The sequence below is a fragment of the Micromonospora sp. NPDC005710 genome (assembly GCF_040630995.1).
Lineage (GTDB): Bacteria > Actinomycetota > Actinomycetes > Mycobacteriales > Micromonosporaceae > Micromonospora.
The window spans coordinates 1-217,382 of record NZ_JBEXYP010000011.1 but is presented as its reverse complement, the minus strand read 5'-3'; the positions used below and the strand labels follow the sequence as shown (position 1 = coordinate 217,382).

At 70.5% G+C, this 217,382-nt stretch carries 199 protein-coding genes, 4 tRNA genes, 2 pseudogenes and 1 riboswitch; of the genes and pseudogenes, 120 read left to right on the top strand and 85 right to left on the bottom strand.

Annotated elements, in window-relative coordinates:
* Window positions 1-88: 88 nt before the first annotated feature.
* Together ABZ406_RS17595 and ABZ406_RS17590 are read right to left on the bottom strand one after the other, a co-directional pair.
* The gene (locus ABZ406_RS17595; protein ID WP_357762286.1) at window positions 89-295 is read right to left on the bottom strand and encodes a DUF397 domain-containing protein; all 207 of its coding nucleotides are present in this window, start codon (window positions 293-295) and stop codon (window positions 89-91) included.
* Complete coding sequence (locus ABZ406_RS17590; protein WP_357762283.1) at window positions 292-1,053, bottom strand: helix-turn-helix transcriptional regulator; 762 nt, start codon at window positions 1,051-1,053, stop codon at window positions 292-294. The genes ABZ406_RS17595 and ABZ406_RS17590 overlap by 4 nt, the downstream gene beginning before the upstream one ends.
* Before the next feature lie 474 nt (window positions 1,054-1,527).
* Between ABZ406_RS17590 and ABZ406_RS17585 the strand changes: the two genes are divergently transcribed.
* The 12 genes from ABZ406_RS17585 to ABZ406_RS17530 all read left to right on the top strand — a co-directional run bounded on the left by ABZ406_RS17585 (window position 1,528) and on the right by ABZ406_RS17530 (window position 13,577).
* Entirely contained in the window at window positions 1,528-2,280 is a 753-nt protein-coding gene (locus tag ABZ406_RS17585) for a flavin reductase family protein (RefSeq protein ID WP_357762328.1), read from the top strand.
* A gap of 176 nt (window positions 2,281-2,456) precedes the next feature.
* Window positions 2,457-2,822: a DUF485 domain-containing protein gene (locus tag ABZ406_RS17580; protein WP_357762281.1), complete on the top strand. Its 366-nt coding sequence runs from the start codon at window positions 2,457-2,459 to the stop codon at window positions 2,820-2,822.
* The gene (locus tag ABZ406_RS17575; protein ID WP_357762278.1) at window positions 2,800-4,491 is read left to right on the top strand and encodes a cation acetate symporter; all 1,692 of its coding nucleotides are present in this window, start codon (window positions 2,800-2,802) and stop codon (window positions 4,489-4,491) included. Before ABZ406_RS17580 ends, ABZ406_RS17575 begins: the two co-directional genes overlap by 23 nt.
* 90 nt (window positions 4,492-4,581) lie before the next feature.
* Window positions 4,582-5,559 (top strand): NAD-dependent epimerase/dehydratase family protein, encoded by a 978-nt coding sequence (locus tag ABZ406_RS17570; protein ID WP_357762275.1) that lies wholly within the window; start codon window positions 4,582-4,584, stop codon window positions 5,557-5,559.
* 75 nt (window positions 5,560-5,634) lie between these two features.
* Window positions 5,635-6,861 carry an LCP family protein gene (locus ABZ406_RS17565; protein ID WP_357762272.1) on the top strand — a complete coding sequence of 409 codons (1,227 nt, stop codon included), beginning with the start codon at window positions 5,635-5,637 and terminating at the stop codon, window positions 6,859-6,861.
* Window positions 6,862-7,098: 237 nt separating this feature from the next.
* Complete coding sequence (locus ABZ406_RS17560) at window positions 7,099-8,289, top strand: LCP family protein (RefSeq protein ID WP_357762269.1); 1,191 nt, start codon at window positions 7,099-7,101, stop codon at window positions 8,287-8,289.
* A 253-nt stretch (window positions 8,290-8,542) separates the two neighbouring features.
* Window positions 8,543-9,445: an LCP family protein gene (locus ABZ406_RS17555; RefSeq protein ID WP_357762325.1), complete on the top strand. Its 903-nt coding sequence runs from the start codon at window positions 8,543-8,545 to the stop codon at window positions 9,443-9,445.
* Between the two features lie 58 nt (window positions 9,446-9,503).
* Complete coding sequence (locus ABZ406_RS17550; protein ID WP_357762266.1) at window positions 9,504-9,839, top strand: rhodanese-like domain-containing protein; 336 nt, start codon at window positions 9,504-9,506, stop codon at window positions 9,837-9,839.
* Between the two features lie 10 nt (window positions 9,840-9,849).
* The gene (locus ABZ406_RS17545; RefSeq protein ID WP_357762263.1) at window positions 9,850-10,638 is read left to right on the top strand and encodes a glycerophosphodiester phosphodiesterase family protein; all 789 of its coding nucleotides are present in this window, start codon (window positions 9,850-9,852) and stop codon (window positions 10,636-10,638) included.
* Between the two features lie 55 nt (window positions 10,639-10,693).
* Window positions 10,694-12,148 (top strand): ATP-binding protein, encoded by a 1,455-nt coding sequence (locus ABZ406_RS17540; RefSeq protein WP_357762260.1) that lies wholly within the window; start codon window positions 10,694-10,696, stop codon window positions 12,146-12,148.
* Window positions 12,149-12,209: 61 nt separating this feature from the next.
* Window positions 12,210-12,629 (top strand): ATP-binding protein, encoded by a 420-nt coding sequence (locus tag ABZ406_RS17535; RefSeq protein ID WP_357762322.1) that lies wholly within the window; start codon window positions 12,210-12,212, stop codon window positions 12,627-12,629.
* 60 nt (window positions 12,630-12,689) lie between these two features.
* A complete protein-coding gene (locus ABZ406_RS17530) occupies window positions 12,690-13,577 on the top strand; it encodes a DUF5926 family protein (protein WP_357762257.1) in 888 nt (295 codons plus the stop codon).
* A 67-nt stretch (window positions 13,578-13,644) separates the two neighbouring features.
* Here ABZ406_RS17530 and ABZ406_RS17525 read toward each other — a convergent pair whose 3' ends face one another.
* On the bottom strand, window positions 13,645-14,862 hold the full coding sequence (locus tag ABZ406_RS17525) for an arginine deiminase (RefSeq protein WP_357762254.1): 1,218 nt from the start codon (window positions 14,860-14,862) through the stop codon (window positions 13,645-13,647).
* Window positions 14,863-15,025: 163 nt separating this feature from the next.
* Here ABZ406_RS17525 and ABZ406_RS17520 point away from each other — a divergent pair, with 163 nt between their 5' ends.
* The 5 genes from ABZ406_RS17520 (at window position 15,026) to pheA (ending at window position 18,529) form a co-directional block, all read left to right on the top strand.
* Window positions 15,026-15,763, top strand: coding sequence for a hypothetical protein (locus ABZ406_RS17520; protein WP_357762251.1), 738 nt, complete (start codon window positions 15,026-15,028; stop codon window positions 15,761-15,763).
* Between the two features lie 168 nt (window positions 15,764-15,931).
* Window positions 15,932-16,390: a hypothetical protein gene (locus ABZ406_RS17515; protein WP_357762248.1), complete on the top strand. Its 459-nt coding sequence runs from the start codon at window positions 15,932-15,934 to the stop codon at window positions 16,388-16,390.
* Window positions 16,391-16,464: 74 nt separating this feature from the next.
* Window positions 16,465-16,854, top strand: a complete 390-nt coding sequence (locus ABZ406_RS17510) for an ACT domain-containing protein (RefSeq protein WP_357762245.1) — start codon at window positions 16,465-16,467, stop codon at window positions 16,852-16,854.
* Window positions 16,855-17,082: 228 nt separating this feature from the next.
* Entirely contained in the window at window positions 17,083-17,562 is a 480-nt protein-coding gene (locus ABZ406_RS17505) for a hypothetical protein (protein WP_357762319.1), read from the top strand.
* Window positions 17,563-17,572: 10 nt separating this feature from the next.
* Window positions 17,573-18,529 carry a prephenate dehydratase gene (gene pheA / locus ABZ406_RS17500; protein WP_357762242.1) on the top strand — a complete coding sequence of 319 codons (957 nt, stop codon included), beginning with the start codon at window positions 17,573-17,575 and terminating at the stop codon, window positions 18,527-18,529.
* Between the two features lie 51 nt (window positions 18,530-18,580).
* Here pheA and ABZ406_RS17495 read toward each other — a convergent pair whose 3' ends face one another.
* From ABZ406_RS17495 to ABZ406_RS17485, 3 genes are all read right to left on the bottom strand, one after another.
* The gene (locus ABZ406_RS17495; RefSeq protein WP_357762239.1) at window positions 18,581-19,306 is read right to left on the bottom strand and encodes an AIM24 family protein; all 726 of its coding nucleotides are present in this window, start codon (window positions 19,304-19,306) and stop codon (window positions 18,581-18,583) included.
* Window positions 19,307-19,433: 127 nt separating this feature from the next.
* On the bottom strand, window positions 19,434-19,781 hold the full coding sequence (locus tag ABZ406_RS17490; protein ID WP_357762317.1) for a metallopeptidase family protein: 348 nt from the start codon (window positions 19,779-19,781) through the stop codon (window positions 19,434-19,436).
* Window positions 19,782-19,930: 149 nt separating this feature from the next.
* A complete protein-coding gene (locus tag ABZ406_RS17485; protein WP_357762236.1) occupies window positions 19,931-20,362 on the bottom strand; it encodes an OsmC family protein in 432 nt (143 codons plus the stop codon).
* A 131-nt stretch (window positions 20,363-20,493) separates the two neighbouring features.
* Between ABZ406_RS17485 and ABZ406_RS17480 the strand changes: the two genes are divergently transcribed.
* The 3 genes from ABZ406_RS17480 to ABZ406_RS17470 all read left to right on the top strand — a co-directional run bounded on the left by ABZ406_RS17480 (window position 20,494) and on the right by ABZ406_RS17470 (window position 23,289).
* Window positions 20,494-21,231 carry a hypothetical protein gene (locus tag ABZ406_RS17480; RefSeq protein ID WP_357762233.1) on the top strand — a complete coding sequence of 246 codons (738 nt, stop codon included), beginning with the start codon at window positions 20,494-20,496 and terminating at the stop codon, window positions 21,229-21,231.
* A 424-nt stretch (window positions 21,232-21,655) separates the two neighbouring features.
* Complete coding sequence (locus ABZ406_RS17475; protein WP_357762231.1) at window positions 21,656-22,477, top strand: HAD hydrolase family protein; 822 nt, start codon at window positions 21,656-21,658, stop codon at window positions 22,475-22,477.
* On the top strand, window positions 22,477-23,289 hold the full coding sequence (locus ABZ406_RS17470; protein ID WP_357762228.1) for an HAD family hydrolase: 813 nt from the start codon (window positions 22,477-22,479) through the stop codon (window positions 23,287-23,289). The genes ABZ406_RS17475 and ABZ406_RS17470 overlap by 1 nt, the downstream gene beginning before the upstream one ends.
* Window positions 23,290-23,291: 2 nt before the next feature.
* On the opposite strand, the gene ABZ406_RS17465 is transcribed toward ABZ406_RS17470, so the two are convergent.
* Complete coding sequence (locus tag ABZ406_RS17465; RefSeq protein WP_357762225.1) at window positions 23,292-23,894, bottom strand: bacterial proteasome activator family protein; 603 nt, start codon at window positions 23,892-23,894, stop codon at window positions 23,292-23,294.
* An 84-nt stretch (window positions 23,895-23,978) separates the two neighbouring features.
* Between ABZ406_RS17465 and ABZ406_RS17460 the strand changes: the two genes are divergently transcribed.
* Window positions 23,979-24,776, top strand: a complete 798-nt coding sequence (locus ABZ406_RS17460) for an alpha/beta hydrolase (RefSeq protein ID WP_357762221.1) — start codon at window positions 23,979-23,981, stop codon at window positions 24,774-24,776.
* Window positions 24,777-24,857: 81 nt separating this feature from the next.
* Complete coding sequence (locus tag ABZ406_RS17455) at window positions 24,858-26,045, top strand: ABC transporter substrate-binding protein (RefSeq protein WP_357762218.1); 1,188 nt, start codon at window positions 24,858-24,860, stop codon at window positions 26,043-26,045.
* Window positions 26,046-26,112: 67 nt separating this feature from the next.
* On the opposite strand, the gene ddaH is transcribed toward ABZ406_RS17455, so the two are convergent.
* The gene (gene ddaH / locus ABZ406_RS17450) at window positions 26,113-26,946 is read right to left on the bottom strand and encodes a dimethylargininase (RefSeq protein WP_357762215.1); all 834 of its coding nucleotides are present in this window, start codon (window positions 26,944-26,946) and stop codon (window positions 26,113-26,115) included.
* A gap of 59 nt (window positions 26,947-27,005) precedes the next feature.
* Here ddaH and ABZ406_RS17445 point away from each other — a divergent pair, with 59 nt between their 5' ends.
* Window positions 27,006-27,461, top strand: a complete 456-nt coding sequence (locus ABZ406_RS17445; RefSeq protein WP_357762212.1) for an Lrp/AsnC family transcriptional regulator — start codon at window positions 27,006-27,008, stop codon at window positions 27,459-27,461.
* Window positions 27,462-27,549: 88 nt separating this feature from the next.
* On the top strand, window positions 27,550-28,506 hold the full coding sequence (locus tag ABZ406_RS17440) for a zinc-binding dehydrogenase (RefSeq protein WP_357762210.1): 957 nt from the start codon (window positions 27,550-27,552) through the stop codon (window positions 28,504-28,506).
* Between the two features lie 7 nt (window positions 28,507-28,513).
* Here ABZ406_RS17440 and ABZ406_RS17435 read toward each other — a convergent pair whose 3' ends face one another.
* From ABZ406_RS17435 to ABZ406_RS17425, 3 genes are all read right to left on the bottom strand, one after another.
* Entirely contained in the window at window positions 28,514-29,620 is a 1,107-nt protein-coding gene (locus ABZ406_RS17435; RefSeq protein ID WP_357762206.1) for a hypothetical protein, read from the bottom strand.
* A gap of 105 nt (window positions 29,621-29,725) precedes the next feature.
* Window positions 29,726-29,992 (bottom strand): DUF6457 domain-containing protein, encoded by a 267-nt coding sequence (locus ABZ406_RS17430; RefSeq protein WP_357762203.1) that lies wholly within the window; start codon window positions 29,990-29,992, stop codon window positions 29,726-29,728.
* Window positions 29,989-30,759, bottom strand: a complete 771-nt coding sequence (locus tag ABZ406_RS17425; protein WP_357762200.1) for an NTP transferase domain-containing protein — start codon at window positions 30,757-30,759, stop codon at window positions 29,989-29,991. Before ABZ406_RS17425 ends, ABZ406_RS17430 begins: the two co-directional genes overlap by 4 nt.
* 202 nt (window positions 30,760-30,961) lie before the next feature.
* On the opposite strand from ABZ406_RS17425, the gene fdhD reads away from it, so the two are divergent.
* Window positions 30,962-31,828: a formate dehydrogenase accessory sulfurtransferase FdhD gene (gene fdhD, locus ABZ406_RS17420; protein ID WP_357762197.1), complete on the top strand. Its 867-nt coding sequence runs from the start codon at window positions 30,962-30,964 to the stop codon at window positions 31,826-31,828.
* A gap of 13 nt (window positions 31,829-31,841) precedes the next feature.
* Here fdhD and ABZ406_RS17415 read toward each other — a convergent pair whose 3' ends face one another.
* Both ABZ406_RS17415 and ABZ406_RS17410 read right to left on the bottom strand, forming a co-directional pair.
* The gene (locus ABZ406_RS17415; RefSeq protein ID WP_357762194.1) at window positions 31,842-32,558 is read right to left on the bottom strand and encodes a GAP family protein; all 717 of its coding nucleotides are present in this window, start codon (window positions 32,556-32,558) and stop codon (window positions 31,842-31,844) included.
* Between the two features lie 133 nt (window positions 32,559-32,691).
* Window positions 32,692-33,642: an NADP-dependent oxidoreductase gene (locus ABZ406_RS17410; RefSeq protein ID WP_357762191.1), complete on the bottom strand. Its 951-nt coding sequence runs from the start codon at window positions 33,640-33,642 to the stop codon at window positions 32,692-32,694.
* Between ABZ406_RS17410 and ABZ406_RS17405 the strand changes: the two genes are divergently transcribed.
* Window positions 33,641-34,315 carry a helix-turn-helix domain-containing protein gene (locus ABZ406_RS17405; RefSeq protein WP_357762188.1) on the top strand — a complete coding sequence of 225 codons (675 nt, stop codon included), beginning with the start codon at window positions 33,641-33,643 and terminating at the stop codon, window positions 34,313-34,315. The two genes, ABZ406_RS17410 and ABZ406_RS17405, sit on opposite strands and share 2 nt — an antisense overlap.
* Window positions 34,316-34,372: 57 nt before the next feature.
* On the opposite strand, the gene ABZ406_RS17400 is transcribed toward ABZ406_RS17405, so the two are convergent.
* From ABZ406_RS17400 to ABZ406_RS17390, 3 genes are all read right to left on the bottom strand, one after another.
* The gene (locus tag ABZ406_RS17400; protein ID WP_357762185.1) at window positions 34,373-34,771 is read right to left on the bottom strand and encodes a hypothetical protein; all 399 of its coding nucleotides are present in this window, start codon (window positions 34,769-34,771) and stop codon (window positions 34,373-34,375) included.
* Window positions 34,768-35,019, bottom strand: a complete 252-nt coding sequence (locus tag ABZ406_RS17395) for a hypothetical protein (RefSeq protein ID WP_357762182.1) — start codon at window positions 35,017-35,019, stop codon at window positions 34,768-34,770. The genes ABZ406_RS17400 and ABZ406_RS17395 overlap by 4 nt, the downstream gene beginning before the upstream one ends.
* Before the next feature lie 61 nt (window positions 35,020-35,080).
* The gene (locus ABZ406_RS17390) at window positions 35,081-36,124 is read right to left on the bottom strand and encodes a DUF4192 domain-containing protein (protein ID WP_357762179.1); all 1,044 of its coding nucleotides are present in this window, start codon (window positions 36,122-36,124) and stop codon (window positions 35,081-35,083) included.
* Between the two features lie 173 nt (window positions 36,125-36,297).
* On the opposite strand from ABZ406_RS17390, the gene ABZ406_RS17385 reads away from it, so the two are divergent.
* From ABZ406_RS17385 to ABZ406_RS17365, 5 genes are all read left to right on the top strand, one after another.
* On the top strand, window positions 36,298-37,212 hold the full coding sequence (locus tag ABZ406_RS17385; RefSeq protein WP_357762176.1) for a fructosamine kinase family protein: 915 nt from the start codon (window positions 36,298-36,300) through the stop codon (window positions 37,210-37,212).
* A complete protein-coding gene (gene moaA, locus ABZ406_RS17380; protein ID WP_357762173.1) occupies window positions 37,209-38,222 on the top strand; it encodes a GTP 3',8-cyclase MoaA in 1,014 nt (337 codons plus the stop codon). Before ABZ406_RS17385 ends, moaA begins: the two co-directional genes overlap by 4 nt.
* Window positions 38,223-38,224: 2 nt before the next feature.
* Window positions 38,225-38,479 (top strand): MoaD/ThiS family protein, encoded by a 255-nt coding sequence (locus tag ABZ406_RS17375; RefSeq protein ID WP_357762170.1) that lies wholly within the window; start codon window positions 38,225-38,227, stop codon window positions 38,477-38,479.
* 13 nt (window positions 38,480-38,492) lie between these two features.
* A complete protein-coding gene (locus ABZ406_RS17370; protein WP_357762167.1) occupies window positions 38,493-39,743 on the top strand; it encodes a metallophosphoesterase in 1,251 nt (416 codons plus the stop codon).
* 61 nt (window positions 39,744-39,804) lie between these two features.
* Window positions 39,805-42,984: a UvrD-helicase domain-containing protein gene (locus tag ABZ406_RS17365; RefSeq protein ID WP_357762164.1), complete on the top strand. Its 3,180-nt coding sequence runs from the start codon at window positions 39,805-39,807 to the stop codon at window positions 42,982-42,984.
* A gap of 202 nt (window positions 42,985-43,186) precedes the next feature.
* On the opposite strand, the gene ABZ406_RS17360 is transcribed toward ABZ406_RS17365, so the two are convergent.
* Window positions 43,187-43,840, bottom strand: coding sequence for a prepilin peptidase (locus ABZ406_RS17360; RefSeq protein ID WP_357762161.1), 654 nt, complete (start codon window positions 43,838-43,840; stop codon window positions 43,187-43,189).
* 10 nt (window positions 43,841-43,850) lie between these two features.
* Complete coding sequence (locus tag ABZ406_RS17355) at window positions 43,851-44,855, bottom strand: EamA family transporter (protein ID WP_357762158.1); 1,005 nt, start codon at window positions 44,853-44,855, stop codon at window positions 43,851-43,853.
* A 324-nt stretch (window positions 44,856-45,179) separates the two neighbouring features.
* Here ABZ406_RS17355 and ABZ406_RS17350 point away from each other — a divergent pair, with 324 nt between their 5' ends.
* From ABZ406_RS17350 to ABZ406_RS17340, 3 genes are all read left to right on the top strand, one after another.
* Window positions 45,180-45,794: a hypothetical protein gene (locus ABZ406_RS17350; RefSeq protein ID WP_357762155.1), complete on the top strand. Its 615-nt coding sequence runs from the start codon at window positions 45,180-45,182 to the stop codon at window positions 45,792-45,794.
* Between the two features lie 491 nt (window positions 45,795-46,285).
* Window positions 46,286-46,735 carry a hypothetical protein gene (locus ABZ406_RS17345; RefSeq protein WP_357762315.1) on the top strand — a complete coding sequence of 150 codons (450 nt, stop codon included), beginning with the start codon at window positions 46,286-46,288 and terminating at the stop codon, window positions 46,733-46,735.
* Between the two features lie 153 nt (window positions 46,736-46,888).
* Complete coding sequence (locus ABZ406_RS17340) at window positions 46,889-48,130, top strand: ATP-binding protein (protein ID WP_357762152.1); 1,242 nt, start codon at window positions 46,889-46,891, stop codon at window positions 48,128-48,130.
* A gap of 24 nt (window positions 48,131-48,154) precedes the next feature.
* On the opposite strand, the gene ABZ406_RS17335 is transcribed toward ABZ406_RS17340, so the two are convergent.
* Entirely contained in the window at window positions 48,155-48,703 is a 549-nt protein-coding gene (locus ABZ406_RS17335) for an N-acetyltransferase (protein ID WP_357762149.1), read from the bottom strand.
* 133 nt (window positions 48,704-48,836) lie between these two features.
* On the opposite strand from ABZ406_RS17335, the gene ABZ406_RS17330 reads away from it, so the two are divergent.
* On the top strand, window positions 48,837-49,382 hold the full coding sequence (locus tag ABZ406_RS17330) for a DoxX family protein (RefSeq protein WP_357762147.1): 546 nt from the start codon (window positions 48,837-48,839) through the stop codon (window positions 49,380-49,382).
* 215 nt (window positions 49,383-49,597) lie between these two features.
* The gene (locus ABZ406_RS17325; protein ID WP_357762144.1) at window positions 49,598-51,064 is read left to right on the top strand and encodes a glycosyltransferase 87 family protein; all 1,467 of its coding nucleotides are present in this window, start codon (window positions 49,598-49,600) and stop codon (window positions 51,062-51,064) included.
* A 4-nt stretch (window positions 51,065-51,068) separates the two neighbouring features.
* Here ABZ406_RS17325 and ABZ406_RS17320 read toward each other — a convergent pair whose 3' ends face one another.
* From ABZ406_RS17320 to ABZ406_RS17300, 5 genes are all read right to left on the bottom strand, one after another.
* A complete protein-coding gene (locus ABZ406_RS17320; RefSeq protein ID WP_357762141.1) occupies window positions 51,069-51,497 on the bottom strand; it encodes a molybdenum cofactor biosynthesis protein MoaE in 429 nt (142 codons plus the stop codon).
* Complete coding sequence (locus ABZ406_RS17315) at window positions 51,494-52,750, bottom strand: molybdopterin molybdotransferase MoeA (RefSeq protein ID WP_357762138.1); 1,257 nt, start codon at window positions 52,748-52,750, stop codon at window positions 51,494-51,496. Before ABZ406_RS17315 ends, ABZ406_RS17320 begins: the two co-directional genes overlap by 4 nt.
* Before the next feature lie 53 nt (window positions 52,751-52,803).
* Window positions 52,804-53,274, bottom strand: a complete 471-nt coding sequence (locus ABZ406_RS17310) for a MogA/MoaB family molybdenum cofactor biosynthesis protein (RefSeq protein WP_357762135.1) — start codon at window positions 53,272-53,274, stop codon at window positions 52,804-52,806.
* Window positions 53,271-53,762 carry a cyclic pyranopterin monophosphate synthase MoaC gene (gene moaC, locus ABZ406_RS17305; RefSeq protein ID WP_357762132.1) on the bottom strand — a complete coding sequence of 164 codons (492 nt, stop codon included), beginning with the start codon at window positions 53,760-53,762 and terminating at the stop codon, window positions 53,271-53,273. Before moaC ends, ABZ406_RS17310 begins: the two co-directional genes overlap by 4 nt.
* A 273-nt stretch (window positions 53,763-54,035) precedes the next feature.
* Window positions 54,036-57,101, bottom strand: coding sequence for a BTAD domain-containing putative transcriptional regulator (locus tag ABZ406_RS17300; protein WP_357762312.1), 3,066 nt, complete (start codon window positions 57,099-57,101; stop codon window positions 54,036-54,038).
* A gap of 634 nt (window positions 57,102-57,735) precedes the next feature.
* Between ABZ406_RS17300 and ABZ406_RS17295 the strand changes: the two genes are divergently transcribed.
* The 5 genes from ABZ406_RS17295 (at window position 57,736) to ABZ406_RS17275 (ending at window position 63,502) form a co-directional block, all read left to right on the top strand.
* Window positions 57,736-60,264, top strand: coding sequence for a bifunctional diguanylate cyclase/phosphodiesterase (locus ABZ406_RS17295; RefSeq protein ID WP_357762129.1), 2,529 nt, complete (start codon window positions 57,736-57,738; stop codon window positions 60,262-60,264).
* Between the two features lie 47 nt (window positions 60,265-60,311).
* Window positions 60,312-61,655 carry a glycosyltransferase family 87 protein gene (locus ABZ406_RS17290; protein WP_357762126.1) on the top strand — a complete coding sequence of 448 codons (1,344 nt, stop codon included), beginning with the start codon at window positions 60,312-60,314 and terminating at the stop codon, window positions 61,653-61,655.
* Between the two features lie 41 nt (window positions 61,656-61,696).
* Complete coding sequence (locus ABZ406_RS17285) at window positions 61,697-62,326, top strand: phosphoribosyltransferase (protein ID WP_357762124.1); 630 nt, start codon at window positions 61,697-61,699, stop codon at window positions 62,324-62,326.
* Window positions 62,327-62,348: 22 nt separating this feature from the next.
* The gene (locus tag ABZ406_RS17280; protein ID WP_357762121.1) at window positions 62,349-62,723 is read left to right on the top strand and encodes a zf-TFIIB domain-containing protein; all 375 of its coding nucleotides are present in this window, start codon (window positions 62,349-62,351) and stop codon (window positions 62,721-62,723) included.
* 104 nt (window positions 62,724-62,827) lie between these two features.
* Window positions 62,828-63,502 (top strand): maleylpyruvate isomerase N-terminal domain-containing protein, encoded by a 675-nt coding sequence (locus ABZ406_RS17275; RefSeq protein ID WP_357762118.1) that lies wholly within the window; start codon window positions 62,828-62,830, stop codon window positions 63,500-63,502.
* Between the two features lie 23 nt (window positions 63,503-63,525).
* On the opposite strand, the gene dnaB is transcribed toward ABZ406_RS17275, so the two are convergent.
* Window positions 63,526-66,330, bottom strand: coding sequence for a replicative DNA helicase (gene dnaB / locus ABZ406_RS17270; RefSeq protein ID WP_357762309.1), 2,805 nt, complete (start codon window positions 66,328-66,330; stop codon window positions 63,526-63,528).
* A 414-nt stretch (window positions 66,331-66,744) separates the two neighbouring features.
* On the opposite strand from dnaB, the gene ABZ406_RS17265 reads away from it, so the two are divergent.
* Complete coding sequence (locus ABZ406_RS17265; protein WP_357762115.1) at window positions 66,745-68,301, top strand: hypothetical protein; 1,557 nt, start codon at window positions 66,745-66,747, stop codon at window positions 68,299-68,301.
* Between the two features lie 112 nt (window positions 68,302-68,413).
* On the opposite strand, the gene rplI is transcribed toward ABZ406_RS17265, so the two are convergent.
* From rplI to rpsF, 4 genes are all read right to left on the bottom strand, one after another.
* Entirely contained in the window at window positions 68,414-68,860 is a 447-nt protein-coding gene (gene rplI, locus ABZ406_RS17260; RefSeq protein ID WP_112583905.1) for a 50S ribosomal protein L9, read from the bottom strand.
* Between the two features lie 14 nt (window positions 68,861-68,874).
* Window positions 68,875-69,156, bottom strand: coding sequence for a 30S ribosomal protein S18 (rpsR, locus tag ABZ406_RS17255; RefSeq protein WP_051723758.1), 282 nt, complete (start codon window positions 69,154-69,156; stop codon window positions 68,875-68,877).
* Entirely contained in the window at window positions 69,156-69,692 is a 537-nt protein-coding gene (locus ABZ406_RS17250) for a single-stranded DNA-binding protein (RefSeq protein WP_181518404.1), read from the bottom strand. The genes rpsR and ABZ406_RS17250 overlap by 1 nt, the downstream gene beginning before the upstream one ends.
* A gap of 80 nt (window positions 69,693-69,772) precedes the next feature.
* On the bottom strand, window positions 69,773-70,063 hold the full coding sequence (rpsF, locus tag ABZ406_RS17245) for a 30S ribosomal protein S6 (protein ID WP_357762111.1): 291 nt from the start codon (window positions 70,061-70,063) through the stop codon (window positions 69,773-69,775).
* A 548-nt stretch (window positions 70,064-70,611) separates the two neighbouring features.
* Between rpsF and ABZ406_RS17240 the strand changes: the two genes are divergently transcribed.
* Entirely contained in the window at window positions 70,612-71,403 is a 792-nt protein-coding gene (locus ABZ406_RS17240) for a deoxyribonuclease IV (protein WP_357762108.1), read from the top strand.
* On the top strand, window positions 71,400-73,772 hold the full coding sequence (locus ABZ406_RS17235; RefSeq protein WP_357762105.1) for a hypothetical protein: 2,373 nt from the start codon (window positions 71,400-71,402) through the stop codon (window positions 73,770-73,772). The genes ABZ406_RS17240 and ABZ406_RS17235 overlap by 4 nt, the downstream gene beginning before the upstream one ends.
* A 142-nt stretch (window positions 73,773-73,914) precedes the next feature.
* On the opposite strand, the gene ABZ406_RS17230 is transcribed toward ABZ406_RS17235, so the two are convergent.
* The 3 genes from ABZ406_RS17230 to ABZ406_RS17220 all read right to left on the bottom strand — a co-directional run bounded on the left by ABZ406_RS17230 (window position 73,915) and on the right by ABZ406_RS17220 (window position 79,089).
* Window positions 73,915-75,423, bottom strand: a complete 1,509-nt coding sequence (locus tag ABZ406_RS17230; protein ID WP_357762102.1) for a glycosyltransferase 87 family protein — start codon at window positions 75,421-75,423, stop codon at window positions 73,915-73,917.
* Between the two features lie 127 nt (window positions 75,424-75,550).
* The gene (locus ABZ406_RS17225; RefSeq protein WP_357762099.1) at window positions 75,551-78,442 is read right to left on the bottom strand and encodes a transglycosylase domain-containing protein; all 2,892 of its coding nucleotides are present in this window, start codon (window positions 78,440-78,442) and stop codon (window positions 75,551-75,553) included.
* A 197-nt stretch (window positions 78,443-78,639) separates the two neighbouring features.
* Window positions 78,640-79,089 carry a DUF5318 domain-containing protein gene (locus ABZ406_RS17220; RefSeq protein WP_357762096.1) on the bottom strand — a complete coding sequence of 150 codons (450 nt, stop codon included), beginning with the start codon at window positions 79,087-79,089 and terminating at the stop codon, window positions 78,640-78,642.
* A 175-nt stretch (window positions 79,090-79,264) separates the two neighbouring features.
* Here ABZ406_RS17220 and ABZ406_RS17215 point away from each other — a divergent pair, with 175 nt between their 5' ends.
* Together ABZ406_RS17215 and ABZ406_RS17210 are read left to right on the top strand one after the other, a co-directional pair.
* The gene (locus tag ABZ406_RS17215) at window positions 79,265-79,903 is read left to right on the top strand and encodes a PadR family transcriptional regulator (RefSeq protein ID WP_357762093.1); all 639 of its coding nucleotides are present in this window, start codon (window positions 79,265-79,267) and stop codon (window positions 79,901-79,903) included.
* Window positions 79,904-79,926: 23 nt separating this feature from the next.
* Window positions 79,927-81,006, top strand: a complete 1,080-nt coding sequence (locus ABZ406_RS17210) for an inositol-3-phosphate synthase (protein WP_357762090.1) — start codon at window positions 79,927-79,929, stop codon at window positions 81,004-81,006.
* Window positions 81,007-81,106: 100 nt separating this feature from the next.
* On the opposite strand, the gene ABZ406_RS17205 is transcribed toward ABZ406_RS17210, so the two are convergent.
* Both ABZ406_RS17205 and ABZ406_RS17200 read right to left on the bottom strand, forming a co-directional pair.
* Window positions 81,107-82,045 (bottom strand): hypothetical protein, encoded by a 939-nt coding sequence (locus ABZ406_RS17205; protein WP_357762087.1) that lies wholly within the window; start codon window positions 82,043-82,045, stop codon window positions 81,107-81,109.
* 128 nt (window positions 82,046-82,173) lie between these two features.
* Window positions 82,174-82,659 (bottom strand): methylated-DNA--[protein]-cysteine S-methyltransferase, encoded by a 486-nt coding sequence (locus tag ABZ406_RS17200; protein ID WP_357762084.1) that lies wholly within the window; start codon window positions 82,657-82,659, stop codon window positions 82,174-82,176.
* 109 nt (window positions 82,660-82,768) lie between these two features.
* On the opposite strand from ABZ406_RS17200, the gene ABZ406_RS17195 reads away from it, so the two are divergent.
* A complete protein-coding gene (locus ABZ406_RS17195; RefSeq protein ID WP_357762307.1) occupies window positions 82,769-83,290 on the top strand; it encodes a hypothetical protein in 522 nt (173 codons plus the stop codon).
* 26 nt (window positions 83,291-83,316) lie between these two features.
* The gene (locus tag ABZ406_RS17190; protein WP_357762081.1) at window positions 83,317-84,819 is read left to right on the top strand and encodes an SPFH domain-containing protein; all 1,503 of its coding nucleotides are present in this window, start codon (window positions 83,317-83,319) and stop codon (window positions 84,817-84,819) included.
* 155 nt (window positions 84,820-84,974) lie between these two features.
* Here ABZ406_RS17190 and ABZ406_RS17185 read toward each other — a convergent pair whose 3' ends face one another.
* On the bottom strand, window positions 84,975-86,438 hold the full coding sequence (locus tag ABZ406_RS17185; RefSeq protein ID WP_357762078.1) for a CCA tRNA nucleotidyltransferase: 1,464 nt from the start codon (window positions 86,436-86,438) through the stop codon (window positions 84,975-84,977).
* A gap of 127 nt (window positions 86,439-86,565) precedes the next feature.
* Here ABZ406_RS17185 and murJ point away from each other — a divergent pair, with 127 nt between their 5' ends.
* The 7 genes from murJ (at window position 86,566) to ABZ406_RS17150 (ending at window position 94,931) form a co-directional block, all read left to right on the top strand.
* Complete coding sequence (gene murJ, locus ABZ406_RS17180; protein WP_357762075.1) at window positions 86,566-88,317, top strand: murein biosynthesis integral membrane protein MurJ; 1,752 nt, start codon at window positions 86,566-86,568, stop codon at window positions 88,315-88,317.
* A 445-nt stretch (window positions 88,318-88,762) separates the two neighbouring features.
* Entirely contained in the window at window positions 88,763-90,370 is a 1,608-nt protein-coding gene (locus ABZ406_RS17175; RefSeq protein WP_357762072.1) for a protein kinase family protein, read from the top strand.
* Window positions 90,371-90,413: 43 nt separating this feature from the next.
* Complete coding sequence (sigM, locus tag ABZ406_RS17170) at window positions 90,414-91,115, top strand: RNA polymerase sigma factor SigM (RefSeq protein ID WP_357762069.1); 702 nt, start codon at window positions 90,414-90,416, stop codon at window positions 91,113-91,115.
* A complete protein-coding gene (locus tag ABZ406_RS17165; RefSeq protein WP_357762066.1) occupies window positions 91,112-92,119 on the top strand; it encodes a hypothetical protein in 1,008 nt (335 codons plus the stop codon). Before sigM ends, ABZ406_RS17165 begins: the two co-directional genes overlap by 4 nt.
* Window positions 92,120-92,302: 183 nt before the next feature.
* The gene (gene trxB / locus ABZ406_RS17160) at window positions 92,303-93,253 is read left to right on the top strand and encodes a thioredoxin-disulfide reductase (protein WP_357762063.1); all 951 of its coding nucleotides are present in this window, start codon (window positions 92,303-92,305) and stop codon (window positions 93,251-93,253) included.
* Between the two features lie 30 nt (window positions 93,254-93,283).
* Entirely contained in the window at window positions 93,284-93,607 is a 324-nt protein-coding gene (gene trxA, locus ABZ406_RS17155) for a thioredoxin (protein ID WP_030331849.1), read from the top strand.
* 160 nt (window positions 93,608-93,767) lie between these two features.
* Complete coding sequence (locus tag ABZ406_RS17150; protein ID WP_357762060.1) at window positions 93,768-94,931, top strand: N-acetylmuramoyl-L-alanine amidase; 1,164 nt, start codon at window positions 93,768-93,770, stop codon at window positions 94,929-94,931.
* Window positions 94,932-94,945: 14 nt separating this feature from the next.
* On the opposite strand, the gene ABZ406_RS17145 is transcribed toward ABZ406_RS17150, so the two are convergent.
* A complete protein-coding gene (locus tag ABZ406_RS17145; protein ID WP_357762057.1) occupies window positions 94,946-95,614 on the bottom strand; it encodes a GNAT family N-acetyltransferase in 669 nt (222 codons plus the stop codon).
* Between the two features lie 294 nt (window positions 95,615-95,908).
* Between ABZ406_RS17145 and ABZ406_RS17140 the strand changes: the two genes are divergently transcribed.
* Together ABZ406_RS17140 and ABZ406_RS17135 are read left to right on the top strand one after the other, a co-directional pair.
* A complete protein-coding gene (locus tag ABZ406_RS17140) occupies window positions 95,909-97,222 on the top strand; it encodes a PLP-dependent aminotransferase family protein (protein WP_357762054.1) in 1,314 nt (437 codons plus the stop codon).
* Between the two features lie 7 nt (window positions 97,223-97,229).
* Complete coding sequence (locus ABZ406_RS17135; protein WP_357762052.1) at window positions 97,230-98,231, top strand: D-alanine--D-alanine ligase; 1,002 nt, start codon at window positions 97,230-97,232, stop codon at window positions 98,229-98,231.
* Window positions 98,232-99,026: 795 nt separating this feature from the next.
* Here the strand turns inward: ABZ406_RS17135 and ABZ406_RS17130 are convergent.
* The 9 genes and pseudogenes from ABZ406_RS17130 to rpmH all read right to left on the bottom strand — a co-directional run.
* A pseudogene (locus ABZ406_RS17130) lies at window positions 99,027-99,617 on the bottom strand (hypothetical protein); the annotation flags it as partial.
* Window positions 99,618-101,248: 1,631 nt separating this feature from the next.
* Complete coding sequence (locus ABZ406_RS17125) at window positions 101,249-102,271, bottom strand: ParB/RepB/Spo0J family partition protein (protein WP_357762049.1); 1,023 nt, start codon at window positions 102,269-102,271, stop codon at window positions 101,249-101,251.
* A gap of 27 nt (window positions 102,272-102,298) precedes the next feature.
* Entirely contained in the window at window positions 102,299-103,606 is a 1,308-nt protein-coding gene (locus ABZ406_RS17120; protein ID WP_357762046.1) for an AAA family ATPase, read from the bottom strand.
* Between the two features lie 256 nt (window positions 103,607-103,862).
* Window positions 103,863-104,726: a 16S rRNA (guanine(527)-N(7))-methyltransferase RsmG gene (gene rsmG, locus ABZ406_RS17115; RefSeq protein WP_357762044.1), complete on the bottom strand. Its 864-nt coding sequence runs from the start codon at window positions 104,724-104,726 to the stop codon at window positions 103,863-103,865.
* A 4-nt stretch (window positions 104,727-104,730) separates the two neighbouring features.
* Entirely contained in the window at window positions 104,731-105,360 is a 630-nt protein-coding gene (locus ABZ406_RS17110) for a R3H domain-containing nucleic acid-binding protein (RefSeq protein ID WP_357762041.1), read from the bottom strand.
* 212 nt (window positions 105,361-105,572) lie between these two features.
* Entirely contained in the window at window positions 105,573-106,565 is a 993-nt protein-coding gene (gene yidC / locus ABZ406_RS17105) for a membrane protein insertase YidC (protein ID WP_357762305.1), read from the bottom strand.
* A 2-nt stretch (window positions 106,566-106,567) separates the two neighbouring features.
* On the bottom strand, window positions 106,568-106,864 hold the full coding sequence (gene yidD, locus ABZ406_RS17100; protein ID WP_357762038.1) for a membrane protein insertion efficiency factor YidD: 297 nt from the start codon (window positions 106,862-106,864) through the stop codon (window positions 106,568-106,570).
* Window positions 106,861-107,277 carry a ribonuclease P protein component gene (gene rnpA / locus ABZ406_RS17095; protein ID WP_357762035.1) on the bottom strand — a complete coding sequence of 139 codons (417 nt, stop codon included), beginning with the start codon at window positions 107,275-107,277 and terminating at the stop codon, window positions 106,861-106,863. The genes yidD and rnpA overlap by 4 nt, the downstream gene beginning before the upstream one ends.
* A gap of 34 nt (window positions 107,278-107,311) precedes the next feature.
* Window positions 107,312-107,449, bottom strand: a complete 138-nt coding sequence (gene rpmH / locus ABZ406_RS17090) for a 50S ribosomal protein L34 (RefSeq protein ID WP_007453904.1) — start codon at window positions 107,447-107,449, stop codon at window positions 107,312-107,314.
* Between the two features lie 627 nt (window positions 107,450-108,076).
* On the opposite strand from rpmH, the gene dnaA reads away from it, so the two are divergent.
* The 5 genes from dnaA to ABZ406_RS17065 all read left to right on the top strand — a co-directional run bounded on the left by dnaA (window position 108,077) and on the right by ABZ406_RS17065 (window position 114,475).
* Complete coding sequence (gene dnaA, locus ABZ406_RS17085) at window positions 108,077-109,906, top strand: chromosomal replication initiator protein DnaA (protein ID WP_357762303.1); 1,830 nt, start codon at window positions 108,077-108,079, stop codon at window positions 109,904-109,906.
* Window positions 109,907-110,680: 774 nt separating this feature from the next.
* The gene (gene dnaN, locus ABZ406_RS17080) at window positions 110,681-111,814 is read left to right on the top strand and encodes a DNA polymerase III subunit beta (RefSeq protein WP_357762032.1); all 1,134 of its coding nucleotides are present in this window, start codon (window positions 110,681-110,683) and stop codon (window positions 111,812-111,814) included.
* Between the two features lie 40 nt (window positions 111,815-111,854).
* Entirely contained in the window at window positions 111,855-112,727 is an 873-nt protein-coding gene (gnd, locus tag ABZ406_RS17075; protein WP_357762029.1) for a phosphogluconate dehydrogenase (NAD(+)-dependent, decarboxylating), read from the top strand.
* Window positions 112,728-112,743: 16 nt separating this feature from the next.
* Window positions 112,744-113,877, top strand: coding sequence for a DNA replication/repair protein RecF (gene recF / locus ABZ406_RS17070; RefSeq protein WP_357762026.1), 1,134 nt, complete (start codon window positions 112,744-112,746; stop codon window positions 113,875-113,877).
* Window positions 113,810-114,475 (top strand): DciA family protein, encoded by a 666-nt coding sequence (locus tag ABZ406_RS17065; RefSeq protein WP_357762023.1) that lies wholly within the window; start codon window positions 113,810-113,812, stop codon window positions 114,473-114,475. The genes recF and ABZ406_RS17065 overlap by 68 nt, the downstream gene beginning before the upstream one ends.
* A gap of 10 nt (window positions 114,476-114,485) precedes the next feature.
* Here the strand turns inward: ABZ406_RS17065 and ABZ406_RS17060 are convergent, their stop codons facing one another.
* Complete coding sequence (locus tag ABZ406_RS17060; protein ID WP_357762020.1) at window positions 114,486-115,040, bottom strand: hypothetical protein; 555 nt, start codon at window positions 115,038-115,040, stop codon at window positions 114,486-114,488.
* A 521-nt stretch (window positions 115,041-115,561) separates the two neighbouring features.
* Here ABZ406_RS17060 and gyrB point away from each other — a divergent pair.
* The 6 genes from gyrB to ABZ406_RS17030 all read left to right on the top strand — a co-directional run bounded on the left by gyrB (window position 115,562) and on the right by ABZ406_RS17030 (window position 121,591).
* The gene (gene gyrB, locus ABZ406_RS17055; protein ID WP_357762017.1) at window positions 115,562-117,508 is read left to right on the top strand and encodes a DNA topoisomerase (ATP-hydrolyzing) subunit B; all 1,947 of its coding nucleotides are present in this window, start codon (window positions 115,562-115,564) and stop codon (window positions 117,506-117,508) included.
* A 130-nt stretch (window positions 117,509-117,638) separates the two neighbouring features.
* Window positions 117,639-120,161, top strand: a complete 2,523-nt coding sequence (gene gyrA, locus ABZ406_RS17050) for a DNA gyrase subunit A (RefSeq protein WP_357762014.1) — start codon at window positions 117,639-117,641, stop codon at window positions 120,159-120,161.
* Window positions 120,162-120,165: 4 nt separating this feature from the next.
* Window positions 120,166-121,077 carry a DUF3566 domain-containing protein gene (locus tag ABZ406_RS17045; protein ID WP_357762011.1) on the top strand — a complete coding sequence of 304 codons (912 nt, stop codon included), beginning with the start codon at window positions 120,166-120,168 and terminating at the stop codon, window positions 121,075-121,077.
* 151 nt (window positions 121,078-121,228) lie between these two features.
* Window positions 121,229-121,302: transfer RNA gene (locus tag ABZ406_RS17040), tRNA-Ile, on the top strand.
* A gap of 42 nt (window positions 121,303-121,344) precedes the next feature.
* Window positions 121,345-121,473 (top strand): DLW-39 family protein, encoded by a 129-nt coding sequence (locus tag ABZ406_RS17035; protein WP_209444550.1) that lies wholly within the window; start codon window positions 121,345-121,347, stop codon window positions 121,471-121,473.
* A gap of 42 nt (window positions 121,474-121,515) precedes the next feature.
* A tRNA-Ala gene (locus ABZ406_RS17030) sits at window positions 121,516-121,591 on the top strand.
* 18 nt (window positions 121,592-121,609) lie between these two features.
* On the opposite strand, the gene ABZ406_RS17025 is transcribed toward ABZ406_RS17030, so the two are convergent.
* Together ABZ406_RS17025 and ABZ406_RS17020 are read right to left on the bottom strand one after the other, a co-directional pair.
* Window positions 121,610-122,122, bottom strand: coding sequence for an NUDIX domain-containing protein (locus ABZ406_RS17025; protein ID WP_357762008.1), 513 nt, complete (start codon window positions 122,120-122,122; stop codon window positions 121,610-121,612).
* Between the two features lie 31 nt (window positions 122,123-122,153).
* Complete coding sequence (locus tag ABZ406_RS17020) at window positions 122,154-126,626, bottom strand: HAD-IC family P-type ATPase (protein WP_357762300.1); 4,473 nt, start codon at window positions 126,624-126,626, stop codon at window positions 122,154-122,156.
* A 218-nt stretch (window positions 126,627-126,844) separates the two neighbouring features.
* Between ABZ406_RS17020 and ABZ406_RS17015 the strand changes: the two genes are divergently transcribed.
* The 5 genes from ABZ406_RS17015 to ABZ406_RS16995 all read left to right on the top strand — a co-directional run bounded on the left by ABZ406_RS17015 (window position 126,845) and on the right by ABZ406_RS16995 (window position 130,192).
* Complete coding sequence (locus ABZ406_RS17015; RefSeq protein ID WP_357762005.1) at window positions 126,845-127,105, top strand: hypothetical protein; 261 nt, start codon at window positions 126,845-126,847, stop codon at window positions 127,103-127,105.
* Between the two features lie 59 nt (window positions 127,106-127,164).
* Window positions 127,165-128,553 (top strand): MFS transporter, encoded by a 1,389-nt coding sequence (locus ABZ406_RS17010; RefSeq protein ID WP_357762002.1) that lies wholly within the window; start codon window positions 127,165-127,167, stop codon window positions 128,551-128,553.
* Between the two features lie 51 nt (window positions 128,554-128,604).
* Window positions 128,605-129,258 (top strand): GAP family protein, encoded by a 654-nt coding sequence (locus tag ABZ406_RS17005; protein WP_357761999.1) that lies wholly within the window; start codon window positions 128,605-128,607, stop codon window positions 129,256-129,258.
* A gap of 95 nt (window positions 129,259-129,353) precedes the next feature.
* On the top strand, window positions 129,354-129,548 hold the full coding sequence (locus ABZ406_RS17000) for a hypothetical protein (protein WP_357761996.1): 195 nt from the start codon (window positions 129,354-129,356) through the stop codon (window positions 129,546-129,548).
* 95 nt (window positions 129,549-129,643) lie between these two features.
* Entirely contained in the window at window positions 129,644-130,192 is a 549-nt protein-coding gene (locus tag ABZ406_RS16995) for a YbaK/EbsC family protein (RefSeq protein WP_357761993.1), read from the top strand.
* Between the two features lie 69 nt (window positions 130,193-130,261).
* On the opposite strand, the gene ABZ406_RS16990 is transcribed toward ABZ406_RS16995, so the two are convergent.
* From ABZ406_RS16990 to ABZ406_RS16975, 4 genes are read right to left on the bottom strand one after another with little or no spacing between them, the layout of a single operon-like run.
* Entirely contained in the window at window positions 130,262-130,897 is a 636-nt protein-coding gene (locus ABZ406_RS16990; protein WP_357761990.1) for a DsbA family oxidoreductase, read from the bottom strand.
* A 20-nt stretch (window positions 130,898-130,917) separates the two neighbouring features.
* Window positions 130,918-131,346, bottom strand: a complete 429-nt coding sequence (locus ABZ406_RS16985) for a SufE family protein (protein ID WP_357761988.1) — start codon at window positions 131,344-131,346, stop codon at window positions 130,918-130,920.
* A 35-nt stretch (window positions 131,347-131,381) separates the two neighbouring features.
* Window positions 131,382-131,807 (bottom strand): CBS domain-containing protein, encoded by a 426-nt coding sequence (locus ABZ406_RS16980; protein WP_030487636.1) that lies wholly within the window; start codon window positions 131,805-131,807, stop codon window positions 131,382-131,384.
* A gap of 57 nt (window positions 131,808-131,864) precedes the next feature.
* The gene (locus ABZ406_RS16975; protein WP_357761985.1) at window positions 131,865-133,634 is read right to left on the bottom strand and encodes a proline--tRNA ligase; all 1,770 of its coding nucleotides are present in this window, start codon (window positions 133,632-133,634) and stop codon (window positions 131,865-131,867) included.
* A 223-nt stretch (window positions 133,635-133,857) separates the two neighbouring features.
* Here ABZ406_RS16975 and ABZ406_RS16970 point away from each other — a divergent pair, with 223 nt between their 5' ends.
* From ABZ406_RS16970 to ABZ406_RS16955, 4 genes are all read left to right on the top strand, one after another.
* Window positions 133,858-134,625 carry an SGNH/GDSL hydrolase family protein gene (locus tag ABZ406_RS16970; RefSeq protein ID WP_357761982.1) on the top strand — a complete coding sequence of 256 codons (768 nt, stop codon included), beginning with the start codon at window positions 133,858-133,860 and terminating at the stop codon, window positions 134,623-134,625.
* Between the two features lie 11 nt (window positions 134,626-134,636).
* Window positions 134,637-135,074, top strand: a complete 438-nt coding sequence (locus ABZ406_RS16965; protein WP_357761979.1) for a hypothetical protein — start codon at window positions 134,637-134,639, stop codon at window positions 135,072-135,074.
* Window positions 135,075-135,198: 124 nt separating this feature from the next.
* Window positions 135,199-136,539: a hypothetical protein gene (locus ABZ406_RS16960; protein ID WP_357761976.1), complete on the top strand. Its 1,341-nt coding sequence runs from the start codon at window positions 135,199-135,201 to the stop codon at window positions 136,537-136,539.
* 88 nt (window positions 136,540-136,627) lie between these two features.
* Window positions 136,628-137,530: a sulfurtransferase gene (locus ABZ406_RS16955; RefSeq protein ID WP_357761973.1), complete on the top strand. Its 903-nt coding sequence runs from the start codon at window positions 136,628-136,630 to the stop codon at window positions 137,528-137,530.
* A 113-nt stretch (window positions 137,531-137,643) separates the two neighbouring features.
* Here ABZ406_RS16955 and ABZ406_RS16950 read toward each other — a convergent pair whose 3' ends face one another.
* The 3 genes from ABZ406_RS16950 to ABZ406_RS16940 form a co-directional block, all read right to left on the bottom strand.
* A complete protein-coding gene (locus ABZ406_RS16950; protein WP_357761970.1) occupies window positions 137,644-138,837 on the bottom strand; it encodes a hypothetical protein in 1,194 nt (397 codons plus the stop codon).
* Window positions 138,834-139,382: a SigE family RNA polymerase sigma factor gene (locus ABZ406_RS16945; protein ID WP_357761968.1), complete on the bottom strand. Its 549-nt coding sequence runs from the start codon at window positions 139,380-139,382 to the stop codon at window positions 138,834-138,836. The genes ABZ406_RS16950 and ABZ406_RS16945 overlap by 4 nt, the downstream gene beginning before the upstream one ends.
* Before the next feature lie 68 nt (window positions 139,383-139,450).
* Window positions 139,451-140,032: a TetR family transcriptional regulator gene (locus ABZ406_RS16940; RefSeq protein WP_357761965.1), complete on the bottom strand. Its 582-nt coding sequence runs from the start codon at window positions 140,030-140,032 to the stop codon at window positions 139,451-139,453.
* A gap of 107 nt (window positions 140,033-140,139) precedes the next feature.
* Here ABZ406_RS16940 and ABZ406_RS16935 point away from each other — a divergent pair, with 107 nt between their 5' ends.
* Window positions 140,140-141,297 (top strand): FAD-dependent oxidoreductase, encoded by a 1,158-nt coding sequence (locus ABZ406_RS16935; protein ID WP_357761962.1) that lies wholly within the window; start codon window positions 140,140-140,142, stop codon window positions 141,295-141,297.
* Here the strand turns inward: ABZ406_RS16935 and ABZ406_RS16930 are convergent.
* The gene (locus ABZ406_RS16930) at window positions 141,294-142,517 is read right to left on the bottom strand and encodes an MFS transporter (protein WP_357761959.1); all 1,224 of its coding nucleotides are present in this window, start codon (window positions 142,515-142,517) and stop codon (window positions 141,294-141,296) included. The two genes, ABZ406_RS16935 and ABZ406_RS16930, sit on opposite strands and share 4 nt — an antisense overlap.
* Window positions 142,518-142,638: 121 nt before the next feature.
* On the opposite strand from ABZ406_RS16930, the gene ABZ406_RS16925 reads away from it, so the two are divergent.
* The 5 genes from ABZ406_RS16925 (at window position 142,639) to ABZ406_RS16905 (ending at window position 150,467) form a co-directional block, all read left to right on the top strand.
* Window positions 142,639-144,426 (top strand): HSP90 family protein, encoded by a 1,788-nt coding sequence (locus tag ABZ406_RS16925; protein WP_357761956.1) that lies wholly within the window; start codon window positions 142,639-142,641, stop codon window positions 144,424-144,426.
* 2 nt (window positions 144,427-144,428) lie between these two features.
* Window positions 144,429-147,293, top strand: a complete 2,865-nt coding sequence (locus ABZ406_RS16920; RefSeq protein WP_357761953.1) for a hypothetical protein — start codon at window positions 144,429-144,431, stop codon at window positions 147,291-147,293.
* Window positions 147,294-147,397: 104 nt separating this feature from the next.
* Window positions 147,398-147,997 carry a TetR/AcrR family transcriptional regulator gene (locus ABZ406_RS16915; RefSeq protein WP_357761950.1) on the top strand — a complete coding sequence of 200 codons (600 nt, stop codon included), beginning with the start codon at window positions 147,398-147,400 and terminating at the stop codon, window positions 147,995-147,997.
* Between the two features lie 71 nt (window positions 147,998-148,068).
* Window positions 148,069-149,406 carry a biotin carboxylase N-terminal domain-containing protein gene (locus ABZ406_RS16910; protein WP_357761947.1) on the top strand — a complete coding sequence of 446 codons (1,338 nt, stop codon included), beginning with the start codon at window positions 148,069-148,071 and terminating at the stop codon, window positions 149,404-149,406.
* A gap of 140 nt (window positions 149,407-149,546) precedes the next feature.
* Window positions 149,547-150,467, top strand: coding sequence for a hydroxymethylglutaryl-CoA lyase (locus tag ABZ406_RS16905; RefSeq protein WP_357761944.1), 921 nt, complete (start codon window positions 149,547-149,549; stop codon window positions 150,465-150,467).
* 72 nt (window positions 150,468-150,539) lie between these two features.
* On the opposite strand, the gene ABZ406_RS16900 is transcribed toward ABZ406_RS16905, so the two are convergent.
* Window positions 150,540-151,100 carry a snapalysin family zinc-dependent metalloprotease gene (locus ABZ406_RS16900; protein ID WP_357761941.1) on the bottom strand — a complete coding sequence of 187 codons (561 nt, stop codon included), beginning with the start codon at window positions 151,098-151,100 and terminating at the stop codon, window positions 150,540-150,542.
* Between the two features lie 169 nt (window positions 151,101-151,269).
* On the opposite strand from ABZ406_RS16900, the gene ABZ406_RS16895 reads away from it, so the two are divergent.
* From ABZ406_RS16895 to ABZ406_RS16885, 3 genes are all read left to right on the top strand, one after another.
* Complete coding sequence (locus tag ABZ406_RS16895) at window positions 151,270-152,802, top strand: acyl-CoA carboxylase subunit beta (protein ID WP_357761938.1); 1,533 nt, start codon at window positions 151,270-151,272, stop codon at window positions 152,800-152,802.
* Between the two features lie 78 nt (window positions 152,803-152,880).
* A complete protein-coding gene (locus tag ABZ406_RS16890) occupies window positions 152,881-154,029 on the top strand; it encodes an acyl-CoA dehydrogenase family protein (RefSeq protein ID WP_357761935.1) in 1,149 nt (382 codons plus the stop codon).
* Between the two features lie 133 nt (window positions 154,030-154,162).
* On the top strand, window positions 154,163-156,805 hold the full coding sequence (locus ABZ406_RS16885) for a helix-turn-helix domain-containing protein (protein WP_357761932.1): 2,643 nt from the start codon (window positions 154,163-154,165) through the stop codon (window positions 156,803-156,805).
* A 214-nt stretch (window positions 156,806-157,019) separates the two neighbouring features.
* Here the strand turns inward: ABZ406_RS16885 and ABZ406_RS16880 are convergent, their stop codons facing one another.
* Window positions 157,020-157,538, bottom strand: coding sequence for a MarR family transcriptional regulator (locus ABZ406_RS16880; RefSeq protein WP_357761929.1), 519 nt, complete (start codon window positions 157,536-157,538; stop codon window positions 157,020-157,022).
* A gap of 99 nt (window positions 157,539-157,637) precedes the next feature.
* Here ABZ406_RS16880 and ABZ406_RS16875 point away from each other — a divergent pair, with 99 nt between their 5' ends.
* Together ABZ406_RS16875 and ABZ406_RS16870 are read left to right on the top strand one after the other, a co-directional pair.
* A complete protein-coding gene (locus tag ABZ406_RS16875; protein ID WP_357761926.1) occupies window positions 157,638-158,219 on the top strand; it encodes a YceI family protein in 582 nt (193 codons plus the stop codon).
* A gap of 312 nt (window positions 158,220-158,531) precedes the next feature.
* Entirely contained in the window at window positions 158,532-160,010 is a 1,479-nt protein-coding gene (locus ABZ406_RS16870) for a glutamate--cysteine ligase (protein ID WP_357761923.1), read from the top strand.
* A 55-nt stretch (window positions 160,011-160,065) separates the two neighbouring features.
* Here ABZ406_RS16870 and ABZ406_RS16865 read toward each other — a convergent pair whose 3' ends face one another.
* Complete coding sequence (locus tag ABZ406_RS16865) at window positions 160,066-161,502, bottom strand: hypothetical protein (protein ID WP_357761920.1); 1,437 nt, start codon at window positions 161,500-161,502, stop codon at window positions 160,066-160,068.
* 122 nt (window positions 161,503-161,624) lie between these two features.
* Here ABZ406_RS16865 and ABZ406_RS16860 point away from each other — a divergent pair, with 122 nt between their 5' ends.
* Both ABZ406_RS16860 and ABZ406_RS16855 read left to right on the top strand, forming a co-directional pair.
* Entirely contained in the window at window positions 161,625-162,311 is a 687-nt protein-coding gene (locus tag ABZ406_RS16860) for a PASTA domain-containing protein (protein WP_357761916.1), read from the top strand.
* 104 nt (window positions 162,312-162,415) lie between these two features.
* Window positions 162,416-163,252, top strand: coding sequence for a PASTA domain-containing protein (locus ABZ406_RS16855; RefSeq protein ID WP_357761913.1), 837 nt, complete (start codon window positions 162,416-162,418; stop codon window positions 163,250-163,252).
* Between the two features lie 7 nt (window positions 163,253-163,259).
* On the opposite strand, the gene ABZ406_RS16850 is transcribed toward ABZ406_RS16855, so the two are convergent.
* Together ABZ406_RS16850 and ABZ406_RS16845 are read right to left on the bottom strand one after the other, a co-directional pair.
* Complete coding sequence (locus tag ABZ406_RS16850; RefSeq protein ID WP_357761910.1) at window positions 163,260-163,721, bottom strand: hypothetical protein; 462 nt, start codon at window positions 163,719-163,721, stop codon at window positions 163,260-163,262.
* A 97-nt stretch (window positions 163,722-163,818) separates the two neighbouring features.
* Entirely contained in the window at window positions 163,819-164,103 is a 285-nt protein-coding gene (locus ABZ406_RS16845; protein WP_124775688.1) for a hypothetical protein, read from the bottom strand.
* A gap of 624 nt (window positions 164,104-164,727) precedes the next feature.
* Between ABZ406_RS16845 and ABZ406_RS16840 the strand changes: the two genes are divergently transcribed.
* The 3 genes from ABZ406_RS16840 (at window position 164,728) to ABZ406_RS16830 (ending at window position 166,402) form a co-directional block, all read left to right on the top strand.
* Window positions 164,728-165,609: a helix-turn-helix transcriptional regulator gene (locus tag ABZ406_RS16840; RefSeq protein WP_130405929.1), complete on the top strand. Its 882-nt coding sequence runs from the start codon at window positions 164,728-164,730 to the stop codon at window positions 165,607-165,609.
* The gene (locus ABZ406_RS16835) at window positions 165,579-165,800 is read left to right on the top strand and encodes a DUF397 domain-containing protein (protein ID WP_357761905.1); all 222 of its coding nucleotides are present in this window, start codon (window positions 165,579-165,581) and stop codon (window positions 165,798-165,800) included. The genes ABZ406_RS16840 and ABZ406_RS16835 overlap by 31 nt, the downstream gene beginning before the upstream one ends.
* Before the next feature lie 203 nt (window positions 165,801-166,003).
* On the top strand, window positions 166,004-166,402 hold the full coding sequence (locus ABZ406_RS16830) for a hypothetical protein (protein WP_357761902.1): 399 nt from the start codon (window positions 166,004-166,006) through the stop codon (window positions 166,400-166,402).
* Here ABZ406_RS16830 and ABZ406_RS16825 read toward each other — a convergent pair.
* Entirely contained in the window at window positions 166,370-167,050 is a 681-nt protein-coding gene (locus tag ABZ406_RS16825; protein WP_357761899.1) for a hypothetical protein, read from the bottom strand. The two genes, ABZ406_RS16830 and ABZ406_RS16825, sit on opposite strands and share 33 nt — an antisense overlap.
* A 130-nt stretch (window positions 167,051-167,180) precedes the next feature.
* On the opposite strand from ABZ406_RS16825, the gene ABZ406_RS16820 reads away from it, so the two are divergent.
* The gene (locus ABZ406_RS16820) at window positions 167,181-168,737 is read left to right on the top strand and encodes a S8 family serine peptidase (protein WP_357761896.1); all 1,557 of its coding nucleotides are present in this window, start codon (window positions 167,181-167,183) and stop codon (window positions 168,735-168,737) included.
* Window positions 168,738-168,799: 62 nt separating this feature from the next.
* On the opposite strand, the gene ABZ406_RS16815 is transcribed toward ABZ406_RS16820, so the two are convergent.
* From ABZ406_RS16815 to ABZ406_RS16805, 3 genes are all read right to left on the bottom strand, one after another.
* Window positions 168,800-169,606 carry a WecB/TagA/CpsF family glycosyltransferase gene (locus tag ABZ406_RS16815; RefSeq protein ID WP_357761893.1) on the bottom strand — a complete coding sequence of 269 codons (807 nt, stop codon included), beginning with the start codon at window positions 169,604-169,606 and terminating at the stop codon, window positions 168,800-168,802.
* Entirely contained in the window at window positions 169,603-170,718 is a 1,116-nt protein-coding gene (locus ABZ406_RS16810) for an NAD-dependent epimerase/dehydratase family protein (RefSeq protein WP_357761891.1), read from the bottom strand. Before ABZ406_RS16810 ends, ABZ406_RS16815 begins: the two co-directional genes overlap by 4 nt.
* Before the next feature lie 68 nt (window positions 170,719-170,786).
* Window positions 170,787-170,869, bottom strand: a tRNA-Leu gene (locus ABZ406_RS16805).
* Between the two features lie 206 nt (window positions 170,870-171,075).
* Here ABZ406_RS16805 and ABZ406_RS16800 point away from each other — a divergent pair.
* Genes ABZ406_RS16800 through ABZ406_RS16765 form a run of 8 tightly spaced genes read left to right on the top strand, consistent with a single transcriptional unit; the run spans window position 171,076 to window position 180,799 of the window.
* Window positions 171,076-171,864, top strand: coding sequence for a DUF3662 and FHA domain-containing protein (locus tag ABZ406_RS16800; RefSeq protein WP_007454122.1), 789 nt, complete (start codon window positions 171,076-171,078; stop codon window positions 171,862-171,864).
* Window positions 171,865-171,870: 6 nt separating this feature from the next.
* Complete coding sequence (locus tag ABZ406_RS16795) at window positions 171,871-172,356, top strand: FHA domain-containing protein (RefSeq protein WP_357761888.1); 486 nt, start codon at window positions 171,871-171,873, stop codon at window positions 172,354-172,356.
* On the top strand, window positions 172,353-173,828 hold the full coding sequence (locus tag ABZ406_RS16790) for a protein phosphatase 2C domain-containing protein (protein ID WP_357761885.1): 1,476 nt from the start codon (window positions 172,353-172,355) through the stop codon (window positions 173,826-173,828). Before ABZ406_RS16795 ends, ABZ406_RS16790 begins: the two co-directional genes overlap by 4 nt.
* Before the next feature lie 30 nt (window positions 173,829-173,858).
* Entirely contained in the window at window positions 173,859-175,352 is a 1,494-nt protein-coding gene (locus ABZ406_RS16785; protein ID WP_357761882.1) for an FtsW/RodA/SpoVE family cell cycle protein, read from the top strand.
* Window positions 175,349-176,854 carry a penicillin-binding protein 2 gene (locus ABZ406_RS16780; protein ID WP_357761879.1) on the top strand — a complete coding sequence of 502 codons (1,506 nt, stop codon included), beginning with the start codon at window positions 175,349-175,351 and terminating at the stop codon, window positions 176,852-176,854. Before ABZ406_RS16785 ends, ABZ406_RS16780 begins: the two co-directional genes overlap by 4 nt.
* Window position 176,855: 1 nt before the next feature.
* Entirely contained in the window at window positions 176,856-178,265 is a 1,410-nt protein-coding gene (locus tag ABZ406_RS16775) for a protein kinase (RefSeq protein ID WP_357761875.1), read from the top strand.
* Complete coding sequence (gene pknB / locus ABZ406_RS16770; RefSeq protein WP_357761872.1) at window positions 178,262-180,082, top strand: Stk1 family PASTA domain-containing Ser/Thr kinase; 1,821 nt, start codon at window positions 178,262-178,264, stop codon at window positions 180,080-180,082. Before ABZ406_RS16775 ends, pknB begins: the two co-directional genes overlap by 4 nt.
* 21 nt (window positions 180,083-180,103) lie before the next feature.
* Complete coding sequence (locus tag ABZ406_RS16765) at window positions 180,104-180,799, top strand: ElyC/SanA/YdcF family protein (protein ID WP_357761869.1); 696 nt, start codon at window positions 180,104-180,106, stop codon at window positions 180,797-180,799.
* 43 nt (window positions 180,800-180,842) lie between these two features.
* On the opposite strand, the gene ABZ406_RS16760 is transcribed toward ABZ406_RS16765, so the two are convergent.
* From ABZ406_RS16760 to ABZ406_RS16745, 4 genes are read right to left on the bottom strand one after another with little or no spacing between them, the layout of a single operon-like run.
* Window positions 180,843-181,493 (bottom strand): aminodeoxychorismate/anthranilate synthase component II, encoded by a 651-nt coding sequence (locus tag ABZ406_RS16760; RefSeq protein ID WP_357761867.1) that lies wholly within the window; start codon window positions 181,491-181,493, stop codon window positions 180,843-180,845.
* Between the two features lie 2 nt (window positions 181,494-181,495).
* Window positions 181,496-181,777 carry a hypothetical protein gene (locus ABZ406_RS16755; protein ID WP_357761864.1) on the bottom strand — a complete coding sequence of 94 codons (282 nt, stop codon included), beginning with the start codon at window positions 181,775-181,777 and terminating at the stop codon, window positions 181,496-181,498.
* A 4-nt stretch (window positions 181,778-181,781) separates the two neighbouring features.
* Complete coding sequence (locus ABZ406_RS16750) at window positions 181,782-183,458, bottom strand: class E sortase (RefSeq protein WP_357761861.1); 1,677 nt, start codon at window positions 183,456-183,458, stop codon at window positions 181,782-181,784.
* Window positions 183,455-184,255, bottom strand: coding sequence for a DUF881 domain-containing protein (locus ABZ406_RS16745; RefSeq protein WP_357761858.1), 801 nt, complete (start codon window positions 184,253-184,255; stop codon window positions 183,455-183,457). The genes ABZ406_RS16750 and ABZ406_RS16745 overlap by 4 nt, the downstream gene beginning before the upstream one ends.
* 221 nt (window positions 184,256-184,476) lie before the next feature.
* Here ABZ406_RS16745 and ABZ406_RS16740 point away from each other — a divergent pair, with 221 nt between their 5' ends.
* The 5 genes from ABZ406_RS16740 (at window position 184,477) to ABZ406_RS16720 (ending at window position 190,750) form a co-directional block, all read left to right on the top strand.
* A complete protein-coding gene (locus ABZ406_RS16740; RefSeq protein WP_030331997.1) occupies window positions 184,477-184,740 on the top strand; it encodes a cell division protein CrgA in 264 nt (87 codons plus the stop codon).
* A 205-nt stretch (window positions 184,741-184,945) separates the two neighbouring features.
* On the top strand, window positions 184,946-187,144 hold the full coding sequence (locus ABZ406_RS16735; RefSeq protein ID WP_357762296.1) for a (Fe-S)-binding protein: 2,199 nt from the start codon (window positions 184,946-184,948) through the stop codon (window positions 187,142-187,144).
* A gap of 105 nt (window positions 187,145-187,249) precedes the next feature.
* Window positions 187,250-188,575, top strand: a complete 1,326-nt coding sequence (locus ABZ406_RS16730; protein ID WP_357761855.1) for a hemolysin family protein — start codon at window positions 187,250-187,252, stop codon at window positions 188,573-188,575.
* Window positions 188,568-189,569, top strand: a complete 1,002-nt coding sequence (locus tag ABZ406_RS16725; RefSeq protein ID WP_357761852.1) for a hemolysin family protein — start codon at window positions 188,568-188,570, stop codon at window positions 189,567-189,569. The genes ABZ406_RS16730 and ABZ406_RS16725 overlap by 8 nt, the downstream gene beginning before the upstream one ends.
* Window positions 189,570-189,736: 167 nt before the next feature.
* Window positions 189,737-190,750 (top strand): NlpC/P60 family protein, encoded by a 1,014-nt coding sequence (locus ABZ406_RS16720; RefSeq protein WP_357761849.1) that lies wholly within the window; start codon window positions 189,737-189,739, stop codon window positions 190,748-190,750.
* A gap of 55 nt (window positions 190,751-190,805) precedes the next feature.
* On the opposite strand, the gene ABZ406_RS16715 is transcribed toward ABZ406_RS16720, so the two are convergent.
* The gene (locus ABZ406_RS16715) at window positions 190,806-192,788 is read right to left on the bottom strand and encodes an N-acetylmuramoyl-L-alanine amidase (protein WP_357761846.1); all 1,983 of its coding nucleotides are present in this window, start codon (window positions 192,786-192,788) and stop codon (window positions 190,806-190,808) included.
* Window positions 192,789-193,023: 235 nt separating this feature from the next.
* A riboswitch (cyclic di-AMP (ydaO/yuaA leader) is annotated at window positions 193,024-193,159 on the top strand.
* A 13-nt stretch (window positions 193,160-193,172) separates the two neighbouring features.
* Here ABZ406_RS16715 and ABZ406_RS16710 point away from each other — a divergent pair.
* Window positions 193,173-194,213, top strand: a complete 1,041-nt coding sequence (locus tag ABZ406_RS16710) for an NlpC/P60 family protein (RefSeq protein ID WP_357761843.1) — start codon at window positions 193,173-193,175, stop codon at window positions 194,211-194,213.
* 105 nt (window positions 194,214-194,318) lie between these two features.
* On the opposite strand, the gene dcd is transcribed toward ABZ406_RS16710, so the two are convergent.
* Window positions 194,319-194,897 (bottom strand): dCTP deaminase, encoded by a 579-nt coding sequence (gene dcd, locus ABZ406_RS16705; protein WP_089018323.1) that lies wholly within the window; start codon window positions 194,895-194,897, stop codon window positions 194,319-194,321.
* Window positions 194,898-194,996: 99 nt separating this feature from the next.
* Between dcd and ABZ406_RS16700 the strand changes: the two genes are divergently transcribed.
* Complete coding sequence (locus ABZ406_RS16700) at window positions 194,997-195,554, top strand: pyridoxamine 5'-phosphate oxidase family protein (RefSeq protein ID WP_357761839.1); 558 nt, start codon at window positions 194,997-194,999, stop codon at window positions 195,552-195,554.
* A 226-nt stretch (window positions 195,555-195,780) separates the two neighbouring features.
* Window positions 195,781-195,854: transfer RNA gene (locus ABZ406_RS16695), tRNA-Gly, on the top strand.
* Window positions 195,855-195,942: 88 nt separating this feature from the next.
* Here ABZ406_RS16695 and ABZ406_RS16690 read toward each other — a convergent pair.
* The 6 genes from ABZ406_RS16690 to ABZ406_RS16665 all read right to left on the bottom strand — a co-directional run bounded on the left by ABZ406_RS16690 (window position 195,943) and on the right by ABZ406_RS16665 (window position 201,559).
* Window positions 195,943-196,509: a 2'-5' RNA ligase family protein gene (locus tag ABZ406_RS16690; protein WP_357761836.1), complete on the bottom strand. Its 567-nt coding sequence runs from the start codon at window positions 196,507-196,509 to the stop codon at window positions 195,943-195,945.
* Between the two features lie 127 nt (window positions 196,510-196,636).
* Window positions 196,637-197,326, bottom strand: a complete 690-nt coding sequence (locus ABZ406_RS16685; protein WP_357761833.1) for a methyltransferase domain-containing protein — start codon at window positions 197,324-197,326, stop codon at window positions 196,637-196,639.
* Window positions 197,327-197,416: 90 nt separating this feature from the next.
* Window positions 197,417-198,355 carry an LD-carboxypeptidase gene (locus ABZ406_RS16680; protein WP_357762293.1) on the bottom strand — a complete coding sequence of 313 codons (939 nt, stop codon included), beginning with the start codon at window positions 198,353-198,355 and terminating at the stop codon, window positions 197,417-197,419.
* Window positions 198,356-198,502: 147 nt separating this feature from the next.
* Window positions 198,503-199,897, bottom strand: coding sequence for a hypothetical protein (locus tag ABZ406_RS16675; protein ID WP_357761831.1), 1,395 nt, complete (start codon window positions 199,895-199,897; stop codon window positions 198,503-198,505).
* 400 nt (window positions 199,898-200,297) lie between these two features.
* On the bottom strand, window positions 200,298-201,152 hold the full coding sequence (locus ABZ406_RS16670; protein WP_357761828.1) for a hypothetical protein: 855 nt from the start codon (window positions 201,150-201,152) through the stop codon (window positions 200,298-200,300).
* Entirely contained in the window at window positions 201,149-201,559 is a 411-nt protein-coding gene (locus ABZ406_RS16665; RefSeq protein ID WP_120724077.1) for a RusA family crossover junction endodeoxyribonuclease, read from the bottom strand. Before ABZ406_RS16665 ends, ABZ406_RS16670 begins: the two co-directional genes overlap by 4 nt.
* A 293-nt stretch (window positions 201,560-201,852) precedes the next feature.
* Here ABZ406_RS16665 and ABZ406_RS16660 point away from each other — a divergent pair, with 293 nt between their 5' ends.
* The 3 genes from ABZ406_RS16660 to ABZ406_RS16650 are packed head-to-tail and all read left to right on the top strand — an operon-like array spanning window position 201,853 to window position 205,723.
* On the top strand, window positions 201,853-202,581 hold the full coding sequence (locus ABZ406_RS16660; protein ID WP_357761825.1) for an NUDIX domain-containing protein: 729 nt from the start codon (window positions 201,853-201,855) through the stop codon (window positions 202,579-202,581).
* Window positions 202,578-203,732: a 5'-methylthioadenosine/S-adenosylhomocysteine nucleosidase gene (locus ABZ406_RS16655; RefSeq protein WP_357761822.1), complete on the top strand. Its 1,155-nt coding sequence runs from the start codon at window positions 202,578-202,580 to the stop codon at window positions 203,730-203,732. The genes ABZ406_RS16660 and ABZ406_RS16655 overlap by 4 nt, the downstream gene beginning before the upstream one ends.
* The gene (locus tag ABZ406_RS16650; RefSeq protein WP_357761819.1) at window positions 203,732-205,723 is read left to right on the top strand and encodes a hypothetical protein; all 1,992 of its coding nucleotides are present in this window, start codon (window positions 203,732-203,734) and stop codon (window positions 205,721-205,723) included. The genes ABZ406_RS16655 and ABZ406_RS16650 overlap by 1 nt, the downstream gene beginning before the upstream one ends.
* 63 nt (window positions 205,724-205,786) lie before the next feature.
* Here ABZ406_RS16650 and ABZ406_RS16645 read toward each other — a convergent pair.
* The 4 genes and pseudogenes from ABZ406_RS16645 to ABZ406_RS16630 form a co-directional block, all read right to left on the bottom strand.
* Window positions 205,787-206,203, bottom strand: a pseudogene (locus ABZ406_RS16645) (SigE family RNA polymerase sigma factor); the annotation flags it as partial.
* A 110-nt stretch (window positions 206,204-206,313) separates the two neighbouring features.
* A complete protein-coding gene (locus ABZ406_RS16640) occupies window positions 206,314-206,958 on the bottom strand; it encodes a dihydrofolate reductase family protein (protein ID WP_357761816.1) in 645 nt (214 codons plus the stop codon).
* 80 nt (window positions 206,959-207,038) lie between these two features.
* Window positions 207,039-207,467 carry a hypothetical protein gene (locus tag ABZ406_RS16635; protein WP_357761814.1) on the bottom strand — a complete coding sequence of 143 codons (429 nt, stop codon included), beginning with the start codon at window positions 207,465-207,467 and terminating at the stop codon, window positions 207,039-207,041.
* Between the two features lie 34 nt (window positions 207,468-207,501).
* Entirely contained in the window at window positions 207,502-207,696 is a 195-nt protein-coding gene (locus ABZ406_RS16630; RefSeq protein ID WP_357761811.1) for a hypothetical protein, read from the bottom strand.
* Between the two features lie 292 nt (window positions 207,697-207,988).
* Between ABZ406_RS16630 and ABZ406_RS16625 the strand changes: the two genes are divergently transcribed.
* Window positions 207,989-208,429, top strand: coding sequence for a peptidoglycan-binding domain-containing protein (locus tag ABZ406_RS16625; protein WP_357761808.1), 441 nt, complete (start codon window positions 207,989-207,991; stop codon window positions 208,427-208,429).
* Between the two features lie 132 nt (window positions 208,430-208,561).
* Entirely contained in the window at window positions 208,562-209,443 is an 882-nt protein-coding gene (locus tag ABZ406_RS16620) for an LLM class flavin-dependent oxidoreductase (RefSeq protein WP_357761805.1), read from the top strand.
* A gap of 24 nt (window positions 209,444-209,467) precedes the next feature.
* On the opposite strand, the gene ABZ406_RS16615 is transcribed toward ABZ406_RS16620, so the two are convergent.
* The 3 genes from ABZ406_RS16615 to ABZ406_RS16605 are packed head-to-tail and all read right to left on the bottom strand — an operon-like array spanning window position 209,468 to window position 211,587.
* Window positions 209,468-209,899: an ASCH domain-containing protein gene (locus tag ABZ406_RS16615; protein WP_357761802.1), complete on the bottom strand. Its 432-nt coding sequence runs from the start codon at window positions 209,897-209,899 to the stop codon at window positions 209,468-209,470.
* Window positions 209,900-209,955: 56 nt separating this feature from the next.
* Complete coding sequence (locus ABZ406_RS16610) at window positions 209,956-211,002, bottom strand: hypothetical protein (protein ID WP_357761799.1); 1,047 nt, start codon at window positions 211,000-211,002, stop codon at window positions 209,956-209,958.
* Window positions 211,003-211,035: 33 nt separating this feature from the next.
* On the bottom strand, window positions 211,036-211,587 hold the full coding sequence (locus ABZ406_RS16605) for a phosphoribosyltransferase family protein (RefSeq protein WP_357761796.1): 552 nt from the start codon (window positions 211,585-211,587) through the stop codon (window positions 211,036-211,038).
* Window positions 211,588-211,774: 187 nt separating this feature from the next.
* Between ABZ406_RS16605 and ABZ406_RS16600 the strand changes: the two genes are divergently transcribed.
* The 4 genes from ABZ406_RS16600 to ABZ406_RS16585 all read left to right on the top strand — a co-directional run bounded on the left by ABZ406_RS16600 (window position 211,775) and on the right by ABZ406_RS16585 (window position 216,098).
* Window positions 211,775-212,413 carry a septal ring lytic transglycosylase RlpA family protein gene (locus ABZ406_RS16600; RefSeq protein WP_357761793.1) on the top strand — a complete coding sequence of 213 codons (639 nt, stop codon included), beginning with the start codon at window positions 211,775-211,777 and terminating at the stop codon, window positions 212,411-212,413.
* Between the two features lie 104 nt (window positions 212,414-212,517).
* Window positions 212,518-213,642, top strand: coding sequence for a PP2C family protein-serine/threonine phosphatase (locus ABZ406_RS16595; RefSeq protein WP_357762289.1), 1,125 nt, complete (start codon window positions 212,518-212,520; stop codon window positions 213,640-213,642).
* 128 nt (window positions 213,643-213,770) lie between these two features.
* Entirely contained in the window at window positions 213,771-215,627 is a 1,857-nt protein-coding gene (locus ABZ406_RS16590) for an acyl-CoA dehydrogenase (protein ID WP_357761790.1), read from the top strand.
* Between the two features lie 201 nt (window positions 215,628-215,828).
* Complete coding sequence (locus ABZ406_RS16585; protein WP_030487564.1) at window positions 215,829-216,098, top strand: DUF6458 family protein; 270 nt, start codon at window positions 215,829-215,831, stop codon at window positions 216,096-216,098.
* A 43-nt stretch (window positions 216,099-216,141) separates the two neighbouring features.
* Here ABZ406_RS16585 and ABZ406_RS16580 read toward each other — a convergent pair whose 3' ends face one another.
* Entirely contained in the window at window positions 216,142-216,681 is a 540-nt protein-coding gene (locus ABZ406_RS16580; protein ID WP_357761786.1) for a histidine phosphatase family protein, read from the bottom strand.
* Between the two features lie 113 nt (window positions 216,682-216,794).
* Here ABZ406_RS16580 and ABZ406_RS16575 point away from each other — a divergent pair, with 113 nt between their 5' ends.
* Window positions 216,795-217,082 carry a DUF6458 family protein gene (locus ABZ406_RS16575; RefSeq protein ID WP_357761783.1) on the top strand — a complete coding sequence of 96 codons (288 nt, stop codon included), beginning with the start codon at window positions 216,795-216,797 and terminating at the stop codon, window positions 217,080-217,082.
* The last annotated feature ends 300 nt before the right edge of the window (window positions 217,083-217,382 follow it).

The window sequence follows — 217,382 nt, the reverse complement described above, 5'->3', positions numbered from 1 at the left end:
ACCGCCACAGCCTCAACCGTTACCGGGTCCGCTACGCGGACCCGACCCGGTGTGTCACCCAACCCGGCCAACGTTTGTGGTCACGGCACTAGCCGACGCGTCGGCCGGAATCCTGAGCGGCGTCGGCGACGAAGCCGCGCCAGGCGGCCGGAGCGAAGGTGAGGACGGGCCCGGACCGGTCCTTGCTGTCCCGGACCAGGACGACACCGGGCACGTTGTCCGCCACCTCGACACAGGCGCCGCCCGTGTCGCCGGACCTGGTCGACGTCCGCCAGCGGGGTTGAGGAACGGTCATGGCGTCACCTTCAGCTTCCGGATCAGATCCAGCGAGGCGCTTGTGGACAGCGATTCGCCGAGCAGGCTATCCCATTTCCGACCAATCAGACGCACGACCTCCGGGTCATCGATGACGTGTCCACGAGCCACGTCCTCGACGTAGGTAACCCGTTCACCGTCGGGCAGTTCAGCGAGCAGGAAGCCACCGGTCAACCCGACGTGGGCTCCGGCGTCGAGCGGCACGACGTGAAGCCTGACGCTCGGCATGACGGCGAGTTCCATCAGCCGGCCGAGCTGAGCGTCCAGCACCGCTGGCCCGCCGACCGGGCGGCGTAGAGCCATCTCGTCCAGCACGAAGACGCATTGCGGCGACTCTGCCCGCTGCCACAACTGCTGTCGATCCATCCGGACCGTGACCAGTTCGTCCACCACTTTGACCGGATTCAGGCCACCAGCGGATATGACGGCGCGGGCATAGTCCTCGGTTTGCAGAAGCCCCGGAATCAGGCACGGCTCGAATTCGCAGAGCCGGATCGCCTGCTCCTCATGGTTGCGCCATGGAACGAACCACGTCGGCAGTCGCTGCTGATCGGCGGCCCGCAACAGCTCGGCGAGGAGGCCGCCGGTGGCGAGGGCCTCGTCCGCCGCGACAGCGAATTCCATTGTCGGTCGGCGTCGGCCCGTCTCGATGGCCGCGACAGTGGAAGGGCTCCACCTCGTGAGCGTGGCCAGGGCATCCTCCCCTGTCCGCGTCCTTCCGTCCAGGGTGGAGAGCACGCGGCCCGGCCGGTGGAGGCGACGTCCCGGCGACCGGGTCCTGCGTGCGGGCCGCCCCGGTCATCCCCCGATCGGGGCGGCCCTCGTCGACTGGGAGGAGATCAGCCATGTTCGGGATCGTCCGGGGCAGGAACGGGGCGCGGTGGTCGTACCGGAGAAGGAAGGTTGCCGCGCCGGCGGCCGTGCCGGGCGCGGAGTCATCGCCGGGCGTGCCGGCTCGGCCGCCTGCGTGGGCGGTCGGGCCGACGGTGGCTCTGCCGCGACCCGGCCGGGCCGGTTGGTTGACCCCGGCGCAGACCTGGCGGGCAAACGGTGGCCGATGGTGACGGCCTTGATGACGGTGCGGCATCAATATGACTCACCGACATCACCGTTGTTCGGGAATTGCCTTCCGCCGATCGGACCGCGCCGAAGCCGGGCGACTCCACCGCCCCGGACGGCCGGAGGGCCACGGTGAGCCGACCGCACCTGCCGATGCGACCGCTGTGGCGGTGTCGGGGCTGCGGCGCGCCGTGGCCGTGCCAGCCGGCGCGGATGGCGCTGCTCGCCGAGTACCGGGACGACCGGGTGGGGCTGCTGGTCTACCTGGCCACGCTGATGGCGGAGGCCGGCGATCAACTCACCCGCCTCAACGGTCGCCCCGCCGACCTGCACGAGCGCTTCCTGGGTTGGGCGCGGAGCCGAGGCGGCACAATGTTTCACGTGAATCATGAGCCGGGTGCCGAGATCCACCACACCGATCCGTTCGCGGTGCCGACCGGGCAGCGGTCGCCGGTACGCCGGCTGCGTGGTCGCCTCGCCGCACCGGTGACCCTCTGGACGGCGCCCGGTCCGGCCGGGCTGACCGTGTCGTCCACCCTGGTCGCCGAGGGGGAGCCGGACCGGCTGCTCGGGCTGATCGACGCGGAGTCCGATCTCTGGGCGGCCGTCGAGGAGTCGGGTCGCTTCGCCGTCACGCCGCTCGGCCCGCCACACCGCCAACTCGCCGACCGGTTCGCCGGTCTCTTCCCCGCCCCGGGCGGGCTCTTCGCCACCGGCGCGTGGATAGAGACGCCCTACGGGCCGGTCCCGGCTGACGCCGGCGGCTGGGCCGGGTGCCGGCTGGACACCACCCGAGAGTACGGCTGGGGCCTCCTGGTCGAGGCCACCATCGAGGCCGTCGACCTGACCGAGGAGGCCGCTCCGCTGCTGCACTACCGCGGTCGCTACCACGAGCTTCCGGGCTGAGCGGACGCCGCACCCGGAGACGACCGATCACCGCAGTGACCTGAGTCACTTGGCGCAGCCAGCCAACCGCTCGGCGCACTCGCCGACCGGCGTCGATCTCGGCCTTCCCTGTCGGGGAGTGCGCTCTCTACGGTGCGCGAAACTCCTCTGACGCCTGTGAAGGTGGTGATCCACAGATGTCCACGGACACACCCGCTCCGGCCGCTTCCCAGTCGGACAAGTACCTGGCCGTACAACGGTCGGACGAGTTCGCCGGGCTGCGGCGTTCGCTGCGCGGCTTCGTCTTCCCGATGACCATCGCGTTCTTCCTGTGGTATGCGCTCTACGTCATTCTCTCCGCGTACGCCCGGGACTTCATGGGCACGAAGCTGTTCGGCAGCAACATCAACGTCGCGCTGGTCTTCGGCCTGCTCCAGTTCGTCTCCACGTTCCTGATCGCCTGGCTCTACGCCCGGTACGCGGACCGGAAGATCGACCCCATTGCGGACCGGATCCGCGCCGAGATCGGGGAGGTGACCCATGAGCAAGGTCCTCGCGGTTGAGACGTTCCTCGCGGCTGAAGCGGGCAATCACACCGCCCGCAACCTGACCATCACGCTCTTCCTGGTCTTCGTGGCGGTGACCCTGGGCATCACCATCTGGGCCAGCCGGCAGACCAAGACGGCCACCGACTTCTACGCGGGCGGCCGGTCCTTCACCGGGTTCCAGAACGGCATGGCGATCGGTGGCGACTACATGTCGGCCGCCTCGTTCCTCGGCATCGCCGGCATCATCGCGCTGTACGGCTACGACGGCTTCCTCTACTCGATCGGCTTCCTGGTCGCCTGGCTGGTGGCCCTGCTGCTGGTCGCCGAGCTGCTGCGGAACTCGGGCCGGTACACGATGGCTGACGTGCTCGCCTTCCGGATGCGTCAGCGTCCGGTGCGGACCGCCGCCGCCGTCTCCACCATCACCGTGTCGATCTTCTATCTGCTCGCGCAGATGGTGGGTGCCGGCGCGCTCGTCGCGCTGCTGCTCGGCATCAAGCCGGGGACGACCTTCCTCGGCATGGACGCGTCCACTGCGAAGATCGCCACCATCATCATGGTCGGCGCTCTCATGATCATCTACGTCACAGTGGGCGGCATGAAGGGCACCACCTACGTGCAGATCGTCAAGGCGTTCCTGCTCATGGGCGGCGCGCTGCTGATGACCATCCTGGTGCTGGCGAAGTTCAACTTCAACCTGTCGGAGCTGCTCGGTCAGGCGGCCGCAGCCTCCGGCAAGGGCAGCGCATTCCTCGAACCCGGGCTGCGGTACGGCGTCGAAGTCGCCGGCAACTCGACACAGACCTTCTACAACAAGGTCGACCTGCTGTCGCTGGGCATCGCCCTGGTGCTCGGCACCGCCGGTCTGCCGCACATCCTGATCCGCTTCTACACGGTGCCGACCGCGAAGGCGGCCCGCAAGAGCGTGCTCTGGGCCATCGGCATCATCGGCACCTTCTACCTGCTCACCCTGGCCCTCGGCTTCGGTGCGGCGGCGCTCGTCGGCAGCAAGGCGATCACGGCACAGGACAAGGCCGGCAACACCGCCGCGCCGCAGCTCGCCGAAGCGCTCGGCATCGACTTCTTCGGCGGCGAACTCGGCGGGGCAGCCCTGCTGGCGATCATCGCAGCGGTCGCCTTCGCCACCATCCTCGCCGTCGTCGCCGGGTTGACACTCGCCTCGTCGTCCAGCCTCGCGCACGACTTCTACGCGAACGTGCTGAAGAAGGGTGAGGCGTCGGAGCGGCAGGAGGTACGGGTCGCCCGGATCTCCGCCCTGGCGATCGGCGCGGTCTCGATCGCCCTGTCGATCTTCGCGCAGAACCTCAACGTGGCGTTCCTCGTGGCACTGGCCTTCGCGGTCGCCGCCTCGGGCAACCTGCCGGCGATCCTCTACAGCCTCTTCTGGCGGCGGTTCAACACGTCCGGCGCGGTGTGGGCGATCTACGGCGGGCTGCTCTCAGCCGTACTGCTGGTGTTCTTCTCGCCAGTGGTCTCCGGTGCGGCGACCTCGATGTTCCCGGACCACGACTGGCAGTGGTTCCCGCTGTCCAACCCGGGCATCCTGTCCATCCCGTTCGGTTTCCTCTGCGGATGGATCGGCACCGTCATCTCCAAGGAGCACGACGAGGACAAGTACGCGGAGTTGGAGGTGCGCGCCCTCACCGGCGCCGGCGCCCACTGACGCGCCACCTCTGCAGAGGGGTCCCCTGTTGACGCGCGACGCCAACAGGGGACCCCTTCCGCACATTCGGCTGTCGGTAGGCTGCGCGGTATGAAGGTTGCTGAGCGCTTTGGGTCCGGTCACCGCGTCCTCGTCACCGGCGGAGCTGGCTTCGTCCCGTCGCACCTGGTCGACGCCCTGGTCGCCCGGGGTTGCACCGTGGTGGCGTTGGACAACTTCGTGACCGGCTCCAAGGAGAACGTCGCCCACCTGCTGGACCGGCCGACCTTCACCCTCGTCGAGGCGGACATCTCCGAGGGCCTGCCGACCCACCACCCGGCGCTGGCCGAGCGGTTCGACGCGATCCTGCACATGGCCTCGCCGGCCAGCCCCACCGACTTCGCCCTCCTGCCCGTGGAGATCCTCCGGGTCGGCTCGGTGGGCACCCTGCACCTGCTGGAGCGCGCGACCGCCGACGGCGCCCGGTTCCTGATGGCCTCCACCTCCGAGGCGTACGGGGACCCGAAGGAGCACCCGCAGCGGGAGACCTACTGGGGCAACGTCAACCCGATCGGCGTGCGCAGCGTCTACGACGAGGCCAAGCGCTTCTCCGAGGCCGCGACGATGGCGTACCACCGTTACCGCGGGCTCGACGCGGCGATCGTCCGGATCTTCAACACGTACGGCCCGCGGATGCGCCCGGACGACGGTCGCGCCATCCCCACCTTCATCTCCCAGGCCCTGCGCGGCGAGCCGATCACCGTGCACGGCACCGGCAACCAGACCCGGTCCATCTGCTTCGTCGAGGACCTGGTGCGCGGCATCCTGCTGCTGCTCGACTCGACCGAGACGGGCCCGGTCAACTGCGGCACCGAGCACGAGCTGACCATGCGGCAACTCGCCGAGTTGATCGTGTCGCTCTCCGACAGCACCTCGAAGGTGACCTATGTCACCCGCAGCTCGGACGACCCGGAGATGCGTCGGCCGGATCTCACGCTCGCCCGTGAACTGCTCGGATACGAGCCGTCGGTAGCGCCCGAAGACGGCCTGGGACGCACCATCGAGTACTTCCGGGCGCGGCTAGGGTAACCAGTTCTTCGCGTAGACCTGCCGCTGAATGTCGCCTGAAGGCGGCGCTGGCTCTCGCTACGTACCCTGAGTTACATGTCCGCGACCTCGTCTGCCGGCGTTCCGCATCCGTACCTGCACCGCAGCGCCGGGCGCGCCTCGGTGCCTGGCCCCGACCGGGGCGCCTCCGGGCGCGCTCGTCCGACCGAGGCACGCTTCTACCCGTCGTACGACGAGGAGGAGCCCCGCTCCGGCGGCCCGACGGGGCCCGGCGGGCCCGGCGGCCCGGCTGGCGGTGGTGAGCCGGGCCGGCGCGGCCCGCGACCGCGCTGGGGTCGGATCGCCCTGGTGGGCGGGGTCGCGGTGCTGGTGCTGGCGCTGCTCGGCGGCGTCGGCGCCTGGCTGTACGCCCGCAACCTCAACAGTGACCTGGCCCGCACCGACCCGTTCGCGGAGATCACCGGTGGCCGGCCGGCGAAGACCGTCGACGGCGCGCTGAACATCCTCATGGTCGGCAGCGACTCACGAGACCCGGACGCGCCTGTCGACAGCAAGAGCCAGTGGCGGGCCGACACGATCATCGTCATGCACATCCCGGCCGACCACCAGGAGGCGTACCTGGTCTCCATCCCCCGGGACCTGTACGTGCCGATCCCGGAGAGCGCCGGCGCGGACTGCGGCTCCGGTTCGCGCGCGAAGATCAACGCGGCGTTCGCGTTCGGTGGGCTGCCGCTGGCGGTACGCACCGTGGAGTGCTTCACCGACGTGCGGATCGACCACGTGATGGCGATCGACTTCGGCGGTTTCAAGGAGGTCACCGACGCCCTCGGCGGGGTGGACCTGAAGGTGGAGCGCACCATCACCTCGATCCACAAGCCGTACCGGACGTTCACCAAGGGCACCAACCACATGGACGGCGCGGAGGCGCTGGACTGGATCCGGCAGCGCAAGCAGTTCCCGGACGGGGACTTCGCCCGGATGCGGCACCAGCAGGAGTTCCTCCGGGCGCTGATGGACAAGGCGGCCAGCACCGGCACCCTGGCGAACCCGAAGAAGCTCAACGACTTCCTCCAGTCGGTGACCGCGGCCGTAACCGTCGACCAGACTTTCTCGGTTACAGACATGGCGCTGCAATTCCGTAACCTGCGGGGCCAGAACCTCACATTTGTGACAAGTCCGAACTCGGGCAGCGACACCATCAACGGAGAGTCGGTGGTCGTGTCGGACCGGGAGAAGGCGCTCGCGATGTACGAGGCCATGTCCGCGGACACTATGGCCGACTGGGTCAAGGCGAACCCGCCGAAGAGCAACGACGGCGGCTGACCCCGGCCCGGCCGGCACCAGCCGTTCGGGTCATCGAGCGGCGACGATCGACTGAATCTGTCAAATTCGACGTCCGGATTGACCCGGGATGAACTCGCCAAGTCGAATTGATGTACGTACAGTGGGGCCGCCCCCTCCTGATCACGAGCTGGAGCACGAATGCCGGTTCAGGCCAGTCGTCGCCCTTCTTCCTCCGGGTCCGCCGCCCCCAGCGGTCGAGTCGCTGCGGCCATACCCGTGCAGGCGCGTCCCTCGGGCGGTGGGCCAGGCGCCCGCCCGCCCGTCAGCGGCGGTGGTGGCGGTGGCGACCGCCCGGGTGGCGGTGGGTCGAAGAAGCGGACCAAGCGCAAGGACCCGCTCTGGGCCAGGCTGACAGTGGTCTTCGGTGCCGTGCTGATGCTGAGCAGCGGGGTGGCCATCGTCGGCAGCAAGGCGCTGATCGGGCAGGCGACCGGTGGCATCGCGAAGGGCAACCTGCTGGGTGACGCCGGCAAGTCCGACGCCGAGGGCGGTGCGAGCCTGGACGGCCCGATCGACATGCTGCTGCTCGGTGTGGACGCGCGCGAGCGCTGGGCCGCCGACGACGTCCGGTCGGACAGCATCATCGTCCTGCACATCCCGGCCACGCACGACCAGGCGTACCTGATCTCGATCCCCCGGGACACCGAGGCGCAGATCCCGGCGTTCAAGAAGAGCGGCTACGGCGGTGGCTCCGGCAAGATCAATGCCGCGTTCCAGGCCGGTGCCGCGAACGGCGGCGGCTGGGAGGGTGGCGCCCAGCTGATGGCCCAGACGATCAAGCAGCTCACCGGCATCAGCTTCGACGGCGCGGCGATCATCAACTTCGGTGGCTTCAAGAACGTCATCGACACCCTGGGCACGGTGCGGATCTGCGTCACCCAGGAGGTCAAGTCGCTGCACATGTCGTACGTCGACGGCAAGCCGATGTGGAACGCGGACGCCAAGAAGACAGGCAAGCAGCGGACCCCGGTGGTGCACAAGAAGGGCTGCCAGGAGATGGAGGGTTGGGCGGCGCTCGACTACTCCCGCCAGCGCAAGACCCTCAAGAACGGCGACTACGACCGGCAGGCCAACCAGCAGCAGCTGATCAAGGCGATGGCCAAGAAAGCCACCGAGGGCGGGATGTTGTCCAACCCGGCCAAGATGAACAACCTGATCAAGGCAGCCGGCAAGGCGTTCGTGCTGGACACCGGCGGCGTGCCGATCGAGGACTTCATCTTCACCATGCGTGGGGTCACCGGCAACGAGCTGACCATGCTCAAGACCAACAACGGCACCTTCCACGCCAACAACAACAACACCGAGGGCCTGAACGAAGAGACGATGACCATGTTCCGGGCCGTCAAGCAGGACAAACTCGCCGAGTTCGTCTTCACTCACCCCGAGGTGATCTCCACCCGCAAGTAGCGGCCGCCCCGCAATCGGGGCCGGTGGTAGCCGAAAGCCAGCGACGACCTCGTCGCCGCCCGTAGCCTGACGTGAGCAGGTTTCACGTATCGGCTGCGGGGAGGCGGACACGTCCAGGTGGGGACGGAACGCAGCGGGCCGGGCCGGAGTGGCCCCGCCCGCCCGGTCACCGCGCACCCGAGGGCCGCGCATCCTGCTCGGCGTCGGCCTGGCCCTCGTCCTGCTGGCCGGGCTCGCCGCGACCGGGCTCAAGATGCTCAGCCACCGGTACGACCGCACGGTGACCAAGGAGCAACTACTCGCCCCCGACGCCCGCACCGACCGCACCGACCTGGACGGGCCGCTCAACTACCTCCTGGTCGGCTCCGACCGACGCCCCGGCGACAGCGGCCCGGACCAACGCTCGGACACCATCCTCATCGTGCACGTCCCCGCCGGGCAGCGGGAGGCGTACCTGGTCTCCATCCCGCGGGACCTGCTGGTCGCCATCCCGCCCGCTAACGGCTTCGGCGGCGGCCAAGACAAGATCAATGCGGCGTACGAGCACGGCGGCGGCGGGCAGGCCGGCGCCCAACTGCTCTCCGCCACCCTGAACCGACTCACCGGAATCCGGTTCGACGGTGCCGCGCTCATCGACTTCTCCGGCTTCCGGAAGGTCATCGACCTGCTCGGCGGGGTGCAGATGTGCGTGGACACCGAGGTCCGCTCGATCCACACCAACCGGCTCTTCCCGATCGGCTGCCACCAGATGGACGGGGCGCAGGCGCTCGACTACGTCCGACAGCGATACGACCTGCCCGGCGGTGACTACGACCGGCAGCACCACCAACAGCAGTTGCTCCGGGCGATGCTGGACAGCGCCGGCAGGGCGGACCTGCGAAGCAACCCCGTCAAACTGGACCAGGTGCTCCGGGCGGTCGGCGGCTCGTTGACAGTCGACACCAACGGCGTACCCCTGGAGGACCTGCTCCTCGCGCTGCGCGCGCTGCCGCCCGACGGGATGCGCGGTGTCCAGGTGCCCTCCTCGCCGCAAACCATCGACGAGGTCTCGTACGTGGTGTTGGACAACGGGGGCGACGGGCTCTTCGAGGCGCTTCGCGGAACGCGGGTACCGGCCTGGGCGCAGGCCAACCCGCACTGGGTGACCCGGTTGTGACAGTGCCGACGGCCCGGTAGGTGGGGAACCGGGCCACAAGGATCTAGTGTTGCTTCCTGTGTTCGGACCCCAGGTTCCCACAGTGCCCGTGACCGAGATCGCCGACGAGACCTACCTGCTGGACGTGCGGGAGGACGACGAGTGGGCGGCCGGCCACGCGCCCGCCGCCCACCACCTGCCGATGATGGAACTACCGGCACGGCTGGCCGAGGTGCCCACCGACCGGGAGGTGGCTGTCATCTGCCGTTCCGGCGGGCGCTCCGCCCAGGTCGTCGCCTACCTGATGAACAACGGCTGGGGGCAGGTGCGCAACGCCGACGGCGGAATGCGCCAGTGGGCTGCGGTCGGCCGACCGGTGGTCGACGCGAACGGGCAGCCCGGCCAGGTCATCTGAGGCCGGCGCAATGGGCGGGCCACTGGTCTTCGCGCACCGCGGCGCCTCGTTCGACCTACCCGAGCACACCCTCGCCGCGTACCTGCGCGCCCTCGACGAGGGTGCCGACGGCCTGGAGTGCGACGTCCGGCTCACCCGGGACGGGCACCTGGTCTGCGTGCACGACCGACGACTCGACCGCACCAGCAACGGTCGCGGTCTGGTCAGCGCGCGGACGCTCGCCGAGCTGGACGCCCTGGACTTCGGCTCGTGGCACCCGGGCAGCGCGCCGAACGGTGACCTGCCGCCGGACGAGTCGCACACCCGGCTGCTGACGCTGGCCCGGCTCCTGGACGCGGTACTCGCCGCCGGGCGGCCGGTCCGGCTGCTGGTGGAGACGAAGCACCCGTCCCGCTACGGCTCGAACGTGGAACGGCGACTCGTCAGCCTGCTACGCCGGTACGGGCTGGCCGACCCCGCACCGGACGACCCGGTGCAGGTGACTGTCATGTCGTTCTCCCCGCTGGCGGTCCGTCGGGTGCGCGAGCTGGCCCCGACGCTGCCAACCGTGCTGTTGCTCGAGGTGCTGCCGCCTTGGCTGCGACTGGGCCGGCTGCCGTTCGGCACCCGGATCGCCGGGCCGGGCATCGGCCTGGTCCGGGCCCGCCCGCAGTTGCTGCCCGCACTGCGCGCGGCCGGCAACCAGGTGTACGTCTGGACGGTGAACGAGCCGACCGACCTGGAGCTGGTGCTGACCGCCGGGGTGGACGGGATCATCACCGACCGACCGGCGTACGCCCTCGCCCGACTGGACCGCTGACCCCGACCGCCGGGCGGGGGTGCCCAAAACCGGGCCGGCGGGGCAGACTCGGCACATGCCGGAGCGTATCGACTTCCCCGCTCTCCTCGCCGGCCACACCGTGGTGATCGAGATGATCAACTCGGGGGACGCGGGCCTACCGGTCCTCACCCAACTGCTCGGGGTGGCCCAGCCGGCACTCGGCGCGACCGGGATGGCGTTCGTCGAGTTCGGTCCGACAGGTGGTCGCGTGATCGCCGCGACCGGCGTGGCGCAGTGGGCCCTCGGCCGACCGTTGGCGATCGACGACCCGGACACCGTCTGCCTGCTCTCCGGGCCACGGGTGCGTCAGGTGCGGGTCGGTGACCTCAACGGCAAGCTGGCCGGTGAACTGGCCGGCAGCGGGCTGCGCCGGATGGTGGTCTCCCGGGCCGAGATCGGCGGCCACACCGTCGGCAGCCTGCACGCCCTCTACCCCGGCGACGACGAGCCGGGCGCCGAGCAGCAGGGGGTGGTCGCCTACCTCGCGTCCTGCGTCGGGCACATGTACGGCGACCAGAGTGGCCTCCCGGTGCACGGCGACGGCCCGGTCGTGGCGGCCCTCGCCGACGGGCTCGCCGTCGTCGACCGGGACGGGCACGTCCGACTCTGGAACCCGGCCGCCGCCCAGGTCACCGGCCGGACCGTCGAACAGGCGCTGAGCCGCCCGCTGCCGCTTCCGCTTCCGCCCTCCGGGCAGGTCCGGGACCATCGGATGCCGGACGGCCGATGGCTGCGGATCACCTCCGGCGAACTGCCCGGGCCGGGCGCGCTACGGGTGGTCACCTTCCGCGACATCACCGACCAGCAGCGCCGCGACCACGACCGGGAACTGTTCGTCGCGGTGACCAGCCACGAGCTGCGCACCCCGGTCACCGTCATCAAGGGGTACGCGGACACCCTCACCGACCACTGGGAGTCGCTCACCGACGTCGACCGACGGCAGGCGGCCCGGGTGATCGGGCAACGCGCCAACGAACTGGCCCGGCTGGTCGACCGTCTGCTCAGCTCGGCGGCCGAGGTCGGGCCGGGCGACGACCCGCCCACCCCGTTCGACCTCGGTGAGGCACTGCGCTCCGCCGTCGTGGACCTGCCCGCCGAGCTGCGCCGCCGGCTGGTGCTCCGGCTCCCGATCGACCTGCCCAAGGCGCTCGGTCACCGGCCCAGCCTGGCCACTGTGCTCACCGAGTTGACGACGAACGCCGGGAAGTACTCGGCACCCGGTGCACCCATCGAGATCACCGCGTCGGGCGACGGCCACCTGGTGGCGTTCCGCGTCAGCGACCAGGGCATCGGCATCCGACCCGAGCACGTGGAACGGGCGTTCGACAGGTTCTGGCAGGGCGAGTCCGGCGACCGACGCGGCTACCCGGGCGCCGGGCTCGGCCTCTATCTCGTCCGCCGGATCGTTGAACAGCAAAATGGATGGGTATCCCTACGTCCGAGGACCGGCGGCGGTACGGTCGCAGAAGTGCGGCTACCACGCGGTTGACAAGGGTGGGCGCGACGTGGAGGCGACGGTGGCAGCGGCAGCTAGGGATCGAGCCTGGTGCGTGGTGGTTCCCCACCACCCCGGCGGCGCACGGCTGGCCCGGCACCGGCTCGCCGCCGAACTGGCGGACGTCGTACCCCCGACGCTCCTCGCGGACCTGATCGCGGTGCTCGCGGAACTGGTGGGCAACGCGGTGCGGCACGCCCGGCCGCTTCCCGGCGGCGTGATCCGGGTCGCCTGGCGGCTGCGGCGCTCGGCCGACAGCGCACGGATCCAACTTCGAGTCACCGACGGCGGCAGCGCGGGCACCGGGCCGAAGCTCCGGATCGCCGAGCTGGACGCCGCAGACGGGCGCGGCCTGCACATCGTGGCCGGGCTCGCCACCCGGTGGGGCGTCGAGCAGGACGGCATGGGCCAACGTGTCTGGGCGGAGTTCGACAGGGTGTCGGCACCCCGACCGGACCTGCTGCCGGTCGGCTGACAACCGGCTCGGGCGGGTCCCGGCCACGTCGTACCGCCCTGGGCTCTAGGCTGTGACGCCGTGAGCAAGCGTCGAAAGAGCCAGCGCACCGCCGCCGACACCACCCCCCGCCGCGACAAGGTGCGGGACGTCTTCGTGCCGCGTCCGTTCGACGGGCTGGTCGACGAATCCGAGTGGATCGCGCTTCGCGAGTTGGTGCCCGCCGCCTCCGCCCCGCTGCGGCTGGCCCCCGCCCTGGTCGAGGAGTTCGGTGACCGGGCGGCGACACTCGCCACAGTGCTGCCGATGGCCGCCCCGGCGATCACCAAGCCCGACGGTCGGGTGCTCATCGGCCTCCAGCGCCACCAGCAGTCCGGCGACGTCTCCCGGGACCTGGCCGACGCGTTGCTCAGCGCGCTGCGGACCGAGCCCGGTGGCCAGGTCGCCGTGGCGCCGCTGCCCGGCCCCGGCCCCCGGCTGCAGGACATCCTCGTGGACGGTCCACTGGACATCACCATGCACGACGGATTCGACTTCTGGCTCGACCCCGGGGCCGCCGACGATCCGACCGTCCAGGCGTCGCTGGAGCGGGCGAACGCCGCCATCTACCCGACGGTGCGGATGACCGCGGCGAAGGCCGCCTACTGGTGTCAGGTCCCGGAGAAGGCCCACGTGCGCTGGGTCCTGCCGGAGGACGAGGACGCCGCCCTGGACGCGCTGGCCCGCCTCGGCGCGGCCGGCACGCTGACGCTCGGCGAGCAGACCAAGTTCGCCGGCATGTTCCGCGCGCACGGTCGACTCGTACCGGTCTGGGACCTGCCCGAGGAGACCCCGGCGGCCGAGTGGGAGGAACCGGTCGCGCAGTTCGCCAAGCGCTACGCGGAGGCGCTGACCGTCGCCGACCCACTCGACGCCGCCGGCCGCCGGGCCCGCCAGGGGCTGCTGGGCCGCCAGCTCACCCTGCGCTGAGCCGGGCGGTCACCCCTGTTCCGGCCGGGCGGCGGTCGTTCCTGTTCGGCCGGACGGTCGTTTCGTCTCAGCCGGCTACCGGTAGCGGGTCCCGGCTGATCGGGCAGGACATGCAGCGCGGTCCGCCTCGCCCGGAGCCCAGCTCTGAGCCGGCGATCGGGATCACCTCGATGCCGGCCCGCTCCAGTTGGGCGTTGGTAGCGGTGTTGCGCTCGTACCCGACGCAGAGCCGGGGGGCCAGGGCGAGGGTGTTGTTGCCGTCGTCCCACTGCTCGCGTTCCGCGGTGACCGGGTCAAGCCCGGTGTCGATGACCCGGAGCAGGTCGAGGTCCATCGCATCGGCGGCGGCCCGCAGGAACGGCGCCGGCCCGTCCACCCGCGGGTCCTCACCGTCCGCGCCGGCGATCACCGTGTACGCGGACAGCGTGCTGGCGATGTTCGGGTACATCAGCACGGCGTCCACGTCGACCATCGTGCACACGGTGTCCAGGTGCATGGTGGCGCGCTCCTGGGCGATCGGCACCACCAGGATCGTGTGGGCCAGGCCGGCGGCGAAGACCTGTCGGCCGAGGCGCTCGGCGCCGGCCGGGGTCGTCCGCTCGCCCACCCCGACCGCCAGCACCCCGGGTGCGAGCAGCAGCACGTCCCCACCTTCCAGGTGCTCCAGGCTGGGGCGGTAGACGAACTCGGTGCCGGCGAACCGGGGGTGGTGACGGTAGATGGCGTCGGTCAGGGTGGTCTCGCGACGGCGGGCCGGCATGGCCAGGCTCGTGACACCGACCCGGTCGCCGATCCACAGCGACGAGTCGCGGGTGAACAGCAGGTTCGGCAACGGATCGATGACGAAGTCGTGACGGTCCATCAGTGTGTAGACCAGCCCACCCGGTCGCTCCGAGCTGATCCGCAGCTCCTCGTGGGCCAGCCCGGCGGTGAGCACGTCAGCCAGGGCGGCCGGGTCCAGGTAGGAGAGGTGGTCCGCGACCCGGGCCCGCAGGGTGTCACCGAGCCGGCGGGAGCGCAGCACCTGCTCGGTGAGTTCGGCGCGGGCATCCGCGACGGCAAGCGTCTCGGCCAGCAGGGTGGCCAGGTAGAGCACCTCGACGCCGCGCTCGCGCAGGGCGGCGGCGAACGCGTCGTGCTCCTCCTGTGCGCGCCCCACCCAGGGGATCGCGTCGAACAGGAGCGAGTCGTTGTTGCGGGGGGTGAGCCGGGCCAGTTCGGGGCCGGGGCGGTGCAGCAGTACGGTGCCGAGCCGCCCGACTTCGCTGTCGACGTAGTGGGTCACCCCCGCAGCGTAGGGCAGGGTTTAGCGGCATCCGAGAAAAGAACTGTGGATGAATATGGCATTCATCCACAGTCACTCCGGCGCTCCGGCTTGCCGAACACCGGTAGTGGCAACGTAGGGTAGTGAGGACATAACTTCGAGGGACCTTTTGCCGGAGGTCGCGATGACTGTCTTTCCCGCACGACGAGCCGTACCGTCCGCCCGGGCACTGCCGCCCGTCGCGGTGCCACACCCCCGCGTCGAGGCGCCGGGGGTTCTGGAACCGGTCCGTCCGACACCACTCGAATGGGCCCGCCGCCGTCGAGCCGAGCGGGGTGCACGCCGCCTCGAGGCGGCCGGCGCCCGGGCATTGGGCCAACTCGACCATCTCGGGCCGGCCTGGCACGTGATCGAGTGGCCGCGCACCGACGTGACGGACGTCCTCGACAGCGGTCAGGACGACCGGGCCGGGTTTCTCGCCATCGGGCCGAGCGGCCTCTTCGCCGTGACCATCGCCGACCACGGCCGAGCCAGGGTGCTCGTCGCCGGGGACGTGGTGCAGATCAACGGCAAGCGGCCCCCGTACGTGGCCGAGTCCCGCCGAGACGCCAAGAGGGCCAGCAAGGCCCTCTCCGAGGCGGTGGGGCTGCCGGTTCCGGTGACGCCGGTGCTGACCTTCGTCGGCTCCGGCGTGATCAGCGTCTACGGCCTTCCGAAGGACTGTCTGATGGCCACCCACCGCGAACTCGACCGGCTGCTCGTGGCCGGTGGCAGCCGGATCAGCCCGGCCACCGCCGAGAAGCTTTCCCGGGTCGCGCAGCACCCCGGCACCTGGCTGAACGGCACGTACCGTCCAACGGCCGACTACCGGTGGTACGACGAGGGCCGAACGGCCGCTGACAAGCCGGCCCACCGCCGGTAACGTCACCGGCGACGCCACGCGGCTCCGGTCCCCCCGTTCACCTCACCGGTCTCCGCGCCGTCACCGGTCGCCACGGTTCACGCTGCGCGCCCGGTGACCCGGTGCGCTCGGTGATACCGTCGGCGACCCGCTAGCGTGGACAGTCGATCGGTGCACATAGGAGGCGCGGTGGCCCACGTCGAACTTTCGCTCTCGGAAGCGTTCGTGCCGGCGGTGCGAGCCTCGACAGAGCCGGAGTCCGACAACGTCGGCCAATGGTCGTCGACAGTCTCCCGGGCCGACGAGCCGTGTCTGCTGATCGACGCCGACACCCGGGTGGTGGCGATTTCCACTGCCGGCTGCGAACTGCTCTGTCTCGGTGAGCCGGACGGGCTGATCGGGCGACCGCTGCTCGACGGCGGGCTCCGCCTGCTGGACTTCACCGCCAATCGGGGCGAGCTGACCGAAGCCGAGATCGACAAGATCCCCCCGCTGTTGGCCCTCTCCTCCGGCCGGCTCGCCCGTGGACTACTCCGGGTGCAGGCCGCCACCCTGAACAGCTCCGACGCGACAGTCGACGCGATCTCCACTCCGGTGCTCACCGACGGCACAGTTGCCGGCTCGCTCACCTTCTTCTCCGAGGTCTGACCTGCGGCGGGTGTGTCCTTCACCGCACGCGGCGTTGCCGGGGTGGCCCCACGCCGAGGCCGTAGGGTGCCCTCATGCTGGACATCGCAGTGCTACCTGGGGAATACGCTGTGTGCCGGTTGCCTGCCGGCACCACCCTCCCGTACGCGCTGTCGAGCGGGCTGCGCGGAGCGGACGTGGTGACGGTGAGCTGGACCTCCGACGGGATCTCCGTGATCTGCCCGACCGACCGGGCGCCGACGCAGGCCGTACTGGAGACGACCTGGCGCTGCCTCCGGGTCACCGACCCGGCGGCGCTGACCGCCGCCGGCAGCCTGGCCGCACTCGTGGACCCGCTCGCCGAGGCCCGGGTCAGCGCCGTCACCTTCTCCACGTTCGACACCGACTACCTGCTGGTGCCGACAGTCCGGCTGGCCGAGGGCACGGCCGCGCTCCAGCGCGCCGGGCACCGTGTCACCGGCTGACCTTCACCTGACCGGCCGCTCGCCCTACGATGGGCTCGGCCACCCCGGCCGCGACGAATTCTCCGATGTCCCGAGGATCGGCCCGTGCCGTTCACCCCACCCCGCCCCGCGCCCCTCCCACCGCGGGCGACGGTCCACACCCCACCGGCCGTGCCCGGCCGGGCATCCGGACACCGACCCGCGCGGGCCGTCACCCGGCTCCTGCCGGTCGCGCTCGCGGTCAGCGCGCTGGCCGGCTGTGGCGCCCCTCCCGGGCTGGGGGAGCCGACAAGCGTGCCCACCCACAGCGCGACACCGGCCACGCCCGGCCCGAGCACCGCGCCGCCGACCCCGCCGGCCACCGCACCCACCCTCGGCACCGCCACGCCCACCTCCACCCCGGACGCCGGGCTGGTGGCGACCCCCTGCCGCAACGGGCCGACCGGGCAGCGGGTGCTGCAACTGTTGCGGGGCCGGGCCGGAGTGCTACCGGCGAACGTCCGGGTCCAGGTCCGCACCGGGCCGCTCTGTGCCGCCGACTGGCAGTTCACAGTGCTGGCGGTGACCGGGCACGAAGAACTCCAGGTGGTCACCCGGGGCACACCTGGCGCCCTGGTGCTGGTCACCGCCGGCACTGACGTCTGCACCATCGAGGTACGCGCCACCAGCCCAGCCGGGATCCGCACCCTCGCCTGCGAGGACGGCCCGGCCAACGGGCCGGGTGCGTAGGCTGATCGGCATGCCGGGAACACCGCCGACACGTTTCGTCTTCCTCGGGCCGGAGGGCACCTTCTCCGAGCAGGCCCTGCGTTCCATACCCGCCGCCGAACGCGGCACCCGAACGCCCGCCCGCAGCGTCGGGGAGGCGCTTGACAACGTCCGCGCCGGCGACGCCGACGCCGCGCTGGTGCCACTGGAAAACTCGATCGGCGGCGCGGTGGGCGTCACGCTCGACGAGATGGCCGAAGGTGAGCCGTTGGTGATCACCCGCGAGGTGATCCTGTCGGTGGAGTTCGTGCTCGCCGCGCGACAGGGCACCCCGCTGACCTCGATCCGCGCCGTGGCGGCCCACCCGCAGGCGTCCACCCAGTGCCGGAGCTGGCTGCGCGACCACCTGCCCGACGCCGTGGTGGTCGACGTGCTCTCCAACGGCGCGGCTGCCGCCGGTGCCGGCACGGGTGAGTACGACGCGGCGATCTGCGCACCGATCGGAGCCTCCCGGCACCGACTCGCCATCCTCGCCGACAAGATCGCCGATCACCCGGACGCGGTGACCCGGTTCGCGCTGGTGTCCCGACCCGGGCCGCCGCCCCCGCCGACCGGGGACGACCTCACCTCGCTCGCTGTCACGATCGCCCACGACCGGGTCGGCGCACTGCTGTCAGTGCTGATGGAACTGGCCGTCCGGGGAGTCAACCTGACCCGGATCGAGTCCCGTCCGACCGGCGAGGCGTTGGGCCGCTACGTCTTCTTCCTGGACTGCACCGGCCACGTGGCCGACGTACGCCTGGGCGAGGCGTTGCAGGGGCTCCATCGGGTCTGCGCCGACGTCCGCTTCCTGGGCTCGTACCCCCGGCACCGCTGGGCCGAGGCATCTGGCGAGCGACCGGTACCCGCACCGGCGGGCCTCTCCGACGTCGACTACGCCGACGCTGCGGCCTGGCTGGCCCGCCTACGGACCGGTGAGTTGACCTGACCGCGACGGGGGCGCCCCCACAAACCGAGAGCGCCCCCCGCACCACGTCGACTAGCTCAGCAGACCGCCGAGCAGGCCGCCCTCCTGCTGCTGCTGCTGGCCGCTGCCCTGGACCGGCGGCTCCTCGGACGGCTGCACCACCACGAAGCCCTGACCGGCGAAGCTCATGGTGAACGACTCACCGGTGCGACGACCGAGCAGCGTGCCGAGGCCCAACTGCTCCGCCCTGTGGTAGCCGGTCTGGAGGTTCGCCGACCAGCAGACCGCGGCCTGCGGGTCGACGTACGTCGGGGCGTCCACGTTGAGCACCACCGGGGTGCCCTTGGTGGTGATGGCGATCCGCCCGTAGCCGCTGAACACACAGTTGAAAAGGCCGGACGAGGACGCCATTCCGGCGCCGCCGACCATCCTGATGTCGTACTGAAGGGTCGAGTCGAAGGCGAGCACGCTGCTGCCGTTGATGGAGAGCGCGTCCCCCGGCTCCAGGTCGATGATGTGCACGTCCTTGGCCAACTCGGCGAGGAAGACGTCACCCTGGCCGGTGACCTTCATCAACGGGACGCCCTCGCCGGTGAGCTTCTGCTTGAGGAACTTGCCGAGCCCACCCGAGCCCAACGCCTGGAACTGCACATTGCCCTGATAGGCGACCATCGACCCGACCCGGGCCATCGCCTCGCCGTTGAGCTCGATCTTCAACATCTTGGAGTTCTGCAACCGCATGCCGGGCTGCGCGGACTCCTTCTCCAGATTTTCCGCGGAGAACAGCTCGCTGCGCATTAAAGGGCCTCCTGAGTAGTGTCGCGTTCGCTGCACCGACGGTAGGCGACCTCGGCAAGCACCGACCATCGACCAGGCGGCGCGGCGCAGCACGCGTGTGGCGCCGGCGAGCGTCGAGTGGCGGGGGTCAGCCCCAGCCGAGCGCGTGCAACCGTGCGTCGTCGATGCCGAAGTGGTGGGCGATCTCGTGCACCACAGTCACCGCCACCTCGTCGATGACGTCCTCGTCGTTGTCACAGATCCGCAGGATCGGACGGCGATAGATGAAGATCCGGTCGGGCAGCACGCCGGAGTAGCCCCAACCGCGCTCGGTGAGCGCATGCCCCTCGTAGAGGCCGAGCAGGTCGACCTCACCCGGCGGCGAGTCATCCTCTACCAGGATCACCACGTTGTTCATCAGGCCGAGCAGTTCTTCGGGCACCTCGTCGAGGGCTTCGCCAACCAACTCCTCGAAGCGCTCACGGCTCATCTCCACCGGCACCTCGCCCATTGTGCCCGACGCGGCGGCACGCGGCCCCCTCCTGCGTGACGACAGCAGGCATCATCCGCACATACACGAAAGAAGCGACCACCCGGGACCGGGCGGAGGCTCCTTCCGTGGACGTACGGGTTGGGTCCGCTCGCTCAGGCGGCCAGGCGGGCGTTGAGGGTGATCTCGGCACCCGGCGAGAGCAGGCGGGAGATCGGGCAGTTGGCCTTGGCTGCCTCGGCGAGCTTCTGGAACTCCGCGTCGTCGATCCCCGGAACCTCGCCGACCGTCTCCAGGTCGATGCGGGTCACCGTCATGCCGGCGTCGGTCTTGTCCAGGTGCACCTTGGCGGTGGTCTCGACCGAGGTGGCGGTGGAGCCCGCGTCGGCGAGCGCCTTGGAGAACGCCATCGAGAAGCAGCCGGCGTGCGCGGCGGCGATCAGCTCCTCGGGGTTGGTGCCCTCACCCTCCTCGAAGCGCGACTTGAAGGAGTAGTTGCCGGACAGGCCGCCCTTGCCGGTGCGGACGGTGCCCGCGCCCTCGGTGAGGTTGCCCTGCCATTGTGCTGAAGCGGTACGGATTGGCATGAGGCAAACGCTAGCGGAAACGCGACCGGGGAGCGACAGACCGGCGTGCTCGCCAGCCCTGCGATCCCCGTCACCGCCAGGTTGCTGTGCCATGATGCGACCCAGGTCCGTGACCGGCGGAAGGGTGGCCGATGTCCGAGGAGCTTCCAATCCCGCGGCAGGGCGACCGATCCGAAGCCCCGGCCGTGATCGAGTGGGGCACCGACCCGGCTCCGCGACGCCGGTTCGGTTGGTCCCTGGCCGACCTCACACAGGACCCCCGCCTGCCCCTGCTCCTGGCCGGTCTGGGCGCGGTGGCCGCAGTCGCCTCGCTGGTCGGCGAATGGCTGGTGATGAACCTGCCGAACGGCGGGCCCGAGGGCAACGAGACGATCGAGGTGCCCGCCGGGGTGTCCGAGGTCGGTGGCTTCGGGGTCGGTTACCTGGTCGGACTTCTCGCCCTCGTGTGCACCGTGGCGCTGGCGTTGCGCGGCACAGCGGCCGTACGGCCGAACGCCCGACTGGCCGGTCTCACAGTGGCCGGCGCCCTGCTGGCGCTGCTGGTGGCCGCCACGGCCAGCCTCGACAACCCCGGGCAGCGAAACTTCTTCTACGCACCGCAGGACGGCTTCGAGGTCGAGTACGGCCGCGGTCTGGTGATGGCGTTCGCCGCCTGTGTGCTGTTCGCGCTCGCCCTGCGCCTGTCGCCCGCCGCACCCCTCGGCGCGTTCGCCGGGCCCTCCGACGACGACCACCCCGCCGACGGGCCAACACCGCGCCCGTGGCGCCGCCGCCGAGCCCCCGACCCGATCGAGGGCGGCCTCCCAGCTCCAGCCGACCTGACGGTCACCTCCGCCGCCCCCTTCACCCGCCCCGACCCCAAGCCCTAACCCCTCAACCCCACTCCTGCCCCGGCCGTCCCGGCCGTCCCGGCCGTCCCGCCCTCGCCCGGCCCGGCGCGTCCCGGCGCGGCCCGGCACGTCGATCATGCAGTTGTGGTGGTGAACATAAGTCGTGTAAGCGGATGAACCGGCCACCACAACTCCATGATCGACGCGGGAGGCGGGTCGGGGTTGCGGGAGGCGGGTCGGGGTTGCGGGAGGCGGGTCGGGGTTGCGGGAGGCGGGAGAGGCCAGCCGTTGGGCGGGGGCGGGGTCGGGGGACATCTTGTGGGTGCCTTGGGTTGGTGCCCGATTCGCCTGGAAGCCATGGATGCGACCCGTTCCGCGAGGTACGGTTGCTGCCCGCCGTCACGCCGGGGCCTCGGTTTCCTTGGCCGTGGCAGGTGCGACGGCGGCGGGCGAAGGAGGAACGATGACCCGCCCGGGACTGCCCAAGTTGATCGCGACCGACCTCGACGGGACGCTGGTCCGCAGCGATGACACCGTCTCCGCGTACACCCATGGGGTGCTCGACCGGGTGCGCGCCGCCGGGATTCCGGTGGTGGGCGCGACCGGACGCGGCCCTCGGTTGACCGAGTTGACCCGCAACGACATCCGCGCCGCTGATTTCCTGGTGATGGCCGGCGGTGGCCGGGTGGTCGACCAGAGCGACCCGAGCGGCCCGGTGGTGCTCCGCGACGAGCGGTTGCCCGCCGAGGTGCTGGCTCGGCTCCTCGCCGACCTTGAGGGTGAGGTCGGCCCGCTGACGGTGATGGTCGAGGCGTCCGACGAGCACGACGCCCCGCTGTGGGGTGACTACCACGAGAGCTGGCCCTACCAGGACCGCTTCGAGGCGCGTACGCGCGACGAGTGCCTCGCCTGCGACGTGATCAAGGCATTCGCCCGGACCGCCGACCACCACGTGGACGAACTGTTGGCGGTAGCCCGCCGGATCGTGCCGCCGCAGGTCGCCACGCTCACCCAGGCCGGGCTCGGCTTCATCGAGATCTGCCCGCCGGGCGTCGACAAGGCGACCGGGCTGACGGTGGTGGCGCAGACCCTCGGGGTCGACCCGGCCGATGTGCTGGTCTTCGGTGACATGCCCAACGATCTGCCGATGTTCGAGTGGGCCGGCTGGTCGCGGGTGGCGGTGGCGAACGCGCACCCCGCGCTGCGTGCCGTCGCCGACGAGGTGACCTTGCGCAATGACGACGACGGGGTTGCGGTGTACCTGGACCGGCTACTGTCCCGGTAATGGGAGACACACCCCGCCTGATCGCCACCGACATCGACGGCACGCTGATCCGCGACGACCACACTGTCAGCCCACGCACCGCCGACCTGCTCGCGCGGATCTCCGCGCGGGGCACGCCCGTCGTTCTGGTCACCGGCCGTCCGGTCCGCTGGCTCAAGATGGTGTACGACCAGCTCGCCAAGCCGTTGCCGGCGGTCTGCGCCAACGGCGCGGTCGTCTACGACCCGTTCGAGGACGTGGTGGTGCGGGCCGACCCGCTGGCACCGCACCACCTGGCCGAGGTGGCCCGGAGGCTACGGGCCGAGGTGCCGGGGATCAGCTTCGCGGTGGAGATCCTGGACAGCCGTGAGATGCGACACGAGGCGCACTACCCACTGCGCTGGGACGCCGACGCCGCCGGCATCCGGCCGGTCGAAACGCCTGAGGAGTTGCTGTCGGCGCCTGCGGTGAAGCTTCTCGCCCGGGCCGGCGAGCAGGACCCGGATGCCTTCGCCGAGCTGATCGCCACGGCGGTGGCGGGCCTGGCCGAGGCCACCCACTCGTCGTCCTCGGGGCTGGTGGAGATCTCCGCGAGCGGTGTGACGAAGGCGGCGGGGCTGGCGTGGTACTGCGACCAGGTCGGGGTGGCGGCGGAGGACGTGCTGGCCTTCGGCGACATGCCGAACGACGTCCCGATGCTGACCTGGGCGGGGCGCGGCGTGGCGGTGGCGAACGCGCACCGCGCCGTCCTGGCGGTCGCCGACGACGTGACGACGGCGAACACCGAGGATGGCGTGGCGGCGTACCTGGAGAAGGTCTTCGGGGTGGACTGAGGTCAGAGGTACTGGCCGGTGTTGTGACCCTCGCCGCCGCCCGGCTGGCCGATGCCCGGCATTCCGGGGACGACCCCTCCCGGGCCGCTGGGCAGGGCCTGCCGACCGCCGCGCATCTGCTCCAACTGCATTCGGGCGGCCATCTGCTGGGCGACCAGGGCCGCCTGGATGCCGTGGAACAGGCCCTCCAGCCAGCCGACGAGCTGGGCGTGCGCGATCCGCAGCTCGCCCTCGCTGGGGGCCTTGTCCTCGGTGAAGGGCAGCGAGATGCGCTCCAGTTCGTCGCGTAGCTCGGGGGCGAGGCCGTCCTTGAGCTCGACGATCGACCGCTCGTGGATCTCCCGCATCCGGTTGCGACTGGCGTCGTCGAGGGGTGCGGCCTTCACCTCCTCCAGCAACTGCTTGATCATGCTGCCGATCCGCATCACCTTGGCCGGCTGTTCGACCAGGCGGGTCGGGTCCTCCCCCTGGCCCTCGTCGGTCTGCATCGTGCCGATCGGCACGCCGTCCGGGCCGACCACCACAACGGTGCCGGAGTGGCCGGAGTCGTCGGGGCCGGGCTCGTCGTTCTGTCCAGCGGAGCGCGCTTCGGTCATGGGGTCCATCTTTACCCAGCGGGTGCGAGCCTCGCCGGCCGGGACCGACTCCCGGGGCCGAACCACCCGGGCGGGGCGCGCTACCGTCGCGCCATGCCTGTCGACCCGCGCGCCGTGTTGACCCGGCCCGCACCGGAGCCGGACCTGACGGTGGCGTACGGGGACGACCCGGATCAGGTGGCCGATCTGCGCCTCCCGGCGGGAACCGGGCCGGTCCGGCCGCTTGTCGTCGTGCTACACGGCGGGTTCTGGCGGGCGGAGTACGACAGGGGGCACACCGGGCCAATGGCCGCAGCCCTCGCCGCTGCCGGCTACCCGGTGGCGCAGTTGGAGTACCGCCGCACCGGGCAGCCCGGTGGGGGTTGGCCGGGCACCCTCACCGACGTGCTCGCCGGGGTGGCGGCGCTGCCAGTGCTGGCGGCGGAGGCGATGCCCGGGCGGGTGAGCCCGGCCGCGCCGGTCCTGGTCGGGCACTCCGCCGGCGGGCATTTGGCGTTGTACGTGGCGGCCACCGCCCCGGCGACGGTCGGCGGGGTGCTCGCGCTGGCACCGGTGGCCGACCTGGTCGAGGCGTACCGGCGGAACCTGGACTCGGGGGCAGTGGCCGCGCTGCTCGGCGGCGGCCCGGCGCAGGTTCCGGATCGGTACGCGGCAGCGGATCCACGAATGTTGGTACCGATACCGACACGGACAGTAGTTGTTCATGGTTCTGACGATCTTCAGGTTCCGGCGGAGATGAGCCGGGATTTTGTCGCGGCAGCGAGTGCCGCAGGATCCGAAATTTCCCTTGTCGACCTGCCTGGATGCGAGCATTTCGGGCTGATCGACCCGGAGTCATCCGCCTGGCCTCAGGTTCTTGCCGCATTGCGGTCCTTGCACAATGATCACTAGGCATTGACGCAGCGTCGCGGACCAGGTAGAACGCCGGAGGGGCGGTGTTCGGCCCTGCATCGCTCCTTGGAAGGAACTTCGGTGTCGCAGATGAATCGCAGGCGGGCGCTCCAACTGTTGGCCGCGCTCGGTACCACCGGGTTCGTCGCCGGTTGTGGCTCAGACGGTGATGCCGAACCGACCGCCGACCGCAGCCCGATCAAGATCGGGTTGATCACGCCGCAGGCCGGTGGTTTCAAGAGCATCGGCGACGACATCACCAACGGCTTCCAGCTCTTCCTCGACCTGCACGACCAGCGGCTGGGCGGCCACCCAGTGGAGCTGCTGACCGCCGACGAGGGCGAGACCGCGAAGACGGGCAAGGCCGCCGTCGAGGGTCTGCTCAAGAAGGGCGTGCTGGCGCTCACCGGTGTGGTCAACTCGGCGGTGATGGTCGGCATCCGGGACACCGTGGAGCAGGCCCGGGTGCCGCTGATCGGCTCCAACGCCTCACCGAGCAGCCTGCAGAGCGTCTTCTACATCTGGCGGACCTCGTACGTGCTCGACGAGGCCGGCAAGGCGCTGGGCCGCTACCTGCGCGACCAACTCCCGGCGAACGGCCGCGTCGCGATCATCATGCCGGAGAACGTCGGCAGCTCGGACGTGGTCCGCGGCTTCCGGCAGGAGTTCGGCACCGGCGACTCCCGGATCCGCGACGCCGTGACCTACACCAGCGCCACCACCAACCCCGGCAAGACGACGTACTCCTCGGACATCAGCAAGGCCCTGGAAAAGGAGCCGACCGCGGTCTTCTGCTTCTTCGCCGGCGCGGCCGCCGTGGAGTTCATCAAGCAGTTGCGCGAGCAGTTCGCCGGGCCGATCTACGCACCCGGCTTCCTCACCGAGGGCACCGTGCTGGAAAACCTGAAGGACAACGCGCTGGGCATCCAGACCGCGCTGAACTACTCGGCGGACCTGAACAACGTGTCCAACCGGGTCTTCGCCTCGGCGTACCGCAAGAAGTACCAGGTCACCCCCACCACCTACGCGATGGCGTCGTACGACGCGGCGCAGGTCCTCGACCAGGCCATCCAGCTGACCGGCGGAAAGCCCACGCCGCAGCAGGTCAACCTGGCCCTGGGCAAGATCGGCCAGATCGACAGCCCGCGCGGCATCTGGCAGTTCAACCAGCCGCGTACCCCGCAGCAGAAGTGGTACCTGCGCGAGGTGCAGCGCGACGGTCAGGTCATGTCGAACGTGCTGATCAACGAGCTGGCCACGCTGGGCTGAACGTCCACCCGGAGCACGATTCGGGGCCGGTCTCCCAGTGGGAGACCGGCCCCGAGACGTTCGCGGGTCAGTGCCGCAGCTCCGCGATGCAGCACTTCACGCTGCCGCCGCCCTTCTTCAACTCGGCCAGCTCGACGGACACCGGGGTGTACCCGGCCGCCTTGAGCTTGCCGGCCAGGCGGGTGGCCTCGCTGTTGAGCACCACGTTCGCGCCGTCGCTGACCAGGTTGAGCCCGAAGGCCAGCGCGTCCTCGTCGTCGGCGATCACCGCGTCCGGGAAGAGCTGGGTGAGCACCCGCTGGCTGGCCGCGGAGAACGCGCCCGGGAAATAGACGACGTTCGCGTCGTCGATGGCCGCCAGCGCCACGTCCAGGTGGTAGAAGCGGGGGTCGATCAGGCGCAGCGACACCACCGGCCGGCCCAACGCCTCCTGCGCCTCCGCGTGCGCCGGGATCTCGGTGCGGAAGCCGTGCCCGGCGAGGATCAGCCCGCCGTGCGCCTCCGGCACGTACGCGAAGTCGCCCTCGCCCTCGTTGGTCTCGCTGGGTGCGATGAACCGCCAGCCCTGCGCCTCGTAGAAGGCGTGGTGGGCGGCGGCCTCGGCGGCCCGCTGCTCGTGCTTGAAGCGGGCACCGTAGACGCTGCCGTCCACCACGAAGCCGCCGTTGGCGGCGTAGACCATGTCGGGCAGGCCCCGCTCGGGGGTGAGTAGGTGCACCTCGTGGCCGAGGCCGACAAGCGTCTCGCGCAGCCGGTCCCACTGCTTGACGGCCAGGTCCCGGTCGACCGGGGTGGTCACGTCCATCCAGGGGTTGATCGCGTACTCGACCGCGAAGTACTCCGGCGAGCACATGAGGTATGTCCGCTTTCGCGGCAAACGCTGCTGGTCCACGGTCACCAAGAGTAGGTACCGTGGAACGTTGAAAACAGCCACAAGCGTTGCTTCCCAGAGGCGGAACGTTGCAGATAGATGCGGTAGACCAGCGGATCATTGCGTTACTCGTCGCGGACGCCCGCGCGTCGTACGCCGACATCGGCGCTCGGGTGTCACTCTCTGCCCCAGCGGTCAAGCGTCGCGTCGACCGACTGCGGGCCACCGGTGTGATCAGGGGATTCACGGCTGTCGTTGACCCGGCCGCCGTCGGCTGGACCACCGAGGCGTTCGTCGAGCTGTTCTGCGCCGGCCGGACCACCCCGGCCCAGATCGGCGTGGCCGCCCGCCGACACCCCGAGGTGGTCGGCGCGTACACCGTCTCCGGGGAGGCGGACGCGCTCGTGCACCTGCGCGCCGCCGACATCTCCCACCTGGAGGCCGCGCTGGAGCGGCTGCGGGCCGAATCCTTCGTGACCTCCACGCGCAGCACCATCGTGCTCTCCCGGCTCGTCGAGTCGCCAGGCGTCGGGCCGTCCGCCTGAGCGTCACCCACTTGACCTCAACCCAGGTTGAGGAGGTGGACTGACCCCCGAGTGGGCGAGGCAGCCCATCGAGGCCGAGAGGGCTGTGATGCGGGCGATCTGGTTGCGGGAGTTCGGCGGGCCCGAGGTGCTGGTGCCCGACACCGCACCCGACCCGGTGCCCGGCCCCGGCCAGGTGCTGATCGACGTCGCGCACGCGAACATCACCTTCATCGAGACGCAGCAGCGCTCCGGTCGCCCCGGACCGTTCCGCCTCACCCCTCCGCTGATCCCCGGCAACGGCGTCGGCGGGGTGATCACGGCAGTCGGGTCGGACGTCGACCCGGCGGTGGTCGGGCAGCGGGTGGTCAGCGCCACCGGAGGTTCCGGCGGGTACGCCGAACGCGCGGCAGTGGACGCCGCCGCGCCGATCGCGGTGCCGGCCGGGCTGGCACTGGACGCGGGCGTCGCGCTGCTGGCCGACGGACGCACCGCCACCATGCTGATCGAGGCGGTCGGCGTCCGCGCGGGTGACCGGGTGCTCGTGGAAGCCGCAGCCGGCGGCGTGGGCAGCCTGCTGGTGCAACTCGCCGCCCGGGCCGGGGCCCGGGTGATCGGCGCCGCCGGAGGGCCACGCAAAGTGGACCTGCTACCCGGCCTGGGTGCCGAACTGGCCGTCGACTACCTGCTGCCCGAATGGGCCGAGCAGGTCCGCGCCGCGGTGGGCGGGGTCGACGTGGTGCTCGACGGGGTCGGCGGGCCGCTGGCCCGGGCCGCCTTCGACCTGCTCCCTCCGGGCGGCCGGATGATCAGCTTCGGGTTGGCGAGCGGCGAATGGTCTCCGGTGTCGGGGGAGGCCGCCACGGCACGGCAGGTCAGAATCATCCGGCCGGACGTGCCACCCGCCCGGCTGCGGGCGTACACCGAACAGGCCCTGGCGGACGCGGCGGCCGGCCGCCTGCGACCGCTCATCGGCCAACGTTTCCCGCTGGAACGGGCCGCCGACGCGCACGCCGCCATCGAGGCGCGCACGACAGTCGGCAAGACCCTGCTGGACGTGGCCTGATCGGGTCTCAGAGGTACATGCCGGTGCGGTGCTCCGAATCGTCGCGTCGGACCGGCTTGTCACCCTCACCGAAGAACCGCTTGCCGCCGAACTCGCCGTGCAGACGGTCGTCCAACTCGTCGGCGAGACCGGTCATCACCTGCACGGCCAGCATCAGATGCGTCGCCTGGAAGTTGCGGCCGAACACCGGAATGGACGCCCACACCGTGTCGTCGGCGCAGTAGAGGCGGCCGATGGGCATCCGGTTCGTCAGCTCGGACAACTTCACGTAGAGCCGCTCGGTCGGCTCCACCTCGGTGAGCACCGGGGAGAAGACATCCACCAGGGGCGGGTTGTCCCGCACCCGCACGAAAACCATCGCCGAGCCGGCGCGGATGGTGATGTCGCCGTCCGAGTCGACCTGCAACTGGTCGGCGTCCGACTTCAACATCGTGGAAACCACGGTACGGACCCGGTCGGCCAGGTCGAGCACGTCGTCCCGCTCCACCTGCGCGGCAGCCGCCTCGGCCAACGCCTCCTCGAGGTCCGCCTCGACGTCGGCGTCCGGCCCGAACTCGCTGCGCGCCGTGCCCAACGGTTCCACCGCCAGCGGCTCGCCCTCGGCGTCGTGCACCAGGTAGACGAGGAAAGCCGGGTGCGGAGCACCGTAGACGTCCCGCAGCGTGCGGGACAGCAGCGTGGCGACCTGGGTCGACTCGGCCGTCGTGGCGTTCAGCCCGAACGAACCGCCGGAGCCGGCGACCACCCCGGGCGGAGACCAACCGAGGGCGACCATGTCCGCCACCCCACCCCGGTCCAGTCGGTAACCCGCCGGCAGGGTGGCGTTTCCGACCGCACGGGCAGACAACACCCCGTCCGCGCCCACGTCCACGCTGATCGAATAGACGGCGTCCCCGGTGCCCGAAGCGGTGGGGTCCAGGGTCACGTCGAGGTGCGCGCCCACGGGAAGTTCCCGCAGCCGCACGGCGAGCGCGCGGGCGAACTCCCGCCACGCCTCGGTCACCTTCGCCCGCAGGTCGGTGGTGCTGGGCTCGTCGAGCAGGATCGATTCCGCCGGCTCAGTCGAAGCGCCGGGCAGCTCACCGTGCGGCGCCGAGGGGTGGTCAGCCGTCATGATCGCCTCCGTCCGTCACGATCACCCTACCCACGCCGCCCGTGGGCCGGATCAGCCCGGACCGGGATCGGACAGGCGCCGAGCTGATGCAGCGGACAGCGACGGTCAGGGGGCCGCCGGGTCCGCGGGGTCGGCGGCCAACCCGATCGGCCAGGTGCCCGCCAACGCGCTGAGCCGCGCCGCAGCGTCCGCCGGCTCCGCGCCCCGACCAACCGCCAACCCCAAGAGGTACGCGGTGACCGGCGCACCCGGGCGCAACACCTGGTGGGCGACGTCCCGGGCGAGATCCAGCACCACCGGCACCGGCACCGCGGCCCGGTCCAGATCCAGCTCGGCGCAGACCGCCGTGACCCAGTCGTCCATCACCGTCATCGCACCCACTCCTCCGCCCGGCGTACGTCCTCGTCAGTGTCGCAGTCGAACCACGGCGGCGGGCCCTCGCCAGCCCACGCCACCTCCCGTACGACGAGACCGGCCAGCAGCGCCCGGACCGGGGCCCCGGCCAGACTGCCTCCCCGCTCGACAGTCAGCCGGTCCACTGCCGCCCGCAGCGCGGCGACACGCCAGACACCGCAGAGCGACTGCCGCCGCCCGTCCCCGTCCACGAAGCACACCCCGTCGTGTCCCCACTCGCCGCCGCCGAGGCCGCCCCGGGCCGGCGCGACGCCGTCATCGGCTGGCGACGCGAAACCCTCGCGAGCCGATGGTGCCGGAGCGGGGCCGCTGGTGGTCGGCAGCGGTGGAGCGGTGCCGCTGCGCGCCAGCGGGCCGCCACCGGGCGGTGTGGTGGCGGGGTTCTCGACGTCGAGGTGTTTCAGCAGGTCGCCGATCGCGGCCCGGGTGAGCAGCGGCAGGTCGGCGGCGAGCAGCGCGACCAGTGTGATGTCAGCGTTCAGTAGCGCCAGGCCGGCCGCCGTAGCGGCGACCGGACCCCCGCCGGGCGGGTCCTCCCGGACGACGAGTACATCCGCCGGCACGACGTCGACCGCACCGACCAGCACCCGCTGCGACGCGTCGCTGACGGCGTCCAGCACCCGGTCACGCATCGGCCGGCCGCCGACCGGAAGCGCGGACTTGTCGACCCCGCCCATCCGTCGGGCGGCCCCACCCGAGAGCACCACCGCGGCGTACGTCCCCACCCGGCCACCGTAGCCGTACCGGCGCTCGACCAGACCGCCCCCGGACCCGGCCCACCCGCGACCCCTCCGCCCCGGTGATCATGAGGTTGACGTTCGACACGCCGACGACACGCACGGCCAACCTCATGATCAACGCGCGCGGGGTGGGGTGGGGGGCGCGGGGGTTGTGCGGGTGGGGTGGGGTGGGGTGGAGGATGGCGGGATGGGACGGGCAACTGATCGACGGGGCGTACTCCGGATCGACCTGGACGCGGCGACCAGCGGGCAGGGGTCGGTCCGCCGGCCGGACACGCTCGCCGTGGAGGAGCCGTTGGAGATCCGGGTCGGCCCGGCCGGCCCCGGGCGACGTCGGCCGCTCGCCGTCACCATGCGTACCCCTGGCGACGACCTGGACCTGGCCATCGGGTTCCTGCTGACCGAAGGGCTGATCAGGTCGACCGACGACGTGCTGACCGCGCAGCTCTGCGCCGGCGCGGAGACACCGAACACGTACAACGTGGTGGACGTGGTGCTCGCCCCCGGCGTACCGGAACCGACCACCGACCCGTCCCGGAACTTCTACACGACCAGTTCCTGCGGGGTCTGCGGCAAGGCCAGCATCGACGCGGTACGCACCCGTTCGTTGTTCCCGGTCGCGACGGACCCGCTCAGCGTGCCGGCCACGCTGCTCGCTGAACTACCCAACCGGTTACGCGCGGCCCAGCGCGGCTTCGACCGTACGGGCGGGCTGCACGCGGCGGGCCTGTTCACCCGGGACGGCGAGATGGTGGTGCTCCGGGAGGACGTGGGCCGGCACAACGCCGTGGACAAGGTGATCGGTTGGGCAGTGCGGGAACGCCGGCTGCCGCTCGCCGGGCACCTGCTGCTGGTCTCCGGACGGGCCAGCTTCGAGCTGACCCAGAAGGCGTGGATGGCGGGATTGCCGTTGCTGGCCGCGGTGTCCGCCCCGAGCACCCTCGCCGTCGAACTGGCCGACGAGGCGGGGATGACGCTTGTTGGCTTCCTGCGCGGCCAAACCATGAACGTCTACAGCGGGCCGCACCGGATCACCGTGGAGCAGCCAACCTGAGGCGACTGGCCCGTCAGCTACGGATCCGGATGATCAGGTCGAACAGGGAGAGCTGTGCGGCGGCGTCGCGGGCGATCAGGAACCCGGCGATGCCGAGAATCCAGCCCAACGCACTGCCCGCCTTCGTGACGATCCAGGTGTTCAGGCGGGCCAGCATCGGCTCGACCAGTCGCGGGCGGGCCACCCTGGCACCCAACAACAACACCGCCGGCAGCACCATGACCAGGCAGTACCCGGCGAGCAGCCCTGCCACGCCTGCCGCTCCCACCCCGGAGGTGGCCAACAGGCCCACCGCACCGAGGTACGGGAGCATCGTCGCCACCTCGGCGAGCGCCGCGAGCAGCGCGAGCCCGACCAGCCAGCGGGCCGAGGAATCTCCGGCGGTGGCACGGTCCCGCCAGCGCAACACACCACCGGTACGGGGGCGACGCTTACCGTCGTAGCGGAAACTGAGCGCCAGCATTCCGATGCCCAGGACGAGTTGCGCCCAGAGGACACCCCGGTTGTCCAGGGCACCGCCCAGCGCCTCGCCAAGTGTGCTGCCGCCCCAGACCAGCAGCAGACCCACTGCCAGGTAGAACGTCGCGATGGTGGCGAGGTAGCCCAGGATCCGCCGGACGTTCACCGGCCCGGGGGCGAGCAGCAACCAGACCGGGATGAAGAGGGTGCCGATGCTCGTGCTGTCGATCAACGCCAGCCCGGCGAGCGACAGCAGCAACTCGGGGGTCATGTCGTACCGACGCGGGGAAGAGCCACGAGATCATTCTCCGGCGGCGCCGGCCCTGTCGCGTCGGCCGTGGACAGGAGGAACGCGTACATCCTTCGACGGAGGGCGTTGCCGGAAGAGCCGCACCGGACGAGCGTCAGTGGATCAGAACAATCCTTCCGGGTGCGTGCGGCGCCTCGCTCAACTCGTGTGCGGCGGCGGCCTCGGTCAGCGGGAACGTTGCCGCCACGGGAATGTGCAAGCGCCCGGCCTCGGCGAGCCGCACCGCGATGTCGAGGCCGTGTACCGCGAGCACGTCGGCACCGGACCCCACCGCCTTGCCGGTCCGGTCCGCGGGTGCGCCGTGCGACAGGTGGACGCCGTGGGCGGCAGCCGTGAAATCGGCGATCGTCACCACGCGTGCCGCATCTCCGGCGATGGCGATCAGGTCGGGCAGTGCTCCCCCCGCGCAGTCGAAGACCGCGTCGACCCCGTCCGGCGCCAACCTGCTGACTCGCTCGGGCAGCCCGGGGCCGTACGTCGTCGGCATCGTGCCGAGCGAACGCAGGAAGTCGTGATTGCGTTCACTGGCAGTGCCGATGACAACGGCGCCGCGGGCGGCCGCGACCTGGACGGCGACACTGCCGGCCGCGCCGGCCGCGCCGTTCACCAGCACTGTGTGCCCCGCTGCGACCCCGAGCCGATCGAGGACGCGAGTGGCCGTCTCGACGCTGCCGCCCGCGCCGCCCGCCTCCGCCCAGCTCCAGGCGGCGGGCTTACCGGCCCACGCGCTCAGCACCACGTGGTCGGCGTTGGCGCCACGCGTGGCCGGCGAGGTCAGGCCGAACACCTGATCGCCGATGGTGACGTCGGTGACGCCGTCACCAACCTCGTCGACCACGCCAGCCGCGTCGAAGCCGGTCCGCCACGGAAACGTCACGGGCACCAGGTCGGCAAGCTTTCCCGAGCGGATGTGCACCTCCCCCGTCGAGATCCCGGACGCCCGGACGGCGATGCGGACCTCACCCGGCCCGGCGTGCGGGGTGACGACCTCGGCGACGTGCACGACGCTGGGCGGCCCGAACTCGGCGAATACGACAGCTCTCATGGGGCCGAACGTAACGGAGCACCCCGTCCGGTTAGCTAAAGTGAGACCGGTGACGGCCGAAGTGAGACAAGCTCAGCGCTCGGATGCGCGTGACAACCGGGAACGCATCCTGGCCGTCGCTCGTCTGGCGTTCGCGACGAACGGCCTCGACGTCCCGATCCGGGAGATCGCACGGCGGGCACAGGTCGGCGCCGCCACGATCTACCGGCACTTCCCCACGAAGGACGCGTTGCTCGCCGAAGCGTTCGCCGAACAGATGACAGTGTGTTCGACGGTCGTCGAGGAGGGCCTTGCGCAGCCCGACGCCTGGCTGGGTTTCCGACTGGTGGTGGAGAAGCTGATGGAGACGCATGCCCACGATCGGGGCTTTGCCCGTGCCTTCATCAGCCAGCTTCCCCAGGAAGCCGGCTTCACCGCCGACCGCACCCGAACACTGCGCATGCTTGCCGAACTCGTCGACCGCGCGCGAGCGACGGGGGAGCTGCGGGACGACTTCGTCCTGGAGGATCTGATCCTGGCGCTGATGGCCAACGAGGGCATCCGAGCCGAGTCGGCTGCCAGACGTCTGGCAGCCGCCCGTCGTCTCGCGGCCTTCATGATCCAGTCGTTCCAGACGAGCCCGACGCGGGGACCGCTGCCACCGGCAGTCCGCCTACCGCTGTCGATACGCTGATCAGCAGGGGCGGCGACGCAACAGGCGTCAAGCGGTGCGCGGGTGCCTTGGTGCACCTCAGACCACCTCGAGGATGCTCCAGTTGGTGGGAAGCACCTTCGCGGCTGCCGTGGGTTGCGCGGTCGCGTAGTGCGCCTCGTGCGTGAGCGCCGCGTGCGCGGCATGCCCGAACGAGATGTCGCCGTCAACGGAGCGGGCCAGCTTGCCGGTCTGTTGCACATCCTCGGAGGCCAGCGGCAGCAGGCGGATCATCGGGGCAGCGATCATCAGGGCCAGTAGCGCGGCGTCGATTTCGTCGGCCACGCTCGCGTAGGCAGCCGCCAGGCAGGTAGCCGGAATGGCCACCTGCCGCCCCTCCTCGCCGACCTCCAGCATCAACTCCCCCACCGAGACATTGCCCTCGAGGTAGGCCGTCAACGCCGACGCGTCGAACACGACAGCGATCTGATCACTCATCCGGCGTGCCCCAGCATCCGACGCCCCTCGGCCAAGGCATCGGCGGGAATGGGCGTCGCCAGCCGCTCCCGCCACCGCGCCCTGCCCGCCTCGGTCACCTCGATGCCGGCCCGCCGCAGCACCTCGTCAAGGTGCACGCGGGCCATCTGGACCCGGACCGCCGAAGTGATCGCGGCCGAGACGTTGGGCTGCTGGTCGAGCCACTGTGCGACGTCGTCGGGGAGGCTCACGGAGCGCTTCACTGTCATGTCCTCCAGCGTATCAATTTTGGTAGCACCGTCGGTATTACCATCTCCACGGCGAGGCCGATCAGCGGCGGCCACGTCGGCTCCTTCGGCGGGGACGGATGACACCGGGCATCCCGACCGACGGCCAGCCGTCCAGCTCGGCCGGCGGCACGCCACGTCGGAGCAGGTCGTCAATCAGCAGGGCGAGCGAGTAGTCGGGGTGCAGGCTGAGCGTGCGTTCGAGCGCGACCGCCGCCAACGCGCCCTGCCCGGCGCGCCAGGCGGCGAACGCCAGCAACGCACCGGGAGCGGCGGCCACCTCCGGCTCGGCGCGGCGCAACACGTCGGTCCAGAGGGCGATGTCGCCGTCCCGCCCGTCGGTGCGTTCCCACGCGTGATCACGGACCGGCAGGTGGGTCATCAGCAGGCTCAGCCAGGCCACCTCGTCGTCGTCGAGCCGTTCACCACGCCGCTGCCGGCGCTGGGCCTCGCGGACTGCCGCCACCCCGGCGGCGCGAAGCGCCCGCGCCCCGAGCAGGTCGCTTTCGGGCGCCTGTTCCATCAACTCGGCAAGTCTCCGCTCGGCGCGGGCGGCGGCGGCGCGGGCCGCGTCCCGGGCCGGGCCGTCCACCGACGCCACCTGTGCCACCAGGGCGGCCCGGTCGGGGAGTGCGACCTGACCGGCGAAGACCGCCGAAGCCGTCACCCGATTGGCGGTCGGGTCGTAGCGACGACCCTCGGGCGGGCAGCAGTCCGGCTCGGTGCACAGGTAGGACCACCAGCGGCCGTCGGTGACCCGCAGCGCGTCGAGCACGTCCAGCCCTCTGTCGTGCAGCGCGTCGCGCACCGCGTCCACGGCCGGGGTGACCAGCTCCGGTTGCCCGTAACCCACGACGGTCGCGGCCTCCGCGCCCTGCCGGCGGATCACCCCGGCCAGGTGCCCGGCCAGCCCGCCCACCTCCATCGGGTCGGGCAGGTCCGCCCGGGCGGCGAAGACGATCTGTCGTCCGACCAGGGCCACGGCGACCACACTGTCGGTGGGGTGGAACCCCAGCAGGTAAGGCACGGCGGCGATCAGGTCGGCGGGTGAGCGGACGGCGAGCTGAGGGCGGTCGGTCGAGGTCATGTCGGAAGCCTGCGGCGGGGGCACCGGGCCCTGCCACCCCTGTGGATGACACGCGGCTTATCCACAGTTACTGAACGTGTTCTACCTGCTCATGCCGCATCTACGAGTGCGGAAAGAGCACCGATGTCAGCGGGCGACACCTGGCTGTCGGAAGGAGCGGTTACCGTGCGCTGATGGACCTGGCGTACCTGCGCGCGCATCCGGCACACCTCCCGACCTTCCGGACCCACCAGCGGCTCCGGGAGACGCCGGTGGCCGGTGGCAACATCTGCGCCGCCGCCCGGCTCACCCTCGACGACGGCCACTCCGTCTTCGCCAAGTCCTGGCCGGAGGGCGCCGACCGACAGGCACCGGAGGGCTTCTTCGCCGCCGAGGCCGCCGGCCTGCGCTGGCTGCGGGAGGCGGGCACTGTGGGCGTACCCGAGGTGATCGTGGTGTTGCCGGAGCTGCTGGCGCTCGACTGGGTGGAGCCCGGCGAGCCGACGCCGGAGGCCGCGGAACGCTTCGGCCGAGAGTTGGCCGGGCTGCACCGGGCGGGCGCTCCCGCCTTCGGTGCCGCCTGGCCCGGGTTCATCGGCTCGCTCCCGGCGGACAACACCCGCACCGACGGGCGCTGGTCGACCTGGTTCGCCGAGCGGCGCCTCGCCCCCTACCTGCGACGCTCGGTCGACGGAGGCGCGCTGACCAGCGCCGATGCCGCTCTGGTGGAGCGGGTGATCGGTCGCCTCGACGGCCTCGGTGGCGACGAACCGCCGGCACGCATCCACGGCGACCTGTGGCCGGGCAACGTCCTGTGGGGTGCCGACGACCGGGCCTGGCTCGTCGACCCGGCGGCGCACGGTGGCCACCGGGAGACGGATCTCGCCCAGCTCGCCCTCTTCGGCGGCGTCCCCCACCTGGATCGAGTGCTGGCCGCCTACCGGGAGAGTTGGCCGCTGTCGGACGGTTGGCGTGATCGCGTGCCAGTGCATCAGCTGCACCTGCTGCTCGTGCACACCGCACTGTTCGGCGCCAGTTACCGAGATGTGGTCGTGCAGAGCGTCCGTGCCGTCCTGGGCCGGGCCGAGCGCGCTACGGTCGACAGGTGACCGTCGCCCCGGGGACCGACGGGGTCCTCGTCGACCGGTATGGCCGCGTCGCCCGGGACCTGCGCGTGTCCCTCACCGACAAGTGCAACCTGCGCTGCACCTACTGCATGCCGGCGGAAGGGCTGCCGTGGCTCGCCGGCCCGGAGCTGCTGACCGACGACGAGATCGTCCGGCTGGTCCGGGTGGCTGTCGAGCTGCTCGGCGTGACCGAGGTGCGCTTCACCGGCGGTGAGCCGCTGATCCGACCCGGGCTCGTCGACATCGTGACGGCGGTCGCCGCCCTCGATCCCCGCCCCCGGGTCTCGCTGACCACGAACGGCATCGGGTTGGACCGGCTGGCCCCCGCGCTGCGTAACGCCGGCCTAAACCGGGTGAACGTCTCACTCGACACACTGGACCCGGCCCGGTTCACCAGGCTCACCCGTCGTCCGCGTCTCGACGCGGTCCTGGCCGGGTTGGCCGGGGCGGCGTCCGCCGGGCTCAGCCCCGTGAAGATCAATTCAGTGCTGATGCGTGGCGTCAACGAGGACGAGGCACCGGCGCTGCTGCGCTTCGCCCTCGATCACGACTACCAGCTTCGGATCATCGAGCAGATGCCGCTGGACGCCCAGCACGGTTGGGCCCGCGACACGATGGTCACCGCCGAGGAGATCCTGGCGTCCCTGCGTACCGTGTTCGATCTCAGCCCCGACCCGGCCGAGCGCGGCGCGGCACCGGCGGAGACCTGGCTGGTCGACGGCGGCCCCGCCCGGGTCGGTGTGATCGCCAGCGTCACCCGCCCGTTCTGCGGGGACTGCGACCGCACCCGCCTGACCGCCGATGGCCAGGTCCGCGCCTGCCTCTTCGCCACCGAGGAGTCGGATCTGCGCACCGCGCTGCGCACCGGCGTCGACGACGACGAGTTGGCCCGGCGGTGGCGTGCCGCGATGTGGGGCAAACGCGCCGGGCACGGCATCGACGATCCCACCTTCCTTCAGCCGACCCGCCCCATGTCCGCGATCGGAGGCTGAGCGTGCCGGCGACACCGCTCACCGTCCGCTACTTTGCGGGCGCCCGCGCCGCCGTCGGCCGTGCCGAGGAGGCAGTTCCCGCCGGGCGGTCACTCGACGACCTCACTGCCGAGTTGACCCGGCGCCACGGCGACCGCCTCGCCGCCGTGCTGCGGGTGGCGAGTTTCCTCGTCGACGGTGTCACCTGTCATGATCGTCAAGCACCCCTGCCGGCCGGGGCCACGATCGATGTCCTGCCCCCGTTCGCGGGCGGCTGAGGAAGGCGCACACATGATTGCGGTTCTGGGGTTCGTGGGTGTCCTGGCGCTGGTCACCGGTCTCATCCACCTCTACCTGTGGAAGCGGCTCGTTCGGGACACCACCACACCGGGCCGCCTTCGGCGCGTCGGCGGGATCGCCGCCCTGGTGCTGGCGCTGCTCGTGCCGGCCACGATGGCCGGCACACAGGCCGGTCTCTACTGGCTCGCCTGGCCGGGCTACCTGTGGCTCGCGGTGATGTTCTACCTGCTGATCGTGCTGGTCGTCCTGGAAGTCCCGATGCTCGTCACCCGGCTGGTGCTGCGCCGCCGGGTGGTCGCCGCGGAGCCGACCACCGCCGCCCCGGAACCGGTGCTCGTCGGTGCCGCCGGGCCGACCGAGCCGCCGGCCGCCGACGCCGACGCCGTCACGGCACCCGACCACGACCAGTCCCGTCGGCTGCTGCTCGCCCGTGGGGCGGCCATCTTCGCCGGCCTCACCGCCACCGGCATCGTGGGGTACGGCGTCCGCACCGCCCTCGGCCCGCCGCAGCTCGACCGGGTACGGATCCCGCTCGCCAAACTCCCCCGCAGCATGGACGGGCTGCGCATCGCCACCGTCTCCGACATCCACCTCGGCCCGCTGCGCGGCCGGGCGCACACCGAGCGGATCGTCGCCGCGATCAACCGGCTCGACGCGGACATCGTCGCTGTCGTCGGTGACCTGGTCGACGGCTCCGTCGCCGAGTTGGGCTCGGCCGCGGAGCCGCTGCGTGACCTGCGCTCCCGCTACGGCAGCTTCTTCGTGACCGGCAACCACGAGTACTACTCCGGCGTGGAGGAGTGGGTGCAGGAGGTCGACCGGCTCGGTCTGCGGGTGCTCCAGAACCGGCGGCAGGAGATCCAGGCCCGGGGCGGTGTGCTCGACCTGGCCGGTGTCAACGACCTCACCGCGGCGGGCACCGGCCTCGCCGCGCCACCGGACTTCGCCGCCGCCCTCGGCGACCGTGACCCGAGCCGGCCCGTGGTCCTGCTCGCGCACCAGCCGGCCGCAGCCAAGGAGGCGGCCCGGTACGGCGTCGACCTGCAACTGTCCGGGCACACCCACGGCGGGCAGATGGTGCCGTTCAACCTGGCCGTCCGGCTGGAACAGCCGGTGGTCAGCGGGCTCGGTGAGGTCGACGGCACGAAGGTCTACGTGACGAACGGCGCCGGTTTCTGGGGCCCGCCGGTCCGGGTCGGCGCGGAGCCGCAGATCAGTCTGGTCGAGCTGCGCTCGGCATAGCGGAGGTCACGTCCGCGCGTGGCGGCGGGTGGCCGGCGCGGCGGGCGTGACAGGATGCGGCGTGCCCCCGTTCAGCGCCGTACCCCCCGGTGGCCTACCGCCATTCGTCGCGGACCTGCACATCCACTCGAAATACTCGCGCGCGTGCAGCCGTGACCTCACCCTGCCGAATCTCGCGTGGTGGGCCCGGCGTAAGGGCATCGGCCTGCTCGGCACCGGCGACTTCACCCATCCCGCCTGGTACGACCACCTACGGGAGACGCTGCGCCCGGCCGAGCCGGGGCTCTACCGGCTCGACCCGGAGGCGGAACGGGACATCGCCCGGCGGCTGCCACCCCGGCTCGCCGGGACGGCGGAGGCGGACGCGGTCCGTTTCATGCTGAGCGTGGAGATCTCCACCATCTACAAGCGGGACGACCGGACCCGCAAGGTGCACCACCTGATCTACCTGCCGGACCTTGAGGCGGTGGCCCGGTTCAACACCGCGCTCGGCCGGATCGGCAACCTCGGCTCCGACGGCCGGCCGATCCTCGGACTGGACTCCCGCGACCTGCTGGAGATCACCCTGGAGGCCAGCCCGGACGGCTACCTGGTGCCGGCGCACATCTGGACGCCCTGGTTCTCCGCGCTGGGCTCGAAGTCCGGCTTCGACGCGATCGCGGACTGCTACGCAGACCTGGCCGAGCACATCTTCGCAGTGGAGACCGGGCTCTCCTCCGACCCCGCGATGAACTGGCGGCTCGGCAGTCTGGACGGCTACCAACTGGTGTCCAATTCGGACGCGCACTCGCCGCCCGCGCTGGGCCGGGAGGCGACGGTGCTGACCGCCCAACGGGACTACTTCGCCGTTCGGGAGGCGCTGCGTACCGGTGACGGCCTGGCCGGGACGATCGAGTTCTTCCCCGAGGAGGGCAAGTACCACGCGGACGGGCACCGGTTGTGTGGGATCAACTGGTCTCCGGAGCGCACCCGGGCCGCCGACGGGCGCTGCCCCGAGTGCGGCAAACCCCTCACCGTTGGTGTCCTCAGCCGGATCGAGGAGCTGGCCGACCGCCCGGACGGGCACCGGCCGGCGCACGCCCGGGACGTGACCCACCTGGTGCCACTTGCCGAAATCCTCGGCGAGATCAACAAGGTGGGTGCCCGGTCGAAGAAGGTCGAGGGGCGGTTCAACGAACTGCTTGCCGCACTCGGCCCCGAACTGGAGATCCTGACCACGACTCCGCTGAGTGACATCGCGCAGGCCGGTGGTGAGCTGCTGGCCGAGGGCATCGGGCGGCTGCGGCGCGGCGACGTGCGCCGGGTGCCCGGCTACGACGGCGAGTACGGCGTGATCACACTGTTCGACCCCGCCGAGTTGGGGGCGCAGGAGACGCTGTTCGACGTACCGGTGCCGGCGCAGCGACGACCCACGGAGTCGGCGCCCCGGGTCGCGGCCAGGCGCCCGGCGGCGGCCAAGGCGGAGCCGAAGCGGAAGCCGGCCCCGGCGCCCGCGCCACCGATCGCGCCGCCGCCGTCTCCGCACGAGCCGTTCGAGCCGATGCTCTCCGGCATGGAAGAGGTGGGCACCGGCCTGCTGGACCGACTGGACGCCATGCAACGGGTGGCCGCCTCCGCACCTGGCGGGCCGCTGCTCATCGTGGCCGGTCCCGGCACCGGGAAGACCAGGACGCTCACCCACCGGATCGCGTACCTCTGCGCGGAGCTGAACGTCTTCCCCGAGCAGTGCCTCGCGATCACGTTCACCCGCCGGGCCGCCGAGGAGTTGCGGCACCGCCTCGACAACCTGCTCGGCCCGGTCGCCGAGGACGTCACAGTCGGCACCTTCCACGCACTGGGGCTGACCATCCTGCGGGAGAACGCCGACACGGCCGGTCTCCCGGCCCACTTCCGGATAGCCGACGACGCCGAGCGGACGGCGGCCCGCACCGAGGCCGGCGACGACAGTGCCGCCTACACCTCGCTGCTCCGCAAGCAGGACCTGGTCGACCTGGACGAGCTGGTGACAGTGCCGGTGGAACTGCTGCGGGCCGACCGGAAGCTTGTCGAACGGTACCGGGACCGCTGGCGGTGGATCTTCGTCGACGAGTACCAGGACGTCGACGAGGTGCAGTACGAACTGCTGCGGCTGCTCAGCCCCGCCGACGGCAACCTCTGCGCGATCGGCGACCCGGACCAGGCGATCTACTCGTTCCGGGGTGCCGACGTCGGCTACTTCCTGCGCTTCTCCGAGGACTTCACCGACGCCCGACTGGTCCGACTCAACCGCAACTACCGCTCGTCGGCCCCGATCCTGGCCGCCGCCGTGCAGGCCATCGCACCGTCCTCGCTGGTCCGGGGCCGACGCCTGGACCCGGCCCGGCTCGACCCGGAGGCCCCGCTGGTCGGGCGATACCCGGCGGCGTCGGTGGCCGAGGAGGCCGACTTCGTGGTGCGTACCGTCGACGACCTGGTCGGAGGGCTGTCGCACCGCTCACTGGACTCGGGACGCATCGACGGCCGGTCCACCTCCCTGTCGTTCTCCGACATCGCCGTGCTGTACCGCACCGACGCGCAGGCCGCCCCGATCGTCGACGCCCTGACCCGGGCGAACATCCCCGTGCAGAAGCGTTCCCACGACCGGCTGCGGGATCGGCCCGGGGTGGCGGCCATCGCCCGCGAGCTACGGCACGCCGACGGTCTGGCCGGCTCACTCGCCGCCCGGGTGCGGCTCGCCGGTCAGGTGGTCGCCGAACGGTTCGCCGTGCCCACCCTCGACGGCGCGGCCAGCGCCGTCCGTCCCGAGGACGTCCGCTCGGCAGTGGACCTGCTGACCCCGCTGGCCCGACGTTGCGGCGACGACCTGGAGACCTTCCTGTCCCAGTTGGCCACCGGCGCGGAGGTGGACGCGCTCGACCCGCGCGCCGAGGCCGTCACGCTGCTCACCCTGCACGCCGCGAAGGGCCTGGAGTTCCCGGTGGTGTTCCTGGTCGGCGTCGAGGACGGGCTGCTGCCGCTGCGCTGGCCGGGCTCGACCCCTGACGACGACGCGGTCGCCGAGGAACGCCGCCTCTTCTTCGTCGGCCTCACCCGGGCCCAGGACCGGCTGTACGTCAGTCACGCCGCCCGCCGCACCCGCCACGGCACCGAGCGCGACTGCTCGCCCTCGCCTTTCCTCGGCACCATCGACCCGGGCCTCTTCGAACGCTTCGGCGAAGCCGAACCCCGCCGCCCCAAAGACCGCCAACTCCGCCTGATCTGAGCGTCGAGCCCGGCCCCGCCGGGGTCCGCCGGGTCCGCCGATCCGCCGGGTCCGCCGGGTCCGCCGGGGTCCGCCGGGGTCCGCCGATCTTGCACTTTCGGTTGCCGTTATGCGTGGGATGCGCCTTATGCCGCCGCAGAAACTGCAAGATCGGCGCGGCCGGGGGCGGGGTGGGGGCGGGGCGGGGCGGGGCCGAGGGGTTTCAGGTTATGAGGATGGCTAGCCAGGTGCCTACCAGGAGGGCTGGACCGAGCGGTAGCAGGGTTTGTCGACGGACCCGCCGCGCGGCCAGGAGACCGAGCACCAGGCCGCCGTGCAGCAGGTGCGGCAGGAGCAGCCCGGTGAGCAGGGTGTCCCGGCCCAGCCAGCCGAGCGGCAGGCCGAGGACGGCGGCGAGTTTCACGTCCCCGAAGCCCAGCCGGGAGCCGGGCAGCAGGGCCAGCAGCACGTGCGCGGCGGCTGCTGTCGTCGCACCAGCCAGGGCGCCGAGCAGCCGGCCGGGTGTGCCGGCGAGCAGCGCCGCGAAGGTCAGACCGCCGAGGGCCAGCATCCCGGCGACGAAGACCAACGGGTCGGGGAGTCGCAGGCAGGCCAGGTCGACCCGCGCCAGGACCAGGCCGACCGCCGCGACAGCGAGGAACACCGGCAACGCCGGGTCGGCCCCCACGGCGAAGGCTGCGCCGACAAAGACGGCGGTCGCCACCATCGGGTCGACCCACGGATGCCGGACCGGCCACGGCCCCGGCAACGCCCGGGTCCGGGCGTCCGCCGTAGCGAAGTGTCGCGACACCTGGGGTACGACGGACCCGACCAGCGCGCCGAGCAGCGCGATCGACACCAGCGCGGCGGCCGACATCTGCCGGACGTTACTGGCGGTCGCGTTCCGGGGTGGCCCCCGATCGTGAACCCGTGCCCTTCCGACGCGGCCGTTCGGTGGTGACCACGAGGGCGACGCCGGCGACGATGACGGCACCGCCGAGCAGCACCTGCGGGGTGATCGGCTCGGCCACCAGCAGCGCCCCGAGTGCCACCGCGACGGCCGGGTTCACGTAGGCGTACGTGGACACCAGCGAGATCGGCGCCTTCTGCAGCAGCCAGACGTACGCGGTGAAGGCCACCAACGAACCGGCCACCATGAGGTAGCCGAGCGCCAACCAGGACCGGGTGCTGACCTCCGCCGGGTGGAAGTCGGCGAGTTCGCCACGCCAGGCGGCGACGACCGCCAGCACCAGCGCGCCGGCCACCATCTCGTACACGGTGGCCACGAATGGGTCGGCGGGCATGCGGATCCGGCCGGACAGGAACGAGCCGACCGACCACGAGGCGGCCGCCGCCACCACTGTCAGTGCACCGAGCAGCGGCACCGCAGCCGAACTGCCACCGGGCAGCACCAGCAGGATGAGGCCGACGAAGCCCACTGTGACTCCGGCGATCGTCCAGATCGGCGGCCGGTCCCCGGTGGCCGAGCGCAACAGCACCACCAGCAGTGGCACCGTGGCCACGAGCAGCGCGGCGATGCCGGACGGCACCGCCACCCCGGGCGGCCCTGATTCGGCGAGCACCACCAGGCCGTTGCCACCGGCGAGGAGGAGCACCCCTACCAACGCGGCCGAGCCGAGTTGCCGTCGGTCCACGCGCAGTGCGCCGGGCCCACGACGCAGTCTCAGCACCACCGCGAGGATCAGGCCGGCCACGGCGAAGCGGAGGGTGGCCGACAGCAGCGGAGGCAACGTCTCCACGGCGATCCGGATGGCCAGGTAGGTCGAACCCCACAGCAGGTAGACCACGATCAACGCGGTCCAGATCACTGTCGGCGTGGTGCTGGCGCGACGGCCGTCGAGGGCCGCGACGCTCGGTGGAGGTGAGCTCATCAGTGGACCACGCTACGGTGACCTCGGAGCCCGCGTCGCGCTTTGGTGGCCGGCCTCTCACCACTTGTGCAGGAGGGCGGCATGACGAACTACGGACATCCGGGGGGCGGCCACCCCGGGCCGTGGCGTGGGCAGGGACCCGACGACACGCCGGGCCACCCACGGCAGCCGCCCTACCCGCCCGCGCCGGAGCCGTACCCGCCGGCGGTTCCGTCTTACTCGCCCACGCCGGAGCCGTACCCGCCGGCGGTTTCGTCGTACCCGCCCGCGTCACAGGGGCGCCCCGGGCCGTACGGCGGTCCACCCACAGCGCCTTACGGTGCCATGCCCGGCGCGCCCTATGGCGCAACGAACACGCCGTACGGTGGCGGGGCGGAGACGCCCTACGGCCACGATCCCCGCACGCCCTACGGCAGCGGCCCGTACCAGCCGACGTACGAGGGGCAGCCGTACCGGCCCGATGGGCCGTACGGCGAGGATCCGGCGCCGCGTCGCAGCGGACGGGGGCCGCTGATCGCGGTCCTGGCCGTCGTCGTCCTGCTGGTGGTGGCCGTGGCCGGCGTGTTCTGGTTCCGCAGTGGGCCGAGCGACCCGGTGCCCGTTGCCGCGCCGAGCAACTCGGCCGCCGAGGGTGAGCCCAGCGCGGACGCGGTCGAGCCCGCGCCGAGCGCCGCGGCTCCGGAGTCGTCGGCCGATCCCCGGTTCGCGAAGGTCGGCCAGTGTGTCCGCAACGACGGCACCGCCGGCGGCAAGCCCAAGCTGCTGATCAGCGGCTGTACGGCGAAGTCGTACCAGGTGCTGAGCCGGATCGACGGCCCGACCAGCGGCGAGCGGGACGCCGAGGCCAAGTGCGGCAAGGTCGAGGGCTACACCAACTGGTACTTCTTCGACAGTGAGCTGGACACTCTCGACTTCGTCCTCTGCCTCAAGCAACGCTGAGACCACCCACCCCCGGGGATGACATGACGACCTACGGACCTGCGGGTTCCGATCAGCCGGACGACCCGTACCAGCGCCCGCCCAGCTCAGCACCTGTCGACCCGACAGTGCCGCAGTCGAGCATCCCGCCGGCGGAGGACCCGACCCGGCAGCAGTGGGGTCCGCCGCCGACCGGTGCGGAACCACCGACGACACCCCTGTGGGGGCCGCCGCCCACCAACCCGGAGCCGCCGACCACGCCGATGTGGGTACCGCCGCCGACCTCGGGCCCGGGATACCCACCGCCCGGCCCGTACCCGCCAGCCAGCCCGACCCCGCCCACCTCGGGACCGGGTTACCCACCAGCCGGGCCGACCCCGCCCGCGTCAGCGCCGGGTTACCCACCGCCCGGGCCGTACCCACCGGCGGGCCCGATGCCCGGTCAGCCGGCCGGGCCGGTCCCGGGTGAACCGCCCGTGGCGTGGGGTCAGCAGCCGCCCGGCGGCTACGGGATGCCGCCCGTGGCCCCGGTGAAGAAGACCGGTCGCAATGTCGCTCTCATCATCACTGTGGTGGCGCTGCTGGTCCTCTGTCCGTGCCTCGGCCTGGCCGGTTGGGCAGTCTGGAAGCTGGCCGACGCCGGCAGCGACGCCGCGCGTGCTCCGTCGACGAGCGCCCCGGTCGCGCCACCCGCTCTGCCCAGCGACGTCCCGACGCCGGCCGCGCCGACCCCGGACGAGGAGTTCGCGCGGGGTGACTGCGTGGTGAACGACGGCAGTGAGGACGCTGCGGAGCTGCGGAAGGTGCCGTGCGGGCCGAACACCTACCAGGTGTTGTTGCGCATCCCGGCGACGACTGACGGCGACCGGTGCGAGCTGCTCGCGCCGCAGGCGACAGCGAACTATGTGCACGACAACTCGGTCGACCTGTTCGACTACGTGCTCTGCCTGAAGAAGAGGTAGCCCGATCGGGGGTACCGGATCGATTGCCAAAACTAGGGCTGTCTAGCGTGGACGCTAGACAGCCCTAGTTTGTGGTCGACGGCCTCGACACGCCGGTAGCCCCATCTATCCATGTCTAGCCTCGCAGCTAGATGGCCCGATAATCTGCGATGCGTGGATCCGGTCCGCAACCCGTACGCGCCGGGCGCCGGCCAGCGTCCGCCCGAACTCGCTGGGCGGGGGCGGGAGCTGGACGTCTTCGACATCGTGCTCGAACGCATCGCCCGAGGTCGACCCGAGCGGAGCCTGATGCTCACCGGGCTGCGGGGCGTCGGTAAGACGGTCCTGCTCAACACCCTCCGGTCACAGGCGATCAACCGCCTCTGGGGCAGCGGCAAGATCGAGGCTCGACCCGACCAGTCGCTGCGCCGACCGGTCGCCGCCGCGCTGCACATGGCGGTCCGGGAGCTCGCCCCCCGCCACCGCGCACCGGACCGGATCGACGCGTTCCTCGGCGTCCTCAAGGCGTTCGCCCAGCGGTCCACCCCGACCGGCCGGCCGGGTGCCGCCACGAAGTTGCGCGACAGGTGGCAACCCGGCATCGACGTGCCGGCCGCCAGCGGCCGGGCCGACTCCGGCGACATCGAGATCGACCTGGTCGAGCTGTTCAGTGACGCCGCCGCGGTGGCCAGCGACGTCGGCACCGGCATCGCCATCTTCATCGACGAGATGCAGGACCTCGGCCCGGAGGACGTGTCCGCGCTCTGCGCCGCCTGCCATGAGCTGTCCCAGCTCGGCGCGCCGCTGATCGTCGTCGGCGCCGGCCTTCCGCACCTGCCGGCGGTGCTCAGCGCCGCCAAGTCGTACTCCGAACGGTTGTTCCGCTATCAACGCATCGACCGGCTCGACCGGATCGCCGCCGACCGGGCGCTCTGCGCGCCGGCCGAGCGCGAGGAGGTGGAGTACGAGCAGAAGGCCCTCGACCTGCTCTACGAGAAGTCCGGCGGCTACCCCTACTTCGTCCAGGCGTACGGCAAGGCGACCTGGGATCACGCGCCACGCTCGCCGATCACCGCAGCGGACGTGCGGGTAGCCGCACCCGAGGCGGAGGCCGAACTGGCCGTCGGGTTCTTCGGGTCCCGCTTCGAACGGGCGACTCCGGCCGAACGCGAGTACATGCGGGCGATGGCGATGATGTCGGCGGTCGAGGGCGAGCCCGGTTCGGTGGTCCCCGACGACATGGACGCTGCGGTGCCCACCGCGGAGATCGCCCGGGCTCTGGGCCGCAAGCCGGCCAGCCTCTCGCCGGCCCGCGACGCGCTCATCAAGAAGGGCCTGATCTATTCCGGGGAACGGGGCACTGTCGCCTTCACGGTCCCGCACTTCGGCAGGTACCTGCGGACCCAGCCGGCCTGACCGCCACCCACCGCGTCGGCTCGGTCAGACCTTCGACCAGGGCGCCGGAAAGAGCACCTCACCGCGCGGCGGGGGGCCCTCCTCGCTGGTGGACGGCGGCAGCACGAGCGCCTGCCAGGGTTGACCGAGGCCGGCCCACGGGCCGGTCAGGCCCAGCTCACTCGCCGGGCCGAACCCGAACCGGTGGTAGAAGGCCGGGGCACCGAGGACGACGACGAGCCGCTCGCCCAGCTCGGTGGAGGCGTCCAGGGCGGCCTGCACGACAGCCGTGCCGTGCCCGACCCGCTGTCGGTGCGGTGCGACAGCCACCGGGCCGAGCGCCAGGACGGGGACGTCCGAGCCTCGCTCCGGCCGTAGCCGCACCCGGGTGAGCAGCGCGTAGCTGACGACCTCACCGCCGTACTCGGCGACCATGGCCAGCTCCGGCAACCAGGCCGTGGTGTCGCGCAGCTCGTCGACGAGGCTGACCTCCGGTGGCGTCGTCACGTCCGGGCGGGCGAAGGCGGCGGCCAGCACGCGGCGGACCGGGCCGGCGTCGGCCGGGCCCTCGGGGCGTAGCCGCAGCGTGGTCACCCGCGCGACGTTACCCGCCGACGCCGGTCCATCCGTGACTGTCGCTCGATTCGGCGTGGCGTACGTGTACGAACACCAATCCGATCCTGCGGTTGACGGGGTAGCAAACGCCGCGACGGGGTATGACTGATCCATGACGCCCGTACGCTCCCTCGCCCGCGCCATGCTGAGCGGCATCTTCGTGGTCAGCGGGTATCGCAACCTCCGCGACCCCGGCCGCCTCACGGTGGCCGCGAAACCGGTGACCGACAAGGTCGCGCCGATGCTGAAGAAGGCACACCCGAGCTTCCCCACCGAGACCGAGACGTTGATCCGGCTCAACGCAGCAGTGCAGGTGAGCGCCGGTCTGATGCTCGCCACCGGAAGGTTCAGCCGACCAGCGGCGCTGGTTCTCGCCGGCACGCTGGTGCCGGTGACCATCGCCGGGCATCCCTTCTGGAACAACGACGACCCGATCGCCAAGAACAACAACCAGATTCACGTCCTGAAGAACCTCGGCCTCCTCGGCGGTCTGCTGCTCGCCGCGGCGGACACCGAAGGTAAGCCCGGTCTGCGGTGGCGGACGGGTCACCGCATCGGCCACTCTCGACGTTCCATGCAACGCGCCGTCCGGACCGCCCGGCGCGAGGCCCGAATCGCCGTCCGCTCCGCGTCCACCGCACGTCGACTCCCCGGCTGACCTGCGTCGATCCGTTCCGGTCCCACCCCCACCCCCCGCTAAGGCCACGAATTACCTGAACCACCCGGTAGGCGTTAACGCGGTGGAAATGTCAAAAACTTGTGTGGGATCGGACACGGTCGCATAACGCGGGAGGCACTGACGTGAGGCGCCGCTCTAGGCTCCGTGCAGGACCTGGACGGGTAGGACGACCTTGGTACGGGGGTGGCCACGCCATGCCGACGGCTGTCGGTAGACGGGCGGACCGCCTCGCCCCAATCCAACGTGTGACACGCGGGATCGACCGGGTGACGCGCGGGATCGATCGCAGGAACGTCGTACGGGGCGCCATAGTGGCCGCCGTCGCCTACGCCGCATGGCTCGCCATCGGTGCCTTTGGGCGGCCGTACAACTTCTTCGACATGAAGATCTACCACGGTGCCGTGGTGTGGTGGGCGAGCGGTCACGAGCTCTACGAGTTCATCGCGCCCGGAACCACACTGGGGTTCACCTACCCACCCTTCGCCGGGTTGGTCATGCTGCCGATGGCGCAGCTGCCGATCGGCGTCGCCGGCATGGTCAACGCCGCCGCCAGCATCGCCGCGTTGGCGCTGGTGCTGGCCGGGCTGCTCCGACCCATCGTGGACCGGCTGGGGTGGCCACTGTGGTTCACGGTGGCCGTGGCGGTGCCGCTCGCGGTAGCCATCGAGCCGGGCCGGGAGACGCTCGGCTACGGCCAGGTCAACATCCTGCTGTTCGCTCTCATCATGGCGGACCTGATCGGTCTCCGTTGGCGGTCCCGCCGGGGCACCCACTACGCCGCCACCGACGGCCCACTGCTGCGCTTCATCTACGGCGGGGCCTGGGCCGGGGCCGGTATCGGCCTCGCCACCGCGGTCAAGCTCACCCCGGCGCTGTTCATCGCCTACCTGCTGATCACCCGTCAGTGGCGGGTCGCGGCCACCGCCATCGGCACCACGATCGGCGTGACAGTGGCGAGCTTCGCGATCGTCGGTGACGAGTCGCGGACCTACTTCGGCAGCGTGCTGTGGCAGACCGAACGGGTCGGCGCGGCGGACATGACGCCGAACCAGTCCCTCGCCGGTCTGCTCGCCCGGCTGTACGACTCCATCGAGACCCCGGGGCTGCTGTGGCTCGCCTTCTCGGTGCTGGTCCTGGCGCTCGGTCTGTCCCGGGCGGCCAGTTCCCGCGCCGACGGTGACGAGCTGACCGCCTTCACGCTCGTCGGTCTCACCGCGAACGTGATCAGCCCGATCTCGTGGACGCACCACCTGGTCTGGGTGATCCCGGCGATCATCGTGCTGGCCGACGCCGCCGTCCGTCGCCGCGAGGCGAGTCGGGGGATGCCGCAGCGCACCGGCCAGGGGCAGGTCTTCGGCGGTCTACCCGGGGTCAACGGTCTGCGTCCGCCGATCTGGTACCCGACGCTGACCGGGCTGCGCCACGGCGCCGCCGCGATCGGGCTCTACCTGCTCTTCCTGATCTCGCCGATCTGGCCGTACGAACACCAACTGCCGGAGATGTCGCACTACCAGGACGGCCTGTTCGGCGCCCTGATGGAAAACTCGCTGGCGCTCGCGCTGATCCTGCTGGTCGCGGCACTGCCCTGGCGTCCAGGCGCGGAGCCGGCGTTCTACGGCGACCGGCTGGCCAGGGCAGTGGTGGTCAACGGCCACCGCTGAGCGGTCAGGGGCAGTTGACCCATTCCTCGGTGCCATCGGTGAAGACCTGCCGTTTCCAGATCGGCAGCCGCGCCTTGACCTCATCGACGAGCCGGGCGCAGGCCGCGAAGGCCGCCGCCCGGTGCGCGGTGCTCACCGCGGCGACAAGCGCCACGTCCCCGATCGCCAGGGGGCCGACCCGGTGCGAGACCGCCACCGCGTAGACATCGGGGTCGGCGGCGATCTCGGCGGCCACCTCGCGCAGCACCTGCGCGGCGCTCGGGTGCCCCTCGTACTCCAGGCTGGTGACCTGACGGCCGTGGTCGTGGTCGCGGACCACGCCCTGGAAGGACACCACGGCGCCGGCCCGGCGGTCGGCGACCGCCGCCTCGTGCGTGGCGAGGTCGAGTGGCTGGTCAGTGACCTCGCCGAAGGTGATCGTTGGTGCGGTCACGACGCACGCTCCCCGGGGAACAACGGCAGTGGCACCATCGGCACCCGGTCGCCCGGCTCGCCGCTGGTGCCGGGTCGGATGACCGCGAACCCGTCCGCGCCGGCCAGGCCGCGCAGCATCGCCGAACCGACGTGGTGGACCGGTGACACGGTGCCGGCGGCCCGGTCCAGTCGGACCAGCGCCAGGTGGGTGTGGTCGCCGCGACCGGGCACCGCCTCGGCCAACGTGACCTGCGGCAGCAGCGGCATCGACCGGCCCTGGAGGCCGGCGAGCAGCGGGGCGACCAACGACACCAGCGCGACGATTGCGGACTGCGGGTTGCCCGGCAGCCCGGCCACGAACCGGGCCCGCCCGTCGGGGCCGGTCAGCCGGGCCAGCAGCATCGGGAAGCCGGGGCGGACGGCCACGGTGTTGACCACGTAGTCGGCGCCGAGCGCCTCCAGGGCCGGGTGCAGGTGGTCGACCGGGCCGTTCATCGTGCCGCCGGTGGTGCAGATCAGGTCGGCGTTGGTCAGCGCCGACCGCAGAGCCGCCACGTGCGCGGGCAACGTGTCGGCCACCGGGCCGACCACGTCGGACGAGCGGACCTGGCAGCCGTACCGTCGCAGCCACGCCGGCACCGCCGGCCCCAGCGCGTCGCGGACGCGACCGGCGGCGGGCGGACCAGCAGTCAGCAGCTCGTCACCGAAGACCAGCAACGCGGCACGCGGCGCCCGCCGGACCCGCAGCGAGTCGTGCCCGCAGGCGGCAGCCAGGCCGATGACCGCCGGGTCGACAGGCGTGCCGGCCGGCAACAACTGCTCATCGGCGTACGCCTCCTCGCCGGGTTTCCGCCACTCGGGCGCCTCCCGGGGAACGCCGCTGACCAGGCCGTCGGCGGTTGTCGACTCTTCGACGCGCAACACGGCGGTGGCGCCCTCGGGCACCATCGCACCGGTAGCGATCTCGACTGTGGTGTCGTCCTCGGTGAGCGGCGCGGGGGTGCTGCCGGCCAGGACCCGGCCGACGACACGCCAGGGCCCACGGCCGCGCACCGCCCAGCCGTCCACGCTGGAGGTGGGAAACGCCGGCAGGTCGGTGCGGGTGGTCAACGGCTCGGCCAGGGTCGAGCCGTCCGCGTCGGCGAGTGGTCGGGCGCTGGCGGGCAGCGCGGCGGCCAGACCGACCGCGTAGACCCGCGACCGCGCTTCCTCCCACCCGGCCGGCGGGGGTGCGGCGACCCGATCCGCTGTGCGTGCGGTTTCCGTGCTCACCGGCCGAGCCTATCGGCCCGGGCCGACAGCCGCCCGGGCCTGGCGTGCACCGGTCAGTGGTCCCCGCCGCGGAGTTGGTCGACGGTGTGCCCGAGGATCGGCCCGAGGACGGCCAGGCCGTCCCGGGCGCCGCCGGTCGAGCCGGGCAGATTGACCACGAGCATCCGACCGGCGACCCCGGCCAGGCCCCGGGACAGCACCGACGTCGGCACCCGGCCACGACTGTGCGCGCGGATCGCCTCGGCGATGCCGGGGATCTCGTAGTCGAGCACGCCCCGGGTCACGTCCGGGGTCCGATCCGACGGGGTCACCCCGGTGCCACCGCTGGTCAGCACCACGTCGACGGCGTCGGCGAGGGCGGCCCGCAGAGCGTCGCCGACCGGGTCACCGTCGGGCACCACGACCGGATCGTCGACCTGACAGCCCAGCTCGCGCAGACCGGCGACGAGCAGGGGCCCACTGGTGTCGGCGTAGACACCGGCGGCGGCCCGATTGGAAGCGACGATCACCCGGGCCCGGATCACTGCCGGCCCTCCGGACGAACCCACTCGCCGGTCTTGCCGCCTTCCTTGCGCAGCACCCGAACCGCGTCCACCGAGGCCGCCGGGTCGACAGCCTTGACCATGTCGACCAGGGCGAGGCCGGCGACTGCGACAGCCGTCAACGCCTCCATCTCCACCCCCGTCCGGTCCGCCGTGCGGGCGGTGGCAGTGATCTCCACGGTGTCGGCGGTGAGTGTCAGGTCGACGGCGACACCGTGCAGGGCGATCGGGTGGCAGAGCGGGATCAGTTCCGGAGTGCGCTTGGCCCCCATGATCCCGGCCAGCCGCCCGACGGCCAACGCGTCACCCTTGGGCAGCCCGTCGCGATGCAACAGGTCGATGACCTCTGGTGTGGTCCGTAGACGGCCGGCCGCGACGGCCAGGCGCCCCGTCACCGCCTTGGCGGAGACGTCGACCATGCGGGCCGCGCCGGCGCGATCGACGTGGCTGAGCTGCGCGGGTTCGGTCACGGTCGTGAGCCTAACTGTGCGGTACGACGGCGGTCGGGAGGAGCGGCGTCCGGCTGACGACCGCACCGGGGTGCCGACGGCGCGACGGTCCGACGCCCGCTCCTCCCTTACCGGCCCGCTGCCGAGATCGCTGGGGGGGACCCGGCAGCGGGTGTGTGTCGACGACCCGGTTCTGCCCACTGGCAGAACCTCCCCCGTTCGTCGGATACGGCGGAGAAGGTACCGGGCCTGCCGATAAGAAATCGATAAGCGACGTTCGGGCTGGTCAGCAGGTCAGGCACCGAGGGGTGCGGTGCCCATCTCGGCAAGGCGACGTTCGGCCTCGAAGCGCTCCGGCACGCCCATCCGGCGGAAGATCGCCAGCGCCCGCTCCCAGTGCCGCCGGGCCTCGGCCGGGTCGGTGCGGACGAAGTGTTCGGCGAGCCCGGACAGGGCTCGACCCTGCTCGTGCGGGTGTGCGATCCGCGTCGCCAACCGCAACGCCTCCTGGTGCACCTCGAACGCCTCGTCACCCCGCCCCTGGGCCCGCAGGGTGCGCCCGAGTTCGTTGAGCGCGGCCGCCTCGACATGTCGTTCCCCCGAACCGATCGACAACTGCCGGGCCACCTCATGCTCGTGCTGGGCCTCCACCAGACGGCCCAGACCGCGGTAGGCGATCCCGAGGTCGTTGCGTACCTCAGCCTCGGCGTACCGGTGACCGGTGCGATTGCGTAAGGCCAACGAGGCCAGAAGTATGCGGATCGCCTGCGGAAGATCACCCATCCGGAGGCGCACGGCGCCAATGTGACTGAGGGCGTTGAGTGTGTGGAACTCGTCGGAGTTTGTCCGGGCCCACGCCAGGTGCAGGCGGTGCATCCGCAACGCCTCCTCGTGACGACCCAGGGCCGAGAGCGCCAAGCCGAGATTAGGCAGCAGGATCGAACCGCCGATGCTCCCGTATGCCTTGTAATCTCGCAGACACTCGAGGCCGAGCTTCACCGACTCGGACAGGTGACCGCTCCACCAGTACACGGCGGCGAGGTTCGCGCGATACCGAGCCGGGTTCAACACGTCCTGCGAGTCGCGAGAGAGGTCGACCGAGCGGGTCAGGTGATCGATTGCCCCCTGCTTGTTCCCGGTCCGGACGTAGGCGGATGCCAGGTAGTTGTTCATCAGCGCGAGCGCGTCGACGTCCCCGGCGGCCTCCGCCGCCTCCAGCCCATGCCGGTGGGTCAGGATGATGTCTTCGAAATAACCGCGGATGTAGCAGAAACGCCAGAGAGCGCGGGCCAATTGCCAGCAGTACTGGTAGAACCCCGACTCGTGCGCCGACAACACGATCGTCACCAGGTCCGTCCGCTCGGCCTCCAACCAGTCGGCGGTCGGCTCTCCGAGTGCCTCGATGAGTTCGAGCTGTCCGGACGGAATGTGCTTCACCTGTGATCTGATGACGCCTGGCTCCAGCTGATCGGCGACCCTGAGGACGACCTCCAGCGTGAAGTCGAACAGTCGAGTCAGCCCAAGTCGGCGGTCGTGCAAGGAGTCGGTGACCGAGCACAGGTCGATGGAGTACTGCCGCATGAGGTCATGCAGTTGGTATCGCGTCGAATCCAGGTCCTCGACCAGGTTCCGGTCGACGAGGTCGTCGAGCGCATCGCGAGTTTCCGCAATCGTGAGGCCGGTCAGCGCAGCGACTACCGACGTACTGAAGCGGCTACCGGGATACAGGCCCAGGAATCGGAAGACACGCTTGGTCGAAGGTGCAAGCGGCTCGTAGGAAGCGGCGAAGGCCCCAGTGACTGTGCTCTCCTCCTGAGCCAGATGTTGCAGCACCGGAGCTTTGCCAGCCATCTGCTCGGCGAGGTCCGCCAAGCGCCAGCCACGCCGATGCGCCAGCCTGGCACCAGCCAGCCGAATCGCCAGAGGGAGGTACCCGCACCGACGCACCACCTCGACGGCCGCCTCTGGTTCAGCCCCGACCCTGTCCCGGCCGACGCTCACGCGGAGCAGATCCACGCTCTCCTCGGGGCTCATCACGGGCAGCGTCCGCGATGGTCCGGCATCCGGATGGGAGAGCCGTCGTCGCGAGGTCACCACCACGACGGTGGTCGGCTCCGCCGGCAGCAGAGGCATGATCTGCTCGCTACTCGCGGCGTTGTCGAGAATCACCACTGCCCTGCGGCGGGCCAACTCTTGTCGCCACAACTCCACCCTGTCGTCGAACTCCACTGGAATCCGGTCGGCCGGCACCCCAAGCTGTCGAAGCAGGATGAACAAGGCACCCGCCGGTTTGATCCGGTTCTTGTCACCGTGCCCGCACAGGTCGATGAACAACGCGGCGTCCGGGTATCGATCGGACAGCCGACGGGCAAGGTGCACGGCGAGGGCCGTCTTCCCGCTGCCCGCCATGCCGTCGATGATGTGTACGGCCGGCACCCGCTCCTCGACCCGACGGGTCTCCGCCAGCAGCCGCAACACCACGTCCTCCCTGCCCACGAAGTCGGTGACCGCTCGGGGAAGGTGATCCGCCGGGGCGATCCGACCCTCCTCTGATGCCGCACCGACCGACACTCCGGCCCCGACCACCACCGACCTCGCCCGGTCAACCCCCGCAACCCGTACGGCGGCCCGCCCTGAACCTGGGCGCCCCATCGCCGTCACGATGGAGCGGCGCAACTCCTCGACGTTGTTTCCGGGGCCGACGCCCAACTCCGTGGTCAGGGCTCTTCGGATCTCCTCGTACACCGCCAGCGCCTCTGCGTTGTCCCCGCGTTCGTGCAAGGCACGCATGAGGAGGACGTAGGCCGGCTCGCGGAGAGAATGGCGGGCCACTACTTCACGCAACAGCGAGATTGCCAGGTCGTCCCGGCCCGATCTCAGCTGGACGTCGGCGAGAAGCTCCACGGTCAACAGCCGCTCCTCTTCGGCTGCGATAGTTCGAGAGGTAAGGACGGGCCCGAGCGGGACACCGGCGAGCATCGGTCCCCGCCACCGCGCCAGAGCGCGCCCCAGCAACTCGCGGGCACGGTCCAGGTGGCCACCCGTCAGCGCTTCCCGACCCGCGTTGCGTTCCCACTCGAAGCAGAAGACGTCGACCTGTTCCGGTTCGACTAGGAGTCGATAGCCGTTGCGTTGACGGGTGATGGCGTCACGACCGGCCGGGTGCGCCTCGAAAGTTCGACGCAGATTGGCGGCATAGGTCCGCACATTAGCTACTGCCGATCGCGGTGGGTTATCGATCCATAACTCATCGACGAGGTCGTCCACCGACACCAGTCGGCCGGGCTGAACGGCGAGCATCGCAAGGACCATCTGTTGTTTTGGCGTGCCCAAGCGCAAAGTGCGGACGGGCAGTTGCACAGAGAGGCCGCCAAGAACTCGTATCTCCACCCCGGCCCCCCGCCCTCAACGACAGTCCCGTATCCAGTCGATCACGCAACGAAGCTTACGGACCCGAGCTACCCGCCCGCGTCGCCAGCCTTAGCTGGAGCTGGAATGATCTGCCCAGGTGCTGCGAAACGAACGACCCGATTCGCCTCCGATGGCGGCCCGAACTGCGGATGAGCCCACTAGCAGGTTGCAGAACACTTAATGCGCCTCGGATGGGTCGGCCACGAATGGCCGATTCGTCCCGACCGCTCGCTGAAGCGGTTGAGCGCTCTGCTCAGGAGTGCGGACAGAAAGTGACATATCCGCTTCAGCTTGGCTAATGTTGCGCATACCGACATTAATTGTTCCTTCCCGCCCATCGGCTCCCTACTCTCGGCCCTACAAAGGAATGACGCCAAGGATGGCGCTCCGTAGCGGCGAGGGAGGTCGAGCGATGCGTAACAGCACCGAGTGGGACTAGTCCACCTCCAGCCCGACGCAATCCTCGACGCTGAAGGGGTGTCAGATGCGTAGCACCGAATGGGACTGAGTCCTTATCACCACTCCGCCACAGCGGTACGCTGCCCGTTAGCGGACACCGACGGTGGGTTACGGGTGAGGTTGAGTGAGCCGGACGACGCGTCGTCACACGGGGTTCGACCCGCGCCTGCTGAGCCTTGTCGGACTGCTGGTGACGCTGGCAATCGTCGTTGCCGTGGCGGCAGCGATCGCAACGAGTCACAACGTGCCAGACAGCGCGGGAGATGTCTCGACGATCTCAGCGCTAGTCCTGATGATCGCCCTGGGAGCAGTCGTCAAGGCGCGCCTCCGGATCAGGTCGACGACGTTCTCGTTCGCCTGGGTGGAGACGGCCATCGTCCTAGGGCTCGCCCTGGCGCCGCCATCGTGGGTGATCCTGTCGACGGGCGTCGGCATCGCCTGCGTATCGCTCGTCAACCGGCTGACCGCGATCAAGACGGCGTTCGGTATCGCCAAGCACACGCTAGTAGCTGGCGGCGCCACCCTGGTGGTCGTGCTACTTGGTGAGCGCTGGCCGCCAGACGGACTATGGCACCACCTCGTCTTGCTGGGGCTCGTCTACCTGGCCGCCGCAGTACTCGACGATCTGTTGGCCATCCCGGTAATCGCTCTCGCATCGGGCACCCGGATCGTCCGACAGTTCCGTAACCACCTCGACCTGAGGCTTGCCGGATTCGCCGTCCGGTTCATAGTGGCCGCTCTGACTTTGATCATCCTTAAGGCGGATCAGCGGCTCCTGCTCGCCGTCCCACCCCTGGTCCTGAGCCTGCACCTGGCCTACTCCGCGCGCATCCGCGGCCGCACCGAACAGCAGGCGTGGCAACGGCTGGCCCGCACCACCGACGCGCTGAACGTGGTCGACCTGGACAACGTCCTCACCACTGCCGTCACCCAGGCCGCCGAGTTGTTCTCCGCCGACGAGGTCGAGATCGAGCTGCGCGACGGCGGTCGCACCGTGCGCGGCGGCACCGGCGGCATCACCTTCGACGGGCCTACCGGCACGCCCACGGACGTGGACGCAACGATCGTCCCCGCGCCGCTGGAAGGCCATGACCGGACCGTCGACATCGGCGTGCTCCGACTGCGCTTCCGCGGCCCGGTGCAGCTCTCCGAGCGGGAGCAGTACACCCTTCGTACCTTCGCCTCCGCGCTGTGCACCGCCGTCCGCAACGCGCAGGCGTACGCCGAACTGGCCCGGGTCGCCGACGAGCACGCGTACGCGGCCTCGCACGACGCGCTGACCGGCCTGGCGAACCGCCGACACCTCCTCGACGAGGGCACCGAGCAGTTGAGCACCCGGCACGCCGACGGAGTGACGGCGCTGGTGCTGATCGACCTCAACCACTTCAAGGAGGTCAACGACACGCTCGGGCACGCCGCCGGCGACCAGGTGCTGGTGCAGGTGGCCGACCGGTTGCGGGACGCCGCCCAGGCGACCGACCTGGTGGCTCGCCTCGGCGGTGACGAGTTCGCCGTACTCCTGCGGGGTCTGCCGGCCCCGGCGGTGGCCGCGCACCGGGCCGAGACGCTGCTCGCCGCCCTGCACGAGCCGTTCGAGCTGGACGGCATGCGGATCAGCGTCGAGGCAAGCGGCGGGATCTCCGGCGCCCCGTCCAACGGCGGCATGGCCGAGTTGCTGCGCCGCGCCGACGTCGCCATGTACCAGGCGAAGCGGGCCGGGCAGCGGATCGCCACGTACGCCCCGACCCGGGACACCGCCGACCTCGGCCGCCTCACCCTCGGCGGTGACCTGCCGCGCGCGGTCGCCGACCACGAGTTCGTCGTCAACTTCCAACCGATCGTCGACCTGGGCACCGGCGAGGTGACGAGCGCGGAGGCGCTGGCCCGCTGGCACCACCCCACCCACGGCATGATCGACCCACTGCGGTTCCTGGAGGCGGTGGAACGTTCGGGCCTGCTACCAGCATTCGCGGAGGCGATTCTCGACCAGGCGCTGATCGCGGCGGTCAGTTGGCGCGACGCCGGCTTCGACGTACCGGTCGCTGTCAACGTGTCCCCACGCAGCCTGCTCGACGCCCGGTTCCCCGGCTCGGTGCTGGCCCGCCTCCGCGCCCACGACCTGCCACCGGACCGACTGGTCCTGGAGCTGACCGAGACGCTGACCCTCAGTCAACTCGACGTGGTCGACCGGGTGCTCAGCCGGCTCCGCGACGAGGGGGTCCGGTTGGCGTTGGACGACTTCGGCACCGGCTACTCCTCCCTGTCGCTGCTCTCGCGGATCCCGGTGCACGAGTTGAAGATCGACCGGAGCTTCGTGACGACGATGGAGAGTTCGGCCGAGGCCGCGGCCGTCATCCGTTCCACCCTCGACCTGGGTCGCAGCCTCGACCTGGACGTGGTGGCCGAGGGGGTGGAGAGCGAGCCGCAACGGCGGGCTCTGTGGGAGTTGGGTTGCGTCGCCGGGCAGGGGCACCTGTTCGCCCGGCCGGTGCCGTCCGGCACCCTGCTCGCGGCATTGCAGCGCGGTTCGGGCGGCCGACCGGGCACCCTGGCCGCACCGCTGCACGACGCGGGGGCGGTGATCCGATTGAACCAGAATCGCCGCCAGGCCAACCGTTCCAGGCCCGACCGCCTGCCGCACCTGCCCGCCTGAGCAGGCGGCCCACTCCTCGGCCGGCCCGGTCTGCCAGACTGTCGCGCGTGACAGTCGACGACCCGACCGCCGGCCGCCGTCGCTGGCACTGGCGGACGCTCGACAACGCCGCCGGCGGACTCGCAGTCGACCTGGTCCTCTACGCCGCCTCGGCCACCTTCGCCGCGATCATCGCGGTCACGCCGACCCTGCTGCCGCACCGCGCCTGGGGTGCGGTCGCCGCCGTCGGCTATCTGGTCGCAGCGCTGGCAGTGATCGCTCAACTTCTCCTCCGCCGACGCTCGCCGACCTCCCGGCTGACCGGCCTGCCGGCCCGCTGGACAGTCACCGGGCTCGTCTGGGCGGCCACCGCACTGCTGCCTCTGGCCTGGCAGAGCATCGACCGGGCCGGCGGGCGCACCGACCGCGCCCAGGAGGAGGTGCTGGTCGTGGAGCGGGCGGGCAGCCGCCTCCTGGAACACGGCACGCCCTACCTCGGACACGACGCCATCGCCGCCCTGCCCCCCGGCGACCAACTGATGGGCTACACCCCGTACCAGCCCGGCATGGCGATGTTCGGCCTCCCCCGCGCACTGCTCGACACCTGGTGGACCGACTCCCGGGTCTGGTTCGCGGTGGGCACCGCCCTGGCGCTCGCCCTGGCCGTGGCCGCCCTGCGCGGAACACCCGCCGGCCAGGCCACCCCCGCCGACACCCACCGACGGGACGCCGCCCTGCTGCGCGGCGTGCAGGCCGCCACCGTACTGCCGATCTGCGCCCTCACCCTCGCCACCGGCGGCGACGACCTACCCGTACTCGCGCTCTGTCTGCTGGCCCTCGCGTTCGCCGCCACCGACCGACCCGGCCGGGCCGGTCTCGCGGTCGGGCTCGCCGGCGCGCTGAAGCTGTTCGCCTGGCCGGTCGCCCTGGTCCTGATCGTCTGGGGCCTGACCCGGCGAGCCGGCACCCGGGTCGCCGCCGGCGCCGTCGGCCTGCCCGTCGCGGCACTACTGCCGGCGTTGCTGGTGGACCACGACGCCCTCACCGAGAACGTGCTTCGCTTCCCCCTCGGCCACGGGCTGGTCACCAGCCCCGCGCAGTCCCCGTTCCCCGGCTACCTGATCGCCAGCGCGTTACCCGCCGGCCGGCTGATCGCCGCCGCGTTGCTGGTCGCCGCCGGGGTGGCAATCGCCGTCCGGCTCGTCCGCCGTCCGCCCCGCACCGCCGTCGCCACCGCGCTCATCTGCGGGTACGGATTGCTCGCCGCCATCGCCCTGATGCCCGCTACCCGATTCGGCTACCTGCTGTACCCGCTGGCACTGCTGACCTGGGCCCCCGCCCTGCACCGCCCGGTCGACACACCTGCCGCGCCGCTTCCCGACGCGCGTTCCGGTCGGACCACTTCGGCGTAACTCCCGGGCGGGACGGCGCGTCAGAGCGTAGACCTGAAGACATGACGTACCGCGACCGGGCCGACGCGGGCCGGGTGCTCTCCGAACGGCTCACCGCACTCATCGGCGACCCGGACGTCGTCGTCCTCGGCCTCGTCCGCGGCGGCGTGCCGGTCGCCCGGGTCGTCGCCGACCGGCTCGGCGCACCACTTGACGTGCTTGTCGTCCGCAAGCTCGGCATGCCCTGGGCCAGGGAGGTCGCCTTCGGTGCCCTCGGGCCCGGCGGCGTACAGGTGCTCAACGACGCGCTGGCCAGCCGACTCGGCAGCGCCGACATCGCCGAGGTCCGCCACCGGGAGCAGGCCGAGTTGGAACGCCGGGAACGGCTCTACCGGGGCGACCGTCCACAGCTCGACCTCACCGGGCGGACCACAGTGATCGTCGACGACGGCCTCGCCACCGGCGCGACCGCCCGCGTCGCCGTCGAGGTCGTCCGCCACCTCGGGGCGCACCGGGTCGTGGTTGCGGTCCCGGTCGGCGCGCAGGAGGCGTACGAACTGCTCGCTGCCGAAGCCGACCAGGTCGTCTGCGCCCAGCGCCCCGAGGACTTCGGCGCGGTGAGCGTCTACTACGACGACTTCCACGAGGTGTCCGACGAAGAAGTCACCCAAGCGCTCACAGCAACTGCATAGGTTCACCGGGTACCGTCGGGCGATGAGTAGCCTCACCTGTCCCAAGTGTCGCGGAGAAATGCGCCAGTACGAGCGCAGTGGCGTCGTCATCGACCAGTGCGGGGAGTGCCGAGGCATCTTCCTGGACCGCGGTGAGCTGGAGAAGCTGTTCGAGGCGGAGGCCAACTGGAGCCGCCAACAGACCGGAGGCGCGCCCGGGCAACCCGCGCAGCAGCCGGCCGGCTACCCGCCCCCGCCACCCCAGCCGGGTTACGGTGCCGTCCCGCCGCCGCCCCCGCCCGCCCACGGCTACCCGCCGCAGCCGGCCTACGGCCACCAGCAGCAGCAGCACCACGGCTACCACGGCCACTACCGGCAGAAGAAGCGCAAGGGCTTCCTTGACGACATGTTCGGCTGATCCGAGCCGCACCTCCGCCCGGGTCGATCCACGTGTCGGCCCGGGCACACCACCCCGGCCGTTGATCGTTGGCGGGCGCGAGGCTTCATGCGAGGCTGAGTCGCATGACCACGATCCGACCGGACGAGGCGCTGGCCCAGGCGTACGACGGGATCACCGCGGTGGTCGGTCACCTGGACGACGCCGGCCTGCAACGAGCCACCCGCTGCCGGGGCTGGCTCGTCGCTGACCTGCTCCTGCACGTGCTCGGCGACGCCCAGCGGGCACTTGTCACACTGGCGAGCCCCGCCGACGGCCCCGCCGACGTCGACGACGTGAGCTACTGGCGTGACTTCCCCGGCGGCGACGGAGCCACGCGGCACGCCTGGTGGGTCCGCCGATCGGCAGCCGCCTTCGACAGCCCCACCGGGATCGTCGACCTGTGGCGGGGCACCGCCCCGGCGGCGGTCCGCGCCGCCGCGTCAGCCGACCCCGAGGGGTACGTCACCACCCAGGGGCACGTGCTACGCGTACCGGACTTCCTCGCCACCCTGACCACCGAGGCCGCCGTCCACCACCTGGACCTGACGCTGGAGCTGCCCGACGCGCCGCCGCCGGGTCCCCTGGCGGTACGCGTCGCGGTGGCGACCATGGACGGCCTGCTCAGCGACGACACCGTTCGACCCACCGCGTGGGACGACTACGACTTCCTGCTGAAGGCCACCGGGCGTGTGCCGCTGACCGACCGGGATCGGTTGGAGTTGGGCGAGTCGGCGGGCTGGTTCCCCCTGCTCGGCTGATCGACGACGGATGGCCGTGCCGGTCAGCCGATGGCCATGTCCACGAAACGGGACAGGTGCAGCTGGGCCGCGACGGTCACCGTGTCGGTGGGCCCGTTCCGGTGCTTGGCAATGATGAAATCCGCCTCCCCGGCCCGCGGCGACTCCTTGTCGTAGTAGTCGTCGCGATGCAGAAGGATGACAACGTCGGCATCTTGCTCAATTGATCCTGATTCACGCAAGTCAGACAATTGGGGTCGCTTGTCGGTGCGCTGCTCGGGGCCACGGTTCAGCTGACTGACCGCGATCACCGGGCACTCGACCTCCTTGGCCAGGAGCTTGAGGCCACGGGACAGGTCGGCGACCTCCTGCTGACGGCTCTCGGTGCGCTTGGGTGAGGTCATCAGCTGGAGATAGTCGACCACGATCATCTTGAGGTCGTGCCGCTGCTTGAGCCGGCGAGCCTTGGCCCGGATCTCCATCAGGTTCATGCTCGGCGTGTCGTCGACGAAGAGCGGCGCCTCGCTGATCTCACCCATGCACCGGGCCAGCTTGGTCCAGTCGTCGTCGGAGAGCTGCCCACTGCGCAGCACGTGCAGCGGCACCCGCGCCTCGGCGGAGAGCAGCCGCATCACGATCTCGACCTTGCTCATTTCCAGCGAGAAGATGGCTGCCGCCTGGTTCGCGCGAATAGCAGCATTTCGGGCAAAGTCCATGCTGGCCGTGCTGTTGTGGGTAGGGATCATCGCCCGGCTGGCCAGGTACAGGTGTTCGTCGTTGTCGACGGTCACGCACCGCACGGGCACGCTGGGGACCGGCCGGACGTCGACGATGAAACGCGAGGTCGTTCGAACGTCGGAGGTGGTGCGGCGGCGTTCGGCGTGCGCATCCTGCTTGCGCCTGAGCCGGAAGATGACATCCGGGGTGGAGAAGTTCAGCGTGTACGCGATCGACGACTCGTTGGTGCGGCCGCGTACCGGCTTCGCGTTGACCGTGCAGCGGTAGCCGAGACTGACGATGAGTTCGCGTACGTCATCAGCCAGCCGCTTTGAGGTCGACGTGTACTGCAGGTTGCCGGCGGGGGCGACGGTCCCATCGGTGTCCATCAGCCCGGCGAGCAACGCCCTGCGCTGAGCCTCCGAGGCGCGCAGATAGGCGGTCGGGATGTGCTTGTTCCCCGCCACCCCGACCTGACGCAACAGCCCGAGGAAGGAACCGTTCCGATGACGGCAGTCTGCACACTTCCTGGTCGCTGGATTCTCCCGCAACGCCCTGGTGGAAACGCCACAGTCTGGGCAGACACCGTTGCCCAGAGCAGCGGACGTGGGCCGCAGCAAAATGGTGTAGACCATCGGCCCACTCGGCCGCACGACGAAGCCGTCCGCCTCGACGTGCGTGAGCATCTCCAGATCTGCCGTGGTGAAGCGGCTGGCGTCGCTGTGCCCATCACCAAGCCACGCCCCCAAGGTGTAGGGCGGAACCAGCAGCTCACGGTCCGGGAGCTGGATGGGAACGCAATTCCGTACGGCGTGGTTGAGCCGCCGCTGGGCGGTGTCCGTATGCAGCGTGGCTGCGATCTCTGCAGTGGTGACGACCCCGTCGTGGTCGGCCCGGCTGCCGGCATTGATTTTTCGCTCGGCTCGTTCGAGAAGGGCGCTCAGAAGTGGACCGGTCGGATAGCCGGGCGCAGTCCAGTTCTGCGGCTTGCCGTTGCGCACGATGGGACGACTGATCCGGCCAACCGACCCAACCTCACGGGCGACGGTGTGCAGGACGTGTCGGAACTCCGGCCCAACCTGCCCGAGCGTGTCGAAGAGCGTGATCGGCTGGTTCCGCAGGGAGCTCAGCCGCTGATGTGCAGCACGCACCTTGGCGAGCGACGACTCGGGCCAGTGCCGCCCCTGCCGCACCGGGGCCTGCCGCCGGCTCGCGCGGCTGGTGGTCTTCCACAGGTGCTCCGCGTCGGCCACGATGACCGTGCCGTCGGAGAATTCCACCTCGTAGCAGGGGCGGTCCTGCATGACGTCGAAGGCGTGGATGACAGTGGTGGGTCTGCCGTCCGCCGCCAGAAGTTGATCGCCCGCCTGGACCTCGCCCATCGTGGTCCAGCCGCCCGGGGTCGGCAGTGGGGTGTCGAGCGCGAGGGCCTTTCCCAAACCGGGCCTGCCCGCCACGATGATCAACTGTCCGGCGTGCAGGCCGTTGAGCAGGCGGTCCAGGTCGCTGAAGCCGGTCGGTACGCCGGACATCATGCCGCCCTGCGCGCCCACCGCCTCGATCTCGTCGAGCGTGGGCTGCAGCATGTCGGCCAGGATCGCGAAGTCCTCGCTGACCCGGCGTTCGGTGACGTCGTAGACGGCCTGCTGCGCCAGGTCGACGACGTCGTCCACGTCGCGGCTGCCGCCACTGGCGGTGCCGTAGCCCAGCTGCACGATCTTGGTGCCGGCCTCGACCAGCCGGCGCAGCACGGCCCGCTCGCTGACGATCCGGGCGTAGTACGCCGCGTTGGCGGCGGTCGGCACGCTGGCGATCAGGGTGTGCAGGTAGGGAGCGCCTCCGACGCGTACCAGATCGCCGGAGTCGGCAAGCGCCGCCGCGACCGTGATCGAGTCGGCCGGCTCACCGCGACCGTAGATGTCCAGGATGATGTCGAAGATGGTGGCGTGCACCGGCCGATAGAAGTCGTTGGTCTTGAGAATCTCGACGACGTCGGCGATGGCGTCCTTGGAGAGCAGCATGCCGCCGAGGACGCACTGCTCGGCGGCGACGTCCTGGGGCGGGGTCTTGTCGAACTGGCCATCCCGCGGCGCGGCTGGCTGGCCTCCGCCGGAGCGTGGCTCTGCCCGCATGTCGTCGGTGATCGACACGGGTCCCCCCTCCACTGCGCCGGATCCAGTCCCAGCTCTACCGCTGGGGTGTGACACTTCCGTCCGACCGGGGCCGGTCGATCGGGGGCCATCGCCGGCGGTCGAGGGCCAACCATACGGACCCCGAGGTCAGAGACTCAACAACACCGGTGGACGAGCCTCGGGACAACCTGTGGATCCCGGGGGACAGCATGTGCGCAGCGTGTGCACAGCCTGTGGACAACCATTGGGGAATTCTCGGCTATAAGCCGTTGACCTGCGAAGACTTATTCCCCAGCCTGTGGAGGAGAATATTTCGGTCGGGCCTGTGACACGATCGTCCCGTACTATCTCCAGCGAACGGCTACACCTGGACAGCGGATTCCGCTTTCGGTTCAGAAGGGTCACACTCCGGCCGTGAATTACCGGGACTGGGGACGCGGCGATGGCAGCCCGCGCGAGCGCCCGCCAACTGCCTCGTGGGGTGAGCGCGCGGCGCCTGTTCCGGTTGATCCATACGACGAGGACGGGCGCTACCGCACCTCCAGCCGACGGCGTGCGTTGGACCGCGGCCAGGACGAGCCTGTCGACGCCTACCTGCCCCGGTGGGCACTGGAGTCGGGGGTTCGGCACGCGGACGGCGGCGGTCGGCACGCGGCACCTGACGACGACAACGAGCCCGAGTTCGAGCCGCCGACGTCCGGCGCTGGCCGACGGTCCGCCGAGCCGTCGGGTGGCCGACGCCGCAGCGGCGAGACGCGTCAGCGAGCGCAGGCAGCGATCGGCCCGGCGCCGGACTCGGACCACACCCGCGAGTGGACGCTCGACCGCCCACAGGATCAGGGGTATGCGGGTCGCCGACGTGCCAACGCCGGGGAGGACGAGCCGGTCTCGGGCGCTGTCGCGGACCGGCGTCCCCGCCGCGCGCCCGTCGGCCGTCCCCAGGTGATCTGGTCGGGTGGGGACCTGGAGGCAGCACCCACCGAGCAGGCCCCGGACCAGGAGCCGAGTCGTCGCAGCCGGCGGAGTCGCCGCGCGGCCGAGGAATCCTGGTCCCGTCCGGCGGCCGACCCGTGGGTTCGCGAACCGGACCGGGCGGCGGAGCCCGAAACGCCCTACCCACCGGCGGTGGACCCGTGGGACGCCTCGGGCGTGCAGGCGTGGCCGCCGGCGAGCGGCGCGGACGGTGGGGACCTGAGCGGGCAGTGGTCCGCCGTGGAGAGCGTCGGTGGCTGGGAGCGGTCGGACCGCACCGGCCAGTGGGAGCGGTCCGCGATCGAGGACGACCAGTGGGATCGTACGCTGGCGCCGCGCTCCGACCGCTCGGTGGCGGCTGAGGGTTGGCCGAGCCGGGAAGACGGCTTCTGGTCCGGCACCCGACTGGCCGACGACGACCCGCGGTGGATGGATCCTCAGACGTCGGCACCCCGTTCCCCGGTGGTGGGATACACCGCCCCACGACCGCGTAGCGCGCCGGCACCTCGTGCCCCTGCGCCGCGAGCGGGTGCGCCGGGGCCTCGGGCGGACCGGCCGGCCGTGGGAACGGCGTCGGTACGTCGGCGGGTGGAGTCGGCGGCCACTGGTGCCTGGGCGCGTCGTCTGGAGGACGACCTGCTGGACCCGGATCCGGGTGGATCGGTCCGGCCACTGCTGTACACGGCCGCCTGTTACCTGGTGCCGGCGATGCTGATCTTCGTGTGGCTGTTGACGTTGGAGAGCCAGGCCCCTGCCGGCTGTGTGACCGACATCAGTGGTGGCGGGTGCGACTCGGCCCGGTCCCGCGCCCTGGAGTCACTCCTGGCCGGTTCGCCGCGCTTCGGGTTGGCCCTGGTGAGCAGTCTGGTGGTGGCGGCGCTGCTGCGCCGGGTCGGGACGACGTGGCGCTCGGCGACCATCGCGGTTGCCGCAGCGGTGGTGGGTGGCGGCCTCTCCACGGTGTTGATCAGCGCGGTGACCGGCCAGCCCATCGGGTGACCCGGGTTGGCGGGCGGTCGCCCAGCTCACACCCAGTGCCGGGTTGGACGAGGTACGCACGAGGGCCCGCACCGATCGCTCGGTGCGGGCCCTCGTGGTGGTGTTGCGGACGTCAGCCCTGAACGACGTTCAGGTTGAACGCTGCGGTCACCTCGGGGTGCAGCTTGATCTTCACCGGGTAGGTGCCGGTCGACTTGATGTGACCGGGCACCTCCAGCCGACGCCGGTCGAGGACCGGGCCGCTGGCCGCCTTGACGGCGTCGACGATCTCGGCCGGAGTGACCGAGCCGAAGAGCCGTCCACCGTCGCCGGCGCGGACCTTCAGGTTGACCTTGAGACCCTCGAGCTGAGCCTTGACCTCGTTGGCGTGGTCGAGGTCGCGGATCTCACGGGCCCCCCGGGCCCGCTTGATGACCGTGACCTGCTTTTCCGCGCCCTTGGTCCAGGCGATCGCGAAGCCCTGCGGCAGCAGGTAGTTACGGCCGTAGCCGTTCTTGACCTCGACGATGTCGCCCGGGGCACCGAGGCCGGACACTTCCTGAGTCAGGATGATCTTCATATCGGTGCCTCCTCTCAGCGGGTGGTGGCCGTGTACGGCAGGAGCGCCATCTCACGGGCGTTCTTGACCGCACGAGCGATCTGGCGCTGCTGCTGCGAGGTCACGCCGGTCACCCGACGAGCGCGGATCTTGCCGCGATCGGAGATGAACTTGCGCAGCAGAGCGGTGTCCTTGTAATCGATGTAGGCGATCCCGTCCTTGTCGAGCGGGTTCACCTTCTTCTTCGGCTTGCGCAGTGCCGCAGCCTTGGCCGTTGCACGTGCTCCTGGTTTGCGATCGCGAGCGCTAGGCGCCATTAGAACGGTGGCTCCTCGTCAAAATTGGCGCCCGAACCAGCACGCGCGGGAGAAGGAGCAGCCGAAGCCCAGGGATCGTCGAAGTTGCCTCCGCCGCCGCCCTGGTTGCCACCGCCACCGCCGCCACCGAAGCCGCCGCCACCGCCGCCGGAGCGGGACATCTTCTGCACCTTCGCCGTGGCGTAGCGCAGCGACGGGCCGATCTCGTCGACCTCAAGCTCGATGACGGTGCGCTTCTCACCCTCGCGGGTCTCGTACGACCGCTGACGCAGCCGGCCCGACACGATCACCCGAGCGCCACGCTGCAGCGACTCGGCGACGTGCTCGGCGGCCTGCCGCCACACGGTGCATGCGAGGAACAGCGGCTCGCCGTCCTTCCATTCGTTCGACGCCTTGTCCATGAAACGGGGCGTCGAAGCGACTCGGAACTTGGCGACCGCAGCCCCGGAGGGGGTGAACCGCAACTCGGGGTCATCGGTCAGATTGCCGATGACCGTGATGGTGGTGTCTCCTGCCATGACCATCTCCTCGCGCACTCAGCGTCTCGTCGTACAGGCTCGCAGAGCCGTACGACAGAGTCGCGGAGGCTGATCCGGACGAACCGGGGTTGGATGCTCTAGCGCATTTCCGGTCGGATGACCTTGGTGCGCAGCACGGACTCGTTGAGGCGCAACTGACGGTCCAGCTCGGCCACCGCAGCAGGCGTCGCCTGCAGGTCGATGACGGCGTAGATGCCCTCAGTCTTTTTGTTGATCTCGTACGCGAGGCGCCGACGGCCCCACACGTCGGTCTTCTCAACCGAGCCACCCGCGGTCCGAATCACGTTCAGGTACGTGTCGAGCGACGGTGCGACGGTGCGCTCCTCGAGGCTGGAATCGAGGATGACCATTAGTTCGTAGTGACGCAAGACGTGCTCACCTCCTGTGGGCTAAGCGGCCACGGTCCTTCCGTGGCAGGAGGTCTTGTGTCGCGGCCCGCACGTGCCGAGGAATCTCGGCCGGACGCGGACAACCTGACCAGGATACCCGGTCCCAACGATCATGCCCGGGGCGGTCGGGGCCGCACCCTGACGTGCCGACGGGGGCCCACCGTCCGACCGTCAATCGGTCGGTGGTGAACCCCCGTCTACGAGGCCGCGGGGCGTCCGGTCCGCATTCCTTGGGTGGGACCTGGGGAGGAACGACCACACCGATGAGGTTGGACCGAAGACGCCCCGCGGAGCTTTATCGTGTTGTTATCTGACGATACAACAGCACTCGTACCGTGTCGGGGGGAAAAGCACAATTTTCCGAGGTTCGTCATCGCTCGGTAGCCGGGTGCGACGCTCGCGCCGCTGGCGGGCACCGGGTGCTGGTCGCCGGTTCACACCCATCAACGATCGTCGGTCCACCCGGTGACGCGACACCGCCCCGGCCGTCGCTCCGACCGTCGGGGCCGCGACGTAGGCTCGCTCGCATGCGTATCGGAGCCCACGTCGATTCGACCGACCCGCTGGCGGAGGCGGCCGCCCGGTCCGCCGACACCGTGCAGTTCTTCCTCTCCGACCCACAGGGTTGGAAGGCGCCCAAGCCTCGTGAAGATGCCGAGCGGCTGCGCGCTGCCGAGGTCGACCTCTACGTGCACGCGCCGTACGTCCTGAACGTCGCCACCCTCAACAACCGCATCCGGATCCCGAGCCGCAAGCTGCTGCTCGGGCACGCCACCGCAGCCGCCGCCATCGGCGCCAAGGGCCTGATCGTGCACGGCGGGCACGTGAACGTCGGCGACGACCTGGCCGTGGGCTTCGACAACTGGCGCAAGACCTTCGCGTACGCGGCGGACTCCGGCGGCTTCGGCGTACCGGTCCTGATCGAGAACACCGCCGGCGGCGACAACGCGTGCGCCCGACGGCTGGACGCGCTCGCCCGTCTCTGGGACGCCATCGGTGACTACGAGGTCGGCTTCTGCCTCGACACCTGCCACGCGTACGCGGGCGGCGAGGAACTGCTCGGCCTGGTCGACCGGGTCAAGGCGATCACCGGGCGGATCGACCTGGTGCACGCCAACAACTCCAAGGGCGCGTTCAACTCCGGCCAGGACCGGCACGACAACCTGGGCGGCGGGACGATCGACCCGGAGCTGGTGGTGGCGGTGATCCGGGCGGCCGACGCGCCGGTGGTCGTCGAGACACCGGGCGGGGTGACCGGCCAGGCCGCCGACATCGACTTTCTGCGTGGGCAACTCGGAGCGGAGAGCCGGGCGGCATGACGAGCGGACAGCCCGGGACCGGCAACGTCCGGCCCACCCCCATTGGCGCGGGCGCCGAGAGCCGGCCCGCCAGCACGGCCCCGGCGGGGACCCCCGCCCAGCCGGATCGCACCGCTGACAAGCCCTCCGCCGTGACCACCCCGAACCAACAGTCGACTGGCGACGGCTCGACGACCAGGGCTGCCGCGAACGGCAACCCTGAGGCCGACCTCGCGACGAGCGGTCCCGGCAAGGACGCGCCCCGGCGCGGCGACAAGCAGGGCACCAGAGCCACGCCGACACCCACAGCCGAACAGGCCGTTGGGGTCGCGCAGAAGGCCGCAACCACGCAGAAGGCCACCGAGGGCGGCACCGCAGCCGTCGACAGCACTACCAAGGACGGCGAAGCAACCAAGAACAGCGACGCCGCCAAGGACACCGACGCGGCCAAGGAAAGCGACGCGGCCAAAGAAGGCGACGCGGCCAAAGACAGCGGGCCGGCGGATAGCGCGGCCAAGGAGAGCGGACCGGCCAAGGACGGCGGCACCACCAAGGACGCGAAGGCCGGTGACGCCGACGGCACGGACAAGGTCGACGGCGAGGCGAAGCCGGTCGGTCCGGAGCGGTGGGAGGCGTTCGCCTCCGCGCCGGAGCCGCGGCCCTCCATCGTCACTCGGGTGGGCCGAGTCGTCGGTCGGTTCCTGATCCACCAATGGACGCTGGCCGCCCTCTGCTCGCTGGCGTTGGCCGTGCTGATGACCTGGCCGACGCTGCGCTATCCGCGTTACACGCTGCCTCAGGACTACTGGGACCCGAGCCTGCAGGCTTGGCAGATGGCCTGGTCCGGGCACATCCTGCTGGCCGACCCGGCGCGCCTGTGGCAGTCGAACACGTTCTTCCCCGAGCTGTGGAGCTTCGCGTTCTCCGACACACTGCTCGGTTACGCCCCGGCCGGGATGCTCGGCAGCGGTCTCGAGGACGCCGTGCTGCGCTACAACATCATGTTCGTGCTGGCGCACGCGCTCGCCACGTTCGGGGCGTACGCGCTGGCCCGACAGCTCGGGGCCGGCCGGATCGGTGGAGCGGTCGCCGGGGTGAGTTACACCTACGCGCCGTGGCTGCTGGCTCAGGCCGGGCACCTGCACGTGCTCTCCAACGGGGGGATCCCGCTGGCGCTGGCGATGTTGGCACGCGGGCACGGGTGGTCCCTCCGACACGGCTACCGGCCGGAGCGCCGGCATGACGGTTGGGTCTACGCGGGCTGGCTGGTGGCGGCCTGGCAGCTCAGCCTCGGCTTCGGCATCGGGCTGCCCTTCGCGTACTTCCTGGCTTGCGCAGTGTTGATCGCTGCCGTGCTCTTCTTCGCGCGGCGGCTGCGCACCGGGCAGGCTGTGCCGTTCGGTAGGCGTCTGTTCGCCGCCGACGTGCTCGGTGGGCTTTTGTTCGCCGGTGTCGGTCTGCTGATGGCGGTGCCGTTCTTCAAGGTCACCGAGCTGCACCCGTACGCCGAACGCACCATCGGCGACATCAGCCTCTTCTCGCCGCCGGCGACGGGCTTCGTGACGGCACCCGCGGAGTCGCGAATCTGGGGTGGGTTGCACGAGGGGGCGCGGGCGGCACTGCCGTGGCACCCGGAGATGACCCTGCTGCCGGGCTTCGTGCTCTACGCGCTGGCCGCGGGCGGGTTGTTCTTCTCGGTCTGGCGGTTGCGGCACCGACTGCTGCTGCTCGCCGGGGTGCTGGTGACGATGGCCTTCGCGATGGGCACCCGTTTCTTCGACGGCACGTTCACCTATGTGCCGCTCTTCGAGCATCTGCCGGGCTGGAGTGGGCTGCGTACCCCCGGGCGGTTGATGCTCTGGACCACGTTGCTGCTCGGCCTGCTCGCGGCCGGTACGGTCACCGCGCTCACCGACCGGGTCCGTGAGTTGACAGCGCAACGGATCCCGTCGTGGCCCGGGCCGTGGCTGCGGATGGCCACCCTGCTGCCGCTGCTGCTGGTCGCCGTCGAGGGCCTGAACACCACCCCGCATCCGGTGGTGCCGACCGAACCGGCGGCGATGCGGTCGGTGCAGGGGCCGCTGCTGGTGCTGCCCAGCAATCAGAGCCTGGACCAGCACGTGATGCTCTGGTCGACCGACGGGTTCCCCGACGTGGTCAACGGCGGGAGCGGCTTCACGCCGCGTCAGCTCGACGACGTCCGTCGGGTGAGCCAGGCGTTCCCGGACCAGACGAGCGTCGACTACCTGCGCACGCTCGGCGTCCGAACTGTGGTGCTGCTGCGCGGCCAGGTGGACGGCACCCCGTGGGAGATCAGCATCGACGCTCCGGTCGAGTCGCTCGGGATCAGCCGGCAGGACGTCGGCGACGCTGTCGTCTATCGCCTGTGAAGCTCTGGCGGCTCGTCGCGGCTGCTCTCTAGGGCGGGTTTTCGGGGGAGCCCGCCCGACTCCGGGCGGTCAGGCTTGATCCCTGCGCCGGTCGGGCTCCCCCGAAACCCTGACGTGGTGCCGGCCGCGGTCGGCCTTGGGGTCAGGTCGTGGGCACCGGTACGGGTGCTTGTTCGCTGTTCGTCGTGGGGCGGCGCCAGCGGTCGACCCACGGGGCGTCCGGTGCGCCGTCGAGAACCCCGCCGTCCGGGTCGTCCGGGTAGGTGGCCCGCACCGCGTCCTGCTCCGGGTGCAGGATCTCCTTGACGACGAACACGCAGAGCACCACCACTGTGACCAGTCGCAGCGTGGAGGCCAGCACGAACACCCCCTCCGGGAAGACCGGCTTGCTGGTTGCCGCGCCGAGCAGCTCCCCGTAGAAGGCGACGAAGTAGCAGACCTCGGCTATCTGCCAGGCCAGGAACGCGCCCCACTTCGGCCGGGCCAGCACCACGAGCGGGAGCAGCCACAGCACGAACTGCTGCGACCAGACCTTGCTGAAGATGAGGAACGCCGCCACCACCAGGAAGCCGAGCTGCGCCAACCGCGGTCGGCGCGGTGCCCGCAGCGCCAGCACGGCCACGCCCAGGCACGCCAGCCCGAACAGCGCGTACGACAGGGTGTTGAGGGTCGGGATGTTCGCGTTCAGCCACTCGAACGGCCCGAGCTGGGCCGGGTCGTTGCCGACCTTGCCGTCCAGGTAGCGCCCGATGTACCAGAAGGTGCCCCAGTCGATCGGCCGGGTGGTGTTCAACTCGAAGAACCGGTCCCAGTTCTCCGGGTACGCCCGCGCGGCCGGCAGGTTCACCAGCACCACTGCCGCGACAGCCGTACCGATGGCGACGAGCGCGGCCCGGACCCGGTCGGCCCGTAGCGCCAGGATGAGGATCGGTCCGAGCAGGAACAGTGGCCAGAGTTTCGCCGCCCCGGCCAACCCGAGCAGCACCCCGGCCAGCGCCGGGTGTCTACGAGCCCAGGCCAGCAGGCCGAAGGCGGCCAGCCCGATGGCGAGCAGATCCCAGTTGACGGTGGCGGTGAGCACCAGCGCCGGCGCCAGTGCGAACAGCGCCGCGTCCCAGGGTCGTCGTCGGCGCAACGCCAGGATCACCGCCACAGTGGCCACCGCGAGGGCACCCAGCACCAGCGCGTTGAGGTTGTAGAACCACTGGCCCTGGTTGATGCTCGGGTCGCCGTCACCGATGGCGTGCACCGGCAGGCCCAGCGCCCCCATGAAATAGCCGGTCAGCACCGGGTACTCGACCGGGTGGTCACGGTAGGGCACCTTGCCCTCGTTGAGACCTTCGGCGTAGTACAGGGCGAGGACGTCGGTGTAGCAGAACCGGGTGTACTGCACGTTGTTCTGCCAGGCGCCGTCCTGGCAGGGCGACTTCTGCACCCAGTGCAGGGCGAGCGTGAGGCACGCCAGCGCCAGCACGATCCGTACGGCCGTCCAGAAGCGACGCTCCTGACCGGCCGGTCGGTTCAGCGCTGTCGCGTGGTCGCCCAGCGGCCCGCCGATGACGCTGGAGATGCCGCGGACGAACCCGTCGGAGCGGGACGGGTGATCGGTGGTTCCGGCGTCGTCGATGCCGGGCGTCGACTGGGTGCTCATGAAGAGGCATCCTGCCGTACGAGAGGGCTGCCCGTCCCGTCACGGCGCGGAGTTCCGGGTACGAAAACGCCGCCGCCGGCCGGGACGTGTCGTCCGGCCGGCGGCGGCGTCGCGCGCTTGTGGTGGCTCAGTCGCGGTTGGGTGGCAGGCCGGGCGTCAGCCCTCCACCACCTGTGCCGCCTCCGCCGGGATTGCCCCCGGGGTTACCGCCAGGGTTGCCGCCCGGGTTGCCGCCGGGATTGCCCCCCGGGTTACCGCCGGGGTTGTTGCCGCCGGGGTTGCAGAGCAGGTCGATCAGCGGGTTACAGGGGGTGCCCTGGCCGGGCTGACCGCCCGGGTTGGGCGGCGGCGGTGCCGGCGGCTGCTTGCCGTTGCCCTTCGTGACGTCACCCTCGCCGGTGATGCTGGGCAGGGAGATCTCTTCCTGCCCGTTGAGGGCGGTGTTCATGTACTTCTCCCAGATGGGGCCGGGGAGCGTCGAACCGCCGATGGGCTTGCCGCTGGTGAGGCGGATCTTCGGCTTCTTCGGATCCCGGCTGCCCACCCAGACCGCCGTGGCGATCTGCGGGGTGTAGCCCACCATCCACGCGTGGGCGTTGTCCTTGTTGTCGTACTCCCAGGTGCCGGTCTTGCCGGCGGCCTGCCGGCCGTCATCCAGGGAGAGGCTGTTCGGCTTGGGGATCTGCTTCAGGACGCCGGTGACCTCGTCGGTGACCTTCTTGGGGATCCGCTGCTGAGGCTTGATGCTCTCGCTGCCGACGACCTTCCACTTGCCGGTTTCCTTGTCCTGCTGCTCGACCTTGATGACGAAGTGCGCCGGAATGTACTTGCCGTCGTTGGCGAAGGTGGCCATGGCGTTGGCGTGGTCGAAGACGGTGATCGGGTACTTACCGAAACCGGTCCAGTTGTCGAACGGGTTCTTCCCCTTCTTCGCCAGGTCGAAGGCCTGCGGCGGATCGACACCCCACATGGTGGTCACACCGGCCTTGCGGGCCATGTCGACGACCTTCTCGGGGCCGATCTCGTCGGTGACCCAGTAGAAGGGCACGTTGTACGACTGGATCGTCGACTCTTCGAGCGTGCACCACTTGCCGCACTTGCCGGCGCCTCGGTTGGCGTTGCCGATCTCGACGTCGGTGCCCTCCGGTTTGAACGGCGTCGCGTCCCAGTGCGACTTGACCGAGATGCCGGCCTCGATGGCGGCGGCCAGCGTGTACACCTTCATCGACGAGCCCGGCTGGTGCCCACCGGTCAGGTCACCGTTCCTGTCGGTGTTCTTGCCGGCGTAGTCGAAGTCGGCACCGCTGTCACCGCCGTAGTAGGCGAGCACGCGGCCCTTCTTCGGGTCGATCGAGACCACCGCCGCCATCAGGTTCTTCGGCTGGTCGTTGAGCTCGGAGCCCTTCTTCGACTGCATCGCCGTGTTCTCGGCGGCGGCTTGGAGCTTGGGGTCGATGGTGGTCTGGATCCGGTAGCCGCCGACGCGCAGGGCCTCGACGCAGCTGACCTTGCCGGTCGCGCCGCTGTCGGTGCAGAGGCCCATCCGGTCCATTTCCTGGCGAACGTAATTGATCACGTTGCCTCGAGGGCTGTCGACGCCGAACCCGGAGCCACCCTTCTTCGGGGCCGCCACCTTCGGGTACTCGGTGGGTCGCTGCGGCCGGTTCGGCTGGTCGAGCCAACCCTTCTTGGCCATGCCGTCGATGACGTACTGCCAGCGGGCCTGGGCTTCCTCGGGGTTGATCGCCGGGTCGTAACCCTGGTGGGTGGCGCTCGGCTCGGGCTGCCGGATCAGCGCGGCGAGGACGGCGCCCTGCGCCACTGTCAACTTCTTGGCGTCGACGTTGAAGTAGGTCTGTGCCGCCGCCTGGATGCCGTACGCCCCGCGACCAAAATAGATCACGTTGAGGTAGTGCTCCATGATCTGGTCTTTGGTGAACTCGTCGTTCAGCTTGGAGGCGAACATCGCTTCCTTGACCTTCCGGGCGTAGCTGTCGTCCTTGAGGTTCTCGTAGGCGTTACGCGCGTACTGCTGGGTGATGGTCGAGGCACCCTGCTTGTCGCCGCCCGAGACGTTGTTCCAGGCGGCGCGGGCGATGCCCTTGTAGTCCACACCCGAGTGGTCGTAGAAGTTCCGGTCCTCGGCCGCCGCCACCGCATCCCGCACGTGCTGCGGCATGTCGGTGATCTTGATTAACTGCCGGTTCTCTTCGCCGAGCTTGGCCACGATCGTCTTGTTGTCGTTCGCGTAGACGGTGGTGGAGAGCGGCAGGGGCAGCGACTGTGGCAGCACCACGCTCGTCGAGTAGTAGGTGAAGGTCACCACACCGAGGCCGGCGAGCATGATGAAGACGGCGAAACCCGCGATCAGCAGGTTCATCCGCTTGCGCTTCTTCGCCCGCGCCGCGGCGGCGCCCGAGTCACCCGGACCACGACCGCCCCGACCGGGACCACCCGGTCCGCCCGGCCCACCGGGACCGCCCGGCCCACCGGAAACCGGTGAGACGCTCGCCCTGGCGACCGCCGCGCGACCACCGACCGAGGCGGAGCCGACGCTGGCCCGGCCCGCGGAGGCGGTGCCGACCGAGGCCGCACCGACGGCGGCGGCACCGACGGCGGCCCGACCTGCCGGTGCGCCCGGCGCGGGGGAGACGGGAACCGAGGCCCGACCGGTGCCGGCGCGGCCGGCGGCCACCGCCGGTGCCGGCGACACCGGCACCGAGGCCCGTCCGGCCCGGCCGGTCGCTGCCGCGCCCACCGAGGCGGACCCGGCGGCCGCACCGCCACGTGGCGGGACCGAGGCCGACCCGCCGACAGTGGCACGACCGCCGGCGGCCCGTGGCGTCACCGAGGCGCGACCCGGAGTTGCGGTGCCGCCCTCCGGGGCCGACCAGCCGCTCCCGCCGGAGTCACCGCCGGGTCGGCGGTACGCGTCGTCCGCGCCCGGTCCGGGGTCACCGTCTGGACCCGTGTGCGGGGTCCGTCCGCGCGCAGAACTGGGATCGCCGTACGAGTTCATTCCTCACACCCTGCCGGTCGCGGTGGGACGCGGCTGCGCCGCCACCGGGTTGCCGTGAGTTGCTTCACCCGGGACGCCGGCACGGGGGTGCCGGGTGACGGGGGTCATTGCCGTATCAATCGGGCCAATCGGACCAACAAGCGGTCGACCGTCTCGGGCTTCGTCTACGGCCCCGAGGCCGGTCCAACCAGCTGAGATCACCGTTGCGCCTCTCGCCTCCGCCGACCGCCACCTTCGGCGCCCGCCGCGTCCTGCTCGCTGATGCCCTCGCTGTCACCGGTCAGGCCGTCCCGGCCGAGCAGGTACTGCTCGACGAGATGGTTCCAGTCACAGCCGAGGCACACCTCCACCACGAAGACCTGGAACTCACGCAGCGTCATCGCCAGCACTGGCAACTCGGTAAGTGTCCGGGCCTGGCCGGCGGACTGCTTGAGTTCGTCACCGTAAATGTAGTGGACGAGGGTCAGGTTTTCGCTGCGGCAGATGGGGCAGCGCCGATCGGTCGGCTCGCCGTGGAACCGAGCGGCGTTCTTCAGGTACGGCGATGCGTCGCAGACGTCGTACGTGCCCACTCGGCCGGCCAGGAGCTCACGCAGCACTGCTCGCTTCTGAAGCGAGTAGTCGACGACCTGGCGCTGCGTACGCATGCGGAGAAGGGTACGCGGTCCGGCCCGACCAGGCGACCACGCTCACAATCCGTGACGGCGACATCCCGGAACGGGGGTTTGCCCTGGCCTGCTCGACCCGCTAACGTGCGATGTATCGGTCCGATACATCGCGGCGGTTACCGCTTTACGCCGGAGGGTAAAGAGAGGGTGGCCAGTGCTCGAATTCGCCATCCTCGGCCTCCTGCAGGAGTCTCCGATGCACGGCTACGAGCTGCGCAAGGAGCTGACCGCCAAACTCGGCGCGATCCGGGCGGCGATCAGCTACGGCTCGCTCTATCCCACGCTACGCAGGCTCCAGGCGGCGGGATGGATCACCGAAGCTGCTGAGACATCCGCCACTGCCGAGGAGGTTCCCGCGCTGACCAGCCGACGAGGTCGGGTGGTCTACAAAATCACCGCGGAGGGCAAGGAACGCTTCGCCCAACTGATCGCACAGGCGGGGCCCGAGACGTACGACGACACGGGCTTCGGGGTGCACTTCGCGTTCTTCGCCCGGACCGACCAGGCGACCCGACTGCGCATTCTGGAGGGTCGCCGCCGCAAGATCGAGGAGCGTCGCGAAGGGCTTCGTGACGTGCTGGGCCGGGCGGCCGAGCGCCTCGACGCTTACACGCTGGAACTGCAGCGCCACGGCCTTGATGCCTGTGAGCGCGAGGTCCGCTGGCTGGAGGAGCTCATCGCCAACGAGCGCTCCGGCCGAGCCCCGACGGTCCCGAACATCGGGACAGCCGGCGGCCGACGAGAAGACAACAGCCCGCCTCCGCCTGGAGAGACCAGGAATGAGCGGCCGTGACAGAAAAGAAGGAGGCAGACGCTATGGGCTCCGTCCGCGTCGCCATCGTCGGTGTGGGTAACTGCGCCTCGTCCCTGGTTCAGGGCGTCGAGTACTACCGGAACGCCAACCCGAACGACCGCGTCCCGGGTCTCATGCACGTCGCCTTCGGCGAATACCACGTCAACGCCGTGGAGTTCGTCGCGGCATTCGACGTGGACGCCAAGAAGGTGGGCATGGACCTCTCGGAGGCGATCGTCGCCAGCGAGAACAACACCATCAAGCTCTGCGACGTGCCGCCGACCGGTGTCACCGTGCAGCGCGGCCCGACCTTCGACGGTCTGGGCGAGTACTACCGCGAGATCGTCGAGGAGTCCGACGCCACCCCGGTCGACGTGGCGCAGACGCTGCGCGACGCGCAGGTCGACGTCGTCGTCTGCTACCTCCCGGTCGGCTCCGAGCAGGCCGCCAAGTTCTACGCCCAGGCAGCGATCGACGCCGGCTGCGCGTTCGTCAACGCCCTGCCGGTCTTCATCGCCTCCAACCCGGAGTGGGCCCAGAAGTTCACCGACGCGGGCCTGCCGATCGTCGGTGACGACATCAAGAGCCAGGTCGGCGCCACCATCGTGCACCGCGCCCTCGCGAAGCTCTTCGAGGACCGTGGCGTCGAGCTGCTGCGCACGTACCAGCTCAACTTCGGCGGCAACATGGACTTCATGAACATGCTCGAGCGCAAGCGGCTCGTCTCGAAGAAGATCTCGAAGACCCAGTCGGTCACCTCGCAGATCCCGCACGAGATGAGCAAGAGCGACGTGCACATCGGCCCGTCCGACCACGTGCCGTGGCTGGACGACCGCAAGTGGGCGTACATCCGCCTGGAGGGCCGCTCGTTCGGCGACACCCCGCTCATGGCCGAGCTCAAGCTCGAGGTGTGGGATTCGCCGAACTCGGCCGGCGTCATCATCGACGCGGTCCGGGCCGCGAAGATCGCCCTGGACCGGAAGATCGGCGGCCCGATCCTGTCGGCCTCGTCGTACTTCATGAAGTCCCCGCCGGTGCAGTACGCCGACCACGACGCCCACCAGGCCGTCGAGGAGTTCATCGCCGGTGAGGTCACGCGCTGACGCGCTGACGACATCAGCAAGCAGGCCGAAGGGCCGGGTCCCCATGCGGACCCGGCCCTTCGCCGCGTTCAGTGCCTCGCCGTCAGGTACGGCGAGCGGGTCACTTCCAGCTCGGCGAATCCTGCTTCGCCTTGGCGGCACGCCGCGCCGTGCGGTCGGCGAGCGACTCGGTGGTACGCGCTCCCGCCCCGGCCGAGAGCGGCAGGTACGCCGGGTTGACGGCGCCGATACCGATCACGAAAGCCACCACGTCGAGGATGATGTGGGTGGTCTTGTTCGCGAAGACGGAGATGTAGTCCGCGTCGAAGCCGATGCCGGTCATGAAGGCGTTCGACAGCGACTGGTTGGCCTGGAAGTTGATCGTCGAGACGCTGATCGGTCCGGCGCCGTACGGGAAGACCCGCGCGAAACCCGGGGCGGCGGTGGTCGTCACAGTGATGTTGCCGAACACCGCGTCACCGAAGAAGACGAAATCGGTCAGGTCGAGGTGGATGGTCTGCCCCTCGCGCAGGCGGCCCGTGCTGTCCAGGGTGGTCGACGAGCGGTTGACGATCCGCTCGCGCCCCGCTGCCGACCGGGTGTCGATGACCCGCTGCGGCATGATCGGCACGATCCGGTTCGCGTTACCACTCGTGTGGACGTAGTCGACGATGGCTTCGCCGTTGTATTCCGCGGCGACCACCTGGAGGTTGCCGTAGTTGTCCATGCCGATGGAGCCGGTAGCGGAATCCTGGTGCAGGTAGTCGCCGCTCGGTGCGAGCTGCAGCGACGGCCGGGCAAGGTCCAGCCCGTTCTCGCTGACGATGGCCGGGTTCGCCAGTTGCAGCGTCGGCCCGGCCGCGGTGCTGGTGAGGCTCGTGGTGGCGGCGGCGGCGACGTTGTTGGCGCGGCCCTGAAGCACCGGGTCGCCGGGTGCGGCCTGGGCCGGTCCGGCGACGGCAGCGCCCACCACAGTGCTACCTGCGACGCCGGCGGCGACGGTGCCCGCCCGGCGCAGGAGACGGCGGCGGTCGACGGTCTTGTCCTGGTTCTCGGTCACAAATCCCCCGAACTTGTTGGTGCATTGACGATCGATAGTCGCTGTTGTGGCAGAAAATCCACATCGACCGATCGGCCGAATTCATGCACCAACGTCCCGGGTGCGGCCGGCGAACGACGCTCCGGCCGTCATGCTCCCGACCAGGCGAGCCGCAGGGCGACACCGGCCTCCAACTCCAACAACGTCACCTTGCGGTCCAGGCCACCACCGAAGCCGACCAACTTCGCGCCCGCGCCGACGATCCGATGGCAGGGCACGAGCACCGGCACCGGGTTGCGGTTGCAGGCCACCCCGACCGCCCGGGCCGCCCCCGGATCGCCAACGATCTTCGCCACCTCGCCGTACGTCAGCGTCCCGCCGTAGGGGATCCGGGTCATCTCCCGCCAGACCGCCCGCTCGAACTCCGACCCCCGTGGCGCTGCCACAGGCACTGTGAACGCCGTCAGCTCGCCGGCGAAGTACGCCCGCAGCTCGTCGACGGCCTGCCGGGACAACGCGTCGCCGGGCCCGTCGGCCGCCGCGTCCACCCGGCCGAAGTGGGCCCCGCACACACTCGTGCCGTCGGTGGCGACGGAGAACTCACCGATCGGCGAGTCGAGCACAGTCCAGCGCATCCATCCATTCTCCCCGGTGCGAACACTTTCGCCAGCCCGGCTACCGACACCAGAGGAAGATCAATCCCACGTCCAGCGGCACCGCCGAACGTTGCGTCATGTCGATACCGTGCAGGTCGTGGCAACGGGGACGCTCATCTTCCTGATCATCGGCGCGGCAGGCATCGGCGTGCTCGCGCTCGCCCTGCTCGGCACCGAACTGCTCCAGTTCGGGCACGCCGACGTGGACGGGCCGATCTCGATCGAGACGGTCGCCGGCTTCGCCGGGGCGTTCGGGTTCGGCGCCGCCATCGTCAACGAACTACTCGGTGCGCGTACCCCCGGCATGCTCGTCGGGGCGGTGGCCGGCGGCGTGCTCGCGGCAGTGCCCACCGGCTGGTTGGCGTCCCGGCTCAGCCGGGCGGCACGGAACATGCGCACCGACCCCACCCCCACCCGTGACGACCTGGTCGGCGCGCTGGGCCTGGTCGTCACGCCGGTGCCGGCCAACGGGTACGGCGAGGTCCGCGTTCGCCTCGCCGGCCAACCGGTGAAGCTCAGCGCCCGCGCGGACCAGCCGATCCCCATCGGCGCCCAGGTCTTCGTCGTGCAGGCGCTCAGCGAGACGAGTGTCCACGTCGAGACCTACTGACCCCCCCTCACAGACGGGACTCTTATATGGCCCTACTCATCGCCATCGGCGGCGCGGTCCTCCTCGCGCTGATCCTGGTGCTCTTCGTGCTCTCCCGGATCAAGGTGGCCGGCCCGAACGAGGCGTTCATCGTCACCGGTCGCAAGGGCCGCACCACGCAGACCGCCGACGGTGGGCGGTCCACCGACAACTCTGGGCAGAAGGTAGTGCTGGGCGCCTCGGTGTTCGTGCTGCCGGTGGTGCAGAAGCTCCAGTCGCTCGACCTGTCCAGCCGCCGGATCGACGTCGGCATCCGGGGCGCCGTGAGCAAGCAGGGCATCCGCGCCGACCTGCACGGCGTGGCGATCGTCAAGGTCGGCGGCACCGAGGACGCGATCCGGGCCGCCGCACAACGGTTCCTGCACCAGCAGGACGAGATCGACAACTTCACCCGCGAGGTGCTGGCCGGCGCGCTGCGCTCGATCGTCGGTCGGCTCACCGTCGAGGAGGTCATCCGGGACCGGGCGGCGTTCGCCAGCGCGGTCGCCGAGGAGGCCGAACACTCGATGACCAACCAGGGTCTCGTGCTGGACACCTTCCAACTCCAGGACATCCTCGCCGAAGGCTCCTACCTTCAGGACCTGGGCCGACCTGAGGCCGCCCGCGTGCTCAAGGACGCGGCGATCGCCGAGGCGCGGGCCCGGCAGCAGGCCGAACAGGAGCGCCTGCTCGCCGAGGAGGCCATCGCCGAGGCGAACCGCAACCTGGCCCTCAAGCAGGCCGGTATCCAGGCCGAGATCGACGCGGCCAAGGCGAGGTCCGCAGCAGCCGGACCACTCGCCCAGGCAGAGCGGGACCAGGCGATCCTCTCCGAGCAGCAGAAGGTGGCCGAGCGCAACGCCGAACTCAAGCAGCGCCAACTCGACACCGAGGTTCGCAAGCCCGCCGACGCGGCCCGGTACAAGGTGGAGCAGGAAGCCGAAGCGTCCCGCAACGCTGCAGTGCTGCACGCCGACGCGCAGCGCCAGTCGGTCATCGCCGCCGCGCAGGCCTCCGCCGAGCAGGCCCGACTGACCGGTGAGGGTGAGCGGGCCCGGCGGGCCGCGCTCGCCGAGGCCAACGCCATCGAGGGCGCCAAGGAAGGCGAGGCCGAGCAGCGGCGGCGTTCCGCCATCGCCGAGGCGGTGGAGCGGGAAGGTCAGGCCGAGGCCGCGGCCATCCTCGCGAAGGGTGAGGCCGAGGCGGACGCGATGGCGCGCAAGGCCGAGGCGTTCGCCGCGTACGGCGAGGCGGCCGTCCTGGACCTGCTGGTCAAGGTGCTACCGCAGGTCGTCGAGGCGGCCAGCGCTCCGATCGGAGCGATCGACAAGATGACGGTCATCTCCACCGACGGCGCGTCGTCGCTCACCAGGTCAGTGGCCGGCAACGTGGCGCAGGGCCTCCAACTCGGCAGCGACCTCACCGGGATCGACCTTCCCGGCCTGCTGGCCCGCCTCGGCTCCGCGTCCACCCCAACCACCAACGGCACAACAGCCGTAGAAACCCGCTGATCCAGAACGCCCGCCCTACCCCGCTCACCCCACCCGCTGCCCGGCGTCGATCTTGCACCTTCGGTTGTCGATATGGAGGCTTTAGCGCTCTATGTCGCAGCAGAAAGTGCGAGATCGCGCGGGCGGGGGGTGGGGTGAGGGCGCCGGGGTCGGGGTTATTCGGGGAGCAGGTTTTCGGTGCGGGCCCAGCGGAGGAGTTCCGCCTCGGCGGCGTCGCGGTCCAGTGGGCCGTGTTCGAGGCGCTGTTCCTTGAGGTGCTTCCACGCCCGCCCGACCACCGGCCCCGGCGGTACGCCGAGCAACTCCATGATCGCGTTACCGTCCAGGTCGGGTCGGACCCGTGCCAGGTCCTCCTCGGCCTCGATCCGGGCGATCCGATCCTCCAGCGCGTCGTAGTCGGCCGCGAGCTGGGCGGCCTTGCGGCGGTTGCGGGTCGTGCAGTCCGAGCGGGTCAGCTTGTGCAGGCGGGGCAGCAGGTCACCGGCGTCGGCGACGTAGCGGCGCACCGCCGAGTCGGTCCACTCGCCCCGGCCGTACCCGTAGAAACGCAGGTGCAGCGCGACGAGCGCGGTCACCTTCGCGGTGACCTCCTTCGGGTACCGCATCGCCTTCATCCGGGCCTTGGTCAGCCGGGCACCGACCACCTCGTGGTGGTGGAAGCTGACCCGGCCGTCGGACCCGACCGCCTTCGTCGCCGGCTTGCCCGCATCGTGCAGGAGGGCGGCCATGCGCAGGATGAAGTCGCAGCCGTCCTCCTCGTAGGAGACCGCGTTCTCGACGACAGTCAACGTGTGCTCGTAGACGTCCTTGTGCTGGGCGTGCTCGTCGATCTCCAGCTTCAGCCCGGTCAGCTCCGGCAGGAACCGCTCGGCGAGCCCGGTGTCGACGAGCAACCGCAGCCCGGTGATCGGGTCCGCGCCGCAGAGCAGCTTGGTGAACTCGTCGCGGATCCGCTCGGCGGTGATCCGGTCCAGGTCGGCGGCCATCTCGGTCATCGCCAGGTGCACATCCGAGTGCACAGCGAAACGCAACTGCGCGGCGAACCGGGCGGCCCGCAGCATCCGCAGCGGGTCGTCGCCGAACGACTCACCAGGCGTGCTCGGGGTACGGATCACCTTGGCCGAGAGGTCGTCCAGCCCGCCGTGCGGGTCGGTGAACCGGTGGTCGGGCAGGCTGACCGCCATCGCGTTGATCGTGAAGTCGCGCCGCTTCAGGTCCTCGTCGAGGCTGGTGCCGTACACCACCACCGGGTTGCGGCTGACCTGGTCGTACGACTCCGCACGGAAGGTGGTGATCTCCAGCCGTAGGCCGTCGCGTTGAGCGCCGATGGTGCCGAACTCGCGGCCGGTCTCCCAGATCGACTCGGCCCAGCCCTTGATGATCCGCAGAGTCTCGTCGGGGTGCGCGTCGGTGCAGAAGTCGAGGTCGTCCCCGAGTCGACCGAGCAGGGCGTCGCGCACCGAACCGCCCACCAGGTGCAACTCGTGACCGGCGCGGACGAAGCGGCGGCCCAACTCGTCGGCGACCGGCGAAACCCGGAGCAGTTCGGCGACGGCGTTGCGCTGCGCGGCGGTGAGTTCGCGGCGGTCGGCGGCGTGAGGAGCGGAGGCTTCGGACATGGGATCGCCAGCTTATCGGGCCGGGGTGTGATCCGATCCGCCGGGCGCTGGGTAACGGGTGGGGGTTGACTATGGTCTGTGGCGTGCGGGTCGGTGTCCGGCTCGACGTACCCCTGGGAGGCTGGAGATGAGCGGCGGGCTCTACCGCAGCGCCAACGCCGCGAACGATGGCGACCCTGGCATCCGTCCCGGGGACGGCGCCACCTTCATCTCCGCGGAGCCGCTGAACCAGCCGGCAATGGAGTCGACAGCGCCGCCGCAGGAGCAGGTGGGCGAGGCGAGCGCGGCGGCCAACAGTGCGGTGATGGCGATCGGCAGCCTGGTCAGCCGGGGTACGGGCTTCCTGCGCAACCTGGTGATCGCGGCGGCGCTCGGCGGTGCGCTGGTCGGTGACGCGTACACGACCGCGCAGATCCTGCCCGGCATGGTCTACGAGTTCCTGCTCGGCGGCGTCCTCACCAGCGTGCTGATCCCGGTGCTGGTACGTCGTCGCAAGATCGACGTGGACGGCGGTCAGGCGTACGCCCAGCGGCTGTTGACCCTGGCGGTGCTGGCGCTGGGGGTCGCCGCGCTGCTCGCTGTCCTGTTCGCCTCCTGGTTGACCTGGCTGTACGGCAGTGGCGATCCGACCGGCGACTACTCGCAACTGGTCACCGGCCTGGCCCGGCTGATGCTGCCGATGATCTTCTTCTCCGGGTTGAGCGCGCTGATCAGCGCGGTGCTCAACACCCGGGGCCACTTTGCCGCCCCGATGTGGGCACCGATCCTCAACAACCTCGTGGTGATCGGCACCGCCGGCCTCTACATCGCGATCTTCGGTGCGGAGATCGTCAAGCCCGGAGAGATGACCACCGGGCGGATCCTGCTGATCGGCGGCGGCACCCTGCTCGGTGTGGCCATCCAGGCGATGGGCCTGCTGCCGGCGCTGCGCAAGGTCGGCTTCCGCTGGAAGCTCCGCTTCGACTTCCGGGCGCTGGGGCTGCGTGAGCTGGGCCGGCTCGGGGCCTGGATGATCTGCTACGTCGCGGTGAGCCAGGTCGGCCTGATCGTCTTGTTCAACCTGCTGAACCGAGCGGGCAAGGAGAACGCCGCCGGTCCGCTCATCTACAACAACGTGTTCCTGCTGCTGATGACCGCACACGGCATCATCGCCGTCTCGATCATCACGGCGCTGATGCCTCGGATGAGCGCCGCCGCCGCCGACGGCCGGTACGCCGACCTCGCCGCCGACCTCTCCCGGGGTACCCGCACTGTCACGGCGGTCCTCGCCCCGATCGCGGTCTGCTACGCCGTCCTCGCCACCCCGATCGCGTTCACGCTGTTCCGGTTCGGCGCGTTCAACGAGGACAATGCCACGGCCACCTCCGTCGTGCTGCTCGCCGCCGCCCTCGCGCTGGTCCCGTTCGCGGTCAGCCAACTCTTCACCTTCGCGTTCTACGCGCTGCCCGACACCCGTACGCCGGCTCTCATCAACATCCCGGTGGTGGCGCTCCGGATCGGGGTGCAGATCGTGCTGTTCGTCGCCTTCTCGGCGAGCTTCGCCGGCGCGGGCATGATGATCGGCAACACGGTCTCCTACCTGGCTGCCGCGATCGGTTCCGCCTGGCTGCTTCGACCGCGCATCGGTCGAATCGGCCTCGGCGAGATCATGCGGACCGGCGGCAGGGTGGCGGTCGCGGCGCTGGGTTCGGCGGTGGTCGGCCTTCTGGTGGTGAAGCTGCTGCCCGGCGACGACACTCCGAGCCGACTGGAGGCGATCTTCCAGTTGGTGGTCGGTGGCGCGGTGATCGGTGGGACCTACCTGGGTCTGGCAATGCTGCTGAAGATCGGGGAGATCACCGAGGTGGTCGGGATGGTCCGCCGCCGCCTCGGTCGCTGACCGTCCGCATCCGATTACAACAAGTTGGCAGCCATACCGACTGTCACTGCGGATCACCAGGCTGGGGACGCTCCTGTGGATAACCCCGCGATTCGCCGGTCAACCACCGCTTCAGCCTGTGGATAACCAACCGTACGGCTGAGGGTGACAACCCGATCGGCGGGAACGTACGAGGCAGCGCGAGCGCCACGCCAGCCCAGCCCCGGCGTCGGTCACTTGCGGTGAAGCCGTAGATTAGCTAGTACATGTGCCAGCAACGTGGCTGACAACGGTCGTAACCGGACGAGTTCGCCGACTGCCGGAACACCGCCAGGTACGGCGGGAAGATGACATGTCGGAGAGACGGGCAACCCGGGTAAGGTCGCTCTCGACGGGTACGGCAGGGGCCGACGCTGGGCGTCGTCACCGGTCGGCCGGTTCCTACAACGGCAGAGCGGGAAGCCACATGCCCAGCAGTTCGGGTCCATCGATCGACACGATCACCGAGGGAGGACGGGTGACCCAGGTCGGCGAGGGTCAGGAGGCGGACGAAAGCGCTCCTCCGGTCATGACCTTCGGTGCTCCCACGGCCGGTGAAGTCCTCGCCGAGCGGTACGAACTGGTTGAGCACATCAACAACGACAGCGCGGGTCGGCTGGTCTGGCGCGGGGTCGACGTCATCCTGCGCCGTCCCGTTGCCGTGGTGCTGCGTTACCCGGGCGGCGATTCCGCCACCGAGATGCTTCAGGCCGCCGTCGCGGCGAGCCGGGTCATCCACCCCAACCTGGTGGGCGTCTACGACGCGATCGACGAGGCCGACCGGGCGTACGTGGTGCGCGAGTGGGTCGACGGGCAGTCCATGCGGGATCTGGCGAGCGACGGCCCCCTGGACCCGGCTCGGGCCACCGCCATCGGCAACGCCGTCGCGAGTGCGCTTGCCGCTGTGCACGCCACGGGCATGGTGCACGGCAACGTTCACCCCGGCACCGTCATGATCAGCGACGAGGGCCGGGTGGTCCTGGCCGACGCCCGTACCGACGGCGCCGACAGCCAGGAAAACGACATCCGCGCGGTCGGCGGGGTCCTCTACTTCGCACTTACCGGTTCGTGGCCGCACGCGGAGGCGCCGCTGCACGGTGCCACCGCCGGCCATGGCCGCGCCGCCATCCCGGACGCCGTTCGGGACGCCGCAGGCGCCATCGCCGCACCCCGCCAGGTTCGGGCGGGCGTTCCGGCGTACCTGGACGACCTGACGATGGATCTGCTCGACGCCGAGATCGCACCGCCCTCCTCCGACGTGCTCGCCGCCGAGTTGGCGCGACTGGACGTTCCGGCCGAGGAGGAGCACTACCTCGACAACAGCGGGCCGCTGCGGTTCGCCGCCGAAACCGGGGAGGAGCCGTCGCCGCTGGCCGCGGCCGGGGGTCGTAGGGTCGCCGTCGGCATCGCCGGCCTGCTGGCCGTCGCCCTGGTCGGTCTGCTGATCGGGATCATCGCGCTGGGCGGCGACGACAAGGACCCACAGTCCAACCCGGTCGCCGCACCGACCTCCAGTCCGCCAGCCGGCAACGCCACCCCCGCCGCGGCGGCGACGCGAGGGCTGACCGTGAAGAACGTCCGGATCATCGACCCGGACAGCAAGAACCGCAGTGAGGTCGACGGCGCCGAGAAGGTCATCGACGGTGACGAGGACAAGGGCTGGGAGACCGAGACCTACCGGGACCGGCCCAACTTCGGCAACCTGAAGAAGGGCATGGGCGTCTGGCTGGACCTCGGCGAGCCGCACACCGTCAAGTCGGTGCGGGCAGTGCTGTCGGCCACCAACGCGTCCGCCCAACTGCTCGCCGGCACCACCAACCCGCCGTCCAGTTCCAGCGGTGACAAGCAGTTGGTGGCGAGCTACAAGACCGCCATCGGCCAGCCGTTCGAGGACCACGACGGCACCACGATGACGTTCAACGGCTTCGACGCCGACCAGAAATACCAGTACCTGCTGTTCTGGATCACCGAGCTGGCTCCGGCCGAGGGTGGCTTCAAGCTGGGGGTGCAGGAGATTACGGTCCAGGGGTCGTGAGCCGGGCGCTACGATCCGGGCACCGCATCCGCTGGACGCGGTGATGGGCGGGCGGGCCGCCGCCACGGATCTGGAGCTGTTGCGCGCGCACGTCGACGGAGATCGGGACGCCTTCGCCGAACTGTTCCGCCGGCACCGCGACCGTCTGTGGGCGGTGGCCCTGCGGACGCTCGGCGACCGCGAGGAGGCGGCCGACGCACTTCAGGACGCTCTGCTGTCGGCGCATCGGGCGGCGGGCCGGTTCCGCGGCGACTCCGCCGTCACCACCTGGTTGCACCGGATCGTGGTCAACGCCTGCCTGGACCGGATCCGACGCCGGCAGGCGCACCCCACGGTGCCGTTGCCGGACGGCAACCGGGCTGAGGCCGGCACCGGCGGGTCGGAGCCGGCAGCGCCGGCAACGGACCACGACACGGTGCTGGTGGTCCGCGAGGCGCTCGCCGCGTTGCCCCCCGAGCAACGCGCCGCACTGGTGCTCGTCGACGTGCAGGGCTATCCGGTCGCCGAGGTCGCCCGCATCCTCGGCGTCGCCGAGGGCACTGTGAAGAGCAGGTGTGCCCGGGGTCGGGCCCGGCTCGCCGTGCTGCTCGGCCACCTCCGCCCCGCCGCCGTCAAGACGCCTTCGAACCAGGCCGTCCCGGTCACCGGCGTGCCCGGCGTCACGCTGGGGAACCCCGGCCCGGTGGAGGGCGTCGGATCGGGGTCGGGTCGGTACCGGCGCGACGCCAACCAGGAGGACACGTGACGACCGAGGGGTTCCGGGGGGTCGACGCCGACCTGCTCGCTGACTACCTCGGCGGGGCGTTGCAGGGCACCCCCCAGCAGGACGAGGTCGCCCAACTGGTTGCCGCGGACCCGTCCTGGGCCGAGGCGTACGCGATGCTGGCCCCTGCCGTGACCGCGGTCCGGTCGGACCTGACCCGGTGGGCCGGGCCGTCCCCGGAGATGCCCTCGGCGATCAGCGACCGTCTCCTGGCCGCTCTGTCCTCGGCGAAGCTCTCGAACGACGCCTCGACCGAGGACGCACCCGCTGTCGATCAGGGCGATGGCGCCGCGACGGCGCCGTCCGTCGTACCGGCGCAGGTTGATCGGCGCCCGGCCGTCCGCACGCCGGTCGGGTCGGGGCGTTCGGCGTCCACCGGGCCGGGCCGCCGCCAGCGCGGCTGGGCCCGCCGAGGGGCACCAGTGGCCGCCGCCGCGATCGCCGTGATCGCCGTCGCGCTGGGCCTCAACCAGCTGTCGATGCCCGCGGCGGACGACTCCGGCGGCACCGACGCCATGAACCACCCGGCCAGCGCGCCTGAGGGCGTCGCGGGGGCCGGGGCGGTCCGCACCACCGGGCCGGCACTGCGCAGTGGTACGAACTACACCCCGCAGACCCTCGGCGACGCGTACGGCACTGACGCGCCGAGCAGGTCGGCTGCCAGCCGGGCGACGGGCGACACCCCGGGCGAGGGGCCGAAGGTGGATGCCGAAGGCGAACGCCGTCCCTCTCCCGACGGGTCGGACCAACTGGCCCGGCTGACCGACGAGGTCGCGCTCACCTCGTGTCTGGCCAGCGTCGCGACGGAGCACGGCTCGGCCCCACTGGTGGTCGAGACTGTCGACTACGCGCGGTTCCAGGGCGATCAGGCGCTCGTCGTTCGTTTCACCGATGCGACCGGAGCCCGGTGGGCCTGGGTGAGCGGCCCGGAGTGCGGAGTGCCTGGGTCCGGCTCGGACAGCCGGTATTCGGCGCGGGTAGGGTGAATCCACTGTTGATGGCACGGTGACCGCACACGTGACCTGACCCACCGGATGCCCGGCTCGGGAATCCCCGGTTCGTACGATGACGTTCTGGAAGTCAGCTGCCGGCCCCACCCAGGCGTCGGCACCTCGGATCAGCATCGGTGCTCGCGCCGACGCCGAACACACACAACTCGGGAGACGGCAGTGGACGAGGTCCGCAACCTGATCATCATCGGCTCCGGGCCGGCCGGCTACACGGCGGCGGTCTACGCCGCCCGCGCCAACCTGAAGCCGCTGATCATTGAGGGCGTGCAGTCCGGTGGTGCGTTGATGACCACGACCGAGGTGGAAAACTTCCCCGGCTTCGCCGACGGCATCCTCGGCCCCGAGCTGATGGACAACATGCGCAAGCAGGCCGAGCGGTTCGGCGCCGAGTTCCTCACCGACGACGTGACCCGGGTGGAGCTGGTGGACACCGGCGACGCCGGCTCCGGCGCGGTGAGCACCGTCTGGGTTGGCGAGACCGCCTACCGGGCGCGCGCCGTCATCCTCTCCACCGGTTCGGCGTGGCGTCCGCTGGGCGTGCCCGGCGAGCAGGAGTTCCTCGGCCACGGCGTCTCCTCCTGCGCCACCTGTGACGGCTTCTTCTTCCGCAACCAGCACATCGTGGTCGTCGGTGGCGGCGACTCGGCGATGGAGGAGGCCAGCTTCCTCACCCGCTTCGCGGAGTCGGTCACCATCATCCACCGGCGCGACTCGTTCCGGGCCAGCAAGATCATGGTCGACCGGGCGCTGAGCAACGAGAAGATCAAGGTCGAGTGGAACAGCACCGTCGAGGAGATCCTCGGCGACGACGGCAAGGTCACCGGGGTACGCGTCCGCAACGTGCACACCGGTGACACCAAGGTGCTGGACGTGACCGGCGTCTTCGTCGCCATCGGTCACGACCCTCGCAGCGAACTCTTCCGTGGTCAGGTCGAGATGGACGACGAGGGCTACGTGAAGGTCCACGCCCCGAGCACCCACACCAACGTGCCCGGTGTCTTCGCCGCCGGTGACCTGGTCGACCACACCTACCGTCAGGCGATCACCGCGGCCGGCACCGGTTGTGCCGCCGCGCTCGACGCCGAGCGGTTCATCGCGACGCTCAGCTGAACAAGGAACACATCCCGGAGGAGGGGCATAGTGGGAACAACCAAGGCGGTCACCGACAAGAGCTTCGTCGCTGACGTGCTGCAGGCCGACAAGCCGGTGCTGGTGGACTTCTGGGCGGAGTGGTGCGGGCCGTGCCGCAAGGTGTCGCCGCTGCTCGAGGAGATCGCCCGGGAGATGGGTGACCAGGTCACCATCGTCAAGCTGAACATCGACGAGAACCCGGAAACCGCCCGGGCCTACCGGGTGATGTCGGTGCCGACGCTCACCGTCTTCAAGAACGGCCAGCCGGTGCAGTCGATCGCCGGCGCCAAGCCGAAGGGCGAGCTGGTCCGGCTCATCGAATCGGCCCTCTGACCAGCAGAGACATCAACCGAACCCCGTACCCGCCCGCCGGGTGCGGGGTTCGGCGTCTTCCCGGCCGTTTTTGCTGGCCACGCCACCTCGCCGCCCCGGAGCGCATAGCCTCAAGCCTGGGCCACCCGGCCAGCAAGGTGTCGTGCAGAGGGGGTCCGGCATGCGTCCCATCCGACCCGGTGACCGGGGACCCGCGGTCACCGAGATCCGTTCCATCCTGACCGGCCTCGAACTGCTCGCCGCCGCCGGCCCGCAGACCGACGAATTCGACCTGGACACCGAGCGGGCGGTCCGCGCGTTCCAGCAGTCGCGAGGGCTCAGCGTGGACGGTCGGGTCGGAGCGGAGACCTGGCGCGCCCTGGACGCCGCCCGCTGGCGGCTCGGCGCCCGCACCCTCTACCACGCGGTCCCCGAGCCACTCACCGGCGAGGACGTCCGGTCGTTGCAAGAGCGACTGATGGAGATGGGGTACGACGTGGGCCGCGCGGACGCCATCTACGGTGTCCGGACGTCGCGGGCGGTCGCCCAGTTCCAGCGCGAGGTCGGGCTCACCCCGGACGGCTCCTGCGGCCCGCACACCATGAACGCACTCCGGCGGATCGGCCGGAAGGTGGTCGGTGGCCGTCCGCAGTGGCTCCGCGAATCCGACGCGATCCGGCAGTCCGGGCCGGCGCTGGTCGGCAAGACTGTGGTCATCGACCCGGGGCACGGGGGCACCGACCCCGGGATGGTGGTGCCCGACGGCTCGTTGCGCTGGACGGAGGCGGACCTGGTGCACGACCTGGCCAGTCGGCTGGAAGGGCGGCTCGCCGCCACCGGGGTGCGGGTGCAGCTCACCCGGGGCCCGGCGCCGGACAGTTGCCTGCCGGACACCGACCGGGCTCTGCTCGCCAACTCGCTCGGCGCCGACGTGTTCATCTCGCTGCACCTGGACGGCCACGGCAACCCGGAAGCGGAGGGTGTCGCCACCTACCACTACGGCACCGACAACGGGGTGACCTCGGCGACCGGTGAACGCCTGGCCGGTCTGGTGCAGCGGGAGATCGTCGCCCGCACCGGGCTGCGGGACTGCCGAACGCACGCCAAGACCTGGGAGTTGCTCAGACTGACGCGGATGCCCGCCGTTCGGGTGGAGGTCGGCTATCTCACCTCGCCGACCGACCGTGCCCAGCTCGTCGACCCCCGGTTTCGGGACCGGGTGGTGGAGGCGATCGTGGCCGCTGTCCAGCGGATGTACTACCCGATCGAACGGGACGTCCCGACCGGGTCGCTCGACGTCAGCGAACTGCGCGCCGTCGTGGCCGCCGGCACCGTCGTCGACTGACCCGGATTCGGCGGTCAGCCGTTGCTGGTGGAGCGGGTGGCCGGGGCGGGACGTACCGGCCGGAGCAGCGTCTCCGGGCTCATCGACCCGAGCAGCTTCTCCAGCGCGTACTCGACGTCGGACTTCCAGCTCAGCGCCGTCCGCAGCTCAAGGCGCAACCGGGGGAAACGCGGGTGCGGACGGACGGTCTTGAAGCCCACGGAGAGGAAGAAGTCGACGGGGGCCACGCAACCGCCGGCCGGATCGTCAGCGTCACCGAACTTGGCGTCACCGAACGCCTCGATGGCCTTGATCCCGCGCTTGGTCAGATCCCGGGCGACACCCTGCACCAGCATCCGACCCAACCCGCCGCCGGAGAACGCGGCGACCACGTTCGCGGTCATCAGCAGCGCCGCGTCGGCGGAGACCGGTGAGGTCGGGAACGCCATCGAACGGGGCACGTAGGCGGGCGGGGCGTACATCACGAAGCCGGCCGGCATGCCGTCGACGTACGCGAGCTTGCCGCAGGAGCCCCACTCCAACAGCGTCTGGGAGACCCACGCCTCCTTCTCCAGGCCCGGGTCGCCGGCGGCGCAGGCCCGGTCCGCGGAGACCGGATCGAGCTCCCAGTAGACGCACTGTCGGCACGGGCGAGGAACGTCTTCCAACGTGTCGAGGGTCAGGCTGACCAGACGTCGCGACATATGGCGCATCCCCACAATAGGCTCGGTGGTGAGACCGGCATGCAACGACAACGCCGCCTTCCTGCCCCCGACGAGCGATCGTACGCCGCCGATCGGAGATGCGGGAGGGGACGCGCAGATGCCCACCACAGCGGGGGCGCCGAGGACGGTCCGCCATGTGGTCGATCTGCCCTGGCACGGGCTCAGCACGACCCTGGCGGACTAGGATCGACAATCGGTGTGCCCGCAGCCATGGTCAGCGGTGTGCGGGGTACCCGGGGCGGGAACCACCCGAGCAGCGATCGAGGTGAGGTCATGACCGGCACGACACTCGACGACTACACCGACCGGTACGCCCGGCGCGTACGCGGAATGACCGCCTCCGAGATCCGAGCACTCTTCGCGGTGGCCAGTCGTCCCGAGGTCGTGTCGCTCGCCGGTGGCGCACCGTACATCGCCGCCCTCCCGCTGGACGCGGTAGGCGAGATGCTGGGCCGGCTCGGCTCCGAGCACGGCGTCACCACCCTCCAGTACGGCATCGGTCAGGGCACCCTGGAGCTGCGCGAGCGGATCTGTGAGGTGATGTCGCTCTCCGGGATCGACGCCGCCTGCGGGGCCTCCCCGGAGGACGTGGTGGTCACCGTGGGTGGGCAGCAGGCACTGGACCTGGTGGCCCGGCTCTTCCTCGACCCCGGTGACGTGGTGCTCGCCGAGGGTCCGACGTACGTCGGCGCGCTCGGCGTGTTTCAGGCCGCCCAGGCACAGGTCGTCCACGTACCGATGGATGAGGACGGGCTGATCCCGGAAGCGCTGGAGACGGCCATCGCCGACCTCGCCCGCGCCGGCCGACGGGTGAAGTTCCTCTACACGATCCCCACCTACCAGAACCCGACGGGTGTGACACTCAGCGAGGAGCGCCGGGAGCGCGTGCTCGACATCTGCGAGCGCGCCGGCCTGCTCGTCGTCGAGGATGACCCGTACGGTCAGCTGGGGTTCGAGGGTGAGGCGCCGGCCCCGCTGCGCGCCCGCCGCCGGGACGGCGTCTTCTACCTCAGCACGTTCTCCAAGACCTTCGCGCCCGGGCTTCGGGTCGGCTGGATCCTGGCGCCGCACGCGGTTCGCGACAAACTCGTCATCGCCAGCGAGGCGCAGATCCTCTGCCCCAGTGGCTTCGCCCAGGCCGCGGTGGCCACCTATCTCGGCACGATGCCCTGGCGGCAGCAGCTCAAGGTCTACCGCGAGGTCTACCGGGAACGCCGGGACGCCCTGCTCGACGCGATGGCCGACCTGATGCCCGAGGGCACCAGCTGGACCACCCCGGCGGGCGGTCTCTTCGTGTGGGCCACCCTGCCCGACGGGCTCGACTCGAAGGCGATGATGCCGCGAGCGGTCGCCGCCCGGGTCGCCTACGTACCCGGCACGGGTTTCTACGCCGACGGCACCGGCACCGGCGCGATGCGGCTCAACTTCAGCTTCCCGCCGCCGGAACGGATCCGCGAGGGCGTCCGCCGGCTGGCCGGCGTCATGGAGCAGGAGATCGCGATGCGCCGGGTCTTCGGTCCCGTGGGTGGGGCCACCGGTCGACGCGGCCGGGCCGGCTCCGACGTGCCCGGGCCCGACTTGGCATGATGCCGGCATGGGTACGACCGCCGAGCGCCTTCTCGTGACCGATTCCGCCATCTCGGCCGACCTGCGCGTCGTGGTGCTCGCGGGTGGGCTCTCCTACGAACGGGACGTGTCGCTGCGCTCCGGTCGTCGGGTGCTCGACGCCCTGCGAGCCGTGGGGGTCGAGGCCGAACTGCGTGACGCGGACGCGGCCCTGCTGCCGGCACTCGCGGCCGACCCGCCGGACGCGGTGGTGATCGCACTGCACGGCGCGACAGGTGAGGACGGCTCGCTGCGCGGGGTGCTGGATCTGTGCGACATCCCGTACGTCGGCTGCGACGCCAGGGCCTCCCGGGTCGCCTGGGACAAGCCCTCGGCCAAGGCGGTGCTCCGCGAGGCCGGCATCCCCACCCCGGACTGGGTGGCGCTTCCGCACGACCGTTTCTCCGAGCTTGGTGCGGTCGCCGTGCTGGACCGGATCGTCGACCGTCTGGGCGTGCCCCTGATGGTCAAGCCGGCACAGGGCGGCTCCGGGCTGGGCGGCGCGGTGGTCCGGGACGTTTCCGCGCTGCCCGCGGCGATGGTCGGCTGCTTCGCGTACTACTCCACGGCGCTCGTGGAGCGGTACGTGCCGGGGAAGGACGTGGCGGTCTCCGTCGTCGACCTCGGCGACGGCCCGCATGCGCTGCCGCCGGTGGAGATCGTGCCGCGCAACGGGGTGTACGACTACGCGGCCCGCTACACGGCGGGGCGAACCACCTGGCACGCTCCGGCCCGGCTGGCCCCGGACGTGGCGGCGACTGTCGCTGACGTGGCCCTCGCCGCGCACACCGCACTCGGTCTACGGGATCTCTCGCGCGTCGACGTGATCGTGGACGCGGACGGCCGGCCGCACGTGCTGGAAGTCAACGTCTCGCCCGGCATGACGGAGACGTCACTGCTCCCGCTCGCCGTGCAGGCGGCCGGGTTGGACTTCGGTCGACTCCTCGGCACCCTGGTCGGCCGCGCGGCGGCTCGCCTCACCACTCACTGACCTATCCGCCACACCCCGTCCGGTGGAGCGCACCGCCTGCGGATCGGCCATGAGGTTGGTGCGAAGGCCAACCTCATGGCCGGCTCCAGCTCAGTGACCGGAGCGCCCGTCGGGTGCGTCGTTGCCCTTGCCCGGTGCTACCGCGCCCGGAGTGCCCTCGACGCCACCTTCGGCGGTGGTCCTACTGGCTGCGGCCCCGGAGGTGCGCCCGTTGGTGGGGACGGACGCAGCGGGTCGGGCCGCGTCGCCACTCCCGTTCGCCGGGCCGACGTCGGTGCCGTCGGTGTGCGTCTCCGTTGAGCCAAGCTCAGGTGCGCCGGAGGGCTTCTCCGTCGTGGCCGCGCTGTCGGGCGCTGCGCTGCCTGGCGTGATGTCGGTGGAATCCCGGGCGCTGGGGACCGGGACGCCGGACGCCGCAGGGCCGGGCTCGTTGATGGCTGATGCCGTTCGACCGGGTGCAGTTGCCGGGCGGGCATCCGTGGCCGCCCGAGCGGGTGCAGCGGTCCGGTCGGTGACTGTGGTCGCCGCCGAGTCGGTGTCGGTGTCGGTGTCGGCGTCGGCGTCGGCGTCGGCGTCGGCGTCGGCGTCGGCGTCGGCGTCGGCGTCGGCGTCGGCGTCGGCGTCGGCGTCCACGGCCGGTTCGGCCGGAGGCGCGCTGTCGACGTCACTTGATCCGGAGGTCGAGTCGAGTGCTGGTTCGGGGATCTCCTCCGCTGCCTCGATCACCGAGACCGCCTCCGCCCCGGCTGCTGCCGCCGCTGCGGCGGCGTCCGCAGCCTCGGACTGCGCCAGCAGACTGGACGGCGCCTGCCACTGAATGCGGGGCGGCTCGGCGAGCGGACGGCCACCGAACTCGGCGAGCCAGGCGGCGACAAGCGCCAGGTTCTCCCGCCACTGCGCCTCGGAGATCGGCGGCAGGATCGAATCCCACAGGGACAGGAAGGTGCCCCGCAGCTGAAGGCGGCCGTACGGACGGGCGAGGAACCACATGTGCAGATGAGCCGAGCCGTCGCCCCAGCGGTTGACGTGCACCCGCGCCACGTCGTCGAGCGACCGGATGGCGCGCTCCAGACGTACGGTCATCACCCCCAGCTCGGCGGCCAGCAGGTTCGGTAGGTCCCCGAGGTCGAGGTGGGTCCGCGACTCCAGGATGAGCACCATGGGCAGGCCGGTGGGCCGGTCCATGGCGCGGACCCGCCACCGCTCGCCCACCCAGATGTAGGCATCGTCGGGTGCGTTGCAGGCGGTGCATTCCCGGAGACCCTCGCCCTTCCGGGGCGGTTCGACCGGGACCGGATCATCGAGTTGCTTCACGTGGAGGTCACCCTCGAAGGGGAATGAGGGCCACTGGGTGAAGTCCGGGACTGAGGGAGGGGTGTCGTGCACGACGCTGACCCTAACCGAGTCTGGCACCGCTGTCCCTACCTGTTTGCGCCGTTCCGGGCCAACAGATCAGTGCCCGCCGCCGACCGGACGTGCATGGGTCCAGTGGCCACCGAGAGGCGATATCCACAGGCTGCCGAGATCCCGAACACAGGCCGTCATCCACAGGCCCACACCCGCTCCCACGCGCTGTTTCACGTGAAACGGGGGGTGCCTGTGGACAACCGGTGTGGATAACTTTTTGACGGCTCGGTCGTTGTCCGCGAACCGCCAGATCGGCAGTTTCGACGGCTACCGGAGCCGGCGGGAGACGGGCGCTCTCCGATCACTCTGATGCCGCCGCCCCTTTGCTCTGCACCCGCCGGTGCGCCACCCACGGTCCGTAACTGGCGCGTGGGCGGGTGTAGAGCAAAGGGGGCAGGAGGGCATCGGCCCCGACATCCCGGCTTCCGCCCCAGAGCGCCCGGCTGCTCGAAGTCCGAGGGCTCCGAGATTGCGACAGCGGTGGTCGTCGTCGACTGCGACGAGGCGACCTCCGTTGAACCGTCATCTCTGTCTGAAGTGAGATCGGTGCCGGCCAGGTGATGTCCCTGTTTCACGTGAAACAGGCGGCGCTGAGGACGCCACCCGGCTGCCGGGGGTCGCAGTGTGGGTTCGACAAACCCGACCGAGCGCCGAACGAATGGCCGGGCCCGCCCGAGAAAGAGCACCGGGGACCCCGTAACGGCCACTCAGCGGCTCGCTGGCGCTCCGAGTGGCGCAAAGGGTGGTTCGGGTCGAGTGGACCATGCCCGGGCCTTCTGCGACCCGTGTAGAGGATCGGCCGGCGCCCGGCACCGTCGCTCGCCGTTCGCCTTCGTCGTTCAGCGCGCACCTGGAGCGCTCAGCCTCCGGCACTGAACTGCCCCCGGCGCCCATCGCGGCCGACCTGCTAGCCGGAACTGATACCCCGGTCCGGGTGCGGTCCGGAGAGGACCCGCCAATCGCTCACCGTCGCAGCCGCCACTGTCGCTCCAGGCTTTACCGCACCGTCGACGCACCCGCCCTTCCGCTCGCCGATGCGTCCGCGTCCGTTGCGGCCCGACCGCCCAACCGTGGTGGTCTGCGGGCACCCGCATCAGCGCGTAGAAACCCCTGCCGCTCACAGCGCCACCCCCGTCGCCGTCGGGGAAGACGCCGTCCACGGCCGCGCCGTCGCCGACCGTCGGGGCGCCGCCGTGCTGCGCCGTCACCCCCGCCCAGGCCCTCGTCGCCGTCGACTCCCCCCGCCGTCGCGACCGACTACGGCTGCGCGCGATGCTGACCGTCGCCGCCGCTTGTCGCCGCGTTCACCGCCCGCCGGGGTGCGCGGGGGCACCCACCTCGCCGCGTACGTCCAACCCGACGGCCGCCTGTCGCCCGCTGACTGGGCTCTGGACGCGTCAGGTCTGTCGGGCCTCTTGGCCCACGCACCCGGCGTCCCGCAGCGCTCGTGGCCGAGGGGATACCGAGCACGCCGAGAGCGGCGACAGCCGGTCGGGCACACCGATCCGACGTAACGGATCCGATGGCTGTTTCACGTGAAACGCGACCACCCGGGATAGAGAACGGCCGCGCCCCCGGTGGGTGGCGCGGCCGTGAGCGAGCGGGCGGGCTCAGTCCTCCCCGCTCTCGCTCTCCTCCTGCTGCACTCCGATGATGCCGACGATGCGCTCCAGGTCGTCCACCGTCGCGAACTCGATCGTGATCTTGCCCTTACTCCGGCCGATGTCGACCTTCACCCGGGTGTCGAAGCGGTCGGACAGCCGATCGGCGAGATCGGTCAAGGCCGGCGCGTGCGCCTTGGTTCGCCGCTTCGCGGCCTGACCCTTTGCCGGCCCGTCGTTCAGGGTCAGGGCCACGATCTCCTCGGTAGCCCGAACCGACAGTCCTTCGGCCACGATCCGAAGTGCCAACTGTTCCTGCGCCTCGGACTCGTCGAGGCTCAGCAGAGCGCGGGCGTGCCCCGCCGACAAGATGCCGGCGGCGACCCGGCGCTGTACCTGTGCGGGCAGATTCAGCAGTCGGATCGTGTTCGAGATCTGCGGACGGCTCCGGCCGATCCGGCGGGCCAGTTCCTCGTGGGTGGCTCCGAATTCCTCCAGCAGTTGCTGATAGGCGGCGGCCTCTTCCAACGGGTTCAGGTTCGCCCGATGGATGTTCTCGAGCAGGGCGTCGCGGAGCATGGCGTCGTCCCGGGTGTCCCGGACGATCGCCGGGATGCTCTCCCGACCCACCGCCTGGGCGGCCCGCCAGCGCCGCTCGCCCATCACGAGTTCGTACTTCTCGTCGTCGAGCTGCCGGACGACGATGGGCTGGAGGAAGCCGACCTCCTGGATCGAGGTCTTCAGCTCCTCCAGTGCCTCTTCGTCGAAGACCTGGCGGGGCTGCTTCGGGTTGGGCATGATCGCGTCGACCGGGATCTCGGCGAATCGAGCGCCGGGCACCGGGCTGAGAACGGGCTCCGGTTCGCGGACCGGCGCTCCGGAAGGCACAGTGGCGACGGCGACGGCACTCCCGTCGTCCGTCTGCTCGTACTCCGGCTCGGCCGTCGCGGTGCCAGCGGCATCCGGCGCCGGCCCGGTCGGGATCAGAGCCCCCAGGCCCCTACCCAGACCGCCCCGAGGACGGTTCTTCATGCCACGCCTCCCAGCGACTTGTCCGCACTACGCATTCCGGCCCACCGGCTCCTTGACGCCCCGCTCGGCGATTTCCTGAGCGGCCTCGAAGTAACTCGTGGCACCCCGCGAACCGGGATCGTAGGTCATCACCGACTGGCCGTAGCTAGGTGCCTCGGACACCCGGACGTTGCGGGGGATGACCGCCTGGAGGACCTTGTCGCCGAAGTGGTTCCGGACGTCCTGCTCCACGGCGTCGGCCAACCGGGTGCGACGGTCGTACATGGTCAGCAGGATGGTGGAGACGTCGAGCTTCGGGTTGAGGTGCTGGCGTACCAGGTTGATGTTGTTGATCAGTTGGTTGAGCCCTTCCAGCGCGTAGTACTCGCACTGAATCGGGATCAGCACCTCCTGCGCGGCAACGAGAGCGTTGACGGTGAGCAGCCCGAGCGAGGGTGGGCAGTCGATGAAGACGTAGTCGAACTCGCCCGGGTAGGCGGCGATCGCCCGGTCCAGGCGGGACTCCCGGGCTACCACCGACACCAGCTCGATCTCCGCGCCGGCCAGGTCGATCGTCGCGGGTACGCACCAGAGATTGGGGATGCCCTCGACCGCCTGGGCCACCTCGGCCAGCGGCACGCTGTTGATCAGGCAGTCGTACGTGTCCGGGATTCCGGTGTGGTGTGGAACGTTGAGCCCGGTCGAGGCGTTGCCCTGTGGGTCGAGGTCGACCACGAGCACCCGGTTGCCGTGCAGGGCGAGAGCCACCGCAAGGTTGACGGTGGTGGTGGTCTTACCCACGCCGCCCTTCTGGTTGGCGACGCACATGACCCGGGTCCGGTTCGGCCGAGGCATGGTCACCTCGCCACTGGGATTCAGGATCTGCACGGCGCGCATCGCCTCCATAGCCAACGGTGGGTCATCCTCTTCGCGCGTCGGGGTTTCACGTGAAACGTACGTGGGGTCGGCCGCCACGGCAGCCAACGACTCGGTCGAAGCGACAGGCGCAGCGTCGCGAACGACGGCCGCGGTGGGTTGGTGCGGGACGGCCGGCTCGAAGCGAACCGCCGCTGCGGTGTTGCGGCGGCCTGAGGTCGCCCGCACCTCCGGGGCGTTCACCGGTCGACTCGCCGTCTCCGGCGTTCGACGACCACTCGTCGGCTCCGGGATGGCCGAGCCCTCCGGCCGTCCCGCGCCCGACGGCGGATCGAGCGCTGACTGCGAATCGCTGTCGGTGGGTCGGGTCGATGGCCCGGTCGCGCCGGGCGACCAACTGGGGTAGTCGGTTTCACGTGAAACGGGATCGCCTGTCGACCCGGTCACGCGTTGATCGTCGTACCTGCCGTCGTCATGCACCTGTCATCCCTGCCCGCTTCGGATGGTCGGTCCGCGCCCCGGTCAACTTGGCCGCATCCACGCTCGCAACCCGGAGCGTACGGCCCACGGGAGCGGTCGGAGACCCACGACGTCCGTCACCCGCTTCACACTATCGACGCGCGGTCAGCCTACGGCGGACGGGCGCGGCCGGTCCACGTCGGGTTCTCATCCCCTCGTCCATCCGTACCGGTACAACGAGGCAACCCGTCGGCCGGAAGCCCGATGGCGCGAAGTGTCAACCTCGGCGGGAGCGTCCGCCCCGGGCACGCTTCCTGGCCGCCGGGCGGGGCGGGCCGATCATCCGCTCGCGCACGATCTCCACCACGGTGGCGGGCGGATCGATCACGCCGACGCCGCAGAGGTGCACGCGCGGCTCTCCGCCACCGAGTCGGGCCACCACATCAGCGTGCTCCTCGATCTCCGCCGCGGCGGATGAGCCCTTGAGTGCCAGCAGGCGACCACCGCGAACCGCCAACGGGAGGCTCCAGCCGGCGAGCCGGTCCAGAGGCGCTACCGCTCGCGCGGTCACCACGTCTCCGCTGATCGGCTCCCGGCCGCTCGAACCGCTGGCCGCCTCGTCGGCCCGGCCCCGGAACACCCGCACCGACCTTGCCAGGCCCAGTCGCTCGACGACCTCGATCAGGAACGACGTCCTTCGGGCGAGCGGCTCGATCAGCGTGACAGTGAGGTCGGGGCGGGCGATGGCCAGCACGAGACCGGGCAGGCCGGCGCCGGAGCCGACGTCCAGCACCGTCGCGCCGGACGGGATCCGCTCGGCGACCGCGGCACAGTTGAGCAGGTGCCGATCCCAGATGCGCGGGGCCTCCCGGGGGCCGATCAGGCCGCGGACCACGCCGTCGGTGGCAAGCAGTTCGGCGTACGCGGCGGCCAGGTCGAGACGATCACCGAAGAGGGTGAGCGCGGCCGGAGCCAACTCGGGCGGCAACGCCGCGTCGGCCGGCGAGGGGGCGGTGTCGCGCCCGCTCGATCCGCCGTCGGCCGAGGCGTGTTGTGCGGAAACGGGGGGGACAGCGGACGGCCCGGGCGGCACGCCGCCCGGGCCGGACACGGCGTCGGCCGTGATGTCGTCGTGGGTCACCCGGTCAGTCCGCGGGCCGTACGACGATGCGCCGGGTCGGCTCCACACCCTCGGACTCGCTCGCCACACCGGACATGGCGTTGACGACGTCGTGCACGCACTTGCGCTCGAACGCCGACATCGCCTCCAGGCGGACCGGCTCGCCGTACTCCTTGACCTTCTCGACGGCGTTCTTGGCGACCGCGGCGAGTTCCTTGCGACGGTTCGCCCGGTAGCCACCGACGTCGAGCAGCAGGCGGCTCGGCGTACCGGTCTGCCGGAAGACGGCGAGGCGGGTCAGCTCCTGGAGCGCCTCCAGGGTGGCCCCGCGCTGGCCGACCAGGTTCTGCAACCGCTCGCCGACCACCTCGACCATCGGACGGCCGGCGGCGACCAACTCGTCGATGTCGCCGTCGTAGTCGAGGATGTCGAGCAGGCCCTCGACGTAGTCGGCCGCGATCTCGCTCTGCCGGAACAGGTCGCCCTCGCTCACAGCCTTCTTCGCCCGGGTGCCAGCCCCAGCGGCGGTGTCCGTGTCGTCGTCCGCCTCGGTGTCGTCGGCGTCGGTGTCGTCGCCGTCCACCGCGAGCGTGGCGGTTTCCTCCTCGTCCAGGGACTGCTCGGCGCGGGGGATGCTGGTCTCGGTCTCGGTCACGGTCTCATCTCCGTACTCGGTCGGCCGGACCCTCGGGTCCGACTGGTTTCCCGGGGCCGGCGGGAGGTCGCCGGTGCCCACGGGCACGTCTGTACGGGCAGTGTCGCCCGTGGCCGCGCGGTGCGCGGTGGGTTCCGCCCGGCGCCGGCCGTACGGCGGCTGCTCGGTGCGGAACGGGCCGCCGCCGGTGATCCGACGGCGGCCCTCGCGGGTCAGCCCTGCCGCTTGGCGGGGCGGCTCTTCTTCGGGTTGCTCACCGGCTTGGCACCCGGCTTGGGCCCGGCCACCTTCGGCGCGGTCGCCTTGACCGGCGCCGGCGGGGCCGCCTTCCCGCGGCCGAACAGGCCGCCGGACTTGGCGGGCTGCACAGGGTTGCGGCTGGCGGCGGGCGCGACCGCCTTCTTGGCGGTCACCGGCGGCGGGAACTTCCGCAGCACCCACTGCTGCTGGCCGAGGGTGAAGAGGTTGTTGGTGACCCAGTAGATGATGACGCCGATCGGGAAGATCGCGCCGGAGATCAGCAGCGAGGCGGGGATGCCGTAGAGCATCAGTCGCTGGATCATCCGCTGCTGCGGGTCCTCGGCCCAGCCGGTCTTGAGGATCATCTGACGGCTGGTCAGGTAGGTGGTCGCGATCATGACGATGACCAGGACACCAGCAATGATCTTCACAGTGCTGCCGTTGGTGGCATTGAGTCTGGTCAACTCGTCGGCGGTGGAGCCGAACTTGCCGGCGATCGGGGCGGTGAAGAGCTTCGCCTGCGAGACGCTCTCGAACTGCTCGACGGTCCAGCCGTACAGGGTCTTGTCCTGCTTGCCCGGGTCGAGTCGGCGCAGCACGTGGAAGAGACCCAGGAAGACCGGGATCTGAAGGAACATCGGAAGGCAACCCATGAGCGGGTTGGCCTTCTCCTTCTTGTAGAGCTCCATCATTTCTTTCTGGAGCGTCTCCCGGTCACCCTTGTGCTTCTCCTGAAGCTCCTTGACCTTGGGCTGGAGCGCCTGCATCGCCCGTTGCGACTTGATCTGCTTGACGAAGACCGGGAACAGGATCACCCGGACGGTGACCACCAGGAAGACGATGGACAGGATCCAGGCGAAGTTGGTGCCGATCACCGCGCCGTCGGGCACCCCGATGGCGTCCCAGGCAGAGTGCCAGGTCAGCAGGATCCACGAAATCGCGTAGTAGATCCAGTCGAGACTCAGCTTCAATTCGGGGCTCCAGTCACGTCAGCACGGCGGCGGCCGCCCGGCTCCGGCACCGGGTCATATCCACCAGGGTGAAAGGGGTGGCAGCGCAACAACCGTCGGACCGCCAGCACGGCTCCCCGGAGCGCGCCGTGCCGGGCGACCGCCTCTTGGGCGTACGCACTGCACGACGGGTAGAACCGACAGCGAGCCGGCAGTGCCGGACTTATCCACCGACGGTACGCGATGATGGGCGCGATCAGCACCTTGGCACCTGGTGTCGATGGGCGTGGACTGCCCTGTTCGGTGCCGCTCATCGGGACCGCCGCTCGCGGGGCGACCGGGCGACCGCGATGGCGGCGTCCAGGTCGGTGGCGAGCCGGGAGTACGACGCCTGCGCCGCGGCGGGGAGCGCCCGGACGACCATGGTGCTGCCGGCGGGTAGGGCGGTCAACCGGTCCCGGACCAGTGCCCGCAGTCGACGCTTGACCCCGTTGCGGATCACCGCGTTGCCGACGGCTTTGGACACGACGAAGCCGGCACGGGGTGGCGCGGACGACTGCTCCGCACCGGTGTCCCGTACCGGCTCCAACGAGGTCGGTGTGCTGGGGTCGACGGTCACCGGCACGGCCAGATGGACCACGACGGCGCCACGTCCGGCGCGTCGGCCACCGCGAACCGCTGCGGCGAAGTCAGTGCTGCGCCGCAGTCGCTGCGCGGCGGCCAGCACGACTGCCCACGTCCCCTGGACCGGCTCGGTCGGCTCAGGCCGACAGGGTGGTGCGACCCTTGGCGCGACGGCTCGACAGGATGGCACGGCCGGCACGGGTGCGCATGCGCAGCCGGAAGCCGTGGGTCTTCGCGCGCCGGCGGTTGTTCGGCTGGTAGGTGCGCTTGCTCACGTCAGGGCTCTCCGTTTTCGTACGCGCCCCGCGCGACGGGATCGCCGGGGTCGTGTGGTGGTCCAGGTCACCTCGACGGTGGCCCACGATCGGTGCTGTCCGGCGGAGCGGGACCTCGACGAGGCGGGGATGCGACCGCGGACAGCAAGCACCCATCACCCTAGCAGAGGGCGAGAGAGCAGCCATTCCAGCCTACGCAGGGGGGCAATGACCGTCAAACACCCCGAGCAGCGGACAACTGGACGCGCCCGAGGCCGGAGGGCGGTTTTCGCTGATGCCGACAAGGGCGTCTCCGCGTCGCCGGTTGATGGCGCAGGGACAACGCTGTTACCGTGCCCGATTGCGGTAAGCGTCTTCAAGCTCCGGTCGTCGCGCAGGCAAGACCGGACAAGGCAGTGAATCGTTCGGCACGGTGAACCCGCTTCAGCGCCCGATCAGGCAGGGGCAGGTCCCACCCGCGTCCGGCGGCGGCCACAATCGGTCGGTACACAGGCTGTGGATAACTTGTGGATGACCACCGGTCGACCGTCCGGGTGGGTGTTGTTCCACCCGCGAACGCGGCGGGCCCGGGACGGCCGGCTGGCAGACAGCGGCGGCCGGGAGCAGAAGCGAGGGGGTGGCACGACGGTGGCCGGTACGACCGACCTTGCCGCGGTGTGGTTAGCGGCGACCGACGAGCTCGCCGACGAGATCATCTCCGCCCAGCAGCGTGCCTATCTCCGGCTGACCCGGCTGCGAGCGATAGTCGAGGACACCGCGCTGCTCTCCGTTCCGGACGCGTTCACCCGCGACGTGATCGAGTCACGACTGCGCCCGGCGATCACCGAGGCGCTCACCCGCCGACTGGGCCGACCGATCCAGGTCGCTGTCACCGTCCGGGTGGCCGAGGACGCCACCGGCCGACCGGCCGGCACCGTCTACCGCAGCGCCCCGGAGCCCGCGCCGCTCGACATCGACGGCCCCGGCATCGCGACGTTCGACGACGACCAGGGCGTTCGGCCATCCGCCGACGCGATGATCCCCGAGCAGTCACCCGCGCCGCGTACCCCCGATCCGGGTCCACCGCCCGCACCGGCGGGTGGGCCGCTCGCGCCGCCCGTCGACGGGCACCGCTCGGGGCTGATTCCCGCCAGCAGGGACGGGCAGGAGGCGTTGTTCAGCGCCTCCTTCGCGGAGCCCGTCCGGTCGCCGCGATCGGGCCCGGACCGACGCGGCTACGACGAGCAGGCCGCCCGACTGGACCCGCCCGGCCCGGACACCCGGCCCTACGAGCCCCGCTACCGGGACGACTCGGCGTCACCGCGCGACCAGCATGTGATCCGCTCGCTTCCCCGGGACGGCGGAACGGACAGCGGCCCGGGTCGCAGCGCGGTGGACCATCGGGGCGGTGGCCGCGACGACCGCCGGTTGCCCGGCGCCGACACCGGCGGCAACCGGCTCAACCCGAAGTACATGTTCGAGACGTTCGTCATCGGGTCGTCCAACCGCTTCGCCCACGCGGCGAGCGTGGCGGTGGCGGAGTCCCCGGCGAAGGCGTACAACCCGTTGTTCATCTACGGGCACTCCGGGCTGGGCAAGACGCACCTGTTGCACGCCATCGGGCACTACGCCACGACGCTCGGCAACGCCCGCTCGGTCCGGTACGTCTCGACCGAGGAATTCACCAACGACTTCATCAACTCGCTCCGGGACGACAAGACGAGTGCGTTCCAGCGGCGCTACCGCGACGTCGACATTCTGTTGATCGACGACATCCAGTTCCTGGAGAACCGCGAGCGCACCCAGGAGGAGTTCTTCCACACCTTCAACACCCTGCACAACGCCAACAAGCAGATCGTGATCACCTCGGACCGGTCGCCGCGCCAACTGGCCACCCTCGAGGACCGGATGCGAACCCGGTTCGAGTGGGGGCTGCTGGCCGACATCCAGCCACCGGATCTGGAGACCCGGATCGCGATCCTGCAGAAGAAGGCCGCGCAGGAGCGGATGTACGCCCCGCCGGACGTGTTGGAGTTCATCGCCTCCCGGGTGTCGAACTCGATCCGTGAGCTGGAGGGCGCGCTGATCAGGGTGACCGCGTTCGCCAGCCTGACCCGGTCGACTGTCGAGCTGTCGCTGGCCGAGGAGGTGCTTCGGGACTTCATGCCCGACGGCGCCGGCCCGGAGATCAACGCCGACCAGATCATGGCGTCGACAGCCGACTACTTCGGGGTGAGCCTGGAGGACCTGCGCGGCCAGTCCAGGTCCCGGGTGCTCGTCAACGCCCGTCAGGTGGCCATGTACCTGTGCCGGGAGTTGACCGAGCTGTCGCTGCCCCGGATCGGGCAGGCGTTCGGCGGCCGGGACCACACCACTGTGATGCACGCGGACCGGAAGATTCGTCAGCAGATGGCGGAGCGTCGTTCGCTGTACAACCAGATTGCCGAGCTGACCAACCGGATCAAGCAGAACAGCTGAGGGGTACGACCGCCTCGGGGCGGCGCACAGCCCGGGACACGCCCGGCCGGATCTCCGGTCGGGCGTTCTTTTTTGTCGCTCAGCTGGACTCTCGACATGGTGTAGACCACAGGATCGAGGCCGTGACCGCTTCGATCCCCACTCGTTGTCCACAGCTTGCTGTCCACAGCCTGTTGATAACTACGGTCCGTCCTCCGCCAGTTACCCACAGGCTGTGGAGAAACCCTGTGTACGAAGCTGTGGACGCCTGGGGACGACCGTCGAGTTATCCACCGATCCTCATCGACCTGTGTACGGGCTGTTGAAGGTTCTGGGGACAACGGCAATGGTGATCTTCTCCGCCATCCACAGGCTTGGGGAGAAAGTCGGTGGATTACCGGTGGACAACCGGTGGACAACGGTGGACAACCGGCCGCCGTCGCCGGGCTGTGGACAGACAAGCCGGTTGTACCCCCGGTTCTCCACAGCTAATTCACCGGTAGATAACCTGTCTGACCTGCGCAGACTTTGGTTTTCCACAGTTTGCACAGGTGCGATGAAGACGATGAGTTATCTCTTCTAAGAGAACAAAAACCAATCATCACCGTTGGGCTTTCTGTGGATCGGGCCGAACGCTGTCGGATCAGCCCGTCAGCATCGACACGATCCATGGGGTCGGGCGCACAGCCGATACCCCCGCGCCCTAAGGTGCGATGGGTACCCGCACGGTCGGGCGGGACGGTAGGCAGCGGTCGGCATGAGAGAGTTGTCGCTGACGTCGACGCGGAGGCATTGATGAAGTTCCGAGTGGAGCGCGACGCGCTCGCCGAGGCTGTGGCGTGGACCGCGAAGAGCCTGCCCAACCGGCCATCCGTACCGGTGCTCGCCGGGGTGATGCTCCGGGTCACCGACGGCAACCTGCGGGTCTCCGGTTTCGACTACGAGGTCTCCAGCCAGGTGACAGTCGAGGTGCAGGGCGACGCCGACGGCGCCGCGCTCGTCTCCGGCCGCCTGCTCGCCGAGATCACCAAGGCGTTGCCGGCCAAGCCGGTCGACATCGCCGCGGTCGGCGCGCACCTCGAGCTGGTCTGCGGGAGCGCCCGGTTCACCCTGCCCACCATGCCGGTGGAGGACTACCCAGCGCTGCCCGAGATGCCGCAGAGCGCCGGCACCGTCGACGCCGCCGCGTTCGCCACGGCGGTGTCCCAGGTGGCCATCGCGGCCGGTCGCGACGAGACGCTGCCGATGATGACCGGCGTCCGGGTCGAGCTGTCCGGCGACACGCTGTCGATGCTCGCGACCGACCGTTACCGGTTGGCGCTGCGCGAGATCCAGTGGCGGCCGGACGACCCCGAGGTGAGCATCAACGCCCTGGTGCCGGCCCGCACCCTGAACGACACCGCCAAGGCCCTCGGCCCACTGGGCGGTGAGGTCATCCTCGCCCTCGCCCAGGGCGCTGCGGGCGAGGGCATGGTCGGCCTCGCCGGCGGCACCCGCCGCACCACCAGCCGCCTGCTCGACGGCGCCAACTACCCGCCGGTGCGGTCACTCTTCCCGGCCACCCACAACGCCGAGGCCCGGGTGCCGGTCAGCACGCTGATCGAGGTGGTCAAGCGGGTCGCGCTGGTCGCCGAACGGACCACCCCGGTGCTGCTCAGCTTCAGCGCCGACGGCCTGGTGGTCGAGGCCGGGGGCTCCGAGGAGGCGCGGGCCAGCGAGGCGATGGAGGCCACCTTCACCGGTGACCCGCTGACCATCGGCTTCAACCCGCAGTACCTCATCGACGGTCTGGCAAACCTGGGCGCCCAGACGGCCGTGCTCGCGTTCGTCGACGCCTTCAAACCCGCGGTGATCTCTCCCGCTGGCGAGGATGGCGAGGTCATTCCGGGGTACCGGTACCTCATCATGCCGATCCGCGTCTCGCGCTGATCGCGCCAAGCAACACCCAGATCCACGGAGGTAGAAACACATGCAGCTCGGCCTGGTAGGACTCGGCCGTATGGGCGGCAACATGCGGGAGCGGTTGCGTTCGGCCGGGCACGAGGTGGTCGGCTTCGACCACAACGCGCAGATCAGCGACGTCACGACCATCGCGGGCCTGGCAGAGAAGCTCGAATCGCCCCGCGTGGTCTGGGTCATGGTGCCCGCCGGTGTCACCGACGCCACGATCGACGAGCTCGCCGAGGTGCTCGGCGAGGGCGACATCATCATCGACGGCGGCAACTCGCGCTTCAGTGACGACGCTCCCCGCGCCGAGCGGCTCCACGAGCGGGGCATCGGCTACCTGGACGTCGGGGTCTCCGGCGGCGTCTGGGGCCGGCAGAACGGCTACGGGCTGATGGTCGGTGGCTCGCAGGAGCACGTCGACCGCCTGATGCCGATCTTCAACGCGCTCAAGCCGGAGGGCGAGTTCGGCTTCGTGCACGCCGGCCCGGTCGGTGCCGGGCACTACTCGAAGATGGTGCACAACGGCATCGAGTACGGCCTGATGCACGCCTACGCCGAGGGCTACGAGCTGATGGCCGCCTCGGAGCTGGTGACGAACGTGCCGGGCGTCATCAAGTCCTGGCGGGAGGGCACCGTCGTTCGTTCCTGGCTGCTCGACCTGCTGGACCGGGCGCTCGACGAGGACCCGGAGCTGGCCGACCTGAGCGGCTACACGGAGGACACCGGCGAGGGCCGCTGGACCGTCGACGAGGCGGTCCGGCTGTCCGTGCCGCTGAACGTCATCACCGCCTCGCTGTTCGCCCGGTTCGCCTCGCGGCAGGACGACTCACCCGCCATGAAGGCCGTCTCCGCGCTGCGTCAGCAGTTCGGTGGCCACGCCGTCCACAAGAGCTGAGCGGTATCCACAACCTGTGTACGTTCACCGGCTGGAACTTGTCGACTTCCGCTCGTACGAGCGGGTGGCCGTCGACCTCCAGCCGGGAGCGAACGTCCTGATCGGCGCCAACGGCGTCGGCAAGACCAATCTCGTCGAGGCGCTCGGCTACGTGGCGACCCTCGACTCACACCGGGTCGCCACCGACGCGCCTCTGGTCCGGATGGGCGCCACATCAGCGGTGATCCGCTGCGCGGTGGTGCACGACGGCCGTGAGCTCCTGGTGGAGCTGGAGATCGTGCCCGGCAAGGCCAACCGGGCCCGGCTGGGCCGTTCACCGGCGCGGCGGGCCCGGGACGTGCTCGGCGCGCTCCGGCTGGTGCTCTTCGCCCCGGAGGACCTCGAGCTGGTCCGGGGTGACCCGGCCGAACGTCGCCGTTACCTGGACGATCTGCTCGTCAACCGGCAGCCCCGGTACGCGGGCGTGCGGGCCGACTACGAGCGGGTCGTCAAGCAGCGCAACGCCCTCCTGCGCACCGCGTACCTGGCCCGCAAGACCGGTGGGTCCCGGGGCGGCGACCTGGGCACCCTCGCGGTCTGGGACACCCACCTGGCCCAGCACGGAGCGGAGCTGCTCGCTGGCCGGCTGGAGCTGGTGGCCGCGCTCACCCCGCACGTGGCCAAGGCGTACGACGCGGTGGCCGCCGGTCGGGGTGCGGCGGGCATCACCTACCGACCCTCGATCGAGCTGGCCGAGCCGACGACCGACCGGGCCGCGCTGGCCGAGGCGCTGACGGCGGCGCTGGCCGCGTCCCGTTCCGCCGAGATCGAGCGGGGCACCACCCTGGTCGGGCCGCACCGCGACGAGTTGGCCCTGAGCCTCGGTCCGCTGCCCGCCAAGGGGTACGCCAGCCACGGCGAGTCGTGGTCGTTCGCGCTCGCGCTGCGGCTGGCCGGGTACGACCTGTTGCGCGCCGACGGCATCGAGCCGGTGCTCGTGCTCGACGACGTCTTCGCGGAGTTGGACACCGGCCGCCGGGAACGGTTGGCGGAGCTGGTCGGCGGGGCGAGTCAGCTGCTCGTCACCTGTGCGGTGGACGATGATGTGCCAGCCGCCCTGCGCGGCACCCGCTACCAGGTTGGTGAAGGGACGGTACGCCGTGTCGGATAAGCCAGGCACCGATCGGCCGGCGGCAGGTGAGGGCCCGGCCGCGCGTACCCCTGAGGGGGCGAAGTCGGCGGGCGGTGCGGCGGCGGCGGCCGCCAGCGGGCCGGAGCTGGCCCGCGCGGTGCTCGACGCGGCGCTGTCCCGGCGGCAGGCGGCGGCCCGCGCCCGGCGCACCCCCGGCGGCGGCGACGCTGCCGCCGGCTCGGGGCGGCGGTTACGCGGCTATTCCGGCCCGGGCCCGGACCCCCGCGACCCTCAGCCGCTGAGCGCGGTGCTGAGCCGGCTGGTGAAGGCGCGCGGCTGGCAGCAGCCGGCGGCCGAGGCCACCGTGTTCGGCGCCTGGGAGCGGGTCGTCGGCGCGGAGGTGGCGCAGAACAGCCGCCCGGTGAAGTTGGAGAACGGCGAGCTGACAGTGGAGGCGCGCTCGACCGCCTGGGCCACCCAGTTGCGGTTGCTCGCGGGCTCGCTGCTCAAGCAGATCGCCAGCGAGGTCGGTCACAACGTGGTGCGCAAGCTGCACATCCACGGCCCGGCCGCGCCCTCCTGGGGCAAGGGGCCGCGCCGGGTCCGTGGCCGGGGTCCACGCGACACGTACGGCTGAGCCGCGCCGCTCAGGCGTCGGCGTAGACGGCGAATCCGCGCTCGGCGCAGCGCCGGTAGAACGCGGCGAGCACGCCCAGCTCGGCGCAGGTGAAGTTCCACTGCGGCGGGTCGCCGCGCTCGTCGCGCAGAGCGTCGAGCCGGCTCTTCAGCCACCGCAGCTGCTGCTCGGCCAACCGACCGTCGCCGAGCAAAGAGCCCAGCACGGTGCTGACCGACTCGAAGGTGACCGCCTCGCCGTCCGCGCGGTGCGCGGTAACGAACCGCTCGATGCCGCCCGCGATCCAGGAGCAGCCGTCCGGGTCGATCACCGGGTCCTCGTCCTCGGCGGCGGCGTCTGTGGCGTACAACACACCTTCGAGGCCGAGCAGGAGATCCACCAACTCGGTGTACGCGGTCGCCCGCACCGTGCCGGTCTTCGCGATCAGCTCGGCCAGCGCCGCGGTCGGCGCGGAGATGCGCGGCAGGTCGACGATCTCGCCGAAGTCGACGAACTCGGCCGGCGCGACCGGATCGTAGAAGCGGCCGGTCCGCGGCCAGTGCACCGCGACGTTGTCCAGCCCCATCTGTCACCTCTTCGAGAGCACGTGTCGGGTCTATCGGGTCGATCGTCCCGGTTCCAGCCGGTAAAGATCAAGGCTGGTTCCGGGGCGCCGCAAACGTACGGCACTGACGCTTCGGCCGCGACCCCCGACCCGCCCGACCGCGGGTCAACCCGTCCGGCGGCGGCGCGTGCGATCGGACCCTGGCGTGTGGGGGGAGTCGCAGGCGACGGGGTTCTGCCGGCTATGGACATCTCAGCCGCCTCTCTGAGGGTGCCGAGTGGTGGTTCTGTCTCCCGCGCACAGTAGGATTGACAGCGAGACGAAGACCCGGTGCGGGAGTGGGACGGGGCCGGTGGCCCCAGATTCATTCTCCATGTCGGGTCGAGCCGATCGCGATCCGCGGGCAACCGCGGCGACCGGCGCGTTCGACCCGCTGTCCGGAGGTCTCCGGCACCGGTCCACGCGCCGACGTCGCGTCCTGTCCGCCGAACCCGCGCCCGACGCGCCATACCGGCGCGGCTGACGCGAGAAAGTGGCCGAGCGTGGCAGCGCAGGACAAGCAGGAGTACGGCGCAGAGTCGATCACCGTTCTCGAGGGGCTGGAGGCCGTTCGCAAGCGGCCCGGTATGTACATCGGGTCCACCGGCGAGCGCGGTCTGCACCACCTCGTCTGGGAGGTCGTCGACAACGCGGTCGACGAGGCGCTGGCCGGATACTGCGACACCATCGACGTGGTACTGCTCGCCGACGGCGGCGTCCGGGTCACCGACAACGGCCGTGGTTTCCCGGTCGACCTCCACCCGAAGCTCAAGAAGCCGGGTGTCGAGGTCGCGCTGACCATCCTGCACGCGGGTGGCAAGTTCGACGGTAAGGCGTACGCGGTCTCCGGCGGTCTGCACGGCGTTGGCGTCTCCGTGGTGAACGCGCTCTCCACCAAGATGTTCGTCGAGATCCACAAGTCCGGCTCCGTGTGGCGGCAGCACTACAACTACTCCAAGCCCGGCCCACTGGACAAGGGCGAGACCACCGACCGCACCGGCTCGGCGGTCTCCTTCTGGCCCGACCCCGACATCTTCGAGACCGTCGACTTCGACTTCCAGACCATCTACCGGCGCCTGCAGGAGATGGCCTTCCTCAACCGAGCGCTGCGCATCCACCTGCTCGACGAGCGGGTGGCCGAGGAGGAGGACGGCCGCCAGCGCGAGGTCACCTTCTACTACGAGGGCGGCATCGCGGACTTCGTCCGGCACCTCAACGCCTCGAAGAGCCCGATCCACAAGACAGTGGTCGAGTTCGAGGCCGAAGAGGAGGGCATGTCACTCGAGATCGCCATGCAGTGGAACGAGTCGTACGGCGAGTCGGTCTACACCTTCGCCAACACGATCAACACTCACGAGGGCGGCACCCACGAGGAGGGCTTCCGGTCCGCGTTGACCAGCGTGGTCAACCGGTACGGCACCGACAAGAAGTTGCTCAAGGGCGACGAGAAGCTCTCCGGCGAGGACATCCGCGAAGGGCTCGCGGCGATCATCTCGGTCAAGCTGGCCAACCCGCAGTTCGAGGGCCAGACCAAGACCAAGCTGGGCAACACCCCGGTGAAGAGCTTCGTGCAGCGGGTCTGCAACGACCGGCTGGTCGACTGGTTCGACCGCAACCCGGCCGAAGCCAAGATGATCATCACCAAGGCGTCCCAGGCCGCCCGGGCGCGGATCGCCGCACAGCAGGCGCGCAAGCTGGCCCGACGCAAGTCGCTGCTGGAGTCCGGCTCGATGCCGGGCAAGCTGGCCGACTGCCAGTCGACCGACCCGCGCGAGTCCGAGGTGTTCATCGTCGAGGGCGACTCGGCCGGCGGCTCGGCCAAGCAGGGCCGCGACCCACGCACCCAGGCGATCCTGCCGATCCGCGGCAAGATCCTCAACGTGGAGAAGGCCCGAATCGACCGGGTACTGAAGAACAACGAGGTCCAGGCGCTGATCACCGCGCTGGGCACCGGCATCCACGACGACTTCGACATGGAAAAGCTGCGGTACCACAAGGTGGTGCTGATGGCCGACGCCGACGTCGACGGCCAGCACATCCAGACGCTGCTGCTCACCCTGCTGTTCCGCTTCATGCGTCCGCTCGTCGAGATGGGCAACGTCTATCTGGCCGCCCCGCCGCTCTACAAGATCAAGTGGAACAAGAAGGGCGACGACGCCCAGTACGCGTACTCCGACCGCGAGCGCGACGGTCTGATCGCGCTGCGCCAGCAGAAGAAGCCGAACGCGAAGCCGGACGACATCCAGCGCTTCAAGGGCCTCGGCGAGATGAACTACCCCGAGCTGTGGGAAACCACGATGAACCCGGCGACGCGTACCCTGCGTCAGGTCACTCTCGACGACGCGGCGACCGCCGACGAGTTGTTCAGTGTGCTGATGGGTGAGGACGTCGAGGCGCGCCGGTCGTTCATCCAGCGCAACGCCAAGGACGTGCGGTTCCTGGATATCTGACGGACTGCGCCGGATCGGCCGGGCTCTGCCCGGCCGATCCGGCGGTCCACAGAGTTATCCACAGCTTGGCCGGTATCCACAGCCGTTATCCACAGCACAAAAACGACTCTGAGTCTGATAAGGGTATACAGTGACCGATTCTCCCGAGTCCACACCGAACGAGCCCGAGGTCCCCACCGAGGCCATCGCCGCGGTGGTCGCGCACGACCGGATCGAACCGGTCGGGCTCGAGGTGGAGATGCAGCGCTCCTACCTCGACTACGCCATGAGCGTCATCGTCGGTCGCGCGCTGCCGGACGTCCGGGACGGCCTCAAGCCGGTCCACCGCAAGATCCTCTACGCGATGTTCGACTCCGGCTACCGCCCGGACCGCGGCTACGTGAAGTGCTCCCGCGTCGTCGGTGACGTGATGGGTCAGTTCCACCCACACGGCGACTCGGCGATCTACGACGCGCTGGTCCGGATGGCGCAGCCCTGGTCGCTGCGCTACCCGCTGGTCGACGGCAACGGCAACTTCGGCTCGCCCGGTAACGATCCGGCTGCCGCCATGAGATATACGGAGTGCAAGCTCGACCCGCTCGCCATGGAGATGCTGCGGGACATCGACGAGGACACCGTCGACCTGCAGGACAACTACGACGGTCGGGCCAAGGAGCCCACGATCCTGCCGTCGCGGATCCCCAACCTTCTGGTGAACGGCTCCGAGGGCATCGCGGTCGGCATGGCCACCAAGATCCCGCCGCACAACCTGCGGGAGATCGGCGCGGCGGTGCAGTGGTGCCTGGAGAACCCGGAGGAGGATGAGGAGACCACCCTCGAAGCCCTGCTCGGCATCGTCAAGGGCCCGGACTTCCCGACCCACGGTCTGATCGTCGGCACGACGGCGATCCAGGACGCGTACCGCACGGGCCGTGGCTCGATCCGGATGCGTGCGGTGGTGGAGGTCGAGGAGGACAAGCGGGGCCGCCCCTGCCTGGTCGTCAGCGAGCTGCCCTACCAGGTCAACCCGGACAACCTCGCCGAGCGGATCGCCGAGCTGATCAAGGAGGGCAAGCTCGCCGGCATCGCCGACATCCGCGACGAGTCCTCCGGGCGTACCGGCATGCGGATCGTGCTGGTGCTCAAGCGCGACGCGGTCGCGAAGGTGGTGCTGAACAACCTCTACAAGCACACGCAGCTTCAGGAGACGTTCGGCGCCAACATGCTGGCCCTGGTCGACGGGGTGCCGCGCACACTCAACCTGGCCCAGTTCATCCGCTACTACGTTGAGCACCAGATCGACGTGATCCGCCGGCGGACGGCGTTCCGGCTGCGCAAGGCCGAGGAGCGGGCGCACATCCTGCGGGGCCTGGGCAAGGCGCTGGACGCGCTGGACGAGGTCATCGCGTTGATCCGGCGTTCTCCGACGGTGGACGACGCCCGGCAGGGCCTCATCCGCCTGCTGGAGATCGACGAGATCCAGGCGACCGCGATCCTGGACATGCAGCTGCGCCGTCTCGCCGCGTTGGAGCGGCAGCGGATCGTCGACGACCTGGCGAAGCTCGAGATCGAGATCGCCGACCTCAAGGACATCCTCGCCAAGCCCGAGCGGCAGCGGAAGATCGTCTCGGAGGAGTTGCGCGAGATCGTCACCAAGTGGGGCGACGACCGCCGGACGCAGATCATCCCGTTCGACGGCGAGGTCTCGATGGAGGACCTCATCGCCCGCGAGGACGTGGTCGTCACGATCACCCGCACCGGGTACGCCAAGCGGACCAAGGTCGATCTGTACCGCTCGCAGCGGCGCGGCGGCAAGGGCGTCAGCGGCGCCACGCTGCGGCAGGACGACATCGTCAGCCACTTCTTCGTCTGCTCGACCCACGACTGGATCTTGTTCTTCACGAACAAGGGCCGTGTCTACCGGGCCAAGACGTACGAGTTGCCGGAGGCCAGTAGGGTAGCCAAGGGCCAACACGTGGCCAATCTGCTCGCCTTCCAACCGGACGAGCAGATCGCGCAGATCATCGAAATTCCGAACTACCAGGTAGCCCCCTATCTGGTACTGGCCACGAAGAACGGCCTGGTGAAGAAGACGCGGCTCGAGGAGTTCGACTCCAACCGTTCCGGCGGCGTCATCGCGATCAACCTGCGCGATGAGGACGAGCTGGTCGGTGCTGCGTTGGTTGCGCCGGAGAACGACCTGCTGCTTGTCTCGAAGAAGGCGCAGGCGATCCGGTTCAACGCCTCGGACGAGGCGCTGCGGCCGATGGGCCGGGCCACCTCGGGCGTGATCGGCATGCGCTTCACTGACGACGATGTCCTGCTCGCCATGGAAGTCGTGCGGGATGGTCTGGACGTGCTGGTGGCCACGAACGGGGGATACGCGAAGCGCACCCCGATCGAGGAATACCCGGTGCAGGGCCGGGGAGGTAAGGGCGTGTTGACTGCGAAGATCACCGAACGGCGCGGTGGTCTGGTTGGCGCGGTGGTGATCGATCCGGACGACGAGCTGTTCGCGATCACCAGCAACGGTGGTGTCATTCGGACTCCGGTGAAGCCTGTACGCCGTACGCGTGACCGGAACACAATGGGGGTCAAGCTGATGGACCTCCCGGACGGCGTGACTATCGTGGCGATTGCTCGCAATGCCGACGAGCCTGACGAACAGGACTAGTTGAATGACGGAGACACAGGCGAAGTCGGGGAACACGGGGACCTCGGCCAAACCGGTCGACGAGGAGGCCGCCAAAGGCGGCACACCAGCGACCGGCCGCGCGGCCGTGGGCCGGGCGACTGTCCCCGCCGACGCGCCTGCCCCGAAGTTCACCAGGGCTCCCGGTATGACACCCCCGCCGGAGCAGCCGGGCGAGGACGGCGGGTCCGGCGACAGGACCGAGGCGTCCAGCGCCGAGGCACCGACGTCGGCCGCCGCCAGCCCTCCGGGTCCGGCAGCGGCACCCTCGGCCCGTCCGGCTACCACCCAGCCGATCGGTGTTCGACCGGGTCAAGCGACGTCGACTGGGTCCACCGGCACCCAGCCGCGGATCACACCCGGCATGACCCAGCCCCAGACTGACGCGGGGCGCGCCGCCGCTGCCGGCCGCCCGGCCAGCGGCGGTGGCCTGCCACCGGGAATCGGCAGCGCTTCGGCCGTCGGGGCCGCCCGCGTCGGTGACGCGGTGCGTTCGGCGCGTACGTCGGTCAGTTCGGCCGCCTCCCGCGGGCCGCGCCGGGCCCGGCTGAACCTGAAGCGGATCGACCCGTGGTCGGTGATGAAGTTCGCGTTCGCGGTGTCGGTGGTGCTCTTCATCGTCGTGGTGGTCGCCACCTCGGTGCTCTACCTGGCGCTGGACGCGATGGGTGTGTTCCAGAGCGTCAACGAGAGCCTGAGTGACCTGGTGAACGCCGGCGGCGGCCAGAGCACCAGCGGCTTCCAGATCACCGCCAAGGGCGTGATTCTCAGCTCGGCGCTGATCGGCCTGGTCAACGTGGTGCTGTTCACCGCGCTGGCCACCCTGGGCGCGTTCGTCTACAACGTCTGCGCCGACCTGGTCGGCGGGGTCGAGCTGACGCTCGCCGAGCGGGACTGAGCGATCGGGACGCCGGGGCACCGCGGAATGCGGTCGCTCCGGCGTCCCGTACCCAGGTAGGTTGTGCAGGCGGCGACGGGCCCGGCTCGCAGGCGCGGACCCCGATTTGGGGCCGGCGGAGCGGATGGGTTAATCTTGCTCGTCGCAACGCGGGGCTATAGCTCAGTCGGTTAGAGCGCAGAGCTGATAACTCTGAGGTCGATGGTTCGATTCCATCTAGCCCCACCGCATTTCGTCCGACGATAGTCGAGCGCAAGGGGTCGCCCCATGTTCAAGAAGCTGCTGATTCTGGCTGGCGTCGTCGGTGTGGCCGCCGTCGTGTTCAACAAGATCAAGGCGTCGAACGACGAGCGTGCCCTGTGGCACGAGGCGACCACCGCGCCCGACCTCCGCTGACGTTCGGCCCGGCGACGAACGACAGTCGCCGCGGCCACTCATGGGGCCCTAGCTCAACTGGCAGAGCACTGCCTTTGCAAGGCAGGGGTTAGGGGTTCGAGTCCCCTGGGCTCCACCACACGACTTGATCTCCCTCTTAACCTGCGGCTCCGTGGTTCGTATGACTGAGACGCAGCCTGGCAAGTACGAGTCTCGCCCGTGCTGCTGCATCAGTGAGTTCGGCGACATCCGAGTGCCCGTGGGCCCACTCGAACTCGGGCAGCGAACGAACCATTGCCGCCAGGACGCCATGCACGAGGGGAAGCTCGCGCAGCTTGCTGATCCCGACCCATGCCATGTCGTCATGCTCGTCCGGTGCGCTGTTGGTGGGAGAGCCAACCCAGTCCCGAACGTGCCAGACGCCAATCTGAATGGTGCCCTCGCCACTGCCGGCGTGCAGGACACCCAGCCGTGAAGCGGACTCCATCGCGATGTGGACGCCGAGCTCCTCGTGCATCTCACGGGCGAGGGCCTGTAGCTCGGATTCACCCGCTTCGACCAGCCCTCCGGGCAGGTCCCAGACATCCGGGTAAACCCGCTTGGTCGGCCTCCGGTGGACCAGCAGGACGGTGCCGTTCTCAACCAGTACGCCCGTGACGACGACATGCATGACGGGATTGGAGCACAGGGTTACGACAAGCTCAGCCGGCGGAACCGCCGTCCCCAGCGGGCTCGGCGCCGGAGCCGGTCCGGTCGGGGTGGGCTTCCGGGAGGCGTTCCATCAGTTTGGTGAGCGCGCCGTTGGCGAAGGTCGCGCCGAGCGCCGACCCGGCCCCGATGGTCCACCCGATCGGCCCGAGCGGCGTGCAGCCGAAAAACTGGCTGACCCCGGGCGTCTGCACCACCACGACGAGCACGCCGAGTGACGCGGCCGTGGAGGCGAGCACGGCCGGGCTGGTGCCGCCGGCGAGGATGGTCTGCCCGAGTTGGGTGCCGACCAGGGAGACCAGGGCGACGGTGCCGGCCCGCTGCTGGCTTCCGGTGTAGCGGGCCAACGTCCAGCCCGCCGTCGCGCCCAGCGTGGTGGCTGCCGCCCGCAGCCCGATCTCTCTGGTGAGGCTTTCGCCGAGCGCGGTGTCCGGGCCTTCCCGGAGCAGCGTGTCGGTGCGGTCGGAGGCGGGTGGCCGGACCGCGATGGCGAGCGCCGGTGCCAGATCGGTGAGCAAATTGACCAGCAGCAGTTGTCGGCCGGTGAGTGCGGAACGGCCGGTGGCCGCTGCGGTGAGCACGCTGAACGCGATTTCGCCGAGGTTGCCGCCGACGAGGATGCTGAGCGCGTGCCGCACCGACGACCACATCGCCCGGCCTTCGATGAGGGTGGCGATGATGGTTTCCAGGCGGTCGTCGGTGACCACCAGGTCGGCTGCGGCGCGGGCGGCCGGGGTGCCCCGTTGGCCGAGGGCGATGCCGACGTCGGCCAGCCGGATCGCCGGGGCGTCGTTGGCACCGTCGCCGGTCATCGCCACTGTTCGCCCGCACTTCTGCAACGCCTGGATGATCCGTACCTTGTGGGCCGGGGTGCAGCGGGCAACGACATCGGTGTCGGCCAACCGCTCGGCGAGCGCGTCGTCGTCGAGTTTGTCGAGTTCGGCGGCGGTGACAACGCGCTGTTCGTCGTGTTCGCTGATGGTGGCAGCGATCGCCTCGGCGGTGGCCGGATGGTCACCGGTGATCATGATGGTGTGTACGCCGGCCTGCCGGATCCGGCGTACCGCCGGGGCGGCGCTCTCCCGGACCCCGTCGGCGAGGGCCAGGAAACCCACGAAGGTCAGCCCTCGAACGTCCCCGTCGGTCACTGTCGGGTCCTCCACCGGGCACTCCGCCACGGCCAGGATCCGGTTTCCCGCCCCGGCCCGGTCGGCGAGCATCCGCTCCAGTTCGGCGCGGCCGGCGTCGTCGAGTGGTTCCTGACGACCGTCGGTGCGTCGGGACGAACAGCGCGGGAGCACCGTCTCCGGCGCGCCCTTGACGCTCAGCAGCAGGTGGCCATCGGTCTGTCCGATACTCGCGTGGTAGCCGCGGGACGGCTCGAACGGCAACCCTCCGGCAGCCCGCCACCCGGCGGCGCCGGTCTGCTCCACCACGCCGGCCTCGCCGGCCCCTCGCCGGACCGCCCGGTCGGTCTGCAACGCCAACTCCTCCGGGTTCTTCGCGGCGGGGGTGGCTCGCAGTGCTGCGGCCAGCGTCATCCGGAGTCGGTCGTCCAACCGGTCCAGCGGCGCGTACCGGTCGCCGACGCTGTCGCCGACCCCGGCGAGCAGCAACTGGCCTTCGGTGAGGGTGCCCGTCTTGTCGAAGCAGAGCACGTCGACCCGGCCCAGCGCCTCGATGGTGCGCGGGTTGCGGACCAACGCGCCGTGTTCGGCCAGCCGCCGGGCCGCGGCCAGCTGCGCGGCGCTGACCAGGAACGGCAGACCCTCCGGCACCGACGCCACGGCCAGGTTCGCGGCGGTCGCCGCCGTTTCGGCAAGGGGTACGCCCCGAAGCAGTCCCGCCCCGGCCACCGCCACCGCCGAACCGGCTGCCAACGGGATGGCGGCGCTTGTTAACGAGCCGAGCCGTGCTTCCACCCCACTGGCCGGCGGGTCCTGCTTGACCAGGGCGAGGCTGCGGCCGGATTCGGTGTCCGACCCGGTTGCCACCACGACGGCGGTGCCATGCCCGGCGGCGACCGTGGTGCCCTCGTACAGCATCGAGTGCCGGTCGGCGATCGCGGCGGCGACCACCGGCCGGTTGGACTTGGCGACCGGCAGCGACTCACCGGTCAGCGACGACTCGTCGGCCTCCAGGCCCACCGATTCGAGGACGCGGCAGTCGGCGGGTACGGAGTCGCCTGGTTCGAGGGCGATGACGTCCCCGAGGACCAGGTCCTCGGCGGCGAGAACCTGCTCGGCGCCGTCGCGGCGGACCCGTGCGGTCACCGCCGAACGGGACAGCAGTTCGGCCAGGGAGCGTTCGGTGTTGCGTTCGTGTACCGCGCCGATCAGGGCGGACCCACCGACGACGCTGCCCACCAGCGCGGCGTCGACAAGGGACCCGAACGACGCGGAGAGCACCGCCCCGGCCACCAGCACCGGGGTGAGCGGGTTGGACAACTCGTCGACGAAGGCTCGCAGCAGCCCTCCGTTACCCGCCCCGGCACCGCCGTTCTCGCCGGCGCTGTGGTGCCGGCGCTGCGCTTCGGCGCTGTCCAGACCGTTCGGGGTGGTACGTAGGTGGTCGAGCACGGTGCCGACGGGCATCAGGTGCCAGGCGGTTGCCACCGGCGCTGGGGTGTCCGACTGGTCGTGCAACCGGCGGGCCTGCCAGACCCCGTTCGCGAAGGCCAACCCGGCCGCGCCGTTCACCGCGACGAGCGACCGGCCCGGCAACTCGGTCGGCGGGGCCGTGAACGCGCCCAGCGCTCCGAGACCGGTGCCGGCCATGGCCAGCCGGATGTTCTGCTGGGCCGTGCGGCGAGCCACCCCGGTTGCCTCGATCACCAGTGCCACCACCCGCAGGTCGGCACCGACCAGCAGGTGCGCGCCCCACGGCGGCAGCTCCTCCGGCGCGGCGAACCCGAGACCGCAGTCGGACGCGCCGAGCGCCTTCCGGTCCGCGGAGACCAGCATCACCACCGCGCCGTCGCGCTGCAACGCGCGGACCGACTCGGCCAACTGTTCCCCGCCGGGCAGCATCGCGTCGGCGAAGCCGTAGCGCTGCTCGTCGCCGCCGGCCACTACCAGCCGCAGGCCGGCGTGGCGGGCGGCGGACGGTAGGCCGTCGACGCCGGGCGCGGGTTCCGGTTCGACCCGCAGCAGGGCGGCCAGCCGGTCGCCGTGGGCGAGGCCGAGGAGTTGGCCGCCGGCGGAACGCAGCCGGGCCGCGTCCGGGATGCTGTCCGTGTCGTTCGCCGGCAGTTGGTGCAACGGCCCGAGCCGCCAGCCGTCCGCGGTGCGGGAACCAGCCGGGTCGTCCGGGTCGAACAACGCGAACGCCCGCTCGGCCACCTGGTCGACGTCCGCGTCCCGTGCCGGCGCCAGATCGGCGAGTACGCCCCGTTCCGAGCCGAGCACCGCGGCGTCGAGGACGAGTGTGTCGATCCGGTCCAACTCGCGCAGCACACTCCGGTCCATTGCGATCACACCGCGTCGGGCCAGCATCCGGCCGAGTTGCGCCGCGTACCCCTCCCGACCGCTGCCCGGTGCCTTGGGTAGCGCGGACAGGCCCAGCGCGGCGGCCCGCTTCCGCCCGGCGAACGGCACTGCCGCCGCGCCGGCGGCAGTGCCCGCGGCGAGCATGCGGTTGATGTACCGCTCGACCGGGCCGTCCGGCTTCGGCTGGGGGCGTTCGATCACCGGCCATCGCGCGGTGGCGCGTTCCGCGTCGCCAGTCAGTCGCGGTTCGGCCCGCTCCCAGGCGGAGAGTTGGGCCCGAGCCTCGCCCCACTGCACCACCCGCTGCGCGCCGTCCAGGACGATCCCCGTCCAGCGGCCGGTCAAGCCCTGCACCACCGCCTCGGCCAGCGGGAACAGGATGTCGGCGCGCGGGTCGGAGCGCAGCCGTTTACCGATGAACTGGTGCAGCTTCGGCTGAAGATCCACTGCGGAGAGAAGGCCGGCCACCTCGCCGGGCAGCGGCGCGAACGGCAGGACCCTGGTGGCTGCCGAGATGGTCAGGCCCAGCGCGTCCGAGGCCAGCGCGCCGAGGGTGCGCGGGGTTCGGGGGCCCTCCTCCGGTGGGTGCGGCGGTGGGATCTCCGGGTCGGGTTCGTGGTCGCAGGTCCGCTCGATGCGGTCGATCGTGGCGATCAGGTCGCGCAACGTCGGCTCGGGGTTCTGGACGGCGACCACCACCCGACCCGAGGGTGCGTTGACCCGGGCCCAGGCGACCCCGGGCATCCGCTCCAGCGCGCCCTCCACCTGCCGGGCCAACGTGTTGCCGCCGTCCTGGCAGACGCCGTGCACCTCGATGTGGTGCCGACCCGGTCGGGACCAGACCCGACGACGCGTCAGCCCGGCCGACCGGGCCAGCCGGGTCGCGGCCGAGCCGACCGACCGGGACGCCTCGCCGACCAGGTGCGGCACGCCGAAGGACGGCAGGACGCGGCCGGCAGCGCGACCCGCCGCCGTCATCGAGGCGTACGGCTGGACGGGCGCCGGCCCGGCTCCCTGTTGCGGCTTGTCCTGACCTTGGCCATGTCGTCCTCCCACCGCGCTCACGTCCGGCGGCCTGGCTTCCCTACCTGCCATCCGTTATGCCCCCTGGGTGGCGGAACTTTCCGCCGCCGCTGGCGCATGGACGGGGTGGGCCGTGGAATCCGACGACCATCACCGGACATGGGGAGGTCGGAATGAGCACGTTGACGCGACACCTCAACGGTTCACGGGAGAACGTGAAGATGTACAACAGGCGGGTGCAACTGCCGATGTTGGGCGACGTGGCGGTGCCGCCTCCGGACAAGGTCGTCTACTACGCCGGGCTCGGGGTGCTTGCCGCGCTACAGGTCATCGAGTGGCCGATCGCCGTGGTGATCACCGCCGGTCACCTGCTGGCCGACCAGCATTTCTCCGGCCTGGTGCGCGGTGTCGGGGAGGCGCTGCAGGACGCCTGACGAGAGCCGGGTCACCTGGCGGTTGACATGAATCAGGGTTGAGGTCGCATGCTCGGTCGATGCCGAGCACAGCCGTCAGCGCCGTAGACGCCACACCGGGACTCTTCGCACCCCGGCTACGCGCGATGACTGTGGGCAGCGTCGCGTTGATCTCACTCCTCGCGTTCGAGGCGTTGGCGGTCGGTACGGCGATGCCGACAGTGGCGCGCAGCCTGGACGGGCTGGCGCTCTACGGGATCGCGTTCGGTGGCCCGTTCGCCACAAGTGTCCTGGCCATGGTGGTCTCCGGGATCTGGTGCGACGCCAGGGGTCCCCGGGGGCCGATGTGGCACGGCGTGGCCTGGTTCGTGGTCGGGTTGCTGATCGCCGGGACCGCTCCGGTGATGAGCGTGCTCGTCGTCGGTCGGGTCGTGCAGGGTTTCGGCTCCGGGCTGTTGTCGGTGGCGCTCTACGTGATCGTCGGGCACGCGTACCCGCAGGAACTGCATCGGCGGATCTTCGCGGCGTTCGCGGCGGCGTGGGTCGTACCGTCGCTGGTGGGGCCGGCGGTTGCCGGCCTGATCGTGCAGTACCTGGGTTGGCGGTGGGTCTTTCTGGCGGTGCCGGCGGTGGCCGTGCCGGCGGTGCTGCTGATCCATCCCGGCCTGCGGTCGCTGGGCCGGAGTGCGGCGACGAGCCTGCCGTCGGGTGCGGCAGCGCGGATCGGGTGGGCGTGTGGGGCCGCGGTGAGTGCCGCACTGCTGCACATCGGGGGCCAGCAGCGCGGCGCCGCAGCCCTGGTGCTCGTCGCGTTCGCCGTGCTCGGCCTGCTGGTCTGTGCCCCGCGCCTGTTGCCGGCCGGGTTCCTCCGGGCGGCGCGAGGGCTGCCCACAGTGGTGGGGTTGCGGGGCCTGGCGTCGGCGGCGTTCGTCGGCGCTGAGGTGGTCATCCCGCTGATGCTGTCCCGGGAACGGGGTCTCTCGCCGACCGCGGCCGGGTTGGTCCTCACTGTCGGCGCCCTGGCCTGGTCGGCGGGCTCGTGGTTGCAGGGCCGGATCCCGCTGCCGGCGTCGCGGGCCAGCCTTCCGCGTGCCGGGCTGAGCTGCATCACCGTCGGCACCGCCACTGTGGCGTTGGCAGTTCGGCCCGAGTTGCCGGTGGCAGTCGCCGTGGTCGGTTGGGCGCTCGCCGGTCTGGGCATGGGGTTGCTCTATCCGTCGTTGTCGGTGCTCACCCTGGAGCTGTCGGCACCGGGTGAGCAGGGCCGCAACAGTTCTTCGCTGCAACTGAGCGACTCTCTCTTCGCCGCGACGGTGCTCGCGCTGACCGGTGCCGTGCTGGCGGCGGGAACTGCGCCGGGCCCGGCCAGTTACACGACGACGCTCGCCGTGACCGCGGGGCTGGCGCTGCTCGGGGCGCTGCTGGCGGGCCGGGTCGTGGTGGCCGGGGGTGTACGACCCAACGGGTGATCCGCCGATTCGGCCGCCTGCCACCTGCTGGTGGCGGAAGGATGTCGGGCGATGAACTTCCTGACAGTGCTGCCGCTCGCCGTGGTGATGGTCGCCGGGACGCAGTTGGTGGTGGCGGTCTTCCTGGCGTCGTCGGACCGGCCCCGGGCGGCGTCGCTCGGCTTCCTCGCCGGCGCGGGGGTCGTCGTCGCCGCCGGGGTGACTGTCGCCTGGCTGGTGACCCGGCTGGTCGGCGGAGTGGCCGCCGACGCCAGCACCGTCGCCGGGAAGGTCGATCGCGGCCCCGCCATCGACCTGGTGGTGCTGGCCCTGCTGGTGATTCTGGCCGCGCTGATCTGGGTACGCCGGAATCGTTCCGGACCACCGCGCTGGCTGGGGAGCATCGAGCACGCCGGTCCGCCGCAGGCGCTGCGGCTGGGTGCGCTGCTCTTCGTGGTGACCCCCACCGACGACCTGACGATGGCCACCGTCGGGGCGAGTGTGGGGCGACACGACCTGCCGTGGTGGCACCTGGTGCCGTTCGTGCTGGTCACCCTGCTCCTGCTCGCGTTGCCTCTGCTGGCGTTGCTGCTGCTCGGAGGCAGGGCGGCGCGGGTGCTGACCCGGATGCGGGAGTGGGCCGAGGGGCACGCCTGGATCGTCAACGAGATCGTGATCGCGTTCTTCGCGCTGCTGACAGTGCTGGACCTGATCCGGTCACTGTGAGCCGCCGCGCCCCGCCGACCGTCAGGCCGACACGTACGGGGGAACCGGTCGGAAATGAGAGCAACACCGGTTCACGTTCGTCTTACCGTGACGCCATGCTCGCTGTCGTCACCACGGTGATCCTCTACGTCTTCGGCTTCGTCTTCCTCTACGGCGTGATCCGGCTGGGTGTCCGGCACGCCTTCGAGGATCTGGAGCTGCAACGCGCCAAGGCCCAGCGCGAGGAGGAGTTGGCGGCCGCCCGCGACCGCTCCTTCCTGCGCGACAACGCCTTCCTGGCCGGCAGTTGAGCGCCGGATCGATCCGGCCCCGGCCGGTGGCGTCGCCGGGAGGTCGGGGAGCCGCCGGGCGGTTCAGCGTGGCGGATGCGAGGATCGCACCCGTGATGGGAACGCTGAAGACCGAACCGGCCCGCGCCCGCCTGGATCTGCTCGCCCCGCCGGTTGCCGAGGCCATCGCGCAGTGGCCGGCCGAGGCGCCGGTGGACGTCAACGACGTGCTCGTCGCGCCGATCGACGCCGACCTGGCCGACACCGCGGCGTTCTGCGCGGCGTACGAGGTGGGGCTGGACGTGTCGGCCAACTGTGTCGTGGTCGCGGGCAAGCGGGACGGCGTGGTCCGTTACGCGGCCTGCATCGTCCTGGCCACCACCCGGGCCGACGTGAACGGGGTTGCCCGCCGGGCGTTGGACGTCCGCAAGGCGAGCTTCGCCCCGATGACCGACGCGGTGGAGTTGACCGGCATGGAGTACGGCGGCATCACCCCGATCGGGCTGCCGGCCCAGTGGCCGATCCTGGTGGACGCGCGGGTCATCGCCACACCGCACGTGATCGTGGGGTCCGGCGTACGGCACAGCAAGATCGCGCTGCCGGGGCCGGCGTTGGGCGCGTTGCCGGGAGCGCAGGTGGTCGAAGGGCTGGCCAGGCCGGTCTGACCAGGCATCGGCATCGATGTTGTTGCACGTGAAACATCGTGATCATCGATGCCGGTTGCCCCGGTGGCCTCAGTGTGCGGCGGCCTCGCGCTGCTCGACCTCGGCGAGCGCGGCGAGGAGCGTCTGCACCTCCTGTGAGCCGGAGACCGCGTACTTCCCGGCCAGCACGAAGGTCGGCACGCTGGTGATGCCCAGGTCCCGGGCGGCGGCCAGGTCGGCGGCGACGTCGGCGACGCGCTCGTCCGAGTCGAGGAACCGGCGCGCCTCGGCGGCGTCCAGGCCGATCTCACCGGCCAGGGCGGCCAACGCCTCCCGTGACCCGACGTCGACCCCGTGATTGAAGTGCGCCTGGTACAGCGCCTCCACCATCTCGGCCGCCCTGCCCTGCTCGGCCGCCCAGGCGACCAGCCGGTGCGCCTCGAAGGTGTTGGCGATCACCGCGCGGTCGTAGTCGAGCCGCAACCCGTCGCCAGCCGCGACCTGGGTCACGTGATCGACCATCTGCCGGGCGCGCCCCGGGCCGCCGAACTTGCCGGCCAGCGCCTCCACGAGCGGAAGTGGCTGCGGCACCGGCGACGGGTCGAGCTGGAACGGTCGGTAGCGGACCGTCACCTCGCCGTCGTAGCTCGCCAATGCCTCGTCCAGGCGACGCTTACCGATGTAGCACCACGGGCAGATGACGTCCGCGTAGATCTCGATCTCCATGATCGGTGGCAACCTCGCGGTCAGCCGAGTTGTTCCCGGATCTGCCGCTTGAGGCGGCCCAGGATCGCCGTACCGCCGCGGATCCGCAGAGGGCTGATCGCCTGGGCCAACCCCATCCGCTGGTACAGGTCGTCCGGCACGGCCAGCACCTGCTCCGCGCTCGCCCCCGCCAACCCTTCGGCGAGGATCCCGGCGAACGCCCTCGTGGTGGGCGCCTCCGGCGGGCAGTCGAAGAGCGTGTCCACTGTGCCTTCCGGCGTCACCCGGGCGCGCAGGAAGAACGCCGTCTGACACTCGGGCACCTGCTCCATGCCCTCGCGTTCCGCAGCGCCCTCCGGCAGCGCCGGGAGGACGTCCGCGTACTCCAGGAGCATCTCCAACACCAGGTCGCGCGGCGCGGCAGCGAACTCGTCGACGATCTCGGCCAGTCGGGCCGGCATGTCAGCCATGCGTCGAGGCTACCGCCGGGGTGCGGGGGCACCTGTCAGACCGTCGGCGACTGCTCGCTGATCTCGCTGAGCGCGCTCGTCGGGTCGAGCTGCATGGCCAGGTCGCCGAGCGAAACGATCCCCACCAGCTTGCGGTCACTGTCACAGACCAGCACCCGTCGGATGCCCCGGTCCCGCATCAGCGCCGCAGCCTCACCCGCCGTGCAGTGCTGTTCGATCATGACCACCTCGCGGGTGACTATCGATCCGATGGTGGTGGCCGCCGGGGAGCTGTTCTCCGCCACCGCCCGCACCACGATGTCCCGGTCGGTGAGCATGCCGGCCAGGCTGGCGCCGTCGGTGACCACCACGTCACCGATGTCGGCCTCCTTCATCACCCTGGCCGCCTCGTCCAGGGTGGTCTCGGCCGGCAGATACACCACCTGCTTTGTCATCACATCGCTGACCCGGTAACCGGTCATGAGAGCCTCCGAAGACGTTTCCACCCGATCCCACTGCACTACCCCGTGACGCTGTGGCTATACCAGACTCGCACGTTCCTGGCGTACCTCGTGGACGAGTCGATCCACCAGACCGTCGAGAGGCACTTCGATCCGCCCGTCGCCGGCCCGCTCGCGCAGCTCGACGTACCCCTCGGCGAGTCGGCGGCCGACCACGACGGCCCGGGGGATGCCGATCAGCTCGGCGTCGGTGAACTTGACCCCGGCCGAGACGTGCGTGCGGTCGTCGACGAGCACCCGCAGGCCGGCGGCGGCGAGCTGCCCGCCGAGCGTCAACGCCGCGTCGAGCTGCGGGCCCTTGCCCGCTACCACGAGGTGTACGTCGCACGGCGCGATCGCCGTCGGCCAGACCAACCCTCGGTCGTCGTGGTGCTGCTCGGCGACGGCCGCCACCGCCCGGGAGACCCCGATGCCGTAGCAACCCATCGTCGGCCGGACCGGCTTGCCGGACGGCCCGAGCACGTCGACCGCGAAGGCGTCGGTGAACCGGCGGCCGAGCTGGAAGATGTGCCCGATCTCGATGCCCCGCCGGATGGTCAGCTCGCCCGCCTCGCAGGCCGGGCAGGGGTCGCCGGCGCGGACGTCGGCCGCCTCGATGGTGCCGTCGGGGGTGAAGTCCCGTCCGCACACCACGCCGGTCGCGTGCCGGCCCGGTTCGTTCGCCCCGGTCAGCCAGGCGGACCCGGCCACCACCCGAGGGTCGACCAGATAGCGGATGCCCAGCTTGTCGAGCAGTTGCGGCCCGAGGTAGCCGCGAACCAGCTCCGGATGCGCGGCCCACTCCTCGAAGACCGTCACCTGTGCGGGGTGCACCGCGGCACCGACCCGCTTGAGGTCGACCTCCCGGTCACCGGGCAACCCGACGACCAGGGGCTCGGCCCGGTCGGCGTCCGGCTGACGGACGGACAGCACGACGTTCTTCAGGGTGTCGGCGGCGGTCCAGCCGTCCCGGCCGCCCAACCGGCGGGCGTTCGCCAACTCCACCAGGCTCGCGATGGTGGGAGTTTCCGGAGTGTCGTGCACCTCGACGGCCGGCTGCGTGCCCGGGTCACCGGCGCGTGGCGCCCGGCTGGTCACCGCCTCGGTGTTGGCCGCGTAGGCGCAGGAGGTGCAGCCGACGAAGGTGTCCTCGCCGACCGGCGTCGCCGCCAGGAACTCCTCCGACGCGGAACCTCCCATCGCACCGGACATCGCCCGCACCACCGCGTAGTCCAACCCCAACCGGTCGAAGATCCGCTGGTACGCGGCGCGGTGCCGCCCGTACGCGTCCCGCAGCCCCGCCTCGTCCAGGTCGAAGGAGTACGCGTCCTTCATCAGGAACTCACGGCCGCGGAGCAGCCCGGCCCGGGGCCGCGCCTCGTCGCGGAACTTCGTCTGCACCTGGAACAACGTCACGGGAAAGTCCCGGTACGAGGTGAACAGGTCCTTGACCAGCAGCGCCGCCATCTCCTCGTGGGTGGGCGCCAACAGGTGCTCGGCCCCCCGCCGGTCGGCGAGGGTGAAGATGTCGTCGCCGTATTCTGTCCACCGGCCGCTGGTGCGGTACGGCTCGGCGGGCAGCAGCGCCGGGAAGTGCACCTCCTGGTCACCGATCGCGATCAGCTCGTCGCGCACCACCTCGGTGATCCGATCGAGCACCAACTTGCCCAACGGCAGCCACGTGTAGCCGCCCGGTGCGGCACGACGGATGTAGCCGGCGCGCAGCAGCAGCCGATGGCTCGGCACCTCCGCGTCGGCCGGATCCTCGCGCAGGGTCCGCAGCAACAGGGTCGACATGCGTAGCAGCATCCGCGCAGCCTACGGCCGGTCCGGCAGGATGAGCGATCCATTTGCGCCGCTGCGTTGTCTGCGGCGGCCGAGCCCTCCGACACGGCGATCCGGTGTCGAATCCGGCCACCGGCGTCGGGACGGGCAATGACCTCCGACACGTACTGGATTCGGGGCGGTGCCGTTCGTTGCCGCGGTGACAGACTGGTCGCCGCAGGCAACGGGTGGCGTGAGGGAGGCGCGGGTGCGCTGGCGCAGTTTTGTCGCGGTCGGGGACAGTTTCACCGAGGGTATGGACGACGCGTACCCGGACGGCTCCTTCCGGGGTTGGGCGGACCTGGTGGCGACCCGGCTCGCCGCCGACGCGGGGCCCGACTTCCGGTACGCCAACCTGGCGATCCGGGGTCGGCTGTTCCCCAGCGTGGTCGCCGAGCAGGTCCCCTCCGCGGTGGCGATGAAGCCGGATCTGATCAGCTTCGCGGCGGGTGGCAACGACGTACTGCGGCGCACCTTCGACCCGGACACGCTCGTCGCCCGCTTCGACGAGGTGGTCCGGCAGTTGCGCTCGGGCGGCGCGGACGTGCTCCTCTTCCGGTTCGCGGACGTGATGGCCCGACTGCCCGGCCAACGCCTCGTCGCCCCCCGGGTGCAACTGCTCAACCAGGCGGTCGGCGAGACCGCCGAGCGGCACGGCGCCATCATGGTCGACCTGTACGCCGACGACACGTTCCTCAATCCGATGCTCTGGAGCACCGACCGGTTGCACCTCTCCCCGGCCGGCCACCGGCGGGTCGCCGGGCAGGTGTTGAACGCGCTCGGGGTGGGGTGCGACGAGGAGTGGCTGCTGGTCCCGCCGCACCCCGCGCCGTCACCCTGGCTGGCCGCTCGTGCCTCCGACCTGCGGTGGGCCGGTCAGTACCTCGCACCCTGGGTGAAGCGGCGGCTGACCGGCAGGTCGTCCGGCGACACGCTGACGGCGAAGCGCCCGCACCTCGGCCCGCTCGTCGACTGAGCGTGCTCACAGTGCACAGTGCGGCACTGCTGTACCTGGACCGGGACGGCGAGCCGGTGCCGGAGCACGCGGTGCTGGTCAGTGGTGACCGGATCGAGGCCGTCGGTCCGCTGGCCGAGCTCAGGTCGGCGTACGCCGGTGCCCGGGTGCGCCGCTGGCCCGGCAGGCTCGGGCCGGGTCTGCTGCACGACCGGGCGCTGCCGTTCGCGCCGACCCCGCGTGAACGGGTGCACGCGCTGCTGCGTACCGGGGTGACGGCGGTGCTGGCGGAACACCTGACCGACCCGGCGTTGCGGGCCGCCGTTGAGCGCGGCGACCTGCTGGTGCTGCCCACCGCCCTGGCGCCGACGTTGCGTCCGGGCGGCCGGGCCGACCTGGCAGTGCACGACGTCGACGGCACCTGTCTGGTGACAGTGGTCGCCGGTCGGATCGTCCACCGCCGCGCCTGACCCGGCTGGCTCCACTGTGGAGTGCCTCGACTGAGTCGGGGTCGCCCGATGTCCGCCGTCCTCGATAGCATCCGCTGCCCCCGCTGATCGGAAGGCGGGGACAACGGGGAAAGGTGGATGAGGGATGGCCCTCATACCTGACACGACGACATCCGCACGAGCGGTCCGCGCACTGGTGGCCACAGGGCTTTCCGTTGCGGTCGCCGCCGGGGCGCTCACGCTCACGGCCTCGCCGGCCGCAGCGAACGACGACAACCAGCCGCCGGGTGTGCCGACCGAGCTGCAAACCTCCGGCGAGTCGTGCACGACAGCCGAGCCGTACCAGTTGTGGCAGAACAACGACCTGGTGCTCTCCGCCGTCCTGCACGACCCGGACGTCGACCAGAACGGTTTCACCGACCGGTTGACCACCACCTTCGCGCTGTGGCCGGTCGACGAGCCGACCGCTCGGATCGAGCGACTGGGGTTCAACGGTCGGGAGGGCGACCGGGAGAGCGGCCTCTTCGAACGGGAAACGCTCACCCACGACCGGGTGTACGCCTGGCAGGTCCGGGCGGCGGACAGTCAGGCGACCGGCGAGTGGAGTGGCGTCTGCCATTTCCGGACCGACTTCCAGGGTCCCGAGGTCGCGCCGGTCGTCACCTCCACCGACTTCCCCGTCGAGGGCTGGCACCCGGCGCTGCCCGGCCGGTTCACCTTCGACGCGGCGGCGACCCCGGACGCGGTCGGCTTCCGCTACGAGTTGCTCGGCGGCGACGGCGTCCACACGGTGTCGACGGACCAGCCCGGTGGCTCGGCCACTGTCACGCTCCGCCCGGACGACGGACCCAACACCCTCCTGGTCTGGAGCCTCGACACGGCCGGGAACAGGTCGCCCGAGGCGCGGTACGAGTTCCGGGCCAGCGACGTCGGGCCGATCATCACGGGCAGACTCACCGAGATCGGCGTGCCGACGACGTTCACCGTGCAGCCGCAGATGGCCGGGGTGGTCCGCTACCGGTTCCAGTTGGACGGCGACCCCGAGCAGACGGTGGAGGCGGCGGCCGACGGCACCGCCACGCTCACCGTCACCGCGACCCGAGGCGGCAACCGAACGCTCTCCGTGACCAGCGTGACCGCCGACGGCGTGACCGCCACCACGACGAGCACCTCCGCGCTGTCCACCCTCCCGAAGATCACCGCGACGGTCTATCGGCAGGGCGCCACCAGTGGAGGGCCGGGAGTGCCCGGTGTCTTCACCTTCAGCCCGCGCCAGCCCGACGTGGTCAGCTACCGCTACAGCTTCAACACGGTGACCAGCACCGTGGCCGCGGCCGCCGACGGCACCGCGTCGGTGACCTGGGTGCCGACGAAGGCCGGGCTGACCATGCTCACCGTCTGGAGCATCGACCGGAACGGCGTCCAGTCGGGTTCGGCGTCGTTCATCTTCTTCGTCGGCAACCAGCCGCCGACGAACCCGGCGTAACCGGCCGACCGGCCCACCACCCCGTGCGGGTGGTGGGCCGGTCCCGTTACAGCGGTCGCGGACGGCGATCCGGCGTACCTTGGGGATCATGTCTGTGCCGAACGATCCCGATCCCCGCCTCCAGTCGTACGCGGACCCGCAGCGGCTGGTCACCACCGAGTGGCTGGCCGAGCACCTGGGCGACGAGGGTCTCGTCGTCGTCGAGTCCGACGAGGACGTGCTGCTCTACGAGTCCGGTCACATTCCCGGTGCGGTCAAGGTCGACTGGCACCTGGAGCTGAACGACCAGGTGACCCGGGACTACCTGGACGCCAAGAGCTTCGCCGAGCTGTGTGCCGCGAAGGGCATCGGCCGCGGCGACACGGTCGTCTTCTACGGTGACAACTTCAACTGGTGGGCCGCGTACGCCCTCTGGGTCTTCTCGCTCTTCGGCCACGCCGACGTGCGACTCCTCGACGGCGGCCGGCAGAAGTGGATCGCCGAGGGACGCGAGGTTACCCGCGACAAGCCGGCCCGTCCGCGCGCCGACTATCCGGTGCCGCTCCGTGACGACGCCCCGCTGCGGGCCTTCCGTGAGCAGGTCATGGCGCACATCGCGTCCGGCCGGCCACTTGTCGACGTCCGGTCGCCCAGTGAGTACACGGGCGAGACGCTGCACATGGCGGACTACCCGCAGGAGGGTGCGCTGCGCGGTGGCCACATCCCGGGCGCGGTCAGCAAGCCGTGGAAGTCGGCCGCCAACGAGGACGGCACGTTCAAGTCGGCCGACGAGCTGAAGGCGATCTACGCCGACCAGCTCGGGTTGAGCCCCGACGACGACGTGATCGCGTACTGCCGGATCGGTGAGCGGTCCAGCCACACCTGGTTCGTGCTGCGGCACCTGCTGGGCTACCCGCAGGTGCGCAACTACGACGGCTCGTGGACCGAGTGGGGCAACCTGGTCCGGGCACCAGTGGTCAAGGGTGACCAGCCCGGCGGCCTGGCCGTCTGACCGGATCGTCGTGTGATCGACTCGGGTTCCCTGATGTCGGGCTGTCCTGTTCGCCGGGACACCGCCGTATCGATGAACCCGAGTCGATCACGTTGCGGCGACGTCACCCCTGTTCAGCCAGCGAGAGTGAACACGCCGCGCAGGTCGCGGACGATGCCGGTGATCTTGCCGGTCTCCGGGTCCCAGCGGGCCAGGGCGGCCGGTTCCAGCCGGAGCAGCACCGCGCCCCTGTTGTCCCAGCCCAACACCTCGCAGCAGCCCTTGCCGCGTTCCCGGCCCAGGTCGAGCAGGTGCAGCACGGTGCCGGTCCGGGCGTCCAGCACGGTGGCACCCTCGGCGCCGTCGATCTCGCTGCTGGTGATCCAGGCTGCCCGGGCCAGCCGCTCGCCGTGCAGCCAGCCCCGGCCGTAGAACTCGTTGACCTGGTAGGGCGAGGGCAGCCTTGACGCGTTCACCGGCTGTTCGGAGCGGAGTTCGCCTTTCCGGGCGGTCCGGCTGCGCAGCGTCAGGCTGGTCCGCTCGCCATAGATGTCGAGCAACGGGGCCTCCCGGCCGGCGGCCGGGTCGGGTGCGATCAACTCCCAGGTCGACACGTCGATAGTGCTGACCGCCCCGGTGACCCGGTCCACCGCGTACGTCCGGTCGTCGCCCCCGACCAGCCACCGGTCGTGCGCCCACACCACCTGCTCCAGGTAGCCGTCGAGCGGTATCCGGCGGACCGCCGCCGTGGTGAGGTCGACCATGACCAGCTCTTTGGTCTGCGCGAAGGCGGCCGACCGGCCGTCCGGCGACAGCATGCCGGGCTTCAGCGCGGGCGCCTCGTTGCCGCTCGCGTCCCGGGTCGGTGCCAACGTCACCACGTCGAGGCTGCGCACCACGCCGTCGTCGCCGAGCACTCGGACCGGGCCGTTCGCCTGATACTCCTCGTTCAGCGGCTGGAACAGTGCCAGAGCCCGTTTGGCCGGTCGCTCGGAGAGCGGCACTGTCGCCGGGTCGCCGAGCCGGGCCAACGGATCGGGCGGGTAGGTCAGCTCGGTGGGCGGTTTCTGCACCGGACCCGCGTGGGAGTTGTCGACGGTCGGGGTGACGGTGGGGCCGACCGGTGGGGCCGGCGTCGGATCAGCCGGCGGTCGCAGCGCCGCCACAGTGCCACCACCGACCAGCACCACTGCCACGGCGATCACTCCGACGACCCGCCGGGTCCGCCGGGTCCGCCGAGCCCGCTCCCACCCGGCGGCGGCCGGTTGGCTGGGCAGCACGTCCTCGACGCTGACGGTCAGCAGTCGACGAAGATCCTGCTCGTTCACGGGTTCACCTCCAGACCGTTCGCCAGATCGGCCGAGCCTCGGCTCGGTCGGGCATCGCGGGCGAGGTCCGGGGCGACCTCACGGAGTCGTCGCAACGCCGCATGGCACTGGCTCTTCACGGTGCCGACCGTCACCCCGAGGGCCTCGGCGGTGGCGACCTCGGTCAGGTCCTCGTAGTAGCGCAACACCAGCACCGCCCGCTGCCGTGGTGGCAGCAGGCCCAGCGCGTCGTGCATCGTCAGTCGTAACGCGCCGTCCCGGTCGTGGGCCACCTGGTCCGGCGGGGCGGCGCTGAGCCATTCCCGCCGTCGGCGACGCCACCACGACACCGAGTCCCGGTAGAGGATGGCCCGCACGTACGCGGAGGGGTCCGCGTTGCGGACCGAGGACCAGCGCAGCGCCAACTTCAGCAGCGCGTCCTGGAGGAGGTCTTCGGCCTGGTGCTGGTTGCCGCAGATCAGGTACGCCGCGCGGAGCAGCCGGTGCTGGTGGTTCTCCACGAAGGCGAGGCAGCCGTCGCGTCCGTCGTTTCTCGTCGGCGCCATCCGCCCCCCTCCCGGCCGTCGCGGTACGCGTCACCTGGCAGACGCACGGGAGGTGGGAAAAGGTTGGGTCAGCTCACCGGTGTTCCGGTCAGATAACGCTGGAGGGTCGGCGCGATCCAGGGGACCAGCTCGTCCGGCGTGGTGTCCACCATGGGTGGTAGGCGGACGATGTACCTGGTGAAGGCGAGGCCGAGGATCTGACTGGCCACCAGGCCGGCTCGTCGGGCGGTGAGCGCCGGGTCGCCGTCGAACGTGGCCACCGCGGCGGTGAGCTGGTCGGCGAAGATGCCGCGCATGCGTTCCGCCGCGCCGGGATTGGTGCTGGCGGCCCGCAGCAGCGCCACGAGGGTCTCGTCGCCCTCCCAACGGGCGAGGAAGTGCCGGACCAGCACCTCGCCGAGGTGGGCGGGTGGCACCGACGTCAGGTCGGGCAGGCGTAGGTCGAACTCGGCCGCCGCCGCGAAGAGCCCTTCCTTGCTGCCGTAGTAGCGCATGACCATGGACGGGTCGATCTGGGCGTCGGCGGCGATGGCCCGGATCGTGGCGCGTTCGTAGCCGTCCGCCGCGAACCGTTCCCGGGCAGCTCGCAGGATCGCCGCCCGGGTGGCGTCGGAGCGGCGGGGTTGGGTCGACTGGGCGGACGGGGTCATGCCAACGACCGTATGCCAACACCCGTTGACACGCAATCGTCAGCGCCCTAGCGTGGCCAACAAGTGTTTGCCAACATGTGTTGGCAACAGCCTTCCGGAGGTGGCCCATGCTTCCCACGAGCACCGACGTCCTGGTGGTGGGTGCCGGCCCCACCGGTCTCGCCACCGCGCTGACGCTGGCCCGGCGCGGCGTCGAGGTGACAGTGCTCGACCGGTTGGCCGCGCCGCCGATCACCTCCCGCGCCGCCGTCGTGCACGCGTACACCCTGGAGGTGCTGGACCGCATCGGCGCTGCGGCGCCGCTCATCGCCCAGGCGGTGCGGACGCCGCGTTTCACGGTGCGCGACCGGGACCGGCTGCTGCTGTCGGTGCCGTTCCACGAGCTGCCGTCCCGCTTCCCCTACGCGCTGCTGGTCTCCCAGGCGGTCACCGAGGCAGTGCTCACCGAGAAGTTGACCGAGCTCGGTGTCCAGGTACGACGGTCGTGTCAGCTCACCGGGCTGAGCCAGGTCGACGACGGGATGCTCGCGCAGGTCGACGGGGAGACGCTGCGGGCCCGGTTCGTGGTCGGCGCGGACGGCCTGCACAGCACGGTTCGGCGGTTGGCGGGCATCGGCTTCACCGGGAGCAGCGACGAGGAGTCCTTCGTGCTCGCCGACGTACGGGTACAGAGCGTGCTGCCCCGCGACGAGGCGGCGCTCTTCCTCGCCCGCTCCGGGCCGCTGGTCTGGGCACCACTCCCCAACGGGGTGGTCAGGTTGGTCGCCGCCGTGCAGACCGCCCCGGCCGACCCGGACGCGGCCTACCTCCAGGCGTTGCTCGACGAGCGCGGCCCGGCGCGACGACCCGACCGGGTGACCGAGGTGCTCTGGGGCTCCCGGTTCCGGGTGCACCACCGCATCGCCGACACCTTCCGGGCCGGGCCGGTGCTGCTGGCCGGCGACGCCGGGCACGTGCACAGCCCGGCCGGTGGGCAGGGCATGAACCTCGGCATCTGCGACGCTGTCGCCCTCGGCACCGCGGTGGCGAACGTGCTCGACGGTGGCCCGGAGACGCTGCTCGACGACTACTCCGCCCGGCAACGGCCGATGGCCGAGGACGTGCTGAGCTTCGCCGCAGGGCTGACCAGGATGGCAGCCGTCTCCCCGGCCAGACGGCCGGCCCGGGACGTGCTGCTGCGGCTGCTCGGTGCCGTCCCACCGGCCCGCCGACGGATCGCGCTGCGCCTGTCCGGGCTGTCGCACCGGGAGCGGACGCCGGGTTAGGCCACCCGGCTCCGCGCAGCAGTGCCGATCGGTCGCAGGGTCCGCCACGCGGCGACCGTGACGAGCGCGAACGTCCCCGCCGCCGCGCCCGTCACCGGCACCGTCCCGTACGCCGCGGCGGCGAACCCGGCGAGCACCGCCCCGAGCGGTGCGGTGAGCAGACCCACCATCCGCTGGGCCGCACTCACCCGGCCGAGCAGTTCGCCCGGCACCTGCCGCTGCCCGTACGACGCCCACAGGCTGTTCCACACGACAGTGCCGGCGGCGAAGACGGCAAGCGCGATCCCGCCCGACACCGGGTGCCGGGCCAGCGCGAAACCGGTGAGCGCCACTGTCTCCACGGCCAGCACCACACGCAGCGCCGGCACCGTGCCGAGCCAGGCGGCGAGCCGGCCGGCACCGAGCGCCCCCGCCACACCCCCGACGATGGCGGCGGCGGCGAACAACCCGTACCCGGCCGGTGGCACCCGCAGCACGTCGAGCGCGTACAGCACCAGCACCGCCATGATCCCGCTGATCGCCAGGTTGCTCGCGGCGGAGAGCAGCGTGACCCGCCACAGGGTCCGGTGCGCCCGCAGCCAGCGCCAACCCTCGACGATCTCGCTCCACACCGAGCCGCGCCGGCCCGCCGTGCCCGGACCGAGGGCGGGAGACGGACCGAGAGCCAGCACGAGCAGGGCGGCAGCCGCGAAGGTAACGGCGTCGAGGGCGAACGGGAGGGCCGGGGTGACAGCGAAGAGGACACCGGCGGCGGGCGCCCCGAGGAAGCCGCCGGCCACCGCGGATCCCGCCTGGAGCCGACCGTTCGCCACCGGCAACGCGTCCGACGGCACCAACGCGGGGAGCAGCGCGAACGAGGCCGCGTCGAACAGGGTGCCCAGCGTGGCGAGCAGGAACGCCACCGCCAGCAACACCGGGACGCTCACCCGGTCGAGCGCGACCACCACTGCCAACGCCGCCACCACTGCGGCACGTACCCCGTCGACGACTGCCATCGTCCGACGGCGGTCCCAGCGGTCCGCGTACACGCCGCCGAGCAGACCGAACAGCAGCGGCGGCACCTGCCCGGCCACGGTGACCGCCGCGATGATCCGCGGGTCACGGGTCACTGTCGCGGCCAGCAGGGCGAGGGCCGGCGTACGCAGCGCGTCCCCGAACCGGGACGACACGGCGGCGGTCCACAGGAGCCGGAAGTCCCGGCCCAGAGCGGAGGAAGTCATGCCGGCGACCGTGCCGGTTCGACCGGGTCGAGGGTCAAGCCGCCGGCCGGAAAGGGGACCGCGCCGGTCAGTGATCATCGGTACGGTGAGCGCCGGCATCGGGACCGGGGAGACATCAGGCGTGGACCACACTTTCCAGGTCGACCTACGTGGCGTGGTCGACCTGCTCAGTCATCACCTCTACGGCAGCCCGCGGGTCTACGTCCGTGAGCTGCTCCAGAACGCGGTGGACGCGATCACCGCCCGACGTCGGGTCGAGCCGGACGCGCCGGCCCTCGTCCGCATCGACCCTCCGGACAGCACCGGCGACGGCACGCTCCGGGTGCACGACACCGGCATCGGCCTCACCGAGGCGCAGGTGCACGAGCTGTTGGCCACCATCGGCCGCAGCTCCAAGCGTGACGAGCTGGGCTTCTCCCGGCACGAGTTCCTCGGCCAGTTCGGCATCGGCCTGCTCTCCTGCTTCCTGGTGGCCGACGAGATCCAGGTGCTCACCAGGCACGGCGACAACCCCACTGTGCGCTGGACCGGGTATGCCGACGGCCGTTACGCGGTGACGGTGGCCCCGCCGGAGGCAGCCCGCGCCGAGCCCGGCACCACTGTCACACTGGTGCCCCGCCGTGACGCGGACCAGTGGTTCACCACCCCGACCGTCACCGACCTGGCCCGCCTCTTCGGCGCGTTGCTGCCGGTCACCGTCCGCGTCGGCGACGTCGTCACGACCACCGGAGAGCCGCCCTGGCCGACCACCCCTGGTGCGCCGCCGGACCGCGTGGCACTGATCCGGTACGCCCGGGAGACGCTCGGCGTGGACCCGTTCGACGTCCTGCCGCTGGCCGTGCCGGAGGCCGGGCTGACCGGTGTCGCCGTCATCCTGCCCACCGCGGTGAACCCGGCGGCCCGAGCCGGGCACCGCGTCTACCTCAAGCGGATGCTGCTCACCGAGAACGCCGACGGGCTGCTGCCGGAGTGGGCGTTCTTCGCGCACTGCGTGGTGGACGCGACCGAGCTGCGCCCGACCGCCAGCCGCGAGGCCCTCTACGAGGACACCCTGCTGACCGCCACCCGGGAGGCGCTCGGCGACCAGGTGCGCGGGTGGCTGGTCCGGCTGGCCCGGCACGACCCGCGCCGGCTGGCCGAGTTCCTCCAGGTGCACCACCTCGGCGTGAAGGCCCTGGCGGTGCACGACGACGAGATGCTCCGGCTGGTCGACAAGTGGTGGCCGATGGACACCAACGTCGGCACGCTCACCCTCGCCGAGTTCCGCGAACGCTACGGGGTGGTGCGCTACGCGGCGAGCCTCGACGAGTTCCGTCAACTCGCCGCGGTGGCCGCCGCGCAGGACCTGGCAGTGGTCAACGCCGGCTACACGTACGACACCGAGCTGATCGAGCGGCTGCCGGTGGTGGACCGCTCGGTGCTCATCGAGCGGCTGGAGCCCAGCGACCTCACGACCCGGTTCGACGCGCTCGACCCGCAGGTGGAGTTGGCGCTGCGACAGTTCCTCGCGGCGGCGCAGCGGGCCGTCGAGCGGTCCGGCTGCGAGGTGGTCATCCGGGCGTACGACCCGGTCTCGCTGCCCGCGCTCTACCTGGTCAGCCGGTCGGCCGCCTTCAACGACCAGCTCGCGGCCAGCCGGGACCCGGCCGACGAGCTGTGGGGTGGTGTGCTCGACGCGCTCGCCGCCACCGCCCCGCCGGACCGTCCGCAGTTGGTCCTCAACCACCGCAACCCGCTGGTACGACGGGTGGCCACGCTCAGCGACCCGGAGCTTGTCGGTCTCGCCATCGAGGCGCTGTACGGGCAGGCGCTGCTGCTCGGCCACCACCCGATCCGCGCGGCCGACGCCGCGCTGCTGAACGATTCCTTCCTCGGCCTGCTCGGCCGGGCTGTTCCGGGACAGGAGTGAGCATGAGCGACGAGGATCTGTGGCGGGTGCTGCGCGGCATCGCCGACATGCCGTACGGGGCGGGGCAGATCGCCGCGCTGGAGCAGTTGCTGCGCCGGGTGGACGCCGCCGACGACAGGCACCTCGCGTTCGTCACCCGGATGCAGGCCACCACCGGCTACATCTACGGCGGCGAGCCGGCGAAGTCGTTCGTGACCTTCTCCTGGTGTCTGTCCGAGTTCGACAGGGATCCGCAGCCCTACCATCAGCGCCACCTGCACCAGTTGCTGTGGCACTTCAAGTACATGGCGTCCGGCCTGCTGAAGTTCCCCGAGGTGCCGCTGGACCGCACCTACGCGGTGCTGGACGACATGGAGCGGCGCTACCGGGCCGGTGGGCACAGCCTCCAGGCGGTGCACAAGCACCGGTTCCGGGTTGCCGAGCACGTGGGCGACGTCGAGGCGGCTGCGCACTGGTACCGGCTCTGGCAGACCACCCCGCGCGACGAACTGTCCGACTGCGCCGGCTGTGATCCGACGAGCCAGGTGGGCTACCTCGCCGACACCGGGCGGGACGCCGAGGCGGTGGCGCTTGCCGAGCCGGTGCTCGCCGGTCGACTCACCTGCACGGAGCAGCCACAGGCGATCCTCACCGCGCTGCTCCTGCCGTACCTGCGCACCGGCCGGGCCGAGGAGGCACGGGACGCGCACCGGGAGGCGTACCGCCGGCTTCGCGGCAACCTCGCCGACCTGTGGGACATCGGTGACCACATCGAGTTCTGCACGCTGACCGGCAACGAGGCGCGGGCTGTCGAGCTGGTCGAGCGGCACCTGGACTGGCTGGACCGGCCGCCGTCGCCGGCCGCCGCCATGCACTTCGCTGCGGCGGCTGCCGCTGCGCTGCGTCAGGCCGGCGCGTCGACCGTCTACCGTCGGGCCGCCGAGGGCCGGCCGGCCGCCGAGGTGTCGGCGGTGTCGTTGGCGGACGAACTGGCCGAGACCGCCACCGAGCTGGCCTCCCGCTTCGACGCCCGCAACGGCACCGGCCACCAGTCGGAGTGGATCGCCCGCCGGCTGGCAGTGCAGGCGAACGGGGAACACGTGCCGCTGTCGGCGAGCGTCCGCCGCCGCCCCACCCGACCGGTCGGGGACGAGCCGGTCACACCGGCGTCGCCCACCGGGCGCGGGCGAACCGGTGGGGGTGAACGACCCGCCGTGACGGTGCCCGCCGACGTCGGCCCGGACGATCTGCTGGATCTCGCGGAGCAGAGCTGGGGGCGGCACGACCGGGCCACCTTCCGGGCGGCGCTGGTCGCCTTCGACGACCGGTTCGGTGCCGCCGAGCTGCCCGCCCGTACGTCCGCGCACCGGCTGGCGCTGCGGGCGTCGGAGCGTGGCGACGCGGACGACATCGAGGGTGCGATCACGCTGAACCGGGCTGCGCTGGAGCTGTACCGGGAGGTGGGCGACGAGGTGTCCGCCCAGACGGTCGCCGGGCGGCTCGGTGTGCTGCTGACCCGCTCCGACGAGGACACCGAGGAAGGGCTGCTGCTGGCCCGGGAGGCCGCCGAGGTCCTGGACCGGCTCGGTGACGCCCGGCAACGGGCGGCCGGGCACGAGCGGGTGGCGTTGACGCTGCTGTACCGCGAGCGCTGGCCGGACGCGCTCGCAGCGCTCGACCGGGCACCTGCCGACGCGGGCGGCGACCGGCACCTGGCGGCCCGGCTCGCGCTGCACCGGGGGCACCTGCTGGAGGAGTCCGACCGTGTCGAGGAGGCCCGCGCCGCCGTCGACGAGGCTCGCCGGCTCGGTCGGGAGCTGGGCGTCGACGAGCTGGTCACTGGTGCCTGCCTGGCCTACGCGCGGCTGGTCGACGATCCGGCGGACGCCGTGGCCGCGTGCGACGAGGCGTTGGAGGCGGCACCCGTGGACGCGGAGTTGCCGGTCCGGGTCGCGCGCGCCCGGGCGTTGCTGGCTGCCGGCCGGGCCGTCGACGCGGTGGACGACTTCGTCGAGGCGGTGACGCTGTGCGTGGAGCGGGGCGCGGAGGGGGACGCGTTCCTGCGGTGGGAGCTGGCGAACGCGTACCGCATCGTGGGCCGGCTCGCCGAGGCCGCCGAGGTCGCCGAGGAGGCAGTGCTCGGTCTGGACCGGTTGGGCGCCCAGGCGGAGGCCGATCGCTGCCGGCACCTGCTGACCGGCGTCTACGCCGGGCTCGGTGAGACCGACGCGGCGTTGACCCTGCTGGAGCAGTTGGCCAGCAACCTGGATGGCCCGGACAACCTTCCCCACCGGGCGCAGGTGCTGGAGGAGGCCGGTGGGATCCTCTACGACGCCGACCGGGACGCGACGGCGGGCGAGCGGTTCGCCGCCGCCGCTGAGGCGTACCGGCTCGGTGAACTGCCGCTGGACGAGCTGCGGGCCCGTCGGCGGGAGGCGTACGCCTGGTTCTGGGCCGAGGACCGAGAGGCGGCATTGCGCGCCGTCGAGGTGGTGGACGGGTTGGCGGCGAAGCTGGCCGGGCAGGCCGAGCCGCAGGTGACGTACGAACTGGCGTTGGCGGCCGAGGCCGGGGCGCGGGTGCTCACCGGGGAGGACCGACTGGACGAGGCGCTGAGCCGGCTTGCCGGGGTGCCGGACCGGTTGCGGTCGATCGAGGCGTTCGGTGAGGCGGCCCAGGTGGAAGCCCTCGTCGGTGAGTTGCTGCTGCGGATGGACCGCCCGGCCGAGGCGGAGCCGCTGCTGCGCCGTGTGCTTGGTGGTCTGCCGGCCTCCTCGCGGCAGGTCCGCCAGACGGCCTGGTTGCTGGCTCGGGCGCTGGATCTGCTCGATCGGCCCACGGAGGCCGCCGCGTTGCGCGCCGAGCACGACCTGGACCAGGACGACTGACCCGGGCGGGCCGCCCCTGGCCCAGGTCAGGGGCGGCCCTGGCCCGGTGGTGGGCGGGACTGACCGGCAACCATCACGGGCTCCTCGCGGTCTAGGCTTGTCGGGTGACGGTGGAGCAGCAGGCACGGGGTACGGCGGGTGCGGGCCGGCGCAGGTCCCGCAAGGACGAGATCCTGGAGATCGCGGTAGGTCTGTTCGCGGCGCGCGGCTACCACGGCGTGTCGATGGACGACATTGGCGCCGCAGCCGGGGTCACCGGTCCGGCGCTCTACCACCACTTTGCCGGCAAGGAGGCCATGCTTGCCGCCGCGCTGATCCCGGTGAGTGAGGGGTTGCTGGCCGGCGGGCGGGAACGCGCCACCGGGCGCTCGGACGATCCGCGCGGCGTACTGGAGTCGCTGATCGACTTCCACGTCGAGTTCGCGCTGGCCAACCCGGCGGTGATCGCGTTGCACCTGCACGAACTGGACCGCCTGCCCGAGGAGCCGCGGCGGCGCATCCGTCGCCTGCAACGGCTCTACGTCGAGGAGTGGGTGACGGTGCTGACCGCGCTGCACCCGGGGATGCCCGACGGCGAGGCGCGGGTGCTCGCGCACGCCGCGTTCGGTCTGATGAACTCGACGCCGTTCCTCGGCGGTGAGGTGGATCGGCGACGTCGGGCCGAGTTGCTGCGCGGCGCGACACTGGCCGCGCTGCTCGCCTGAGCCGACTCGTCAGAACCGTGTCGGTCATGATTCCCTGACATCGTCCCACCATCCGGACGCCGGGAGGAAACATGATCGAGTCACTTTTGGTCGCCAATCGGGGCGAGATCGCGCGCCGGATCATCCGGACCGCCAAGCGGCTCGGCATCCGCGCGATCGCTGTGCACTCGGAGGCTGACGCCGACCTGCCGTTCGTCGCGGAGGCGGACGAGGCGGTCCTCATCGGCCCACCGAACCCGGCGCTCAGCTACCGCAACACCGAGGCGATCCTCGCCGCCGCGAAGTCGACGGGCGCGCAGGCCATCCACCCCGGGTACGGCTTCCTGTCGGAGAATGCCGAGTTCGCCCGTACCGTCGAGGCCAGTGGCCTGATCTGGGTCGGACCCGGCGCGGACGCGATCACCGCGATGGGCGACAAGATCAACGCTCGGAACCTGATGGCGGCGGCGGGCGTTCCGGTAGCGCCCGGGACCACCGACCCGGCCGCCGACCTGGACGCGGCGGTGACGGCAGCCGGCGAGATCGGTTACCCGGTGATGGTCAAGGCCGCTGCCGGCGGCGGCGGCATGGGCATGGGCGTGGCAGTCGACGAGGCCGCGTTGCGCACCGAGTACGACAAGGTGCGCGCGTTCGCGGAGCGGATGTTCGGCGACGGTTCGGTGCTGATCGAGCGGTATTTTCCCCGGGTACGGCACGTCGAGGTGCAGATCCTCGGCCTGGCCGACGGCCGGGTGGTGGCGCTCGGCGAACGGGAGTGCTCGGTGCAGCGGCGCAATCAGAAGCTGGTCGAGGAGTCCCCGTCCCCGGCGGTCGCACCGGAGCTGCGGTCCCGTCTGCTGGCCGCCGCGGTGCGGGCCGGCGAGGCGGTCGGCTATCGCAACGCGGGCACCGTGGAGTGCCTGCTCGACCCTGAGACGAACGAGTTCTTCTTCCTGGAGATGAACACGCGGTTGCAGGTGGAGCACCCGGTGACCGAGTACGTCTACGGCGTCGACCTGGTCGAGGAGCAGTTGCGGGTGGCGGCCGGGTTGGCGCCGACGTTCGACCCGGACGCGTTGACAGCGCGTGGCCACGCCATGGAGATGCGGATCAACGCGGAGGACCCGAAGCGCTTCCTGCCCGGTCCCGGTGTGATCAGGACGTGGGTCGAGCCGACGGGCGAGGGTGTCCGGGTGGATTCCGGCTACACCGAGGGCAACACCGTCACCCCGTTCTACGACAGCCTGCTGGCCAAGTTGATCGTCAGTGGCGCGACCCGCGACGAGGTGCTCGAACGCGCCAGGGAGGCGGTAGCCGCCTTCCAGATCGAGGGCCCGAAGAACAACGTCCCCTTCTTCACCGAGTTGCTGGACAACGAGGAGTTCCGCTCCGGCGCCTACGACACCGGCATCGTCTCCCGCATGCGCTGACCTTCAGGGCTGCCCTTGTTGATCAAGGGGTTTGCGTCAGGATTCGCGCTGTGGATAACGCAAACCCCTTGATCAACAGGAGGGTGGCATGCTGGGAGGACCCCCTAAGCGCTGCTTTCGTCACAGTGAGGTGACCTCTTATGGCGGACCTGCCGAGTTTCGTCTCCATCCGCGAGGTTGGGCCGCGGGACGGGTTGCAGAACGAGGACCCGATCCCTACCGACGCCAAGGTGCGACTGCTCGACGGCCTGTCCGGCACCGGCGTCCGCCGCATCGAGGCGGTGTCGTTCGTGCACCCCAGGGCGATTCCGCAGATGGCCGACGCCGACGAGGTGTGGCAGCGCGCGGTGAAGGCCGACGGGGTCCGGTACTCCGCGCTGGTGCCGAACACCAGGGGTGCCCAGCGGGCCCTCGCCGCCGGGTTCACCGAGATCGAGGTGGTGGTGTCGGCCAGCGACACGCACAACAGGCGCAACGTCAACAGGTCCACCGACGAGTCGCTCGACGACATCGCCGAGCTGATCGACCTGCTGCACGGTGCGTCGGCGCGGGTCGAGGTGATCGTCGCGACGAGCTTCGGCTGCCCGTACGAGGGTGACATCGACCCGCAGCGGGTGGCCGGGATCGTGGACCGGGTGGTCCGCGACGGCGCGGACCGGGTCGCGTTCGGCGACACCACCGGCATGGGCACCCCACGCCGGGTCCGCGAGCTGGTGACGGCGGTACGCGACCGCAACGCGCACGTGCCGGTGCTGCTGCACTTCCACAACACCCGGGGTACGGCGCTGGCCAACCTGTTGACAGCGCTGGAGCTGGGGGTGACCGAGTTCGACGCCAGCGTCGGCGGTCTGGGTGGCTGCCCGTACGCGCCGGGGGCGAGCGGCAACCTGGCCACCGAGGAGGCCGTGCACATGCTGCACGACATGGGCGTCGACACCGGCATCGACCTGCCGGCGCTCATCGAGGTGGCGGAGCTGGCCGAGGAGTTGCTCGGCAAGAAGCTGCCGTCCGGCGTGCTGCGGGCCGGCCCGCGTACCCGGCTGACGCCGCTGCCGAGCTGACGCCCTCTGCGGAACTGAGGACGTGGCGAAGGGGCCGGCGCACGCGCCGGCCCCTTCCACCTGCCAGGTCGGTCAGCTCACCGGGGTGAGCACGCTCGGCCAGCTGTCGCGGAAGACGTCCGCGCTGCGGTCGGTGGCGCTGAACGTACCGGCGAAGAGGTTGCTGACCCGGTTCGCCTCGGCGGTGCTCGGGTACGGGTTGGTGCAGCTGGTGCCGGCGCTGCCGCCGGACATCAGCAGCGAGCAGTTCCCGTTGTAGTTGTCCGGCAGGCCGAGGATGTGCCCGATCTCGTGCGTCATGATCCGCAGTGGGCTGTACTGCGCGGCCTGCTGGGTGTCGATGTAGACCCGGCCGTTGCCGAGGCTGGTCCGGACGGCGTACGAGCCACCGCCGGTGATCTGGTAGATGCGCAGGTTGGAGCCACAGTTGGCGGAGAGCGTGAGGTTGACTGTGGCGTTGTTCCAGATCGAGGCGGCCTGGCTGGCGGTGCCGGCGTAGGCACCTGCCTGACTGGTGTTGTAGCAGATGGTCGCGGCGGCGGACGCGGGCGCGGGGTTGGCGACCGTGACGCCGAGGGTGGCACCTGCGGTCGCCACCAGGGCGACTGCGAGCCGACTGAGTCGTGAGGTCATCGCTGACTCCAATCCGGGAGGAGGGGGTGTCTGGAGCCTAACGACAAGTATTCATGTTTTTCAATGTCTTGCTCTCGGCTCAACTGTCTGGTTCGCTCGTAGGTCGCCGACAGTCGTCCTCATGCGCTAGCCTAACGATCGTTCAGGTCAGTATGGCGGAGGAGTCGGCGTGACGCTCGACGGTGAGGCACTGGAGCAGCTGCGCAAGCGGGCCCGGTCCGGCGGCGCGGACAAGTACCACGCCGCGAACGCGGGAAAGGGCAAGCTCTTCGCCCGTGAGCGGGTCACGCTCCTGGTCGACGAGGGCTCGTTCGTCGAGGACGGCCTCTACGCCAACGCGCTCGCCGAAGGGTTGCCGGCCGACGGCGTCGTGACCGGCACCGCCACCATCGACGGCCGGCAGGTCTGTCTGATGGCCAACGACTCCACTGTCAAGGCCGGCAGCTGGGGCGCCCGCACCGTCGAGAAGATCATCAGGATCATCGAGCGGGCGTACGGCGCCGGCGTGCCGATGGTCTACCTGGTCGACTCGGCCGGTGCCCGGATCACCGACCAGGTCGACCTCTTCCCTGGCCGACGCGGTGCCGGCAAGATTTTCTGGAACCAGGTCCGCGCCTCGGGCTCGATCCCGCAGGTCTGCGCGCTGTTCGGTCCGAGCGCCGCCGGTGGCGCCTACATTCCGGCGTTCTGCGACGTGGTGGCGCTCGTCGACGGCAACGCCAGCATGTATCTCGGCTCCGACCGGATGGTCGAGATGGTCACCGGCGAGAAGACCACCCTGGAGGCGATGGGCGGGGCCAAGGTGCACACCGCCGAATCCGGCGTGGGGCACTTCCTCTGCAAGACCGAGGCCGACGCCCTCGACGTCGTGAAGACCTACCTGTCGTACCTGCCGGCGAACTGGACGCAGTCGCCGCCGACCGCCCCCGCGGTCGCCGCGCCCGCGAAGGCCGACCTCGCCGCGCTGGTGCCGGCCAGCGAGCGGCAGGCGTTCGACATGCGGCGGTACGTCAAGGGCCTGCTCGACGAGGGTTCGTTCTTCGAGATCCAGGCGCTCTGGGCCAAGGAGCTGACCATCGGCTTCGGCCGCCTCGACGGTCAGGTCGTCGGCGTGGTCGGCAACAACTCGATGTTCAAGGGCGGCGTGCTCTTCGTCGACTCGGCCGACAAGGCGACCCGGTTCGTGCAGCTCTGCGACGCGTTCAACGTGCCGCTGCTGTTCCTCAGCGACGTACCCGGCTTCATGGTCGGCAGCGCCGTGGAGAAGCAGGGCATCATCAGGCACGGCGCCAAGATGATCACCGCGATCTCCGAGGCGACGGTTCCGAAGATCTGCGTGGTGGTCCGCAAGGCGTACGGCGCCGGGCTCTACGCGATGGCCGGCCCCGGGTTCGAACCGGACGCCACCATCGCGCTGCCGAGCGCCAAGATCGCCGTGATGGGCGCCGAGGCCGCCGTGAACGCGGTCTACGCCAACAAGATCGCCGCCATTGCGGACGAGGCCGAGCGGGCGGCCTTCGTCGCCGCCAAGCGCGCCGAGTACGAGCAGGACATCGACGTCGTCCGGCTCGCCAGCGAGCTGGTGGTGGACGCCATCGTCGAGCCGCACGACCTGCGCACCGAGCTGGTCCGTCGCTTCGCGGCGGCGCGTACCAAGGATCGGCACTTCTCCCGCCGCCGGCACGGCGTCACCCCGGTCTGATCGTCAACCCGGGCTCGCACCTCGACCCGCCCCCGGCGTCACGAGCGCCGGGGCGGACCGTCCTTACAGGAGGATGAGATGGACTTCCGGCTCACCGACGAACAAGACGCGCTGCGCGAGAGCGTGCGGGAATTCGCCCGCGAGGTGGTCGCCCCGGTCATCGCCGAGCACTACGAGCAGCACACCTTCCCGTACGAGGTGGTCCGGCAGATGGGCAAGATGGGCCTGTTCGGCCTGCCCTTCGGCGAGCAGCACGGCGGCATGGGCGGCGACTACTTCACGCTCTGCCTGGCCCTGGAGGAGTTGGCCCGGGTCGACTCCAGTGTGGCCATCACGCTGGAGGCGGCGGTCTCGCTCGGCGCGATGCCGATCTACCGCTTCGGCACCGAGGAGCAGAAGGCGACCTGGCTGCCCCGGCTGCTCAGTGGCGAGGCGCTGGCCGGCTTCGGTCTCACCGAGCCGGGCACCGGCTCGGACGCCGCCGGCACGCAGACCCGGGCGGTGCTGGACGGGGACGAGTGGGTCATCAACGGCTCGAAGGCGTTCATCACCAACTCGGGCACCGACATCACGGTCATGGTCACGGTCACGGCAGTGACCGGCACGAACCCGGACGGCTCCAAGGAGCTGTCGACGATCATCGTGCCGACCGGCACACCGGGCTTCGCCGTCGCGCCCGGCTACTCGAAGGTGGGTTGGACCGCCTCGGACACCCACGAGTTGACCTTCGACGACTGCCGGGTGCCGGCCGCCAACCTGCTCGGCCCCCGGGGTCGGGGTTTCGCCCAGTTCCTGCGGATCCTCGACGAGGGCCGGATCGCCATCGCCGCGCTGGCAGTGGGCCTCGCCCAGGGCTGTGTCGACGAGTCGATCAAGTACGCGAAGGAGCGGCACGCCTTCGGTCAGCCGATCGGCGCCAACCAGGCGATCCAGTTCAAGATCGCCGACATGGAGCTGAAGGCGCACACCGCGCGCCTGGCCTACTACGACGCCGCCGCGCGGATGCTGGCCGGTGAGCCGTTCAAGAGGCAGGCCGCCATCGCGAAACTGCACGCCAGCACGATCGCCGTGGACAACGCCCGGGAGGCCACCCAGATTCACGGCGGGTACGGCTTCATGAACGAGTACCCGGTGGCCCGGTTCTGGCGGGACTCCAAGATCCTGGAGATCGGCGAGGGCACCAGCGAGGTGCAGCGCATGATCATCGCTCGGGATCTGGGCCTCTGATCCGCCCGGCCCGACAGCTCGGCCGGTCGTTCCGGACGGACTGTCCGTACGGCTGTCGGGTTTCGGCGAGCGGGCGTCAGTAGCCCGACGTTCGACTGCCGACCGTCGGAGTCCATCCGTACTCTTCGTGCCCATGCCTCCGGATCATGACCGGTCGCGGAGCCCGGCTGGACGGACCACGCTGCCGGAGCTGCTCCGCGGGCACCGACGCGCCGCCGGCCTGACCCAGGCCGAGTTGGCGTCCCGGGCCGGGGTGGGTGTGCGGACGGTGCGTGACCTGGAGCGCGGCAGGTCGATCAGGCCCCAACGCACCACTGTCGAGCTGCTCGCCGGGGCTCTGGCGCTGGCCGGCGCCGGCCGCGCGGCGTTCCTGGCCGCGGCCCGTGGCGCCGGTGCCGAACCGGCCCCGCCGGACGCCACCTCGACGACGTTCGCTGTCGGCACCGCCACCTCCCCGCCCGCCGGCCCGTCGGTGGCGCTTCCGCCCCCGGTCGCGTTGATCGGCCGGGAGCGGGACCTCACCGAGCTGGCCGGAATGCTCACCGAGGAGCGAGGGCCCCGACTGGTGAGCCTCGTCGGGCTGGCCGGCGTCGGCAAGACCGCCCTGGCCACGTCGGTGGCACACCTGGTGGCCTCCGCCCACCCGGCCGGCGTCGCCGGCGTGCTGGTCGGCGAGGGCGCGGACGGCCCGGACGTACTCGCCGCCTCGATGTCGGTGCTCGGCGTCGCGCGCCTGTCCGAACTCGTGGCGCTGCTCGCCGGGCGTCCGACGCTGCTGGTGATGGACGCTGTGGAACGCGCCCCGGGGCCGGTGGCCGCGACAGTGCACAAGCTGATCGGCGCACTGCCCTCGCTGCGGGTGCTGGTCACCGGGCGGCATCCGGTCGGGTTGCCGGGCGAGCGGGTCTGGCCGGTCGCGCCGCTCGACGTGCCACCACCGGAGGCCGAGCACTCCGGGCTCGACTCGTGGCCGGCGGTCGCGTTGTTCACCGCCCGACTCGCCCAGGTCCGTCGGGAGCCACCCACAGCCGCTGAGCTGCCGGCACTCGCCGCGTTGGTCCGCCGGCTCGGCGGGCTGCCGTTGGCCATCGAGCTGATGGCCGCCCGGGGCCGACTCCTCGACCTCACCGAACTGCTCGACAGGTACGGCGACCGCGTGCTCGACCTGGCCACCTCCGCCGACGCGTCCGCCGCTCCGGGCTGGGACGCACCCGAGACGGTCAGCCGGACGAGCGGACCCGACACCAGTGCGACGGTCTCGGTCGCTGTCACCCTGCGGGACGCGGTGGCGTTCAGCTACCGGCTGTTGGCATCGGACGAGCAGGCCGCGCTGCGCCAGTTGGCAGTCTTCGGCAACCGCTGGTCGGTCGAGTTGGCCGAGGAGATGCTCGCCGACGAGGCCGACCGGGACGGCACCGTGGCGATCGATCCGGTGCCGCTGTTGGACCGCTTCGTCGAATTGGGGCTGCTGAGCGTACGCGGAACCGGGTCCTTCCGGTTCCGGCTGCTCGACGCGGTCCGTGACTACGCCATCGAGCAGGCAGCCGGTGGGGGTGAGCTGACCTGCATCCGCCGTCGACACGCCGAGGTCATCGCGCGCCTGGTGGCCCGGACCGCCAGCGACCTGGTCGGCCCACGGGTGCCCGACGCGGTGCACCGGCTGGACGAGATGAGCAGTGACATCAGCTCCTCGCTGACCCACGCGGCCACCGACGACCCGTTGACCGCGCTGCGGCTGGCGGCGTGCCTGACCCGTTGGTGGCGGTTCCGTGGACGCGACGTGGCCGGGCGGCAGTGGCTGCGGCGGCTGCTGGCGGACCCGCGCACCGCCGACGCCGATCCTCGCCTGCGAGGCTGGGCCGCCCTCGGGGTCGCCCGGCTCGCGGCCGAGCACGGCGCGGGTGCCGAGGAGTTGTCGACGGCCCGCACGGCGTTGGACACCTTCCGGGAGGCCGGCGACGTCACCGGTGAGTTGGAGGCGCGGAACGTGCTCGGCACCCTGCTGATCTCGGTCGGGCGGCAGGACGAGGCTCGCGAGCAGGCCGAGGCGCTGCTGCGGTTGGCCGCCCGCAACGGTCGGACCCGGGACCTGGCGGTGGCGCAGAACAGCCTCGCCTGGCACGAGGTCCGTACCGGCGACCTGGCCGCGGCCCGCCGCCGGCTCGCTGCGGTGGACCGGCTGGCCGCCGAGAGTGGCGAGCAGCGACTGCGGGTGTTGGGTTGGGCCAATCGCGCCGAGGTCGCCCGGCTGGAGGGCTGGTACGCGGACGCCATCGACCGTGGCCGGCGGGCCATCGTGGCCCTGTCCGCGCTGGGTGATCCTGGGCGTCGCCGTCGGGTCCTCGGGACCGTCGGGCTGGCGCTGGCGCAGGACGGGCGCGCGGCGGAGGCGACCGAGGTGCTCACCGAGCTTCGCGCCGGGGGCGTGGAGGTCGAGCCGGAGCGGCCGACAGTGCCGCGACAGCGCGGGGACGACGCGTCGCCGGCCTGGGGTGGGCCGGAGGTGGGGCTCTGTGCCCTGATCGAGGGGAACCTGGCGCTGCACCGGGGTGACCGGGAGTTGGCTGCCGAGTGGTTCGCTGCCGCCGCCGACAATGCGGGGCAGGATCGCCGCGACGTGGTGGAGGCGCTCGTGGGACTGGCCGCGAGCACCGCGGACCCGGCGGTCCTCGATCGACTCGACCGGGTCTGTGTGGAGAGCGGCATCCGGTTGCTGCCGCAGGAGTCTGGCCTGTTGTATGCGCTGATCGCCACTCGGGGCGGTCCGGCTCGATAGCCTGCGCGTGCCCCGGAGAGTGGCGCGGGCGAAGAGCCCCCTTTGGTGCTACCCCTCGCTGATCGCCCGCGCCGTCACCCCCCGGTGATCCCCGGTGCAGGAAGCCTGCCACCGGCGCGCCGGCAGAAAGTCGGCTTGGACCCAATCCTCCAGCTTGGCCGGGCAAGTTCTGCCGGTCTTTCTGCCGCTGCCGTCGCCGGTCGGCGGGTGCTGTTCAGTGGCGTCGAGAGGCGCTGTCGGTGGCGACGCTCTGGTCCGGGCTGACGTCGTCGCTGCCGGCGGTGGCGCACGGATGGGCGGCGTCGCGGACGCGGCGCAACCCGTCGAGCAGTGCCGACAGCGCTTCGGGGTCGAGTTGCCCGGTGAACCACTGCTCGATCATCTGCAGGTGCCCGGGAAGCGTGTCGTTCAGCCGTTGCATCCCGGCGGCGGTGACCACCGCGTACGAGCTGCGCCTGTCGTTCGGGCAGGCCCGGCGGGTGAGCAGCCCGTCGCGCTCCATCCGGTCCACCACACGGGTCACCCCGCTCGTCGACAGGGAGGTCTGTGCGGCGAGGTCGGTCATGCGTAGTTGGTTGCCCGGCGAGCGGGCCAGTCGGGTGATGACCTCGAACTCGACCGCGGAGAGGCCGTGCTCCTCGAACTGGGCGTTGAACCGGGCGGACAGCCCGGCGTGTGCCTCGAAGAGCAGGCCGACGGCGGTGATCCGGGGATCGTCGAAGACGTTGGTCACCCCTTCATCATACCAGTGCTTGACACGGGGAATATTGTTGCGGTTATAGTTGCTCAAGCAGTCGTTGGGCTACTAAACAATCCCCTGGAGGACAGCACCATGACCAGCAGCATCGAGACGGTTACCCGCGACTGGGACGGCCTCACCATTCCGGCGGCCGGCACCTACGCGCTCGACGTGGCGCACAAGCGGGTCGGCTTCGTTGCCCGGCACATGATGGTGAGCAAGGTTCGCGGTGAGTTCAACGACGCGACCGCCACCATCACCGTCGCCGAGGACCCGCTGCAGTCGTCGGTCGTCGCCACCATCCAGGCCGCCAGCGTCGACACCACCCAGGCCGACCGGGACGCGCACCTGCGCAGCCCCGAGTTCCTGGACGCCGAGAAGTTCCCGACGCTCGAGTTCCGCAGCACCGGGGTCAAGTCCCGTAACGGCGGCGAGTTCGTGCTCACCGGTGAGCTGACCATCAAGGACGTCACCCGTCCGGTCGAGCTTGAGGTGGAGTTCGAGGGCGTCGGCCGCAGCCCGTTCGGTCAGGATATCTTCGGTTTCTCCGCGAGCACCGAGATCGACCGCGAGGAGTTCGGCCTGACCTGGAACGTCGCCCTGGAGACCGGGGGCGTGCTGGTCAGCCGCAAGATCAAGATCGAGATCGAGGGCGAAGCCGTCCGTCAGGCCTGATCCTCGGGATCGCCGGAGGGCCAGGGGGACCCCCTCCCTTGATCCGGTACGACGCAGGGCCCGCGCCGCACGTCGGCGCGGGCCCTGCGTCGTACCCTCTCGTGGTAATTGTCACGGGTTGTTCGCACCGCCATCGGATCCAGCCGGACCACGGCGGGGTACAGATGGCGCCACGAGCGCGTCCGCGCCGGCCGACGTCGGAACCCGACGTCGGCCTCTGGCCCCGGTCAGGTGGGCGCTCTTACCGTGGATGCTTCACAAAGCGCTTCCGGGACGGCATGATCCCGACCGCGCCGGCCGTCGGGAGGACACATGGGCAGGGACGTCTCAGAGGGCGCCTTCACCCGGGATGATCGCGTCCGGTATCGGCAGAAGGTGCGGCGGTGCCTGGACGTCTTCGCCCTGATGCTCGACGACTTCGGCTTCGACGCCGACCGGCCGATGACCGGCCTGGAGATCGAACTCAACCTGGTCGACTCGGCCGCCGAGCCGGCGATGCGCAACGAGGAGATCCTCGCCGACATCGCGGACCCCCTCTTCCAGACCGAACTGGGGCAGTTCAACCTGGAACTCAACGCCGAGCCCCGACTGATCGAGGGCAACGGCTTCGCCGACTACGAGCACGACCTGCGCGGCAGCCTCTCCCGGGCCGACGAACGCGCCGCCAGGTCCGACGCGAAGATCGTCCTGGTCGGCATCCTGCCCACCCTCACCGAGGGGCACCTGGTCGAGGACAACCTCTCCACCAACGAGCGCTACCGGGTGCTCAACGACCAGATCGTCGGTGCCCGGGGCGAGGACATCGAGCTGGACATTCGCGGCGTCGAGCAGTTGCGGACGCACACCGACTCGATCGCCCCCGAGGCCGCCTGCACGAGCCTCCAGTTCCACCTCCAGGTCGCCCCGGACAGCTTCGCCGACTACTGGAACGCGTCCCAGGCCATCGCCGGGGTGCAGGTGGCAGTCGGGGCGAACAGCCCCTTCCTGTACGGCCGCCAACTGTGGGCCGAGACGCGGATCGCGCTGTTCCAGCAGGCCACCGACACCCGCCCGGACGAGCTCAAGGCCCAGGGCGTACGGCCGCGGGTGTGGTTCGGCGAACGGTGGATCACCTCGATCTTCGACCTGTTCGAGGAGAACGTCAGGTACTTCCCGCCGCTGCTGCCGATCTGCGAGGACGAGGACCCGGTGGAGGTCCTGCACGCCGGCGGTGTGCCACAGCTCGGGGAGCTGCGACTGCACAACGGCACCGTGTACCGGTGGAACCGGCCGGTCTACGACATCATGAACGGCCGCCCCCACCTGCGGGTGGAGAACCGGGTGCTGCCGGCCGGTCCGACAGTGGTGGACATGCTCGCCAACGCGGCCCTCTACTTCGGGCTGGTACGCGGTCTGGCCGAGGCCGACCGTCCGATCTGGAGTCAGCTCACCTTCAGCTCCGCCGAGGAGAACTTCCACGCCGCCGCCCGACGTGGTCTCGACGCCGTGCTGCACTGGCCGGGGCTCGGCGACGTGCCGGTCGCCAAGCTGGTCCTGGAGCAACTGCTGCCCACCGCCGCCGCCGGCCTGGACGGGTTCGGGGTCGCCCCGGAGCAGCGGGACCGGCTGCTCGGCATCATCGAGCAGCGCTGCCGTACCGGCCGTAACGGTGCCGTCTGGCAGACCGAGGCGGTCTGGGCGGCCGAGCGCCACCACGGCATGGACCGGGCGGACGCGCTGCACCACATGGTCAAGCGTTACGCCGAACTCCAGCGCACCAACCAACCCGTCCACACCTGGCCAACCACCTGACCCCACCCAACCGGCTCCCCACCCACCGTGGCCAACGGGCGGAGGTGAGCGGTGGTCAGTCGGCGGTGGGGCGGGTGGTGCGGCGGGACACACGGGTGGGTCGGCTGGTCGGGGTCAGGTCGTCCGCCGTTGCCGCTCCGGTGGGGCGGGCCCGGTCCGTGAGGTCCGGGTCGGTACGCGGGGCGGGCACCTGCGGTGCGGCGGTGGCCTCGCCCGGCAGCGAGCCCGTCCGGGGCGTCTGCGGTGGAGCGTCGGCCCTGCGACGCCGCGCCGCGGTCCCGACGATCGGGGCCGTGGAACCGACAGTCGGGGCTGGGGTTCCGGCGACCGGCGACCGGGTGTCGGGTCCGGCGACCGGGTCGGCCGCCGTGTCCTGCGCAACCGCACTCCGGTCAGCCACCGTGTCCTGCGCAACCGCATCTCGCTCGGTCGACCGGCTCCGGTCGGCGGCGTGGTGCCGCTCGGCTCGCTCGCCGAGGAGGGCGGCCAGCACCGAACCGGCGACACCGGCGAGCACCGCGTACGGGGCGATCAGCTGGGTGGACAACTGCGCGGGCCCGAGCGTCGACCAGTGCGGCAACGTGGTCAGGTAGGCGAGCGCGACGAGCACCGGGCCCGCCGCACCGGAGGCCGCCGCACCCACGCGGCGCCCACCCGGGGAGCGGGCGGCCCGCCGGGCGGCCAGCCCGCCGATCAGCAGCGCGGGCACCAGTGCCAGCAGCGCCCCGGGCCAGTAGAGCTGACCGCCGATCCAGTACCGGGCGTGGTCCGGGTCGAACTGCCAGGTGCCGAGTTGCGCGCCGGTCAATCCTCGTCCGACGCGTACCCCGTCGATCACCGAAACCACCGCGAGCAGCCAGAGCCAGGCGGCCGTCGCTGTCACGTTCGCCGCGGCGGCTCGGGAGCGCAACGCCCAGACGGCGACGAGGACGCCGATCAGGATGCCCAGCGTCGCCTGTACGGCGGCCGTCCGTTGCGGTGCGCCGGTGTCCGCGCCGGTGGCGACCCGCGCGGGTACGGCGATCAGCAGCACGGTGACCAGCCCGCCCAACCCGGCACCGAGCGCCAGTGCCACCCGCCGCAGCAGGCTGCCGGTGGCCGGGACGGGCGGCTCGGCGCCCACCACCTCGGGCTGGGCCGTGGCGGTCGTCGGTGTGAGCCCGGTTCCCTGCTCCGGCGTGCGGTCGCCGAGCGGCGGGCCCGCGTGGCCGGCGACCTCGTCGGTAGCGGTCGCCGGGGAGGTCGTGGTCTTCGCCGGAGCGTTCCGTTGGTGCAGTCGCTGCGCGCAGACCGCGCCGAGCACTGTCGAACTCGCGGCGAGCCAGGTGGCCCAGGCGAGGCCGTCCGCCCAGGCCGTGTCTGTCGCACCGGCCTCGGTCGGCGTCCAGGTGATGACGCCGAGCCCGTAGCCGAAGCCCAGCTGTGCGGCACCCGCGCCAGCAGCGACCCCGATCGCCGTCGCGATCGCCACTCCCCAGCCCTGTCTGGCCATGCGGGGCAGCGTAACGTCCCGTCGTCGGCGCGGCGAGTGCAACGACCCGCCGGAGTGGACCGCCGGTGCGGGCGGATTGGGCGGCGGGCGGTACGGTCGCCGGTGATGAGGCGGTGGGCGTTATGACTGACACGAACACGGGCCAGCAGAGTGCCGCCGGTGGCGGTGGGGGCCGGGCGAGCGTCGTGCTCGGTGGTGGGTTGGCGGCGGTGCTGCTCGCCGCCGTCGGCGCGACAGGTGGCTGGTTGCTGGCCGGCGAGGGGGACACGTCCCCCGGTGATCCGCTGGCCGTCGCGACCACCGTCGGCCCCTCGACCAGCCGGGCCACCGCGCCTCGACCGAGCAGTGGACGGCCGACACCCTCGGCGGTCCAGACCTCCCCCACCTCGACCAGGGGGACCGGCCTGACCGTGCCACCGGTGATCGGCACCGACTTCGAGGACGCCCGGGACACCCTGCGCAAGCAGCGGCTGGGTTGGCGGCTGGTCTTCGGTGGCGGTGTCGGTCGTAACGTCGAGAGCACCACCCCGGGCGTGGGCACCGCTGTCGCCCGGGGAACGACAGTGCAGCTCCAGGTCGCCGGGCCGCCGCCGGCCACCGAGGTTCCGGACGTGATCGGCAAGAGTTGCGCCAAGGCCGCCGACGAGTTGGTCGAGGAGGGCCTCTACCCGCGCTACCTCAGCGGACGCGTCGGCAAGGTCAACCGACAGGAGCCGGCCGAGGACGGCCCGGCCCGGTGGAACGACCAGGTCAGCATCTGGTGTGGGGCGGACCCGGGCGATCAGCCCACCACCAGACCCACCCCCTGATCCCGGCGCGGCTCGGCACGCTGATCCCCGCCGATGGTGCTGTGGGCGACTAGGTTGGCGGTCGAGGGCCATGACGCCCGTCCGGGTTCGGGAAAGGACGTGCGATGAGCGACGACCGCCAGGAGCCGCCCGCCGGCGAGGACGACGACGACCGGACCCGCCCCCTGCCCTCCGCCACCGACGGGCCGGCGCCCGGGCCCACCGCCGCAGACGGCCCGGCCCCGACGCGGGCCGCCGCCGACCCGGATGAGACGGCGCCGATCGACCGGACTGTCCATGCTCGTCCCGACCTGTCGCCCGACGAGACCATGCCGATCGACCGGTCCGCCGGCACCCGGCCGGGTCCGCCGGCCGACCGCACGGCACCGATCCCGCCGGCGTGGTCCGGGCGGGCCGAGGTGCGCTCGCCACGATCCGACGACGCCGAGTGGTACGTCGAGGAGCAGGGCGGTCGGCGGTGGTGGTTGCCGATCCTCTGGGGCGTACTGGCACTGCTGCTCGCCGCTCTGCTCGGGGGCGCGCTCTGGTTGGTGCGTTCGCAGCAGGACGACGACCTGGACGATCCCGGGCCCACCCCGTCCCTTCCGCCGACCAGTGCTCCGAGCACCGTGCCGACCAGCGCGGCTCCCACGTCGATGGCACCCACGAGCGAGTCACCCAGCAGCTCGGCCACCACTGACGCGCCCGACGAGCTGCCGGTGCCACCGCTCGCCGGCCTGCCGCAGGCCACCGCCGAAGGGCTGTTGAATCGGCTCGGTCTGACCTACCGGGTGGTGTTCCGCCCGTCGGAGTTGCCGCCGGGGACGGTGGTGGGGACCGAACCGGGGGCGGGCACGACGGTGTCGACCGACGACGAGGTGCTGTTGATCATCTCGGCGGCCCCGTCGCCGCCCGAAGAGAGCCCGACCACGCCGAGCCCTTCGGTGACGGCCACGCCGTGACCGCTCGTCACCACATTCGGCGACGCGTGCCGACGAGGCCGACGCCGGCCAGCGAGATGGCGAGGCCGAAGATGCCGGACCAGAACAGTGAGCGGCGCATGTCAGCGGCACTGTGCCCGGCCGGAGCCGCTTCGGTGAGGTCCTGACGGCCGTCGGACTGGCCGCCGGCACCCAGGCCGGACACCGACCCGGTCGGGTCGGCACCGCCGACGTGGTCGGCCGGGTCGGCGGTGTCGATCCAGCCCGGTTCCTCGTACACCGACTGGCCGTCGCCGGTCGGTGGGTCGGGGTCGAGCACTGTGATCTCCGGTGCGGGCACCGGTGCGGTCAGCCGGGTGGACGACATCGCCGGGTCGTGGACGAGGACCAGGAGTGTCGCCATCGCCCCGAGGAGGGCGAGGAGTCCGAAGGCATAGGCGATACGGGAGCGGTGGTGCCGCCGCAGGGCGGGCTGATTGACCATGACCATCCCAGGGTCAGGGTCCTGGACGAGCGGGTGGAACGTGCCGGGGTGGGCGTACCAATTCTATGGCGACGGCACGCCCACCGGCGGCGGATCGGGTCGGTCAGCCCACCCGGACCGGGGTACGCGCGACCGGGCGGCGGGCCCGCACTGTGTGCGGGCGGGGTTCGGGGGCGGCCTGCAGTTGCTGCAGCCCTTCCCGTTGGACGAAGATCGAACGTCGGGTGACGGCGTCACCCGCGGCGTTCAACTCGTAGCCGTCGAGCCAGAGCCAGCCGTCATAGGTCGGCCAGTCGAGCACCCGGATCACCCGGAACTTGATCGGCCTGAGGAACTGGACACTCGCCGCGCGCGTCACGTGCAGTACGTCACCGGTGCGGGGAAGCACATGGGCTCCTGGGGAGGATCGGCCGGCGGCTGCGCCGGCGGTGCCTGAACGGGGGACGTCTCGGCCGGTGACGGGGTCGTGCCTCGTGAACCGGTGGTGCGGATGGCAGTGGTCGGGCCGTACCCCGCTGGTGACGTGCCGCCACCCGACCACCACCCGGTTGCTTCCGGGAACCGCGCCCGCCGCCGCAGCCTGCCGGCTTGCAGCGGCGGGGTCCTTACCCCGGAGCAGGTCGCGTTGTCGTGGCTCGGGCCCGCGTCGTGCCCAGCCTCCCCGAAGCGGTGGGGTCACCACTCCGAGGGACCGAACGGGAACGCTGAGTGATCCGAGCCATACGGACAGAGTGCATCAGCGACGTGCTTCATGCAAGTTGCACGTCGAGTTTTGCCGATACGTGAGCGTGTCGCGCGAAAGGCCTATTGAAGCCATCCGCGTACGGGCGGCACACTGGGGGCGGTTTCGCCCGTCGCGGCCGGCCGAGGACCGGCACCACCCCCTTTGTCGCGAACGCTCGCCGGTCGACGGTCGCGCCCCCGGCGGGTGTCACATGTGGCGCGTTACCGGAGGTAGCCCGAGTGGGGTCGAGCAGCCAGCGGCGGGGACCAGTGACTCACGGCCTGCGCGATGAGTGAGCGGCGCAGTCCCACCATCAGACGGCGGCGGCTCGGGGCCGAGCTGCGCCGGCAGCGGGAGTCCGCCGGGATCACCATCGAGGTGGTCGCCGAACAGTTGGAGTGCTCGGCGTCGAAGGTCTCCCGCATCGAGACCGGGCACACCACCGCCACCCCGCGCGACGTGCGGGACATGCTGCGGATCTACGGCGTGGTCGGCGCCGAGAGCGACGAGCTGGTGCAGATCGCCCGAGAGGCCCGCCAGAAGGGCTGGTGGCACCCGTACAGCACAGTGCTCGTCGGCGCGTACGTCGGGCTGGAGGCGGCCGCCAGTTCGATCCGGGCGTACGAACAGCAGGTCGTTCCGGGCCTCCTGGAGACCGAGGAGTACGCCGGTGCCATGATCCGCGCCGCCCGTCCGGACTTCACCGCCGATCAGGTACATCAAAGAGTGCGTGTCCGTTTGGGCCGTCAGTCGTTATTGACCCAGGACGATCCGGTCGATCTGTGGGTGGTGCTCGATGAGGCGGTGGTAAGTCGGCCGGTGGGCGGGGACGAGGTGATGCGCGGCCAACTCAGGCGGTTGGTCGAGGTGGCCGAGTTGCCGAACGTGACGCTGCAGATCCTGCCCTTCGAGGTGGGTGCGCATGCCGGCATGGACGGCACGTTCACGATCCTCAGCTTCCCTGAGCCCGGTGATCCGGATGTTGTGTACGCGGAGAACGCCACGGGTGGGCTCTTCCTCGAGAAGAGCGACGAACTGCAGAAGTACAGCTTCATCTTCGATCACATCCGCGCTGCGGCCATACGCCCCGAGGAGTCCGTCGCACACATCGCAAAACTGGCAGAGGAGCCGTTGTGGAAATGGCGACCAAAAGGTTCCCCGTGGACCTGACGCAGGCAGCATGGTTCAAGAGTTCGAAGAGCGGGCCGAACTGTGACAACTGCGTAGAGGTGGCGTACGTGACGGGGGCGGTCGGAGTACGGGACTCGAAGGACAAGGCGGGCCCCGCCCTGGTCTTCGCGCCCGGTGACTGGCACTCCTTCGTCGCCGGCACCAGGGTTGGTGTGTTCGGCACGGTCTGACCGACTGGTCAATGGAGTCCCCGTCCGGTTCGCCGGGCGGGGGCTCTGCCGTATCGGCAGGAGTCGCCGCAGAAGGTCGCGGCCCGGCGAGGTTCCGTCGGGATTCCCGTCGCCAGAGCGCCCCCGTCTCGTTGAACCGGTCGGTACGGCGCTGGTCGACGACCCGCCGCACCGACCCGCAACCGAGCGAGTAGGCGAGACGGATGACGACGATCGGCTCAGACAACCTCACCACCGGTCCGGCAAAGCCGGAGCGGTTCGGTGGCAAGTACCGCGGCGCTCGTCGAGACACGGTTCTGACCGAGGTGGTCTCGACCGACCAGGAGTTGAGCGGGCGGGAGGGCGCTTCCGAGACGATGGATCCTCCGCTCTCGCTGCCCTCGCTGGACCCGAATCCGTTGATCGAGCCGTCGTTCCCGCCGGCGGGCTGGCCGATGGAGCCGCCCGAGTCCCTGGCCGACCACCCGTTGCTGCGTGGTCTGCTGATGGAGCTGCCGCCGAAGGGCACAGTGCCCTCGCAGGACTGGCTGGACCGCTGGTTCGAGGCGACCAGGTCGATCCTGGAGTTGCTATACGTGCAGAGCGCCAACCGTCCGCGTTGACGGCACTGCGGGCCGGGCCCGCTCGGCGAACCGGTTGTGACGGAGCGCGTGCCGGACTCCGATGGCCACCACGGCGAGCGCACCCACTGTGATCGCCGGCCCGGTGACACCGGGGTCGGCTCCGAGGTCGGTGCCGGTCGCCGCGATCAACGCCGGCAGCGTGGCCAGCGCGGTGACCTGAAGTGGCAACCCGACGAGCGGATGGGCTGCGGCGGCGCGTAGCCCGTGCGGCGCGGGGGTCGCCGGGGCGCTGGCGAACGCGCCCGCTCCGGCCCGCAGGCGGCGGATCCGCCGTACCGAACAGGCCGTCGCCACGAGCGCCGGGCCGGCGGCCAGTGCGAGCCCGGCGGCCGCCCGGTCGACAGGTGTGGCACCGGTGCTGAACAGCCCGCCACCCAGCACGGCCGCGGTGACCGCCACACCGCTGACGGCCAGCACCAGCAACCATCCGGTACGCCGGCGCAGCATGCGGGTGTTGCGCAGTCGGGGAAGGCCGTCGGCGACGACGCCGGCGGCCAGCCAGACGGCGGCGACCGGAAGCAGGATGGTGAGCTGACTCTCCATGTTCGAGATTCTTTCCGGGAGCGCGGCGAGGCGAATCCGGGCCCGTCCCCCGTTCGCCCCGGACGCCGGGCCCGTAGGGGTCATCACTCGATGGTATGGACGTTTCGACATGTACAACTGCTGGAAGGCTGATCTACCCTCAGCTTGATCGGCAACTGTCGATTGATGTTGGGCCGGTGGTCACGTTCCGCCGCCGGTCAGAGGGAGGTAGGAGATGGGTCTTCCACGAAGGTCCGTGCTGATCGGGGTGGCCGCGGCGACCGTGTTGGCCGTCGGCACCCCGGCCCTGGCCGCCGAACCCGAGGGTGTGGTTCGGGCCGCCGGCGGAGCCACCGCCGTACCGGACAGCTACATCGTCGTACTCAAGGACAGCGCCGTTGCCCGGGACAAGGTCGGCGACACCGCGAAGCGGCTCTCCAGCCGCCACGGCGGCACTGTGGCCCGCACCTACGGTGCGGCGCTGCGCGGCTTCGAGGCCAGGGTGAGCGCCAGCGCGGCGGCGCGGATCGCGGCCGACCCGGCGGTGGCGTACGTCGAGCAGAACCACACCGTCTCGATCTCCGGCACCCAGGCCAACCCGCCCTCCTGGGGTCTCGACCGGATCGACCAGCGCAGCCTGCCGTTGGACAGCTCCTACACCTACCCGAACACGGCGAGCAACGTGCACGCCTACATCATCGACACCGGCATCAAGTTCACCCACAACGACTTCGGCGGCCGGGCCACCTCCGGCTACGACGCCGTGGACGGCGGAGCGGCCGACGACTGCAACGGGCACGGCACGCACGTGGCCGGCACCGTCGGCGGGTCCACGTACGGGGTGGCCAAGGCCGTCCAGCTCGTCGGCGTACGGGTGCTGAACTGCTCCGGCAGTGGCACCAACGCCGGGGTGATCGGCGGCGTCGACTGGGTCACCGCGAACGCGATCAAGCCAGCCGTGGCGAACATGAGCCTCGGCGGCGGCGCGAACACCTCACTCGACAACGCCGTCCGCAACTCGATCGCCTCGGGCGTCACGTACGGCCTGGCGGCCGGCAACGACAACGGTGCGAACGCGTGCAACACCTCGCCGGCGCGGACCACGGAAGCCATCACAGTGGGCTCGACGACCAGCTCGGACGCCCGGTCGTCGTTCTCCAACATCGGCACCTGCCTGGACATCTTCGCGCCCGGCTCGTCGATCACCTCGGCCTGGTACACGAGCAACACCGCCACCAACACGATCAGTGGCACCTCGATGGCCACCCCGCACGTGGTCGGAGCGGCGGCCCTGGTCGCCAGCGCCAACCCGAGTTGGACCCCGGCCCAGGTCCGCAACCAACTGGTGGCCAATGCGACCCCGAACGTGGTCACCAACCCCGGCTCGGGCTCACCGAACCTGCTCCTCTACGTCGGAACCGGCAGCACCCCGCCGCCGCCCACCGGCTGCACCGGCACGAACGGCACCGACGTGTCGATCCCCGATGCCGGCTCGGCGGTGACCAGCTCGATCACCATCTCCGGCTGCGGTCGCAACGCCTCCTCGGCCTCCACCGTGGCGGTCAACATCGTGCACACCTACCGCGGTGACCTGGTCATCGACCTGCTCGCCCCGGACGGCAGCTCCTACCGGCTGAAGAACAGCAGCACCTCGGACAGCGCCGACAACGTGAACGCCACGTACACGGTGAACGTGTCCGGTGAGGCCGCCGACGGCATCTGGCGGCTCCAGGTGCGGGACACCTACTCGGCCGACACCGGCTACATCAACACCTGGACCCTGACCGTCTGACCGGTTCCGCACGACCGAGGCCCCACCCGCCGGGGTGGGGCCTCGCGTCGTACGGGTCGGACTCAGACCGAGAAGGTGGACGGCCGTTCGGTGGCCGGCGCCGGCGGGCGGGCCTTCCACAGGCCGACCTTCTGGGCGGCGAGCCGGCTCAGGTAGGCCGGGTTGAGGATGACGTAGCGGCGCCACAGCCGCTTCGGCTCCAGACCGAGGCGCCAGAACCACTCCAGGCCGGCACGCTGCATCCACGGCGGAGGCTGGCGCAGCAACCCGGCGTGGTAGTCGAAGGCCGCGCCGACAGCCATCAGCGGCATGTCGAGCAGCGGTCGCATGGCGTACGCGAAGACCTCCTGGCGCGGGCAGCCGAGCCCGACCAGGACGAGCCGGGCGCCGCTGGACCGGATCCGGTCGGCGATCTCGGCGTCCTCGCCAGGTTGGACGGCACGGAACTTGGACGGCTCCACCCCGGCGATCTTCAGCGCGGGGAACATCCGCTCGAGGGCCGGGATCAACCGGGCGAGGGTCTCCTCGGTCGAGCCGTACAGGTAGACCGGCAGCCCCTCGTCGGCGAAGCGCGACAGCACGTGCAGGGTCAGGGTCGGGCCGTACACCCGGTCGCTGAGCCCGGCGTGGTGCAGCAGGTTGAGAGCCCACCGCACCGGCTGCCCGTCCGGCGTCACCACGTCGAACGAGTTGAGCCGCGCGTTGTGCGCCGGGTCGAGCACCCCGGTCATCACACCGTGCACCGCCAACGCGGTGAGCGCGAGGGGACGTCGCTCGTGCGCCGCCGTCACCACCACGTCCGTCGCCGTCGCGTAGTCGGTGGCGTCGACCAGGACGCCGAGCACGTTGCGCTTGGAACGGGCGCTCATGACTGGGCCACCCACTTGTCCACGTTGGCCTCGTAGATTTCCCGCAGGATCATCGGCACGTCGTAAGTGATCTTCCAGTCCGGGTACTGCGCCTCGAACCGGGCCATGCTGCTGACGTACCACTGGTGGTCGCCGGTGCGGTTCTGCTCGACGTAGTTGATCTGCGCCTCGCGGCCGGTGATCTCCTCGGCGATCCGGAACGCCTCGATGTGGGAGGTGTTGGAGTGCCGACCGCCGCCCAGGTTGTAGACCTCGGCGGACCGCGGAGCCCGGAAGAACGCCTCGAACGCTGTCAACACGTCGTGCGAGTGGATCGCGTCCCGGACCATCTTGCCCTTGTAGCCGAAGAGGTTGTACGTCCGGCCCTCCATGACGCAGCGCATCAGGTAGGCCAGGAACCCGTGCAGCTCGGCCGCGGAGTGCGCCGGGCCGGTCAGGGTGCCACCGCGGAAGCAGGCGGTCTTCATGTCGAAGTAGCGCCCGTACTCCTGGACCATCACGTCCGCGGCGACCTTGGAGGCGCCGAAGACCGAATGCAGCGAGTGGTCGATCGACATCTCTTCGGTGATGCCCTGGTGCCAGCGGTGGTCCTCGGGCAGCTCGTACCGGGTCTCCAGCTCAATCAGCGGCAGGCTGTTGGGCCGGTCGCCGTAGACCTTGTTCGTCGAGCAGTGGATGAACGGGGCGTCGATCGCGTGCCGGCGGGTGTTCTCCAGGATGTTGAGCGTGCCGCCGGCGTTCACGTCGAAGTCCGTGTACGGCTCCTTGGCTGCCCAGTCGTGACTCGGCTGGGCAGCGCTGTGGATCACCACGGCGATGTCCGAGCCGTACTTCTTGAACACCTGCTCCAGGCCGTCGCGGTCCCGGATGTCCACCGCGAAGTGGGTGTACGCGTTACCCAGGTCACGGCCGAGCCGTTCCAGACTCCACGAGGTGGAGCCGTCCTCGCCGAAGAAATACCGGCGCATGTCGTTGTCGATGCCGACGACATCCAGACCGAGGCCGGCGAAATGCCGGACCGCCTCGGAGCCGATCAGGCCACCCGACCCTGTCACCAACGCGACACTCACACGCCACTCCTGGTCCATCGGAGGCAGAATCAATCGGAGCATAGCGTGACGTCCAGCACGCCCCGATATGACGGAAGGGCCCCGCATCAAGCGGAGCCCTCGTCGTTGGGTGGGGATGGGGGGAGTTGAACCCCCACGCCCTTTCGGGCACACGGACCTGAACCGTGCGCGTCTGCCATTCCGCCACATCCCCGTGGCACAACCCGGAACAATCTAGCCGCCCGGCCCCGCTGTCTCCAACGGGCCTCGGGAATACTACGCTGTCCCTGGCGCTCGCCCCGAATGATTACCGTTCGTGGCGGACGAAAGATTAGCACGACAGTCCCGGCCCTTCCGAACGGGTCGAGAGCAGCCGGCCGAGCGGCGTGTGAGCTGCGCGCGCGCCGGCCGGATACCATCATGTCCTCGGGACCCGAGGAGGAGCCGGTGAGCGTGCTGCAACGCTTCGAGAAGCGTCTGGAAGGCCTGGTAGAAGGGGCCTTCGCCAAGGTCTTCAAAGGGGTGGTCCACCCCGTGGAGATCCTCAACGCCATGCAGCGGGAGGCCGAGGCGCACAAGGCGATCCTGGCCGGTGGGCGCACGTTGGTGCCCAACCGCTACGTGATCGATCTCTCGCCGTTCGACCACAGTCGGCTGGCGCCGTACGCCGCCGCGCTGGCCCAGGAGTTGGCCCAGTCGCAGGCGGAGTTCATCGGCGAGCAGGCGTGGACGGTCTACGGCGACGTGATCGTCGAGATCGAGCGAGGCGAGGGCCTGGACACGGGCATGTTCCGTGTCACGGCCGAGGTCTACACCGGCGGCGAGGTCGCCCCGGTGTCGGCACCCGGCTACGACGCCGGCCCGCCCGCCTACCCCGCGTACGACCAGGGTGGTGGCTACGGCCCGCCGCCCGGGCACGGTGGCGGTCGCAACGTGCGGCTGGTCTCCGGCGACGGTCGCACCTACCCCCTCCAGATGGGGTCGACGGTGATCGGTCGCGGTGACCAGGCCAACCTGCGCCTGCCGGACGTCGGCATCTCCCGCCGACACGCCCGGCTGGATTTCGACGGTGGCCAGGTCGTGCTGACCGACCTGGGTTCGACCAACGGCACCATGGTGAACGGGCAGCGGGTCTCCGCGGTCGCGCTCAACCCCGGTGACATGGTCCAGCTCGGTACGACGACGCTGACCTTCCGCGTGGACGGCTGACCCGCCTTGCCGGAACTGGTCATCACCGTTGCCCGGTTCGGTTTCCTGATCCTGCTGTGGATCTTCGTGTTCACGGTGGTCGGTGTGATCCGCCGGGACCTCTTCGCGGGCGCCCGGTCCGGTCGCCTGGTGGCCGCGCCGCGCGCGGTGGGCGCCTCGACGGGGCAGGCGACCAAGCCGGCGAAGGTGAAGCGGGGCAGGGCGGCGCACCAACTGGTGGTGACGGCCGGTCAGCTGGCCGGCACCAAGATCACCCTTGGTGAAGCACAGATCACCATCGGTAGGGCCGAGGACTCCACCCTGGTCATCACCGACGACTACGCCTCCGCGCGACACGCCCGGCTCATGCCGCGTGAAGGGCAGTGGTACGTCGAGGATCTCGGCTCGACTAACGGGACGTACCTCGATCGCGCTAAGGTCTCCGGACCAACCCCCGTCCCCCTCGGCGTGCCGATCCGGATCGGCCGCACTTCCCTCGAATTACGGCCATGACTCTGACCCTGCGCTATGCGGCCCACAGCGACCGCGGTCTGATCCGAGACGGCAATCAAGACTCCGTCTACGCCGGGCCGCGGTTACTCGCCGTTGCCGACGGCATGGGCGGCATGGCCGCCGGTGACGTCGCCAGCAACATCGTCATCGGTGCCATGGCACCGCTCGACGAGGACGTCCCGGGGGACGCTCTCGTCGATGCGTTGCGTTCGGCCGTGGGCACCGCCAACCAACAACTCCGCGACACAGTGGACGCCAACCCGCAACTGGAGGGGATGGGCACCACGCTGACGGCGACCCTCTTCACCGGTAGCAAGCTGGGAATGGTCCACATCGGTGACTCGCGGGCCTATCTGCTGCGCAACGGCGAGTTCGCGCAGATCACCAAGGACGACACGTACGTCCAGATGCTCGTCGACGAAGGCCGGATCAGCGCCGAGGAGGCGAGCAGTCACCCACAGCGGTCGCTGCTCACCCGCGCCCTCGACGGTCGGGACATCGACCCGGAGTACTCGGTCCGCCAGGTGATGCCCGGCGACCGGTACCTGATCTGCAGCGACGGCCTCTCGGGCGTGGTCAGCGCCGAGACCATCGGTGAGACCCTGCGGGAGTACGCCGACCCGCAGCAGTGCGTCGAACGGCTGGTGCAGCTCGCGCTGCGCGGCGGTGGGCCGGACAACATCACGGTGATCATCGCTGACGCCACCGACCAGGACATCGTCGAGGCGAGCCCGATCGTGGGCGGCGCCGCCGCACGGGACCGGGGCATGGCGACCTCCGCCGACGACTCGACTCCGGCCGCCCGGGCCTCGGCGCTCTCCGCGCCCCGCCCGGCCGCGCCCGAGGAGCCGGCGGCCTCCGACGACGATGCCGACCGGCCGAAGCGACGCCCGGTCCGGACCGCCGCCATGGCGCTGGCCCTACTGGTGATCGTCGGCGGTGCGTCGTTCGGTGGTTGGACGTACACCCAGCGGCAGTACTACGTGGGAGCCACCGAAGAGGGCCAGGTCGCCGTCTTCCGCGGCGTCCAGGGTCAGATCGCCGGGATGGACCTCTCGAGCGTGCACCGCCGCAGCGGCACCCGCCTCGACGACCTCACCGTCGCGGCACAGGACACCGTGAAGGTCGGCATCAGGGCCAAGAGTGAGCCGGACGCCGAGCGTCAGCTCGCCGAGCTGACGAGCGACACGCCGAGCAACCCCAACCTGAAGCCGGTCTGCCCACTCGACCCGGCGGTCACCGGGGGCAACACGCCCACCCCCACACCGACCCCCGTCGGTTCGACGCCGACCCCGAACGGCAGCCCGAGCATCAACGCGTCGCCGACCCCCGACAGGGTCGTCAGCGCAAGCCCGACCGTCAGTGCCACCACCGCTCTCGGTGGCGCCGGCGCGACCACCACACCCGACGTCACGCCCTCCGACTCGGCCCCGCCGGCGCTAGACCCAGCCGGTTGCCGGTCTCCTGAGTGAGCGTCGGCTGAGATTCTGAGGACCCCACCCGTGACCGTAGCGGCCACACCGGCATCCTCGCCCGCCACCGCGGGCGAGCAATCCGGCGTACGCCTGGCGCGGTCGCGCCGCAACGCCGAACTGTCCCTGCTGCTGCTCGCGATGGTGCTGGTGGCCGCGTACGGGGCGACCGTCGAGGCGAACCTGCTGGACACGGTCACCCCGGACTTCTGGATGCCGGCCGCCGCGCTCGGCGCCGTCTTCCTCGGGCTGCATTTGGTCATCCGCTTCCTGGCCCCGTTCGCCGATCCGGCTCTGCTGCCGGCGGTGGCCCTGCTCAACGGGCTCGGCGTGGGCTTCCTCCGCCGGATCGACCTGGGTGACGCCCCGGTGACCGAGCGGGAGAGCCTGGCCGTCTTCGCGGGGCAGGGCGGGCGGCAGTTGGCCTGGACGCTCGGCGCGGTGATCCTCGCCGCCGCCCTGCTCGCCATCATGCGCGACCACCGGTCGATCTCGCGGTACGCGTACACCCTGGGGTTGGCCGGCATCGTGCTGGTGATGATCCCGGCGGTGCTGCCGTCGAGCATCTCCGAGATCAACGGCGCGAAGCTGTGGATCCGGGTGGGCAGTTTCTCCATCCAGCCGGGTGAGTTCGCCAAGCTGGCGCTGCTCGTCTTCTTCGCCTACTACCTGGTGCGCAAGCGTGAGGTGCTGTCGCTGGCCAGCCGGCGTTTCCTCGGCATCGACTTCCCGCGTGGCCGGGACCTCGGCCCGGTGGTCGGCGTCTGGCTGATCAGTGTCCTGGTGCTGGTGTTCGAGAAGGACCTGGGCACCTCGCTGCTCTACTTCGGCATGTTCGTGGTGACGCTGTACATCGCCACCGAACGGGTCAGTTGGCTGCTCATCGGTCTGGTCCTCTTCTTCGGTGGCGCGTACCTCGCCTACGTCCTCGGTTCCACTGTCGGCGGGCCGTTCGCCAACTTCTACCTGCGGGCGGAGATCTGGCTCGACCCGTTCGCCGACCCGACGAACAAGGGCTACCAACTGGTGCAGGGCCTGTTGGCCCTGGGCACTGGTGGGCTCTTCGGTGCCGGGCCGGGCGGCGGTCAGCCGGAGATCCTGCCCGAGGTGCAGAACGACTTCATCTTCGCCGGCATCGGTGAGGAGATCGGTCTCTTCGGCCTCTCCGCGCTGCTCGTCGTCTACCTGCTCATCGTCGAGCGCGGGCTGCGCGCCGCGCTCGCGGTCCGGGACTCGTTCGGCAAGCTGCTCGCCGGCGGCCTCGCGTTCACCCTCGGCCTCCAGGTCTTCGTGATCGTCGGCGGGATCAGCAAGCTCATCCCACTCACCGGTCAGACCACCCCGTTCCTGTCCGCCGGTGGGTCGTCGCTGATGGCCAACTGGCTGCTCATCGCGGTGCTGCTGCGGGTCTCCGACGGCGCGCGCCGACCGGTGACCGGAGGGGGCGGCGGCAAGGCGGCCCGTCCCAGCGGTGGCCCGCCCGAGCAGTTGCACGGTGCTCCCACGGAGGTGATCAAGCCGTGAACGCACCCCTGCGCCGTGTCGGCGTCGTCGTCATGGTCCTGTTCGGTCTGCTCTTCGCCAACCTCAACTGGATTCAGGCCTACAAGGCCGACGAATACCGCACCAGCGACTACAACGGTCGGGTCCAGGTCGCCGAGTACGACCGCAAGCGCGGCAACATCGAGGCCGGCGGCACGGCCCTTGCCACCAGCAAGGAAACCAGCGGCAACCTGAAGTTCCTGCGCACCTACCCCAGCGGTGCCAAGTACGCCCACGTGCTCGGCTACAAGCCGGTGAACCTGGCCGACCAGGGCATCGAGCGGGTGGAGAACGACTTCCTGGCCGGCACCAGCGACCAGCTGATCGGCGACCGGTTGAAGGACATGTTCACCGGCGACGACACCGGCGGCGGCAACGTTCTGCTCACGCTCTCGAAGCGGGCCCAGGACACGGCGTACGAGCAGCTGCGCAACAACGAGGTGGGCGCGAAGCGGGGCGCGGCGATCGCCATCGACCCGCGTACCGGCGCGATCCAGGCGCTGGTCTCCATGCCGAGCTTCGACCCGAACCCGCTGGCCAGCCACGACAGCAACGTGGCCGCGGCGGCGTACAACAAACTGGAACAGGACCCGGACGGCCCGCTGAAGAACCGCGCGCTCTCCGAGACGCTGCCCCCGGGCTCCACCTTCAAGGTCGTGGTGGCCGCGGCGGCGCTGGAGAACGGCATCACCAAGAGCACCCAGATCCCGGCCGGCCCCAGCTACACCGCACCCACCTCGGGCACCCCGATCCGCAACGCCGCACCGTCGATCTGCCCGGAACGGCAGGTCAGCCTGCTGGAGGCGGTCACCGAGTCGTGCAACACCGGCTTCGCCCAGCTCGGCGTGCGACTCGGCGCGGACACCGTCAAGGAGAAGGCCCGGCAGTTCGGCTTCGAGCAGGAGGACCTGACCGTCGGGCAGCTCGGCGAGGACGGTCTGCGTACCGAGGCGAGCCGGACCGGCGACATGCAGAACCCGGACGGCAGCACCGACCCGGCCGCGCTGGCCCAGTCGTCGATCGGCCAGAACAACGTCCGGATGACGCCGCTCGAAGGTGCCATGATCGCCGGATCGATCGCCAACAACGGCAGCCAGATGCGGCCGTACCTCGTGCGGCAACTGCTCGCCCCGGACCGGACCACCAGCTACTACACCGCCAAGGCGCGGGAGCTGCGCCAGCCCGTCCAGCCGCAGGTCGCCAGCGACCTGCGCGACATGATGGTCAGCGTGGTCCGGAACGGCACCGGGGGGAAGGCCGCGATCAACGGCTACACGGTCGGCGGCAAGACCGGCACCGCCCAGTCCGCTCCCGACCGGCCCGACCACGGCTGGTTCATCGGCTTCGCCCTCGACAAGAACGGCAACCCGGTCTCCGCGGTCTGCGTCGTGCTGGAGCAGGCCGGCTCCGGAGGCAGCAGCGAGGCCGCCCGGATCGCCGGTCAGATCATGCGGGCCGCCATCACCGACCCAGGGGGTCGCTGACATGCTCAGCCCCGGTGTGCAGCTCGGCAACCGCTACCGTCTCGACGAGCGGATCGCCAGCGGTGGCATGGGGGACGTCTGGCGCGGCACCGACCAGGTGCTCGGCCGGACGGTAGCGGTGAAGAGTCTCCTCCCCGCCCTGCTCGACGACCCGGACTTCGGCGAGCGGTTCCGCGGCGAGGCCCGCACCATGGCCACCATCAACCATCCCGGTGTGGTGGACGTCTACGACTTCGGCAACGACCAGCAGATCGCCTTCCTGGTCATGGAGTACGTCGAGGGTGACGCCCTGTCGTCCACGTTGAGCCGGGTCGGCCGACTCACCCCCGCCCGGACGATGGCCCTCGTCGCGCAGGCCGCCGACGCGCTGCACGCCGCCCACGAGAAGGGCATCGTGCACCGCGACGTGAAGCCGGGCAACCTGCTCGTCCGGCCGAACGGCACGCTGGTGCTCACCGACTTCGGTATCGCCCGCTCCGACATGGTCGGCCAGCTCACCGCCGCCGGTTCGGTGCTCGGCACCGCCTCGTACATCTCGCCCGAGCAGGCCACCGGTGGTGTGGCCACCCCGGCGTCCGACGTGTACGCCCTCGGCGTGGTCGCCTACCAGTGCCTTGCCGGTCGGCGACCGTTCGAGGGTGAAAACCCACTCGACATCGCGATGCGGCACGTCCGGGAGACGCCCCGGCCGCTGCCGGCCGACATCCCGCCGCAGGTGCGCGCCCTGGTGGAACGGGCGTTGGCCAAGGACCCGGCCGCCCGTTGGCCGAGCGCCGCGGCCCTCGCCGGGGTTGCCCGTCAACTCAAGGCCACGCTGTCCCAGCAGGCCCGGGCCGCCGGCAACTCCGGGCCGGTCTCCGCGGCGCCCGCCTCACCCGCCGCGCCCGGCCGGGCCCAGGTGCCGCAGGCGCACCAGATGCGTCCGCCGACCGCCCGACCGCCGGCGGCTGTGCAACGCCCGACCGCTGTCGTGCCCGCCCAGCAGCCACGCCCCACCGCCGTCGCGCCGGCCGTCCAGGCCGCCCGACCGGCTGGCCCGCCGAACGGCTACCCGCGCGGCGCGGCTGCGGTGCCGTCCGGGCCGCCCCGGCAGGAGCATCAGCCGGCGTACGCCCGACCGGCAAGCCCGGTCGCACCCTCGCCCCAACCGCAGCGGTCCCGGCCCGGAATGGTGCTTCTCGCCATCCTGCTGGCCGTGCTGGTCCTGCTCTGCTCGGGCGTGATTTCCTACAACCTCCGGAAGCAGTCGCAGGCCGGCGGACCCGTTGGGCTGACGCCGCGCACCGTGGCGTCCGGCGCGCTAGGACTCGACCGGCGCGACGATCCGACCCGGACGCCGTACCGTCGAGAGGTACGACTCCAGCCGGGCAACGGCGGGACGACGACGAGCGAAGGACGACAGACGCGATGACAGCGCAGGCCCGCCTGCTCGGTGGCAGGTACCAGGTCGGCGAACTGCTCGGCTATGGCGGCATGGCCGAGGTGCACCGTGGTCGCGACCTCCGGCTCGGTCGGGACGTCGCGATCAAGATGCTCCGCACCGACCTCGCCCGGGACGCGACGTTCCAGATGCGGTTCCGTCGGGAGGCGCAGAACGCCGCCTCGCTCAACCACCCGGCGATCGTTGCGGTCTACGACACCGGCGAGGAGACCGCGCCGACAGGTGAGACGCTGCCGTTCATCGTCATGGAGTTCGTGAACGGGCGGACCTTGAAGGAGGTCCTCGGCGCGGAGGGGCGACTGCAACCGCGCCGTGCGCTGGAGATCTGCGCCGACACGTGCGCCGCCCTGGAGTTCAGCCACCGGCACGGCATCATCCACCGGGACATCAAGCCCGGCAACGTGATGCTCACCCAGACCGGCCAGGTCAAGGTGATGGACTTCGGCATCGCCCGAGCGTTGGCCAGCGGTGCGACCACCATGACGCAGACCAGCGCCGTCATCGGCACTGCTCAGTATCTATCTCCCGAGCAGGCCCGCGGCGAGGCCGTCGACGCGCGCTCCGACGTGTACGCGGCCGGCTGCGTGCTCTTCGAGTTGGTCTGCGGGCACCCGCCGTTCGTCGGGGACAGCCCGGTGAGCGTCGCCTACCAGCACGTACGGGAGACTCCGCCGACGCCGAGCGACATCAACCCGGACGTCACCCCGGCCGTCGACGCGATAGTGCTGAAGGCGCTGTCCAAGAACCCGCTCAACCGCTACCAGAGCGCTGGCGAGATGCGGGCCGACCTGCTCCGCGCCGCCGCCGGCCGGCCCGTGCTGGCCACCCCGGTGCTGCGCGAGTCGGAGACGGTGGCGATGGCCCCGGCCGGCGGTGGGGGCGGCTATGCGGCTTCCGGCCGTGGGCCGCAGACCGGGCAGATTCCCGCTCGCGTCGGCGACCCGCGTCAGCGCAAGGCGTCGTCCTTGCTGATCGCGATGTTCAGCGCGGTCGGTGTGCTGGCGGTGATCGCCCTGGTCGCCGCCCTGCTCTGGAGCCAGCAGAATGACCGGGACCTGAAGTCGGTGCCCACCCTCACCGGCAAGAACCAGACCGCCGCGGTCACCGAGATCAGCAACCTCGGGTTCAAGCCGCAGGTGGGCGAGCCGCTCCTGGCGAACGACTGCACCAAGGGCACCGTTGCCAAGCAGACTCCTGACCCGGGCACCAAGCTGAAGCCGGCAGACACGGTGACCATCCAGATCTGCGACGGCAAGCCGCCGGTGAAGATCCCACCCGGTCTGGTCAACTCCCAGATCGAGAACGTGAAGCCCCAACTTGAGGACCTTGGGTTGCGGGTCGAGGAGAAGCCGGTCGACAACCCCGCGCAGAAGGGGATCGTCGTCAAGCTGACTCCAGCGTCGGGGACGACAGTCGCGCAGGACAGCAAGGTGGTCGTCGAGGTCTCCCGGGGCAACGTCAACAAGGTGCCCAACGTGGTCAACTCCACCAGGGACGAGGCTGTTCAGGAACTCAGCGAGGCGGGTTACAAGGTCTCGGTCAAGGACGGAAGGGAAGTGCCGGCCGATCAGGCCGGTCGGGTCCAGAAGCAGAACCCGCCAGGTGGCAGTGAACTCGCCAAGGACAAGACGGTCACCATCGAGATCGGCATTCCCGAGCCGGAGACCGACCCGACGCCCACACCGACAGCCACGAACACGCCCACCGGCACGCCCACCACTCCTGGCACCGGGGGCGGCGTCGGCGGTCTGCCGTTCCCACCCCCGCCGGGCCGGCCTCAGGACTAGGGCCACCGGCCGGGCATCGGCATGACCAAGGCTGAGTCGGTGCCGGTCGGGGCGGTACGGCGGTGGCCTCGCCGCCTCCGCCGCGTGGCCCTCGCGGGCCTCGTGATGCTGGTGCTCGCCAGCACCCCGTGGCTGTGGACGACGTCCGCCGCACGCGGCCACGTGTACGCCGCCGCCGACGCGCCTACCGCCGACGTGGTGATCGTGCTCGGCACCGAGGTGGCGGCCGACCGGCAGCGGCCTGGTGACCGTCTCGCCGGCCGCCTGGACACCGCAGCCGAGCTGGTGACCAGCGGGCGGGCCACTGTCGTCCTGGTGTCGGGCGACGGCGGTGGGGAGTCCGGCGACGAACCGGCGGTGATGACGACGTACCTCTCCGAGCGCGGTGTCGACAGGCGTCGGGTGGTGGCCGACCCGTTCGGTCTGGACACCTACGACAGTTGCGCGCGAGCCCGCGAGGTGTACGGCGTCCAGCGGGCCCTCATCGTCACCCAGTCCTACCACCTGTCCCGGGCCGTGACGCTGTGCCGGCATCTCGGCCTGGACGTCGACGGGGTGACCGCCCGCTGCGACGGCTGTGGCGCCGCACTGCTCGCCGAGAAGTCGGTTCGGGACTACTTCGCCAGTGGCAAGGCGGCCTGGGACGCCGTGCGTGACCGACCCCCAGCGGTACGGTCGCCAGCGGACCCCGCCGTCCAGAACGCGCTGCGGGGCTGACCCGGCCCGCCACCGGCTCCCTGCTGCCCTGACGTCCGACCGGTCAGGCGGTGGCGAAGGCCGCGCGACGCCGAGCGTCGACCTCGGCGGCCAGCGCGGGCGCGCGCTTCAGCGCCTCCGGGTGACCGCAACTCGCCAACCAGTTGGCGAGCATCAGGTGACCGCCCTCGGTGAGCACCGACTCCGGGTGGAACTGGACGCCCTCGATGGGCAGCGTCCGGTGCCGCATCGCCATCACCACGCCCGAGCCGGTCCAGCCGGTGACCTCCAGCTCGTCGGGGAGCGTCTCGGGCAGCACGGCGAGCGAGTGGTACCTGGTGGCGGTGAACGGGTCGGGCAGGCCAGCGAGGACGCCCACCGAGTTGTGGCGTACCTCAGAGGTCTTTCCGTGCAGCAGCTCCGGAGCGCGCGTCACTGTCGCCCCGAACGCCTCACCGATGGCCTGGTGGCCGAGGCAGACACCGAAGATCGGCAGTTTGCCGGCGTACTCCCGGATGACGTCCAGGCAGATGCCGGCGCGGTCCGGGCTGCCCGGACCGGGCGACAGCAGGATGCCGTCCGCGCCGACATTGCCCACCTCGGCGACGTCGATCTCGTCGTTGCGGCGGACCTCGCAGTCCACGCCGAGTTGGCCCAGATACTGCACCAGGTTGAAGACGAAGGAGTCGTAGTTGTCGATCACCAGGACGCGCATTGTCACCTGCTCGGGGAGGGAGGCGCGGGGTTGTTCTGGTCGGTGTCGTACGGCAGTTCGTGCTCGTCGCCGGACGGGGTCTCGCCGGTCACCTGATCGCCCCCGCCACCAGTTTCGGCGGGTACGCCGGATTCGACCTGCACGTCGTCGAAGGGCAGCAGGGGCTCGGCCCACGGGAAGGCGACATACCAGAGCAGGGCCACTGTGGCAGCCACCAGCAGCACCGAGCCGGTCAACTTTCCGAGCAGGCCGAACGGCAGCTTGCGCCAGATGAACGCGTACATCGGGTCAGCCTCCCAGCTCCGCCGGGCGGCCCGCGGACTTGGGTTGGGTGCGGTCCAGTTCGGCGTGGATGATCAGCCGCTGGTAGTTGTCAAACTTCGGGTTGCACGTGGTGAGGGTGAGCATCCGCTTGGTCGCCTTCTTGTCCGGCTCGCCGGGCACCGGTGCCACCACCTCGACCTGGGTAGGCCGGACGATCCGGGTCTGCGACACCCGGTAGACGTACCAGTCGGTCTTGCTCTCGACCACGATCGGGTCACCCTCGTCCAACTCGTCGAGTCGCCAGAAGGTGGCCCGGTTGCGGTGGCCGGCGACGGAGAAGTTGCCCACCTGACCGGGGAGCGCGCTGGTCGGGTAGTGGCCGGGGGCGAACCGGATGTCGTCCTGGGTGACCCCCTCGACGACCACCCAGTTCTTGTCGAGCTTGGGGATGTACAGGCCCGCGAGGGGCTTGCCGCGTACCGGCGGGGAGGGTTTGACGCTCGGGCCCACCGACGGGGCGACAGTCGGGTCGTCGGTCGGACCCCACTCCCGGGCCAACTGGTTGTTGAGGTCGTTCTGGTGGGCGTCGACGATCGCCGACTTGCCCCATACCTCGTAACCGGCGAAGAGCAGGACCACCAGGCCGAAGGTGATCAGAACCTCGCCGGTAACCCGGACGCCGGTGCGCAGGCGCGAGCCGAACGACGGGCGGGTGAGTTCGGAGTAGACGCTCCGGTAGCCCTCGCCGGTCTGCTCCGGACGGAGTTGGACCACCCGCTCGCCGCGCCGGGGTTGGGGAGGGTCGGCCGGGTGTGCGCCGGTCGGCTCGTCGGGGACCGCCGTGCGGGGGACGGCACCCATCAGCGCTGTCGAGTCCATCGTCAGTGGCCTGGTGGCGGGTGTGGCGGGCACGGCCGGAATCAGCGCGGTGGCGGCCGGATCCGCTCCAGCACTCGGTGGGACCCGGCTCGGCCCGGTCGACACGAAGCCTTCCGGCCCGGACGCCGCACGTTCGCTGGTGACCGGCGAACCGGTGGGTCGGGCGGGCCGGGCGGTGACCTGCGGAATGTACGCGGTCGGTGAGTCGGCCAGCGGAGGCGTCGAAGGGCCGGCGGAGACCGGCCGGCTGGGGTCACCGGCGGTCGACGGTCGGGTCGGCACCCCGCCCGGCGAGGCCGGGCCCGACGGGTCGCCGGCGGTGAACGGTCGGGTCGGCACCCCGCCCGGCGCGGTCGGTCGGGTCGGGGCCGCACCCGGCGGGTTGCCGGCGGTCGGCGGTCGGGTCGGGGCGGCGCTCGGCGCGATCGGTCGGGTGGACGCGGCGCTGGGCGCGGGGGGTCGGGTCGGGGCGTTGCCGGGGGCAGCGGGCCGAACCGGGCCCTGGTTGGTGGCGGCCGGCCCGCCGGGGGTGGCCGTGGGGGGAACCCCGGCACCGCCCTGGGGGCCCTGCCCGGCAGCGGCGGCACCCGGCCAGGGTGGCGGGGCCTCGACTCCCGGTCGGCCCGGGGTCCCGGGCGGCTCGGGTCGATTGCCGCTCGGCTGGTCGGCTCGCGGGGGGTGCAGCACCGGCTCGGGCCAGTTGCCGGCCGGGGACGGTCGGCTCGGGGCCGCCTCGGGCCTGTCGAACTTGGGCAGGAAGGCGGTCGGCTCGTCGTTCTGGTCCCGGTGTCGCCCGTCGCGACGCTCGTCCGGCCCGCTCACCTGGGCACCGTCGCCGAACGCAGGGCGGTGGAATCCTCGAATGCGGGAACCCGCACGGTGGAGGCCGTCTCTTTGTAGCCGAGCTGGTAGTCGTCGACCGCGTCCTTGAACAACCGGACTCCCTCAGAGCTGGCGAGGGCCTGCTGGAGGGCAGCGGGATCGCCGATTGCCACGATCTTGAACGGTGGGGAGTACACCCGGCCATGGAGTAGCAGGGTGTTACCGACGCAGCGTACCGCGCTGGTGCTGAGCACGCGGACGTTCATGATTGACATGGCCTCGGCGCCGCCGGCCCAGAGCGCGTTGACCACCGCCTGCACGTCCCCCTGATGCACCACCAGGTCGTCGTTGCTGGCGTCCGACTGGGTCTGTTCGAGTTGTGGGGCGTCGTTCAGTTCGACGGTGACCCCGGGGCCGCCCAGGGCCGTGAAGCCGGCGTTCTGGAGGCTGCCCTGGGCGCGATTCTGCTGATTTTTGATCGGGGCGTCCGAGCCGGCGAGCGTGTCGGTCCGCTGTTCGACCTCGCCGCGCAGGGTGGCGGCGCGCCGTTCGCTGGCGGCCACCTGCTCGCGTCGGTCCTCGATGAGCTGGTTGAGCTGGGGTCGCCGGTCCTCCCGGAGCGCGGTGCCGCCCGCTGTGGTCGCCGTGGTGGTGAAGAGCAGACCGGCCGCCGCGGCGATCAGGGGCACCCCGATCGACCAGCCCGGACGGCGCTGACGCGGTCGCCGGGGCAGCAGCCCGGCGGCGGCCCGTCGGAGGACCTTCTGCCAGGAGGTTGCGCCGGATGTGTACTCCACCGAGCGTTCCTTCCGCGTGTCGGGGACCGGTCCGTGCCGGCCGGGCCGGCATGGCGAACAGTCCCGCCTCTTTCGGTCACTCCGTGCACCTGCCTGACCCCATTCGTGGTCCGGGCGGGCAATCGGGACTACGCTAGCTCTCGAACATTATTGGCCATGGACCGTCGCCCCCGCGCCCGGTTGTCAGGCCGGACGAGGTCGTCACCCCTCTGGAGAGCGCCGTGCCCAAGTCTCAGGTCCGTAAGAAGAAGGTGTACACCCCGCCGACGGACGTTCGTCCGACGACGACGGCGTCGTCGCGCAAGCCTAGCCCGGTGTGGTTGCCGGTCACCGCGGTCGCCTTGATCGTCGTCGGGATCGGCTGGTTGGTGCTCTACTACCTGTCCGAGCAGGAGTACCCGGTCATGGCGTGGGGTTACTGGAACCTCGCCGTCGGCTTCGGTGCGATGGTCGCCTCGCTGGCGTTGCTCTCCCGCTGGCGCTGATCGACGCCGACCGTCGCGTCGGCGGTCTCACGTCACCCGTCGAGCCCCTGCCCAGCAGGATCGGGCGGGGGCCCCTATGGTGTGCGCAGGCAGCGCGGCCTACTGCGAGATGACTCACGTTACCGCTGGGTAACCTTCGCGTAGGCTGCACTGCATGACCGAGCAGAGCGAGGTCATCAGGCAGCAGACCGGGGAGGCCAACTCGATGGGCAGCGTCCAGATCGTCACCACGATCCTCGCGGCCGCCATCACCGCCGTGGCGGTGTGGCTTGCGGTGCGTGCGGTCCTGAAGATGGTGGCAGTCATCCGGCTCGGGCAACCAGCACCGGAGCGGTTCACCGACAAGGTCGCCCGAGCCCGGACGATGCTCGTGGAGACGGCCGGCCACACCCGGATGCTCAAGTGGGGCGTGGTGGGCGCCGCGCACTGGTTCGTGATGGTCGGCTTCGTCGTGCTGTCGCTGCTGGTGCTCGAGGCGTACTTCGAGGTCGTCACCCCGACCGGCGGGCTGCCGATCATCGGGCACTGGACCATCTTCGGGTTGGCCACCGAGGTCATCACCGTGCTGGGCCTGATCGGCATCGTGGTGCTGATGGTGATCCGACTGCGCAACCGGCCGAACCGGCCCGGCGGGCGGTCCCGGTTCACCGGCTCGACCATGTGGCAGGGCTACTTCGTCGAGTGGATCGTGCTGCTGGTCCTGATCTTCGGCCTGCTGATCCGTGGCTTCAAGGTCGCCACCGACCACTTCGAGTACCCGCTGTGGGCCACCCCGGTCAGCCACGCGGTGGGCGCGGCGCTGCCCGACTGGTCGGACGGCGCCAGCGTCGCCGCGCTGATCAAGATCGTCATCTCGATGACGTGGCTGATCGTCATCTCCCTGAACGTCACGATGGGCGTCGCCTGGCACCGCTTCCTGGCGTTCCCCAACATCTTCTTCAAGCGAGAGCCGGCCAAGCCGGCCGGCTCCGGTCTCGGCGCGCTGCGCCCGATGACCAGCCAGGGCAAGCCGCTCGACTTCGAGGAGGCCGACCCGGAGAAGGACCAGTTCGGCGTCGCCCACGTCGAGCAGTTCAGCTGGAAGGGCCTCCTGGACTTCAGCACCTGCACCGAGTGCGGTCGCTGCCAGTCGCAGTGCCCGGCCTGGAACACGGGCAAGCCGCTGTCGCCGAAGCTGCTGGTGCTGAGCCTGCGCGACCACGCGTACGCGAAGGCGCCCTACCTGCTGGCCGGTGGCGGCAAGGACCTGACCGGTGAGGAGAAGGCCACCCAGGCACAGCTCGCCCACCTGGACGTGCTGGCTCTCGCCGAGGCCGACAAGCCGTTGATCGGCACCGCCGAGGAGGGCGGTGTGATCGACCCGGACGTGCTCTGGTCCTGCACCACCTGCGGCGCCTGCGTCGAGCAGTGCCCGGTGGACATCGAACACGTCGACCACATCGTGGACATGCGCCGCTACCAGGTGCTCATCGAGTCGAGCTTCCCCTCCGAGGCCGGGGTGATGCTGCGCAACCTGGAGAACAAGGGCAACCCGTGGGGCGCCCCGCAGAACACCCGTGAGGACTGGACCAAGGGCCTGGACTTCGAGGTGCCCCGGGTCGGCGAGGTGGACGATTTCGAGTACCTGTTCTGGGTCGGCTGCGCCGGCGCGTTCGAGGACCGGGCCAAGAAGACCACCCGCGCGGTGGCCACGCTGCTCAACGAGGCGGGCGTGACGTTCGCGATCCTGGGCGAGGGTGAGACCTGCTCCGGCGACCCGGCGCGCCGGATCGGCAACGAGTTCGTCTTCCAGATGCTGGCCCAGCAGAACGTGGAGACGCTCAACGAGGCGTTCGAGGGCCGGGACAAGACGAAGCGCAAGATCGTCGCGACCTGTCCGCACTGCTTCAACACCCTGGGCAACGAGTACGGCCAGCTCGGCGGCGAGTTCGAGGTGGTCCACCACACCCAGCTGCTCGCGCACCTGGTCGCCACCGGCAAGCTCACGCCGGTGCAGCCGGTCGACGGTGGTGTCACCTACCACGACCCCTGCTACCTGGGTCGGCACAACCGGGTCTTCGCGGCTCCCCGGGAGGTCCTCGGCGACGCCATCGCGGGCGACCTGACCGAGATGCCGCGCAACAGTGAGCGTTCCTTCTGCTGCGGTGCCGGCGGTGCCCGGATGTGGATGGAAGAGAAGATCGGCAAGCGGATCAATGTGGACCGGGTCGAGGAGGCCATGGCCACCGGGGCGAAGACGGTGGCCGTCGGCTGCCCGTTCTGCTCGACGATGCTCAACGACGGGGTCAACGGCAAGGGCGCCGGCGAACAGGTCGAGGTGATCGACGTGGCGAGCGTGCTGCTCCGTTCGGTGAAGCCCGAGCAGCCGCAGGGCGGCAGGGAAGCCGCTCCGATCGGCGGCTGAGACGCGTACCCCCCGGGCTTTCGCACATCGAGGGCGGCGGCCCTCAGCGGCCGCCGCCGTCGTGCAAGAATCTCGCCGAGGTGAGGAGACATCGACGGCCTGCTCTTGACGACGCTGTTACCCCTGGTCGGCTTCGTAGCCCTGACCGCGGGCAACGCGTTCTTCGTCGCGGCCGAGTTCGCCCTGGTCACTGTCGACCGGGCGGAGATCGACAGGCGGGCCGCCGCAGGTGACCAGGCCGCCCTGACGGTACGCGCCGCGGTGCGCGAACTCTCCTTCCAGCTCTCCGGGGCGCAGCTCGGCATCACCATCACGGCGCTGCTCACCGGTTACCTGGCCGAGCCGGCCCTGGCTCGCCTCTTCGCCCCGGTGTTGCGCCCGCTGGCCGGGGAGAGCACCGAGCGGCTCAGTCCGTTCGTCGCGTTGGCGCTGGCCACGCTGATCTCCATGCTCTTCGGCGAGCTGGTGCCCAAGAACGCGGCGCTGGCTCGACCCATGCCGGCGGCGCTGGCCACGGCCGGCCCGATGCACACCTTCTCCCGGACGTTCGGCTGGGTGATCAGGGGGTTGAACGGCTCGGCGAACCGACTGGTCCGGGCGCTCGGCGTCGAGCCGCAGGAGGAGTTGGCCAGTGCACGCTCGCCGGAGGAACTGGGCCTGCTGGCGGGCATCTCGGCGCGGGCCGGCGCGCTGCCCAGTGACACCGCGATGCTGCTGCGTCGCACCATCCGCTTCGGCGACAAGCGGGCCGCCGAGGCGATGACCCCCCGGGTGGACGTGGTCGCGCTGCGCGTCACCGCCACCGTCGCCGAGCTGCTGGAGGAGTCGCGGCGGACCGGGCGCACCCGCTTCCCCGTGTACGAGGAAACCCTGGACCTGGTGACCGGCGTGGCCGCCGTGCCCGACGCGTTGGGCGTGCCGCTGGCCCACCGGGCGTCGACGACTGTCGGCTCGGTGGCCCGCGAACCGGTGTACGTGCCGGAGAGCCTGAATCTGGACGGTGTCCTGGCCGCGCTGAAGGCGGCCGGGGCCGACCTGGCGATCGTGGTCGACGAGTACGGCGGCACGGACGGCGTGGTGACGGTCGAGGACCTCGTCGAGGAGCTGGTCGGCGAGATCGCCGACGAGTTCGACCCGGCGAGCGTGGACGACGACGGATCGTTCGAGCTGACAGTGCCGGGCGGCGAACGCACAGTGCTCGTCGACGGGGTGCTCCGCTCCGACGAGGTGGCCGAGCAGACCGGCTTCCGGCTGCCCGAGGGGCCGTACGAGACGTTGGCCGGGTTCCTGATGGCGCAGCTCGGGCACATCCCGCTCGCCGGCGAGACGGTCGAGACGGACGGCTGGGAGTTCACAGTGGTCGAGGTGGAGCGGCACCGGATCGAGCAGGTCCGGGTGCTGCGCCCGGCGGATCCGGACGACGATGACTGAGCTGCTGGTGACGGTGTTCCTGCTGCTCGGCAACGGGTTCTTCGTGGGCAGCGAGTTCGCGCTCATCGCGTCCCGCCGGACGGTGATCGAGCCGCTGGCCGCCGGGTCGAAACGCGCCCGCTGGGCGTTGTCGGCGATGAACCAGATTCCGTTGATGATCGCCGGCGCGCAGCTCGGCATCACGGTCTGCTCGCTGGGTCTGGGCGCGATCGCCGAGCCGGCGTTGGCTCACCTGCTGGAGCCGCCGTTCCACGCTGTTGGTCTGCCGGAGCGGGCGGTGCATCCGGTGGCGTTCGTGTTGGCGCTGGGTGTGGTGGTCTTTCTGCACACGGTCGTCGGTGAAATGGTGCCGAAGAACATCACGCTGGCCGGGCCGGAGGTCTCCGCGCTCTGGCTCGGTCCGGCGATGCTGGCGTTCTGTGTGGCCACCAAACCGTTGTTGCTGGCGATGAAATGGGCGGCCCGACGAGTGCTCGGGTTCTGGCGAATTGAGGCTTCCGAGGCGGTGAAGACGGTGTTCACCGCCGAGGAGTTGGCCGGGTTGGTGTCCCAGGCGCGGACCGAGGGACTGCTCGACGCGGAGCAGCACGCGCGGATCACCGGCGCGCTGGCCCTGCACGCCCGGACGGCGGCGGACGCGCTGCAACCGTGGTCGACGGTGGTGACGGTGGCGGAAGACGTCTCACCGGCGTCCCTGGAGGTGCTGGCGACCCGGACCGGCCGGTCCCGGTTCCCGGTGGTGCAGCGTTCGACCCGTCGGGTGCTCGGCTTTGTGCACGTCAAGGACGTGCTCGGGTACGCCGGGCAGGGCCGCCGGTCGCCGGTGCCGGCCGACGTGTACCGGCCGCTGGCGGTGGTGCCGCCGGAGCGTACGTTGGCCGACCTGTTGCTTGCCATGCGTCGCGAACGGCGGCACATGGTGCTGGTCAGCGACGGGCGACGGCCGCTCGGTGTGGTCACTCTCGATGATGTATTGACCGCAATCGTTGGTTGATGGACCAATACCCTTGGTGTGCAAGCGGTTGCACGACAGTGATGGTTACTGCGCTCACCTTGATTACCGCTCCGAGCTTCCCTAATGTGGGGCACCGACCGCTGTGGGTCGTCTGCCTCGGCCCTTTCCGCACGCGAGGCGCCCGGCGGTCGGTTGCAAAGGAGTCGGTGCCGGTGGCAACCATGCCCCCTCATCGTCACGACCTGAGTGCGTCTGCTCGCTCCAGTGGCCTGCGGCGCGCCGCCCACCGGGTGCTGGTCCTGGTCGCTGCCGCGGCGGTCGGTGCCGGTCTGTTGACCGCGCCGGCGCATGCCGCGCCCACGGTCGACGAGATCGAGGCGCAGATCGACAAGAAGTGGGAGCAGTTGGAGCCCACCATCGAGCAGTACAACAAGGTTCGGGCGCAGTTGAAGGTCAACCGGCAGAAGTCGGCGAACCTGCAGAAGAAGATCGAGCCGTTGGCGCTGCAGAGCGAGCTGGCGCTCAACCGGGTCGGCGACCTCGCCTCCCGCTACTACATCTCCGGCCCGTCGCACGACATCGGCGCACTGCTGGTGAGCGCCAAGCCGGACACGCTCACCGAGCAGCTCACGATCCTCGACCGGCTCGCTTCGCAGGAGCGCAAAGAGGTCGAGGGTGTGCTGGCCGTGCGGGCCAAGTACGACGGCGAGAAGCAGAAGCTGGACGCGCTCATCGTCACCCAGACCAAGCAGCAGAACGATCTGGCGGCGAAGAAGAAGCAGATCGACGCGGAGATCAAGCAGCTCGAGGCGTCGATGCCCAAGACCACAGTGGTGACCGCGGCCTGCCCGACCATCAACGGGGTGGTGAGCGCGGCGGCCCGCACCGCGATCAAGACCGCCTGCGGCAAGGTCGGCAAGCCGTACGTCTGGGGTGCCACCGGCCCGAACTCGTTCGACTGCTCGGGGCTGACCCAGTTCGCCTACAAGGCGGCCGGCATCTACCTCACCCATCACACGGGTGACCAGTGGAACGAGGGCAAGGCCGTCTCGCGGGCCGACGCTCGCCCCGGTGACCTGGTCTTCTTCTTCTCCGGCCTGAGTCACGTCGGGTTGTACCTCGGCAACAACCAGATGGTGCACGCACCACGTGCCGGCAAACCGGTGCAGGTGTCGAGCATCACCACGATGCCCATCGCCGGTTTCCGCAGACCCGGCTGATCCACCTCGCGCGACACGACGGCCCCCGGTCACCGACCGGGGGCCGTCGTGGTTCTCAGCGGGGCGCGCCCACCGGCGACGGCAACAGCTGCACGTCGGCGAGGTCGACGTACATGATCCGGTGGCCGAACTGGATCTGCGCGTACCGGTTCTTGCCGCGGATCACCGTCCAGTCGCCGGGCGAGGAGCCGTCGAACGTGCTGGCCCGGTAGTACTCGCCGGCCAGTACCGCGCCGACGGCGTACCGCTGCCCGGCGGCCAGGGTGTACTGCAGCGGCGAGATCGCCTGGTAGGGCACCCCGTCCGGGTACGCCGCCTGCTCCGGGTACGCCCGCCCGTAGACCGGGATGGTGGTTCGGCCGGGTTTCGGCGTGGCCACCACACCCACTGTCCAACTGGCTGTCGGCGCGGACGCCGGGTTGTGGAACCAGGCCCGCTGCCCGAGGTACCAGATCGCCGTCCAGTCGCCCTGCCGCCCGGCGAGGGCGTACGTCTGCCCGGCGGATGCCCGGGCCCCTTGGTCGGACACGGCCATCGTGTTCGGGGTGCCGTCCGGGCGCAGCGCGACGTCGTTGACGAGCGGCGCGTCCGCGGCCGGTGCGCTCCGCAGCACCACCGCCGAGGAGCCGCGCGGCGCGCAGGGCACGCCCGCTGTGACGCAGCCGGTGAACGCCGGTTGGTTGGTGGCGTAGTCCGGGTCGATCCGGACCAGCCCGGTGGCCGGGGTGCCGGTGTCCAGGCGGGGCGCGTGCAGCAGGTCGAAGTAGTGCGTCCAGTCCCAGTACGGGCCCGGATCCCAGTGCATTCCCCGCACCGTCGAGGCGACGGTGCCGGGGACGTTGTCGTGGCCGATGATGTGCTGGCGGTCCAGTGGAATGCCCAGCCGCAGCGCCAGGTGCCGGACCAGCTTCGCCGAGGTCCGGTACATCGCCTCGGTGTACCAGGTCCCCTGCGCGGCGAAGCCCTCGTGTTCCAGCCCGATCGACTTCGCGTTGACGTACCAGTTGCCGGCGTGCCAACCGACGTCTTTGGTCTTCACGTGCTGGGCGATGTGCCCGTCGACCGAGCGCAGCGAATAGTGCCAGCTCACGTAGGTCGGGTCCTGGACGAGTTTGAGGGTCGTCGCCCAACTCGCCTCGGTGTCGTGGATGACTATGTACTCGATCTTCTGCCGCGCGGGTCGGTCGGAGAGGTCGTGGTTGCCGTAGTCCCCGTCACCGAACGCCTCGTAGGGCGCCGGGATCCACTCGCAGGAGATGGTGAGCGGGCACTCCACCCCGTCCGGGCGGGCCAGCCGGCGCAGGCCCAGCCGGTCCAACCAGGAACGCTCGGGCCGCACCGACTGGGCCGGCAGGCTGACCCGCTGGCCATCGTCGGTCGTCCGGGACTGGCCCGCGCCGATGGTGGTGAAGACCTCGTCGGCGAAGGCCGCCGCGGCGTCGGCGCTGTCCGCGCCCGAGTAACGGGCCACCGCGCCGTACCAGGCCGCCGGGTCGGTGCCGGTGCCGACCGGCGCACCCAGATCCCTCTGGTACGCGCTCAGCAGCGCGGCGCCGCCCCGGATGTTGAGGCCCGCGTCGGTGCGCAGTGCCTCGGCGGTGACACCGGTCAGTGCGGCGGCGGCGTCCACGGTCTGCAACGCGGCGGTGGACGGGGCGGGCGCCTCGACCGGCTGCGGCGCGGGCACCAGGGCGGGCCGGGAGTCGTCCCCGCGGGGGTCCTCGGCCCCGGAGTCGTGGTGACCCCCCGCCGGAAGCGCGGCCACGTGCCGCGCGTCGGTCAGGTGCATCGGGCCGTAGCCGCCACTGGTGCTCGGTGTGCCGGCGTTGGTGTCCCAGCGCGACTCCAGGTAGGAGACGCCGAGCAGTACGACGCTCGGTACGCCGTAGTCGCCAGCCGCGGCGGCGTACTGCTGCTGGCGGTCGGTGCTGGGCGCGGCGGCGGCCGGGCCGACGGAGAGTGGCACAGTGGTCGAGGCGGCGACGACGGTGGCGACGAGCAGTGCCCGCCAGCCGGTCGACAGGGTTGGATGGTGCATCGAACCCCCTAGATTCTTGCGGAGTGAGTTCAGGTCACCATCGCGCCGTCCGGGAGGTCGCGTCAATACCTTTCCATCTATCGAAGCCTGTGGAAAGAATTCTTCACACACTGTCGGTGACCTCGCCCGATCGGTACGGAGTGTCACCGCCACACGGGTTGCGGATCGGTAACAGGCGTCTCTACTCTGGTCATTCGTCGGCCCGACATCAGCTCCGCCCAGCCCGGGCGGTAACGGACCGACACCGCCGAGTCGTTTCCGAGCGAACCGGGGACCCAGGTCCCTCGGGGTGAATCCGCAGCCACTGCGGTAGGGCGCCGACTTCCCGCCCGAACCCGTCAGCTAACCCGGTAGGCGGTCAGGAAGAAGGAGTACGGAACCCCGGTGGCACTCCATGCCCCGCGGCCGTCGTCCGAGCGGTCGGCATCAGCCGCTCCGGCGTCGACAGTGCCGCGCCCACGCTGGTCCCGCTTCACCACCGCACTCGCCGCGCTGGCCGGCATCGCCGTCGTCCTGACCGGCAGCGCCACGGCGGCCCACGCCGACCCTTCCGTCGCCGAGATCGAGCGCCAGATCGACGCCGACTGGAACAAGCTCGAACCGATCATCGAACGGCACAACGCCACCCGCACCGACCTCGCCGCGAAGCGCAAGCAGGCCGACGCGCTGGCCGCCCGGATCACCCCGCTGGAGCGTCAGGTCGACGCCGCGATGGACAAGGTCAGCGCCCTGGCGGTACGCGCCTACAAGGGCGAGAACGTCTCCACTGTCAACGCGGTGCTGGGCAGTCGGTCGCCCAGCGAGGTCGTCGGCCAGCTCGAAATGCTCGACCGCTTCGCGCACAACCAGCAGAAGGACGTACGCGAGGTCGCCGACCTCCGTGACCAGCTGGCTGCGCAGAAGGCGCCGCTGGACGAGATGGTGGCGCAACTGACCCGCACCGAAACTCAGCTCGCGGCGAAGAAGAAGCAGATCAACGAAGAGATCGACCGCCTGCAGAAGCTGCGCCTCAAGGTGTACGGCAACGGCGGCGGTGGTCCACTGCGTCCGGCACCCTGCCCGGGCAGCTACCCCGGCGGCGCCGCGGGCACCGCTGTCAAGTTCGCCTGCGCGCAGATCGGCAAGCCCTACGTCTGGGGTGCCGAGGGCCCGAACTCGTACGACTGCTCCGGCCTGATGCTGGCCGCCTGGGCGAAGGCCGGCGTGTCGCTGCCGCACAACGCCGCCGCGCAGAGCCGCGTCACCAAGAACGTCAGCAGGGGAGACCTGCGCCCCGGCGACCTGGTCTTCTACTACAGCGACATCCACCACGTCGGTATGTACGTCGGCGGCGGCTGGGTGGTGCACGCATCGCAGGCCGGTCAACCGGTCAAGATGAAGAAGGTCGACGACGGCCCGATCCACAGCTACGGCCGCCCAGGCTGACCCCGGGTGACCGAGGGGCCCGTCGCGATCACGTTCGCGGCGGGCCCTCGTCGTCCTGGTCTCAGCGGGGTCGGTCTCAGCGGCTCGGTCTCAGGGGGGTGGGTCTCAGCGGGTGGGCCAGGTGCGCCAGTGCTGCCAGGCGCGGCTGGGCGTCGGCCCCCGCTGGCCCTGGTAGCGCGAGCCGTAGACCACCGAGCCGTACGGGTGCTCGGCCGGCGAGGAGAGCCGGAAGATGCACAGCTGCCCGATCTTCATGCCCGGCCAGAGCGTGATCGGCAGGTTCGCCACGTTCGAGAGCTCCAGCGTCACGTGACCGGAGAAGCCCGGGTCGATGAAACCGGCGGTGGAGTGCGTGAGCAACCCGAGTCGGCCCAGGGAGCTCTTGCCCTCCAGCCGGCCGGCGAGCTGGTCACCGAGCGAGATGACCTCCAGCGTCGAGGCGAGCACGAACTCCCCCGGGTGCAGGACGAACGGCTCGCCATCGGGGACCTCGACCACCGACGTCAGGTCGTCCTGCTGCATCGCGGGGTCGATGTGGGTGTAGAGGTGGTTGTTGAAGACCCGGAACAGCCGATCGAGCCGGACGTCGATGCTGGACGGTTGCACCAGGGTGGGCTCGAACGGCTCCAGGCCCAGCGTGCCGGCCTTGATCTCGGAGACCAGGTCGCGGTCGGAGAGCAGCATCGGACCACCATAGCCGCGCCGCCAAAAGTGGCCGGATTCGGTGCTGGTGACCAGCGCGTCGAGGTCGCTGCTCGTACATTTGTTCGATAGAATGCCCGCATGGCTTCCTGGTCCGAATTCGCCGCCGACGAGCCCCGACTCGCCGACGGGATCCGCGTTCTCCTCCAGCAGTACGGGCCGGGCTTCGGCTATCTGGCCACGGTCCGTGCCGACGGCGGGCCCCGCGTCCATCCGGTCTCCCCGGTCATCACCCCCGCGGGGCTGTTCTGCTTCATCATCGACTCGCCCAAGCGCCGCGACCTCGAACGTGACGGCCGTTACGCGCTGCACTCGTTCCCGGCGGAGGAGAGCGACGACGAGGCGTACGTGGCGGGTCACGCCCGCCCGGTGACCGATCCGGTCCAGGTGGCGCTCCTGGCGCAGAGCGCCCGGGCCGAGCCGCAGGTCGACTGGCTGCTGTTCGAGTTCACCGTCGACGTGGCGATGCTCACCCGCCGCGAGCAGCACATCGCGGGCATTCCGGGCCTACCGCCGGGTCGCCCGGCCGTTCGGGTCTGGCTCGACCCAAACGCCCAGGCGGCGGTGGCCGCCCCACTGGCCGTCCCGCAGGCTCGCCCGACCCTCATCAGCCGTGACGTCCAGTGCACGGCTGCCTGACCACGGCCGCCGGCCCACCGGCGCCGGCGCCGTCCTAACGGAGCCCGCTCGCCGGCCCGGCATGATCCACTCGATTTCCAGGATGTCGCGGGGTTCCGGCCCTCCGGATGCCCCGACTTGCAGGAAACCGAGTGGATCAGCCCGGCGGAGCGGTACGCGGACACCTGCGGCCGGCGGGGGGACCTGAGTGCAGAGGCTCGACGACTCGGGTACAGTGGTGCCGCTTGCGGGTGTAGTTCAATGGCAGAACATCAGCTTCCCAAGCTGACAGTGCGGGTTCGATTCCCGTCACCCGCTCCACTGCGAAGGCCCTGACCAGGATGTGAATCCTGGTCAGGGCCTTCGATGTTGTCGGACCATGAGCGCGATCATCGACCGGGCCACACCTTCACGCCGCGGACGCTTCGAATCGCTCACCCGGCGCCTGTGGTGTGGCGCCCAGCGGCAACTCGCAGACCGTACGCCAGGGGCTGACGTCAGGCGTTCCGGCGATGAGCCGGACCGTGTTGATGGCCGTGCTGATCGGCAGGTGCGCGGAGATGGTTTCCGCGGCGTGGCTCAGCACGGGTTTGGTGGCGTCGTGACCGACGGTCAGGTGCGGCACCACGTCGCTGTGCGCCCCGGCGTACGGCGGTGTTTCGGGAAACTGCTGCCACACCGCCGATGTGAGGTCCCGGAACGGGCGGTCTGGCTGCGGAGCGAGCCAGACGACCGTGTCACCGAACCAACCGACGTGCGTCAGTGCGACGTCGAACCGCGGTATTCCGGCAATGGTCTCGCGCAGCACCGTCAGGACCCGCTCGTCGATCTGCTGCGGGGGCAGGAACGGGTAGAGGACTGTCACGTGCGCGGGTACGCCCCAACCGGCGGCCCGGTCGAGCGATGCCCGGAACCGGCCCACCGACTCTTCGGCCTCGGGTATCGGCACGATGAGCGCCGTCTGTGTCGGTTCCATCCCCGCAGTCTGCAACCGCGGTCGGTGCCGGTCCACCGGATTCACTGGCCTGCCACAGGCGGGCCGGCAGCAACCACGACATTGGGCGGCGGGGTGTCAGACGGCGCGGTGGGCAGGCAGCCGGTCGTCAGTCTCGGGACCGCATCCGTGCGGCCAGGAAGGACGGCCTTTCGGCGAGGCGGCCGTACGCGTCCTCATCGACCTCGCGGAGTTCGGTGCCCGGCCGTGGCTCGACGAGCTTCTCGAGAGTGAATCCGGCGTCCAGGAGTTCGTCGAGGAAGGTTTCCAGCGTCATCCGCTGGAAGTGGAGGGCGCCCGGCCCGTGCGGCAGGTCGACCCAGGACTCGTCGTAGTAGGAGCCGCCGAAGTGTCGCCAGTCAGCCGTCGGATGGGTGGTCGAGATGACGAGCCAACCGGCGGGACGGAGCACTCGACGCATCTCGGCGAGCAACTGTCGGCGGTTCGTCAGATGGTTGATGACCAGCGCGCAGAGGACCCCGTCGAACGACGCGTCGGCGGCGAAGTGCAGTGGCTGCTCCAGGTCGTGCAGGCGCAACTGCGCCCGAGCGGCACGTGCGTGCGCATGGCGGAGCAGTGTGGCGCTTACGTCGATGCCGGTCACCCGGGCACCTCGCGCCAACAGTTCGGCCGCATAGTGGCCGGCACCGCAACCGACATCGAGGATGTCCGTACCGGCGACGTCACCAGCGAGCGCCAGCATCGCAGGCCGATCGGTGTACGCGTTGTAGGGGCTCGTGGTGGCGTTCTGGGCGAAGAAGTCGCCGAGTTCGTCGTGGTACCCGGTCCCGGTCGGCATGTGAGCACGATCCCGACCGCTCCGGGGATCGGCAAGCGTTTTTGCCCGACGGCGTGCTTCCGAGCGGCCGTCGCCCTCGGCGGTGGGACGCTAGCGGTAGTCGGCGAAGATGCGCCGTTCCGCACCATCGACGGTAATCGGGCCGCCGTGAGGAAGGATCCACTGCGGTCTGGTGTGGCCAAATGGGACGCCGACGCAGACGACCGCCTCCGGGTTGTAGCGGGTCACCACGTCGACGACAGTGTCCCGCTGCTGCTCGCGGAGCCGCGCTCGATCGGCGGCCGGGGGTCGACGGGTGTGGTCGGAGACCGGCGGACGGGCGACCAGGACGGCGTCGACAGCGCTGAGGAGACCGCGTTCGCCCAGTGATCGGACGATCCAGCCGACCTCCCGGGCGGGGAGAAGTTCCTCCGACGTTTCGATGAGCAGCACCCCGCCGCGCAGGACGTCCGGGGGGACCGGGAAGCGCCCCGCCGTCAGGATCCACTGGACGACCTCCAGGCAGCCACCCCAGGTGGGGCCGGTGACCGCGCGGGACGGCCCGTACCAACTCCACGGCTCCGTCGGTTCGCGCTCTCCGAAGGACGTCAACGCCTGCGGGTCTGCCCAGTCGATTCCGACGTCCTCGGACTCGCCCGGATCGGTGATCTCCAGCCGCTCCCCGGTGAGCAGCGCCGCTCGCAGCGACCGGGCGTGGATGTCGTCAACGGCAGGCCCGGGGCCAAGGTGCACCTGGGAGGACCCGCCGTAGAAGCTGGCGATGCCGAGGCCCCACAGCCAGTGGTGCAGGTTGGTGTTGTCGCTGGTGCCGAGGAACGGCTTGGGGTCAGCTCGGGCCAGGTCGGCGTCCAGGTGAGGGATGACGGTGATCTGGTCGTCGCCGCCGATGGCGGCGAGAATGCCGCGTACCTGCGGGTCTGCGAATGCGGCATTGAGGTCCGCCGCCCGCGCTGCCGCGCTGGCACCCACCTGGCGGGTAGTGGGGTATTCGACCGGAACGAGGCCGGTGAGGTCGGCAAGTCGTCGCATGGCCTGCTCGTGAATTTCGGGATAGGCGCCGGGCGCGGCGAAGGACGGCGAGAGGACCGCGAGACGGTCACCGGGTTGTGCCTTCCGAGGACGAACAAGCTCATGCGCCATGTCGAGATCCAACAGGTCTGCCATCGGGTGCGCATCTCATTTCTGAGCGGCCCGGTGGGCTCGACGGACGCGCCGGTCGTCGAGCCAGAGCGCCAGCCCGCTGCGGTTGAGGTAAACGCCGATGCCGGCGATCACGAGGGTGATCAGGATCCCCCAGCCCCAGAACCGACCACCCACTCCGCCGGGAGGGTTCGCGTCGCGTGTACGGCCGGCGCTCACCACGTCGTCGGCGACGTCGACGGCGAGGATCTGCTCCGGGGCGGTCATCAGGGTCCGTGGCGCGGTGGCGTCGGGCGTCAGCGCCAGCACCCGTACGCTGCGCACGTTTGAGTAGTGGGTGCGCTGGTCCAGCTCCAACGGCTGGTCGAACCGGTCCGGGCTGAGAGGTTCGGGCTGGTAGGCGACCACGAGCGCCGACCCGTCCGGGCCCGAGCCGAGCAGTCGGATGGCTGTCACGCCTGCGACACCGGGCAGGAGCAGCGGTGCGGCCTCCCGGCCGTTCGCGGGATCGACGCGACGCAGGCTCCAGTCGGTGGTGCCGGCCTTCCGGCTGATCAGCGTCAACGCCCCGTCCGTCGTCCACGCCCCCTTACCGGCCAGCCAGCTCTCGGCGGGCAGTTCGAAGGAGGAGAGCGTGCGGCCGTCCTTGTCGGCGACCGTCACGGTCCGACCGATCTGGTACGCGACCCTTGCACCCCCCGGGGCGAAGGCGACGGGTGCGCCGAAGATCGGCTGTTGGGCGGCGTCGGCCAGCTGGGTCCAGCGTTCGCCGTCCAGCGTGACGATGTTCAGCACCCGCCGGTAGGTGCTGCGCGTCGGGTCGTTCGGCACGCTGTCGTCGACGACCAGTTGGCTGCCGTCCGGGGACCAGGCCTTGGGGGTCGTCCAAACGCTGTTGGCGACAGTGCTGTGCAGCTGACGGGTATGGCCGGTGACCAGGTCGATGACGTCGACCCGTGGGTCGTTCTCCGAGCCGGCGGGCCGGGCCACGAAGCGGCCGTCCGGGGAAAGGATCACCTGTTCGCCGACGGGTGCCTCGTAACCCATCGGGAAGATCCGGTAGCGGTCGGAGTCGGCGCTGACCACACCGACCACGCCGTCCTCGTCAGAGCCCTGCAGGCGTGGCGCCTGACCGCTGAAGATGACTGACGCCGGCCCGAGCCGGGGTCGGTCGGTGACGTGCAGCGCCCCGAGCGGTGGCAGCGCGATCCGGTCGGGCAGCGAGGCGTCCACGCTGGCCGCCGGATCGGCGGCAGGTGTACGTGTCAGCGGGAGCACAGCCCCGGTCAGTGCGACGAGCACGAGCACCGCGACGGCGACGAGGACGGCCCGGCGGCGTGAGCGGCGGGCGGTGGCGAGCGCTCGTTCGTAGACCGGATAGGCGGGGACGTCGGCCGCGGCGTGCAGCGTCTCGCGCAGTCGGGCCGTCACTGCTGGCTCCTCTCCACCGTCGGGTCGATCAGGTCGAGGGCTGTCGCCCGCAGCCGGCCGATGGCGTCGTGACCGTGCCGCTTGACGGTAGTCAAGCGTCGAAAGAAGCCAGCCCGCGAAACTGTCCGTATGAGGGTCGCGAATTTCCGCGCTGGCATGTTCGATGTCGCCTGACGCAGTGAACAATTTAGCTGATCTTGCAGCTCTGGGCGGGTGTGGCTGACCCGGTGGTCGATGGGTGCGAGGCTCCAGGCAGGACAGTTGTCGACCACGACTCGAAGCCCCGACCGGAGCCGCACGCCACGAATCGCTCCTGTCGATAAAAACAACTCACCAAGCATTCAGGGCAAGTAGGGCATGCGAGATCACGGCATGATCCATAAAAATCTAGCACGCTCAACTATTCGTCGCGCTTCAAAACCCACTCTGCAGCTATGCTGTTGAGAAGGCGGGTCGCCTCAAGAAACGACGCTTCCGAGGATTGCGGAAACGCTTCCCGAAGCACCTCATCCGCATCAAATGGCCCATCGCCTTGATACTGGTAGCCTCCCTCAGCGCCGTCGTATGGCAACTGATTAACCGGGTCTTCGTAACGCCCAAGGAACCAATCGATCATGTCATCCAAAGAGGCGTACTGGCCTCTCACCATACGCCGAGCCAGATCAAGCACGAATGAAACGTCTTCATTCGACGGTTTAGTTGGGCTCCCACGATGAGCAATGTCGTTGCGGACACGCCAAAGCTCACTAAGTCGCTTGAAGTCGGATTCATCGATATGGCCAAGGCTATACAAGCTTGTCAGCGTCTGCCATGACGATGCGCCAGCTTCCATCACTTGCAGTCTAAGCTCCGAAGAGAGATGCGTAACCGCCGCTTCAAGACCAGCCCAAGCAAGTAGCAGACTTGCTGGTGTCGAGTATGGCAGCACCCCTCTCGCTTCGACGATGATGCGTTCGACATTGGCTGGCGCCGGCAGGTTCTCGGCAGCATCGCCAAGCCAATAAACCTGCAATCTAGCACCCGGAATACTCTCGGCAAGTCGCGCCAACTGTTCAAGCGAGTCACGTTTCGCAGTTTCCCGTGATGCGAGCTCACCAATAAGCATCTCGTCCCCGCGCCGCGCAACAAGATCGGCTCTGAACGCACCGGGCAAGCCTTGATCTTCCGTGCTCACAATCCAGCCATCGGCCTGCAGTTCGGCAACAATCCGCTGCAGATAATTGGTGAAAAGATTCTTCCGGCGCTTAGGGCTCATGGCAGCCTCCCTAGCTCGGGGGCCGGTTCGATCCTAACGTGCACGAAGGGGCCATCGGAGACAAACCCGTGCGCCTGCGCGGGCGTCATGCCCCTTACTCCGTACTGAGCATTGACATCGCGGAGATGCCCGTGGCAGTCCACAAGCTGCCCATCGTCGACGTACACGATGCCGATGAGGGCATCCTGGATCGGCTTGAGCATGTTGTCCACGTCCAGTGGCGGAGCGCTGTCGTGGTAACACGTCACGTGGATCTGGAGTCTACCCCGGAGAGGCTCGCCTCCAGCTGGCCACGCTGCACGAGCCGCTGCGCTCACAGCCGCCTTCCACCGGGTGCGACTCGTCGACTTGGCTTGCACCGACACCGGCACGCCAAGCACAACAAAGTCCCACGGCAGGGAGGACACGAGAAGATCCTATGTGGCCGGGCCGACGACTCCGGCACCGCGCCGCGCCGCTATTCCGCATGCCAAACCGGCTTCAGGCGTCCGGCCTCCCCGTCCCGGGCTTCGCCACAAGCCGGTAGTACGACGACGCAGATCGGTGGCCGCTTGTGGTGCGACGCGGGTCTACCAAGGTCAAGCCAGCGCAGTCCGACCAGCAACGAGAGCGGCTGGCCGGCGCCTGGGCGCGGGAAACGCTGGAATCCGACAGCACCGTAGGCTCGCTGTCAGGGTGACAATAAGTCTATGGTCGGTCCATGTCTCACGATCACTGGGTGCCACCGCCGGTTCTACTGACGGTTGACCTCGTCATCCTCACCTTGCGGGAGTCCTGCCTTCATGTGCTGTTGATCGAGCGCGGGATTGAGCCCTATCAGGGCGCGTTGGCCCTGCCTGGTGGTTTCCTTGGCCACGAAAAGGAAGACCTCGTGACGGCTGCCCATCGAGAGCTTGCCGAGGAGGCGGGCTTGGGGCCGGATCAGTTGCACCTCGAACAACTTGGCGTCTACGGTGCGCCGGATCGTGACCCTCGAGGGCGGGTGGTCTCCGCGGCTTACCTGGCCATCGCCCCTCGGCTACCCGAGCCGGTCGCCGGCACCGACGCATCCTGGGCATGCTGGACGCCGGTGGAGCAGGCGTTGTCCGGTGACGTGCAGCTTGCCTTCGATCATGAGCAGATCCTGACCGATGGGGTCGACAGGGCGCGGGAGAAGTTGGAGCGCTCGGCGCTCGCCACCGCTTTTTGTGGTCCGACGTTCACGATCTCGGAGCTTCAGGACGTGTACGAGGCGGTGTGGGGCGTGCCGCTCGATGCGCGGAACTTCTACCGGAAAGTGCAGAGCGTCGACGGCTTCATCGTCCCCGCCGGGCCGAGTCGCAAGACCGATGGTGGGCGTCCCGCTCGGCTGTTCCGTCCCGGGCCCCGCACGACTCTTCACCCTCCGATGATCCGGCCCCTCAGCCAGGCAGACAGGGAGACAGCGTGAGCACGAACAGCGGTCTCGTCGTGATCCTCACGGCGCTGGACCTCGAGTACGCAGCGGTCCGCGACCAACTGACTGACCTACGTGTACGGCGGCACCCCGCCGGCACCCGCTTCGAGGTCGGCCGGATCAGCCAAAGCGAGTGCCGGGTCGCCCTGGGGCTGGTCGGTAAGGGCAATCATCCGGCTGCGGTGCTCGCCGAGCGGGCGATGGCCGAATTCTCCCCGGCCGCTGTGCTGTTCGTGGGAGTCGCCGGTGGCCTTTGGCCCAACATCCGACTCGGTGATGTCGTCGTCGCCAGCAAGATCTACGCCTACCACGGCGGCACCAGCGAGGACGACGGTTTGAAGGCCCGACCGAAGGCGTGGGAGATCCCCCACGAGGCCGACCAGATCGCCCACCACGTCGACAGGTCCGCCGCGTGGCGCCGGGGTCTTCCCGTAGGCGCAGCGCCCAAAGTCCACTTCGGGCCGATTGCGGCAGGGGAAGTGGTGCAGGACTCGGGGATCTCCGAACAGGCCCGCTGGATCCGTCAGCACTACAACGACGCCGTGGCGATTGAGATGGAAGCGGCCGGTGTGGCCCAGGCGGGCCATCTCAACCGTGCCCTGCCCGTGGTGGTCGTGCGCGGCATCAGCGACCACGCCGACGGCAGCAAGGCAGCCACGGACGGACAGGACTGGCAACCGAAGGCCGCACGTCACGCCGCCGCGTTCGCCACCGCACTAGCGCGAGAAATGATCATCGACGGGCCGGCCAGCCGAGGCGGCGCGGACCGGGACGGGAGCCCCACGATGCCGACGACCAACCGCAACATCGCCACCGGGAACGCCCACGTCGGGGTGCAGGCCGGGCAGATCTACGGCAACGTCACCGTCGGCGCTGGCGCCGAGCGGCCGATCGATCTGGCAGCGAGCATCGCGGACCTGCGAACCCACCTCAAGCAGGCCCACCTCGACGGACAGCTGGACGAAGAAACCTACGCCGCCGCAGAGGCGGAACTCGAGGCGGCAACGGCATGCGTCTCGGCGGGCACACCCGAGAAGAAGAGTGGCCTAATGGTGGCGCTCAAGCGGTTGCGGGGCCTGGTCGTCGACGTGTCTGAGCTGGCGGCGCGGCTCGCGGCGATCATCGCCGTGGTGCGGGACCTGTGATGACGACCCCGACGGCGACCAACGTCGCCCAAGGAGATGCAAACGTCGACGTACAGGCAGGCGTAGTCCACGGTGACATCAACTTCTACCGGTTGCCGCCAAACCCGAGTCCGGAGGAGCAGTTCGCCTTCGCGCTGAAGTATCTCGACGCGAGAGTTCGTGATCAGGCGTGCGAGCTCATCGAGAAGGCGGTCGCCGGCGGGTATGTGACCACGGAGGTCCAGTTCTACCGGCTGATCGCCCTGTTGAGCGGACGTACCCTGCGCCAACTCGCCTCCGAAGAGCTGGATCGCCTCACCGCCATCTGCGCCAGCCTGCCCCATCTCGACGACCATGACGAGTGGACCGCGGGGCTGAAGGCAATCATCCACCTCCTGGCCCCGGTCAGCGCCGCTGAGACAGACCTCGTGGTTAAGGAAATCGATGCGCTGAACCGGCGTCAACGCGACGGGATCTACGGCCACCTCGAGGCACTGCTCGAAGGCGCGATGCAAGAAGAGATGTGGCGGAAGTCCGTCGCCCTGGCGGACTCGCAGCGCACGGCGGAGGACCGATTCAACCGCGTCTGGAAGTTCTTTCATCCCACACCCGCGCAGCCTCGGACCCTACCGGTGCAACCCGCTGCTGTTGCGCTGCGCGACTGGCTGCGCGCCGGCGCTGGCGCGGCCGTGTTCACTCTCGCCGTGGTGCAGATGATCGTGCTGGTGGCGGCCCGCGGCACGCTCGACCCGTTCCTCGGTCTACTCGCCGCCCTGGTCGGACTGGCCGCGTTTTGCGTCGGTGGGGCGGGCCGGTACTACCGCGGAACACGGCTGCGCGCGAAGGAAGCCCAGATCCGTCCACCCCAGCAGCGGCGACGAGATGCGCCACCGGGAGGCTTCGCCCGCAAGGTGGACCGGCTCTTCGACCGCTACTTCCGCCGGTACCTGCCCGAAGGAACCGACCGAGCCTACTGGCTCGACCAGACGGCGGGGATCCGGCGGCACCTCCGCGACGAGGTGGTCGAGCTCTACCGGGAACAGCGCATCGACGCCGAACGGGTCGCCTGGCTCGTCCGGTACCTGGTGGGAGATGTCCGAGGGCAATGGGAACGAGACACGCTGACGTCGTACCGTCAGCAGCTGCGTAACCCCGCCAGGACCACGGCCCTCCACGTCGGGGGACTGGCCCTCCTTGCCGCGGGGAGCCTCTGGGCCGTTCCTGCCGTCGTGACCAGCGCCCCCTTGTCCGGCACGGGCTGGTTCGTGCTCGCGGTGGCGTCCGCGGTGCCGGCGGTGCGATCGTCGTTCCGGATCGTCGCCGAGCATCGCAGGGTCGCCGACGACCAAGCGGAACGCAACGACAAGGACACGGCCCGCTGGGCGGCATACCACCGGTGGTGCCACAAGCTGTCCGACAAGCCGTCGGATACCGAGATGGCCACCTGGTTGGAAAGCGACCGCAAGGTCCTGGTCGACCAGGCGATGCAGCAATACCGACTCCGCCCCAGCCAGGTAATCGCACACGCCTTCATCGAGGCGCCGGCACCCTCCTGCAAGAAGGCCCGCTACCCACAAGGACCATGGCGATACTCCCGGTATCGCCTGCTGCTGTTTCTCCTCACCGACGACGGCGTCCGGCAGGTCAACATCGATCTCGACTTCGAAACCTCCGCAAGCCGCACAACCCAACGGCTCAATTACCGTTTCGACGCCGTCGCCGCCGTACGGATCGACGGCATCGCCACCCGACAGCAGACCTTCGAGCTGACTCTGTTCAACGGAGAACCCATCTCAATCCGAGTGAGCGATCCTGACAACGGGACGCTCCAGCACGACGAGAACCCAACCAAGATCGCTGAGCTGTCGCTAGACGCCGCCGGGCTCAGTCACACCCTGCACGTCCTCGAAGGCGTCGCCGCCGAAGGCAAGGAATGGGTCAAACACCGACGTGACCGCGCAGACGAAAGGCTTGCCAACCTCGCGAGCGCCATACGCGGGCTGCTCGACTAGGTCAGGGCGGTCTAAAAATGCGGTTATTGGGTAGGATTGAAACCATTTCGGATGGTGCGCCTTGACGGTGCCGACCGAGCAGCCGAGCACCGCGGCGGCGTGCGCCTCGGTGAGGTCCTCGTAGGAGCGCAGCACGATCACGGCGCGTTGACGGGGGGTGAGCACGCGCAGCGCGTTCACCAGGCTCAGCAGGAGCGCGGTGGCCTCGGAGTGGTCGTCGCCGGCCCGGTCGGCGGGCTGCGCCTCCAGGCGTTCGGTCAGCCGGCGACGCCGCCACCAGGAGACCTGCTGGTGGTACATCACCCGCCGCACGTACGCCTCGGGGTCTCCGTCGCGAATCCGCCGCCAGTGCCGGTACGTCCGGGCCAGGGCGCTCTGCAACAGATCCTCGGCGAGCTGGTGGTCGCCGGTGAGGAGGTAGGCCGTCCGGGACAGCGCCGGCGCGCGGTGCACCACGAACTCGTGGAACGTCTCGGTCATCCCCACCCCCTCTCCAGGTAGAACGTCACCCGTGTCGGAAATGGTTGAGGCCGGGCCACAGGTTCCGGTGGTTCCGGGTGGGCCATGGCAAAGGCTGGGACAGGGCGCGGTCATCGTCTCCAGAACAGGAGATGGGTGACTCCGCTGGGGCTCGGCACCGACTCGAGGTGGAAGCGGTCGAGCAGTTCGTCGGGGCTGTCCCACAGGCGCTCACCCCGGTCGAGGTCGACTGGCGCGACGGCGATGTGCATCGTGTCGACCAGGTCGGCCTCGATGAACTCGCGGATGGTCGCCACCCCACCACCGAGGCGTACGTCTCGCCCACCGGCTGCCTGCTTCGCCTGGGCCAGCGCCTCGGCCGGGCTGGCGTCGAGGAAGTGGAACGTGGTGTCGGCCAGGGAGAACGACGGGCGTACGTGGTGGGTGAGCACGAAGACCGGTGTGTGGAACGGCGGGTTGTCCCCCCACCAGCCCTGCCACTCGTGGTCTTTCCACGGGCCACGTTGGGGGCCGAACTTGTTGCGGCCCATGATCTCCGCGCCGATGTTGCACTCGGCGTCGCGGGTCAGGTAGTCGTCCAGACCACGACTGCCGCCCGGCTCGGTGCGGTACACGAAGCTGGCGGTGGCGGCACGCCAGGAGAACAGCGCGGTGGGGTCGGCGTGGCCGAAGGGCCGTTCGAGGCTCTGCCCCTCTCCGGTCCCGAACCCGTCGCGCGAAACGTTGAAGCACTGCACCCGCAACAGTTGCGGCATGGTCTCTCTCCTACCTTCGGTCGAGGTCAGCGTCTCTTCGACAGCCGCTCGCGGAGGGGTCGGAGCCGGACGCGCCGCCCCTACGGGGAAAGAGTGTGACGCGTGTCACTGTCAGGCTCGGTCAGGAACCAGGTGCCGGCGTGTTCCGGGTCGCTGGACCAGCGCATCCGGGCCTTTTCCTCGGGGCGAGGGCTCCAGTCGCGGTGCGGCAGGAGGGCCAACCGCCAGGCGATGACAGTGAAGACGTAGATGCCCGGGCCGACCAGCCAGAGCAGGGCGTCGCGCCGTCGATAGGAGGCGTACGGCGCGAGCCACGCCGTCACCGCCATTGGCACCGCGAGCGCGCTGAGGTCGGCAAGCGGTCCGCGACCGAACCGGGCTTCGACCAACTCACGGAGAACGAGGGATGGAACCACCACGCCGACCAGCAGCGCCACCGTACGGATCATGCGGATCCGACGCGTCCGGTCATCCCGGGACACGCGGGCGGCGGTTGCTTCGGTGGGCATCCCAGGAGGGTACGGGCTGGCCACAGCGGTGGATCTAAGACTGCCGGTCGGCGATCGCCACCTCGATCCGCAGACCGAGACCGGTCAGGATGAGGAACGCGGCCAGGATGTGCGGCCTCAGCCACTCGGAGCCGGACGACATGCTGAGCAGCGAGATCACGAAGCCCGCCACCAGTGACAGGGTGCCGAATGCTCGTACGGTGTCGCTCCGTCGCGCCGGTAGGTCCACAGCGAAACTCTAGCCACGTTCAGGCGGCGATGACGGCCCGGACGTTGGCCCGGACCGAAAGGCCGCCTGTCGGTGGGAGGAGTGGCGGCATCATGGGATTTGGGAGATTTGGGCCGCCGTCTCGGCGATCGACCCTTGGCTCCACAAGGGCGGCGATTTATGAGCGGTAACTGTTGCATTTTTCCAAACCAGAGACATTGATCCGGCTAGCTGTCTGGGATATCGTCGGTTCAAGCCGAGGGCATTCAGGCGTGGCACGGGGCTAGCCAAATGCTACGGCACAGGAGGAAATATGTTGCTGCGTCGCATCCTGACAATTTTTGCGCTGGCGGCCATCGCTGCCGCAGCCACCACGACGCCTGTATTGGCTGCTCCGGCGGGTGGGGTGGGAGCCATGGCAACCTCGACCTGCAACAAGTGGATTTCCTACAACGGGGCCGACGTGCCTGCGTACGGAAGCAACGTCAATTGCACGCTGCGCCGGGGCAATGTGAACTCTGCCGTCTTCCAGCTGCAGGTCACAATGAACGTCTGCTACGAATGGACTCTCCGTAGCAAGGGCGTCTATCCGCTCACCGGCGACAGCAACTTTGGTCCAACAACCGAAAAGGCACTGAAAGCCGTTCAGGCTGCGGAATCCATTCCCGCCGACGGGGTGTATGGCCCGTATACCCGTTCGGCGATCTATCACCAGCGTTCAAATGGTGGCGTGCCCTGCCTGCAGGTGCCGTAAGCCGTAGTCGCTCGGGTTGGGGGGTGGCCGGCGGGCAAGCCGCAGGTCGCCCTCCGGCAGGCCGCCGTGAGGTCCAGAGCTAGACGGTAGCGAGAACCCGGCCCAGCCGTCGTCCCGGTTAGGCTGGCGATCATGCGGATTGGCATCGTGATCCTGCCCGACCAGCGGTGGGCGGAGTCACAGCGTCGCTGGCGGCAGGTCGACGAGTGGGGCTTCGACCACGCCTGGACGTACGACCACCTGGGTTGGCGTGACCTGGTCGACGGCCCGTGGTTCGACTCGATGGCGACGCTGACCGCCGCCGCGACGGTGACCTCGCGGATTCGGTTGGGCACCCTCGTGGCGTCACCGAACTTCCGGCACCCGGCCGCGTTCGCCCGGCAGATCACCACTGTGGATGACGTCTCGGCCGGCCGGCTGTTGCTCGGTCTGGGGGCGGGCGGCATCGGCTTCGACTCGGCGGTGCTGGGTGGTGAGACGTTGCCGCCGCGTCAGCGGGTCGACCGGTTCGCCGAGTTCACCGAGTTGTTGGATCTGATCCTGCGGGAGGATGGCACCACCTGGCGTGGCGAATGGTTCGCCGCTGTGGATGCCCGCAACAACCCGGGTTGTGTGCAGCAGCCTCGGGTGCCGTTCGTTGTGGCTGCCAACGGGCCACGGTCGATGCGGTTGGTGGCCCGCTTCGGGCAGGGGTGGGTGACCACCGGCACCGGTGACGACGACGATGTGGCGGGTTGGTGGGCCGGCGTGTCGGCGCTGTCCGCACGGATGGATCGGACACTGGACGAGGCTGGCCGCGACCCCGCCAGTCTGGACCGCTATCTCTCGCTGGACGCGGCGCCGGTCTTCTCCCTCAGCAGCGCGCAGTTCTTCGCCGATCAGGTCGGCCGGGCCGCCGAGTTGGGCTTCACCGACGTGGTCACGCACTGGCCGAGGGCCAGCAGTTGGTACGCGGGTGACGAGGCCGTCCTGGTGGACGTGGCGACGCGGTTGCTGCCGCAACTGCGCGGCTGAGGCCGCCGCGCCGACCCGGCCGGGTCAGGTGCCGAGGTCGCCGCCGGCCACACCGCCCTCGCCGCCGGAGACCAGCCGGAAACGGAGGCAGACGATCGGGGTGTCGCCGTCGACGGGTGTGCCGAGCCGCGCCCAGTAGGCCGAGTGCCCGGCCCGCCACTCCTCGATCGAGCGGTCACCCTCGCCTTCGGCGTGCGCGAAGTCCCAGGGCACGTCGGCGAAGCGGACCACCTCGACCCCGGTGATCTCCACGATCCCGGCCAGGGCGTTGTCGTCGTCGACCAGGGCGAGGCGTTCGCCGACGTGCTCCAACTCCTCGCTTTCTTCCGCGTACTCGGCGAGCCGGCCGGCCGTCGCGGTCTTCAGACCTGCCAGCACCAGGGTGTTGAGGGTCGCCCTCAACTCGCCGGGGGTGCCGAGGGCGAGGGCGCGCAGTTCACCGATCCGAGGCCACATCCTGCCGAGGCTAGGTCAGCAACGTCGGGGCCGCCGCCGCAACACCCGTCGTCCGCTCAGATCAGTTGGCCGGCGTAGCCGGGTGCGGTGAGGAGCCGCTCGTCACCACTCGCCGCGTACGCGTCGACTATCGCGTCGGCCAGCTTGACCACGTGCTCGTCGCCGTGCCGGGCCGCGCGGGCGAAGACCTCCGGCGGCGTCGCGGGGCTCACTGTCGGTGGTGAGATCCCGTCGGCCGAAGCGTACACGGAGGTCATGGCCGCCGTCGCGGCCCAGGCCGCGGCGAGGCTCGGCGCCCACAGCCGCCGGTCCAGAGCCGGCAGGGTACGCAGCACGGCGGTCGGCGCGGTGACAGCGTGCACCAGCATGACCGGGTCGCTGTGCCCGAAGCGCAGGTAGTCCAGGCCGGCCCGGTGCACGAGCGTGGTGAGCCCTCGCTCCGCCTCGGCCGGGGTCCGCGCGGGCCGCAGCGCCGCGAGCGACGGCTCCCACCGGGGTACGGCCGGCAGCCGGCCCAGTCGATCCCGGACGCCCCCGGTCTGATCGTCGATCCGGGGCACCCCGGCCAGCGCGGTCTCCACGTCGACGTCGTCGGTGCCCGGCCGGTGCGTCTCGTCGGCGAGCAGCCGGTCGGCGCCGGGGATCGACTGCCAGCGGGCCGCCCAGTAGCCGAGGGCCTGGCCCAACTCGGCGAGCCGTCGGGGGTTCTCGTCGCCTGCTTCGAGTACGCGCACGGCGTGCCCGACCCGGATCACTCCGTGGGTGGCACCGGCCGCGATGCCCGGCAGGAGTCGGGGCCACCAGGTGCCGAGCACGTCGCGCCACGGGTGCTCGCGCAGTTGCCCGTCGAAGTACGCCAGCCAGTCACCGGCCCGCTTCGGGTCGCCGAGCGCCTCCCGCCAGTCGTCGATCGGGTGCAGCCCTCGGGGCAGCTCGTCCAGTCGGTCGAGGTAGTCGTCGAGCCAGCGGTGCACCCGTTGCTGGTGCCCGTGCCGGACCAACGCCTCGACGGCCATCGGCCCGTGGTTGGACAGCCAGCCTTCGAACTCCGGGCCGGTGCGGTGCAGTCGCTCGTACGCCTCGTCGAGAACTCCGTCACTCATCAGCCGATCGTCGATGCTGAATCTCGCTTCAGGTCAAGCGGGCAGTTCCGCGGCATCGATCAGGCCGGTGATCCGGAGGTCGGTGGCGACGTCGGGCGGGCAGTCCACTGCCACCACCGCGGTGCCCAGCACCTCGGCTCCGCGTGCGGCGCAGATGTCGTAGAGGGCGCGTAACTGCGCGCCGGTGCGCACCCAGTCGTCCACCACCAGCACCCGGTCGTGGGGGCCGAGGTGCCGGTCCCGTATGGCGAGGTCGACCACTCGGCCCCGGTAGTCCGGCGGGCTCTGCGCCCAGGTGAGAGGCCCGGCCGGCAGTCGCCCGTCACCCGGTTTGTGCGCGGCCACGAAGCCGACCCCGAGGGCGGTGGCGGCCAGTGGCCCGAGCAGCAGCCCGGTGACGGCCGGCGCCAGCACCACTGTCGGGCGGGCGGCCCGGTACGGCGCCACCAGGGCCGGCCCCAGTTCGGCCAGCACCGCCGGATCGCGCCACCACCCGGAGATGTCGCTGACCAGGTGACTGGTGCCCGGACCGGGGTCGACCCACCGGAAGAGGGAGGCCAGGCGTTCGGTCAGTTCGGCGGACATCCGCCCATCCTGCGGCACCGGCGGTTGGCGTGCCGGCACCCGGGCCGCCCGGCCCACCCCGGGTCGGATGATCGGCTACAAGAACCTGTTCAAATACGGGCATAACACCGTGATCACGTTGACTTCGGAAGTGCTTCTCTCGTTACGGTCCGACCCGGTTTGTTCAGACGACGAAAGGACCGAGCCGGTGGCAGGCAAGCACTCCCGTACCCGCATCTTCTCCTCCCCGGCGGGCATCGTGGCCACCGCGGCGGTCGGCGTCGCCCTCGCCGTCGGGGGCACAGTCGGTGCCGTGCAGCTGGCCTCCAGCTCCGACCAGGCGGGTCAGGCGGCGCTCGACCTGACCCCGACCACCGCCGCGAGCAGCCTCACCCCCAGCTCCCCGTCCGTCTCCCCGAGCGTCAGCGCCTCGCCCAGCGCGATCCCCAGCCCGTCGGCGACCCGGTCGCAGCAGGCCGCCTCCCGGGGCCGGGAGCGCACCGCGTCGCCGAAGCCGAAGCCGAAGCCGACCGTTCGGAAGACCACGGCAGCGGCGAAGGTGCTGGAGAGCGGGTCGTGCGGCGCGTCGTTCTACTCCGACGGGCAGCTCACCGCCAACGGCGAGTCGTTCAACCCCGACGCGCTCACCGCCGCGCACAAGACCCTGCCGTTCAACACGAAGGTCCGGGTGACCAACCCGGCCAACGGCAAGTCGGTGACAGTGCGGATCAACGACCGGGGCCCGTTCATCGACGGCCGCTGCCTGGACCTCTCCCGGGCCGCCTTCGCGAGCATCGCCTCGGTGGACGTGGGCGCGCTCACCGTCCGCTACGAGGTCCTCGGCTGACCGGGAACGGCGACACTGATCCGGCCGGCCGACTGGGCCGGCCGGACAGAACCTCCTCAGACGACGGGTCAGGTTCATTCACCAGTTCACGTGGATCAGGCAAACTGTCCCTCGTACCCACGCGACTCCTCCAGTCGGGCCGTCGCCCGCTGAGCCCCGGATCCCGCGCCGGCCTCGGCGCGGCCCTCGGTCTGCTCGCGATCGTGTCGGCGGTGGAGGCGGCGGACGGCCGTAAGGTGCACTACGTCGCGCTCCTGGCGGCCGCGCCGGTTGTCGCCGCCGCTCTGGCGTCCTGGATGGTGGTCCTGGGGGTCGGGGTTACGGCGACACTTGTCGGCGCCGGTTTCGCGCTGGTCGCACCGAAGGTTTCGTTGGTCACCTCGGTCAACGTTGTCGCGGTCGCTGTCACCACCGGGTTGGCCGTGGCGGTGGCCTGGGTTCGCCAGCGTCAGGCCGAGCGAATCGTCGAACTGACCAAGCTCGCCTCGGTGGCCCAGCAGGCGGTGTTGCGCCCGCTCGGCCCACAGGTCGGCACCCTCTCGGTCGCTGGACGCTACATCTCCTCCACCGCGACGGCCGAGATCGGTGGCGACCTGTACGAGGCGATCGACACTCCCTACGGCGTTCGCATGATCATCGGTGACGTGCGCGGCAAGGGCCTGGACGCGGTCCGGCTGGCCAGCATCGTCCTCGGTTCCTACCGGCACGTGGCGTACGAGCGGGCCGACCTTCGCGCTGTCGTCGCCGACCTGGACCGGGCGGTGGCCCGTAACGTCGGCGACGAGGACTTCGTCACGGCGGCGCTGGTCGAGGAGCGTGGCGGCACCCTCACCATCGTCAACTGCGGGCACCCACCACCGCTGCTGCTGCGCCGGGGCGCGGTGATCCCGCTGGAACCGCCGGCCCCGGCACCTCCGCTCGGTTTCATGCCGGTGGTCCGCCCCCGGGTCGAACGCCTGGAACCCGGGGACCGGCTGCTGTTGTTCACCGACGGCCTCGGCGAGGCGCGGCGGGACGGCGAGTTCTTCCCCACCGCCGACCGGGCCTGGCGACTGCTCGGCCACGGCACTGTCGCCGACGGGTTGGCGTCGCTGGAGACCGCCCTCGTCGAGTGGGTTCACGGTCGGCTCGACGACGACATCGCGCTGGTCCTGATGGAGTACGTCGGCACCCGTACCGGCGCGGCAGTGGCCGTCCCGAGCTGGGAAGTCGGCGCCGCCGAGAGCTGAGCCGACCGGCCACACCGCGGGTGTGTAACCGCCGTCACTCCCGTGATCGGCTTGTCGCTGCCTACCCGCGAGTAATACAGTCAGGGTTACTGATCGGTAACACCTGTCCGGAAGCGGGGCCAGCGAGCATGACCCACTACAAGAGCAACCTCCGGGATCTCGAGTTCAACCTGTTCGAGGTCTTCGGGGCGGACCGGGCGTTCGGCCAGGAGCCGTACTCGGATCTCGACACCGACACCGCCCGCAGCTTCCTCGCTGAGGTGGATCGCCTCGCCCGCGAGGACCTGGCCGCCAGCTACACCGACAGTGACCGCAACCCACCGGTCTTCGACCCGGCGACGCACACCGCGCCGCTGCCGGAGTCGTTCAAGAAGTCGTACCAGGCATTCATGGACTCCGAGTTCTGGCGCCTGGACCTGCCGCCGGCGCTGGGCGGCACCAACGCCCCGCGCGCATTGTGGTGGGCGCTCGCCGAGCTGGTGCTCGGCTCGAACGCGCCGGTCTGGATGTACGCCTCCGGCCCGTCCTTCGCGCACGTGGTGCACGTCGAGGGTAACGAGCGGCAGAAGAGGTGGGCCAAGCTCTTCATCGACAAGCAGTGGGGCTCCACGATGGTGCTCACCGAGCCGGACGCCGGCTCGGACGTGGGCGCGGGCCGCACCCGGGCGACCCAGCAGCCCGACGGCACCTGGCACATCGAGGGCGTCAAGCGCTTCATCACCTCGGGCGAGCACGACCTGAGCGACAACATCGTGCACTACGTGCTGGCCCGTCCGGTGGGCGTCGAGGGCGTCGGTGGCCCCGGCACCAAGGGTCTGTCGCTCTTCGTGGTGCCGAAGTTCCACTTCGACGAGACCACCGGCGAGCTGGGCGAACGCAACGGCGTCTACGCCACGAACGTCGAGCACAAGATGGGCCTGAAGGTCTCCAACACCTGCGAGGTGACCTTCGGCGAGCACGGCGTGCCGGCCAAGGGTTGGCTGCTGGGCGACCGGCACGACGGCATCCGGCAGATGTTCATGATCATCGAGTACGCCCGGATGATGGTCGGCACCAAGGCCATCGCCACCCTCTCCACCGGCTACCTCAACGCCCTGGAGTACGCGAAGAACCGGGTGCAGGGCGCCGACCTGATCCAGCAGGCGGACAAGACCGCCCCCCGGGTCACCATCACCCACCACCCGGACGTGCGCCGCTCGCTGCTGCTGCAGAAGTCGTACGCCGAAGGTCTTCGTGCTCTGGTCCTCTACACCGCCACCTGGCAGGACAAGGTCGCGCTGGCCGAGGCGGCCGGCGACGAGCAGGCCACCAAGCTCGCCAAGCGCGTCAACGACCTGCTGCTCCCACTGGTCAAGGGCGTCGGTTCGGAGCGGGCGTACGAGATGCTCGGGCACGAGGCCCTGCAGACCTTCGGTGGCTCCGGGTTCCTCCAGGACTACCCGCTGGAGCAGTACGTCCGCGACGCCAAGATCGACACGCTGTACGAGGGCACCACCGCCATCCAGAGTCTCGACCTGATCTTCCGCAAGATCGTTCGGGACAACGGCAAGGCGCTGCTCGCCGTCTCCGCCGAGATCCAGGAGTTCATCTCCTCCGAGGCGGGCAACGGCCAGCTCAAGGACGAGCGGCAGGCGCTCGGCAAGGCGCTCGGCGAGATCCAGAACATCCTCGGCGTGCTGACCGGCTGGCTGGGCGAGGCGCAGGGCGGCGACACCCGCGCCCTCTACAAGGTCGGGCTGAGCAGCCGGCGCTTCCTGCTGGCCATCGGCGACCTGGTGGTCGGCTGGCTGTTGCAGCGGCAGGCCGACGTGGCGCTGAAGGCCCTCGCGGGCGACGTGTCCGCCAGCGACAAGGCGTTCTACACCGGCAAGGTGGCCGCGGCCCGCTTCTTCGCCCGTGAGGTGCTGCCCCGCATCGGCGCCGACCGCCGCATCATCGAGGGCGCCGACCTCGACATCATGGACCTCCCGGAAGAAGCCTTCTGAGGACGTAGCGGGGACTTTGACGGTTCTGGGTCGCACCACCCAGCACCGATGGCCGGTGGGGCATTCGCCCCGCCGGCCGTCGCCGTTCCGAGGACACGTGTTGGCCCAGCCCGGTCGGGTATGCCGGCGGCGTGGCGGGTAACCGTCGCGTGACCTCGAAAGGGAACGCCCAGAGCCACCGCACGGGGGAGTGCAGCGCACATGGGTGTAGGAAGCGGCATTTTTCTCATCGCCATCGGCGCGATCCTGACCTTCGCGTTGAGGGCCAACGTCTGGTGGATCGACGTACGCGCCGTCGGCTGGGTGTTCATCCTGGCCGGGCTGGCCGTCCTGCTGACCACCGTCTGGTTCTGGCAGGACCGGCGCAAGCGGGCCCGAACCCTCATCGTGGAGGAGAACCGGCTGTCTCATCCGACGGCGATGATGCCGCCACCGCCGGACCCGCCACCGCCGACCGCACCGCCGTCCTGATCTCGCGTACCCCTGAGCCACCCGCCGACCACTGGCGGGTGGCTCAGTCGCGTGCCGTGTGTCGGGCAGTGAGCGGTGCTCCCGCCCTGCTCAACTCCATCCAGTCGAGGGGGCAGCGGTGTACCGCCAGCTCGGCGGTTCGCAGCCCTTCATCGGTGGCGCCGTCCGGATCGAGGAACGCGGACAGCAGCGAAACGCCCGGATTATGAGCAATGAGCAGCGCGGTGCGAGCCGCCGGATCCACACTGCGGACCAACGACAACAACTCCTCGGGGTGGGCGTCGTACGCGCCCGGCTCATACCTGACAGTCGGACGAGGACCCGCCGGACCGCCCTCCGGCGGTGAACCAGTCATCCCCATCGCCACCCCGTGCCACGTCTGCCGGGTACGCCGGGCCGTCGAACAGATCACCACGTCCGGCAGCAGCCCATGACGCGCCAACCAGGCACCCGCAGCAGCCGCGTCGGCACTCCCCCGTGCACTCAACGGGCGGTCAGCGTCATCCGCCGCATCGCTGCCCTGCTCGGCCTTCGCGTGCCGCAGCAACACAAGTGTCCGCGTACCGGGGTCGCCGTCCGTCATACCCTCAGCTTGCCCGATTGGCGATCTCCGTGCCTGGGTAAGTCGATGGATGCCGCACCCCCTACCGACGGCCGCGGCGCGACGTACGCCAGGTTAGAGCCGAGGAGCGAGACATGGGCATTGGTGGCAGCATCTTCTTGATCGCACTAGGCGCGATCTTCGCGTTCGCAGTGGAAGCCGACCTGGGCTGGCTGGACCTGACCGTGGTCGGCTGGGTGCTGATGCTCGCCGGCGTCGCCGGCCTGCTCGCCACCCTCTACTTCTGGAGCAGCCGCCGCCGCACGGTGGTCGCCGCCCCGGTACGCGAGGAGCGCGTGGTGGCCGACCGGGTCGTTCCGGTCCAGGACGCTCAGGTCATGCAGGAGTACCGCGAGGTGCGTCGGCCGGGCCGACCGGTCTGACCCCTCGCCCATCCACTCCGGGGTCCCGCAGCGTCGCGGGACCCCGGCTCGTTTGTCTGCGGCGCGTGGTGGGCCGCGCCCGGCGTGTGGGCCGGGCTTGTGCGCTGCGCCTGTTCGATGTTCAGGCCGAAGCCGCCGTCGGCCCGCTATCCCTGCCAAGATCCGCGCAAGTTCGGTGAAACTGCTGCCTCAGGGCACGCTGAGGCAGCAGCCGCGCGCTACGGGCCGGGCGCACGAACCAGGCCAGGACGACGCTCACCACGAAAACCACGAGAAGGTACGTACCGAGTGTAGCCATCC

Excerpts from the sequence above, each read along its gene's own strand:
- ABZ406_RS17595 (WP_357762286.1), bottom strand. The coding sequence starts at position 295 with ATGACCGTTCCTCAACCCCGCTGGCGGACGTCGACCAGGTCCGGCGAC.
- ABZ406_RS17585 (WP_357762328.1), top strand. The coding sequence starts at position 1,528 with ATGCGACCGCTGTGGCGGTGTCGGGGCTGCGGCGCGCCGTGGCCGTGC.
- ABZ406_RS17580 (WP_357762281.1), top strand. The coding sequence starts at position 2,457 with ATGTCCACGGACACACCCGCTCCGGCCGCTTCCCAGTCGGACAAGTAC.
- ABZ406_RS17575 (WP_357762278.1), top strand. The coding sequence starts at position 2,800 with ATGAGCAAGGTCCTCGCGGTTGAGACGTTCCTCGCGGCTGAAGCGGGC.
- ABZ406_RS17570 (WP_357762275.1), top strand. The coding sequence starts at position 4,582 with ATGAAGGTTGCTGAGCGCTTTGGGTCCGGTCACCGCGTCCTCGTCACC.
- ABZ406_RS17565 (WP_357762272.1), top strand. The coding sequence starts at position 5,635 with ATGTCCGCGACCTCGTCTGCCGGCGTTCCGCATCCGTACCTGCACCGC.
- ABZ406_RS17555 (WP_357762325.1), top strand. The coding sequence starts at position 8,543 with ATGCTCAGCCACCGGTACGACCGCACGGTGACCAAGGAGCAACTACTC.
- ABZ406_RS17545 (WP_357762263.1), top strand. The coding sequence starts at position 9,850 with ATGGGCGGGCCACTGGTCTTCGCGCACCGCGGCGCCTCGTTCGACCTA.
- ABZ406_RS17540 (WP_357762260.1), top strand. The coding sequence starts at position 10,694 with ATGCCGGAGCGTATCGACTTCCCCGCTCTCCTCGCCGGCCACACCGTG.
- ABZ406_RS17520 (WP_357762251.1), top strand. The coding sequence starts at position 15,026 with ATGACTGTCTTTCCCGCACGACGAGCCGTACCGTCCGCCCGGGCACTG.
- ABZ406_RS17510 (WP_357762245.1), top strand. The coding sequence starts at position 16,465 with ATGCTGGACATCGCAGTGCTACCTGGGGAATACGCTGTGTGCCGGTTG.
- pheA (WP_357762242.1), top strand. The coding sequence starts at position 17,573 with ATGCCGGGAACACCGCCGACACGTTTCGTCTTCCTCGGGCCGGAGGGC.
- ABZ406_RS17495 (WP_357762239.1), bottom strand. The coding sequence starts at position 19,306 with ATGCGCAGCGAGCTGTTCTCCGCGGAAAATCTGGAGAAGGAGTCCGCG.
- ABZ406_RS17485 (WP_357762236.1), bottom strand. The coding sequence starts at position 20,362 with ATGCCAATCCGTACCGCTTCAGCACAATGGCAGGGCAACCTCACCGAG.
- ABZ406_RS17480 (WP_357762233.1), top strand. The coding sequence starts at position 20,494 with ATGTCCGAGGAGCTTCCAATCCCGCGGCAGGGCGACCGATCCGAAGCC.
- ABZ406_RS17475 (WP_357762231.1), top strand. The coding sequence starts at position 21,656 with ATGACCCGCCCGGGACTGCCCAAGTTGATCGCGACCGACCTCGACGGG.
- ABZ406_RS17470 (WP_357762228.1), top strand. The coding sequence starts at position 22,477 with ATGGGAGACACACCCCGCCTGATCGCCACCGACATCGACGGCACGCTG.
- ABZ406_RS17465 (WP_357762225.1), bottom strand. The coding sequence starts at position 23,894 with ATGGACCCCATGACCGAAGCGCGCTCCGCTGGACAGAACGACGAGCCC.
- ABZ406_RS17460 (WP_357762221.1), top strand. The coding sequence starts at position 23,979 with ATGCCTGTCGACCCGCGCGCCGTGTTGACCCGGCCCGCACCGGAGCCG.
- ABZ406_RS17440 (WP_357762210.1), top strand. The coding sequence starts at position 27,550 with ATGCGGGCGATCTGGTTGCGGGAGTTCGGCGGGCCCGAGGTGCTGGTG.
- ABZ406_RS17435 (WP_357762206.1), bottom strand. The coding sequence starts at position 29,620 with ATGACGGCTGACCACCCCTCGGCGCCGCACGGTGAGCTGCCCGGCGCT.
- ABZ406_RS17430 (WP_357762203.1), bottom strand. The coding sequence starts at position 29,992 with ATGACGGTGATGGACGACTGGGTCACGGCGGTCTGCGCCGAGCTGGAT.
- fdhD (WP_357762197.1), top strand. The coding sequence starts at position 30,962 with ATGGGACGGGCAACTGATCGACGGGGCGTACTCCGGATCGACCTGGAC.
- ABZ406_RS17415 (WP_357762194.1), bottom strand. The coding sequence starts at position 32,558 with ATGACCCCCGAGTTGCTGCTGTCGCTCGCCGGGCTGGCGTTGATCGAC.
- ABZ406_RS17405 (WP_357762188.1), top strand. The coding sequence starts at position 33,641 with ATGGGGCCGAACGTAACGGAGCACCCCGTCCGGTTAGCTAAAGTGAGA.
- ABZ406_RS17410 (WP_357762191.1), bottom strand. The coding sequence starts at position 33,642 with ATGAGAGCTGTCGTATTCGCCGAGTTCGGGCCGCCCAGCGTCGTGCAC.
- ABZ406_RS17400 (WP_357762185.1), bottom strand. The coding sequence starts at position 34,771 with ATGAGTGATCAGATCGCTGTCGTGTTCGACGCGTCGGCGTTGACGGCC.
- ABZ406_RS17395 (WP_357762182.1), bottom strand. The coding sequence starts at position 35,019 with ATGACAGTGAAGCGCTCCGTGAGCCTCCCCGACGACGTCGCACAGTGG.
- ABZ406_RS17390 (WP_357762179.1), bottom strand. The coding sequence starts at position 36,124 with ATGACCTCGACCGACCGCCCTCAGCTCGCCGTCCGCTCACCCGCCGAC.
- ABZ406_RS17385 (WP_357762176.1), top strand. The coding sequence starts at position 36,298 with ATGGACCTGGCGTACCTGCGCGCGCATCCGGCACACCTCCCGACCTTC.
- ABZ406_RS17370 (WP_357762167.1), top strand. The coding sequence starts at position 38,493 with ATGATTGCGGTTCTGGGGTTCGTGGGTGTCCTGGCGCTGGTCACCGGT.
- ABZ406_RS17360 (WP_357762161.1), bottom strand. The coding sequence starts at position 43,840 with ATGTCGGCCGCCGCGCTGGTGTCGATCGCGCTGCTCGGCGCGCTGGTC.
- ABZ406_RS17355 (WP_357762158.1), bottom strand. The coding sequence starts at position 44,855 with ATGAGCTCACCTCCACCGAGCGTCGCGGCCCTCGACGGCCGTCGCGCC.
- ABZ406_RS17350 (WP_357762155.1), top strand. The coding sequence starts at position 45,180 with ATGCCCGGCGCGCCCTATGGCGCAACGAACACGCCGTACGGTGGCGGG.
- ABZ406_RS17345 (WP_357762315.1), top strand. The coding sequence starts at position 46,286 with ATGCCGCCCGTGGCCCCGGTGAAGAAGACCGGTCGCAATGTCGCTCTC.
- ABZ406_RS17330 (WP_357762147.1), top strand. The coding sequence starts at position 48,837 with ATGACGCCCGTACGCTCCCTCGCCCGCGCCATGCTGAGCGGCATCTTC.
- ABZ406_RS17325 (WP_357762144.1), top strand. The coding sequence starts at position 49,598 with ATGCCGACGGCTGTCGGTAGACGGGCGGACCGCCTCGCCCCAATCCAA.
- ABZ406_RS17285 (WP_357762124.1), top strand. The coding sequence starts at position 61,697 with ATGACGTACCGCGACCGGGCCGACGCGGGCCGGGTGCTCTCCGAACGG.
- ABZ406_RS17280 (WP_357762121.1), top strand. The coding sequence starts at position 62,349 with ATGAGTAGCCTCACCTGTCCCAAGTGTCGCGGAGAAATGCGCCAGTAC.
- ABZ406_RS17275 (WP_357762118.1), top strand. The coding sequence starts at position 62,828 with ATGACCACGATCCGACCGGACGAGGCGCTGGCCCAGGCGTACGACGGG.
- dnaB (WP_357762309.1), bottom strand. The coding sequence starts at position 66,330 with ATGCGGGCAGAGCCACGCTCCGGCGGAGGCCAGCCAGCCGCGCCGCGG.
- rplI (WP_112583905.1), bottom strand. The coding sequence starts at position 68,860 with ATGAAGATCATCCTGACTCAGGAAGTGTCCGGCCTCGGTGCCCCGGGC.
- rpsR (WP_051723758.1), bottom strand. The coding sequence starts at position 69,156 with ATGGCGCCTAGCGCTCGCGATCGCAAACCAGGAGCACGTGCAACGGCC.
- ABZ406_RS17240 (WP_357762108.1), top strand. The coding sequence starts at position 70,612 with ATGCGTATCGGAGCCCACGTCGATTCGACCGACCCGCTGGCGGAGGCG.
- ABZ406_RS17235 (WP_357762105.1), top strand. The coding sequence starts at position 71,400 with ATGACGAGCGGACAGCCCGGGACCGGCAACGTCCGGCCCACCCCCATT.
- ABZ406_RS17230 (WP_357762102.1), bottom strand. The coding sequence starts at position 75,423 with ATGAGCACCCAGTCGACGCCCGGCATCGACGACGCCGGAACCACCGAT.
- ABZ406_RS17225 (WP_357762099.1), bottom strand. The coding sequence starts at position 78,442 with ATGAACTCGTACGGCGATCCCAGTTCTGCGCGCGGACGGACCCCGCAC.
- ABZ406_RS17220 (WP_357762096.1), bottom strand. The coding sequence starts at position 79,089 with ATGCGTACGCAGCGCCAGGTCGTCGACTACTCGCTTCAGAAGCGAGCA.
- ABZ406_RS17210 (WP_357762090.1), top strand. The coding sequence starts at position 79,927 with ATGGGCTCCGTCCGCGTCGCCATCGTCGGTGTGGGTAACTGCGCCTCG.
- ABZ406_RS17200 (WP_357762084.1), bottom strand. The coding sequence starts at position 82,659 with ATGCGCTGGACTGTGCTCGACTCGCCGATCGGTGAGTTCTCCGTCGCC.
- ABZ406_RS17190 (WP_357762081.1), top strand. The coding sequence starts at position 83,317 with ATGGCCCTACTCATCGCCATCGGCGGCGCGGTCCTCCTCGCGCTGATC.
- ABZ406_RS17185 (WP_357762078.1), bottom strand. The coding sequence starts at position 86,438 with ATGTCCGAAGCCTCCGCTCCTCACGCCGCCGACCGCCGCGAACTCACC.
- murJ (WP_357762075.1), top strand. The coding sequence starts at position 86,566 with ATGAGCGGCGGGCTCTACCGCAGCGCCAACGCCGCGAACGATGGCGAC.
- ABZ406_RS17175 (WP_357762072.1), top strand. The coding sequence starts at position 88,763 with ATGCCCAGCAGTTCGGGTCCATCGATCGACACGATCACCGAGGGAGGA.
- sigM (WP_357762069.1), top strand. The coding sequence starts at position 90,414 with ATGGGCGGGCGGGCCGCCGCCACGGATCTGGAGCTGTTGCGCGCGCAC.
- ABZ406_RS17150 (WP_357762060.1), top strand. The coding sequence starts at position 93,768 with ATGCGTCCCATCCGACCCGGTGACCGGGGACCCGCGGTCACCGAGATC.
- ABZ406_RS17145 (WP_357762057.1), bottom strand. The coding sequence starts at position 95,614 with ATGTCGCGACGTCTGGTCAGCCTGACCCTCGACACGTTGGAAGACGTT.
- ABZ406_RS17140 (WP_357762054.1), top strand. The coding sequence starts at position 95,909 with ATGACCGGCACGACACTCGACGACTACACCGACCGGTACGCCCGGCGC.
- ABZ406_RS17135 (WP_357762052.1), top strand. The coding sequence starts at position 97,230 with ATGGGTACGACCGCCGAGCGCCTTCTCGTGACCGATTCCGCCATCTCG.
- ABZ406_RS17125 (WP_357762049.1), bottom strand. The coding sequence starts at position 102,271 with ATGAAGAACCGTCCTCGGGGCGGTCTGGGTAGGGGCCTGGGGGCTCTG.
- yidD (WP_357762038.1), bottom strand. The coding sequence starts at position 106,864 with ATGAGCGGCACCGAACAGGGCAGTCCACGCCCATCGACACCAGGTGCC.
- dnaN (WP_357762032.1), top strand. The coding sequence starts at position 110,681 with ATGAAGTTCCGAGTGGAGCGCGACGCGCTCGCCGAGGCTGTGGCGTGG.
- gnd (WP_357762029.1), top strand. The coding sequence starts at position 111,855 with ATGCAGCTCGGCCTGGTAGGACTCGGCCGTATGGGCGGCAACATGCGG.
- ABZ406_RS17065 (WP_357762023.1), top strand. The coding sequence starts at position 113,810 with ATGTGCCAGCCGCCCTGCGCGGCACCCGCTACCAGGTTGGTGAAGGGA.
- ABZ406_RS17060 (WP_357762020.1), bottom strand. The coding sequence starts at position 115,040 with ATGGGGCTGGACAACGTCGCGGTGCACTGGCCGCGGACCGGCCGCTTC.
- ABZ406_RS17045 (WP_357762011.1), top strand. The coding sequence starts at position 120,166 with ATGACGGAGACACAGGCGAAGTCGGGGAACACGGGGACCTCGGCCAAA.
- ABZ406_RS17035 (WP_209444550.1), top strand. The coding sequence starts at position 121,345 with ATGTTCAAGAAGCTGCTGATTCTGGCTGGCGTCGTCGGTGTGGCCGCC.
- ABZ406_RS17025 (WP_357762008.1), bottom strand. The coding sequence starts at position 122,122 with ATGCATGTCGTCGTCACGGGCGTACTGGTTGAGAACGGCACCGTCCTG.
- ABZ406_RS17020 (WP_357762300.1), bottom strand. The coding sequence starts at position 126,626 with ATGACGGCGGCGGGTCGCGCTGCCGGCCGCGTCCTGCCGTCCTTCGGC.
- ABZ406_RS17015 (WP_357762005.1), top strand. The coding sequence starts at position 126,845 with ATGAGCACGTTGACGCGACACCTCAACGGTTCACGGGAGAACGTGAAG.
- ABZ406_RS17010 (WP_357762002.1), top strand. The coding sequence starts at position 127,165 with ATGCCGAGCACAGCCGTCAGCGCCGTAGACGCCACACCGGGACTCTTC.
- ABZ406_RS17005 (WP_357761999.1), top strand. The coding sequence starts at position 128,605 with ATGAACTTCCTGACAGTGCTGCCGCTCGCCGTGGTGATGGTCGCCGGG.
- ABZ406_RS17000 (WP_357761996.1), top strand. The coding sequence starts at position 129,354 with ATGCTCGCTGTCGTCACCACGGTGATCCTCTACGTCTTCGGCTTCGTC.
- ABZ406_RS16995 (WP_357761993.1), top strand. The coding sequence starts at position 129,644 with ATGGGAACGCTGAAGACCGAACCGGCCCGCGCCCGCCTGGATCTGCTC.
- ABZ406_RS16990 (WP_357761990.1), bottom strand. The coding sequence starts at position 130,897 with ATGGAGATCGAGATCTACGCGGACGTCATCTGCCCGTGGTGCTACATC.
- ABZ406_RS16985 (WP_357761988.1), bottom strand. The coding sequence starts at position 131,346 with ATGGCTGACATGCCGGCCCGACTGGCCGAGATCGTCGACGAGTTCGCT.
- ABZ406_RS16980 (WP_030487636.1), bottom strand. The coding sequence starts at position 131,807 with ATGACCGGTTACCGGGTCAGCGATGTGATGACAAAGCAGGTGGTGTAT.
- ABZ406_RS16975 (WP_357761985.1), bottom strand. The coding sequence starts at position 133,634 with ATGCTGCTACGCATGTCGACCCTGTTGCTGCGGACCCTGCGCGAGGAT.
- ABZ406_RS16960 (WP_357761976.1), top strand. The coding sequence starts at position 135,199 with ATGGCCCTCATACCTGACACGACGACATCCGCACGAGCGGTCCGCGCA.
- ABZ406_RS16955 (WP_357761973.1), top strand. The coding sequence starts at position 136,628 with ATGTCTGTGCCGAACGATCCCGATCCCCGCCTCCAGTCGTACGCGGAC.
- ABZ406_RS16945 (WP_357761968.1), bottom strand. The coding sequence starts at position 139,382 with ATGGCGCCGACGAGAAACGACGGACGCGACGGCTGCCTCGCCTTCGTG.
- ABZ406_RS16940 (WP_357761965.1), bottom strand. The coding sequence starts at position 140,032 with ATGACCCCGTCCGCCCAGTCGACCCAACCCCGCCGCTCCGACGCCACC.
- ABZ406_RS16935 (WP_357761962.1), top strand. The coding sequence starts at position 140,140 with ATGCTTCCCACGAGCACCGACGTCCTGGTGGTGGGTGCCGGCCCCACC.
- ABZ406_RS16930 (WP_357761959.1), bottom strand. The coding sequence starts at position 142,517 with ATGACTTCCTCCGCTCTGGGCCGGGACTTCCGGCTCCTGTGGACCGCC.
- ABZ406_RS16920 (WP_357761953.1), top strand. The coding sequence starts at position 144,429 with ATGAGCGACGAGGATCTGTGGCGGGTGCTGCGCGGCATCGCCGACATG.
- ABZ406_RS16910 (WP_357761947.1), top strand. The coding sequence starts at position 148,069 with ATGATCGAGTCACTTTTGGTCGCCAATCGGGGCGAGATCGCGCGCCGG.
- ABZ406_RS16905 (WP_357761944.1), top strand. The coding sequence starts at position 149,547 with ATGGCGGACCTGCCGAGTTTCGTCTCCATCCGCGAGGTTGGGCCGCGG.
- ABZ406_RS16900 (WP_357761941.1), bottom strand. The coding sequence starts at position 151,100 with ATGACCTCACGACTCAGTCGGCTCGCAGTCGCCCTGGTGGCGACCGCA.
- ABZ406_RS16890 (WP_357761935.1), top strand. The coding sequence starts at position 152,881 with ATGGACTTCCGGCTCACCGACGAACAAGACGCGCTGCGCGAGAGCGTG.
- ABZ406_RS16885 (WP_357761932.1), top strand. The coding sequence starts at position 154,163 with ATGCCTCCGGATCATGACCGGTCGCGGAGCCCGGCTGGACGGACCACG.
- ABZ406_RS16875 (WP_357761926.1), top strand. The coding sequence starts at position 157,638 with ATGACCAGCAGCATCGAGACGGTTACCCGCGACTGGGACGGCCTCACC.
- ABZ406_RS16870 (WP_357761923.1), top strand. The coding sequence starts at position 158,532 with ATGGGCAGGGACGTCTCAGAGGGCGCCTTCACCCGGGATGATCGCGTC.
- ABZ406_RS16865 (WP_357761920.1), bottom strand. The coding sequence starts at position 161,502 with ATGGCCAGACAGGGCTGGGGAGTGGCGATCGCGACGGCGATCGGGGTC.
- ABZ406_RS16860 (WP_357761916.1), top strand. The coding sequence starts at position 161,625 with ATGACTGACACGAACACGGGCCAGCAGAGTGCCGCCGGTGGCGGTGGG.
- ABZ406_RS16855 (WP_357761913.1), top strand. The coding sequence starts at position 162,416 with ATGAGCGACGACCGCCAGGAGCCGCCCGCCGGCGAGGACGACGACGAC.
- ABZ406_RS16850 (WP_357761910.1), bottom strand. The coding sequence starts at position 163,721 with ATGGTCATGGTCAATCAGCCCGCCCTGCGGCGGCACCACCGCTCCCGT.
- ABZ406_RS16840 (WP_130405929.1), top strand. The coding sequence starts at position 164,728 with ATGAGTGAGCGGCGCAGTCCCACCATCAGACGGCGGCGGCTCGGGGCC.
- ABZ406_RS16835 (WP_357761905.1), top strand. The coding sequence starts at position 165,579 with ATGGCGACCAAAAGGTTCCCCGTGGACCTGACGCAGGCAGCATGGTTC.
- ABZ406_RS16830 (WP_357761902.1), top strand. The coding sequence starts at position 166,004 with ATGACGACGATCGGCTCAGACAACCTCACCACCGGTCCGGCAAAGCCG.
- ABZ406_RS16825 (WP_357761899.1), bottom strand. The coding sequence starts at position 167,050 with ATGACCCCTACGGGCCCGGCGTCCGGGGCGAACGGGGGACGGGCCCGG.
- ABZ406_RS16820 (WP_357761896.1), top strand. The coding sequence starts at position 167,181 with ATGGGTCTTCCACGAAGGTCCGTGCTGATCGGGGTGGCCGCGGCGACC.
- ABZ406_RS16815 (WP_357761893.1), bottom strand. The coding sequence starts at position 169,606 with ATGAGCGCCCGTTCCAAGCGCAACGTGCTCGGCGTCCTGGTCGACGCC.
- ABZ406_RS16810 (WP_357761891.1), bottom strand. The coding sequence starts at position 170,718 with ATGCTCCGATTGATTCTGCCTCCGATGGACCAGGAGTGGCGTGTGAGT.
- ABZ406_RS16800 (WP_007454122.1), top strand. The coding sequence starts at position 171,076 with ATGTCCTCGGGACCCGAGGAGGAGCCGGTGAGCGTGCTGCAACGCTTC.
- ABZ406_RS16790 (WP_357761885.1), top strand. The coding sequence starts at position 172,353 with ATGACTCTGACCCTGCGCTATGCGGCCCACAGCGACCGCGGTCTGATC.
- ABZ406_RS16775 (WP_357761875.1), top strand. The coding sequence starts at position 176,856 with ATGCTCAGCCCCGGTGTGCAGCTCGGCAACCGCTACCGTCTCGACGAG.
- pknB (WP_357761872.1), top strand. The coding sequence starts at position 178,262 with ATGACAGCGCAGGCCCGCCTGCTCGGTGGCAGGTACCAGGTCGGCGAA.
- ABZ406_RS16765 (WP_357761869.1), top strand. The coding sequence starts at position 180,104 with ATGACCAAGGCTGAGTCGGTGCCGGTCGGGGCGGTACGGCGGTGGCCT.
- ABZ406_RS16760 (WP_357761867.1), bottom strand. The coding sequence starts at position 181,493 with ATGCGCGTCCTGGTGATCGACAACTACGACTCCTTCGTCTTCAACCTG.
- ABZ406_RS16755 (WP_357761864.1), bottom strand. The coding sequence starts at position 181,777 with ATGTACGCGTTCATCTGGCGCAAGCTGCCGTTCGGCCTGCTCGGAAAG.
- ABZ406_RS16735 (WP_357762296.1), top strand. The coding sequence starts at position 184,946 with ATGGGCAGCGTCCAGATCGTCACCACGATCCTCGCGGCCGCCATCACC.
- ABZ406_RS16725 (WP_357761852.1), top strand. The coding sequence starts at position 188,568 with ATGACTGAGCTGCTGGTGACGGTGTTCCTGCTGCTCGGCAACGGGTTC.
- ABZ406_RS16715 (WP_357761846.1), bottom strand. The coding sequence starts at position 192,788 with ATGCACCATCCAACCCTGTCGACCGGCTGGCGGGCACTGCTCGTCGCC.
- dcd (WP_089018323.1), bottom strand. The coding sequence starts at position 194,897 with ATGCTGCTCTCCGACCGCGACCTGGTCTCCGAGATCAAGGCCGGCACG.
- ABZ406_RS16700 (WP_357761839.1), top strand. The coding sequence starts at position 194,997 with ATGGCTTCCTGGTCCGAATTCGCCGCCGACGAGCCCCGACTCGCCGAC.
- ABZ406_RS16690 (WP_357761836.1), bottom strand. The coding sequence starts at position 196,509 with ATGGAACCGACACAGACGGCGCTCATCGTGCCGATACCCGAGGCCGAA.
- ABZ406_RS16685 (WP_357761833.1), bottom strand. The coding sequence starts at position 197,326 with ATGCCGACCGGGACCGGGTACCACGACGAACTCGGCGACTTCTTCGCC.
- ABZ406_RS16680 (WP_357762293.1), bottom strand. The coding sequence starts at position 198,355 with ATGCGACGACTTGCCGACCTCACCGGCCTCGTTCCGGTCGAATACCCC.
- ABZ406_RS16670 (WP_357761828.1), bottom strand. The coding sequence starts at position 201,152 with ATGAGCCCTAAGCGCCGGAAGAATCTTTTCACCAATTATCTGCAGCGG.
- ABZ406_RS16660 (WP_357761825.1), top strand. The coding sequence starts at position 201,853 with ATGTCTCACGATCACTGGGTGCCACCGCCGGTTCTACTGACGGTTGAC.
- ABZ406_RS16650 (WP_357761819.1), top strand. The coding sequence starts at position 203,732 with ATGACGACCCCGACGGCGACCAACGTCGCCCAAGGAGATGCAAACGTC.
- ABZ406_RS16640 (WP_357761816.1), bottom strand. The coding sequence starts at position 206,958 with ATGCCGCAACTGTTGCGGGTGCAGTGCTTCAACGTTTCGCGCGACGGG.
- ABZ406_RS16635 (WP_357761814.1), bottom strand. The coding sequence starts at position 207,467 with ATGCCCACCGAAGCAACCGCCGCCCGCGTGTCCCGGGATGACCGGACG.
- ABZ406_RS16625 (WP_357761808.1), top strand. The coding sequence starts at position 207,989 with ATGTTGCTGCGTCGCATCCTGACAATTTTTGCGCTGGCGGCCATCGCT.
- ABZ406_RS16620 (WP_357761805.1), top strand. The coding sequence starts at position 208,562 with ATGCGGATTGGCATCGTGATCCTGCCCGACCAGCGGTGGGCGGAGTCA.
- ABZ406_RS16615 (WP_357761802.1), bottom strand. The coding sequence starts at position 209,899 with ATGTGGCCTCGGATCGGTGAACTGCGCGCCCTCGCCCTCGGCACCCCC.
- ABZ406_RS16610 (WP_357761799.1), bottom strand. The coding sequence starts at position 211,002 with ATGAGTGACGGAGTTCTCGACGAGGCGTACGAGCGACTGCACCGCACC.
- ABZ406_RS16605 (WP_357761796.1), bottom strand. The coding sequence starts at position 211,587 with ATGTCCGCCGAACTGACCGAACGCCTGGCCTCCCTCTTCCGGTGGGTC.
- ABZ406_RS16590 (WP_357761790.1), top strand. The coding sequence starts at position 213,771 with ATGACCCACTACAAGAGCAACCTCCGGGATCTCGAGTTCAACCTGTTC.
- ABZ406_RS16585 (WP_030487564.1), top strand. The coding sequence starts at position 215,829 with ATGGGTGTAGGAAGCGGCATTTTTCTCATCGCCATCGGCGCGATCCTG.
- ABZ406_RS16580 (WP_357761786.1), bottom strand. The coding sequence starts at position 216,681 with ATGACGGACGGCGACCCCGGTACGCGGACACTTGTGTTGCTGCGGCAC.
- ABZ406_RS16575 (WP_357761783.1), top strand. The coding sequence starts at position 216,795 with ATGGGCATTGGTGGCAGCATCTTCTTGATCGCACTAGGCGCGATCTTC.